The organism is Lottiidibacillus patelloidae, assembly GCF_002262935.1.
Classification (GTDB): Bacteria; Bacillota; Bacilli; order Bacillales; family SA5d-4; genus Lottiidibacillus; species Lottiidibacillus patelloidae.
In genome coordinates this window covers 1-230,686 of sequence record NZ_NPIA01000003.1, presented here as the reverse complement: position 1 = coordinate 230,686, position 230,686 = coordinate 1, and the positions used below count along the sequence as shown (strand labels likewise).

243 protein-coding genes, 1 other RNA gene, 2 pseudogenes and 2 riboswitches (1 of these 248 cut by a window edge) are annotated in these 230,686 nt (G+C 34.4%); of the genes and pseudogenes, 54 read left to right on the top strand and 192 right to left on the bottom strand.

The features are described from left to right. A protein-coding gene (locus CIB95_RS07675) for a carboxypeptidase M32 (RefSeq protein ID WP_094923926.1) crosses the window boundary here: on the bottom strand, positions 1-906 show its 5' portion. The gene continues 615 nt to the left of window position 1, outside the view; 906 of the gene's 1,521 nt are visible here — the first part of the coding sequence; the start codon lies at positions 904-906; its stop codon lies beyond the left edge, outside the window. A gap of 213 nt (positions 907-1,119) precedes the next feature. Further along, positions 1,120-3,057, bottom strand: a complete 1,938-nt coding sequence (locus CIB95_RS07670; protein ID WP_094923924.1) for an ATP-dependent DNA helicase — start codon at positions 3,055-3,057, stop codon at positions 1,120-1,122. Positions 3,058-3,198: 141 nt separating this feature from the next. On the opposite strand from CIB95_RS07670, the gene CIB95_RS07665 reads away from it, so the two are divergent. After that, complete coding sequence (locus CIB95_RS07665) at positions 3,199-3,771, top strand: GNAT family N-acetyltransferase (protein ID WP_094923923.1); 573 nt, start codon at positions 3,199-3,201, stop codon at positions 3,769-3,771. A gap of 27 nt (positions 3,772-3,798) precedes the next feature. On the opposite strand, the gene CIB95_RS07660 is transcribed toward CIB95_RS07665, so the two are convergent. Continuing rightward, positions 3,799-4,287, bottom strand: coding sequence for a hypothetical protein (locus tag CIB95_RS07660; RefSeq protein WP_094923921.1), 489 nt, complete (start codon positions 4,285-4,287; stop codon positions 3,799-3,801). A gap of 157 nt (positions 4,288-4,444) precedes the next feature. On the opposite strand from CIB95_RS07660, the gene CIB95_RS07655 reads away from it, so the two are divergent. Both CIB95_RS07655 and CIB95_RS07650 read left to right on the top strand, forming a co-directional pair. Further along, complete coding sequence (locus tag CIB95_RS07655; protein WP_094923919.1) at positions 4,445-6,064, top strand: ABC-F family ATP-binding cassette domain-containing protein; 1,620 nt, start codon at positions 4,445-4,447, stop codon at positions 6,062-6,064. Positions 6,065-6,170: 106 nt separating this feature from the next. Beyond that, positions 6,171-6,593, top strand: coding sequence for a GNAT family N-acetyltransferase (locus CIB95_RS07650; protein WP_094923917.1), 423 nt, complete (start codon positions 6,171-6,173; stop codon positions 6,591-6,593). A gap of 73 nt (positions 6,594-6,666) precedes the next feature. Here CIB95_RS07650 and CIB95_RS07645 read toward each other — a convergent pair whose 3' ends face one another. The 11 genes from CIB95_RS07645 to CIB95_RS07595 form a co-directional block, all read right to left on the bottom strand. Beyond that, complete coding sequence (locus CIB95_RS07645; protein ID WP_094923916.1) at positions 6,667-7,809, bottom strand: THUMP domain-containing class I SAM-dependent RNA methyltransferase; 1,143 nt, start codon at positions 7,807-7,809, stop codon at positions 6,667-6,669. Positions 7,810-7,958: 149 nt separating this feature from the next. Further along, positions 7,959-8,347, bottom strand: an RNA gene (rnpB, locus tag CIB95_RS07640) — RNase P RNA component class B. An 85-nt stretch (positions 8,348-8,432) separates the two neighbouring features. After that, positions 8,433-8,738, bottom strand: coding sequence for a cell division regulator GpsB (gpsB, locus tag CIB95_RS07635; protein ID WP_094923915.1), 306 nt, complete (start codon positions 8,736-8,738; stop codon positions 8,433-8,435). A gap of 83 nt (positions 8,739-8,821) precedes the next feature. Next, on the bottom strand, positions 8,822-9,391 hold the full coding sequence (locus CIB95_RS07630) for a DUF1273 domain-containing protein (RefSeq protein WP_094923913.1): 570 nt from the start codon (positions 9,389-9,391) through the stop codon (positions 8,822-8,824). 95 nt (positions 9,392-9,486) lie between these two features. Next, entirely contained in the window at positions 9,487-9,789 is a 303-nt protein-coding gene (locus CIB95_RS07625; protein WP_233143961.1) for a CotD family spore coat protein, read from the bottom strand. Between the two features lie 335 nt (positions 9,790-10,124). Beyond that, positions 10,125-11,387, bottom strand: a complete 1,263-nt coding sequence (locus tag CIB95_RS07620; protein WP_094923909.1) for a ribonuclease H-like domain-containing protein — start codon at positions 11,385-11,387, stop codon at positions 10,125-10,127. A gap of 16 nt (positions 11,388-11,403) precedes the next feature. Next, complete coding sequence (locus CIB95_RS07615) at positions 11,404-14,991, bottom strand: M1 family aminopeptidase (protein WP_094923907.1); 3,588 nt, start codon at positions 14,989-14,991, stop codon at positions 11,404-11,406. Next, positions 14,988-15,947 (bottom strand): ABC transporter permease subunit, encoded by a 960-nt coding sequence (locus CIB95_RS07610; protein ID WP_094923905.1) that lies wholly within the window; start codon positions 15,945-15,947, stop codon positions 14,988-14,990. Before CIB95_RS07610 ends, CIB95_RS07615 begins: the two co-directional genes overlap by 4 nt. A 92-nt stretch (positions 15,948-16,039) precedes the next feature. Continuing rightward, positions 16,040-18,304 (bottom strand): DEAD/DEAH box helicase, encoded by a 2,265-nt coding sequence (locus CIB95_RS07605; RefSeq protein WP_094923903.1) that lies wholly within the window; start codon positions 18,302-18,304, stop codon positions 16,040-16,042. Positions 18,305-18,456: 152 nt separating this feature from the next. Next, entirely contained in the window at positions 18,457-20,190 is a 1,734-nt protein-coding gene (locus CIB95_RS07600) for a sensor domain-containing phosphodiesterase (protein WP_094923900.1), read from the bottom strand. Between the two features lie 178 nt (positions 20,191-20,368). Next, the gene (locus CIB95_RS07595; protein ID WP_094923898.1) at positions 20,369-21,871 is read right to left on the bottom strand and encodes a DEAD/DEAH box helicase; all 1,503 of its coding nucleotides are present in this window, start codon (positions 21,869-21,871) and stop codon (positions 20,369-20,371) included. A gap of 995 nt (positions 21,872-22,866) precedes the next feature. Between CIB95_RS07595 and CIB95_RS07590 the strand changes: the two genes are divergently transcribed. Further along, positions 22,867-23,445 (top strand): cell wall hydrolase, encoded by a 579-nt coding sequence (locus CIB95_RS07590; protein ID WP_094924215.1) that lies wholly within the window; start codon positions 22,867-22,869, stop codon positions 23,443-23,445. Positions 23,446-23,576: 131 nt separating this feature from the next. On the opposite strand, the gene CIB95_RS07585 is transcribed toward CIB95_RS07590, so the two are convergent. Further along, entirely contained in the window at positions 23,577-23,795 is a 219-nt protein-coding gene (locus CIB95_RS07585; protein WP_094923896.1) for a hypothetical protein, read from the bottom strand. A gap of 310 nt (positions 23,796-24,105) precedes the next feature. Here CIB95_RS07585 and CIB95_RS07580 point away from each other — a divergent pair, with 310 nt between their 5' ends. Then, positions 24,106-24,309, top strand: a complete 204-nt coding sequence (locus tag CIB95_RS07580) for a hypothetical protein (RefSeq protein WP_094923893.1) — start codon at positions 24,106-24,108, stop codon at positions 24,307-24,309. A gap of 3 nt (positions 24,310-24,312) precedes the next feature. Here the strand turns inward: CIB95_RS07580 and CIB95_RS07575 are convergent, their stop codons facing one another. The 4 genes from CIB95_RS07575 to CIB95_RS07560 form a co-directional block, all read right to left on the bottom strand. After that, entirely contained in the window at positions 24,313-25,242 is a 930-nt protein-coding gene (locus CIB95_RS07575; RefSeq protein ID WP_094923891.1) for a DUF4349 domain-containing protein, read from the bottom strand. 82 nt (positions 25,243-25,324) lie between these two features. Next, positions 25,325-25,708 (bottom strand): DUF1798 family protein, encoded by a 384-nt coding sequence (locus CIB95_RS07570; RefSeq protein WP_094923889.1) that lies wholly within the window; start codon positions 25,706-25,708, stop codon positions 25,325-25,327. Between the two features lie 50 nt (positions 25,709-25,758). After that, a complete protein-coding gene (locus CIB95_RS07565) occupies positions 25,759-26,022 on the bottom strand; it encodes a hypothetical protein (RefSeq protein WP_094923886.1) in 264 nt (87 codons plus the stop codon). 144 nt (positions 26,023-26,166) lie between these two features. Next, positions 26,167-27,138: a DUF2515 family protein gene (locus tag CIB95_RS07560; protein WP_233143959.1), complete on the bottom strand. Its 972-nt coding sequence runs from the start codon at positions 27,136-27,138 to the stop codon at positions 26,167-26,169. A gap of 136 nt (positions 27,139-27,274) precedes the next feature. On the opposite strand from CIB95_RS07560, the gene recU reads away from it, so the two are divergent. Both recU and CIB95_RS07550 read left to right on the top strand, forming a co-directional pair. Further along, on the top strand, positions 27,275-27,880 hold the full coding sequence (gene recU / locus CIB95_RS07555) for a Holliday junction resolvase RecU (RefSeq protein WP_094923882.1): 606 nt from the start codon (positions 27,275-27,277) through the stop codon (positions 27,878-27,880). Positions 27,881-27,896: 16 nt separating this feature from the next. Further along, complete coding sequence (locus CIB95_RS07550) at positions 27,897-30,359, top strand: transglycosylase domain-containing protein (protein ID WP_158217583.1); 2,463 nt, start codon at positions 27,897-27,899, stop codon at positions 30,357-30,359. Positions 30,360-30,378: 19 nt separating this feature from the next. On the opposite strand, the gene CIB95_RS07545 is transcribed toward CIB95_RS07550, so the two are convergent. From CIB95_RS07545 to CIB95_RS07450, 20 genes are all read right to left on the bottom strand, one after another. Further along, positions 30,379-30,903, bottom strand: coding sequence for a YpoC family protein (locus tag CIB95_RS07545; protein WP_094923878.1), 525 nt, complete (start codon positions 30,901-30,903; stop codon positions 30,379-30,381). Between the two features lie 73 nt (positions 30,904-30,976). After that, entirely contained in the window at positions 30,977-31,624 is a 648-nt protein-coding gene (nth, locus tag CIB95_RS07540) for an endonuclease III (protein ID WP_094923875.1), read from the bottom strand. Positions 31,625-31,634: 10 nt separating this feature from the next. Beyond that, positions 31,635-32,357, bottom strand: a complete 723-nt coding sequence (locus CIB95_RS07535; protein ID WP_094923873.1) for a DnaD domain-containing protein — start codon at positions 32,355-32,357, stop codon at positions 31,635-31,637. 92 nt (positions 32,358-32,449) lie between these two features. Beyond that, on the bottom strand, positions 32,450-33,742 hold the full coding sequence (gene asnS, locus CIB95_RS07530; RefSeq protein ID WP_094923871.1) for an asparagine--tRNA ligase: 1,293 nt from the start codon (positions 33,740-33,742) through the stop codon (positions 32,450-32,452). Positions 33,743-33,814: 72 nt separating this feature from the next. Then, positions 33,815-34,996, bottom strand: a complete 1,182-nt coding sequence (locus CIB95_RS07525) for a pyridoxal phosphate-dependent aminotransferase (protein ID WP_094923869.1) — start codon at positions 34,994-34,996, stop codon at positions 33,815-33,817. A gap of 22 nt (positions 34,997-35,018) precedes the next feature. After that, positions 35,019-35,474, bottom strand: a complete 456-nt coding sequence (locus CIB95_RS07520) for a cell wall elongation regulator TseB-like domain-containing protein (protein ID WP_094923867.1) — start codon at positions 35,472-35,474, stop codon at positions 35,019-35,021. Positions 35,475-35,505: 31 nt separating this feature from the next. Beyond that, the gene (locus CIB95_RS07515) at positions 35,506-35,676 is read right to left on the bottom strand and encodes a YpmA family protein (protein WP_094923865.1); all 171 of its coding nucleotides are present in this window, start codon (positions 35,674-35,676) and stop codon (positions 35,506-35,508) included. A 211-nt stretch (positions 35,677-35,887) separates the two neighbouring features. Continuing rightward, positions 35,888-37,195 carry an amidohydrolase gene (locus CIB95_RS07510; protein WP_094923863.1) on the bottom strand — a complete coding sequence of 436 codons (1,308 nt, stop codon included), beginning with the start codon at positions 37,193-37,195 and terminating at the stop codon, positions 35,888-35,890. Between the two features lie 15 nt (positions 37,196-37,210). After that, entirely contained in the window at positions 37,211-38,062 is an 852-nt protein-coding gene (locus CIB95_RS07505; RefSeq protein WP_094923862.1) for a ComEC/Rec2 family competence protein, read from the bottom strand. Positions 38,063-38,117: 55 nt separating this feature from the next. After that, positions 38,118-40,940 (bottom strand): ATP-dependent DNA helicase DinG, encoded by a 2,823-nt coding sequence (gene dinG, locus CIB95_RS07500; protein ID WP_094923860.1) that lies wholly within the window; start codon positions 40,938-40,940, stop codon positions 38,118-38,120. A gap of 86 nt (positions 40,941-41,026) precedes the next feature. Next, on the bottom strand, positions 41,027-41,410 hold the full coding sequence (panD, locus tag CIB95_RS07495) for an aspartate 1-decarboxylase (RefSeq protein WP_094923859.1): 384 nt from the start codon (positions 41,408-41,410) through the stop codon (positions 41,027-41,029). 28 nt (positions 41,411-41,438) lie between these two features. Then, on the bottom strand, positions 41,439-42,284 hold the full coding sequence (gene panC / locus CIB95_RS07490; protein ID WP_094923857.1) for a pantoate--beta-alanine ligase: 846 nt from the start codon (positions 42,282-42,284) through the stop codon (positions 41,439-41,441). 1 nt (position 42,285) lies between these two features. Continuing rightward, positions 42,286-43,119 (bottom strand): 3-methyl-2-oxobutanoate hydroxymethyltransferase, encoded by an 834-nt coding sequence (panB, locus tag CIB95_RS07485; protein WP_094923855.1) that lies wholly within the window; start codon positions 43,117-43,119, stop codon positions 42,286-42,288. Positions 43,120-43,356: 237 nt separating this feature from the next. Then, positions 43,357-44,337 carry a biotin--[acetyl-CoA-carboxylase] ligase gene (locus CIB95_RS07480; protein ID WP_094923853.1) on the bottom strand — a complete coding sequence of 327 codons (981 nt, stop codon included), beginning with the start codon at positions 44,335-44,337 and terminating at the stop codon, positions 43,357-43,359. Continuing rightward, complete coding sequence (locus CIB95_RS07475; RefSeq protein WP_094923850.1) at positions 44,322-45,509, bottom strand: CCA tRNA nucleotidyltransferase; 1,188 nt, start codon at positions 45,507-45,509, stop codon at positions 44,322-44,324. Before CIB95_RS07475 ends, CIB95_RS07480 begins: the two co-directional genes overlap by 16 nt. A 10-nt stretch (positions 45,510-45,519) precedes the next feature. After that, positions 45,520-46,653, bottom strand: coding sequence for an N-acetyl-alpha-D-glucosaminyl L-malate synthase BshA (gene bshA / locus CIB95_RS07470; RefSeq protein WP_094923848.1), 1,134 nt, complete (start codon positions 46,651-46,653; stop codon positions 45,520-45,522). After that, positions 46,650-47,354, bottom strand: coding sequence for a bacillithiol biosynthesis deacetylase BshB1 (gene bshB1 / locus CIB95_RS07465; RefSeq protein ID WP_094923846.1), 705 nt, complete (start codon positions 47,352-47,354; stop codon positions 46,650-46,652). Before bshB1 ends, bshA begins: the two co-directional genes overlap by 4 nt. Continuing rightward, positions 47,344-47,769 (bottom strand): methylglyoxal synthase, encoded by a 426-nt coding sequence (locus tag CIB95_RS07460; RefSeq protein WP_094923844.1) that lies wholly within the window; start codon positions 47,767-47,769, stop codon positions 47,344-47,346. Before CIB95_RS07460 ends, bshB1 begins: the two co-directional genes overlap by 11 nt. A gap of 9 nt (positions 47,770-47,778) precedes the next feature. Next, positions 47,779-48,585: a 4-hydroxy-tetrahydrodipicolinate reductase gene (gene dapB / locus CIB95_RS07455; RefSeq protein ID WP_094923842.1), complete on the bottom strand. Its 807-nt coding sequence runs from the start codon at positions 48,583-48,585 to the stop codon at positions 47,779-47,781. Further along, positions 48,578-48,916, bottom strand: coding sequence for a nucleotide pyrophosphohydrolase (locus CIB95_RS07450; protein WP_094923839.1), 339 nt, complete (start codon positions 48,914-48,916; stop codon positions 48,578-48,580). Before CIB95_RS07450 ends, dapB begins: the two co-directional genes overlap by 8 nt. Positions 48,917-49,059: 143 nt before the next feature. Here CIB95_RS07450 and CIB95_RS07445 point away from each other — a divergent pair, with 143 nt between their 5' ends. After that, positions 49,060-49,932: a YitT family protein gene (locus CIB95_RS07445; RefSeq protein ID WP_094923837.1), complete on the top strand. Its 873-nt coding sequence runs from the start codon at positions 49,060-49,062 to the stop codon at positions 49,930-49,932. 41 nt (positions 49,933-49,973) lie between these two features. Here CIB95_RS07445 and CIB95_RS07440 read toward each other — a convergent pair whose 3' ends face one another. The 30 genes from CIB95_RS07440 to CIB95_RS07295 all read right to left on the bottom strand — a co-directional run bounded on the left by CIB95_RS07440 (position 49,974) and on the right by CIB95_RS07295 (position 75,786). Further along, on the bottom strand, positions 49,974-50,651 hold the full coding sequence (locus CIB95_RS07440) for a zinc metallopeptidase (RefSeq protein ID WP_094923835.1): 678 nt from the start codon (positions 50,649-50,651) through the stop codon (positions 49,974-49,976). A 51-nt stretch (positions 50,652-50,702) separates the two neighbouring features. Continuing rightward, on the bottom strand, positions 50,703-51,518 hold the full coding sequence (locus CIB95_RS07435; RefSeq protein ID WP_158217582.1) for a sporulation protein YpjB: 816 nt from the start codon (positions 51,516-51,518) through the stop codon (positions 50,703-50,705). Between the two features lie 73 nt (positions 51,519-51,591). Continuing rightward, complete coding sequence (gene lhaT, locus CIB95_RS07430) at positions 51,592-52,179, bottom strand: lipoprotein heptaprenylglyceryl N-acetyltransferase LhaT (protein ID WP_094923831.1); 588 nt, start codon at positions 52,177-52,179, stop codon at positions 51,592-51,594. 98 nt (positions 52,180-52,277) lie between these two features. After that, positions 52,278-53,045: a menaquinol-cytochrome c reductase cytochrome b/c subunit gene (locus CIB95_RS07425; RefSeq protein ID WP_094923829.1), complete on the bottom strand. Its 768-nt coding sequence runs from the start codon at positions 53,043-53,045 to the stop codon at positions 52,278-52,280. A gap of 31 nt (positions 53,046-53,076) precedes the next feature. Continuing rightward, positions 53,077-53,751: a menaquinol-cytochrome c reductase cytochrome b subunit gene (gene qcrB / locus CIB95_RS07420; protein WP_094923826.1), complete on the bottom strand. Its 675-nt coding sequence runs from the start codon at positions 53,749-53,751 to the stop codon at positions 53,077-53,079. 23 nt (positions 53,752-53,774) lie between these two features. Then, a complete protein-coding gene (locus tag CIB95_RS07415; protein WP_094923823.1) occupies positions 53,775-54,287 on the bottom strand; it encodes a ubiquinol-cytochrome c reductase iron-sulfur subunit in 513 nt (170 codons plus the stop codon). Positions 54,288-54,413: 126 nt separating this feature from the next. After that, on the bottom strand, positions 54,414-54,869 hold the full coding sequence (locus CIB95_RS07410; RefSeq protein WP_094923820.1) for a YpiF family protein: 456 nt from the start codon (positions 54,867-54,869) through the stop codon (positions 54,414-54,416). Positions 54,870-55,023: 154 nt separating this feature from the next. Next, positions 55,024-55,578 (bottom strand): ReoY family proteolytic degradation factor, encoded by a 555-nt coding sequence (locus tag CIB95_RS07405; protein ID WP_094923817.1) that lies wholly within the window; start codon positions 55,576-55,578, stop codon positions 55,024-55,026. 34 nt (positions 55,579-55,612) lie between these two features. Then, positions 55,613-56,884: a tetratricopeptide repeat protein gene (locus CIB95_RS07400; RefSeq protein ID WP_094923814.1), complete on the bottom strand. Its 1,272-nt coding sequence runs from the start codon at positions 56,882-56,884 to the stop codon at positions 55,613-55,615. Between the two features lie 40 nt (positions 56,885-56,924). Continuing rightward, on the bottom strand, positions 56,925-58,205 hold the full coding sequence (gene aroA, locus CIB95_RS07395) for a 3-phosphoshikimate 1-carboxyvinyltransferase (protein ID WP_094923811.1): 1,281 nt from the start codon (positions 58,203-58,205) through the stop codon (positions 56,925-56,927). An 11-nt stretch (positions 58,206-58,216) separates the two neighbouring features. Continuing rightward, positions 58,217-59,302 (bottom strand): histidinol-phosphate transaminase, encoded by a 1,086-nt coding sequence (gene hisC / locus CIB95_RS07390; protein WP_094923809.1) that lies wholly within the window; start codon positions 59,300-59,302, stop codon positions 58,217-58,219. 74 nt (positions 59,303-59,376) lie between these two features. After that, a complete protein-coding gene (aroB, locus tag CIB95_RS07385) occupies positions 59,377-60,456 on the bottom strand; it encodes a 3-dehydroquinate synthase (RefSeq protein WP_094923807.1) in 1,080 nt (359 codons plus the stop codon). A 3-nt stretch (positions 60,457-60,459) separates the two neighbouring features. Further along, on the bottom strand, positions 60,460-61,632 hold the full coding sequence (aroC, locus tag CIB95_RS07380) for a chorismate synthase (RefSeq protein WP_094923804.1): 1,173 nt from the start codon (positions 61,630-61,632) through the stop codon (positions 60,460-60,462). 169 nt (positions 61,633-61,801) lie between these two features. Beyond that, positions 61,802-62,245, bottom strand: a complete 444-nt coding sequence (ndk, locus tag CIB95_RS07375) for a nucleoside-diphosphate kinase (protein WP_094923802.1) — start codon at positions 62,243-62,245, stop codon at positions 61,802-61,804. 99 nt (positions 62,246-62,344) lie between these two features. Then, positions 62,345-63,313, bottom strand: coding sequence for a heptaprenyl diphosphate synthase component II (gene hepT / locus CIB95_RS07370; RefSeq protein WP_094923799.1), 969 nt, complete (start codon positions 63,311-63,313; stop codon positions 62,345-62,347). Between the two features lie 14 nt (positions 63,314-63,327). Continuing rightward, complete coding sequence (locus CIB95_RS07365) at positions 63,328-64,185, bottom strand: menaquinone biosynthetic enzyme MqnA/MqnD family protein (RefSeq protein ID WP_094923796.1); 858 nt, start codon at positions 64,183-64,185, stop codon at positions 63,328-63,330. A gap of 1 nt (position 64,186) precedes the next feature. Beyond that, positions 64,187-64,780, bottom strand: coding sequence for a UbiX family flavin prenyltransferase (locus tag CIB95_RS07360; protein WP_198949172.1), 594 nt, complete (start codon positions 64,778-64,780; stop codon positions 64,187-64,189). Further along, the gene (locus tag CIB95_RS07355; protein WP_094924213.1) at positions 64,777-65,643 is read right to left on the bottom strand and encodes a UbiA-like polyprenyltransferase; all 867 of its coding nucleotides are present in this window, start codon (positions 65,641-65,643) and stop codon (positions 64,777-64,779) included. Before CIB95_RS07355 ends, CIB95_RS07360 begins: the two co-directional genes overlap by 4 nt. 18 nt (positions 65,644-65,661) lie before the next feature. Continuing rightward, complete coding sequence (locus CIB95_RS07350; RefSeq protein ID WP_094923791.1) at positions 65,662-66,360, bottom strand: demethylmenaquinone methyltransferase; 699 nt, start codon at positions 66,358-66,360, stop codon at positions 65,662-65,664. Further along, positions 66,361-67,125, bottom strand: a complete 765-nt coding sequence (locus CIB95_RS07345) for a heptaprenyl diphosphate synthase component 1 (protein ID WP_158217581.1) — start codon at positions 67,123-67,125, stop codon at positions 66,361-66,363. It abuts the gene before it with no gap. Between the two features lie 135 nt (positions 67,126-67,260). Then, on the bottom strand, positions 67,261-67,827 hold the full coding sequence (folE, locus tag CIB95_RS07340; protein WP_094923786.1) for a GTP cyclohydrolase I FolE: 567 nt from the start codon (positions 67,825-67,827) through the stop codon (positions 67,261-67,263). 148 nt (positions 67,828-67,975) lie between these two features. Beyond that, positions 67,976-68,248, bottom strand: a complete 273-nt coding sequence (locus tag CIB95_RS07335) for an HU family DNA-binding protein (protein ID WP_094923784.1) — start codon at positions 68,246-68,248, stop codon at positions 67,976-67,978. Between the two features lie 273 nt (positions 68,249-68,521). Then, positions 68,522-70,000, bottom strand: coding sequence for a stage IV sporulation protein A (gene spoIVA / locus CIB95_RS07330; protein ID WP_094923782.1), 1,479 nt, complete (start codon positions 69,998-70,000; stop codon positions 68,522-68,524). 214 nt (positions 70,001-70,214) lie between these two features. Then, positions 70,215-70,937 (bottom strand): hypothetical protein, encoded by a 723-nt coding sequence (locus CIB95_RS07325; RefSeq protein WP_094923779.1) that lies wholly within the window; start codon positions 70,935-70,937, stop codon positions 70,215-70,217. An 11-nt stretch (positions 70,938-70,948) separates the two neighbouring features. Beyond that, the gene (locus tag CIB95_RS07320) at positions 70,949-71,149 is read right to left on the bottom strand and encodes a DUF2768 domain-containing protein (RefSeq protein WP_094923776.1); all 201 of its coding nucleotides are present in this window, start codon (positions 71,147-71,149) and stop codon (positions 70,949-70,951) included. A 455-nt stretch (positions 71,150-71,604) separates the two neighbouring features. After that, the gene (locus tag CIB95_RS07315; protein ID WP_094923774.1) at positions 71,605-72,633 is read right to left on the bottom strand and encodes an NAD(P)H-dependent glycerol-3-phosphate dehydrogenase; all 1,029 of its coding nucleotides are present in this window, start codon (positions 72,631-72,633) and stop codon (positions 71,605-71,607) included. 27 nt (positions 72,634-72,660) lie between these two features. Next, complete coding sequence (gene der, locus CIB95_RS07310; protein ID WP_094923772.1) at positions 72,661-73,977, bottom strand: ribosome biogenesis GTPase Der; 1,317 nt, start codon at positions 73,975-73,977, stop codon at positions 72,661-72,663. A 119-nt stretch (positions 73,978-74,096) separates the two neighbouring features. Next, complete coding sequence (locus tag CIB95_RS07305; RefSeq protein WP_094923770.1) at positions 74,097-74,282, bottom strand: capping complex subunit for YIEGIA; 186 nt, start codon at positions 74,280-74,282, stop codon at positions 74,097-74,099. Next, positions 74,279-75,175, bottom strand: coding sequence for a YIEGIA family protein (locus tag CIB95_RS07300; RefSeq protein WP_094923768.1), 897 nt, complete (start codon positions 75,173-75,175; stop codon positions 74,279-74,281). The genes CIB95_RS07305 and CIB95_RS07300 overlap by 4 nt, the downstream gene beginning before the upstream one ends. Then, a complete protein-coding gene (locus tag CIB95_RS07295) occupies positions 75,172-75,786 on the bottom strand; it encodes a YphA family membrane protein (protein WP_094923767.1) in 615 nt (204 codons plus the stop codon). The genes CIB95_RS07300 and CIB95_RS07295 overlap by 4 nt, the downstream gene beginning before the upstream one ends. A gap of 93 nt (positions 75,787-75,879) precedes the next feature. Between CIB95_RS07295 and CIB95_RS07290 the strand changes: the two genes are divergently transcribed. Further along, a complete protein-coding gene (locus tag CIB95_RS07290; RefSeq protein WP_094923764.1) occupies positions 75,880-76,014 on the top strand; it encodes a YpzI family protein in 135 nt (44 codons plus the stop codon). 12 nt (positions 76,015-76,026) lie between these two features. On the opposite strand, the gene fni is transcribed toward CIB95_RS07290, so the two are convergent. From fni to sleB, 7 genes are all read right to left on the bottom strand, one after another. After that, the gene (gene fni / locus CIB95_RS07285) at positions 76,027-77,079 is read right to left on the bottom strand and encodes a type 2 isopentenyl-diphosphate Delta-isomerase (RefSeq protein WP_094923761.1); all 1,053 of its coding nucleotides are present in this window, start codon (positions 77,077-77,079) and stop codon (positions 76,027-76,029) included. A gap of 10 nt (positions 77,080-77,089) precedes the next feature. Continuing rightward, complete coding sequence (gene rpsA / locus CIB95_RS07280) at positions 77,090-78,220, bottom strand: 30S ribosomal protein S1 (RefSeq protein WP_094923758.1); 1,131 nt, start codon at positions 78,218-78,220, stop codon at positions 77,090-77,092. A 74-nt stretch (positions 78,221-78,294) separates the two neighbouring features. Then, positions 78,295-78,876 carry a lysophospholipid acyltransferase family protein gene (locus tag CIB95_RS07275; RefSeq protein WP_094923755.1) on the bottom strand — a complete coding sequence of 194 codons (582 nt, stop codon included), beginning with the start codon at positions 78,874-78,876 and terminating at the stop codon, positions 78,295-78,297. Further along, on the bottom strand, positions 78,876-79,553 hold the full coding sequence (gene cmk / locus CIB95_RS07270; RefSeq protein ID WP_094923752.1) for a (d)CMP kinase: 678 nt from the start codon (positions 79,551-79,553) through the stop codon (positions 78,876-78,878). The genes CIB95_RS07275 and cmk overlap by 1 nt, the downstream gene beginning before the upstream one ends. 161 nt (positions 79,554-79,714) lie before the next feature. Further along, positions 79,715-79,897 (bottom strand): DUF5359 family protein, encoded by a 183-nt coding sequence (locus CIB95_RS07265; protein ID WP_094923749.1) that lies wholly within the window; start codon positions 79,895-79,897, stop codon positions 79,715-79,717. A 27-nt stretch (positions 79,898-79,924) separates the two neighbouring features. Next, on the bottom strand, positions 79,925-81,274 hold the full coding sequence (gene ypeB / locus CIB95_RS07260; RefSeq protein WP_094923747.1) for a germination protein YpeB: 1,350 nt from the start codon (positions 81,272-81,274) through the stop codon (positions 79,925-79,927). Between the two features lie 15 nt (positions 81,275-81,289). Continuing rightward, positions 81,290-82,090 carry a spore cortex-lytic enzyme gene (gene sleB / locus CIB95_RS07255; RefSeq protein WP_233144063.1) on the bottom strand — a complete coding sequence of 267 codons (801 nt, stop codon included), beginning with the start codon at positions 82,088-82,090 and terminating at the stop codon, positions 81,290-81,292. Between the two features lie 196 nt (positions 82,091-82,286). Between sleB and CIB95_RS07250 the strand changes: the two genes are divergently transcribed. Continuing rightward, positions 82,287-83,258, top strand: a complete 972-nt coding sequence (locus tag CIB95_RS07250) for an asparaginase (RefSeq protein ID WP_094923744.1) — start codon at positions 82,287-82,289, stop codon at positions 83,256-83,258. Positions 83,259-83,643: 385 nt separating this feature from the next. Here CIB95_RS07250 and CIB95_RS07245 read toward each other — a convergent pair whose 3' ends face one another. The 3 genes from CIB95_RS07245 to CIB95_RS07235 form a co-directional block, all read right to left on the bottom strand. Beyond that, positions 83,644-84,621 carry a YpdA family putative bacillithiol disulfide reductase gene (locus CIB95_RS07245; RefSeq protein ID WP_094923743.1) on the bottom strand — a complete coding sequence of 326 codons (978 nt, stop codon included), beginning with the start codon at positions 84,619-84,621 and terminating at the stop codon, positions 83,644-83,646. 82 nt (positions 84,622-84,703) lie between these two features. Then, positions 84,704-85,978: a Glu/Leu/Phe/Val family dehydrogenase gene (locus tag CIB95_RS07240; RefSeq protein ID WP_094923741.1), complete on the bottom strand. Its 1,275-nt coding sequence runs from the start codon at positions 85,976-85,978 to the stop codon at positions 84,704-84,706. 153 nt (positions 85,979-86,131) lie between these two features. Beyond that, complete coding sequence (locus tag CIB95_RS07235; protein WP_094923740.1) at positions 86,132-87,043, bottom strand: D-alanine--D-alanine ligase; 912 nt, start codon at positions 87,041-87,043, stop codon at positions 86,132-86,134. Between the two features lie 150 nt (positions 87,044-87,193). On the opposite strand from CIB95_RS07235, the gene CIB95_RS07230 reads away from it, so the two are divergent. Continuing rightward, positions 87,194-87,862, top strand: a complete 669-nt coding sequence (locus tag CIB95_RS07230) for a PIG-L deacetylase family protein (protein WP_094923738.1) — start codon at positions 87,194-87,196, stop codon at positions 87,860-87,862. Positions 87,863-87,944: 82 nt separating this feature from the next. On the opposite strand, the gene CIB95_RS07225 is transcribed toward CIB95_RS07230, so the two are convergent. The 3 genes from CIB95_RS07225 to CIB95_RS07215 all read right to left on the bottom strand — a co-directional run bounded on the left by CIB95_RS07225 (position 87,945) and on the right by CIB95_RS07215 (position 89,824). After that, positions 87,945-88,532, bottom strand: coding sequence for an adaptor protein MecA (locus CIB95_RS07225; RefSeq protein WP_094923736.1), 588 nt, complete (start codon positions 88,530-88,532; stop codon positions 87,945-87,947). A gap of 115 nt (positions 88,533-88,647) precedes the next feature. Then, complete coding sequence (locus CIB95_RS07220; RefSeq protein ID WP_094923734.1) at positions 88,648-89,415, bottom strand: metallophosphoesterase; 768 nt, start codon at positions 89,413-89,415, stop codon at positions 88,648-88,650. Between the two features lie 10 nt (positions 89,416-89,425). Further along, on the bottom strand, positions 89,426-89,824 hold the full coding sequence (locus tag CIB95_RS07215; RefSeq protein WP_094923732.1) for a hypothetical protein: 399 nt from the start codon (positions 89,822-89,824) through the stop codon (positions 89,426-89,428). 157 nt (positions 89,825-89,981) lie between these two features. Between CIB95_RS07215 and CIB95_RS07210 the strand changes: the two genes are divergently transcribed. The 3 genes from CIB95_RS07210 to CIB95_RS07200 are packed head-to-tail and all read left to right on the top strand — an operon-like array spanning position 89,982 to position 91,074. Then, positions 89,982-90,200: a spore coat associated protein CotJA gene (locus CIB95_RS07210; RefSeq protein WP_094923729.1), complete on the top strand. Its 219-nt coding sequence runs from the start codon at positions 89,982-89,984 to the stop codon at positions 90,198-90,200. A 49-nt stretch (positions 90,201-90,249) separates the two neighbouring features. Next, positions 90,250-90,477 (top strand): spore coat protein CotJB, encoded by a 228-nt coding sequence (locus tag CIB95_RS07205; protein WP_233144039.1) that lies wholly within the window; start codon positions 90,250-90,252, stop codon positions 90,475-90,477. A 27-nt stretch (positions 90,478-90,504) separates the two neighbouring features. Further along, positions 90,505-91,074 carry a manganese catalase family protein gene (locus CIB95_RS07200; RefSeq protein WP_094923726.1) on the top strand — a complete coding sequence of 190 codons (570 nt, stop codon included), beginning with the start codon at positions 90,505-90,507 and terminating at the stop codon, positions 91,072-91,074. Positions 91,075-91,163: 89 nt separating this feature from the next. On the opposite strand, the gene CIB95_RS07195 is transcribed toward CIB95_RS07200, so the two are convergent. Genes CIB95_RS07195 through CIB95_RS07175 form a run of 5 tightly spaced genes read right to left on the bottom strand, consistent with a single transcriptional unit; the run spans position 91,164 to position 95,434 of the window. Beyond that, on the bottom strand, positions 91,164-91,616 hold the full coding sequence (locus CIB95_RS07195) for a DUF2663 family protein (RefSeq protein ID WP_094923725.1): 453 nt from the start codon (positions 91,614-91,616) through the stop codon (positions 91,164-91,166). Positions 91,617-91,668: 52 nt separating this feature from the next. Beyond that, positions 91,669-92,265: a LysM peptidoglycan-binding domain-containing protein gene (locus tag CIB95_RS07190; protein ID WP_094923723.1), complete on the bottom strand. Its 597-nt coding sequence runs from the start codon at positions 92,263-92,265 to the stop codon at positions 91,669-91,671. Positions 92,266-92,281: 16 nt separating this feature from the next. Further along, positions 92,282-92,860, bottom strand: coding sequence for a CPBP family intramembrane glutamic endopeptidase (locus tag CIB95_RS07185; RefSeq protein WP_094923722.1), 579 nt, complete (start codon positions 92,858-92,860; stop codon positions 92,282-92,284). Beyond that, entirely contained in the window at positions 92,857-94,383 is a 1,527-nt protein-coding gene (locus tag CIB95_RS07180; RefSeq protein WP_094923720.1) for a RecQ family ATP-dependent DNA helicase, read from the bottom strand. Before CIB95_RS07180 ends, CIB95_RS07185 begins: the two co-directional genes overlap by 4 nt. A 1-nt stretch (position 94,384) precedes the next feature. Next, on the bottom strand, positions 94,385-95,434 hold the full coding sequence (locus tag CIB95_RS07175) for a helix-turn-helix domain-containing protein (protein ID WP_094923719.1): 1,050 nt from the start codon (positions 95,432-95,434) through the stop codon (positions 94,385-94,387). 308 nt (positions 95,435-95,742) lie between these two features. Between CIB95_RS07175 and CIB95_RS07170 the strand changes: the two genes are divergently transcribed. Further along, positions 95,743-95,991, top strand: a complete 249-nt coding sequence (locus CIB95_RS07170; RefSeq protein ID WP_094923717.1) for a ferredoxin — start codon at positions 95,743-95,745, stop codon at positions 95,989-95,991. 35 nt (positions 95,992-96,026) lie between these two features. Here CIB95_RS07170 and CIB95_RS07165 read toward each other — a convergent pair whose 3' ends face one another. The 6 genes from CIB95_RS07165 to CIB95_RS07140 form a co-directional block, all read right to left on the bottom strand. Continuing rightward, positions 96,027-97,970: an AMP-binding protein gene (locus CIB95_RS07165; protein ID WP_094923716.1), complete on the bottom strand. Its 1,944-nt coding sequence runs from the start codon at positions 97,968-97,970 to the stop codon at positions 96,027-96,029. Between the two features lie 24 nt (positions 97,971-97,994). Then, the gene (locus CIB95_RS07160; RefSeq protein ID WP_094923714.1) at positions 97,995-99,524 is read right to left on the bottom strand and encodes an acyl-CoA carboxylase subunit beta; all 1,530 of its coding nucleotides are present in this window, start codon (positions 99,522-99,524) and stop codon (positions 97,995-97,997) included. 22 nt (positions 99,525-99,546) lie between these two features. Next, entirely contained in the window at positions 99,547-100,440 is an 894-nt protein-coding gene (locus tag CIB95_RS07155; protein ID WP_094923713.1) for a hydroxymethylglutaryl-CoA lyase, read from the bottom strand. 89 nt (positions 100,441-100,529) lie between these two features. Further along, positions 100,530-100,742, bottom strand: coding sequence for an acetyl-CoA carboxylase biotin carboxyl carrier protein subunit (locus tag CIB95_RS07150; protein ID WP_094923711.1), 213 nt, complete (start codon positions 100,740-100,742; stop codon positions 100,530-100,532). 9 nt (positions 100,743-100,751) lie between these two features. After that, on the bottom strand, positions 100,752-102,110 hold the full coding sequence (locus tag CIB95_RS07145) for an acetyl-CoA carboxylase biotin carboxylase subunit (RefSeq protein WP_094923710.1): 1,359 nt from the start codon (positions 102,108-102,110) through the stop codon (positions 100,752-100,754). A gap of 24 nt (positions 102,111-102,134) precedes the next feature. Beyond that, on the bottom strand, positions 102,135-103,277 hold the full coding sequence (locus CIB95_RS07140) for an acyl-CoA dehydrogenase (protein WP_094923708.1): 1,143 nt from the start codon (positions 103,275-103,277) through the stop codon (positions 102,135-102,137). A 225-nt stretch (positions 103,278-103,502) separates the two neighbouring features. On the opposite strand from CIB95_RS07140, the gene CIB95_RS07135 reads away from it, so the two are divergent. The 6 genes from CIB95_RS07135 to CIB95_RS07110 all read left to right on the top strand — a co-directional run bounded on the left by CIB95_RS07135 (position 103,503) and on the right by CIB95_RS07110 (position 105,440). Next, positions 103,503-103,718: a spore germination protein gene (locus tag CIB95_RS07135; protein WP_094923707.1), complete on the top strand. Its 216-nt coding sequence runs from the start codon at positions 103,503-103,505 to the stop codon at positions 103,716-103,718. Positions 103,719-103,730: 12 nt separating this feature from the next. Continuing rightward, entirely contained in the window at positions 103,731-103,931 is a 201-nt protein-coding gene (locus CIB95_RS07130; protein WP_094923705.1) for a spore germination protein GerPB, read from the top strand. Positions 103,932-104,016: 85 nt separating this feature from the next. Beyond that, entirely contained in the window at positions 104,017-104,586 is a 570-nt protein-coding gene (gene gerPC / locus CIB95_RS07125) for a spore germination protein GerPC (protein WP_142296478.1), read from the top strand. A gap of 2 nt (positions 104,587-104,588) precedes the next feature. Beyond that, positions 104,589-104,804 (top strand): spore gernimation protein GerPD, encoded by a 216-nt coding sequence (locus CIB95_RS07120; protein WP_094923701.1) that lies wholly within the window; start codon positions 104,589-104,591, stop codon positions 104,802-104,804. Then, a complete protein-coding gene (locus CIB95_RS07115) occupies positions 104,788-105,177 on the top strand; it encodes a spore germination protein GerPE (RefSeq protein ID WP_094923699.1) in 390 nt (129 codons plus the stop codon). The genes CIB95_RS07120 and CIB95_RS07115 overlap by 17 nt, the downstream gene beginning before the upstream one ends. 35 nt (positions 105,178-105,212) lie before the next feature. Continuing rightward, a complete protein-coding gene (locus tag CIB95_RS07110) occupies positions 105,213-105,440 on the top strand; it encodes a spore germination protein (RefSeq protein ID WP_094923697.1) in 228 nt (75 codons plus the stop codon). A gap of 33 nt (positions 105,441-105,473) precedes the next feature. On the opposite strand, the gene CIB95_RS16330 is transcribed toward CIB95_RS07110, so the two are convergent. Then, positions 105,474-105,623: a hypothetical protein gene (locus CIB95_RS16330; RefSeq protein ID WP_094924210.1), complete on the bottom strand. Its 150-nt coding sequence runs from the start codon at positions 105,621-105,623 to the stop codon at positions 105,474-105,476. A 154-nt stretch (positions 105,624-105,777) separates the two neighbouring features. Between CIB95_RS16330 and CIB95_RS07100 the strand changes: the two genes are divergently transcribed. The 4 genes from CIB95_RS07100 to CIB95_RS07085 are packed head-to-tail and all read left to right on the top strand — an operon-like array spanning position 105,778 to position 110,696. Beyond that, positions 105,778-107,511, top strand: coding sequence for a DUF6583 family protein (locus CIB95_RS07100; RefSeq protein WP_094923695.1), 1,734 nt, complete (start codon positions 105,778-105,780; stop codon positions 107,509-107,511). Between the two features lie 29 nt (positions 107,512-107,540). After that, on the top strand, positions 107,541-108,755 hold the full coding sequence (locus CIB95_RS07095; protein WP_094923693.1) for an ABC transporter permease: 1,215 nt from the start codon (positions 107,541-107,543) through the stop codon (positions 108,753-108,755). After that, on the top strand, positions 108,752-109,972 hold the full coding sequence (locus CIB95_RS07090) for an ABC transporter permease (protein WP_094923691.1): 1,221 nt from the start codon (positions 108,752-108,754) through the stop codon (positions 109,970-109,972). Before CIB95_RS07095 ends, CIB95_RS07090 begins: the two co-directional genes overlap by 4 nt. Further along, positions 109,965-110,696, top strand: coding sequence for an ABC transporter ATP-binding protein (locus CIB95_RS07085; RefSeq protein ID WP_094923689.1), 732 nt, complete (start codon positions 109,965-109,967; stop codon positions 110,694-110,696). Before CIB95_RS07090 ends, CIB95_RS07085 begins: the two co-directional genes overlap by 8 nt. Positions 110,697-111,249: 553 nt before the next feature. Here the strand turns inward: CIB95_RS07085 and hutG are convergent. The 5 genes from hutG to hutP all read right to left on the bottom strand — a co-directional run bounded on the left by hutG (position 111,250) and on the right by hutP (position 117,208). Then, positions 111,250-112,203, bottom strand: coding sequence for a formimidoylglutamase (gene hutG / locus CIB95_RS07080; protein ID WP_094923687.1), 954 nt, complete (start codon positions 112,201-112,203; stop codon positions 111,250-111,252). Continuing rightward, positions 112,181-113,461 carry an imidazolonepropionase gene (gene hutI, locus CIB95_RS07075; RefSeq protein ID WP_094923685.1) on the bottom strand — a complete coding sequence of 427 codons (1,281 nt, stop codon included), beginning with the start codon at positions 113,459-113,461 and terminating at the stop codon, positions 112,181-112,183. The genes hutG and hutI overlap by 23 nt, the downstream gene beginning before the upstream one ends. Positions 113,462-113,471: 10 nt before the next feature. Beyond that, positions 113,472-115,142, bottom strand: a complete 1,671-nt coding sequence (hutU, locus tag CIB95_RS07070; RefSeq protein WP_094923684.1) for a urocanate hydratase — start codon at positions 115,140-115,142, stop codon at positions 113,472-113,474. Next, the gene (hutH, locus tag CIB95_RS07065; protein ID WP_094923682.1) at positions 115,139-116,680 is read right to left on the bottom strand and encodes a histidine ammonia-lyase; all 1,542 of its coding nucleotides are present in this window, start codon (positions 116,678-116,680) and stop codon (positions 115,139-115,141) included. The genes hutU and hutH overlap by 4 nt, the downstream gene beginning before the upstream one ends. Positions 116,681-116,773: 93 nt before the next feature. Further along, positions 116,774-117,208: a hut operon transcriptional regulator HutP gene (gene hutP, locus CIB95_RS07060; RefSeq protein WP_094923680.1), complete on the bottom strand. Its 435-nt coding sequence runs from the start codon at positions 117,206-117,208 to the stop codon at positions 116,774-116,776. A gap of 232 nt (positions 117,209-117,440) precedes the next feature. Between hutP and CIB95_RS07055 the strand changes: the two genes are divergently transcribed. Then, on the top strand, positions 117,441-117,638 hold the full coding sequence (locus CIB95_RS07055) for a glutaredoxin domain-containing protein (RefSeq protein WP_094923678.1): 198 nt from the start codon (positions 117,441-117,443) through the stop codon (positions 117,636-117,638). 24 nt (positions 117,639-117,662) lie between these two features. On the opposite strand, the gene CIB95_RS07050 is transcribed toward CIB95_RS07055, so the two are convergent. The 8 genes from CIB95_RS07050 to CIB95_RS07010 all read right to left on the bottom strand — a co-directional run bounded on the left by CIB95_RS07050 (position 117,663) and on the right by CIB95_RS07010 (position 125,842). Further along, positions 117,663-118,127: a redoxin domain-containing protein gene (locus CIB95_RS07050; protein WP_233143956.1), complete on the bottom strand. Its 465-nt coding sequence runs from the start codon at positions 118,125-118,127 to the stop codon at positions 117,663-117,665. A 184-nt stretch (positions 118,128-118,311) separates the two neighbouring features. Further along, positions 118,312-119,610: a C40 family peptidase gene (locus tag CIB95_RS07040; protein WP_233143954.1), complete on the bottom strand. Its 1,299-nt coding sequence runs from the start codon at positions 119,608-119,610 to the stop codon at positions 118,312-118,314. Between the two features lie 98 nt (positions 119,611-119,708). Then, positions 119,709-120,602: a nickel transporter permease gene (gene nikC, locus CIB95_RS07035; RefSeq protein WP_094924206.1), complete on the bottom strand. Its 894-nt coding sequence runs from the start codon at positions 120,600-120,602 to the stop codon at positions 119,709-119,711. Between the two features lie 33 nt (positions 120,603-120,635). Further along, on the bottom strand, positions 120,636-121,640 hold the full coding sequence (locus CIB95_RS07030; RefSeq protein ID WP_094923672.1) for an ABC transporter permease: 1,005 nt from the start codon (positions 121,638-121,640) through the stop codon (positions 120,636-120,638). Between the two features lie 65 nt (positions 121,641-121,705). Then, the gene (locus tag CIB95_RS07025; protein ID WP_094923670.1) at positions 121,706-123,277 is read right to left on the bottom strand and encodes an ABC transporter substrate-binding protein; all 1,572 of its coding nucleotides are present in this window, start codon (positions 123,275-123,277) and stop codon (positions 121,706-121,708) included. 38 nt (positions 123,278-123,315) lie between these two features. Beyond that, positions 123,316-124,308 (bottom strand): ABC transporter ATP-binding protein, encoded by a 993-nt coding sequence (locus CIB95_RS07020; RefSeq protein ID WP_408607198.1) that lies wholly within the window; start codon positions 124,306-124,308, stop codon positions 123,316-123,318. Continuing rightward, positions 124,301-125,290 carry an ABC transporter ATP-binding protein gene (locus tag CIB95_RS07015; RefSeq protein ID WP_094923667.1) on the bottom strand — a complete coding sequence of 330 codons (990 nt, stop codon included), beginning with the start codon at positions 125,288-125,290 and terminating at the stop codon, positions 124,301-124,303. Before CIB95_RS07015 ends, CIB95_RS07020 begins: the two co-directional genes overlap by 8 nt. Positions 125,291-125,449: 159 nt before the next feature. Continuing rightward, positions 125,450-125,842 carry a DUF3221 domain-containing protein gene (locus CIB95_RS07010; protein ID WP_094923665.1) on the bottom strand — a complete coding sequence of 131 codons (393 nt, stop codon included), beginning with the start codon at positions 125,840-125,842 and terminating at the stop codon, positions 125,450-125,452. A gap of 152 nt (positions 125,843-125,994) precedes the next feature. On the opposite strand from CIB95_RS07010, the gene CIB95_RS07005 reads away from it, so the two are divergent. Beyond that, a complete protein-coding gene (locus CIB95_RS07005; RefSeq protein WP_094924204.1) occupies positions 125,995-127,251 on the top strand; it encodes an MDR family MFS transporter in 1,257 nt (418 codons plus the stop codon). A gap of 100 nt (positions 127,252-127,351) precedes the next feature. Here CIB95_RS07005 and CIB95_RS07000 read toward each other — a convergent pair whose 3' ends face one another. Further along, complete coding sequence (locus CIB95_RS07000; RefSeq protein ID WP_094923664.1) at positions 127,352-128,185, bottom strand: SDR family oxidoreductase; 834 nt, start codon at positions 128,183-128,185, stop codon at positions 127,352-127,354. After that, complete coding sequence (locus tag CIB95_RS06995; RefSeq protein WP_094923662.1) at positions 128,178-128,828, bottom strand: hypothetical protein; 651 nt, start codon at positions 128,826-128,828, stop codon at positions 128,178-128,180. Before CIB95_RS06995 ends, CIB95_RS07000 begins: the two co-directional genes overlap by 8 nt. Positions 128,829-128,947: 119 nt before the next feature. Between CIB95_RS06995 and CIB95_RS06990 the strand changes: the two genes are divergently transcribed. Next, on the top strand, positions 128,948-129,421 hold the full coding sequence (locus tag CIB95_RS06990; protein ID WP_094923660.1) for a ribonuclease H-like YkuK family protein: 474 nt from the start codon (positions 128,948-128,950) through the stop codon (positions 129,419-129,421). Positions 129,422-129,494: 73 nt separating this feature from the next. Next, a complete protein-coding gene (locus tag CIB95_RS06985) occupies positions 129,495-130,328 on the top strand; it encodes a DegV family protein (RefSeq protein WP_094923658.1) in 834 nt (277 codons plus the stop codon). An 83-nt stretch (positions 130,329-130,411) separates the two neighbouring features. Here the strand turns inward: CIB95_RS06985 and CIB95_RS06980 are convergent, their stop codons facing one another. From CIB95_RS06980 to CIB95_RS06955, 6 genes are all read right to left on the bottom strand, one after another. Next, on the bottom strand, positions 130,412-131,284 hold the full coding sequence (locus tag CIB95_RS06980; protein ID WP_094923656.1) for a GNAT family N-acetyltransferase: 873 nt from the start codon (positions 131,282-131,284) through the stop codon (positions 130,412-130,414). A 119-nt stretch (positions 131,285-131,403) separates the two neighbouring features. Next, a complete protein-coding gene (locus tag CIB95_RS06975) occupies positions 131,404-131,718 on the bottom strand; it encodes a hypothetical protein (protein ID WP_142296476.1) in 315 nt (104 codons plus the stop codon). Between the two features lie 65 nt (positions 131,719-131,783). Beyond that, positions 131,784-132,137, bottom strand: coding sequence for a hypothetical protein (locus tag CIB95_RS06970; RefSeq protein WP_094923653.1), 354 nt, complete (start codon positions 132,135-132,137; stop codon positions 131,784-131,786). 141 nt (positions 132,138-132,278) lie between these two features. Further along, a complete protein-coding gene (locus CIB95_RS06965; RefSeq protein WP_094923651.1) occupies positions 132,279-132,701 on the bottom strand; it encodes a DUF4395 family protein in 423 nt (140 codons plus the stop codon). Between the two features lie 199 nt (positions 132,702-132,900). Next, positions 132,901-134,466 (bottom strand): hypothetical protein, encoded by a 1,566-nt coding sequence (locus CIB95_RS06960; RefSeq protein ID WP_094923650.1) that lies wholly within the window; start codon positions 134,464-134,466, stop codon positions 132,901-132,903. Positions 134,467-134,586: 120 nt separating this feature from the next. Continuing rightward, positions 134,587-135,102 carry a BsuPI-related putative proteinase inhibitor gene (locus tag CIB95_RS06955; protein WP_094923648.1) on the bottom strand — a complete coding sequence of 172 codons (516 nt, stop codon included), beginning with the start codon at positions 135,100-135,102 and terminating at the stop codon, positions 134,587-134,589. 187 nt (positions 135,103-135,289) lie between these two features. Between CIB95_RS06955 and CIB95_RS16590 the strand changes: the two genes are divergently transcribed. Next, positions 135,290-135,517: a YjcZ family sporulation protein gene (locus CIB95_RS16590; RefSeq protein WP_094923646.1), complete on the top strand. Its 228-nt coding sequence runs from the start codon at positions 135,290-135,292 to the stop codon at positions 135,515-135,517. A 165-nt stretch (positions 135,518-135,682) separates the two neighbouring features. Here CIB95_RS16590 and CIB95_RS06945 read toward each other — a convergent pair. The 5 genes and pseudogenes from CIB95_RS06945 to CIB95_RS06925 all read right to left on the bottom strand — a co-directional run. After that, a pseudogene (locus CIB95_RS06945) lies at positions 135,683-136,531 on the bottom strand (patatin-like phospholipase family protein); the annotation flags it as partial. 68 nt (positions 136,532-136,599) lie between these two features. Next, positions 136,600-136,740 (bottom strand): acid-soluble spore protein N, encoded by a 141-nt coding sequence (locus CIB95_RS06940; RefSeq protein ID WP_094923643.1) that lies wholly within the window; start codon positions 136,738-136,740, stop codon positions 136,600-136,602. 51 nt (positions 136,741-136,791) lie between these two features. After that, positions 136,792-137,808 (bottom strand): potassium channel protein, encoded by a 1,017-nt coding sequence (locus CIB95_RS06935; RefSeq protein ID WP_094923641.1) that lies wholly within the window; start codon positions 137,806-137,808, stop codon positions 136,792-136,794. A gap of 16 nt (positions 137,809-137,824) precedes the next feature. After that, a complete protein-coding gene (locus CIB95_RS06930; RefSeq protein WP_158217580.1) occupies positions 137,825-138,403 on the bottom strand; it encodes a YpmS family protein in 579 nt (192 codons plus the stop codon). A gap of 15 nt (positions 138,404-138,418) precedes the next feature. Continuing rightward, positions 138,419-139,303: a GDSL-type esterase/lipase family protein gene (locus CIB95_RS06925; RefSeq protein WP_094923638.1), complete on the bottom strand. Its 885-nt coding sequence runs from the start codon at positions 139,301-139,303 to the stop codon at positions 138,419-138,421. A gap of 62 nt (positions 139,304-139,365) precedes the next feature. Here CIB95_RS06925 and CIB95_RS06920 point away from each other — a divergent pair, with 62 nt between their 5' ends. The 3 genes from CIB95_RS06920 (at position 139,366) to CIB95_RS06910 (ending at position 142,689) form a co-directional block, all read left to right on the top strand. Further along, positions 139,366-139,713, top strand: a complete 348-nt coding sequence (locus CIB95_RS06920) for a CHY zinc finger protein (protein WP_094923636.1) — start codon at positions 139,366-139,368, stop codon at positions 139,711-139,713. A 101-nt stretch (positions 139,714-139,814) separates the two neighbouring features. Continuing rightward, positions 139,815-140,996, top strand: a complete 1,182-nt coding sequence (locus tag CIB95_RS06915) for a GGDEF domain-containing protein (RefSeq protein WP_233144005.1) — start codon at positions 139,815-139,817, stop codon at positions 140,994-140,996. 118 nt (positions 140,997-141,114) lie between these two features. After that, a complete protein-coding gene (locus tag CIB95_RS06910; protein WP_408607197.1) occupies positions 141,115-142,689 on the top strand; it encodes a cation:proton antiporter in 1,575 nt (524 codons plus the stop codon). A 13-nt stretch (positions 142,690-142,702) separates the two neighbouring features. Here CIB95_RS06910 and CIB95_RS06905 read toward each other — a convergent pair whose 3' ends face one another. Next, complete coding sequence (locus tag CIB95_RS06905; RefSeq protein ID WP_094923632.1) at positions 142,703-143,638, bottom strand: DMT family transporter; 936 nt, start codon at positions 143,636-143,638, stop codon at positions 142,703-142,705. A 132-nt stretch (positions 143,639-143,770) separates the two neighbouring features. On the opposite strand from CIB95_RS06905, the gene CIB95_RS16415 reads away from it, so the two are divergent. Continuing rightward, a complete protein-coding gene (locus tag CIB95_RS16415) occupies positions 143,771-143,890 on the top strand; it encodes a DUF6254 family protein (RefSeq protein WP_233143952.1) in 120 nt (39 codons plus the stop codon). Between the two features lie 156 nt (positions 143,891-144,046). Here the strand turns inward: CIB95_RS16415 and CIB95_RS06900 are convergent, their stop codons facing one another. The 7 genes from CIB95_RS06900 to CIB95_RS06870 form a co-directional block, all read right to left on the bottom strand. Continuing rightward, the gene (locus CIB95_RS06900; protein WP_233143949.1) at positions 144,047-145,276 is read right to left on the bottom strand and encodes an MFS transporter; all 1,230 of its coding nucleotides are present in this window, start codon (positions 145,274-145,276) and stop codon (positions 144,047-144,049) included. 76 nt (positions 145,277-145,352) lie between these two features. Continuing rightward, positions 145,353-145,931 carry a hypothetical protein gene (locus CIB95_RS06895; protein WP_094923630.1) on the bottom strand — a complete coding sequence of 193 codons (579 nt, stop codon included), beginning with the start codon at positions 145,929-145,931 and terminating at the stop codon, positions 145,353-145,355. A 131-nt stretch (positions 145,932-146,062) separates the two neighbouring features. After that, positions 146,063-147,133 (bottom strand): Sir2 family NAD-dependent protein deacetylase, encoded by a 1,071-nt coding sequence (locus tag CIB95_RS06890; RefSeq protein ID WP_158217579.1) that lies wholly within the window; start codon positions 147,131-147,133, stop codon positions 146,063-146,065. A gap of 78 nt (positions 147,134-147,211) precedes the next feature. Further along, a complete protein-coding gene (locus tag CIB95_RS06885; protein ID WP_094923626.1) occupies positions 147,212-147,877 on the bottom strand; it encodes a uracil-DNA glycosylase family protein in 666 nt (221 codons plus the stop codon). Between the two features lie 86 nt (positions 147,878-147,963). Further along, positions 147,964-149,283 (bottom strand): PD-(D/E)XK nuclease family protein, encoded by a 1,320-nt coding sequence (locus CIB95_RS06880; protein ID WP_094923624.1) that lies wholly within the window; start codon positions 149,281-149,283, stop codon positions 147,964-147,966. Positions 149,284-149,401: 118 nt separating this feature from the next. Next, entirely contained in the window at positions 149,402-149,815 is a 414-nt protein-coding gene (locus CIB95_RS06875; RefSeq protein ID WP_094923622.1) for a hypothetical protein, read from the bottom strand. Between the two features lie 75 nt (positions 149,816-149,890). Next, entirely contained in the window at positions 149,891-152,068 is a 2,178-nt protein-coding gene (locus tag CIB95_RS06870) for an MMPL family transporter (protein ID WP_094923620.1), read from the bottom strand. 189 nt (positions 152,069-152,257) lie between these two features. Between CIB95_RS06870 and CIB95_RS06865 the strand changes: the two genes are divergently transcribed. Both CIB95_RS06865 and CIB95_RS06860 read left to right on the top strand, forming a co-directional pair. After that, positions 152,258-152,905, top strand: coding sequence for a glycoside hydrolase domain-containing protein (locus tag CIB95_RS06865; RefSeq protein ID WP_233143948.1), 648 nt, complete (start codon positions 152,258-152,260; stop codon positions 152,903-152,905). Positions 152,906-152,976: 71 nt separating this feature from the next. After that, a complete protein-coding gene (locus CIB95_RS06860; RefSeq protein WP_094923616.1) occupies positions 152,977-153,645 on the top strand; it encodes an SOS response-associated peptidase in 669 nt (222 codons plus the stop codon). A gap of 360 nt (positions 153,646-154,005) precedes the next feature. Here CIB95_RS06860 and CIB95_RS06850 read toward each other — a convergent pair whose 3' ends face one another. From CIB95_RS06850 to CIB95_RS06840, 3 genes are all read right to left on the bottom strand, one after another. Beyond that, complete coding sequence (locus tag CIB95_RS06850) at positions 154,006-154,962, bottom strand: nucleoside hydrolase (RefSeq protein WP_158217578.1); 957 nt, start codon at positions 154,960-154,962, stop codon at positions 154,006-154,008. A gap of 70 nt (positions 154,963-155,032) precedes the next feature. Further along, a complete protein-coding gene (locus CIB95_RS06845; RefSeq protein ID WP_094923610.1) occupies positions 155,033-155,407 on the bottom strand; it encodes an SLAP domain-containing protein in 375 nt (124 codons plus the stop codon). Positions 155,408-155,754: 347 nt separating this feature from the next. Further along, complete coding sequence (locus CIB95_RS06840; RefSeq protein WP_094924200.1) at positions 155,755-157,035, bottom strand: FAD-dependent oxidoreductase; 1,281 nt, start codon at positions 157,033-157,035, stop codon at positions 155,755-155,757. A gap of 216 nt (positions 157,036-157,251) precedes the next feature. Here CIB95_RS06840 and CIB95_RS06835 point away from each other — a divergent pair, with 216 nt between their 5' ends. Beyond that, positions 157,252-157,977 carry a ZIP family metal transporter gene (locus tag CIB95_RS06835; RefSeq protein WP_094923608.1) on the top strand — a complete coding sequence of 242 codons (726 nt, stop codon included), beginning with the start codon at positions 157,252-157,254 and terminating at the stop codon, positions 157,975-157,977. Positions 157,978-158,028: 51 nt separating this feature from the next. Here CIB95_RS06835 and CIB95_RS06830 read toward each other — a convergent pair whose 3' ends face one another. The 3 genes from CIB95_RS06830 to CIB95_RS16190 all read right to left on the bottom strand — a co-directional run bounded on the left by CIB95_RS06830 (position 158,029) and on the right by CIB95_RS16190 (position 161,399). Continuing rightward, positions 158,029-159,513, bottom strand: coding sequence for an aminotransferase class V-fold PLP-dependent enzyme (locus CIB95_RS06830; RefSeq protein WP_094923606.1), 1,485 nt, complete (start codon positions 159,511-159,513; stop codon positions 158,029-158,031). A gap of 241 nt (positions 159,514-159,754) precedes the next feature. Continuing rightward, on the bottom strand, positions 159,755-161,059 hold the full coding sequence (locus tag CIB95_RS06825) for a hemolysin family protein (protein WP_094923604.1): 1,305 nt from the start codon (positions 161,057-161,059) through the stop codon (positions 159,755-159,757). Between the two features lie 178 nt (positions 161,060-161,237). Continuing rightward, positions 161,238-161,399 carry a hypothetical protein gene (locus CIB95_RS16190; protein WP_158217577.1) on the bottom strand — a complete coding sequence of 54 codons (162 nt, stop codon included), beginning with the start codon at positions 161,397-161,399 and terminating at the stop codon, positions 161,238-161,240. 155 nt (positions 161,400-161,554) lie between these two features. Here CIB95_RS16190 and CIB95_RS16040 point away from each other — a divergent pair, with 155 nt between their 5' ends. Beyond that, positions 161,555-161,644, top strand: coding sequence for a YjcZ family sporulation protein (locus tag CIB95_RS16040; protein ID WP_142296473.1), 90 nt, complete (start codon positions 161,555-161,557; stop codon positions 161,642-161,644). A gap of 56 nt (positions 161,645-161,700) precedes the next feature. On the opposite strand, the gene ftsW is transcribed toward CIB95_RS16040, so the two are convergent. Together ftsW and mgtE are read right to left on the bottom strand one after the other, a co-directional pair. Further along, positions 161,701-162,918 carry a putative lipid II flippase FtsW gene (ftsW, locus tag CIB95_RS06815; RefSeq protein ID WP_233143946.1) on the bottom strand — a complete coding sequence of 406 codons (1,218 nt, stop codon included), beginning with the start codon at positions 162,916-162,918 and terminating at the stop codon, positions 161,701-161,703. Positions 162,919-162,962: 44 nt separating this feature from the next. After that, positions 162,963-164,321 carry a magnesium transporter gene (gene mgtE / locus CIB95_RS06810; protein WP_198949175.1) on the bottom strand — a complete coding sequence of 453 codons (1,359 nt, stop codon included), beginning with the start codon at positions 164,319-164,321 and terminating at the stop codon, positions 162,963-162,965. 258 nt (positions 164,322-164,579) lie between these two features. Between mgtE and CIB95_RS06805 the strand changes: the two genes are divergently transcribed. Further along, positions 164,580-165,620 (top strand): metal ABC transporter solute-binding protein, Zn/Mn family, encoded by a 1,041-nt coding sequence (locus CIB95_RS06805; protein ID WP_094923598.1) that lies wholly within the window; start codon positions 164,580-164,582, stop codon positions 165,618-165,620. A gap of 51 nt (positions 165,621-165,671) precedes the next feature. Here CIB95_RS06805 and CIB95_RS06800 read toward each other — a convergent pair whose 3' ends face one another. Beyond that, positions 165,672-166,430, bottom strand: a complete 759-nt coding sequence (locus tag CIB95_RS06800; RefSeq protein ID WP_094923596.1) for a FixH family protein — start codon at positions 166,428-166,430, stop codon at positions 165,672-165,674. Positions 166,431-166,486: 56 nt separating this feature from the next. Further along, positions 166,487-166,735, bottom strand: coding sequence for a DUF1871 family protein (locus tag CIB95_RS06795; protein WP_158217576.1), 249 nt, complete (start codon positions 166,733-166,735; stop codon positions 166,487-166,489). Positions 166,736-166,865: 130 nt separating this feature from the next. Between CIB95_RS06795 and CIB95_RS06790 the strand changes: the two are divergent. After that, positions 166,866-167,286: pseudogene (locus tag CIB95_RS06790) on the top strand (YkyB family protein). Between the two features lie 48 nt (positions 167,287-167,334). After that, a complete protein-coding gene (locus tag CIB95_RS06785) occupies positions 167,335-167,535 on the top strand; it encodes a hypothetical protein (protein WP_094923592.1) in 201 nt (66 codons plus the stop codon). A gap of 104 nt (positions 167,536-167,639) precedes the next feature. Here CIB95_RS06785 and CIB95_RS06780 read toward each other — a convergent pair whose 3' ends face one another. The 17 genes from CIB95_RS06780 to CIB95_RS06700 form a co-directional block, all read right to left on the bottom strand. Then, positions 167,640-168,848: a hypothetical protein gene (locus tag CIB95_RS06780; RefSeq protein ID WP_094923590.1), complete on the bottom strand. Its 1,209-nt coding sequence runs from the start codon at positions 168,846-168,848 to the stop codon at positions 167,640-167,642. Further along, positions 168,845-169,390, bottom strand: coding sequence for an RNA polymerase sigma factor SigX (locus tag CIB95_RS06775; RefSeq protein ID WP_094923588.1), 546 nt, complete (start codon positions 169,388-169,390; stop codon positions 168,845-168,847). Before CIB95_RS06775 ends, CIB95_RS06780 begins: the two co-directional genes overlap by 4 nt. A 72-nt stretch (positions 169,391-169,462) precedes the next feature. After that, positions 169,463-170,563: a Ger(x)C family spore germination protein gene (locus tag CIB95_RS06770; protein WP_094923586.1), complete on the bottom strand. Its 1,101-nt coding sequence runs from the start codon at positions 170,561-170,563 to the stop codon at positions 169,463-169,465. After that, complete coding sequence (locus tag CIB95_RS06765) at positions 170,560-171,657, bottom strand: GerAB/ArcD/ProY family transporter (protein ID WP_094923584.1); 1,098 nt, start codon at positions 171,655-171,657, stop codon at positions 170,560-170,562. Before CIB95_RS06765 ends, CIB95_RS06770 begins: the two co-directional genes overlap by 4 nt. 15 nt (positions 171,658-171,672) lie before the next feature. Continuing rightward, positions 171,673-173,193: a spore germination protein gene (locus tag CIB95_RS06760; protein WP_094924198.1), complete on the bottom strand. Its 1,521-nt coding sequence runs from the start codon at positions 173,191-173,193 to the stop codon at positions 171,673-171,675. Between the two features lie 278 nt (positions 173,194-173,471). Then, positions 173,472-174,248 carry an ABC transporter ATP-binding protein gene (locus CIB95_RS06755; RefSeq protein ID WP_158217575.1) on the bottom strand — a complete coding sequence of 259 codons (777 nt, stop codon included), beginning with the start codon at positions 174,246-174,248 and terminating at the stop codon, positions 173,472-173,474. Positions 174,249-174,253: 5 nt separating this feature from the next. Further along, positions 174,254-175,312 carry a FecCD family ABC transporter permease gene (locus CIB95_RS06750; protein ID WP_094923580.1) on the bottom strand — a complete coding sequence of 353 codons (1,059 nt, stop codon included), beginning with the start codon at positions 175,310-175,312 and terminating at the stop codon, positions 174,254-174,256. Then, positions 175,275-176,201 carry an ABC transporter substrate-binding protein gene (locus CIB95_RS06745; protein ID WP_094923578.1) on the bottom strand — a complete coding sequence of 309 codons (927 nt, stop codon included), beginning with the start codon at positions 176,199-176,201 and terminating at the stop codon, positions 175,275-175,277. Before CIB95_RS06745 ends, CIB95_RS06750 begins: the two co-directional genes overlap by 38 nt. A gap of 137 nt (positions 176,202-176,338) precedes the next feature. Further along, a riboswitch (cobalamin riboswitch) is annotated at positions 176,339-176,525 on the bottom strand. Between the two features lie 109 nt (positions 176,526-176,634). Next, positions 176,635-178,395: an ATP-binding protein gene (locus tag CIB95_RS06740; RefSeq protein WP_094923576.1), complete on the bottom strand. Its 1,761-nt coding sequence runs from the start codon at positions 178,393-178,395 to the stop codon at positions 176,635-176,637. Beyond that, positions 178,395-179,111 carry a response regulator transcription factor gene (locus CIB95_RS06735; protein ID WP_094923574.1) on the bottom strand — a complete coding sequence of 239 codons (717 nt, stop codon included), beginning with the start codon at positions 179,109-179,111 and terminating at the stop codon, positions 178,395-178,397. Before CIB95_RS06735 ends, CIB95_RS06740 begins: the two co-directional genes overlap by 1 nt. Before the next feature lie 72 nt (positions 179,112-179,183). Beyond that, positions 179,184-180,383, bottom strand: coding sequence for a c-type cytochrome biogenesis protein CcsB (gene ccsB / locus CIB95_RS06730; protein WP_094923572.1), 1,200 nt, complete (start codon positions 180,381-180,383; stop codon positions 179,184-179,186). An 18-nt stretch (positions 180,384-180,401) separates the two neighbouring features. Beyond that, positions 180,402-182,048 (bottom strand): cytochrome c biogenesis protein ResB, encoded by a 1,647-nt coding sequence (gene resB, locus CIB95_RS06725; RefSeq protein ID WP_094923570.1) that lies wholly within the window; start codon positions 182,046-182,048, stop codon positions 180,402-180,404. Positions 182,049-182,060: 12 nt separating this feature from the next. Then, positions 182,061-182,582: a thiol-disulfide oxidoreductase ResA gene (resA, locus tag CIB95_RS06720; protein ID WP_094923568.1), complete on the bottom strand. Its 522-nt coding sequence runs from the start codon at positions 182,580-182,582 to the stop codon at positions 182,061-182,063. A 67-nt stretch (positions 182,583-182,649) separates the two neighbouring features. After that, positions 182,650-183,378, bottom strand: coding sequence for a pseudouridine synthase (locus tag CIB95_RS06715; RefSeq protein WP_094923566.1), 729 nt, complete (start codon positions 183,376-183,378; stop codon positions 182,650-182,652). A gap of 153 nt (positions 183,379-183,531) precedes the next feature. After that, positions 183,532-184,062: a spore maturation protein gene (locus CIB95_RS06710; protein WP_094923564.1), complete on the bottom strand. Its 531-nt coding sequence runs from the start codon at positions 184,060-184,062 to the stop codon at positions 183,532-183,534. A gap of 10 nt (positions 184,063-184,072) precedes the next feature. Then, a complete protein-coding gene (locus CIB95_RS06705; RefSeq protein WP_094923562.1) occupies positions 184,073-184,657 on the bottom strand; it encodes a nucleoside recognition domain-containing protein in 585 nt (194 codons plus the stop codon). Continuing rightward, positions 184,650-185,837: a D-alanyl-D-alanine carboxypeptidase family protein gene (locus tag CIB95_RS06700; protein WP_198949170.1), complete on the bottom strand. Its 1,188-nt coding sequence runs from the start codon at positions 185,835-185,837 to the stop codon at positions 184,650-184,652. Before CIB95_RS06700 ends, CIB95_RS06705 begins: the two co-directional genes overlap by 8 nt. A 155-nt stretch (positions 185,838-185,992) precedes the next feature. Here CIB95_RS06700 and CIB95_RS16325 point away from each other — a divergent pair, with 155 nt between their 5' ends. Further along, on the top strand, positions 185,993-186,184 hold the full coding sequence (locus tag CIB95_RS16325; protein WP_094923558.1) for a hypothetical protein: 192 nt from the start codon (positions 185,993-185,995) through the stop codon (positions 186,182-186,184). Positions 186,185-186,220: 36 nt separating this feature from the next. On the opposite strand, the gene CIB95_RS06690 is transcribed toward CIB95_RS16325, so the two are convergent. The 4 genes from CIB95_RS06690 to CIB95_RS06675 form a co-directional block, all read right to left on the bottom strand. Next, the gene (locus tag CIB95_RS06690; protein WP_094923556.1) at positions 186,221-187,042 is read right to left on the bottom strand and encodes a superoxide dismutase; all 822 of its coding nucleotides are present in this window, start codon (positions 187,040-187,042) and stop codon (positions 186,221-186,223) included. 342 nt (positions 187,043-187,384) lie between these two features. Next, positions 187,385-187,774: a hypothetical protein gene (locus CIB95_RS06685; RefSeq protein WP_094923554.1), complete on the bottom strand. Its 390-nt coding sequence runs from the start codon at positions 187,772-187,774 to the stop codon at positions 187,385-187,387. After that, positions 187,774-188,373: an SMC-Scp complex subunit ScpB gene (scpB, locus tag CIB95_RS06680; protein ID WP_094923553.1), complete on the bottom strand. Its 600-nt coding sequence runs from the start codon at positions 188,371-188,373 to the stop codon at positions 187,774-187,776. Before scpB ends, CIB95_RS06685 begins: the two co-directional genes overlap by 1 nt. Further along, positions 188,360-189,127 carry a segregation/condensation protein A gene (locus CIB95_RS06675; RefSeq protein ID WP_094924197.1) on the bottom strand — a complete coding sequence of 256 codons (768 nt, stop codon included), beginning with the start codon at positions 189,125-189,127 and terminating at the stop codon, positions 188,360-188,362. The genes scpB and CIB95_RS06675 overlap by 14 nt, the downstream gene beginning before the upstream one ends. 129 nt (positions 189,128-189,256) lie before the next feature. Here CIB95_RS06675 and CIB95_RS06670 point away from each other — a divergent pair, with 129 nt between their 5' ends. Beyond that, positions 189,257-189,781: a DUF309 domain-containing protein gene (locus CIB95_RS06670; protein ID WP_094923551.1), complete on the top strand. Its 525-nt coding sequence runs from the start codon at positions 189,257-189,259 to the stop codon at positions 189,779-189,781. A 20-nt stretch (positions 189,782-189,801) separates the two neighbouring features. Here the strand turns inward: CIB95_RS06670 and CIB95_RS06665 are convergent, their stop codons facing one another. The 25 genes from CIB95_RS06665 to CIB95_RS06545 all read right to left on the bottom strand — a co-directional run bounded on the left by CIB95_RS06665 (position 189,802) and on the right by CIB95_RS06545 (position 210,451). Beyond that, complete coding sequence (locus CIB95_RS06665; protein WP_094923549.1) at positions 189,802-190,170, bottom strand: GNAT family N-acetyltransferase; 369 nt, start codon at positions 190,168-190,170, stop codon at positions 189,802-189,804. 110 nt (positions 190,171-190,280) lie between these two features. Further along, a complete protein-coding gene (ribH, locus tag CIB95_RS06660) occupies positions 190,281-190,751 on the bottom strand; it encodes a 6,7-dimethyl-8-ribityllumazine synthase (protein WP_094923548.1) in 471 nt (156 codons plus the stop codon). A gap of 31 nt (positions 190,752-190,782) precedes the next feature. Further along, positions 190,783-191,976, bottom strand: coding sequence for a bifunctional 3,4-dihydroxy-2-butanone-4-phosphate synthase/GTP cyclohydrolase II (locus tag CIB95_RS06655; RefSeq protein ID WP_094924196.1), 1,194 nt, complete (start codon positions 191,974-191,976; stop codon positions 190,783-190,785). Positions 191,977-192,001: 25 nt separating this feature from the next. After that, on the bottom strand, positions 192,002-192,658 hold the full coding sequence (gene ribE, locus CIB95_RS06650) for a riboflavin synthase (RefSeq protein ID WP_094923546.1): 657 nt from the start codon (positions 192,656-192,658) through the stop codon (positions 192,002-192,004). Further along, positions 192,658-193,749: a bifunctional diaminohydroxyphosphoribosylaminopyrimidine deaminase/5-amino-6-(5-phosphoribosylamino)uracil reductase RibD gene (ribD, locus tag CIB95_RS06645; RefSeq protein ID WP_094923544.1), complete on the bottom strand. Its 1,092-nt coding sequence runs from the start codon at positions 193,747-193,749 to the stop codon at positions 192,658-192,660. Before ribD ends, ribE begins: the two co-directional genes overlap by 1 nt. A gap of 115 nt (positions 193,750-193,864) precedes the next feature. Then, a riboswitch (FMN riboswitch) is annotated at positions 193,865-193,996 on the bottom strand. Positions 193,997-194,130: 134 nt separating this feature from the next. Continuing rightward, positions 194,131-194,565: a peptidylprolyl isomerase gene (locus CIB95_RS06640; RefSeq protein ID WP_094923542.1), complete on the bottom strand. Its 435-nt coding sequence runs from the start codon at positions 194,563-194,565 to the stop codon at positions 194,131-194,133. A 39-nt stretch (positions 194,566-194,604) separates the two neighbouring features. Next, positions 194,605-195,918: a diaminopimelate decarboxylase gene (gene lysA / locus CIB95_RS06635; protein WP_233143941.1), complete on the bottom strand. Its 1,314-nt coding sequence runs from the start codon at positions 195,916-195,918 to the stop codon at positions 194,605-194,607. A 132-nt stretch (positions 195,919-196,050) separates the two neighbouring features. Further along, positions 196,051-197,526 (bottom strand): spore germination protein, encoded by a 1,476-nt coding sequence (locus CIB95_RS06630; RefSeq protein WP_094923539.1) that lies wholly within the window; start codon positions 197,524-197,526, stop codon positions 196,051-196,053. After that, positions 197,523-198,083 carry a stage V sporulation protein AE gene (locus CIB95_RS06625; RefSeq protein ID WP_094923537.1) on the bottom strand — a complete coding sequence of 187 codons (561 nt, stop codon included), beginning with the start codon at positions 198,081-198,083 and terminating at the stop codon, positions 197,523-197,525. Before CIB95_RS06625 ends, CIB95_RS06630 begins: the two co-directional genes overlap by 4 nt. Positions 198,084-198,157: 74 nt before the next feature. Beyond that, complete coding sequence (locus tag CIB95_RS06620) at positions 198,158-198,583, bottom strand: stage V sporulation protein AB (protein ID WP_094923535.1); 426 nt, start codon at positions 198,581-198,583, stop codon at positions 198,158-198,160. Next, on the bottom strand, positions 198,570-199,196 hold the full coding sequence (locus CIB95_RS06615; RefSeq protein ID WP_094923533.1) for a stage V sporulation protein AA: 627 nt from the start codon (positions 199,194-199,196) through the stop codon (positions 198,570-198,572). Before CIB95_RS06615 ends, CIB95_RS06620 begins: the two co-directional genes overlap by 14 nt. A gap of 465 nt (positions 199,197-199,661) precedes the next feature. Next, a complete protein-coding gene (gene sigF, locus CIB95_RS06610; protein WP_094923531.1) occupies positions 199,662-200,420 on the bottom strand; it encodes an RNA polymerase sporulation sigma factor SigF in 759 nt (252 codons plus the stop codon). A 12-nt stretch (positions 200,421-200,432) separates the two neighbouring features. After that, positions 200,433-200,873 carry an anti-sigma F factor gene (spoIIAB, locus tag CIB95_RS06605; RefSeq protein ID WP_094923529.1) on the bottom strand — a complete coding sequence of 147 codons (441 nt, stop codon included), beginning with the start codon at positions 200,871-200,873 and terminating at the stop codon, positions 200,433-200,435. Beyond that, entirely contained in the window at positions 200,873-201,223 is a 351-nt protein-coding gene (spoIIAA, locus tag CIB95_RS06600) for an anti-sigma F factor antagonist (protein WP_094923527.1), read from the bottom strand. Before spoIIAA ends, spoIIAB begins: the two co-directional genes overlap by 1 nt. 110 nt (positions 201,224-201,333) lie before the next feature. Beyond that, positions 201,334-202,506 carry a D-alanyl-D-alanine carboxypeptidase family protein gene (locus CIB95_RS06595; RefSeq protein WP_094923525.1) on the bottom strand — a complete coding sequence of 391 codons (1,173 nt, stop codon included), beginning with the start codon at positions 202,504-202,506 and terminating at the stop codon, positions 201,334-201,336. Between the two features lie 109 nt (positions 202,507-202,615). After that, the gene (locus CIB95_RS06590; RefSeq protein ID WP_094923523.1) at positions 202,616-203,917 is read right to left on the bottom strand and encodes a pyrimidine-nucleoside phosphorylase; all 1,302 of its coding nucleotides are present in this window, start codon (positions 203,915-203,917) and stop codon (positions 202,616-202,618) included. A 66-nt stretch (positions 203,918-203,983) separates the two neighbouring features. Continuing rightward, positions 203,984-204,805, bottom strand: a complete 822-nt coding sequence (locus CIB95_RS06585) for a purine-nucleoside phosphorylase (protein WP_094923520.1) — start codon at positions 204,803-204,805, stop codon at positions 203,984-203,986. A gap of 18 nt (positions 204,806-204,823) precedes the next feature. Next, positions 204,824-205,645 (bottom strand): purine-nucleoside phosphorylase, encoded by an 822-nt coding sequence (locus tag CIB95_RS06580; RefSeq protein ID WP_094923517.1) that lies wholly within the window; start codon positions 205,643-205,645, stop codon positions 204,824-204,826. Position 205,646: 1 nt separating this feature from the next. Continuing rightward, positions 205,647-206,846 carry a phosphopentomutase gene (deoB, locus tag CIB95_RS06575; protein ID WP_094923514.1) on the bottom strand — a complete coding sequence of 400 codons (1,200 nt, stop codon included), beginning with the start codon at positions 206,844-206,846 and terminating at the stop codon, positions 205,647-205,649. A gap of 112 nt (positions 206,847-206,958) precedes the next feature. After that, on the bottom strand, positions 206,959-207,849 hold the full coding sequence (gene xerD, locus CIB95_RS06570; protein WP_094923512.1) for a site-specific tyrosine recombinase XerD: 891 nt from the start codon (positions 207,847-207,849) through the stop codon (positions 206,959-206,961). 14 nt (positions 207,850-207,863) lie between these two features. Next, positions 207,864-208,094 carry a YqzK family protein gene (locus CIB95_RS06565; RefSeq protein WP_094923510.1) on the bottom strand — a complete coding sequence of 77 codons (231 nt, stop codon included), beginning with the start codon at positions 208,092-208,094 and terminating at the stop codon, positions 207,864-207,866. 173 nt (positions 208,095-208,267) lie between these two features. Further along, positions 208,268-208,729, bottom strand: coding sequence for a ferric iron uptake transcriptional regulator (fur, locus tag CIB95_RS06560; protein WP_094923508.1), 462 nt, complete (start codon positions 208,727-208,729; stop codon positions 208,268-208,270). Positions 208,730-208,852: 123 nt separating this feature from the next. After that, positions 208,853-209,491 (bottom strand): stage II sporulation protein M, encoded by a 639-nt coding sequence (gene spoIIM / locus CIB95_RS06555; protein ID WP_094923506.1) that lies wholly within the window; start codon positions 209,489-209,491, stop codon positions 208,853-208,855. Positions 209,492-209,559: 68 nt separating this feature from the next. Next, complete coding sequence (locus CIB95_RS06550) at positions 209,560-210,021, bottom strand: hypothetical protein (protein ID WP_094923504.1); 462 nt, start codon at positions 210,019-210,021, stop codon at positions 209,560-209,562. Positions 210,022-210,034: 13 nt separating this feature from the next. Then, positions 210,035-210,451, bottom strand: coding sequence for a hypothetical protein (locus tag CIB95_RS06545; protein WP_233143940.1), 417 nt, complete (start codon positions 210,449-210,451; stop codon positions 210,035-210,037). 104 nt (positions 210,452-210,555) lie between these two features. Here CIB95_RS06545 and CIB95_RS06540 point away from each other — a divergent pair, with 104 nt between their 5' ends. Genes CIB95_RS06540 through CIB95_RS06520 form a run of 5 tightly spaced genes read left to right on the top strand, consistent with a single transcriptional unit; the run spans position 210,556 to position 216,376 of the window. Continuing rightward, positions 210,556-211,305: a hypothetical protein gene (locus tag CIB95_RS06540; protein WP_094923499.1), complete on the top strand. Its 750-nt coding sequence runs from the start codon at positions 210,556-210,558 to the stop codon at positions 211,303-211,305. Positions 211,306-211,318: 13 nt separating this feature from the next. Further along, positions 211,319-211,600, top strand: coding sequence for a hypothetical protein (locus CIB95_RS06535; RefSeq protein ID WP_094923497.1), 282 nt, complete (start codon positions 211,319-211,321; stop codon positions 211,598-211,600). A 14-nt stretch (positions 211,601-211,614) separates the two neighbouring features. After that, on the top strand, positions 211,615-211,917 hold the full coding sequence (locus CIB95_RS06530) for a hypothetical protein (RefSeq protein ID WP_094923495.1): 303 nt from the start codon (positions 211,615-211,617) through the stop codon (positions 211,915-211,917). A gap of 17 nt (positions 211,918-211,934) precedes the next feature. Continuing rightward, positions 211,935-215,609 carry a multicopper oxidase domain-containing protein gene (locus tag CIB95_RS06525; protein WP_094923493.1) on the top strand — a complete coding sequence of 1,225 codons (3,675 nt, stop codon included), beginning with the start codon at positions 211,935-211,937 and terminating at the stop codon, positions 215,607-215,609. Continuing rightward, the gene (locus CIB95_RS06520) at positions 215,606-216,376 is read left to right on the top strand and encodes a hypothetical protein (protein WP_094923491.1); all 771 of its coding nucleotides are present in this window, start codon (positions 215,606-215,608) and stop codon (positions 216,374-216,376) included. The genes CIB95_RS06525 and CIB95_RS06520 overlap by 4 nt, the downstream gene beginning before the upstream one ends. Positions 216,377-216,401: 25 nt before the next feature. Here CIB95_RS06520 and CIB95_RS06515 read toward each other — a convergent pair whose 3' ends face one another. Beyond that, a complete protein-coding gene (locus CIB95_RS06515) occupies positions 216,402-216,689 on the bottom strand; it encodes a hypothetical protein (RefSeq protein WP_094923490.1) in 288 nt (95 codons plus the stop codon). Positions 216,690-216,770: 81 nt separating this feature from the next. Here CIB95_RS06515 and CIB95_RS06510 point away from each other — a divergent pair, with 81 nt between their 5' ends. From CIB95_RS06510 to CIB95_RS06495, 4 genes are all read left to right on the top strand, one after another. Next, positions 216,771-217,361: an SCO family protein gene (locus CIB95_RS06510; RefSeq protein ID WP_094923488.1), complete on the top strand. Its 591-nt coding sequence runs from the start codon at positions 216,771-216,773 to the stop codon at positions 217,359-217,361. Between the two features lie 128 nt (positions 217,362-217,489). Then, positions 217,490-218,095, top strand: a complete 606-nt coding sequence (locus CIB95_RS06505) for a hypothetical protein (RefSeq protein ID WP_094923486.1) — start codon at positions 217,490-217,492, stop codon at positions 218,093-218,095. Between the two features lie 63 nt (positions 218,096-218,158). Continuing rightward, the gene (locus tag CIB95_RS06500; protein WP_094923484.1) at positions 218,159-218,821 is read left to right on the top strand and encodes a response regulator transcription factor; all 663 of its coding nucleotides are present in this window, start codon (positions 218,159-218,161) and stop codon (positions 218,819-218,821) included. Further along, complete coding sequence (locus CIB95_RS06495; protein ID WP_094923482.1) at positions 218,818-220,158, top strand: sensor histidine kinase; 1,341 nt, start codon at positions 218,818-218,820, stop codon at positions 220,156-220,158. The genes CIB95_RS06500 and CIB95_RS06495 overlap by 4 nt, the downstream gene beginning before the upstream one ends. A 179-nt stretch (positions 220,159-220,337) precedes the next feature. Here CIB95_RS06495 and CIB95_RS06490 read toward each other — a convergent pair whose 3' ends face one another. From CIB95_RS06490 to CIB95_RS06470, 5 genes are all read right to left on the bottom strand, one after another. Continuing rightward, positions 220,338-220,979: an SIMPL domain-containing protein gene (locus CIB95_RS06490; protein WP_158217574.1), complete on the bottom strand. Its 642-nt coding sequence runs from the start codon at positions 220,977-220,979 to the stop codon at positions 220,338-220,340. A gap of 122 nt (positions 220,980-221,101) precedes the next feature. Continuing rightward, positions 221,102-221,524, bottom strand: coding sequence for a nuclear transport factor 2-like protein (locus CIB95_RS06485; RefSeq protein ID WP_094923478.1), 423 nt, complete (start codon positions 221,522-221,524; stop codon positions 221,102-221,104). A gap of 65 nt (positions 221,525-221,589) precedes the next feature. Next, positions 221,590-223,248, bottom strand: a complete 1,659-nt coding sequence (locus CIB95_RS06480; protein WP_094923476.1) for a thiamine pyrophosphate-dependent enzyme — start codon at positions 223,246-223,248, stop codon at positions 221,590-221,592. Between the two features lie 10 nt (positions 223,249-223,258). Further along, on the bottom strand, positions 223,259-224,419 hold the full coding sequence (locus CIB95_RS06475) for a saccharopine dehydrogenase family protein (protein WP_198949169.1): 1,161 nt from the start codon (positions 224,417-224,419) through the stop codon (positions 223,259-223,261). A 23-nt stretch (positions 224,420-224,442) separates the two neighbouring features. Beyond that, entirely contained in the window at positions 224,443-225,927 is a 1,485-nt protein-coding gene (locus CIB95_RS06470) for an aldehyde dehydrogenase family protein (protein WP_094923472.1), read from the bottom strand. Between the two features lie 73 nt (positions 225,928-226,000). Here CIB95_RS06470 and CIB95_RS06465 point away from each other — a divergent pair, with 73 nt between their 5' ends. Next, a complete protein-coding gene (locus CIB95_RS06465) occupies positions 226,001-227,179 on the top strand; it encodes an aminotransferase class I/II-fold pyridoxal phosphate-dependent enzyme (protein ID WP_094923470.1) in 1,179 nt (392 codons plus the stop codon). A 60-nt stretch (positions 227,180-227,239) separates the two neighbouring features. On the opposite strand, the gene CIB95_RS06460 is transcribed toward CIB95_RS06465, so the two are convergent. Then, positions 227,240-228,433: an acyl-CoA dehydrogenase family protein gene (locus CIB95_RS06460; RefSeq protein WP_094923468.1), complete on the bottom strand. Its 1,194-nt coding sequence runs from the start codon at positions 228,431-228,433 to the stop codon at positions 227,240-227,242. 14 nt (positions 228,434-228,447) lie between these two features. Then, the gene (locus CIB95_RS06455; RefSeq protein WP_094923466.1) at positions 228,448-229,632 is read right to left on the bottom strand and encodes a CaiB/BaiF CoA transferase family protein; all 1,185 of its coding nucleotides are present in this window, start codon (positions 229,630-229,632) and stop codon (positions 228,448-228,450) included. A gap of 191 nt (positions 229,633-229,823) precedes the next feature. Between CIB95_RS06455 and CIB95_RS06450 the strand changes: the two genes are divergently transcribed. After that, on the top strand, positions 229,824-230,567 hold the full coding sequence (locus tag CIB95_RS06450) for a TraR/DksA C4-type zinc finger protein (protein WP_094923464.1): 744 nt from the start codon (positions 229,824-229,826) through the stop codon (positions 230,565-230,567). The last annotated feature ends 119 nt before the right edge of the window (positions 230,568-230,686 follow it).

Here is a 230,686-nt window from a genome sequence, read left to right as displayed (position 1 = left end):
TGATTGCGACTCATGAATTCCCATTGACGTTCCATCACAAAGAGGCGTCCCAATTAATGATTTTGAAATGTTTTGTTCATAAAGCGCATGACCACCTTCATGAATTGTACCGAAAACTGCTGTACGGAAATCATTCTCATCATACTTCGTAGTCACTCGAACGTCACCAGGATTTAGTCCAGTTGCAAACGGATGTACAGTAGTATCTAGACGTCCTGCTTCAAAATCGAATCCCATCTCTTCAAGAACAAAGTGGCTAAATTTCTCCTGACTTTCCATTGGAAAGTGTTTAAATAAGAAGTCTGTTTCTGGCCTTTCACCATTTTCTGCTATTTCTTTTACTAAAGGCACAATATTTTCGCGCAACTGTCCAAATACTTTATCAATCATTTCTACAGTTACACCAGGCTCATACATATCAAGTAATGTATTATATGGGTTTCCATCATATCCCCAGTAAGAAATAAACTTTTTATTGAAGGCAACAAGTTTTTCTAAATAAGGGCGAAACATCTCAAAATCTGAAACTTCCTTCGCTTCTTCCCATATTGTTTCTGCTTGTGACTGGAGAATAACATATTCTCTATATTCATTTGCAGGAACCTTCATATTGCGATCGTATTGTTTCTTACAATCTTCCACTGTTTTTCTAGTAATTTCTGATAGTTCATCTTGCACTTTTTCATCTGATAGCTGTTCTATGTAAAGACCCATTTCTTCCGATGTAGACATTGCAAAAACTTCTGAGGATAAAACTCCGATTACTTCAGAACGTTGCTCCATCCCTTTTTTTGGAGCTCCTGTGCGTAAGTCCCAATATATTAAGCCAAGCGCTTCATTATATGAAGACATCTTATTTACAAATTCTAAAAAACTAGCCTCAATCTCTTGAATTGTTTTATTCATGTGAAATTCACTCCTTATGACATATACAGTCTCATTTTATCATTAGATGCTAGGCTATGAAAGCAGTTATTCATCCTATTCATTAGTTTAATATAACATAACTCTAAATATTCCGACGCTTCCCAGCACATAACAGATTGTTTACTAATCGTTAAAAAAGGTAGTTAGCCAAAAATGAGGCTTACTACCTTTTGATAATTTATATAAATTATGTTAATTCTCAAGCGCTACGCCATTTGGTAAAATTCCTTTTACTTTTTCTAATAGCTTTTTGTCATCTAAAAGTTTCTCATCTAAAATGACAATACTACCACTATCATTACTTGTTCTAATTAATCGACCAATTCCTTGTCGCAAGCGAAGCAACATATATGGAACATCAATTTCCCAATATGGATCGCCACTTTCTGCCCTCTTAGCTTCAAAAACAGGATCATTAGGAGGAAATGGTAAGGAATAAATAATAACATTTTTAAGTGCATTTCCTGGTATATCTAGGCCTTCCCATAATGATTTTGCACATAAAATACTATGCTCATCTTTTTGGAACTTTTCAATTAGTGCAGTGATTTCCTTTTCCCCTTCAACAAATAGCTCCCAAGGTAAATTACTTTTTAAACCATCTCTTAGCTCTTGTAATTCTTTTTTTGAATTACATAATACCAGTGCTCTACCTTCAGATTGTTTTATCGATTCATTTAATGCTTCTATTTTAGCATTAGACGATTTAATAAATGGTGCATTAACAGTCATGTTTTCTTCATAATTAAATGGTGAAGCCACTGAAAAGGATAAATAGTCATCTATACCTAAGCTATTAGTAACGTAATTGAATGATTCATTTTCAGATAACGTTGCAGATGAGAAGATGTATGGTTTTTTGTTTTGGAAAACTTTATCACGCAAAACTTCTTTCACTGTTTTTGGCATTGTGATTAATGTAAAACCATCTTCATCTTCTTCTGACCAAATAATTGCATCATTCTCACCAAGAAGCAGTGTTAATGCATACATCATCTCATCTAAATGTTCATCAATTACTTTTGTTTCGTATTCATCTAAAACAAATGTTTCACTCTCAAATACAAGCTCATCACCGATAGTAGAAACTAATTGTTTTAATTTTAATGCTACTCCTTGTAATTGCTCGTCCAAATTAACTGTCATTCGATTGGACCCTTCGATACGTTTGCTACTCGTTTCAAGTACTTCAAAGAACACGTCAATTGTTTCCACGAATTCTTCCATTAGTAGGGCAAACTTTTCTCTAATATCGTTTTGTAATAACCTTTCGAAAAGTTCAATTAAAACATAATCTTTCATTTTATAAGATAATGCTTTTTGAGCGGAAACTTCCAAAAGATGTCCTTCATCAAATACTACAGAAGAGTATTCAGGCAATAGTGGTAATTGCCCCTCTCTTTTTCTGGCGTCACTCGTCCATACATGCTGCATGTAATAATCGTGTGAACAAATAATGATATCACTAGAATTTCTCACATGTTCACGAGTTAAAGTTTTACCACAGCGATGTCTCACATCACAAAGCGTGCAATTTTGAAAAACATCCCAATTAATATGTTGCCATTTTTCATCTTTTAAATCTGGGTACTGTTTTCGATCACCATATGGTTCAAATGTTTGCATCGTTCCTTGTTTCTTTGCGAATTCAGGAAGCTCTTTGTAGATGTCACCAAAAGTACTTCCTTTATGTTCAGGCATATTTATCTTTTGCTCTAGTTTTTTAATACATAAATATTGCTCATCTGACTTAGCAAGTCGAGCATCTATGTTTAAATGTAACATCTTATCTATTTTAGCAATATCACCATCAGGTTTTACGAGTTGCTCTATTAAAGATTCATCGGCACAGGCAATAATGGCAGGTTTTCCCGTATACCTTGCATAACAAATCGCATACAACAAATATACGATTGTTTTCCCTGTTCCTACTCCTGCTTCTGAGAGCATTACTTTTTTTTCTTGAAAAGCTCGTTCAAGCTGAAAGGCCATAAATATTTGTTCATCACGTAGCTCAAAACCATGTTCAGGCATAATGTCGTAGAAGACGTCACCGATCCAATCCCCTAATGATTCAAAAAATGATCTATCCTTATTATATTCAAATGGTAGTTTTTTTCTTTGTAACAATTCATTTACCTCCGTTATCAATTAACCCTTAAATGTTGATTATGTGTAAGAAAATAAGTTCTGTCAACATTTCTAGTTAAAATGGTTGTTCTCCCTAACATTTTATGGTTAAATATACAAAACTATGAAGGAGGATTGGGAATGGATCCTATATTAATAGATTTTCCACAAGAATTTGAAACAGAACGTTTGAAAATACGGATGCCATTACCTGGTGACGGGGCATATGTGTATGATGCAGTAATTGAATCTATTGAAGAACTAAAAGTTTGGCTCCCTTTCGCAAACGGTGAACAAACGAAAGAAAAATCAGAAATCAGTGTCAGGCAATCTTACTCCAACTTTATTTTACGTTCAGATTTAAGAATGCATATCTTTCATAAAGAAAATGGTAACTTTATTGGCTCAACAGGACTTCACAGAATGGATTGGCAAGTGAGGAAATTTGAAATTGGTTATTGGATTAGAACAAGCGAAGCACAAAAGGGATATATGATTGAAGCAATTCGAGGGTTAACACAATTTGCATTTGATCAGTTAGCAGCAAACCGTGTAGAAATTCGCTGTGATGAACAAAATGAACGAAGTAAAAAGATCCCTGAAAAGTTAGGGTATATGCTCGAAGGAACCCTTAGGAACGAAGATCTTAATTCTCATGGAAAATTACGAAACACTCTCGTCTACAGTATCATCGAAAAATCAAACTTAAAGTGAGGCTACTTCCATACCAAAGTAGCCCCCTTAATTCATAAACCAATCTTTAGGATCACAAGCTTCCTTTATTAAATGAGGGTATTCCTTTTTCACATTATAACTTTCTAGTAACTCGTTCAAAAACATAAGTTTTAGGCTAATTTCGTTAGTGATATGAACGTTGATGTTTTTCATACTATGCTCATCCTTCCAAGGCAACAATATATCTTGCAACCGAGTTACTATGTTTGTACATATATATAAAGTCGATATCAGTTGTAATTTCTCATTAAAGGTTAGTAGCTTGGGCAATTCTTGAATCTTCCTTTTCCAACTTTCTTCACAATCACCATTTACATACCAAGCAAATAACTGTCTTATTATCTCTAAGCGCTCGAAAACTTCCTTTCCTCCTTTGTTCTTATCAAGTACAGCTAGGCCAATGATCTCTATTTGCTGACTAACTTGGGCAATTCTTAGAAAAAGCTCATCCTCTCTATCTTTTTCTAGATAACTTTTGCTTACATACTTGTCCATCCTTATACCTCCTATATTTCTCCCAATACCACTTATATGTACTTAAATTTAAAAAAGACCTATCTTAGAAATGGAACGGTTAAACGCTTAATATGTTTCTATTAAGGCAAAATGATGATATAATTTCGTAGACAAAGCTATTGGAGGAATTACAGTTATGATAACAGTTAGTAACGTAAGCTTACGATTTGCAGATCGCAAGCTATTTGAAGATGTAAATATTAAATTTACTCCTGGTAATTGCTACGGTCTTATTGGCGCAAATGGTGCTGGTAAATCGACATTTATTAAAATATTATCAGGTGAAATAGAAGCACAATCAGGTGATGTACACCTAGGACCAGGTGAACGTTTAGCTGTCCTAAAGCAAAACCACTTTGAATACGAAGAAGAAGAAGTACTTAAAGTTGTTATGATGGGTCACGAACGTTTATATGAAGTTATGCAAGAAAAAGATGCCATTTATATGAAAGCCGATTTCTCAGAAGAAGACGGTATGAAAGCTGCAGAACTTGAAGGTGAATTTGCTGAACTTAACGGTTGGGAAGCAGAATCAAGTGCAGCTGTATTATTAAAAGGATTAGGAATTACTGAAGAACTACACAACAAAAAAATGGCAGACATCACTGGCTCTGAAAAAGTAAAAGTCTTACTTGCACAAGCATTATTTGGTGACCCTGACGTACTATTACTAGATGAGCCAACAAACCATTTAGACATTAAAGCAATCCAATGGTTAGAAGAGTTTTTAATAAACTTCGAAAACACTGTAATAGTTGTTTCCCATGATCGTCATTTTTTAAACAAAGTTTGTACACACATTGCTGATTTAGACTTTGGAAAGATTCAAGTTTATGTTGGAAACTATGATTTCTGGTATGAATCAAGTCAATTAGCATTAAAAATGGCGCAAGATGCGAACAAGAAAAAGGAAGAAAAAGTTAAAGAACTACAAAACTTTATTGCGCGATTCAGTGCCAATGCTTCCAAATCTAAACAAGCGACATCTCGTAAAAAAATGCTCGAAAAAATTTCACTTGACGATATTAAGCCTTCTTCAAGAAGATATCCTTTTGTAGGCTTTACTCCGGAACGAGAAATTGGAAACGACTTATTATTCGTTGATGGCATTTCTAAAACAATCGATGGAGAAAAAGTGCTTGATAATGTTAGCTTCGTTATGAATAAAGACGATAAAATTGCTTTAGTAGGAAAAAATGAATTAGCAAATACTACGCTCTTTAAAATCTTAATGGGTGAAATGGAGCCAGACAGTGGAACATTCAAATGGGGTGTTACAACTTCTCAGGCGTATTTCCCTAAAGATAATTCAAAATTCTTCGAGGGTTGTGATTTAAACCTTGTTGATTGGTTACGTCAATTCTCACCAAATGATCAATCAGAAAGCTTTTTACGTGGTTTCTTAGGTAGAATGTTATTCTCTGGAGAAGAAGTGTTGAAAAAAGCGAGTGTCTTATCAGGTGGAGAAAAAGTACGTTGTATGCTATCTAAAATGATGTTAAGCAATGCTAACGTATTGTTACTTGATGAGCCGACAAACCACTTAGATTTAGAGTCTATTACAGCCTTAAATAGTGGATTAACGAAATTCAAAGGTTCAATGTTATTTACTTCACATGACCATCAGTTTGTCCAAACAATTGCAAACCGCCTAATTGAGATTACTCCTAAAGGTGTTGTAGATAAAGTGATGTCTTATGATGAATACATTGAAGATACAAAGTTACAAAAACAAATTGCAGAAATGTATAAATAAAGTACAATTATAATAGAACTGAAACACTCTAGTAGAAATACTAGGGTGTTTTTCAATTAATAAAAAGTGCAAACAAAATCGACTACATAATTAGGAGATACTTTATATGACATTGCAAATTGTAAACACGAATGATCAAAAGACAAAAAATATAATTAAAAAGCAATTATTTGATTATAATATAAAGCATTTATCTGAAGACTTAAGAGGACGTTTTGAAGAGGTATCATTAATTCTTCTCGATAATAATGAAAATGTTGTGGGTGGTTTATTAGGTGAAATTTGTTGGAATTGGCTAGAAATTCATATACTTATGGTTAACGAAGACATCCGTAAAATGGGGTATGGAACAAAATTATTATTTGAAGCTGAAAAAATTGCAACACGTAAAAAGTGTGACTTTATTAAACTAGATACACTTAGCTTTCAAGCTCTAGATTTCTATGAGAAACATGGGTACGAAGTTTTTGGTGAAATAAATAATGTAGGGCGAGACCACAAACATTATTACTTAAAAAAAGATTTATAAAAATAACGCTGCTTTAATTAAGAAACACCTTAAACTAATGATTTTATTAGTTTAAGGTGTTTGTTGCTAGTACCTAATTTCTTGGAGGTCTCGGTCCCCAATATTGATAATATTGTGTTTCGATAAAACCGTTAAATAGCTTTCTTCTTTTTGTAGCCTTCTTCCCATACAATCTTTCGAAGTCTTTATGAGAAGTAATAATATATTTTGACCAAGTATCTAATTTTTCAAAGGTTTTACCCATTTCATGGTACATTTTCTCAACGTCTTCTCTTTCACCTAATCGTTCTCCATATGGTGGGTTACAAACAATAACTCCATATTCTTTTTCAGATTGTAAATCAGTAACTTGCATTTGTTTAAATGTAATTAAGTCCGCAAACCCTGCTTCTACTGCGTTATTCTTGGCAACATCAATAATATTAAAATCGATATCCGTGCCCATAATGTCTAAAGGTTGATCATAATTTGCTAAGTCTTCAGCTTCTTCCAAAGCACGGTTCCATGACTCTTCTCCAATTATATCCCATGAAGAACTTGCAAAGTCACGGTTAAAACCAGGTGCAATATTTTGACCTATCATAGCCGCTTCAATCGGTATAGTTCCAGATCCACAAAAAGGATCAACAAGAGGTCTGTTCGCATTCCAAGTAGAAAGCTTGATCAATGCAGCTGCTAATGTTTCTTTTAATGGCGCAACATTTTGATCTACTCTGTAGCCACGTTTGTGTAAACCAACCCCACTAGTATCAAGAGTAAGTGTTACAACATCCTTTAGAATAGCTACTTCAATTCGATATAAGTCTCCAGTCTCTTCAAACATTGAAATTCGATGATATTTATACTTTTTTCTCATGCTTTCAACGACAGCTTTTTTAACTATTGCTTGGCAGTCAGAGACGCTATATAATGTTGATTTTACTGATTTTCCGATTACAGGAAATTCTCCTAATTCAGGGATGAATTCTCCCCAAGGTAAAGCCTTCGTTTTCTCAAATAACTCATCAAAGGTAGTAGCTTTAAATTCACCAATTCTCAGTTTCACACGATCTGCAGTTCGTAACCATAAATTAGCTTTACATATTGAATCTTTATCCCCGTCAAAAATGACTTTACCATTCTCTACCGTAACATTTTCAAATCCTAAGTCGCGAACTTCTTGGGCAACAATAGACTCTAAACCCATTGCAGCAGTTGCTATTAATGTAAGTTTCATTGTTTTACTTCCTTTTCCCTTTTCATTGATACAATTATGTAGTCATCATCATATTACCATAGATGCGTTTGAAAACAAAAAAACCTTGCTATATCAGCAAGGTTTGATATAAAAAATTAAGTTTTAATTAATGTCGGTAACCAAAAATGTTCTGTAAGCCATGTTTTGTTCCGTCGTACTGCAAGCGGCTTGCGCCTCGTACTCAGGTGGCAACCATCTATCTCAAGTAAGAAATCTTACTTGCCTACTCTCCGTTTTATTCCTTTGAGTAGATGCCCCTACCATCGTTTGGGTTTCTCGCTCGTGGGGTTTACCTCGTTCCACTCCTACCGTTTCCAATAGGACTTCGTCACTGTGGCACTTTCAAAGGTACTAAACCATATCCGAAGACTTAGGAAGTTCCCTTGCCGTTAGTCCAGTTGAAACCGAACTACCCTAGCTTATTTATTGGCTAGGCACGAACACTACGATCATTACAGATCGTGCGAGCATGGACTTTCCTCAACATCACAAAGTGATGCAGCGATTGCCCGAACATTTTTGGTCGTCATAGCGACAATACTTATTATATTATCTAGCGTCATAAAAATCAATACTGTTTCATTTGTAATTAATTCCAATAATTAGTTGTTATCTAACTTGCTTCCGAATACATGTCTTTCCAAATTTGATAATCGTTTTAAAATATCATAGTTGGTTGTGCCAACATGCTTAGTAGTTGCTTCCACTTTACTACCTTGTTCAATTTCCTTTTTTAACCTTAAATTTTCTTGCTCCAGGCGGCTAATTTCTTGATGTAAAGTTTCATAATCCTTGATTACTAAGTCTAAGTATTGATCAACCTCATCTTGATTATAGCCACGAATACTCGTTTTAAAGTCTTTCTCCAATATGTCCTTGGCTGTAAGTTCGATATTTCCTGTTTTCAATCTTTATTTCACCTCAATACAGGCATTACCCTTCATATTCTATTATTGTTTCATTTGCATTATAAATTGTCAATTGTTATGTGTTATTGTACCCAATAATTTGGATCATTTTCATTTTCGAGTTCTGCTGCACTTTCAATATCATATGGAGTAATGTAAAGAATAGGATAATTTTCATCATTTTCGTACCGCTTCTGAGCTTCTGTCAAATAATAACTTGGGGATCCTGGCTTATCTTCATCATATAGAATAACTAAACCATCCGTCTTACTTACTAAGTATTGATTTTTTATACGTAATTGACTTGGGTCTTCATATGGTTTTTTTGAAATACTATCAACAAAATCCGCTTCTAATAACAATTGGTTGTATCGTTCCTTTGCGTCATCTTTCCAGCGTTCTTCTTGATTAAAAAATGGTGTCAATACACCTAGTTTAAGATTTTCGTACTTTTCCTTTAGTTCAACTACGCATTCACCCGCCCAAATTTCTACACCAGGTTGTCCACTGATTATAACCCACTCAAGTCCTTCTTCAATTAACGAAATGAGTTTAGTCTTCACTACTTGTTTTATAATTCTTACACCGGGGTGCTTATTATCGAATATCCCCAATTCATGAGCTTTGTAACCAGTAACTAAAACCACTTTCATGAATTGTACACCACCCTTCTATGTATATTGTAAATCATATAAAATTATTAACAAGAAAAAAAGACCGGCCTAAAGACCAGTCCTTAATTAGTCGTTTACCATCCAAAGAATGGACGACGAGGCATAGGTTGAGGCATTTGGTGTCCCATCCCATGTGGCTTCATATAATGATGGTCCGGTGCTGGACACTTAGGATATCCACATTGTTGATGTTGATGTGAAACTTCACAAGTATGACACTCATGATGTGGGTAATGGTGTTTATGAGTGTAAACATGGTGGTGCTTATAAATTGTTTCACTTGGGTGAATATGATCGACAACATGCGGGTGGCAAATATGCTTCACACATGTCTTTTTAGGGTGAACAATTGGTCCTTTTGGTTTATGGCAATGCAATCTTTCCATCTCCTTTTTCTAATTTGTTGTGTTCACTAGTAACTTATGTTGAAAAAGGTGTACATGTACTATTGCAAATGCCTAAATCACGCCTAATTAACACTATTTTTATAAATTATAATGATTATTCCGTCTTTCATTAAATATTAACCTTGATATTCGTTTTTAGTAATCGCCCTGTTACAAAATGTAAATTCAAATAAGGCATAATTAACTCGTTGGTATTTTTATCTAAAATTCGACAAAAAGTAATAAAATAATGATTGTTTTGATTGTATTATTTAAATATACTCTCGAAATAGTTCATATTTTGCGCTTACCGGGGAAATAAAACATTATTTCATTTTTCTCTTTAATCGTTCAATTCTTTTAATAAACATCTCTTCCATCTTTTGTTGTTTCGTTTTAAAAATCCTCTTCTGTTTTTTCCATTCTTTATACGAATCAACAGCATAATTTGTAGCCTTATTAATATCTTTCTCTTTATGTTCATAAAGCTTTGCAAGTTCAATCCCAACATTTACATCGTACGTGTTATTTTCAAGCATATACTGCCTAAAGTAACTAATCGATTCTTTACTATTTCCTACTTTTTTATATAGGAATCCTAATGCTTTCAAAGCTTCCTTTTTTCTATGGTGATTTGTAGTGATCAACTGCTGGTATTTTGATATTGCTTCGGTATTTTCTCCATTTTGCTCAAACCATTTAGCTACTTCTATCAATTCACTACTTGTATTTCCTTCTTCTTTTAAGTCCTCTAGGAGTAGTTCCGATAAGTGTGTATATAATGTTATTAAAGAAAGGACATCTATTTCATTATGCTCAAACACACCTTTTAAAAGGCTTGGGTTCCCGGTTTTTAAGTAGTCAAAGTAATAGATAGGTGCTAAATATCCTGGAGTATCTCCATTTCTTGAAATACCTAATATTTGTTTTTCAATCGTTGCTAGTTTAACATCAGGCAAAGTTTTTTTCCAAAATCTCCTCGCCGCATGTAATAGATCAAAATGGGCAAATTTAGGTAACGTTGGTAATTCTTTCTTTAGCATAGTATGTCTTGTTTTTAGTTTTGGCCAATCAAATGACTTCCCATTATAAGTTACTAACGATTCTAGACTTGTTATATCTGCTAAAAACTTTTTATAAAAGGCAATCTCTGAACCTGGTCCGGTTAAAAAATACTGTTTTATTAGCACACGATCCCTTAATACCGAAGCTGTCCCTAACATAAAAATCATGTGTCCAGCAGCACTTCCTAAACCAGTCGTTTCTGTATCAAAGAAAATAATTTCATTCGGTGACACATTTGCCGATGATAATGGATGTGCGACGCCTGACTGTTGCCAACGCGCCACAACATCGTGAAACCTACTTAGTTCGTACAATCCATGCTTATAGTTAAGAGGATACTCTACCTCACGAACCAAACAAGATGATTCATCAATTTTATATTCAAGAGCGTTTAAGTCCCTCCAAAATGATAAATATGATTCTAAATCATCTTTCAAAAAGTTGTTATTCTCTCCTGTTTCAGAACTAGTCTTTTCTGAAGTTAACTCTTTTCTATATCTAGTTAATTTATTTTTAAGCGACATCGTTCTATCCAACTTTCTAATTATTAAGATGTTTTATCACATAGGATTCAAAGTTTTTTGCTCCTCCTATATGGGTTAAGGCAGAAATGTACTTATTTAACTCAGAAATATCAGAATCAGAAGGTATGGCCTTTAGAAACGGTTGTAACTGATTATTTTTCAGTAAAAAGTCAACTAGCACTAACATGCCAACTTCGTTTTCTAACCATTCTTCAATCGTGGTACCGCTTTGACTAAGTTCATTCATTCTATCCATATATAATGATTTTCCATTATAAAAGCTAAGTCGATAACTGTCATTATCCTCAATTAAGCTTTCTAAATAAAATGCAGTTAGAGCTGACTTTATCATTTTTAATTCAGGTGAATTTGAAAGCAGATCGACCTTCATGGTAATTAATGAAGTGAGAACAATTTCTTTTGCTCTTTCTTCATTATTAGACATTACATGTTTCATTTCACCTAATATTGGCGCACCATAAGTGAAAAATGATTGGATTTTCTCATTTTCGTATAGTTTCAGAACGTAATTATCATTATCACCTAAAGTTTCAGTTAACATCGGTACAAACTTCATTACATATCTTCGATAAATCAAAGCTTCATGTGTTTTTCCATTTGGATAAAATACATCGATTTTGTCGCCCCATTCCATTGAAGCGAATGGATAATCATTTAGAAGCCAATTATCTTTGCCTTTCACGATAGAAAAAGGCACATGAGTAGTATTATTATCAATAGAAAATGTAAATACTATATGACCATTATATATGGTTTGGAGCTCAATATCAGTTACTTGCGCTGAAAATTTATTTCCACTTTCAACGTCGGCTCGTAACTTTTCATACCAACTAATTTGTTGTTGATAAAAAAGATCATTTTTTTCATTTTGAAATTTTTTAAATAATGCTAAGTCACCCTGCTCAAGAGCAAGAAGATATTCCTTCATTTCATTTTTTATTACTTTTTCAATTTTATCAAAATCATGGTAATGATTATGTTCAATCCATTTTATAAATAGGTAGTTGCTATCACCATTCATAAAATAATCCGTAAATCTCATCATTTCCTCAGTATCGACTTGGTTATAAGCATACTTATCATAATAAGCTGCTAAAAATTCCAATGCAGTTTTAGCCCCTTCATATTTTTCATAAAAAAGATTCCAATATTCTAATGCTGGCTTTGCATATAAAGGCGCAAATACGTTAGCATTTTTAAATCCAATAATAGGTTGATTTGAATGTTTGAAAGGCGAACTCGTATTATAATAGTTCTCCTTCAATAATCCAAACGTCTTTTCAAGACCACGATCTTTAAAGTCATAGAAGAATAGGTTTGTGGCTAATGTCGTCATTCCTTCGTCTATCCAACTATGATGATAAGGATCATTGTTAATAACGCCATAAAACCATTGGTGAGCAATTTCATGGACGATTGTATGCTTGATTAAATTAGTATTTCGGTTATGTGCTTGATTAACATTAACTGTTACAATACCGGGATATTCCATACCAGAGACATATTTTCCGTCATTTAAAATGATATCTAATTGTTTATGTGGATACTCACCTATTTTTGTATGGAAATAGCGCATTGCTTCAAAAGAGGTTTCTAACAAAGTATCCATTGAATTTTCATATTTCTTATGTGCTATTAACCTTATCTCAATGCCTTGGAAGCTAATTGTTTGGATGATATGATCTTCCTTCTTCCGAATTGTAAGGAAAAACTCCTTCACATTTTTTGCTTCTAATGTTTTTCTGTGATCATCAAGTTCAGCATCGGTTTCTGAGGTGGTTGCAGCAAAATAATGCTCAGGTATCTCAAAGTCTACTTTAAAGTTGCTATGCGACGTATGATAGGACTCAGCTAACGTTGAATATTCATTGATGTTCCACCCAGCATTATAAGTTGCTAACATCGGGTACCATTGCGCAAGTTCGAAATTTCCTTCATATTGAGAAAATCGCACGCCATTTTCTGGTATAGTAAACGTATAAGAAAAGTCCACTTCTACAGTTTCACCGTTATTAAGCTGCGTTGCTAATGGAACAATCAATCGATCGTATTCTAAGTTAAACGATGTCTTTCTTCCATTAACCGAAATTTGTTTCATATCAACATTTGCAAACGTACCAAGTTCAATTGGCGTTTTTTTACTTCCATTCATCATAAATTTTTCATGACTTTCTTTAGTGAAAGCATTAGGAATAAAATAGAATGAAAGATTATCCCATGAATCAGCAGAATTATTTGTTACCTTTACTTTCGCATTAACGTTGAACATAAAGTCATCTGTTAGCTTTAAGGACAACTCATAACTTGCATTACTATCAGAGTTAAGCTCAGTCGGATAAAAGTTAGCTAAACTCGGATGTACAACTAATTTAGGTAATTCATCCTCTTTATTTTCCTCATTTTCTTTCTTTTGATTATTAACAGCTTGGGCACTAGACTTTTGCTTCATATCGTAAAACAAATACCCTGTAATACTTGTGAAAACTAGTATGCTAACAAAACCAAAGAAAGTTACCCATGAAGGCTTAAACATTTCCCATCGCTTAGTTTCTTTAACAATAGGCAATTGCAATTTCTCAGTAGATACAAATGAAAACGCATCTTGAGAAGTTACGTCAAACTTCATTACTTTACTTGCTACTAACTTCGGCTTTCGCTTAAGCAATGTTCTTTCACTTTTCAAACCATCGATAATAAAGTTTAGAGCTAAGATGGTTAACGAAAATGCCAATACTGGTGCAAAGACAATCCATGGATAAGCGATCATATAATCAGTCGAATCTCCTATTAATCCAGCCCATTCATTACTACTTGAGACTTTCGTAAGAATTTTTTCTCCTTCGAAAGATACATCCTCTGTAATATAATCTGCTCCACCTATAAAAACTTCTAAAAAAGCCAAGTGGGCAAAGATCATTAATACATTAACCATTTGCTGAATATATAAAATAAATAACCTAGGTTTTAATATAGGTAATACGTGTTTGATGAAAATATGAAACTTCCCACCACCAAGTGTACTAGCATTAATAACAAACTCTTTTTGATAGATTTGTTCAATTTCGGAAGATATAAATACAGCTAGTGTTGGTACCGCTAACAATGTAATAACTGCTAGCGTCATTAAAAACTTAGTTAATGACCCAAAACTCCATGAATAAACAATTAAAACAGGTGATAGCATTAAGTAAGCAATAATTACAAATGGGGAATAAAAAAACGAATCAGTAATTCTAATAACCATCTTCCTTATCCATTTAGGAAGTAATCGTAAAAAAAATGCTACGACGGTTGCAATCAGTAAGCGAGCAAAACTAATTACTAATCCAAAGCCAATTGTATACTTTGCACCATCAATAATTTTATATAGCATGTCTTTTCCATGTTTATCTGTTCCTAACCAATATTCGGAGGACGGAGAATAAGGTGCTTGTGTAAAATTTCCTTTTTCATCAAATGACCACCTGACAGTTTCAGGTACAATATCTGCAAATACAAGGGTATATAAGAAACTTGCAATAAGCATGAAAGATAAAAATAACAGTCCTATTAATGAAAGGGGATGTATTAAAATTTTTTTCATGACGAACTTAAACCTCCTTCTACACCTTCTCTATTAAAATAAGAAGTTGTAAATTTCAATAAAGCAAAAAAGAGGTAGAAAGGTATATATATCATGATTAAACCAAATGTAATAAGCTCAGGGTTTTTTGGACCATTAATTAACATAAAATTTAAAAAGCCATTCATCATAAAAATAATTTCCATAATTAATAGGTTCGACAAAGCGAGCCAGAAAAAAACTCTCCCTTGCCCTAACAGTGTAATTAAACAATTTCTTAAAACATGTACAAGTAATATCCTACTTCTTTTTAATCCTTTCCCTTTAGCAAGTTCTACATAATGTCTATTATCTTCTTCTTGAAACACTTGGAGTAAGTATCTTGACATAAATATAGTAGGAAAAATAGATAAACAAAAAATCGGCAAGGCATATGGTTGTTTGTCACCAAAGGAATAAATATCAAATACTAATATGTTCGTTTTTTGATAGATAAGGATAAAACAATATTGTAATAACAAAATGATTAAAATATCTGGAAATGATTCAAATATATACATAAATTTTGAGATCATATTCCGGAATTGAGTTGGAAGTAACATTAAGAAGAGCGTGAAAAGAATAGAAAATGATAACCCTAATAACAGAGAAGTACCTAAAATAGTCATCGAATATTTATAGTCGTCCCAAAATTGCGGGAACAAAGAATAGTAGTTTCCATAGGAGTAGTATTTATATTCAGTAATATTTACAATATCTTTTACAGTTTCAACCATATGTAAAATGTATTCACTTACATAAATATCCATTTTTTCATAAATAAACAGTGTGTTACGTAATTGTCCCGTATCTAGCATAACGATTATTTCACGTAATGCATCCATCCGGAAAAATAAGTATGGCATTGATCCAATCATAAAAAATCCAAGGATTGTTAATAAAAATCCAATACTATTTTTAAAAACTTTCAAATACAAAAGTATCCCCCCTACAAAAACCTTTTATCTAATTAACCCTTCATAGTAATGACGAGTAATTAGATAAAAAGTTCCCTTGGTTAAATAAAAGATTAGTTAGCAACTGAACTTATATGTCCTAACAGTTTTTTTGCATCGCCTTTATTCCCAAGTTCAGTGCATGAAGGACACCCTTTTTGGCATGGACAGTTTTTCATAACGGATTCAACTTGGTGCAAGATTTCTTTAATTTGTTTATGTACATTCTCACTAAGGCCAACACCGCCTGGATATCGATCATATAAGAAAATAGTAGGTTGATTGGAATGAATTGCTTTCATTTGTGGTACAACATAAAGGTCATTTGTATCACACATAATAAATAATGGTGCAACATGACGAAGAACATTAGCTATTCCAACTAAACCTCTTTCAATTTGCTCATTGGATGCTGACGAAATATTATCACTATCAAATGAAATCCAACATGCATTTGTATGCATTTCTTCTTCTGGTAGGTGAATTGGACCAGAGCCAATATTTTCATGTGTTTCAAATTTAATTTTCTTAAAAATTGTTGCCATTGCATGTACAGATACTTCACCAAAACTATTTGTGAAGTTACCCATTTGTACCTTAAGTTCTTCATCCAAAACTTTTAACTGAACAGCAAGATTTGCATCAGTAAAATAATCAACAGCAACTTCTCTAACGAATGCCTTTTTTTCTTCCCAATCTAATAACTCAACCTGATATTGAACACCTTGATGTAAATAAATTGCTTCATCATGTAGTAGAGTCATTGCGCTGAATCGGTCCATTTCACCAATTACTTGATGATTTCCTGTTATTGATTGGTCGATGATTACAACATTTTCTTGGGAAGCAGATCTTAAACTAATGTTATGTGCTGGAAATGAATCATTCATCCAGAACCACTTACTAGATTGCTTGTGTAGTATTTGTTCCTCTGCGAGAAACTCGAGCACCTCTTCTATATCTTGTCCGTCGAATGTTTCTCCTTCAGAAAAAGGCAACTCAAATGCTGCGCATTTAACATGATCAACTAAAATAATGATATTGTCTGGGTTAATTCTAGCTGTTTCTGGTGGCCGATTAAGAAAATACTCAGGATGTTGAATAATATATTGGTCTAGTGGCGAAGAACTTGCTACTAAGATTATTAAGGCTTCATCTTGCCTTCTACCAGCCCGCCCTGCTTGCTGCCAAGTACTAGCAATCGATCCAGGATAACCGGTCATAATACAAGCTTGTAGTTGTCCGATATCTACACCTAATTCTAACGCATTCGTACTTACTACTCCTTTAATTTCTCCTGACCTTAACCCAGCTTCAATCTCTCTTCTTTGCTTTGGTAAGTATCCACCACGGTATCCTCTAATCGATTTAGGCCCTAACTCGTTTTTCACGGACTGTTGTAAGTAATTTAATAGTATTTCTACTCTAACTCGACTTCTAGCAAACACTATCGTTTGAACATCATTAGCTAACAATGTATTTGCTATATTTTTCACTTCCAACGTTGCACTACGACGAATATTTAACGGTTCGTTTACTACTGGCGGGTTATAGAAAACAAAATGCTTCTTTCCTGAAGGGGCACCATTTTGGTCAATTAGTTTCATTTTAGTACCCGTTAAATGTTCTGCAAGTTCTTTAGGGTTTGCAATCGTTGCAGATGTACAAATAAATTTTGGGTTACTTCCGTAAAAATTACAAATTCTCTTTAAGCGGCGGATTACATTTGCAACATGACTTCCAAACACTCCTCGATATGTATGTAATTCATCGATAACCACATATTTTAAGTTCTCAAAAAGCGATACCCATTTCGTATGATGAGGCAGGACAGCAGAATGTAACATATCTGGATTTGTAATTACGATATGACCGGCCTTTCTAACTTTTTGTCTAATGTTTGCTGGTGTGTCACCATCATATGTATAACTATTTATTGGTACACCCATTTCAGCTATGATTTCGTTTAGTTCACTTTTTTGATCTTGAGCCAATGCTTTAGTTGGGAAGATATAAAGTGCCCTACTTTCCATGTTTTCCATCACTTCCTGCAGTACAGGGAGGTTATAACAAAGCGTTTTTCCAGATGCAGTAGGAGTAACGGCAACAAAGTTCTTCTTCTCTATCGCTAATTCTAACGCTTCCGTTTGATGGCTATACAATGATGATATTCCTCTATTTTCTAATGCTCTTCGCAGTGTATCATTTATTTCACTTGGAAAAGGTTTGAATTTCGCAGGTTTAGAGTCAAGTGTTTGCCAGCGGACTATATTTCTATTTAATTTATTATCATTTTTCATTTCCGTAATAATTTCTTCTAACGTTTGTTTTCTTTTCATTGGAAGACCTCCACCAGTAGGTATTGTATCTAGTTTAAGTTTACCGAATAAACGTTCGTGTAACAAGTAAAAAAAGCCTAGCAGCGCTAAGCTTTAATTTGCTTAAATAGTCAACAATAATTTGTAAATCTCTAAAAAAATTAAACAATCGTTTAATTTTTTAGGTTTTCAGTTAATAGTTTCTCAGCTGCAACCGACTCCATTGGTTTTCCTAAAAGGTATCCTTGAGCACTATGGCATCCAAGCGATTTAAGATGGTGTAGTGTAACCTCATCCTCTATTCCTTCAGCAACAACTTGTATTCGAAGAGACCTAGCTAGTTCAATAAGTGTTTTAATAATTTTTTTGTCTCTTTCATTTATAGTTAGTTCTTTTACAAACACACGATCAATTTTTATTATATTAATTGGTAAATCACGTAAATATAAGACAGATGAATACCCCGTTCCAAAATCGTCTAAAGCAATATGAATACCTTTATTTTTTATTTTCTCTAATAAAGGTACGATTTGATCTGATAAATGAAGGAATGACGTTTCCGTTATTTCAAAATGTAATTGCTCTGGCAGAATACCATATTTTATTAATATATCATCAAGCATATCTACATACTGACCATAATGATTAAGCTGTGCAGGTGATATGTTAATTGCAATAGAATAATTAGTCCCATATAACTTGTTCCATTCTGACATTTGTTTGCACACTGTACTAAAGATCCAGTTTCCTAACGGAATAATATGTCCCGTAGACTCTGCAATTGGAATAAACTCAGCTGGAGAAATGAAACCATACTTTTCTGTATTCCAACGAATTAAAGATTCGAATCCCGTAATATTGTTTGACTCTAATCCAAATTGAGGTTGGTAATACATCTCAAACTTATTTTCTTCTAATTCATTAATCAAATTAGCTTCTATCCACATGTGACGCTCTTTCTTAAGGATGATATTCTCAGTACACAAAAGATATCGTTTACTTCGTTTACCAGTAATTTCATCCATTGCAAATGTGGCTTGTTGAATTACAGTATCCAGATTTGTTTTTTCATCACCATTATACGAACTGATGCCAATTCTAGCTGATAAATTAAGGGTTTGGTATTTCATTTGAATTGGTTTAGCTATTGTTTCTAGTAACTGTTCAGCGTACAGACTACGCTCATGATTAGTTGTTAATCCAAAATGAACAATTAAAAATTCATCTCCATACAATCGGATAACTAACCCTTTATTGTTACTAATATTGTTTAGTCGTTCTGCGATGGCAGATAATAAGTGATCACCAACTGCTTCAGTTGTATTTACAAACTTAAAACGGTCTATATTTATTAAAAAGATAGAGATGTTTTTTTTGTTTTTGGCTGGGAGCGCCTCAAAATACATTTCCAAGAATCTCTTTGTGTTTAATCCCGTTACTTGATCTACATACATATCTCGTTCTAAATCAATTAAATAACCGAGAAATTTGGCAACTGTAACAATTAAGTCTAATTCTTCTTTAGTAAATATGAGGTTACGATCCATAGCACAAAGAGTTCCAAACAATTCTCCATTTCTTAACTTGATAGGAAAACCTACAAAACAACTAGGTCCAATTGTTTTTGTTGGTGGCATGTTCTTTGTCTTTAAATGTAGTGCAGTATCCTTTATAACTGTTGCGCTTGTTTCATTATTAACTACAGTTGAACAGTAGGAATCTTGAAATGGAATAGATCCTTCTTGAACAAGTATTTCGGCTTTATTAAGCACTTTTATTATTTTATTTGTTTTTAAATCATTGCTTGCAAGGAAAATTGTATTAGCTTTTATTAGAGATCCTAAATGCTCTAGTATCTTTTCTGCTTCAGGCATAAAATATAAATGATTCTTTTGAAAGAGTGGCATATCATTTTAATCTCCTTTACACTTTCCAAGTGAAATTTATTAGTAATAAATATACCACCCTATGTTTATCAAAAACAAAGATATTTAATTGGTAATTTTCTTAATAATTATATTTTCACAAAATAATAATTGTTGTCATTTTATCAAAAAAAAATCCCCTAGACAGGGGATTTTTTTATTATTTACTTGTTTTGCTTTTTCTAGCTCTATCATTACGACTACGATCATTACGGCTACGTTCGCCTCTATTTCGATCACGATCTCCGCCGCTTCTTCCACCGCGATCATTTCTTCCACCCGGGCGACGACGGTCATTTCTTCCTCTGCTACCACCACGATCGTTACGTGGACCTTTAGAGCGAAGTGGAGCGATGTCTGTAAGTTTTACAGGTGTTTGATCAGGTTCTTTCGTTAATAATTTTAGGGCTGCTGCTACTAAATCAATTGAGTCTACATCATTTAATAACGTTTCAGCAATACCTTTGTATTCAGAATAGCTATTTTCTTCGACAATTTTCGTTAAGCTATTGATTGCTTCTTGCTTATGTCCTGCAATAACATCTTCATAGCTAGGAATTGGTTCTTTAACCATTTTCTTTTTCGTTAATTGCTCGATTGATTTTAAGTGATTTACTTCTCTTGGTGTTACTAATGTTACAGCAAGACCTTTTTTACCTGCACGTCCTGTTCTTCCGATACGGTGAACATAACTTTCAGGGTCTTGAGGAATGTCAAAGTTGTATACGTGTGATACTCCGCTAATATCCAAACCACGTGCTGCAACATCTGTCGCTACCATGATATCAACCATTTGCTCTTTAAATTGACGGATAACTTGATCACGCTTGGCTTGCGATAAATCACCGTGAATTCCCTCAGCAGAATAACCACGTTTTTTAAGCCCTTCAACTAATTCATCTACACGCTTTTTTGTACGTCCAAATACGATTGCTAATTCTGGTGATTGGATATCTAAAAGACGATTTAATACATCGAACTTTTGATTTTCACGCACTTCGATATACGTTTGATCGATATTTTTAACTGTCATTTCTTTCGCTTTAACTTTTACATACTCAGGATTATCCATAAAGCGTTCAGCTAAAGATCTAATTCTTGGTGGCATTGTTGCAGAGAATAATAATGTTTGATGACTATCAGAAGTTATCTCAGCTAAAATTGCTTCGATATCTTCGATAAAGCCCATGTTTAACATTTCATCCGCTTCATCAAGGACTACAGTATTAATATTATCTAATTTGATTGTTTTTCTACGGATATGGTCGATTAAGCGGCCAGGAGTAGCTGCAATAATTTGTGGTCTCTTTTTAAGAGAACGAATTTGACGACTAATTTCTTGTCCACCATAGATTGGTAATGTAAATACTCCTTTTACACTTCCAATTTTGTTTAATTCTTCGGCAACCTGAACTGCAAGTTCACGAGTTGGAGCAATTACAATTCCTTGGATGCCATTATTGCTCATATCAACATTTTCTAATAATGGAATACCAAACGCAGTAGTTTTCCCTGTTCCTGTTTGCGCTTGACCAATTAAGTCTTTCCCTGTAAAAGCGATCGGAATAGACTCTGCTTGAATTGGTGTTGCTTCCTCAAACCCCATTGCTGTAATTGCTTTTTCTAACTCTTTACTTAAATTAAAATCTGAAAATTTTTTCAAACCGATAATTCTCCTATCATAATTATAATTTTTTATATCTTCTTTATAGTGATCCATAAATTCGTATTATTTATAATTCGCATATTGTTACGGTTTCACTCATAAAAAGAAGATTAATTTGTTTGTCCGATCATGTAGACCCTTTAATTTAGCTAACTCTAGCCAAAGGTCATTTATTTATTTAATTAATTAAGAACATTACACTCATGAAAACATCTTTAATAATGATTTAAGCTTTCTTTAGGAAAGCATGTTGTAACTAAAACAATGAAAGCCCTACCTCTCTTTCATCCTTACGGTTCCTAGACCGTGCCAGTGTGAATTAGATGTAAATTAATCCAATCCAAAGATAGCTTAATGTATTAATAAATAAAATTTATCTTTTCTATACAGGGAATAGTTAAGGAAGGAAGTTTTTCAAAATGTGAGAGTAATAGTAGAATTCCATCGACCATTTATTTAAGGTGATTTTACATATAAAGGGGCTAACTTTTATGCAAAAGGGTTTTCAACTTTCGTAAAGTGTGGAGAATTTTAGTAAGTAAACATGTATTAACACATCTACATTATAATTCTAATCCCACATCAAAACCTTATCCTATATTTAATTATTTACTTATTGGATTCATGAGTATTACATGATTGAACTATATAAATAGCTACAATGATGACAAAAAAAACAGTCGTATGCATCTATGAAATGTAGATTTATGATGCACTTCTACATCTCAATTGAAGCTACGACTTATCTTTTCTTGCAATCGTTTAACTAGCTAATCAACAAACTTATCTTATCTGATTTTTATATAAATGTCAAATGACGTCTGTAATAATAGTGTAAAGAATACTGTATAACACTGAAATTGCTTAAATTCTATGTTACAAGAAGATTAAACCATTTTTTCCCTAATGATAAAATGAATAAATACTTGCTATGCTTTACGTGTAGCAAAAATCGAATCAATTAAAAGGAGGATTCATCCATGCAAAAAGTAATGAAACATTTATTAATTGTTGTCGTAGCAACTTTAGTGATAAATCCTTTAAATACATTTGCTGGTGCAAACTATGAAGTAAAACAAGGTGATTCATTATGGGCAATCAGTAAACACTTTGGTATTTCTTTAAATGCTTTACGACAAGCGAATAATAAATACGACAATTTAATTTATCCTGGTCAGTCATTAATTATACCTGCTACAATTACAAATGAAGAAAAAGAATTATTAGCACGATTAGTTCGAGCAGAAGCTGTTGGAGAACCGTTTGCAGGAAAAGTTGCTGTAGCAACTGTTGTCTTAAATCGTGTAGATAGCGACCTATTCCCAGATACTATAAAAGAAGTAATTTACGAAGTTTCTCCTGGTGGGTATTATGCATTTTCACCAGTGCAAAATGGTCAAATTAATAAAGCAGCAGATGCTGATTCTTATAAAGCAGTTGAAGAAGCATTAGCATTCCGCGGTCAAGGACAAGGATCAATATATTTTTATAATCCAGTAACTGCTAAAAGTGATTGGATTCTTTCTCGCCAAGTAACAATACAAATTGGGAACCACGTTTTTGCAAAATAACTAAAAGGGCCTAATAGGCTCTTTTTTTTGTTATAAAAAAAGCACTGTCATTACTATTTTATCCTAGCTTAGCAATTCCTTATTAGCGCAAAAATAATACTCGCCATGTGGCGAGTTTCATAATTCAACACTTAAGAATTTTCTATATTTTGACCAATTTCACTTTTTGCTATTTCTAGATTAGCTTCTTCCATATCAGTATGTTCATTTATTGAATTCCCAGTGTACATTTCTGTAGTTGTAAATGGTTGTTCAGCCATTGAGAATTGTGGATTTAATGCTGTATCTTTAATGACGTCTTTTTCTTCGCTAATAAATGTATCTCTTAAGAAGGACTTATCCTTATTCATTCCTTTCACCTCTTATTCATATCATTAGTCAAAAACATTCTTTTTATGTTAAATAGATATCTACTGTAAAACTACATATTGGAAAATAGCCCAATATTAGCTTATGATAAACCAATAATTTTTGTGCAAGATAGTAGTGAGGGGTTGATTATATGGCTAGAGGAAAATCTTACAATCATAAACGGAAAAATAATGAAAACAAACCTAAAATAGCACAAGTAAATAATGATCGCGAAAAAAATTCCAAACGATAAAACAATATAATAAAGCCCATTTAAGGGCTTTATTATCTATAAAAAGGGTGAGTTCTTTGTTATTAATGGAAAGTAGGACAATACTAACATTGTTATTTGTCGATTTCTTAGCATTATATATTCTATTAAATATATTATTTATTATGCCATTTAACGGTTGGACAAAACCTCGTAAAATTATAACTGGTATAAGTGCTCTTTTATTGTTAATTTTCGGTGGATTTCTAACTTATTTTACTATCTCACCTTTAGCACTATGAGTATTAAACATCATTATTATTTTTCTTATTTTGCTTTAACCTTTTCAAAACCTTTACTAAAATGTAGCTAAACGGTAGTACAAATAATAATAAATAAGGAGCAAATCCAATTAGGCCAACTACAACAATAGAAGCAAAGTTAATAATTGCATTGACACTATTAATAAAAGCTTTTTGGGATCTTTCCAAGATGTTAAGGTCGTCTTTCGTTATTTCAGGTACAATTACTTTTTTCTCATTGATATGAATTGTTACTGTTGCATAATCAACATGGTTTTTCAAATAATTAATGCGCCCTTTTATTTGTTCAATTTCTTGTTGAACACGCGCTAAGTCATTTGAAATTCTAAGTAAATCTTCTGTTTTGTTTGCACCATCTAAGAAGGTAAGTAATCGCTTTTCAACAATTTCCTTCGCTTTCAGCCGTGATTCTAAATCGGTATACTCTTCCGTTACATCATGTCCACGAACTGTTCTTTCTATAACTTTCCCACTGAATTCTTCCACTTTCACTAAAAAATGTTGAAAGTCCTTTGAAGGAACTCGAACGATAAGTTGAGATGTTCTATTCTCCTCACCGTAATCATAAATCGATGATTGTATGACATATCCACCTAATTGACTTACAAGTAACTCAATATTATTTTTTGTTTTTGACAATTCTTTTGTTTCAATTGTCATATAACCTTCATTGACTACTTTTCTTTCCGGTTGCATTCGATCTTCATCGTAATTATATTTTCCTTCTTCAGGTGTATCTCCACTGTCGTAGCTATAATCTCCTTCTTCAGCTTCACCATCGTAACGATTAGGCATATCAGAAGCTGGGCTTTCCATACCATCATCACTATAGCTCTCATCACTATTAGAGCAAGCAGCTAAAATAAAAAATAACACTATAGCTAACATAAATAAAAATGGTCTCATTTTCATATTCAACTCTCCAAAATCGTATTTACTATGTAACGCTAAGTTGAATAATAATGTTTCATTTCCTCTGAAAATATAATTATTTTTATGCCTCGTTTTTATCCAAAGCAAGGTGGTCACGCATAGTTCCAATAATATATTTTACAGATGCAACTAAATCAACAAACCGTTTATACCTAGTATCTAGTTGAAAATGAATGACGGCTAATATGTTTATATTTTCAAAAGTTTGATCAATTTGTTCTTTGTAAATGTATTTAATATTATTATGCTTTATCCAATCTAATGCTAGTGCTTGCCATTTCATTGTTATAGATTCAGTTGAATTTACAAATGGTTCTATCTCGGAAAAAAAGTCGAACACTTTATCATTTTCGTGAACTTGGTTATAGTTGTTTTCCATCTTGGTAATTAATTGTTCTATTTCTAACGTAACTAATTTCAATTCCTTTATTTTTGTATCTGTCATGTTTTATTTATTCCTTTCTATTCTGTCACCTAATTATAAAGGAATAATTGCTAATATGAAAAGCCGCTTTGAAATTGAAGTACTTTTTTTTGACCAGTATGATCTCTTTCTGAACGCAAACTATTTTCAAAAGAATCAATTGCTAGCTTCGTTTGAATTATTGAGTTATTAAGTGCTATAACATTTTCATCGTAGCTCCTTATAATTTGTGTAGCTTCTTCATCCGTTCTTCTTTCAAGTGTATTTTCTATAGCGGTCATTTTCCTTAGTAATTGATTCAACTTATTTTCTACTTGTTGTTTTGCCTCAATCATTTTAAAATCACGCTCCTACAGTTTTCTTAATAGTAATTTCGCTTAAGAAACTGTATTACCTTTTACACTGACAAAACTAGTAGCTATTCGGCAAAAGAAGTGCCTTTCTAACAAAAAGAAGCGTTATTTCAATATTGCAGTGCATTAATTTCCACCTCTTGTAAGTTTATGTTGCACCGTGGCTAACAATGACAATTCAAAGTTCTTTTTGATGAGCCACTTTGTTAACTCGTACTTTTTCGGAATAAAAACCTTCTTATAGAATGGCAAAACATCATACGTACTAATATACCAATCAGGCAAAGCGCTTTTATGATGTGATATGATCGGAAAAGTCCCACGTAATTCTGGAGTTATTCTTATATGCTTCTCTCGGTATTTTTCATAATCATTACGTGACCCAGTATGTTCAGTATGCAAAGAAAACTGATTAAACAACTCACTTTCCCTCGAGTAAAATAGTAACCAATACAAATATTTTCCTACCTTGACTCTTTCCTTTACTTTCGTAAATTGGTGAACTGAAAATCCATATAGCTTACCACTCATTGTTGGAAATATCACTGAACTAAAATGGAGAATGTCTTGTAACTTATAGGGAAGCGATTGAAATACATTTTTTTTATAAAATGGATCATTTAATACAGGTCCTTCAATAACATGCTGTTCATTAATAATTTGTGATATAACTAGTCGATCGCTATGGTGCTTGGTCCAAAATCGTTTCCATTCCTTCACCATAAACTTTGATACTCCGAAATGAGTTAATAAATCAAAAAGTGGAATTCCTAACTTTTTTGATTGCTCATATATCAATAGTTGTGGATAGGCATCTGAGAAAATAAGCCAATTTGCTCGCTCGTAAGTTAAAAATAATAAACTTCTGATTTCTTCATTCAAAATTTCCCGATAACTATTTGTTACTAAATCCGTCATATTCCAACCAGCATTACGAGATACCATACTTGCTAAAAATGCCCACCTTATTTCTCGGTTTCGTTCATAAAATTTCTTATAAAATACGGTACGTGAAATATTATCAATATTACCTTGTTTTGTCTGTTCTTTTATTTGTTCGACTAAAGAAACTTCCTGTCTCGTTAAAGCTTTACTCACAAAACCACCCTTTTTCAGCGATTTATGAAGATAAAAATAGTAAAAATCAAATTGTCGAAAAATAGTTTGCTGTGATACGATTAAAAAATGATACTATAGTACGAATATATAATTGTGGACAAAAGGTGGAAATTAGATGAACATTAAATACCCAAATGGAAAGACGTTTAAACAAAGTGACTCTACGTCAAAACTAACGAATAAAAAAGTTTCTTACTCTAACCGTGGGATGACATTAGAAGAAGATGTTTCCGAAACAAATGAATATTACTTAACTAATGGCATTGCAGTTATTCATAAAAAACCAACACCAATCCAAATTGTTAAAGTTGACTATCCTAGTCGAAGTGCTGCTGTTGTCCGCGAAGCTTATTTTAAGCAACCTTCTACTACTGACTTTAATGGTGTATATAAAGGTAAGTATATTGATTTTGAAGCAAAAGAAACGAAAAACAAAACGTCTATTCCATTGCAAAATTTTCATCCACATCAAATTGAACATATGAGCCAAGTTATCAAACAACAAGGAATATGTTTTGTTATTATTCGCTTTTCGAGCTTAGGAGATGTATTTTTCATTGATGCAAGGCACATTATAAAATGTTGGAAGGAAATGGATAAAGGTGGAAGGAAGTCGATCCCTTATCTATTTATACAAGAAGTTGGACATGTCATAAAGCTCGGTTACCAACCTTTACTTGATTACTTAAAAATAATAGATGAACATTACTTGAATGACTGAAAGGATTGACCACAAAATGTCAAAAAATGCTCAACGAAAAACAAGAAGAGCAAAACAAAAGAAAAGCTTATTTAAACGAATTCTTTTAGGAAGCTCATTACTAGGCTCTGCAATTTTTCTTATCTTAACCATTATTGTAATTTCATATATTTTAGATGCTCCCTCTTTAGAAAAGGAACTTCTAAATGACGCACAGTCATCAATAATCTATGACATGAACGGTCAGGAAGTCGAAGCATTATCTGGGGTTGAGAACAGAAAAACAGTTTCAATTTCTGATGTACCGGAACTTATGCAAAATGCCTTTATTGCTGTTGAAGATATTCGTTTTAAAGAACATATTGGAATTGATATTAAGCGTATATTTGGTGCAGTAGTTGCAAATGTAACTAGAGGTATTGGTTCTGAGGGAGCAAGTACGATAACACAGCAAGTAATCAAGAATTCCTTCTTCTCTCATGAAAAGAAATTCAAACGAAAAATACAGGAGCAATATTTAGCTATTCTTTTAGAACGTAATTATTCAAAAGATGAAATATTAGCGATGTATTTAAATAAAATTTACTTTTCAGAAGGTGCTTATGGTGTAGCGACTGCTGCCAAAACTTATTTCGGCAAAGAATTAAATGAATTAGAATTGCATGAAATTGCCCTGTTAGCAGGTATGCCTCAAAGACCGAATTATTATAATCCATTTATTAATCCAGAGGAAGCAGAAAAACGCAGAAATATCGTCCTTTCTCAAATGGAAAAATACGGATTTATTACTGCAGAGGAAGCGAACGAAGCAAAAGAAAAATCAGTTACAGATTCATTAATAATGGAGACAGAAGAAAAAAAGCAATATCACCAGTTCATGCGCCAAGTAATCAATGAGATTGATGCTTATGCTAAAAAGCACCAAGTAGCATTAAACCTGTATGAAGGTGGCTTAAAGATTTATACAACAATAGACATTAAAGCACAACAGCATGTTGAATCCTTAATGGAAAACGGTACAATTACGTATCCTGATGAAAATTTTCAAGCAGCTGTAGTCTTATTAGATTCAAAGACAGGAGCAATAAGAGCACTAACAAGTGGAAGAAATAATACAACGATCGACTTTGCCAATATTCAACGTCAGCCTGGTTCAACCATCAAACCGATATTAGACTATGGCCCTGCTATAGAGTACTTACAATGGTCAACTGGGACATTAATAAATGATGAAGAATATTTTTATAGCACAGGTAAGAAAGTTAATAACTGGGATAAAAAATACCGCGGAAACGTTACCGTTCGTGAAGCATTAAGTTTGTCGCTAAACGTCCCAGCAGTAAAAGCTTTCAAAGAAGTAGGTGCTGAACGAGCAAAAACATTCGCAACATCGATTGGAATGCCTGCAAACGACAAATACTTAGAATCGTATGCGATTGGTGGGTTTACTGTCGGTCCTACTCCAATTGATATTGCTGGTGCATATCGTAGTTTTGCAGATCGCGGCTATTATTCAAGTCCTTATAGCGTAGAAAAAATCGAATTTCCAGACGGAAGAGTCATTAACTTAAAGCCAGAAGAGAAAAAGGTTATGTCAGAAGCAACTGCTTATATGATCACTGATATGTTAAAAACAGTAGTAAAAAGTGGTACAGGTAGCAGAGGTAATGTACAAGGACTTCCTTTAGCAGGAAAGACGGGTACTACAAACTTACCAGATGAATGGAATGAACCACTTGGGGCTAGAGATTCATGGTTTGCAGGCTATACAACAAATTATACAGCCGCAGTTTGGACTGGGTATAACTCAACGACTAAAGAACAGCATATATCAAATGAAGGTAAACGAATTGCAGCTTATTTATTTAAAGCTGTCATGGAAAACGTTCATGCAGATAAAGAAACTGCTAATTTTACAAAACCTGCTAATGTGCTTGAAGTATATATCGAGAAATCGACTGGCCTGTTACCTAGTGACTATACACCAAAAGAAGAGATTATTAGTGAGCTTTATATTAAAGGCACAGAGCCAAGGGAAATCTCAAAAAAATATAAGCAAGTTGAGCAACCAATGATGGACGGCATTTATGATAAAGAGAATGATAAAATTATTTTAAATTGGAATCACGAAACAAATGAAACGGAAGAAGAAACAAATGAAGTAGTTTTTGATTTACACGTATCGATCGATGAAGGTCCATATCAATTAATTCTCGAAAATACAACAGCATTAACATATGAACTAACAGAACCTATTGATGGTGCGATTTACCGCTATCGTTTAATTGCAAAGGATAGAAATTATCCGTCGAATGTATCTATTCCTTTCGTTATTGAAATTCTTGTTGAAAAACCGTTATTCCAATTACCTGATCCATTTGATAATAATGGTAACGATGGCGAAGAAGAAGGACGCCAAGAAGACGATGAAACTACGGACGATGAAACAGATGAAGGTAGCGATGAGACTGGCACTTCATTGCTAAATATTAATTTGTAATAGAAAAAAGATAACCCCTTTAATAAAGCGGGTTATCTTTTTTTGCTTCTTCTATTTGATAGGTTTTAAAAACTTCATCAAATAGTTGTTGCAATAAAATAAATGATTGAAACTGATTATGCTTATTAATAATATAGTTTAGTCTTTCCATACAATTAACAGGCTTTATACGTAACTGACTAACGTCTACAGGAAGATTTTTTAATGAGTCGACTCTTTGTTTATTTATCCAAAATAAAAAATCAATAAAAGCAGCAATATGAATTCTCATCAACTCACTACATTCATGACTCCTCCTCTTTTTGAAAAGCTTTGCAATTCCTTGCTCATCTCGTTTCCATTTATCATATATCATTAACATGTATGGTTTATAAAGCCATGGTGCTTGGATCGAAAATATTTCAAAATACATATCAATAATAAATGGAAATTCTAAAAGATCCTCCATAGACCGTTGAGGTTGGACAAGGAGCAAATCATTTTTTTTATAAAATGGGCTTACTAAAAAATCATCTTTAACTTCTAATTGTACGGTTTTATCCAACGTATGTATGTCTCCTATCTTTGAAAGATAAAAAGGCACTCGATTGAACGAGCACCTTAAAGTCATTACCAGCTTATGCGGGTTTCATTCGCTTCTTTCCTTCGCGACATATTTCTAGTAATGGGCACTGATGACATTGCGGATTTTGTGCTTTGCAATGGTATCTACCAAAAAAAATTAATCGATGATGTGTTACTCCCCATTCATCTTCTGGAATTTTTCTCATCAATGTTTTTTCAACTTCAAGCACGGAGTCTTTCCACCTACAAATAGCTAAGCGTTTACTGACTCGATCAACATGCGTGTCAACTGCAATAGCCGGAATTCCAAATGCTACGCTTACAACAACATTGGCTGTTTTCCTGCCTACACCTGGAAGTTGCGTCAATGTATCACGATCTTGTGGAACTTCACCATTGAAGTCATTTATTAAAATTTCACATAGTTTTCGAATGTTTTTTGCTTTATTTCTCCACAAACCGATTGAACGTATATCTTGCCCTATTTCCTCTTCAGATACTGCTAAAAAATCTTCAGGCGTTTTATACTTCTCAAATAAGTCTTTCGTTACTTTATTAACTAGTACATCTGTACATTGGGCAGAAAGCAACACGGCAATGACTAATTCAAATGGATTTCGGTGATTTAGTTCACAATGTGCATCAGGAAACATATCACCAATCGTGTCTAATGCAAATCGTATATTTTTTCTTGTTAACATCGTCTCTCTCCTAAGGCTTTTCTAACCAATGATAAAAAGGCGTGGTCGATTTTTCTTTAGGTTTATTATTATCTTCAGTACTCTTCACTTCAGGTTGTTTATTGTATGAGCGAAATTTCTTACCATGTTCTTTTGCTTGTTCCACAGTTTTTATTCCATTTCTTTTCCATTCATATAAAATTCTATCAATATAACGGATGTTCATTTTCCCAGATATTACTGCTTCCCTTAAAGCTGCAGTAATTAATTCTGTTGTATGCCCATCTTGGTCAATCCATAAAGACAAAGTTTCACATTCCATTGGAGAAAGCGGTCTTGCAAACTCTCGCTCAAAAATTGTATAAAGGCTTTCTTCTTGTTTAACTTTTGTTTGCTGTTCTTTTTCTTTCCCTTGTTCATTAAGTAATGTAAACAACTTTTCCCAAAGTGGTAAGAGCGAGTAACTTTCTGTTCGAACATTACTTATATGTTCAACTTGGTCTTCTATCGAAATAAAGCCTCTTTGAATAAATTTTCTTAAAATGTCACAACATTGTTCTACAGTACACGTCATCCTAGAAGCAATATCTTCAGGCGTCGGGAAATAATTACCTTTTTCTATATATGAATGTAAATGAATTAATAACATCGTTTCTAATTCATTAATTTGTAACTTTTTATAATTTTCTAATAGTAACATCGGAACAGATACATTCCCACTAGTGATCCACTTAATATAACTTGTTTTCTCCATACGTTTAACACCTCTTTCATATTATAGCATGGTTTTCTATATAAAACGCTGTAAAAGAAATGTAAAAACCCCCTTTTAAAGGGGGCAAATTTTTAAGGATATAAACGATTTAATAAGCGTGGGAATGGAATTGTCTCACGAATATGCTCTAATCCAGCAATCCAAGCAACCGTACGTTCTAAACCTAAACCAAAACCAGAATGCGGTACTGATCCATACTCACGTAAATCTAAATACCATTTGTATGCTTCTGCATCTAAGTTGTGCGCTTCATATCTTTCTTTCATAAGTTTAGGGTCGTCAATACGTTGAGAACCACCAATTATTTCTCCATAACCTTCAGGAGCAATTAAATCAGCACATAATACCACATCAGCACGAGTTGGATCTGGCTTCATATAGAAAGACTTAATTTCCGTTGGGTAATGTGTAATAAATACTGGCATATCAAAGCTTTCTGCAATTGCAGTTTCATGTGGTGCACCAAAGTCTTCTCCCCACTGAATATCATCAAACCCTTGTTCATGAAGTAACTTAATCGCATCATCATATGTAATTCTTGGGAATGGTGCTCGAATTTTTTCTAATTTTGATGTATCTCGACCTAAAGTTTCTAATTCAAGTTTACAGTTTTTAAGAACTGACTGAACTAGGTAACTTACATATTGCTCTTGAATTTCTAAATTTTCTTCATGTTCAACGAATGACATTTCTGGCTCGATCATCCAAAATTCAATTAAATGACGGCGTGTCTTTGATTTTTCCGCACGGAAAGTTGGTCCAAAAGAAAATACTTTTCCAAGTGCCATTGCTGCCGCTTCCATATATAACTGGCCACTTTGAGAAAGGTAAGCATCTTCATCAAAATATTTCGTATGGAATAGCTCTGTCGTTCCTTCAGCAGATGTACCTGTTAAAATTGGCGGATCTACTTTCACAAAACCATTTTCATTGAAAAACTCATATGTAGCACGAATAATTTCATTTCTAATCTTCATTACAGAATGTTGACGTTTTGAGCGCAACCAAAGATGGCGATGATCCATTAGGAAGTCTGTGCCATGTTTCTTAGGTGTGATCGGGTAATCAACAGCTTCATGGATTATTTCTACGTTCGTAACCCCTAATTCAAATCCTAAAGGTGATCTTTCATCTTTACGAACGATTCCAGTGACATAAACGGAAGTTTCTTGAGTAAGCCCTTTTGCCTTTTGGAAAAGTTCCTCCTCCACCTCTGCTTTGACAATAACGCCTTGTATAAAGCCTGTCCCGTCACGAAGTTGTAAAAATGCTATTTTTCCACTTGATCGCTTGTTTGCTATCCATGCACCAATTGTTACTTCTTGGTCCACATATTTATGTACTTGTGAAATTGTAGTTTTCACGATTAATTACCTCCATCTTTGTAAATTAGTTTTCATTATACAGTTGGAAAATTTTTTTCGTCAACTTATAAATTAATTATTATTAGACATAAAACGTTCAATTCTGTCCAATGCCTCATTTAAGACATCTAATGAAGTAGCATAAGATAAACGAACATAATCATCTGCTCCAAAGCCAGAACCTGGTACTAAGGCAACTTTTTCTTCTTCAAGTAATGCTTCTACCCATTCATCTACTGTATCATAACCTTTTCGTTTTGCAGCATTTTTTGCATTAGGAAAAACGTAGAAAGCACCTTGAGGCTTAATGCAAGTAAACCCATCTATTTTCGTTATTCGCTCATAAACTGTATTTAATCTTTGTTCAAAAGCTTTGTTCATTTCATCTAAAGGTTGTTGCGTTCCATCGTATGCTGCCATTGCTGCATATTGCGCAACTGAAGTAGGATTAGACGTGCTATGACTTATTAAATTTGTCATTGCTTTAATAATCGATTTATTTCCAGCGGCGTACCCTATTCTCCAGCCAGTCATTGCATGCGACTTAGAAACACCATTAATAATGACCGTTTGATCTTTTAACTGTGATGAAATTTCAGCAATAGATACATGTTTTTCTTCACCATAAGTAAGTTTCTCGTATATTTCATCTGAAACGATCAATATATTATGCTTTAAACAGACTTCACCTAATGCAGATAATTCTTCTTTTGTATAAATCATTCCTGTTGGATTTGATGGAGAATTAATAATAACCGCTTTTGTTTTAGGTGTTATTGCATTTTCTAGTTGTTCTGCTGTTATTTTAAACTGATTTGTTTCTAGCCCTTCGACATATACAGGATTTCCTTCTGCAAGCTTAACTTGTTCAGGATAACTTACCCAAAATGGAGTTGGGATTATAACTTCATCCCCTTTATCCAATAGTGCTTGAAACAACGTAAATAAAGCATGTTTTGCGCCTGTACAAACAATAACTTCGTTTTTGTCATATGTTAATTGTTGATCTGTAGCAAATTTCCTAATAATACTCTCTTTTAATGCTGGTACACCACCAGCTGGCGTGTATTTTGTTTTGCCTTCATCCATCGCATTTTTTGCAGCTTCTAAAATATGCGTAGGTGTATTAAAATCAGGTTCACCTGCTCCTAATCCGATAACATCATTGCCTTCTTCGCGCAATTGTTGCGCTTTTGCAGTAATTGCTAATGTTTTAGAAGGTGTTAGCGTAGCAACTCTTTTTGAAAGTTTCAATTAGAAATACCTCCGTTATATATTAATTAGATATTGTTAATCGTTTGTAAAATTCCCCAGACTTATATGTAATATAAAAAAATGTTCTCTGTCCATTTTTTTCTTTAAAAACAATTTCCCATAGTGGCTTTTTACGATCGATTGCTAACCGTATATCAAGTATTTCAATATCTTTTTTTTCTTTTAAAATAATTTCTTTAGCATTTTGTCTTGTAATGCCTTCTTCTTTATTTACAAAAATTATCTCTTCACTAGTTTCATCAGGGACAAAGAAATAACCACTTTGATTAGCTGTTTCCGCTTCAATAACACGGTAAGATTTTTCTCCGTGATAATGTTCTACATCAAGGATTTTCTTAATTTTTGAGTTTTCATATATTCTGTCGATTGCCTGCTTAGAAAGCTTACTATCGGGACTCATCGTAGTAAAATAGAGGACGAACAGAAATGAAAGGATAATACTAATTAGTATTATCAATGAGATAATCCACCTGCGTTTGGTCATAGCTTCACGTTCGGTATATGGTAAATACCATTTTATTTGGGTCTTTTTCATCAAGGGCTAATCCAAACATTAAGTCCTGATGTTTCAGCGTTCTGTTCAGGCTGTCGACAATCTTATAAAGGTCTGCTGAACGGTCTACTTTCACTGTTGATAATACTTCAATTTTGCTATTCAAACTTCCTCTACCTCCAAAAAATTGCTATAAATAATTATTGATATGATGAGCAAAACTAACGATAAGAAGTGTAACAAAGAAATTCGTTACACTAGACTATTATACCAATAAAAAGTAGCATTTTGGGATAATGATTCAAATCAAAAATAAAAATTTTGTTCCAACCCACACACTAGAGACTTGCATAGTCATCCTCAAGATTATGCAAGTTTCAACTACATAATTTTTTAAATACACGGTTTGCCTCATAAATAATTTTTTCTTCGTCCATTGTAACGGAAGCTCCTTGTTTTACAATTGGATTTCCTGAAACGTAGACATCACATATGTCTTTACCACTTAACGAATTCACAATGTGTGATAACATATTCTCTTCTGGTTGCAAATGTGGTTTGTTTTTTGCTTCGATTGTTATAAAATCGGCATTTTTACCAGTAGATATTGTGCCAATCCTACTTTTTCGTAAAGCTTTAGCGCCATTAATAGTTGCCATTTTAAAAGCATCTTCGACTGGTAGTACTTCCGGGTCTTGATGGAGTCCTTTTTGTAATAATGACCCAGTTCTCATCTCTTCAAACATATCTAGATTATTATTTGATGCAGCACTATCTGTTCCTAAAGATACAACAATACCTCTTTTCATATAAGATGTGATATCAGCAATACCCGAACCTAATTTTAAATTACTAATAGGGTTGTGAGAAATTGCTACGTCATTATAATAAAGAATATCAAGTTCATCTTTATTTAAGTGAACACCGTGAGCAATTAATGTTGGTACGGAGAACATACCGATTTCTTCTAAATGAAAAGCTGGTCGTTTTCCATATGTTGCAATGCAATCGTGAACTTCTTTTTCCGTTTCAGACATATGCGTATGGATTGGTACATGTAGCATATTAGCTGCATCTACTATAGCTTCTAAAAACTTAGGAGGACAAGTATATAAAGAATGAGGAGCTAGCATCGTTGATATTCTGCCATCTGCACCATCTTGCCATGTTTCAATAAAACGTTTCGCTAACTCTAGTTTTCCTTTTTGTTCTTCTTCAGAGCAGAGACCGATCATGCCATTCATTAATGTCGCTCGCATTCCAAAATCTTCTACTAAAGAACCAACAACATCCATATAAAAAGGATGATACATATCTAAAAATGTAGTCGTACCAGATTTAGCCATCTCAAGCATAGCTAAAGCGCTGCTCCACTTTATTGTTTCTTCATCCATTTTCATTTCCATAGGCCATATTTTCTCTTGTAACCAATTTTGCAAACTCATATCATCGGCATATCCTCTTAAAGTTGACATACCTGCATGACCATGCGTATTTATTAACCCTGGAAGTACCCATTTCCCCATTAAGTTAATACTGTTTATTTCTTTTTGTTCAACTGAAAAATCGGAGCTATTGCCGACCCTAGTAATAACACCTTGATCGACAATAAAAGCCCCGTCTGTAATGACTTGAATATTTTTTTCCCCAGTTACGATTTTACCATTGTAATATAACGTTTCCATCTTAATTAATTCTCCTCATGAAATACCTATATCTGGATTTTCATTAGGTATTGTAATGATCTTGTAATTTTCAATACTGCATTTAATTGAAATATTGCCAGATTTCATTGTTAAGTATGTGTCAATCCAAGTTTCTTGTAGGCGGTCTAAAACATCTTCACTCGGATTTCTATCTTTCGTACGGAAAATTACAGCTACTTGAGGATCAACTTCATCAATAAATTTTTGTGATGTACCTCTTTCACTGGCAAAGTCGCCAACTTTTAGTATTTGTGCTTCAAGTTCATACTCGTTAACTAATAACGTTTCAATTTCTTCATTTGCTAAACCCATATATAGCACTTTTTGATTTCCGAAAGTCAATAATAAAGCTAAAGAACCTTTATCAAATTCATTTAATTCCTCTGCATGAAGTACGTCTATAAGCAAACTGTCACTAATTTTTGCTTTATCCGCCTTTTTCCAACCAACGACATTAATATTGCCTAATGAATAAGCATGTATCATCGTTTCCTTGACAGCTTGACTAACATAAACATTGGAAACTCCATATGCTTCTACTAACCAGTCGAGATTCGCACAATAGTCAGCACCAATGTTTGTAATGATGATATTATCAATTTTAGATACTTCATAAACAGACAAACGTTCTTCTAACATTTTCCTTGTGTTTGGTCCACCTGTGTTAACTAGAGTAGTTTCTCCTTGTCCAGTCTGGATTAAAGTTGCTTCTCCACTCTCCAATTCTAAAAACGTAAAGGCTGTTTCTTCAGCAGTTAATTTCAAATCAATTTTCTCTATATCTGTTGGTTCGAGTGTAAACACCATACTAGATAATAACGTATAGAGAAAGGAAAGAATAAGCATTTGTCTTCCCCCTTTATGACAGTCATCTTAGTTTGTGTTATTTTCCCGTACCTTATCACAACCATTCTTGAAGATTTTCTAGTAAATCATCAAGAGGCCCTTGAAAAGTTGGAACTGATGGTAAAGAACGAATAAAGTTTTTCCCGTATCTCGTAGTAACAATTCGAGTATCAAATACAAACACTGCACCTTTATCAGAAGAAGTTCGAATTAACCTGCCAAATCCTTGTTTAAAACGAATAATTGCTTGCGGTAAGGAAAGATCAAAAAATGGATTTCCTCCATCAGCTTTAATTTTCTCTGACCTAGCTGCAATAACAGGGTTATCAGGCGGTGAAAAAGGCAACCGAACGATAACAATGCAGCTTAAATCTTCCCCAGGAATATCCACACCTTCCCAGAAGCTACTTGTTCCGAGCAAAATTGCTTGATCATTTTGTTTAAAATTTTTCGTTAATTTTGCTCTACTCCCACTTGATACACCTTGGGCAATTAACGTAAAATCTTCATTTTCAAGTCGCGTTTTTAAATCGATATATGTATTACGCAACATGTCGTAAGATGTAAAAAGTACGAGCATTCTCCCTTTTGTTTTTTGCGCAATTTTATGAAGAGAGCGTGAAAGTATTGGAATATATTCATCCAATTTTACTTCTTTAATATTAGGGATATCATTTGGTATATATATCTTCGCTTTTGTTTCAAATGAGAAAGGTGAATCAATCACATTCGTTACTGGTCCAAAATCTTCTAACCCTAATCGATTGACGATATATTTAAAAGACTTACCACTTATTGTTAACGTTGCACTAGTTAGTATGACACTTCGTTTTTTTGCGAAAAATTGATCTGCTAGAAGTTCAGAAATATCAATAGGTTTAGCATAAAGATATGTTGCATTTCTGGCACCTTTTGCATCAATCTCCATCCAACAAACCATGTTTTCATCATGAGTTAACAGTAAAGTGCGAATAGATTGTTCTATCGTTTCTAACGTGTTTATTAATCCTGAGAAATCGACAAGACGACCTTTTTGTTTAGCATCTAAGTAATTTTCACTCTCTTGTAAGTGATTTTCAATTTTTCGCAATAATTTGAGGACATCAGCTAACTTTGAAACTGATAGATCGGCTGTTTCCAATATAGCTGCCCAGTTTGAACTACGTTCTTTTGTGACATCATAACGAAATGACAATCGTCCAATTTCGCTTTTAGGTGTTAATAATTTTTTCCTCACATACTGATGAATTAGTGTAAACAAATCATCAAAAGCTGAAATTGTTTCTTTATAAGTTTCGTTAAATTTCGGATGCTTTTCAGCCATCGTTTTGGCTGATGTTTCATTAAACGGCGTTGCAAGTTTCCCCATCATCTCTTGGCCATCGGTAAACCCTAACCGTCCAAGTTGATTAGAAATTGTAAAATAATCAATTGCAATTCCAAAATGATCGCTGACGACGTCTTCCAAGTGATGCGCTTCATCTATAATAGCGTGATTAAAACTAGGCAAAAGTTGATGATCATTTGCAGCATTACTGAAAAGTAGGGCATGATTTGTAATCACTAAATCCGCTTCTTTCGCTGCTCTGCGAGCCCGGTGATAAAAACATTTACCAAACCAAGGACAATGTCTATTTAAGCAAGTACTTCCTTCACTGTTTACTTTGTACCAAAACTGATTTCCTTTCGTAGGAATATTCAATTCTTCAACATCACCAGTTTTCGTTTCAAGTAACCATATTAAAATCATAGCCTTTGTTAAAGTATTATCTAAATTGTCATCGTAATTATCTAATAATTGTTGTTCAAACTTTCTTAAACACAAATAATGCTGTCGCCCTTTTAGAACTGCAGCCTTGAAGGAAAAAGGAACGACCTTTCTAAGCATAGGAATATCATTTTCAATAATTTGTTGTTGTAGTTGTACCGTATGAGTACTTATGACAATCGTTTTATCTTCCATTTTTGAATAATAACTAGCTGGAAGTAAATAACCGAGCGTCTTCCCTGTCCCTGTCCCAGCTTCAATTAAAGAGTGGCTATTATTTTCGAAAGCTTCATAAACAAGATCCATCATTTTCAATTGACCAGATCTCACTTCGTAATTGGACATTTTCTCATCCATTAGTCCATTTGCCGCCGTAATATTTTCTTTGAACGTTGCATAATCTGCTTCATAATCTACTTGACTGTTTTCTTCTTTAGAGAAATTACGGTAAGCAATGCCATTAAAAACGTCATATTGCTCCTCATCTTCATACGGATGATTCAGTTTATATTGAATCATTTCAGCAATTATTTGATCGATATCACTTTTCAACTGTTTTAATAATGGCTGTAACCTTTGGCACGTAACTAAAGGCAAAGAGTTCAACTTTTCTAATAACCTTAATAACAACCTTCCTGTTACTTCAGCATCACTATCCGCTTGATGCGGATTTTCGTGGTGAATGTGAAAGAATTGTGCTAGTTGTGACAATTTATATCCAGAAGCTGTCGGCAAAAGTACCCTTGCTAATTCAACGGTATCAATCGTTGGACCGGAAAAATTACTATACCCGCTATTCGTTAGTTCTTCATCAATGAAGGAAAGGTCAAAAGGTACATTGTGAGCTACAAAGTATGAATGATCAAGTAATTGTAATACTTTTGGAGCAATTTCACTAAAATCAGGCGCATTTATTACATCTTTTTCTGTAATACCAGTTAATTGTGTTACAAAAGCTGGAATTTGTCGGCCTGGGTTCACAAAACTTGAAAATCGTTCAGTAATTTCGTTATTTTCAATGACAACAGCACCAATTTGTATTATCTTATCACCGTTTAATGGCTGATTCCCAGTTGTCTCGACATCTATCACTACAAATCGCTTTGTCATCTAAACACCTCTAAAATTAAGCTTATTACTTATTATTACCGATATCATACCATATAATTTGAAAAATCCTCCTAAAATAGGAGGATTTATAAACATGTACGAGCTGGTTCACGACCAATCATGTCAACTATTTTATTATTTTCATCCATAATTGCAATTTTTGGTTGGTGTCCTTTTACATCTTCTTCTTTTACAAGACCATATGAAATAATAATAACGACATCGTCTTTTTGAACAAGGCGAGCAGCAGCTCCATTCAAACAAACAACTCCGCTTCCACGTTCTCCAACAATAACATAAGTCTCTAAACGTGCACCATTATTGTTATTTACGATTTGGACTTTCTCATTTGCTACAATTCCTACAGCATCTAAGATATCTTCATCTATTGTCACACTACCAACATAATTTAAGTTAGCTTCAGTAACACGTGCACGGTGAATCTTTGCATTCATCATCGTACGAAACATGCTGTTATCCCCCTTTGATGATAATGATTTATATATTAATAAGCATATTATCTATTAATCTTACTTTTGAGAAACGGACGGCTACTGCGATAATCATTGTTTCTTTTACGTTTTGAACCGTTTCTAACATAGGATACGACAAAATCTCAACATAATCAATCGTTCCACTACTATTTTTTGTAATTGTGTTCGTAATTTGTAGTTTCACTTGTTCTATATCCATCTTTTTATCTTCCAGCGCTATTTTTCCATCCATTAAACTTTTATAAATAATAACTGCTTCTTCTCGCTCACTCACCGTCAGATGAACATTTCGAGAACTTTTTGCAAGGCCGTCGCTTTCACGAATAATCGGACAGCGAACTATTTCAATTGGGAAATTAAAATCCTCGACTAAACCTTCAACAACTGCCACTTGTTGTGCATCCTTCATCCCAAAATAAGCGCGCGTCGGTAAGACGAGGTTAAATAGCTTAGTTAACACTGTAACAACACCATTAAAATGGCCAGGTCGGCTTTTTCCACATAACACATTTACTCGTTTTGTTACATTTAATTCTATCGAAGAGCTTTTTGGATACATCTCTTCCACAGAAGGATAGAAGATAATATCGACGCCAGCCTCTTGTGCAAGTTTTTCATCACGATTGAAATCTCGTGGGTAAGTCGACAAGTCTTCATTGGCACCAAATTGTAGCGGATTAACAAAAATACTCAATACAACTATGTCATTTTCAGCCTTTGCCCGTTGAAGTAAACTTAAATGTCCTTCGTGTAAATAACCCATAGTCGGTACAAACCCTATCGATTTTTCACTATATTTTAATTGCGTCATAAAACTTTGCATCTCTATTGTCTTTTCTATGATTCGCATATTACTTTCCTCCGTAAAGCGCTTCAATTTGATCTTCTTTCATTTTATATGTGTGCTCTTGCTCTGGAAAAGCTTCCTTTTTGACATCATCAACATAAGCTTGTAATCCACTTACAAATACTTGACCAACATTAGCAAATTTTTTCACAAACTTAGGGACTCTTTCAACGCCATATGATAATAAATCATTAATTACTAAAACTTGACCGTCTGTTTGTAGACCCGCTCCAATTCCAATTGTAGGAATCGCTAATACTTCACTTACCTTTTTTGCGACTTCTTGTGGGACACATTCCAGGACAAGTGCAAAAGCTCCTGCAGCTTCTATTTTTTTCGCTTCCTCAATTAAAGCATTGGCACTTTCTGCATCTCGTCCTTGCACTTTATATCCACCAATGACACCAACAGATTGAGGGGTGAGCCCAAGATGACCTATCACTGGCACACCAGCCATTGTTAATTTCTTAATGATCGGAATAACTTCTCCACCACCTTCGACTTTAACTGCATTTGCACCAGCTTCTTGGATGATTCGCTTAGCGTTTTCCATCGTATTTTCGAAAGACACATGATAGGACATAAATGGCATGTCGGTGACGATAAACGTGTCTTTTGCACCTCGTTTAACCGCTTTCGTATGATGGATCATGTCGTCCATTGTTACAGGTATCGTGGAGTCATAACCTAACGCAACCATCCCTAATGAATCTCCGACTAATATTAAATCAGCCTTAACTTCTTCAACATATTTAGCTGTTGGAAAATCGTAGGCTGTAATCATAGCAATTTTTTCATTGTTTTTCTTCATTGTTAAGAAATCAGCAGTGTTTTTCATCATTATGTCCCCCTTCGTTTGGAAGGAATGAAAGCCATAAAAAAACTTCTTCCCTATTAAAAAGCAGCAGGAAAGAAGGAAATAAGCTTACTAGGCTCGTATCATCCCTCAGTCCCTGTCCAATTAGGATCAAGGCAAAGTGTATCTACGATTATTTTTAATTATACTTGAAAAATAATCTTTAAAAGGTGTAGTTCGATTAAGATACTACCCTAACAATTCATATATTTACCCGTATTATAGTTCAATATCTGCTGAATGTATATATTGGATTTTACCATCACTTTCCTCAATCATTAATACACCTTCATCTGTAATACCTCTTGCATATCCTCTAATTTCTCCGCTAATCGTTCTAGCAATAATTTGCTTTCCTATGCTTACAGAGTAGCTTTCCCACAATAACTTAATAAATGTAAAACCGTGTTCTAAGTATTTCTCATACATCTCTTCTAATGATTCAAAGATTACTCTCGCCAAGGAGGCTCGATCTATCTTATCTCCACCCTTTTCGAGAGAAAGTGATGTTGCTAGATGCTGTAGTTCAGAAGGAAACTCTTCTTTTGTAGTATTTACATTTATACCAATACCGACAATAACAGAATTAATTCGGTCTGCTTCAGCATGAAGTTCTGTTAAAATTCCAACAGCCTTCTTACCATTAATTAAAATATCATTTGGCCATTTTATTTCACATGTGATATTAAGTTCCGATTCAATAGCGCGAACGATAGCGACAGCAGCTAGTAACGTAAGTTGTGGTGCATGTTGCGGCGGTAGATTTGGTCGGAGTATAATACTCATCCAAATTCCTGCACCTACCGGAGAATGCCACGACCTATCAAGTCTACCTTTACCTTCTGTTTGCTCTTCTGCAAAAACTACTGTTCCTTCAGGTTTTCCTTGTTGGGCTAATAGATGGGCTATTCTTTGCGTTGAAGGAGTTGTTTCGTAAAAGTGGATGTTTTGTCCAATTTTATTTGTAGTAAGGTTTCTTTTTACTACATCACTAGACAGTTTGTCCGGTCTACCAGTCATTCGGTAGCCACGTTTTTGTACTGCTTCTATTACGTACCCTTCGTTTCTTAACTCTTCAATATGTTTCCATATTGCTGTTCGCGTGCAGTTTAACTTCTCACTTAACATTTGCCCCGATATGTATGTTTCTTTCTCATTGTTAAATACAGCTAATAATTCTTCTCTTATGGATGATGGCATTTTACTAACCACTCCTTAATCATTTCAAAATCGTTTTGTACTTCTCCACGAATAACAGCTTTTTCTATCTTTTCAATTAGTTCACCAATCCATGGTCCAGGCTTTTGATTAAAATGTTGCATTAATTCTGTACCAGTATAAGCTAAGTCTTCACGCTTATGAATAGGTAAAGATTCATATGTTTTAAGTAGATGCGGAAGTAACGTATCTCCATTTTCTTCACTACTAAACGAGCAATATAATCTAGCAGCAGAAGCTGTAGTTGACCAACCGAAATTGTATAGTAATTCTTTTGTCCATCTCTTAGTTTGAATAATCGTTTGATACAATTTAACTATACTTTTAACTTCAGTAATAAAATGGTTTGGCCGTTTCCAAATTCGCAAGCACTTTTCCACTTCATTTTCTTCTAAATGACATAAGAGCAATGCCCATTTTTCTGCTAATGATTGCACTTTAGAGAAGTTTTTATCGCATATATGTTTTTCTGCTAGGAATGGGACATAGTCAATTAAACCTGTTTTAATGAATTCTTCCAAACTCTTATCGTACCCGATACCGAGTAGTAACTTTTCAAATTCTATTGCAATTCGTTCGATTGCAATTTTACTTAGAAGCTCCGCATTTGCTTTCATCGCCTCAATCGTCTCTTTCGCAATTGCAAAATCAAGCTGACTCATAAAGCGAAGTGCACGCATCATTCTAAGTGCATCTTCCTGAAAGCGTTCATTTGAATTACCAACTGCACGAATGATTTTTTTGTTTAAATCTTCTTGCCCATTATATGGGTCAATTACAGATCCATTATCATCCATGGCCATTGCATTTATTGTGAAATCTCTTCTTTGTAAGTCTTCCTTTAACGATGACACAAAAGTAACTTCAGATGGTCTTCTGTGATCTTCGTATTTTCCTTCAGAGCGAAACGTTGTAATTTCATATTGCTCTCCTTGAAAAACGACAACTACTGTTCCATGTTCAATACCAACTTCGATTGTTTTTGGAAACAATTTCATGACATCTTTTGGTAAAGCGGAAGTAGCAATATCAATATCAGATATTTGTTTTTTTAATAAATAATCACGAACTGCCCCACCAACAAAATAAGCTTCAAAACCATTTCCCTGTAATTTGTGCAGTATTGGGATTGCTTTAAGAAAACTAGCATCCATCACTTCCACCTCAACGATTCGATATCATTTTATAATAGATGTCTTCATATTGTTTCATTATAGATTGACGGTGAAATTTCTCTTCCACTGTTGCCATTGCTTGTTTTGATAATTTTTTATGTAAATCTTCATCATTTAGCAAAATCGTTGCTTTTTCTGCGACACTATTGATATCTCCTAGTTCGCATAAAAATCCGTTGTAACCTTCTGTTATTACTTCAGGAATACCACCGATATTTGTTCCGATAACTGGTACTCCACAGGCCATCGCTTCAAGTAAAACGAGACCGAAACTTTCTTTTTCTGATAATAATAGAGCAACATCTGCGATTGCTAATAATTCAGCAACATTATCTTGCTTTCCTAAAAATAGCACTTTGTCATCTAGTCCTTTTTCCCTAACAAGTCTAGAGATAGAACCAGCTTCAGGACCATCACCAATTAACATTAATTTGGCAGGTGTATTGTGTGAAATCTTTTCAAAAGCTGCGACTACATCTGGTATTCGCTTCACAGGTCGAAAGTTTGAGACATGGACAACTACTTTCTCATTATCACAAATGCCATAAATATTTTTTAACTTAGTAGCATCATTTTTATACTGACATGTTACTGAAGTAAAATTATAGATTGTTTCTATATCCTTATTAGGACTTAAAAGTTCGATTGTTTGATCGGCTAATTGATTTGAAACAGCTGTCACTGCATCAGATTGCTCAATGCCAAACTTAATCATTTCCTTTAATGAGGAATCATGTGCGAGTACTGTTATATCCGTTCCGTGAAGTGTTGTTACAATTTTAAGGTTATCACCTACCATTTGCTTAGCTAATACAGCACAAACAGCATGTGGAACCGCATAATGCACATGGAATAAGTCTAAGTTTTGCCTTTTCGCAACTTCCGCCATTTTACTTGCTAAAGTTAAATCATAAGGTGGATAACGAAACACGCTATATTGGTTAACTTCAACTTCATGATAATAGATATTTGCATGAAATCTTTCTAAACGAAACGGTAAGCTAGAAGTAACAAAGTGAACTTCATGTCCATTATCTGCAAGCATTTTTCCTAATTCCGTGGCGATTACACCTGAACCACCAACAGATGGATAACAAGTAATTCCTATTTTTAATTTTTTCATAGTTTTGCTCCGAAAAGATTTGTCATTACTAAAGGCTTGTTCGTTTTAAATCCTTCAGCATAAGTTAATCCTACTTCTTTACCGATTAATCGCTCACGGGCAATAACCGTCTCTATATACCCATCCGTTAATGGTGTTACTTTAGAGCTATCATCTAAGATAAATTGGCTTTTATATGTTAATAATGTCGCCTTCTTTTGTTCAATGAAATCTGTGATGTCTTCCACGAAATCAGGGTGATGAAATCCATTAATGAAATAAGAGTAGTGGTCTTTCACCTTATGTGGAGGTAAATTCATTTCGTCTTTATAATTTGTAATTCCAGCATTAAACACTGCTTCATTAATTATTTCCGCACATTTTCCATGATCAGGGTGTCGGTCAATTGCATACGGTGAGTATATGAAGCTTGGTTTTGTTTCACGTATAATGGAAACAACTTTTCTCAATGTAGCATCATTTAATTGCATCCCACGATCTTTAAACCCTAAGTTATTTCTATAACATACTCCCATAACCTCAGCAGCCCTTTTTGCCTCAGTTTTACGAATTTCAACTGTTCCATTTGACGAAAGTTCTGCCTCTGTTAAGTCACATATACCTACTTTATATCCGTTTTTTGCATACTTGGTAATTGTTCCTGCCATACCAATTTCTACATCATCGGCATGTGCGCCGAAAGCTAAAATATCAAGCTTCATTAGAAGAGTTTTCCCCTTCCGCTTGAACAATTGTCCGCCAACCGAAATCTCCACGCTCAAGACCTTTTATTAATATTTCAGCAGTTCCTAAATTTGTTGCTAAAGGCACTTGATAAACATCACACAGACGAATTAAAGCGGTAATATCGGGATCATGTGGTTGAGATGTTAACGGATCTCGGAAAAAAAGAACCATATCCATTTTATTATTAGCAACCATTGCCCCTATTTCTTGGTCACCGCCTAAAGGACCAGATTGAAAACGATGAACTTTTAACTTCGTCGCCTCCATTATTTTCGTTCCTGTCGTTCCAGTAGCAAATAATTCATGTTCCATTAAAATTGGAGCATATGCGATAGCGAATTGAATCATATCGCTTTTTTTATGATCATGAGCAATCAATGCAATTTTCATTTCCATCACCTATTCTATAATATTTTCTAACCCATAAACGAGATCATCTAAGTGCATAACAGTCTCTACTGCAAGTTTAACTCCACTCATAAATGATGTTCTATTTAATGAATCATGGCGAATTTTCAACGTTTGCCCTTCTGCACCAAATAAAACTTCTTGATGGGCAATTAATCCAGGTAAACGGATACTATGGAGTTTAATTCCTTGAATATCAGCACCTCTCGCCCCTTCTATTAACTCTTTTTCGTCTGGATTTCCTTGTTTCTTTTCTGTTCGAACAGCTGCTATCATTTCAGCAGTTTTTATACCTGTCCCAGATGGAGCATCTAGTTTACCATCGTGATGCTGTTCAATAATTTCTACATCTGGAAAGTGTTTAGCTGCCATTTGAGCAAATTTCATCATTAGGACTGCCCCTAAAGCAAAATTGGGAGCAATGATTGCACCGAGACTTTTCTCGCGAGTTAATGTTTTTAATTCCTTTTCATCATCCTCCGTAAACCCAGAAGAACCAATAACCGGCCTTATTCCGAACTCCAGTGCAGTTACCATGTTTTTCTTCCCTGCTTCATATGTTGTAAAATCAATAAACACATCAGGTCTCAGCTCAGTAAAACATTGATTTATATCTGTATAAATTGGAGCATCCAAATTAGGTAACCCTTCAATATCTTTTACTTTCATTTGCTCATTTTTTCGGTCTAAACAACCTACTAAATTGAAGTGTTCTGTTTGTTCGATTAGTCTTAATGTTTCACTGCCCATTTTCCCTCTCGGACCCGCTACTACGATATTAATCAAAGTATTACTCATCAATCTTTTCCTCCAACCTTGTCCAACGATCTTTATCACGAGTATTAAATTTATTCATGACAGTATCAAACGATTTTTCTAAATCGACATTTAAAGAGTTTGCAAAACATACTAATACGAACAGCATGTCACCTAGTTCTTGTTCTATCGTATTATCATCCTCTGAAGACTTTTTTGGTTTTTCACCATGATAATGATTAACTTCTCTAGCTAGTTCCCCTAATTCCTCAGTCATTCTTGCAAGCATAGCTAATGGTGAAAAGTAACCTTCTTTAAATTGTGATATGTATTGATCAACCTCTATTTGGATTTCTTCCATTGTTTTCTTCATTTAATCACTACCTTTATATCATTTCTTCTTCCATGTTAGCTAAATAAAGCCCAGTTGACAAATAATAAACTTAAAAATGTTTCATTGTGAGAATTAAAAAGATTTGCTATGATGAAACCGCATACATATTTAGGAGGTCCAACATGAGTTTTTCAATTCGAGTAAAGAACATATTATTTATCCTTTTCGGCGCACTAATTTTCTCATTTGGAATTGTTCATTTTAATATTGAAAACAATCTAGCAGAAGGTGGTTTTACTGGAATCACCTTAATTTTGCACTTTTTATTTGATTTTGACTTAGGATTAACAAACTTATTGTTAAACCTCCCATTATTTTTTATCGGATGGAAGTTACTTGGAAGAAATGCATTTATCTATACAGTAATCGGCACAGTCGCTGTTTCTATCTTTTTATGGGTGTTTGAAAATCACAAGTTCATTTCAATTCCACTACATGAAGACATGACACTTGCTGCATTATTTGCTGGCGTTTTTATTGGTGTAGGGCTTGGGATTATTTTCCGCTATGGAGGAACGACTGGTGGTGTCGATATTATTGCTCGCCTTAGTTTCAAGTATTTTGGTTGGAGTATGGGACGTACAATGTTCCTTTTCGATGCAATCGTAATATTATCATCTTTACTTTACTTGAATTATCGCGAAGCCATGTATACATTACTAGCAGTATTTATCGGAGCTAGAGTTATTGACTTTATGCAGGAAGGGGCATATGCAGCACGTGGTGCAATGATAATTTCTGAGAAAAACGAAGAAATTGCCATGCATATACTAGATAAAATGGATCGTGGCGCAACACTATTAAATGGAAAAGGGACATACACAGGTGCCCCGAGAGAAGTGTTGTATTGTGTAGTAGGAAAAAATGAAATCGTTAGGTTGAAGAACATTATTAAAGTAGTTGATCCCCATGCTTTTGTTGCTGTAACTGAAGTCCACGATGTTCTGGGTGAAGGATTTACACTAGATGAAAACAAAAACCCGATTGAAAAATAAAAAACCTCGCCAAAATGGCGAGGTTTTTATATTTTTATTTATTATTCGTCACTTGTCATACCAGTATAAATAAGGATTAAACGAACTAATTCAAGTACTGCTACAAGTGCTGCTGCTACATATGTTAAAGCTGCTGCATCTAATACTTTCTTCGTTTCTCTTTCTTCATTGTTTCTAATTACCCCAACAGAGACAATTTGCTCCATCGCACGACTACTTGCATTAAATTCAACTGGTAGTGTAACTAATTGGAACAACACTGCTCCTGCCATAAAAACAATACCTAAAAGAAGTAAACCTGAAATTTGTGCAAAAATACCTATTAAAATTAATATCCATGAAAAATTAGATCCAAAACTAGCTACAGGTACTAAAGAAGAACGAATCTTTAATGGCGCATAATTTTCTGCATCTTGCATTGCATGTCCTACTTCATGTGCAGCAACTGCAGCACCAGCAACAGAATGCCCGTGATAATTTGCAGATGAAAGACGTACTGTTTTACTACGTGGGTCATAGTGGTCAGATAGAGTACCGCCAACTTCCTCTACAGTAACATCATATAAACCATTTTGATCCAAGATACGTCTTGCTACTTGAGCACCAGTCATTCCAGAAGAACTTGGCACTTTTGAATACTTTTTATATGCACGTTTCACTTTCATTTGTGCAAATAAAGGAATTAGGATGATTAATCCGATGTAAATAAGAAATGACATATAACTTAAACCCCTTTAATCTTTCTTTTTCTTTTTATTTTACCACAAAATTTAGCGATTTCTTACTTTTTTGCTTTTCTCGATCTTTTCACTCTTATATTTTCTCCAACCGACAAAACATAATGAGGCAAAAATAATTCCACCGACAGAAAACATTACCCAAATTAAGGAAGGGTCGGCTTCATCGTCTTCTAATTCACCTGCAAAAAGAGCATCAAAATCGCTTTTAATAATTGCAAAATGTTCTGTAGCCTTCTCGTTCTGAGCGAAAGTAGCTCTATACTTGTCTAAGAATTGAACGTGACCATCAATTTTCTCTAACTGTTCAGTAGTTAAGTCCACAAATAAAGCTGGATATAATACATCGTATACTGATAAAAATTCATTTAAACTCGTTTGAAACGCAACATTATTTCCACTTAATAACGATTCATTCATATTTTGGAATGTACTTTTAACAACGGTTTCTTTCTCGACCCAAAGTGGTTGGTAAGATGTTGTTAGTGCATCTAATAAAAGACGAAATTCAGTTACTTGACGAAATGCTATCGTTTTCTCTACGTTTTCTTGTGAAAGTATTTGTTCTAAGTTTTGGTATGACAAGGCAAGCATTTCTAAGTCAAGTGTGGATATTTTTAATTCATCTTCCTCTACTTTTGAAAACTCTTTTGCAAAAGTCATTAAGACTACGCTCGCTTCATCATATTTTTCATTTTTGACAAAAAGATAAATTTTGTCTGCCAGATGACTTAATTGCTTTTTTGTTACATGATCTACATCATGATGAGCGAATGTAGAACTTATGTTTAATGTAAAGGAAAGTAATGAAATGATTCCAATGATAAAAAATTGTTTAATGAATTTCAACTGTCCCACCTCTTTATCCATTTCTACAATATATGTATGTAAAATTGGACAAGAGTAGACCTATGAGTACAATTTAAAGCACTTGTCTTCTCGCTTTGATCCCAAATCTATAAGCAATATAGATTGAAATCAAACTTAACCAAAATGTGATGTAACCAATGATATCTGTGTATTCAATTAAAGGCGAATAACGTGGAACCATGAAAAACACATAATCAATCACATCGTTATGTAAAGTCCAAATTGCAGCAAATACAAGATGCCATAATCTCATGCGATAGTACGGAGCATATAACAGCGCTTGAACTGCCATCGCAAAATGAGAAAAGATCAGCATGATAGATTCAGGTCGAATAAAACCATTAACATACCACCCTCCAAGATTCATACCGACCGCCCATATACCGTATTTAAATAAAGTAACGATAGCTAAAGCTTCAAAAAAAGGCGTATTCTTTCCTCTTAAAAAGGCAATTAGAACAAATACGAAAAACAAACTTGCAGTAGGACTATCTGGGACAAAGACATAGAAATGGCTAGGTGTATCTTCAAGTTGAAAACGATACCAATAATATCCGTAAATTGTCCCTAAAATGTTAATAATCAAGAGCAACCATAGTAGCCATCTGTTTGTTAACATTTTTAAGAAGTAAGAAACCATCGACTTTTCTCCTTTCTTTTTACAGTTTGAGGTACATATATGAATAACAATCCTTCTTTAGATGTGAAAAAAAGCCGACAAATGTCAGCTTTTTGTTATTACTCTTGGTATTTAGCAATAAATTCAGCAAGTTGTTGAAGCTCTTCTTCAGTTCCGTTAAACTGATTTGCAGCCATTTGCCCTATACCGTTTATTGCAATATCTTTAATTTCTTCTACAGTTAATCCTTTACCATGTAGATTAACTCCTAATCCTGATACACCTTGCATATTATCACCATGACAAGTAATACAACTTTGTCCTTGGAAAATAGCATAGGCAGGATCTTCTTTATCAACTTCAACAGCATCGACAATCTTACCTTGCTCAGCAACTTTTTCCCAGTTTGTATGAGCAATAGACTCCCATGTTAAGTAAACAATTGCCATTAATGATAGTAACATTAACGCTACTGTGATCGGACGTTTGTTTGGACGACGCTCTGGGCCTTTATCAAGCCATGGAGCAAGCATTAACGCACCGAACATTAATCCAGGCATTACAACCGCACCAATGACAGTGTAAGGACCTGCGGCAAATTCATATTTTAATAATTGATATAAGAATAAGAAATACCAATCTGGTAATGGGATATACCCTGTATCAGTCGGATCAGCCATTCGTTCTAATGGAGATGGATGTACAACCGTTAATACTAAGTAACCAATTAAGAAAACAGCACCTACCATCCATTCTTTTAAAAGAAAGTTTGGCCAAAAGGCTTCTGTTTTACCAGGATATTCGGAATAATCCTTTGGGATGTTTGGCTTTCGTTCTGCTGGAACTCGGGAGTCGCCAACAAATTTCATACCTTTTCCGCGATGCATGATCTCCCTCCTTTTCTCGTAAGCGCGTATTTTATAGCGGGCCTGAAATCCCTTGTTTTCTAATCATTAAGAAGTGTGCTCCCATTAAGCCAAGTAATGCTGCTGGAAGGAAGAAAACATGAATTGCAAAGAAACGTGTTAGCGTTTGGGCTCCAATAATTTCTGGATGCCCCGATAATAATGTTTTCGTCATCGGTCCGATTAAAGGAACCGCTTCTGCAATTTGTAATCCAACTTTTGTAGCAAATAGTGCTTTCATATCCCATGGTAATAAGTAACCTGTGAAACCAAGTCCCATCATTACCATAAAGATTAATACACCTACTACCCAGTTTAATTCACGTGGCTTTTTGTAAGCACCTTGGAAGAATACACGCAATGTATGTAAGAACATCATTACGATAACTAAACTAGCTCCCCAGTGGTGCATACCACGAACGATAACTCCGAAAGCTACTTCATTTTGTAAATAATAAACAGATTGATAAGCATTTATAATATCAGGTGTGTAATACATCGTTAAGAACATACCTGAAAGAATCTGGATGACGGTAATAAAGAATGTTAATCCGCCAAAGCAGTATACAAATGCTGAAAAGTGATGAGCAGGGTTAACGTGTTCTGGTACTTCATGGTCAGCAACGTCGCGCCATAAAGGAGTTATATCTAACCTCTCATCTACCCAATCATAAATCTTTTGTAACATAATGATCTGCACCTCCTTATTAACTATGCTTTTGGATGTGGTTTTGCTTTCCCTAAGTATAACCAGCCATCTCTGACTTCATGTTCATACACATCTAGTGGGCCTAATGGTGCTGTACCAGCAACATTCACTCCATCTTTTGTATAACGACCTAAATGGCATGGACAGAAAAATTCATTTTGGTTAGCAGGATCACCATTCCAGTTAACAGTACATCCTAAGTGTTTACAAACTGGCGAAAGTGCAACAATTTTGCCCTGTTCATCTTTATAAACCCATGCAGACATCGAAACGTCTGACTCGTACCACCCATCGACTTGGTTAACTGTAAAGTCTATTTTTTGTGGCTCATTCGTTATGTCAGCTTCTTTTAACTTCGTTGTTACTAATTCAGTATCTACACCTTTTTTCAAAACAGGATCTATTGCAAAACGAACCATTGGCATAATCATACCAGCTGCCATAAATCCTCCAACTCCTGTAAGAGTATAGTTTAGAAATTGACGTCTTGACACATTGTGACCTTTTTCACTCATTGATTTCCCCCCTCTTTGCTGTATGATAAAGTCAGTTTTTTTAGACAATAATTTACACTTTAATTACTAGGACATACCAATAATAGCGTAATTTCTTCTACAATGTCAACAAGTTCATGAACCACTTTATGTTTTCCATTCATCCATTACAAGTTTCATTACTTCCTTAACTTGTTCTTCTAAGATAGATAGTTTATTTTCTTGTTTTACATGCTGTAATGGTAATGAAGGCAACCATATTAATGTTGCTAACTTTTCCTCTACTCGCTTCCAATCACTATCACATGTTAAGTAGATGATATGCTTTATTCCATTTTCCTTTAACTCAGTCTCTATTGATAGCAAGTTTGGTAATATGTTTAAGCGGTCTTCACTTTTCACATATGAAAAGCTCGGTAATAAATAGACTCTACCTCGTAACTGCCTCTCTAATCCTTCACTAATAAGAGAGATAAACTCACCCATAGCTACTGAAGATTTCAACTCATCATTCCATTGAATTGGAAGTAATGGAATAATTGCTGTGTCTATATACTCTCTTGCATGAAAGTATTCATCTACATCTTTTGTTTGCCATTTCATCGTAGCAACTCCTTTAAGATATCAATTCCATTACCTATCTTAAAGAATACGGAAAAAATACGCAATACTTCTATTTCATTCTCTTAAAATGTCTCACTTTAAAAAATTTATTCCAAAACAGAAAAAATTCTCCAAATAAAAACAACCCCTTAGCTTATTGCTTTAGGGGTTGTTCATAGGCTTTTAATTTTTCAGTCAAAATCTCAAACTGTTTTTTATCATGATTGTCTAATGCTAAATCAATAGCTTTTAACAGTTTTTCACGTTGGTAGATGGCAATAGATTCATCTGCAATACGCGCAGCAAGCTTACGATATTCTTTGTTAGATTTTAAATGTTTAGGTATAAATGGGTTTTCTTCTAAAACAGCAGCATAATGCGGACTAGTCATAGCGCTTTTAAAGTTAAGTTGGATATACAGTTCATCTTGTTGATTTAATCGAATGTCGTGGAATGTCTTTTCAGGGTCTGTAGTCACCACATTTTCTTTATAAAAACGAAATGGTGCATCATCAACACAATGAGTAGACATTATCATACCGCGTGGACAATACATCGATTTTTCTACGAAGTGAACATTTGCCATAACGCTCTCACGACTCATTAAATAATTTAAAATCCAAACACATTCCCGCCGCTTTAACTGATACTCGGAAAGAAACCATTGCAAAAACTCCTTCTTTTCTTGGACAGAAATAGAGCTTAGCATGTTTTACTCCCTCCATTTTATAATCTTGTTTAGTCTACCAAGCTTGTAGACGCTCTGTTAATTCTTGAATTCTTTCTTGAACGTGAGTAGTATCCCCTGGTAACTTAGTTGCTTCTTTGTAAATGTCTAATGCTTTTTTAAGGTTACCTTCTTCAACTAAGAACTGACCATACTCTTCTAGAAATTCAAGATTGTTATTAAGAACATTATATGCATTCTCATAGTGTTTTAATGCTTCCGAAAAATTTTCTAATTTATTTTGTGCAGAGGCAAGCTCCCATTCAAACATTTGGTTACTTTCACCAAGCTCATTTATAGATGATAATAATTCGATTATATCTTCCGAACGTTCTTGTCTTCTAAACAGTGCGCATAGCGCTTCAGTTGCATTATGTTCAGCTGGATCTAATACTAGTGCATTTCTTAAGTGTTTTTCCGCTCGCTCTTCGTCTTTTAACTTTAATGCTAAAGTTCCTGCTTTTGAGTATAACTCAGGATTAAATTCATCCACTTTCATCCCTTGTTCTAGCTGATCTAAAGCTTGTTCATAATTTTCAACAGCCTCATATGCTGCACTTAATTGTATGTATACCGTTGCGTATTCGTAATCAAGAGATTTTAGCTTTTCATAAATCTCAATCGCTCTTTCATATTTTTCAAGCTTAAATAATGTAAAGCCGTATCGGTTTAAAGCATCAAAATCGGTATAATCATCTAAACCTTCTTCATAATATGGCAATGCCTCTAACCACATCGCACTAGCACTATAAGCTTCAGCTAGTTTAAGTGGGATATGGTAGCTGCTTAGCTCTTTTTTATTCTCTAACAATGATTCGTAGAGCGGTATACTTTTCTTGACATGACCATGTGATAAGTAAAATTCTGCTAAAGCCAATGTAATGATAGGTTCATTGGGTTTTACTCGTTTTGCCTCTTTTAGTTTTTGTTCAGCAACTTCCTCTAGCCCTTGAGCTTGATATAAATCTGCTAATAATAACAAAGCTCTTGGATAACTTTCATTCTCTGTGGAAATTTCAAGCAAATAATCAATTGCCTCATCTTCTTCGCCTAATTCAACTAAAACTTCCGCCATAAATATTTGTAATTCCGCTTCGTCAGGATAATTTAGAAAAAGTTGTTCCACAAGTTCTTTCGTTTTATCCATTATTCCCCAATCGTAATATAACAGTGCAATATCATATTTTGTTTGATCGTCGCAATGAAGAGCGATTTGATCTATTTTTTGCATACCTTCTTCAACTTTACCTTGCTCGACTAAAGCTACTGCATCTTGTAATTGTTCCATCGTTTATCTTCACCTTTACTACGAATTCGTTTAAGTATTTTTATGCCATAATATTATTTAATTCTTCAAAAAAATGCGGATATGACACAGATACTGCTTCCGCATCCTCAATAGTCATCCCACCGTCAGCAATAAGTCCAGCAATAGCTAACATCATTCCTATTCTGTGATCTCCATGACTAGTCACATTAGCATGTTGCAAAGTACTTTTACCTACAATAGTCATACCATCATTTGTCGGTTCAATTTTTGCCCCACATTTAGTTAATTCATCAGCCACTGCCGTAATTCTATTTGTTTCCTTCACCTTTAATTCACTTGCATCTTTAATCACTGTCATGCCATTTGCTTGTGTGGCAACTAGTGCAAGAATAGGGATCTCATCAATTAAACGCGGAATAGTTTCACCACAGATTTCAACACTATTTAAATTAGGAGAATATTCTGCGTGTATGGTTCCTACTTCTTCCCCATTCATTTTACTGTGATTTGAAATCGTTATATTAGCACCCATTTTTAGCAATATATCAATAATACCCGTTCTAGTTTCATTTAAACCGACGTTATGTATCTCAAGACTACTATTAGGAGTAATTATAGCTGCAGCTATAAAAAAAGCAGCTGAGGATATATCTCCAGGTACATTAATTTCACGGCCAGTTAATTTTTGCTTTCCTATTAGGGATATCATATTTTCTTTTTTTTGGTAAGAAACATTAAAATGGGAAAGCATACGTTCCGTATGATCCCTAGATGGTTTAGGCTCACTTACATTAGTAGTCCCAACACTATTTAGTGCTGCAAGTAGGATTGAAGATTTCACTTGAGCGCTAGCAATAGGTGAGTCATACGTGATCCCTTTCGTATTTGTCCCAGAAACGACGATTGGCGCCTTATTAGCAGAAAACAAAGCACCAGTCTTTGAAAGTGGCTTGACTACGCGGTCCATCGGACGTTTTTTAATAGAATCGTCACCAGTAATAACTGTTTCAAAAGGAAGTGTACCCAAAATACCTAATAGTAAACGGATCGTAGTTCCTGAATTGCCAACATATAAAGTGCGCTCAGGTTTTTCTAATCCTTCAAACCCTTTTCCATAGACAATTACAACATCATCTTTTTCTTCTATCTTTACATGTAATTGTTGTAAACATTTCATTGTATTTATACAATCTTCCGACTTTAAAAAACCATGGATAACAGTTTCTCCGTGTGCAATGGCACCAAACATAAGAGCGCGATGAGAAATTGATTTATCTCCTGGAACAGAAATTGTACCATGTATACCTTGCGAAGAATTTGTAATCTTCCTAGTTGTCATCGTTTCACTTCCTAGCTAGTAATAAACTTATCTAACGTTGATAACACAATGTCATTCTCTTCTTTTTTACCTATCGTTACCCTAATATAATTTGGATAACCTAATTTTTCACCAGGTCTAATGATAATACCTTCTCTTAAAAGCTTTTCAAACAGTATTTCTCCCGATTGTTTCACTTCAAAGAGTAAAAAATTTGTCTGCGATGGGAAATAGGCCAGCCCTTTTTGATCACAGAAATGATAATACCTTTCCATTTCAGTTCTATTTTTTATGTGTGTCTCTTGTATAAATGCTTGATCATCTAAAGCAGCCGTAGCAATTGCTTGACTAAGTCTTCCAACATTAAATGGGGCTCTTACGATATTTAAACTACCCATTAACTTTTCATTTCCTATTGCATAACCTACTCGGCATGATGCAAGTCCATATCCTTTAGAGAATGTACGTAAAAGAAGGACATTATCGAATTCTTCTAGTAGTGAAATTGATTGTGGAAAATCAAGGGCAGCAGCATATTCTACATACGCTTCATCAATAACCACGAGACAAGTAGAAGGGACCTTATTTAGAAAGGCACGCAATGAACTCTCATTGACATATGTTCCAGTAGGATTGTTTGGGTTACAAATCCATACTATTTTTGTTTGTTCATCAATAACATGTGCCATTCCATCTAAGTCATGATATCCATCAATTAGAGGAATTTCACGAACCTCTGCACCTTCAACTAAGCTATTATGCTTATATTGCGGGAATGTGATATCAGCCATCACAGAGTTGGTACCCTCGTGTAAAATGCTCCGACAGAGCAATTGAATAATTTCATCTGATCCGTTGCCAAGTAAGAATTGAGTTTCTTTTACATTTAGGTGGCTCGCTAATTTACTTTTCAGAAGAGTTGCGTTGCTATCAGGATAGATTGCCAACTCATTTAAAAATTGATTTCCAGCAGCAATTGCTGTAGGTGAACAACCATATGGATTTTCGTTAGAAGCAAGCTTTATTACCTTTTTTAAACCATACTCTTTTTGTACTTCTTCTATTGGCTTCCCTGCTTGATAAACTCCTAATTTTGTAATTCTCGACTTTAAATGCATAAATTTGTCCCCCTTTTATATAGATAAGCGCGTAACGTATATTGATGTATATGCAAGGGGGACAATCTTTTTTATTACTCGCTATAAAAATTCTCAAGAAATTGTTTTATCGTTTCATCATTAAATGTTTGGAGAGTAGGCTTTCCTATCTCCTCAAGTAAAACCATATTAATTTGATTATCTGTCACTTTTTTATCTTTTTTCATCTGTACTACTAAATCTTCAGGATTGAGCGTAGTCGGTAGATGCGTTTCATAACCAAGTTTTTCAAACCATGATTTTAATCCTTTAAAATTTAAGTCTTTATTAAAATGAATCTCACTTACATATAAAGCAAAGAGCATACCAATAATAACAGCTTCTCCGTGTAAAACTCGATAGTTTGTTTCCGATTCAATGGCATGTCCTAGTGTATGACCAAAATTCAAATACTTTCTAATACCAGCTTCCTTTTCATCTTTATTAACAATTGTTGCTTTAACTTTCATCCCTTGATACAGAGCTTCACTAAGAAATACCTTATCCGTAAATAATTGTTCAAGCGATTGATATTGTAGCTTCGTAAGCAACGAATTGTCTTCATCGATGAGAGCATGTTTAATTAACTCTGCAAAACCTGCTAATTGCTGGCGTCTTGGTAATGTTTGCAGCGTCTCTAAATCATACATAACCATTGCCGGTTGATAAAATGAGCCAATTAAATTTTTACCTAAATCATGATTTATTGCTACTTTTCCACCAACAGCACTATCATGCGCAAGTATTGTAGTAGGCATTTGAATGTAATTTACTCCTCTTAAAAATGTCGCCGCGACAAACCCTGCTAAATCACCAATCACTCCACCACCGAGAGCAATGATTAGCGAATTGCGTGTTAAGTTTCTTTCGATCGCATACGTTTGAATGTGTATGTAGTTATTAAATGATTTGGCTTGTTCTCCATTTTTTACAATATATGAGTATACAATATCACTATTAAAAGAGCGTATGACATCATCTAAATATAATGGAGCAACATTATCATCTGTAATAACCAATATCTTATCAAATGAAATTGTGTTTTCTTGTAGCATTGACTTCACTTGAAAGCGTAACTGGTGACCAATATAGATTGGGTATGTTTTCGTTTCTGTCGTAATGGTTAGTGGATACATCCTTTAAAACTCCTTCGCCCACTTATGGGCTTGTTCAACACGTTCAATAAGTTGATCCATTCTGTCCACTCCATATGTTTCTAATATCGATTTGGCTACTTCAATTGCTACAACAGCTTCTGCAACAACACTAGCACTCGGTACTGCACAGCTGTCGGACCTCTCAATACTAGCTAAATATGGTTCTTTTGTTTCAATATCCACACTCTGTAGTGGTTTATACAGTGTTGGAATAGGCTTCATTACTCCTCTAACAATGATTGGCATACCTGTAGTCATACCACCTTCAAATCCACCTAATCGGTTCGTTCTTCTTTCGTAGCCTTTTTCTTTGTTCCAAATGATTTCATCATGTACCTTACTTCCAGGTAGTTTACTCATTTCAAAACCTAAGCCAAATTCAACACCCTTAAATGCATTAATGCTGATCATCGCTTGGGCAATTTTACTATCCAATTTACGATCATTATGAACATAACTTCCTAAACCTGTAGGGATTCCTTCGACAATGACTTCTACAATTCCTCCTATGGAATCTCCAGCATTTTTTGCTTCGTCAATTGCTTCCATCATTTTTTTCTCTGCTTTTACATCAAAACATCTAACTGGTGAATTTTCAGTACGTTCTTTTAGTTCATCTAGGGTTGCATAAGATTGCTCTTCTGCAGTTATGCCCGCTATTTCGACAACATGACCAGCAATATTAATATTGCACTGTTTCAATATTGTTTTAGCTACAGCACCAACTGCAACACGGATTGTCGTTTCTCGAGCAGATGAACGTTCAAGGACGTTTCTCATATCGCGATGTCCATATTTAATTGCTCCTGCTAAATCTGCATGGCCTGGTCTTGGGCGTGATATTTTTCGTTTAACTTCGTCACTTTCTTCTGACGGTAATGGTTCTATTGCCATGATTGATGTCCAATGCTTCCAATCTTTATTCTCAACTACAAGAGTAATTGGTGAACCCAACGTCTTCCCGTGGCGCACTCCACTTACGATTTGCACACGATCTTTTTCAATTTGCATTCTTCTTCCACGCCCATATCCTTTTTGGCGCCTAATTAATTCAACATCTATATCATCAGTACTTAAGGAAAGGTTGGCAGGGACTCCTTCAATAATTGCAGTTAGCTGTGGTCCATGCGACTCACCTGCTGTAAAGTATCTCATTATGCAACACCCCGTTTTTTTATTAGTATGACTATATGAATTAGGAAAATTTCAGCTATATGTATGATAAAAAGGACTTTATCACATTTTTAGAAGTAGTCACCTTATAAAAATGTTATACACTATTTTTATGTAAAAGAAAAAACCAGTCATAATGACTGGTTTCTAATTAGTAAATCCAACCGTCGATTTGCTTGTCATAAGAATTAAATTCTTCAGAGAAGAATAAACCAAGCTCACGTACAGCGCTTTCAGGAGCATCTGAACCATGAATGATGTTTTTCCCAACAGTTACACCGAAATCACCACGGATAGTTCCTGGTGCAGCGTCTTTAGGGTTTGTAGCACCCATCATAGTACGTGCAGTAGAGATAACATTTTCACCTTCCCAAGCCATTGCAAAAACAGGACCTGAAGTGATGAAGTCAACTAGTTCGCCAAAGAATGGACGCTCTTTATGCTCACCGTAATGCTCTTCTGCTAATTCAGTTGGAATTGTCATTAATTTAGCTCCAACTAATTTGAAACCTTTTTTTTCAAAACGAGATACAATTTCACCGATAAGGTTACGTTGTACACCATCTGGTTTTACCATTAAAAAAGTTCTTTCCATGATAAAGTCCTCACTCTCAATATGTATTAGGCATCTGCCATCTAGCATTTTATCAAACTTTACTATACCATGCAATGGACAAGTATTGCTATTATTTTTTTAATACTTCCGCGTCCCGATATAAGTTGCTATTTGACGTAATGATTTTGTTGCAGCTATATTTGGCAACTTGTCTAATTCGTTATATGCTTTTTGCAAATAAGTTTCACTCATTTGCCTCGCATAGTCAATCCCACCGGAACTCTTCACAAGATCGATAGCTTCGTTATATGCATCAGTCGATCTATTTCCTAATTTAATATCGTTCATTAAGTCTCTGAAATGTTCATTATTTTCAAGAGCATAGATTGCTGGCAATGTAATATTCCCTTGCCTCAAGTCGCCACCAGCAGGTTTTCCCAATTGTTCTTCCGTTCCAGTAAAGTCTAAGATATCATCAGAGATTTGAAAAGCCATGCCCACGTAATATCCGTAACGGTAAAGTCCTTGATAAACCTTTCTTGGAGCTCCAGTTGCAATTGCTCCTAATTTGCAGCTTATCGCTATTAGTAATGATGTTTTACGCTTAATTCTTCGTAGATATGTTTTTAAACTTACATTTACATCATTATGATCACGGATTTGTTCAATTTCACCTAAACACATTTGAACAATTCCTTTTGAAAGAACCTCATGAGCTTCCTTATCTTCAATCTTAATAATTTGCTCAAGAGCTCTTGCAAAAATATAGTCTCCACAATACATTGCAACTTTGTTGTCATATTTCGCTTTAATTGTTTTACTTCCACGCCTTAAATCAGCATCATCAATTACATCATCATGGACTAGTGACGCCATATGAATTAATTCTAGCGGCACAGCGACAGACAACAACCTATTCATAGAATAAGTGCCGTACTTTCCAGCTAGCAATACAAAGACTGGGCGGATACGTTTCCCCCCAGCCTTCAACAGGTGGACTGATGCCTCAGTTAAGATTGGATTAGAAGAGTAGACAGATTGTTCAAGCGAGTTTTCAATCTTTTGAATATCCGAACGTAAATGAAAGTATATTTGTTTTAAATCCATTGCTTTCCCCTTATTTACATAGAATGAGTATGTGCATAATCATTTACAAACGAAAGCTTCGGAACTTGTTCAATAAACCCATGCTTAAAACATAACTCATAATAGTGTTGTAAGCCACGAAACTGGTTCTCTTGAAAATGATAATCTAATCCAGCAAAGTAATTTTCCCAAAAACGATAATTACCTCGATGTTTTGTTTTAATATCTTTAATCATCGGTAAAAATCCATTTCTTAATGACAATTCCTTACTTTCTTTCATTTCATCAAAAAGTATAGAAACAGCCGATCTTTCTTTTGCTAAAATTGCTTTTCGAACAGCAACTACAGCAAATGTCATTGGCAGATTAGTAAACTTAGTCCAAATTTCTCCCAAGTCATACATATATAAGTTTTCATCATCTTTATTCCATAATGCCTCAATAGCATCATCACCAATAAGAAGACATGCTTCATTTGATTTTAGCATTTGCTGAAGTTCAGGTTTTACTGTTTCATAGTTAGCATTTATAGAATAAAATTCTTTTAAAATAATCTTTAATAAATGCACAGAAGTAGCTGAACTTGATGTTAATGCTATTGAAGCACCATTCAATTTTTCTATGGGAAGTTTCGAGAATAAAAAGATAGATCCTACTTTCCCAAAAGATGAAACGGAAAGGTCTGGAAATAGTTCGTATTCTTTATAATTTTGTCCATATGCAAAAGATGAAATGGCACCTACATCTATTACACCTGTTTTCATTGCAAGATTAAGATGGGCAGGCACTTGCGGTACGAATGAAATATCATTTTTTGCAAGTTTACTTCGATTAACATAATAATATAACGGTAATATATTAGTATAGGTTATTTCTCCTACATTTAATGGCATGTCAATCCCCCCAGCGGGTAAATAAATGATGTTCTACTCCTAAGTTGTCTAATGCTTTGCCTACTAAAAAGTTCACAATATCTTCTAACGATTTCGGTTTATGATAGAATCCAGGCATGGCTGGTAATACTTGTCCACCAGCTTGAACTACTTTTTGCATATTTTCAAGGTGAATCGCATGTAACGGCGTTTCTCTTGGAACTAAAATTAACTTCTTGCGCTCTTTTAACATAACATCTGCAGCTCTTTCTAACAAGTTACCAGATGCTCCTTGTGCTATTCCAGATAACGTTCCCATTGAACATGGAATAATGATCATTCCATCACATTGGTATGAGCCACTAGCTATTGGAGCATTAAAATCACGTAATGTATGATAATGCAGTTCAGCATTATTTTCAATTGGAAAATGTTTTTTCATTAACTTATCACGATCAGTTGTATCCCAATCTAGTTCTTCCTTGAAAACTTGCCAACCTGCTTCAGTTACAATTAAATGTACTTTATGGCCTGCAAGTAATAACTGCTGAACTAATGTTACACCATAAATGCCACCACTTGCTCCAGTAATTCCGACTGCGAATATTTTTTTCATAATAATATATCTCCTAATGTGAAAATAAACATGACGATACTTAAGATACCGTTCATTGTGAAGAAAGCTACATTCAGTTTTGATAAATCCTTTGCCGAGACTAAAGAATGTTCATATGTCATAATTAAGCCAGAAACTAACACTCCAAAAGCGTATATATAGCCGAGACTAGTTGTGAATATTAAACTTGCAAAAAACAAAAATGCAACAATATGAAAAGCTCTGGCAATCATTAAGCTTTTTGCAATACCGAAACGACTTGGTATAGAAAAAAGTTTAACTTCTCTGTCATAGTCAGCATCTTGGGTAGCATAAATGATGTCAAATCCCGCAATCCAAAACACTACGCCTAAAAATAAAAGAAATGCATCAATAGTTAACGTACCTGTCGCACCTACCCAACCACCTAATGGAGCAAGTCCTATTGTAATACCTAAAACAACATGACAAAGCCATGTAAAGCGTTTCGTGTAAGAATAAATCACTAAGAAAAAGACTGCAATTGGTAACAAATACATCGCCAGCTCATTTAATTGGTAGGCAGAATAAAATAATAAAAGGAAGGATAAAGCCGTAAATACTAGTACTTCAACCTTTGATAGAAGTCCAGCAGGTATTGCTCTCGTTTCAGTTCTTGGGTTTGCTCTATCGATATTTGCATCTATAAGGCGGTTTAATGACATCGCTGCAGTTCGCGCACCTACCATCGCTAACGTTATCCATACCCACTCCATAAGGGTTGGAAACGTTCCTTCGATAAGTACATTCCCTAGTATTGCTCCTAGAAAGGCAAATGGTAGTGCAAATATTGTATGTTCAAATTTTATCATCTCTAAAAATATCTTAATTTTATTAACATTAATCAACTGCTAAACTCCTTTTTATTTCCGCCCTAAATGCATCGCTGCAACGCCGCCAGAATATGATTTAATTTTAATATTTTTAAATCCAGCCTGAATGAAAAGCCCTTTTAATTGTTCTCTACCAGGAAAGTCATTTGCTGATTCCTGTAACCAAGAGTATTCATTATAACTTTTCGCTAGAAGTTTTCCTAAAATAGGCATTACATATCGGAAATAAAAGGTAAAACCTTGTTTAAAAACAGGCATTGTTGGTTGAGAAGTTTCTAAGCAAACAACCATTCCTCCTGGCTTTAGCACCCGATACATTTCTTTTAGAACATGAAGATAATCAGGAACGTTTCGTAAACCAAAACCAATTGTTACGTAATCAAATGTCCCATCTTCAAACGGAAGTTCCATGGCGTTTCCATGAATTAAAGTAATATTGTTCATCTGACTATCTTTTACTTTTTCTTTTCCTATAGCCAGCATGTTTTCACTAAAATCTAAGCCAACAACACTGCCAGTTGGTCCTACTGCTTCTGCAAGAGCTAATGTCCAATCTGCTGTCCCGCAACAAACGTCTAAAGCTTTGGTACCGACTTGAACTTTCATCCGCTTCATTGTATCTTTTCGCCAAGCTTTATGGCGTTGAAAACTAATGACAGAATTCATAAAATCATAATCTTTTGATATTGCTTCGAACACACGATGTACTTTCTTTTCTTTTGTTTCCATTTACAAGCCTTCTCCCGTCGCATTAACTAATCTATTTTCATATTTTTGAAGTTCTTTAAATGAATCAGAAAATAATTGATGCAAAGTTAAATTACTTTGAAGTAATATCATTACTTTCTTTGTTAGATCCTTAATTTTCACATCGATATTTTCCTTATTTTGATCTATCATTTTCTTATGTCCAACTTTAACATCAATAATATTATTTCGTTGCATTATAAGCACTTTTAACAAAAAGAACGAAGCTACAAACTGTGACCATTCCGGACATTTTAACTCATTTGCAATTGACGCAAACAAATAAGCATTGATTTTTTCAATCCCTTTTAAATAATCTTCTAGTACATCAGACCTTTGCAAATAAACGTTCATCTTTTGTTCATTAATTTCTTGAATTGCTCTAGCTACATTTTTAATTAAATTTAAGTCATCTATTTTGGCGAGTTCATTATAATAAAGACTACTATAATAATCTCCACCTAGAACTGTGAGCTGACGATGTTTTACATCTCCTTCATGCTCATTATTAATTGGCACTGCTTCGTGTAATGATAAAGCCAAATCCACTAACATTACGGCAATATAAGCACTTTGAAGATGTGGGTACTTACTTTGCTTTAACAAACCATATAAGAACATAGATTTGTCTTCATCAATAATCGGGCATGCTACATATTTGTTTAAATAAGCCACAGAGCATTTTTTATACACTTGCTCATTTAATTGTGTTACTTCTTCCTTTATGCTTTGAAGCTTAAAAGACATCAGTTCGTCCTCCAACATTTCACAAAAATACTTGCATGTAATTATAACATATCCAATTAAGTGCGATAAACAAAAGCTATTTTTAAGTCGTATAAAAAAAGTTGAACACAATTGTCCAACTTTTCTTTGTCTTACTTATTGTTTAATTAAAGATAAAACTTCTGCGCGCGCAGGAGCATCATCCATTAAGATACCACGAACGGCTGATGTGATAGTCTTTGAACCTGGTTTTTTAACCCCACGCATAGTCATACACATATGCTCAGCCTCTACAACTACCATTACACCATGTGGCTCAAGCGTTTCAACAATAGAATTAGCAATAGTGGATGTGATTCTTTCTTGCAATTGTGGACGCTTGGCTACAGCTTCTACAGCTCGAGCTAATTTACTTAACCCAGTAACCTTTCCATTTTTAGGGATGTAAGCCACATGTGCTTTTCCAAAAAACGGTACTAAATGATGTTCACACATTGAATAAAATGGTATATCTTTCACAAGCACTAATTCCTCATGGTCTTCACTAAAAATAGTAGCAAAATGTTCTTTTGGGTCCTCATTAAGTCCTTGAAAAACTTCCGTATACATTTTCGCAACACGTTTTGGTGTATCTAATAACCCTTCACGGTTAGGATCCTCACCGATTGCTTCTAAAATTAATCTTACAGCTTGTTCAATTTGCTCTTTATTTACTGCTGACATTATTTCTACCCCCTAGTTCGACAAAAGTTGCATTGTGAAAATTTTAGCATAATAACATTAATAAAAGCAAAAATAAGCAAACAAAATTTGAGCCAATAAAAAAAAGCTACGCAAAATGCGCAGCTTCTATATGCCCAATATGTATTAATTATTTAACAGCATCTTTAAGGGCTTTACCAGGTTTGAAAGCAGGTACTTTACTTGCAGCGATTTCGATCTCTTCCCCAGTTTGTGGGTTACGACCTTTACGTGCAGCACGCTCACGTACTTCGAAGTTTCCAAAGCCGATTAATTGTACTTTATCACCACTAGTTAATGCACTTGTAATTGATTCGAAAACAGCGTCAACAGCTTTAGTTGCGTCTTTTTTAGAAAGGTCAGTTGATTCAGCTACAGCATTGATAAGTTCAGTTTTGTTCATTATTTTCACCTCCTCTAAAAAATTGCTCGTTACTTTCTTTGTGTACAGATTTTCAAGTTTCTATACAACTAAATGTCATTTTTAGTATGACCAAGCCTAATATTAACTGATGATTAGCTATTTTTCAATATTTAACAACAAATTTTTAGTTATTTTTATTAACTTTTTTCTAAAACTCCACTAATTTGTCAGAAAATATTGTAAAAAATATAACATATTTTGAAAGCGTTCGCAAGAACAAAAAAAAGAAAGGCTCCAGTAGAAGCCTTTCTATTATAGGATGATCGCGATAAGTCCACCCGAACCTTCATTAATGATTCGCTCTAAAGTCTCTTTAAGCTTATAACGAGCATTTTCAGGCATTAATGATAATTTAGCTTGAATACTCTCACGAACTAACGAACTTAAAGAGCGCCCAAAGATATCAGAATTCCAAATAGATAAAGGATTATCTTCAAAGTCTTGCATTAAGTAGCGAATTAATTCTTCACTTTGTTTTTCCGTACCAATGATAGGTGCAAACTCAGACTCAACATCCACTTTGACCATATGAATGGACGGTGCTACCGCTTTGATACGGACACCAAAACGAGATCCTTGGCGAATTAATTCTGGCTCATCTAAGCTCATCTCTTCAAGCGCTGGTGCAGCTATTCCATACCCAGTTTGTTTTACCATTCTCAAAGCATCAGAGACTTGATCAAACTCTTTCTTCGCGTGAGAGAATTCTTGCATAAGTTGTAGCAAGTGATCCTTACCGCGAATTTCAACTCCAACAATTTCTTTTAAAATTTGATCATATAAATTATCTGGTGCGTATAAGTCAATCTCTGCCACACCTGACCCCATTTCGATTCCTGCTAATTTTGCATCAGCAATAAAATCATATTCACTAAAGTTACCGACAACTCTATCAACATCACGAAGACGCTTAATATCTTTTACTGTTTCATTAACAGATTGTTGGTAGTTTCCACGTAACCAATGGTCCTCTTTCAGCACCATTACCCAACTTGGTAAGTTTACGTTCACCTCTAGTACTGGGAATTCATACAATGCTTCACGTAATACATTGTATACATCGTGTTCCGTCATACTTTCAACACTCATTGCTAAAACAGGGATATCATGTTTTTCGTGTAGCTCTTGACGTAGTTGTTCGGTTTCAGGGTGATAAGGACGAGAAGTATTAACGACCATAATAAATGGTTTTCCTACCTCTTTTAGTTCATTAATTACTCGTTCTTCAGATTCTAGATAATCATAACGAGGAATTTCTCCAAATGAACCGTCACTAGTAATTACTACGCCTAATGTTGAATGGTCTTGAATTACTTTACGTGTACCAATTTCTGCAGCTTCATGAAATGGAATTGGATCTTCATACCACGGTGTATTAATCATTCGTGGTCCATTCTCATCTTCATATCCTTTAGCACTTGGTACGGCGTAACCAACGGAATCTACTAAACGAATGTTTACATCAAGCCCCTCATCTACTTGAAGTGCAATCGCTTGGTTTGGAACAAACTTTGGCTCTGTCGTCATAATTGTTCTACCAGCTGCACTTTGAGGTAACTCGTCTTGCGCTCGCACACGGTCTGACTCATTTTGGATGTTAGGTAGTACAACAGTTTCCATAAACTTTTTAATAAAAGTTGATTTCCCTGTTCGTACAGCTCCGACAACACCTAAATAAATATCCCCACCTGTGCGTTCTGCAATGTCTTTAAATAAATCTACCTTTTCCACTTAATCCCCTCCCGGTATTTAAGTTCCTTGGATGGAAACATCCTTTCATAAAAAGAAAATAGCTAGGACAATACATATGTATGTTGTTGTCCGATTTAATTATGACAAGGAACAAAAAAAAGTTTGAAAGGATTTCTATATTCCTGCAAAAGGATGTCAAATAAAAAAACCTTTCTCCCTTTTACATCATATTGATAGAGAGAAAGGTTCATTCCTATTTTATTAAAAATATTGGCTCATTTTTTTCATCAATTGTGTAAGGCTCAGAAAATACTGGTACAAACACTGAGTCTTCTACTAGTATATTACGAATATCTTCGCCCATTTGATACGGGATCGACCCTAATTGTTGAATTTTTTGGTATAAGTCTTGGCGATAATCGATTATTAATTGCCCTTCACTGTTCACTACTATTGGTAAGTTATTTTGTGTAAAAGGACTGACAACATACGGCGGTGTTTTAAACCCAAGAGCATCGTAATTTATAGTGAATACTTGCTTGTTAATTGCACCTTCAAACGGTGGATAGCCATACTCAAGTTTGTATGCATCTAATCTCATTTTGACACTTTGTACAGTTGTTACCGATACTAAATCGATCAACTTCACTTCTGGTTTTGTATCTACATTTACTAATACATATTGATAAATTCCACCATTTTCAAAGGAATTACCTGGTGGTTCTTGCAAATAATTTGGTATTAATTTTGTGAAATCTACCGGATATTTTCGATAGATAGGTGTTGTGAAATCTCTTTGTTTAATAGGCAATAACCCGCCAGTATTCTCTTGATATCTGTCAATAGCTGACTGGACTAAGTCAAGCTGACTTTCATAAGGAACACGATTTTTTTGCAAATTATCACTTGGATACAAACATCCCGAAAGTATAGCAATAGAAAAGATAATTAGTATCGTCTTAAAAAATAATTTCATTTTTATCATCCTTACTCTGGAACCGGCCCGGAAAATACGACAAAGAACATGATGAAACCTGCCACAATCATACATACATAAGCAATTGTAGACAACATCCACCTCCAAAAGCCTTTTAATTTTGTTCTACTAATTAAGATGGAAATCACTGCGATAAACATTAGTCCTATTGCACCCAATGAAAACCACATTTTTATTAGTCCTAGTGACATCTTTAGCACTCCTTCTATGTATGTAAAATATTTATTAAAATTAGTTACTATTTCTTTGATACCAGCTTACTTTCTATAGTTTAATGCATAAAAAAACTGGAGTAAAGGGGCCATTTTACTCCAGATGTTGACTAAATATTCCCGTAAGAAAACAGTTTCATTATAGTTTAACTATAATAGTGGTAGGACGTTATTAAAAAGACACCGAAATAAATAGTTAAAAAGCTTTGTTGACATGTGTAACAAGCTAAATAACTGTATCTATTCTTTAAGATTAGCACCTTTTACACTATTAGCTAAGTTTAATAAATTAAGTTGGCTGACACATTTTGATTGCCCATACTTATCAAACATGTCTTTAACCATTCATCCTCCCTCTGCATCAACATTCAAAATAGTATATGCATGGAAAGAATGAGTGTGAGTGAGTTTATTAATACTTTGAACAACTGATATTATAAAAACAATTTCTCAGAAAAATCCTCTAACTCTTTGGTTTTTCCTCTTGCCATTAACTCATCTAATGCTGTTTTAGGATCTTTATCATTAAATAAAACTTCATAAATTTGCTCAGTAATCGGCATTTCTACTCCGACATTCTTAGCAAGTTGATATGCAGCCTTAGTAGTTCTAACTCCTTCAACTGCCATACCCATGTCTTCTAATACATCATTTAATTTTTTACCTTTTCCAAGCATATTTCCAGCTCGCCAATTACGACTATGTACACTAGTACAAGTAACAATTAGATCACCAATTCCAGTTAATCCAGCAAAAGTTAACGGATTAGCACCCATTTTCGTTCCTAACCTCGCTATTTCAGCTAATCCACGAGTTATTAATGCCGCTTTAGCATTATCACCATGTCCAAGGCCATCAGCTAAACCAGCACCTAATGCAATAATATTCTTTAATGCTCCACCAAGCTCTACACCGATGACATCTGCATTTGTATATACACGAAAATTAGAATTAATAAATAAGTCCTGTATAAGTTCTTGCGCATTAGCATTATTCGAAGAAACTGTAACAGTTGTTGGCATCCGGCGACTAACTTCCTCTGCATGACTAGGGCCCGATAAAACAACCACAGCATTTAAATATTCACTTGGTATTTCTTCCTCAATCATTTCTGAAATTCTTTTATGAGTCTCCGGTTCAATTCCCTTACTAGCATGAACAATGGTGACTTTCTTAGTTAGTAATTGTTTTAAGTCAGATAAAACTTGGCGCATAGCTTTCGTTGGCGTTACCAAAACAATCGTGCTAACATCTTCGACAGCGTGACGAAGAGAAGATAAACCGAAAATATTATGAGGCAAAGTTATGCCTGGTAAATACTTTTCGTTCGTATGTTTATCATTAATTTCTTGTATTTGATCATTACGCCTTCCGTAGAGATTAACATGATGACCATTATCTGCAAGCACAATTGCTAACGCTGTTCCCCAACTTCCAGCACCTATAACTGCGATTTTTTCCATCTAATCACTTCCTTACATCAAAAATCTTTAATTAGATTTTTTTCTAGCAATAATTCTTATTGGCGTTCCTACAAACCCGAATGCTTTACGAATTGAGTTTTCTAAATATCGCTTATACGAGAAATGTAGTAACTCAGGATCATTAACAAAGACAACAAATGTCGGTGGTTTTACAGCAACTTGTGACATGTAATTAATCTTTAAGCGCTTTGTATTACTTGTCGGAGTTGGATTCATTGCAACTGCATCCATGATAACATCATTTAACAAGTTTGTTGGCACGCGCATTGCATGGTTTTCAGCTACTGTATCAATCATCGGTACAATTGTCTTCACGCGTTGCGTTGTTTTAGCAGATACGTATAGAATAGGTGCGTAATCAAGGAATTGGAAATGACTTCGAAGATTTTTTTCAAATTCCTTCATCGTTTTTTCATCTTTCTCTATTGCATCCCACTTGTTTACAATAATTATGACTGCTCTACCAGCTTCATGTGCATAGCCTGCTATTTTCTTATCCTGTTCAATAATTCCTTCTTCACCATTGATTACGACTAAAACGACATCTGAACGCTCAATAGCTCTTAATGCACGTAATACACTATACTTTTCGGTACTCTCATACACTTTTCCTCTTTTTCTCATTCCAGCAGTGTCAATGACTACATAATCTTTCCCGTCTGAAGTGAAAGGCGTATCTACAGCATCTCTAGTAGTTCCCGGAATATCACTTACTATGACTCGATTTTCCACACCTAAAATACTGTTTGTTAGTGAGGACTTCCCTACATTAGGTCGACCAATTAAAGAGAAGCGAATTGTATCATCATCTTCCTCTTGTTCCTCTGGCTCATTAAAAGATTTTACTACTTCATCAAGCATGTCACCTAATCCTAATCCATGTGAACCTGATATAGGATATGGATCTCCAAAACCTAATGAATAGAACTCATAAATATCTTGTTGCATTTCAAAGTTATCTATTTTGTTTACTGCAAGAACGACAGGTTTTTTAGATCGGAAAAGTATTTTCGCAACCTCTTCATCTGCACTAGTAATTCCTTCGCGGCCATTTACCATAAAGATAATTACATCCGCTTCAGCAATAGCTAAATCTGCTTGTTCACGCATTTGAACCAACAATGGTTCGTCTCCAATTTCAATACCACCAGTATCAATAATGTTAAAATCAATGTTTAACCATTCACCTGAACTATATATACGGTCTCTAGTGACACCAGGGATATCCTCTACAATTGATATTCTTTCTCCTACTATACGATTAAAAATCGTTGATTTACCAACATTAGGTCTTCCAACGATTGCTACGACTGGTTTAGGCAAATCTTCACGTCCTTTCTTTCTATCTCTATCTATTAGATAAAGAAAACCCTTCATCATAAGAAGGGAAATGTTTGCCATGTTGGCGTTTTAATCTTAACAAAAAAGACATAATCCGACAACTAATGTTTTACGATAATATACATCCCATTAGCTAAGCGATGTGAAATCCCATCTAAAATAGCCTCTAAATCAGCTGCGACTTTTTGTGCCTCATCTTCATTTTCACAGCAAAACGTCGGGGCTCCACCTTTGATATTTTCACAACTTGTAGTAATTACAGCTAGGATATATTTTTCAAGGTTCAATCTAGTTCACTTCCTTTTTGATTGGCATCAGACTCCGTTGGCAAGCGGAATGCATTTTCTAAGACAGGTACACGCTCGATAACAGCAATTGCTTTTGCTACATCTTGAACTTGAGGCAAAATAAAAACACCTATTCTGCCATCATCCAAATCTCGTTTTATTAACGGAACAAGTGCTGGTGTTCCAGAGTCACGAAATACACCTAAAGATACTGATGCATCATGAAGTATTGCTTGTCTTTGACCGAGGTGACCTATTGTAGCTCGCACATTAAAATCCTTTGGTTCTAAAATAAAACCCATGCCATACTTTAAGATTTCTTTTTGTCGCTCTGGCAATCCAATGTTCATAATATAGATATTATCTACATATAAACCAGGGCCATCGAATGATAGCTCCGCTTTCTTAATATTGACGATATGTTTTAGCTGCTTTCCTGACATCAATGATTTAGCTAGTAATAAAGCTCCAATAGCCCCTAAAATCCCAGCCCAAATATTAAATGCTAAATACAACAAGGTAGAAATGAAAGAAGCAAATATTACTAAGTAATTTCTCCCTTCAAAAACAATAGCAATCCCCTCTATATAAGTTTTTCCTCTAGGTACTAATTCGTATTGATCTAATTCTGACAATGTATTACGTTCCATATTTCTTACTTCTCTAAATTGAGACGCTGCTAATGCTAAAAATGTAACAGCTGTAAAATTTTCTTCCATAAATGATGGGACAGCAACTGTTCCAAGAGAAGCTGCTATAAATCCTAATGCAACATTAATTACTTTCCCATGCGGATATGTAGGATATTGCCTGTAATCTGTTTTTAGCATGTATAATCTAGCCAGTGTACCTATAGTAATTCCAAAAATCACAGGGTAAGTATATTCATTCATAGTAGCGCTCTACCTCTCTTCGATGATTTCATTGACGATTTTTGTATTGAAGATACCGTGTTAAAGTAAGTGTTAAAGATATAAGTAAATGTAATTGATAAACTAATAACATCTAACGCAAACAATGGTTGCTGAAAGGTAACTAAGTGAATGTTATATATGACAAGTGAAAAAATAATGTCACCGACATTAACTCCAATAAACAACACCGCTAATCCTTGTTTCATATCTCTGCATAACAAAAGGAGGATAAACGAACATAAAATAACTATTACAAATTTTTTGTTCAATAAGAACCAGACTGGGTCAAATAAATGGATAGCTAATATTGCAACATAAGCCATCATTAAAATGGAAGAAACGATAAACAAATAACATCTTTGTAAAATGGTACTTTTTGCAACGATGTAACAGCCTAATAGCATTAAAAATAACATTGCAATATTAATCGTTAAGTAAGGTAACTCAACATATGTATGAGAAAAAATTATGCTTAGTAGTGCTACTACAGTTATTAAATAACGTTCTTTCGATCTTCTGAATAGAAACGTAGCAACTACCCAAATTATCCATGCCAGCCATAGAAATAAGATACCGTCGATTTCCTTCACCTCCTATAGTACCCATTATCGGTACCTTTCATAAATCTTAGTCGAATGATTTTCAATTTGTTTGGAATAATGAAAAGTAAAGGGGGATTGTTAATGGGAAGAGATCGTCAAGAAAAACGACTAAAAAAATCACGGACCGTTGAATCGGACCGTGACCAAAGTCTAAAGTATGCTGGAGCAACAAGGTTAGAAAGCCCTGAAGAGGCTCGCGAAAGAAATAAAAAATGATGGGAAATCCCATCATTTTTTTTGTGCAAGGTTTTGTATATTAATTGCTCTTTGCTCAAACCAAGATAATGTTTCACCTCTTATTACTATTGGAGCATTTTGCAATTCATTGACTGACTTTGTACCTAAAGCTGTCATAATTATTTTCAATCCATCTTGCATATGTTGTATCTCGTTAATGAGTGCTTCCTGTCCATCTTCAAGCAATATTTTTAAAAAATAACCAGCTACACCAACAGCACTTGCACCTAATGATACTGCTTTAGCAATTTCACTACTAGTTTGTATTCCGCCAGATGCTAGAATTGATATAGATGGTGATGAGGCCTTTGCTTCACCGATAGAAACAGACGTTGGTATTCCCCAATCATTAAACTGTTCAAGTTGCTTAGACCTTCTTTGGTTTTCCACAGTAGCGAAGTTTGTTCCACCAAAACCACCAACATCAACGATTGAGACACCAATACCCTTTAATTTACTAACTGTTTGCTTGCTCATTCCAAATCCTACTTCTTTGACAATAACAGGAACAGTTAACTTGTTAACGATTGCTTCGATTCGATTAAGGACACCAGTAAAATCACGGTCACCTTCTGGCATCACTAATTCTTGAATAACATTTAAATGAATTTGCAGCGCATTTGCATCAATCATATCTACAGCTTTTTGGGCTTGTTCAACAGATGCTTCACTGCCTATGTTTGCAAATACTATTCCGTTTTTATGAACTTTACGCACAATCTCAAACGACCTGCTTTGACTTATATCTTTAATGGCTGCCATTTGCGATCCAACAGCGATTGGTAAGTCACATATTTTTGCAACTTCCGCTAATAGAGCATTAATTTTTTCTGTTTTTTCGCCGCCCCCACCAGTCATTGCATTAATAAAAATAGGCGAACTTATAGAAAGTTCGCCTATTTTTGTCCGCAGTGAAACATCCTGAAGTGCAATGCCTGGTAAACTGTTATGCACAAAAGAAATGTCATCGAGACCGTGAGTTCGTTTTTGTCCTGTTGAAATCGCATAATTAATATGCTCCAATTTACGCTTTGAACGACTCACATTATCACCTTTATTTACGTAGTTTATTTAATTGATCACCGATGCGGTCTCCTAAGGAGAATCCAGTGTTTTCATCTTGCTGATATTCTTTCACGTATTTTTCCATTTCCTCGCGCTGCTTCCCTTCTTCTAAAGCACGAATACTTAATGAAATACGTTTTTTTGCAAAGTCTGCATCTGTAATCTTAGCACTTACAGTTTGCCCTTCTTTTAAAACATCATTCACTTTGGTAACACGATCTGTAGAAAGTTGAGAAATATGAACTAAACCTTCAACTCCATGCTCTATTTCTACAAAAGCACCAAAATTAACAATTCTAGTTACTTTTCCTTCGATTATATCTCCTACTTTAATAGAACCTTTTACGGCATCCCATGGTCCAGGAAGTGTTGCTTTTATTGATAATGAAATTCGTTCGTTATCAGGGTCAACTTCCAATACTTTAACTTTAACCGTTTCCCCTTCTTTTACTACTTCACTCGGCTGTTCAACTCGCTCATGTGATAATTGAGAAATATGAACTAATCCATCAACTCCACCTAAATCGATAAAAACTCCAAAGTTTGTAATGCGTTGAACTGTACCTTCAACAACATTACCTGCTTTAATAGCTTCAAATGCTTTTACTCTACCCATTTTCTCTTCTTCTTCTAATACAGCCTTACGTGATAAAATCACACGACTTTTTTCTTTATCCATTTCGGAAATTTTCACTTTAATAGTCTTCCCTACGAACTCAGAAAAGTCTTCAACGAATTGAGTATCTACTAGAGAAGCAGGAATGAAAGCACGTAGTCCAACATTAGCAACTAATCCACCTTTTACTTCCTCTTTAACAGTAACTTCAAAAGTCTCATTAGCTTGATATTTTTTCTCTAAATCTTCCCATGCATTATCCGTTTCAATTGCTTTTAATGATAAAATTACATCCTCATCATCTAGTTTAACAACTTTAAGTTTAAGAGATTTACCTTCTGAAACTTTTTCTGAAGCGCTTTCTAAATGAAATGATGAAATTTCACTTATCGGTAAAATACCTTCTTTGCCTTCTCCAATTTCAACTTTAGCAAACTTTTCTTCAACTTTTGAAACTGTACCTTCTAACACATCTCCAACTTGAAATGTCATACCCTCACCCATAATATTTCCTCCTTATAGAAACAACGTTCTATTTATTTTCTCTAATTAAAAGGTCTAACAAAATGCCGTTTTTGTCAAGCGTCTTGATCGATTAATTGCTGAATATGCAACATTATTCTATCGGTAGCTAATTGTGTAGCACCTTTTTGATCTTTTAGATCTTCTAAATCTACTGGTTCCCCAAAATAGATTTTTAATTTCTTAAAAGGCGCATAACTTCCAACAATTGCACAAGGGACAACTTTAGCTTCAGATTTTAATGCAAAAAAAGCCGAACCTGCCAGTCCCTTTTGTAGCTTCCCATCTTTACTACGTGTTCCTTCCGGGAAGATGCCGATTACTTTTTGCTCCCCAACCATTTGTAAGCCAGTACGTAATGCTTGTTTATCTCCCATTCCTCTACGAACTGGAAAAGCTCCCATTGCTTTAATAATGCTTTTTAAAATTGGGATAGTAAACAATTCTGCTTTTGCCATGAAATGTACTTTCCTTGGAAACATCGTCCCTAATAGAGGGGGGTCTAGCGCTGAAATGTGATTAGAGCACGCAACAATCCCGCCTTCTTTTGGGACATTTTCTATTCCAATTGCTTCAACTCGATTAAAGAGTTTAAAATAAGTGTAAAAAAGTGAGCGTCCAACTGCATATAATGACATTATTGACCAACCCTCTCTCGAACAATTTCCATTATACGATTTACAACTTCATCAATTGATAAATGAGTAGAATCGATTTCAATCGCATCAGAGGCTTTCCTTAAAGGAGCGAACTCTCTTTCAGAATCAATTTTATCACGAGCAGCAATTTCTTCTTTCAACACTTCTAAATTTGAGTCATATCCTTTAGAAATTTCTTCTTCATACCTTCTTCTTGCACGTTCCTCAACAGATGCTAGCATGAAAATCTTTACCTCGGCATTTGGTAACACATGAGTTCCGATATCTCGTCCATCCATAACAATCCCGCCATCTTCTGCTAGAATTTGCTGCCTTTTAACCATCTCATCTCTAACGGAACTTAACTTAGCAATTAAAGAAACATTGTTAGTAACTTTAGAAGTTCTAATCTCTTCACTTACATTTTTATTATCTAAAATCACTTGCTGACCTTTTTCCGATGGTAGCAATTGTATAGACGTTTTCGGTAGAATTTTTGTTACTTCTAATTCGTTTTCTAAATCAATATTTTCATTTAAACACTTTAAAGTTAAGGCACGATACATTGCACCAGTATCGATATATATGTAAGAAAGACGTTCAGCAACTACTTTTGCTACCGTACTTTTTCCTGCCGCTGCAGGTCCATCAATGGCAATTCGAATATTATTTTTCATGTTTTTCCCCCAACATTCACCTAGTTAGTTAACTGTTATTGCTCTCATTAAATAAAAATAAAAGCAGGGTTATTCCTGCTTTTATCATAACCTATTAAAATGATTAACGTACAGTTAATTTATTTATATACAGTTTTATTTCCTTCGTTATGATATCACAATCATTTATTTTGGTCTATCGTTTCGACAACTTTCGACTGTTGACTTTTTACGACACCTTCATAGTGTATTGTTTCATTTACATAAGGTGCTATTTTTTCATTTTCTAATAAAAGTTGACTTACGATTATAAGAAAAAATAAACTTGTAATACAAAAAATTAATACTTTATCTACAATGTTCATACCAATACCACTACCTAGCTACTCAGTTTATAATTCATCATACACAGGCTCTGAACTCTCAAGTTTTTCAACCTTTTCTTCTGTACCATCTTCCGCATTGATGAACATTCGATACGTATCGTTTCCTAGTATTCCTAAAAATTCAAAGCAAAGTACTTCTTCTCCTAAGTCATTTACTATGACAGCAAGGTGGTCTTCTTGAATGTCAACATTAGGATTAATCTCAGCTAATGCATCTTCTTTTGTTATTTTTGGATTAAAATCAGTATGATCATGATTTGCTAATAAATAATCTTCCGCTTGGAAACCAATGATATCCCCACCATCTAAAGCAACTTTCATACTAATTCTTTCTGAAAAAATTCTAACGTCTCCTTCTACCCTAATAAAACTAAATACCCCAACATTATCGTATTGGGCACTATCTAATAATTCCATCCCGATAAAGTCATGTTCATTTAAAAATTCTTTTGCTTGTTCCGCTGCTTTATTTAAGGATATCTTTCTATTTTTTACTTCTCGATCTTGTAATACCCAAATTGGGAAGCCACCTTTTTTTGTTACATCCATATACACATTAGATTTATGTTCTGGGTGTTTGAAAGTCAGACTATAAAAGCCATAGTTTGATCCATCTCCACTCTCCGTTACATCTACTTCTAAATTTTGCTTTATACCAAAAAAGTTTTGTGCAATTTCAATCGCTTCTTTTTCAGAGATTTTTTTTCCTTCGACATTTGCAAATTTTTCATCCTCATTTTTTTGCGCTTGCGTCATATCTGCGCCCCAATTGACATCAGAGTATCCGTCCACTTTCTTATCAACCGTTTTAAAACCATCAATTATTGTGTTGTCTAACGGTTCAGTGGCAGACACTAACGCAAGCTCAACATCCATCCAACGGAGATTTTCCTTTAAAACTGTCGTTTGGACATCTCGCAATTCTGACTGGATATCTTTTGATTTTTTATATAAGTCTTTAAGTGTATTATATTCGTCATCCGTTAACGGTTCCTTATCTAAATCCCGAATAGCCGTGCGATAACTAAATTCTCCAATTTTAGCAAGGAACTCTTCCGTTTTATTAAAGGGTAAAAGTGTTAACGGTAGTTGACCTACATCACCATGAGCTTGTGAAGATAATTTCCATACTTCCGCTAATGCCTTCGAAAGTTGTGTTCTTGAGTTCATTGCTAACGTTATACCTATTTGATCGTGTAATGCATCAATATGGAACGTCAAATCATGAAAGGCGCGTTGATAGTTATTTTCCGCATGAATTAATACTAAGTTCTTTTCTTGGTGTTCTTGGTAGCCCCAATAGCCAGTTGCAACTACCGCAATACCAAGTATTCCCATCAATATCATTCTGATCATTTTCATTCACCTCTTCTATTTACAAAATCGGTGTTTCCCTATTGTTTTAATTAGTGGTCTACTCCAAATCCACTTCGAAGTTGCGGTTGCAGGATTAAAGTAATAAATCGCTTCTCCAGTAGGATCCCAGCCGTTCATTGCATCTACAACTGCTTTTTTCGCTGATTCATTGGGCGTTAGCCAAATTTGTCCGTCAGCTACAGCCGTAAACGCTCTTGGCTCAAAGATTACTCCAGAAACAGTATTAGGAAAGCTCGGACTTTGCACACGATTTAAAATAACTGCCGCAACTGCTACTTGGCCGATGTATGGCTCTCCTCTTGCTTCACCATAAACAGCATTCGCCATTAACTTAATATCATTTGCAGAAAACCCACTTGGTATATTTGCAGCTTTTTCAGTATTTTCTGCTGTAGTTGCTTGTTTTGTTTGGGTTGTAGCTTTTTTTGGTATCGTTTGCTTTGCAAGTGGTGTCCCGCCATAATGTGTAAATTTCGCACCGGTTCTTATCTGTTCTAATACCCAATCTTTGTAATACTTTGAAACACCATTTAATTTTTGTTTTGTCTTTGGTCCGACTATTCCGTCGACTGCAAGGCCATAGTTTTTTTGGAAATTACGTACCCCCCAATATGTACCCCAACCAAATATGCCATCGATTTTTCCTTTATATAAACCGATATATTGCAACCTTGCTTGCAATTCAATTACGTCATTTCCAGTTGCTCCACGTTGGAGGACTTGTGAAGAAAAAGCATCTGCAGACTGATCTGTAATTGCATTTGAATAAAACATTGCGGTAAATGTGAAAAACATTAACAACATCGCTAATGATTTTTTAACTGGCTTCATTCTACTTTCCTCCTAATAATTATTGATAGTTGTATTTTCTGTTAAGAAGCGGATTTTATACCATTAACCAACTCAACTTGGAAAAAATTATTAGGAACACATTTAACTATTGAACAATTTTGGTATGATAGTATTAATGTTTATTATGGGAGGATTTATAATGAAGAAGATATTAATTATCCATACTGGTGGAACAATTGCTATGATTGAAGATAAACAAACAGGATCAGTAAAACCAAATGAACATCATCCTTTAGCTTCTATCATTCCTGCAATAAAAGATATGGCAGATTTAAAAGAAGATATTTTCTTGAACCTACCATCACCTCACATTACGATTGCTCATATGGTTAAATTAGCAAGTCATATTGAACAAAAAATCACTGACGACCATATCGAAGGAATTGTCATTACACATGGTACTGACACGCTAGAGGAAACTGCATATCTACTTGATTTAATCGTCCAATCTGATATACCGATAGTTGTTACAGGGGCAATGCGCTCAAGTAATGAGCTAGGTTCAGATGGTCCACATAATTTAGTATCGTCGATTAGAGTTGCTCTAAGTGAAGAGGCAAGAGGACAGGGCGTATTAGTAGTATTAAATGATGAAATACATACCGCAAAAAACGTTACAAAGACACACAGTAGTAATATTGCAACTTTTCAAAGTCCACAATATGGTCCAGTTGGTATTGTTACAAAACACCGAATAACGTTTCACCATAAGCCAATAAGAAGAGACCGTTATCAAGTCAGAGAATTAAAGAAAAATGTTATATTATTAAAGGCTTTTGCTGGTATGGATGAAAGTTTAATCGAGGCTATTAGTTCATCACCTATCAATGGCTTAGTCATTGAAGCACTTGGACAAGGTAACCTACCGCCAGCTGTTGTCCCTGCTTTACAAAAACTATTAGAACAAGATATTCCAATCGTGCTTGTATCTAGATGCTTCAACGGCATCGTACAGGACGTTTACGGTTATGATGGCGGTGGCAAGCAATTAAAAGAAATGGGAATGATATTTTCAAATGGCTTAAATGGTCAAAAAGCAAGAATAAAATTATTAGTTGCATTAGAAACAACTGAAAGTAGAGAGAAAATACAACAAATGTTTTATCAATAAGGTAGAAAAGCGAGGCGAACGTCCAGCGACGTAAAACCTTATAACACTTTGAGCTAAGATAAAGGAAACACGAACGAGCGAAGTGAGTCGATGTTGACTTATTGAAAGTGAGAAGTCTATAGGTTTCTAGTCGTTGTGAGCCGCAGCTGGACAATCAGAAAAGCTGAAACTTTCGTTTGGCGCCGTATGAACTGGAACACTTCAAGACGAGATAAAGGAAACTCAATGCTTTAGCATTGAAGTTGACTTATCGTAGTTGAGAAGTGTGAAGTTAACTAGGCGCTGAAAGTTGAAGCTGGATCAATAAAGAAAAGCGAGGCGAACGCTTAGCAGCGTAAAACCTAAAATATTTTAATTTTATAAGCCTAAATAAAAAACGCTTCAACTAGTTTGAAGCGTTTTCCTTATTTGCAATATGATTAGCTATTAATGGCCCATGATGCCTACCATTTTCAATGAAGATTTCATTGGCATTATTTCCCGCTGCAATTACACCAGCTATATAAATGCCTTTAATATTAGTTTCCATAGTACTTTCATCAACTATTGGCCTGCCAGTTTCGCGATCAATATTAACACCGATTTGCTTAATAAAGTTATGATCTGGTCGATAACCGGTCATCGCAAAGACAAAGTCATTTTTAATAGTCTTGTCTCCATCAGGACATGTGTACGTAATTTCATTTTCGTTGATAGACGTCACGACACCATCAAATACCATTGTAACTTCTTTGTTTTTAACTAATGCTTCAAACTCTGGGAGAATCCACGGCTTAATACTTTTTGAATATTCGCTACCTCGATAGATTACTGTCACTCGAGCTCCACATTTATTCAATTCTAGTGCAGCATCTATTGCAGAATTCTTTCCGCCAATAACAGCTACGTTTTTATCAAAATATGGATGTCCTTCTTTAAAATAATGAGACACTTTCGCCAAATTTTCTCCAGGAATACCTGCATAATTTGGGTTATCATAATATCCTGTTGCAAGAATAACTTTCTCCGCAGTATACGTTTCTTTATTCGTTTCAACAACAAACGAATCATCATCTTGTTTGTTTACTGACGTTACTTGTTCAAAAGCATTCACACGTACATTTTTTTTCTTAGTAACCGTACGATAATATGCTAGTGCTTGATTACGATGTGGTTTTCTACCTTCAATAATAAAAGGAACATTACCAATTTCTAGTTTTTCACTCGTGCTAAAAAACGTTTGATGTGTTGGATAATGATATATCGAATTAACAACATTTCCTTTTTCAATAATTAATGGGTTGATGCCATTTTCTTGCAACGCAATTGCTGCAGAGAGTCCACAAGGGCCTCCTCCAACAATAATTACTCGTTCAGTTTTCATAGGACATTCACTCCATTTGCTTTTTAGTAATAAAAAAATCCCCTATCCTTGAAAGATAGGAGATTGAAAATTTTCAGTAAATTTAAATCCACCCTCTAAAGCGCGATGCCTCTGCCATTTTACGAACACCAACCATGTATGCAGCCAATCGCATGTTAACGTTGCGGTTTGTTGCAGTATCATAAATGTTGTTAAATGAGCGCACCATAACTTTTTCAAGTCTTTCTTCTACTTCTTCTTCTGTCCAATAGAACCCTTGGTTATTTTGTACCCATTCGAAGTACGAAACTGTAACTCCACCGGCACTAGCAAGAACATCTGGAACTAATAAAATGCCACGTTCAGTTAAAATTTTAGTTGCTTCTAAAGTTGTAGGTCCATTTGCAGCTTCAACTACAATGGAAGCTTTAATTTTATCAGCATTTTCATCAGTAATTTGGTTTTCAATTGCAGCTGGAACTAAAATATCGCAATCAAGCTCCAATAACTCTTTATTTGAAATAGTATCATCAAATAGTTTCGTAACTGTTCCAAAACTATCACGACGATCTAATAAGTAATCGATGTCTAATCCTTCAGGGTCATGTAACCCACCATATGCATCTGAAATCCCAATAATTTTGGCACCAGCATCATGCATAAATTTAGCTAAGAAACTACCAGCATTACCAAACCCTTGGACAACTACACGTGCACCTTCTAATTTAATCCCACGCTTTTTAGCAGCTTCACGGATACAAATTGTTACACCTTTTGCAGTTGCAGATTCACGTCCATGAGATCCACCTAACACAAGTGGTTTTCCAGTAATAAATCCAGGTGAGTTGAATTCATCAATACGGCTATATTCATCCATCATCCAAGCCATTATTTGTGAATTTGTAAATACGTCTGGCGCCGGAATATCTTTTGTAGGTCCTACGATTTGGCTTATCGCTCTAACATACCCACGACTTAAACGTTCAAGTTCTCTGAACGACATGTCGCGTGGTTCACAGATAATTCCACCTTTACCACCACCATATGGTAAGTCAACGATTCCACACTTCAAACTCATCCAAATGGATAATGCTTTAACTTCAGTCTCAGTTACATTAGGGTGGAAACGAACGCCACCTTTAGTTGGTCCAACAGCATCATTATGTTGTGCACGGAATCCTGTGAAAATTTTTATAGAACCATCATCCATTCGCACAGGAATACGAACTGTCATCATTCGAATTGGTTCTTTCATTAATTCATAAACTTCATCAGAATAACCTAATTTATCTAAAGCATCCTGAATAATAGTTTGAGTAGATTGTAGTACATTCATTTTATTATCAAGAGCCTTATCCCCTGTTTGATCGGCTGCCATGTAAAAAAACCTCCTGTGTTCTTCAGCTAAATATTATTGTCTACCTTTCATGACATAGTATACACCTTGAGTGTTTTTATGCAAAGAGAAAACATTACAAAAAATAAAAAATTTTAAATAATTATTTTTAATGTAATATTACCAATTAAAAAGCTAGTTCAAAGACAATTTGACAAGTTCTTCAATCATCGCTTCGTAGCTTAATCCTATTGCTCTTGCAGCGTCAGGGAAAAGACTAGTAGGAGTCATTCCTGGCAGTGTATTAACTTCAAGAATTACAGGTTCAGACCCATCAGTTGGCACAATAAAATCAACTCGAGAATATACGTTACAATCAAGCACTTGGTGAGCTTTAACTGCATTGTTTTGTAATAATCTTGTCGTTTTCTCATCTACATTGGCAGGAACTATATGTTCGCTTCCACCAGGTGCATATTTAGATTCATAATCATAAATTTCATTTTTAGGAATAATTTCAACTACAGGTAGTGCTTTTTCTTCATCTTTTTTACCAAGAACTGCTACTGTTACTTCTTTACCTTCTACAAATTCTTCAACCATTACGACTTCATCATGTTTTAAAGCATACATCATCGCATCATAAAAGTCTTTTTTGTCTTTTACAATTGATAACCCGATCGTAGATCCTTCACTATTAGGTTTAACAACTAGTGGATATGATAAATTGTGGTTGAATTCTTTATTAAATGCATTTTTTCTAACAGTTATACTTTTTGCAATACGAATTCCTTGTTTCTCAAAGTATGCTTTTGATTTGGCTTTATCCATCGCTAATGCTGACCCTAATACTCCAGAGCCAACATATGGAATATTTAACATATCTAATAATGCTTGGATTTTACCGTCCTCACCATATTTACCGTGCAATCCAATAAATACAATATCTACTTGTAGTGACAATAGTTCATCTAATTTATTTGGGTGAAAGTCTATGCCAATAACGTCATGGCCATTTGCCTCTAGAGCTTTTATTATTCCTTTACCTGAAGATAGTGATACTTCTCTTTCAGCTGAAACTCCTCCGTATAAAACTGCAATTTTCATAGTAAAGACACTCCTCATTTTATATGTATCGTATTATATTCGATTTAGCTTTTTAATGTACCTATTATGTATGATAGTGTATTATATCATGAAGCATGTCATGGAAAAACACCTGTCATAAAAAATATTTGTGTAGGAAGTGATAGAAAAATGGACAAAACAATCTTCTTCTCTTATGCCCACCCAGATGATGAAGCATTTACTGTCGGAGGATTATTAGCACAGTATGCTGACGACCCTAAAGTAAAAACTGTCGTTTATTCTGCAACATTAGGAGATGCTGGTAAATGTGGCTATCCCCCAGTTTGTGAAAAGAGTGAATTGGCTAAAGTGCGTAAACAAGAGTTAAAAGTTGCCTGTGCATATTTAGGTGTTGATTATTTACATACAGGCACTTACTCTGATGGTAAACTAGACTCTTTAAAAGAAGGCGAACTCCTTCAAGCAGTTACTAAATTGCTTTCTCAGTATAAGCCTGAAGTAGTAGTTACATTTCCACCCGATGGAATATCAGGGCACCCTGACCATATAGCTATATCCAAAGCTACTTTACAAGCTGCTAAAGAATTGCCGTTTATTAAAAGGTTTTATTTTGTTGCACTACCATCCATCCATGAAACTATTGATGTGAAAATTTCAATAAAACCAACTCACCTTGAAAAAGTGAAAAATGCTCTACAAGCTCATAAAACGCAACACTTATCCGTCGAAAGAGTATTCCCTACGATTTACGATGACAACTTTAACAAATTTGATAACAATGAATATTTCATATCTGTGTTTGAAAACGTTGCAAAGGAAACAGACGAATTATTATAAGCAAAGGTATTAACGCTCATTCTTTCGTTAAGTCAACTTTTTAACTGTCCGTCAAAAGCCCATTTGCCAGTAGCAAATGGGCTTAAATTTTTAAAAATATATTTGTAATTTTTGAAAAGCATCTTCCAGTTAAGAGTAACTTCCCGTATTCACTAACTTGATAAACTGTTTCATTCGCTTCATATCCAAACTCTGAAAGAACTGCCTTAATTGTTTCCGCCTTCATATCAGTGTTATTAATATAGATAAAATAAATATTATCTTTCGTATATATAGATCCATCACTGACAGCAATTCTAAGTAATTTTTCACAAGCATATATTACTGCATCAAATGTCTCAAAAGCATAGAAAAGTCCTAAGTCATTACATTCTTCTATACTCCCTACTTGCTCTCTACTTTCTAAATCATCGTTAAATTGCTTTTCAATACTACTTCTCGTAACCTCTAACACAATACCGTCTTTTGAATTTACGAAGACCTCTACTGCTATCGGACAATCTGTTGAAAACTTCAATTTATTCTCTGCTTCATTCAATAGTTCATTAAAGAATTCATGCACTTTAGGCATGTCTTCCCAAAGCTCGTTTTCAGCAATTCCTCGTATTAATAAATCTTCGGATGAAAGAAATATTTTAATTTTATCTTCATTCACTCTTTCTAGGCGCATGGTGTTCCTCCAATACTGCACGTTGACGTTTCAATATATTCCATACACTATATGGCCTTCCATTAAGTATGGTGCCACAAAAGCGAGCCTAGAAGATTGAAATGTGAATGAATGATTATTCCTTTGATTGTAACTCTAATATGTGAGTTTGTGCTGGAGCACCTAAGCGCAGTGGAATCCTAGAAGTTCCATAACCATTACTAATAAACTCTTTATAAAGTCCTTTATCTTTCATGCCAGCTTTTGGTGCAATTCCATAACCGAATATCCTAATCTGGCCTCCATGAGTGTGTCCAGCTAATACTAAGCCAATATTATGTTCCTTCTTAATTTGCTTACCGATCATAGGGTCATGGCAAACAAGTATTTTATATCCAGAGCCACTGTCACTAATTGCTAGTGATAAATTATCTCGGTTTCTACTCATATCATCTAAACCAAGAAGGTGTAGTTCCTCACCACTTTCTGATGAAAAAGTTACTGCAGTATTGTCTAAGATTTTTACTCCATTATTAAGTAGGCACACATCTAAATCACGGTAGTTTGTTTCATAGTCATTGTTTCCCCAAACAAAATAAGTTGGACCAATAGATACCAACTTTTTGATATTTCTTTCTACTTTTTTAATAGATACATCTTTTTCTGTTAAATCCCCAGCAATAATTACTAAATCAACAGCTCCTTTAACTTCTTCAATTATAGATGGAGCAATATCACGTTTATGTATATCAGATATAAAAAATACTTTCGTACCATTAAAACCCCTCGGAAAATCACTCAAATATATCGTTTCTTTAATAACATCATTTCGTTTAGCTTCGTTAAGCATCTTTATTAAAAGTAGTAAAGAGAAACTAAAAATTAATAATAAAAAGAAAACCATGCCTTGCCCCCTAGTTGTCTCGATCTATCGATGTGTCCCTACCAACATCTAAAGTGAATATACCATATATAAAAGCAATTATTAAATTAATATACAACGTCCAGACAGAATACTCCATTAGTAAAATAGGAACAAACACGATCATTAACCCGAACAAAAGATTGACTAGTGAAAATGATTTTCTATTTTTAAACAAGTTATAGATTTCAGTAAAAACTGCTTGGAAAACATTCGACAGAAACAAAAATGCAAATAAAAATGCAACCGCTGCTGCAAAAAACTTGATAGGGTTGAAAATTAAATCGGCAAAATAATAAGAAGTATTAATCGGTTGTTCTGAAGGTAACCACCGAATAGCTAAATAAAGTGATGTAGTTCCTAATGTTAGAGATAAAAGTAATCGTTTCATTTCTCTCCCCCCCTTTTACTATCGTATGAAATAGAAAACGAGATACAACGAATTTCTGCCAATAGACATAAAAGAAATATATCGACATAAGATGAAATGAATTCTGATATTAGGAATTTCCTTCAGTATTTATGCTTTTGAAGGGAGGGAAAAATACTTGAACAACTTTTCAGTAAGAAAACAATACAAACCATATATCGGAAAAAACAATCCGTGTCCTCCAATAACCGTAAAAAACTACGTTACTCCACCTAACCTCTACATCGGATTCCAGCCTTATGGATTACAACAATATTCACCTAAAGAAGCACTAAAGAAAGGAACTCTTTGGCCAATCTTTTATGACCCTTACTACTCACCTTACGAAAAAAAGTAAAGGAGACGATCCTTTGAGTAAACAATTGCCACCTGAATTTTATGAACTTATGGAAGAACTTCAAGCAGTTGATTTTGTGTTGGTCGACTTAACGTTGTATCTTGATACACACCCGGAAGATCAACAAGCGATAATACAATATAATAATTTCGCAAAAGCAAGGAAGCAGTTGAAACGAAAAATTGAAAGCATCTATGGTCCACTGCAACAATATGGAAATAGTTATGTTGGCTATCCATGGAATTGGGATGATGGTCCTTGGCCGTGGCAAATGTAGAAATTAGATAAAGGAGCGTTGATACTCTTGTGGTTATACGAAAAGAAGTTACAATATCCTGTTAAAGTCCGCGAATGCAACCCTAGACTCGCCAAATACTTAATCGAGCTCTATGGGGGAGCTGATGGTGAACTTGCGGCAGCACTTCGATATTTAAATCAACGTTATACGATCCCAGACAAAGTAATTGGCTTACTCACTGACATAGGTACTGAGGAGTTTGCACATCTAGAAATGATTGCGACAATGATTTATAAATTAACAAAAGATGCGAAACCGGAGCAATTAAAAGAAGCAGGAATTGACCCTCATTACGTAAATCATGACAATGCACTCTTTTATCATAATGCAGCTGGAGCACCTTTTACTGCCACGTATATTCAAGCTAAAGGAGATCCTATTGCTGATTTATACGAAGATATTGCTGCGGAAGAAAAAGCCAGAGCCACATACCAGTGGGTAATTAATATGTCTGATGACCCTGATTTAAATGACAGCTTAAGATTTTTACGAGAACGAGAAATCATTCACTCGCAGCGTTTTAGAGAAGCCGTTGAAATATTAAAGGATGAACGTGATCGAAAGAAAATTTTCTAAGAAACAAGCAATAAAAGTCCGAAACCACCAGATGAAAATCTGGTAGTTTCGGACTTTTCTGTTAGAATTACTTCTTTCGCAGCGCCTTATTACGGGTGATAGATATTAATATCACATTCTTCTTGTAAACGTTGCGCTAAATAATTTCGATCATCTTGCTGCTTGATAATATAATGCGACTCTTCAATTACAAATAATCTTATTTTATCAAAGTCAGCTTTCTTTTTTTTAGCTATACTTGCAAAATAATGAGAAGTAAACCCTAAGATTATTAATGTTGCAATAGTAAGAAATAAAATCGACGTTTCTACGTATAGTAACTTATTTAAAAACGTATCAATAGATAAAACAAAGGCAACCGCAGCATAACAAAATAAGGAAATAAACTTTACTATTTTCTGTATTTTGTCATGGAAATTAAAGACTTTCTTCTTATCGATTAATTTCTTAATGTTATTTTCAAAAATTGGGTCTAGAGAATAATAAAAGTCATCAGAAAAATTATTTAGAAAATTATCTAATTTATTATTATTTATCGCCATAAGACTAACCACCTCATAAAACTATATGAAAGATGGACAGCCTTTAACACCATTAATTTTCTAGTGGTATTTTTAACTCTTGGCCGACGTAAATGTTATTATCTTCAAGCTTATTATACTCTTTTATTAACTGTTCACCTTTACGGCTTCCATAATACTTCATCGATATTTTATAAAGCGTCTCATTATCTATTACAGTATGAATAACGATTTTCACATTATTATCATTTTCATTATCCTGTCCGCCTTGATCAACAGTTGAAGATTGCTCATCTTCTGCTTCTTCAGTTGTGGAATCTGTTGCATCTTCCTCATCAGATGTTGAGCTTTCTTCATCATTTCCAGTCTCTGCATCCGCATCATTATTGTTTACACTTTCTTTGTCTTCATGATCTTCGCTATTTTCAGCGTCTGTATTATTTTCATTGTTTAGAGAATCTTGATTTTCATTAGTAGTTTGTTCATTTTTTATTTCACTTGTATTTTCCTTTTTACTAATTGAAGCCATCCACTGCTCTTGTGTAAGCGATAATATAAAAATGATAACAGAAGCAAATAGAATAAACTTTGTTACACCAGATTTAATCGATGGAAGACCTTTTTTGCTACTCTTTTTTCTTCTATGTAATCTACTATTTTGCCTACTCATATGTTTAGGTCACCTCTTATAAATTAATAAGTTTATAACGAACAAAAATGCCAAGAGTTACATCTATTAAAAAGTGAGTCACAATTGTTACTAGCAAGTTATTAGTCCAGTAAAAAAGCAACCCTAGTAAAAAACTTATAGCTACTACTAAAGTTAACATCACAACTTTTTTTAAATAACGAAAATGTAAAAGGGCAAAAATAATGCTCGCTAACACAAGTCCAAATTTAACTTGTAGTACTCCCCGGAATACAAATTCTTCCACAATTGAAACGGTTGCAGAAAGTAATATGATATTACTCAATGATAAATGTTGAAATATTCTTTGGTTAATACCGCCATCATCAATAAGTTGTTTTGGTACTTGCTTACTTATTATAATATCAATAATAATTACTAAGGCAGCTGTAGGAATACTATAAATGAGAATTTGATTCACATTGAAATTTAGATAATCTGTAATAGCGAAAAGATCATCAAACAGGAAGTAATACAAAATAAAGCCAATAATAAATACTAAAACTTGAGTCGCATATACGTTTAGTAAAAGTTCCTTATCACTTAATCTTTTGATTAATTCTTTTTGGTTCATCATTTTATCTCACTTTGATTAAAGATAGTGTGTAGTTCTTTTTTCCAATTGAAAGGAAAGTGGGTTTGTTCTATCCCTTGCTTTCGAAAAAATGTTTCTTCTTTAAAAATACAATTCGTGCAGCAGTTATCTGGCTTTTTTTCCATTTCTTGATTAAATATCGCTAATATATATTGCCTTAAACACGTTTCCGTTTGTAAAAATAATAACATTTCATTAAGTTTTTCATATTTAAAATGTTTTCTCGTATGAATAACTTTCATTATTGAATTGGTGAATATTTCTTGCTCGGGAATTGATCCGATTAAAGTGCCCTTTAAGATTGAAAGTCTTTCCAGTTGAAACTTTAAAAATCGCCACATTGTTTCGCTAATTTGCAATTTTTCACACCATTCATTTTCATCTTCAATATGAAGCTGTTTTGATTCCTGTGAATATTTGCTAACTAAGTTAAAAAGTTCATCTACTATCTCAGGACTTGGAAACTCGTGTTCCACTAACCTCTTTGGTATATGAGTATCTTCCTCTAAATACAATAAAATGGCAACGCTTTCTTTTCCATCTCTGCCTGCCCGTCCAATTTCCTGAACATAAGATTCTATTTGTCCTGGAAAGTGATAATGGATAACAAATCGAGTATCTGGCTTATTTACTCCCATGCCGAATGCACTAGTACAACAAATAACATCAAGCTGACCTTCGACAAATTGTTGTTGTAATAATATTCGATCCTCTTGTTCTAATCCGCCATGGTATGCCGCAACTTTTAAGTTCGTTTCCTCTTTAATTATTTGTGCAATTTTTTCTGTCATTTTTCTACTTGAAAAATAAATAATCCCTGGTCCTTGGAGATTTTCTACAAATCGTATAAGTTCATTTATTTTATCTTTTTCATCATATACTCTTTTTACATGTAATGCGATGTTTGGACGGTCAATATTGTAAATATGCTTGACTGCTTTAGGTATTTGTAATTGATCGATAATATCGTTTTGCACATGGTTAGGTGCTGTAGCAGTGAGTGCCAAACATGGTGGTGATCCTAGTGTCTTTTTTATTTCTCCTAATTTTAAATAATCAGTTCTAAACTCATGACCCCACTGTGATATACAATGTGCTTCATCAACAACAAACAACGCGATCACTTGTTGTTGTAATTGCTTAATGATAAATTTATTTTGTAATGTTTCCGGAGATAAAAAAATGAATTTGAACTTATCTAAATTTAAAAGGAGTTCACTTTTTTCATATTTATTTATAAAGCTGTTGATTGCTACTACTCTTTTTTCACCATTTTTCTTTAGTTCCTTCACTTGATCCTCCATTAATGAAAGCAATGGAGAAACAATCACTATTATTCCTTCAAACACATATCCAGGCATTAAGTAAGTCAAAGACTTACCCGCTCCTGTAGGTAACATCGCAAAAACGTCTTTGCCTTCTAAAAGGTCCGTAATAATTTCCTTCTGTCCTGTTCGGAAGGTTGCATAGCCAAATTTTTCTTTAAGCAATTTTTCTAAATTCACTCTACAAACCTCCCTTTGCAAGAACTAAACGGATTTTAAAATAAGGAATATTGTCATTACATAGGTTACTTTTGATTTCTTTTAATTTTTTTGACCCTGTATGCTCAATTGTTTTCCTAATTAGTTGTTGTTCTACTATAGAAACGTATGTGTCTATTGAAAAGTGTTGGTCGCTACTAGCAATTTCTACAACATGATCTTCAATTGTACTTCTTTTTAACTGACGGATGTTCATCACTTCTTCGATACTTTTCCCAGTAAGGAGAAGTTTTTTTGTATCTTGAGCAGTTTTCGTCAGCATAATGTTATTCTTCTCTTCATCAACAAACGAGCTAAGAAGCGGATAATCGCTTCTACTTTTCATTACTTGAGCTACAATAAAGTGGCATGAACTTTGAAAATAAAAATTGACTTCTTGCTTGTCCATGTTTAAATCATTGGAAATTTGCGCTAGTGTATAACCTATTCTATTTGAGCCGCTTAGCTTCATTGTAAAAATAGTAGCTTCTATATCACTTAATTGTTGTAATAGTGACAAACATTCATTGAAAAGCTGATCAGAAACTTTAGCTCTATTGTAGTTAGATGGAAAATGTTTTTTGACCCACCAAGCAGCCTTCTCATTAATAATGATCGGTGTGAATTTATTATTACCTGCAACTACATTGGACAAGACTTGTACATATAGAGAAAAACGTTCCCAAAAATACTTCGCAGTGGAACTATAAAATAAGCCTTGGATATGTTTCGGGATCCGGTCTTCATTTCGAAAATTTCTCGAAAACTGTTCACCTTTTTCCGTAAGTTTGTATAAATTATCCTGTGAAATAGTTACGTATGTGTTTTGCACAAGTTTTTTTATGCAATTATCATACTGTATTCTAGTTAAGTCTCTCATAGTGGCAAAAAGATGGTCTGCATGAAAGAGTTTAGCATCTTGAATTGTTTGTGATGTTTTTTTCCCTTTTAGTAAATGATAAACACCATGAACAGTTCTTTCACCATTAAATTTTGACAACGTATTAAGAATGATTGATGAACGGTAATCCATTGTTATCACCACATTTTCATGTCATTGCAATCAATAGAATGAATATTTTATATTATTAATAAATACATTGTATCAAAAATTTACTGCAAGATGTGTTTATGCAAATAAAAAATAGGCCACATTAAAAACTGCAAAGCCTTATATGATAAGGATTCTCAATACACTTTTTTATTGAAAAGTAAGAGCTTCACTATTACAATAAGTAAAGAGGATGTTTTTTCCTTTTGGAAATGATGGATCCTTTTCCGTAAAATCATGATAGCTTCATGAAAATAGGATAATATAATTTAAAGTAGGAGGTATTTTTCATGGCAAAGTATACGATTGTTGACAAAGAAACTTGTATTGCTTGTGGTGCTTGTGGAGCTGCTGCACCAGACATTTATGATTATGATGATGAGGGCATTGCATTTGTAACACTTGATGATAACGAAGGAATTGTAGAAATTCCAGATGTTTTACATGAAGATATGCAAGATGCGTTTGATGGTTGCCCAACTGACTCTATCAAGATTGCTGATGAGCCATTCGATGGTGACGCATTAAAATTTGAATAGTCTTTAAAAATAAAAAACCCTCATTTGAGGGTTTTTTATTTTCCATCCTTTTTACAATTCCTAATTTCCTTTAAAACATTTCCATTTTCTAATGCAGTAATATCTCCCGCATCTTTATTTAAGTAAGCAGCTTTGATAGCTCTTCTCATCACTTTTCCATTTCGCGTTTTCGGTAAATCACTAATAATATAAACTGCTTCTGGCTTCAGTGCTTTTCCTAATTGAGCAGCTGTATGATGTATTAATTCGTTTGGAAGCTTTTCCGAGTTGTCCTTTTCATTCACTAATACTACGAAACAAACTGCAGTTTCACCCTTAATGTCATGTGGAACTCCAATAACTCCCGCTTCTTTAACTGCCACATGTTCAACTAATACTGACTCAATTTCTGCAGGGCCAATTCGTTTCCCCGCAATGTTTAATGTGTCATCAGATCTCCCTGTTATCGTCCAATAATTGTCCGAATCTACAGAAACCCAATCTCCGTGCACCCATGTATCCGTGAACTTAGACCAATATGTCTCTTCATAACGCTCTGGTTCTTTCCAAAAACCTTTCGTCATACCAACCCATGGTTTTTTTAATACTAGTTCACCAACTTCACTTTGCACTTGTTCACCTTTTTCGTTCACTACATATGCTGCCATGCCTGGAATTGGACTATTAAATGTACCTGGACCGATCGGCTTCAATAAAATATTGCCTAAAATTCCACCAGCAATTTCTGTTCCGCCAGAATAATTAAATATAGGTATTTTTTTGTGACCAACTTTTTCAAATAGCCACATCCAAGGCTCTGGATTCCATGGTTCACCTGTTGAGCCAATAACTCTTAATGTCTCTCTTTTTGAAGTAGCAAGCCAGTCGTCGCCTTTTGTCATTAATGAACGAATTAATGTTGGCGAGATACCTAGATGAGTTACATCGTGCTTATCGATTAACTGCCATAAACGATCAGGCTTCGGGAAATCTGGGCTCCCTTCGCACATTACTGCAGTTGCCCCATTAACTAGTGCACCAAAGAGTAGGAATGGTCCCATCATCCAGCCCATATCTGTCACCCATAAAAGCGAATCTTTTTTATTAATATCCATTCCAACACCTGCATCAAATGCTGCCTTAATCGGGAACCCTGCGTGAGTATGCACAGTCCCTTTCGGCTTTCCTGTTGTGCCAGAAGTATAAATTAACATCATTGGATCATCACTATTCATTACTTCTGTTTTGGTGATAGGATTGGATGTTCTCAATTCTTCCCAAGCTACATCGCGTTTATTAGTTTTTATTTCTCTGTTCAGCCTAGATACGACTATTAATTTTTCAACGGAAGGTGCTAACTCACAAGCGCGATCAGCGACTTCCTTCATTGCTACTGCTTTTCCTCTTCTCATAAAACCATCAGCAGTAACCAACACTTTTGAACCAGAGGCATTTAAACGCGTAGCAACTGCTTCAGCTCCGTATCCTGAAAATGTTGGCGAGATAATAGCCCCAATTTTCACAGCAGCAAGCATAAGGATAGCTGTCTCAGGAATCATTGGCATGTAGAGGGTTATACAATCACCTTTTTTTAACCCCTGGTTTACTAATCCCCCAGCTACTTTATTTATTTCATTTGAAAGTTGTGAAAATGTGTATGACACGTTCTCACCATTGTCACTTTCCCAAGTAATCGCCTTCTCATCGCGCATATCACTATTTAACGACCATTTTTCAACGGCATTATGAACAATGTTCATTTTTCCGCCGACAAACCAATTCGGCCACTTTATGCCATTGGATAAATCTAAAGTGGTCTCATAAGATACATCCCACTCAATTTCTAATTCTTTGACAGCTTCATCCCAAAACCAGGCAATATCTTCGACAGATTTCTTATAAAATGTATCGTAGTCTTCGAATCCTAACTTTTTCATCCACTGAAATAATCTTGTGCTTTTTTTATATTCATCACTCGGATACCATACAGGATTGCTCATTCGCTCACTCCTAATTTATTTCATTTAAACAGGGTACACAGGATGTTTTCGCGATGTGAAAGTAATTGCTTTAGATGAATACATTTCAAATCTAGTAATTAATTCACTTCTTAATTCATTAGCTGGAATAATTCCATCAATAATCATTTCAGACGCAAGTCGATAAATGTCGATATCTTGACGGTATTCTTCACGTTTTTCATCAATAAACGCTTGCCTTTCTTCTTCAGGTAAAGCAGCAATTTTATTTGCATATACAGCGTTTACTGCTGCTTCAGGTCCCATTACAGCAATTGAAGCTGTTGGTAATGCTAAACAACAGTCTGGTTCAAATGCTGGACCAGCCATCGCATACAGCCCCGCACCATAAGCTTTTCTCACAACAACAGAAATTTTCGGCACAGTAGCTTCAGACATTGCAGAAATTAATTTAGCGCCATGGCGAATAATACCGGCTCTTTCAACTTTTGTCCCTATCATGAATCCTGGAATATCTGCTAAGAACAATAATGGAATATTGAACGCATCACAAAGCGTAATGAACCGAGCAGCTTTATCGGCAGAATCATGGAATAATACTCCACCTTTTGCTTTCGGTTGGTTTGCAACAATTCCTACAGGTTTACCATTCATACGAGCAAGACCTGTCAGCATCTCTTTCGCAAACAATTTTTTAATTTCAAAGAAGCTTCCTTCATCTACAATATGCTTAATTAAATCAACCATATTAAATGGTGCATTTTGATTTTTAGGAATGATTTCTTCTAATGTCTTATCAAAACTTTGCGGACTTAGTGCTTCTTTCACTGGAGCTTTTTCTGCAAATGATGCTGGGAAATAACTCAAATAGTCTCGTGCTTTTTCAATCGCATCTTGCTCATTTTTAGCAAGAATATCTCCGCAACCAGATACCGAACAGTGCATTCGAGCTCCGCCCATTTCTTCTAAGGTTACCTTTTCACCAATAACCATTTCGGCCATACGAGGTGATCCTAGATACATAGATGAATTTTTGTCGACCATAATAACTATGTCACAAAATGCAGGAATATAAGCTCCTCCTGCTGCTGACGGTCCAAATAATATACAAACTTGTGGCACACGACCAGACATCTTTACTTGGTTATAAAAAATACGGCCAGCCCCTCTACGCCCAGGGAACATTTCAATTTGGTCCGTAATACGTGCACCTGCAGAGTCTACTAAATAGAGCATAGGAACGTTTAGTTTCTCAGCTGTTTCTTGGATTCTAATAATCTTTTCTACTGTTCTAGCACCCCATGAACCAGCTTTTACAGTCGAATCATTTGCCATAACACAAACTGTCTGTCCATTAATTTTCCCCATGCAAGTAACAACACCATCTGCTGGTAAATCACCAGCTGCTTCATTTGCGAATAAGGCGTCCTCTAACTTAACACCTTCATCAAATAATAGTTCAAGGCGTTCACGGACAAACATCTTCCCCTTCGCAGCATTACTTTCGTGGTACTTCTCTGCACCACCTTTTTTTATTTTTCCGACTCTTTCTAGAAGTTCTTTTTCTAAAGACATATGAAGTCCTCCCCTATGCAATTTAATTATTTGCTAGCATTTGATGACTCGTTAAATTTCTACCTATCTTCGATTCTACATATTTAGCAGCTTCGTATAGTTTTTGTTCATCAATATTTGTTTGAATTCCCATACTATGTAACATATAAACTAGGTCATCTGTTGCCAAATTTCCTGAAGCACCTTTGGCATACGGGCATCCGCCTAACCCTCCTAAAGCGCTATCAAAAACGGTAACTCCCATCTGCAATGAAGCAACGACATTAGCTAATGCTAACCCCCTAGTATTATGGAAGTGCATTGCAAAATGGGATTTATCAAAGCGTTTAAAAAGTTCTGTTAATACTTCTTCCACTTGTAACGGGTTTGCAACACCAATTGTATCTCCAAGAGAAATTTCGTAAACTCCCATTTCTAAAAGAGAATCTACCACTCTAATAACATCCTTAATTGACACTTCTCCGTCATAAGGGCAACCAAAAACAGTAGATACATACCCTCTAACTCTTTTATTTGCAGTAAGTCCCTTCTTAACCACATCATTTAATAAAGGAAATGTTTCATCAATTGTTTTATTAATGTTGTTTTTATTATGTCCCTCACTAGCTGACATAAAAACAGCTACTTCATCTACACCTGCATCAAGCGCTCGATCAAGACCTTTAACGTTAGGTACGAGTGCACTATATGAAATTCCTTCGGCTCTTTCAATTCCTTGAGCTACTTCAAATGAATCTGCTAATTGCGGTATCCATTTTGGTGGAACGAAAGATGTAATTTCTATATGGGAGAGGCCCGTTTCTGAAAGCTTGTTTATCCATTCAATTTTATTTTCCGTTGGAATAAAGGCCTTTTCATTTTGCAATCCATCTCTTGGACCTACTTCTTTTATGATTACTGATTTTGGCAAATGCACGCTGAAAATCCTCCTTACTTGAAAATAAAGCAAAACACCAGAGCGGCCTTTTGCTTTATTTTACGGAAAAACCGCATATTAAATTACTTTTACTCAATTATCATTAAGACATCGCCTTCATTAACAAAGTCACCTTCGTTAATTTTTACTTCTTTTACAGTTCCATCAAAATCTGTTGCAATCGGAATCTCCATTTTCATCGACTCTAGAATAACGACATCTTGGTCTTCCTCAACTTCGTCTCCTACTGCCACTAATACTTTCCATACATTTCCTGCCATTGATGCTACTACTTCTGTCATAATATCCTCCTATTTTTTCTTTTCTTTTTTCTTAGTTAAGTATTTTTGCACAAAATCTGTTGTTGCATTTCCTTGTTTAAATTCTTCGTGATCTAATACTGTTTGAAGCATAGGAATATTTGTCTTAATTCCTTCAACTTGATAATGATTTAATGCTTCTTGCATTAAGCGAATTGCTTCAGCTCGAGTTTCCCCTGTTGCAACACATTTCGCAATCATCGGGTCATAAAATGGCGTAACTGCCATTCCTTCTTGAACACCTAACTCATGTCTGATACCTTTCATATAAGGAATTTTCATTTCGCTTATCGTTCCAGGTGAAGGGAAAAAGCGCACAGGATCCTCAGCATAAATACGAACTTCAATTGCATGACCTTTTAAAGGTACATCCTCTTGCTTAATTGTTAGCGTTTGATTAGCAGCTATTTTTAACTGTTCTTCAACAATATCAAAACCAGTAATTTCCTCTGTTACAGGATGCTCAACTTGAAGTCTTGTATTCATTTCTAAAAAGTAAAAGTCTTTATTCTCATCAACTAAAAATTCTACTGTACCAGCATTATAATAGTTGATTGCTTTTGCTGCATTTATTGCAGCAGTTGACATTTCTTTTCTAGTCTTTTCATCAAGGAATGGTGAAGGCGCTTCTTCAATAACTTTTTGATGACGACGTTGTACTGAGCAGTCTCTTTCCCATAAAGAAATTGTATTACCTTCTTTATCAGCAAGTAATTGAATTTCAATATGTCTAGGATTTGCGATATATTTTTCAATAAACATCGCGCCATCTCCAAAGAAATTTTCTGCTCGGCTTTGGTTACCTGCAAAGCTCTTTCTAAGTTCTTCTTCATTGGCAACAACTTGCATGCCAATTCCGCCACCACCTGCTGAGGCTTTTAACATGACTGGGTAACCCATGTCTTTTGCAACTTCAACTGCCTCATCTACATCAATTAGTGCTCTTGTTAACCCAGGTACAACCGGGACGTTTGCAGCTTGCATCGTTTTTCTAGCTTCTATTTTACTTCCCATAACCGTGATTGCATTAGCATCTGGGCCGATAAAAGTAATTCCAGCTTCTTCACACGCCTTAGCAAAGTTAGCGTTTTCAGATAACAATCCATAACCAGGATGAATCGCATCGACATTTGCTTCTTTGGCAATTTCAATAATTTTATCAGCTTTTAAATAACTTTCATTTACACGAGCAGCCCCTACGCAAAATGCCTCGTCTGCTTCTTGAACATGTAATCCTTGAGCATCTGCCTCAGAGTATATTGCGACAGTTGGAATATTTATTTTTTTACATGTACGAATAATTCGGCATGCAATTTCTCCACGATTTGCAATTAATACTTTGTTAAACATAATCTGCCTCCATTTCCTACTAAACTAGCAACCTAAATGTCTTGCAATTACTAAGCGTTGAATCTCGGAAGTACCTTCTCCAATTTCCATTAACTTTGCATCACGTAAATAACGCTCAACTACGTATTCTTGCATATAACCATTACCACCGTGAATTTGAATCGCTTGATCACTTACACGCATTGCCGTCTCCGAAGCAAATAATTTTGCGAATGCAGACTCTTTTCCAAATGGTTTCCCTTGATCTTTCAACCATGCAGCTTTTAGCACTTGATTGCGTGCCAATTCAATTTCCATTGCCATATCAGCTAATTTAAACTGGACTGCTTGGAAAGAAGATATTGACTTTCCGAACTGCTTCCGCTCTTTCGCATAAGCTAAAGCTCTTTCATATGCTGCTTGCGCAATTCCGACTGATAAAGCCCCAATTGAAATCCTTCCACCATCTAATGTGTATAGGAATTGGCTAAATCCTCTTTTAGGATCCCCTAATAAATTCTCTTTTGGAACACGAACATCCTCTAAGAAAATTTCCGCAGTATCAGACCCTCTTAACCCCATTTTATCGACCATCTTTGTTGTTGAAAAACCAGGTGTATCATTTGGAACTATGATAGCTGAAATGATATTTTTACCACGCTCATCTTTCCCTGTGTAAGCGGTAACAATTGTTGTTTTAGCAAAGTTGGCATTAGTGATGAAGCATTTCGAACCATTAATCACATATTCATCTCCGTCTAAAACGGCTTTTGTCTGGGTACCACCAGCATCCGATCCAGCATTAGGTTCAGTTAAACCGAAAGCACCTAGCGCTTCTCCTGAAGCTAATGGCTTTAAATACTGTTGTTTTTGCTCTTCTGTTCCAAAGTAGTAAATTGGGCTTGCTCCAAGGGAAACAGCTGCAGCATAACTTAATCCAGTTGATCCACATGCCTTACCTACTTCTTCAACAGCTAATGCGTAAGAAATTGTATCTCCGCCTGATCCACCATATTCTTCAGGAAATGGAATACCTAAAATGCCTAACTCACCCATTTTTTTAAATGTTTCAACCGGAAACTCTTCCGTTTTATCAATTTCAATCGCTTTTGGCTCAATCTCTTTTTTTGCAAAATCACGAACCATCTCTTGAATCATACGTTGCTCATCAGTTAGTTCAAAATTCATAATTTGTGCCACTCCCCGTTTTATGTTTTTTTGTTACAGGTGACTGAGCGCTTGTTCACTTTAAGTAGATAACTGCACCTTTTTAATTTTCATTATATTATTACTACTCTAAATTGTCTATTTATTCTAACAAATTAATTGTAATTCTTTGTATTTCATCCAAAATGAACATCTTTTTTTATCCCACATACAATAGTAAACAAATGAATGTGTAAGGGTGTTTTTATGCCATCAATTGTTGGTAATTTAAAAATTAACTCAATCGGTTCTAGTGGAGTAGTTAATATTGGGGATTCCATGTACATTTCTCCTAGTAGTTCTGCTAAAACTTTTGCTGGTGCCGGTTCTTTTAATACTGGTGATTTTGGTCAAACGAACAATACTCTCTCGGCAACTAATACATCAGATCCTGATATATCGGATCAAAATACGTCAAAATAGGTGGTGTATGTCATGAACTTTTATATAAATCAATCCATCGTCATCCATCAATTAAAAGTTGGCGGAGTTACTAATTCCTCTGTGTTGCAAATTGGAAGTGCTGGGATGATAAAACCACTTTCAAACCTTTATAATACTGGTGGATTTAAAGGTCCAGCACCAGAAGCTGCAAAAATATCAGGGCCATTAGTTCCACTTGCATCTACTTCTTAAATAAGATTAATAGTTTCCTCGTTCCTTGAATAAGATTGAAATAAAAAAGGAATGTTGCGCATTGGGTCCTGATTGGATTAATTACATGAATGAACTATCAAAGTATATGAAATTCCAAGCGGAAAAGATTACTCGATTAGAAAATTTAATGGTAGAACTTGAAGACAAAATTAATGAACTCAAAAAAAATAAAGGTCCTTCCATAGAAAAGGTTGAGTATAAGTTTGATCAACTTAAAATTGAAACACTTGAAGGCACACTAAATATAGGTCTTACACCTAATGGAGAAAATATGCTTGAAGACTTTCAAGTAGAAAATAAGGAAATAAGTGTTTCTCAACAGTATACACAGGAAATGAAAGAAAGAATCCATCATCACCTTTTCCAATTTGTTAATGAAGAAGGATTAAAACACTTATTAGAATTAGAACGAACTTATGACGAAACTTTCGATGAAAAATATCGTGAAATGATCATTGATGACATAAGGAACCAAATACCTCATCGCATCAATGAAAACTATAAAAAAATAAAGCAAAAAGAGCCTTCTTTAACAAATGAACAATTAGAGCACGCTGTATGCGCAAGTATAAAAAATGAAATTATTACAGGCTTACAGTCATTTGTGAAACACAAACCTAAAGGAGAAGATTAGTCGTGAATTTTACAGTAGTAAATCGCGAAATTTATGTAGGAAATATTAAAGTTACAGGGGTTGCTACGTCTTCTGTATTTTTAATTGGAGACAGCGAAGTAATTACTTGTTCATCTACCTTTGATACTCCCCCAGAATCATTAGTCATAGGTGCGATTACTCCTCTACCTGGTGAAGACGAAAAAGACGCGGATGATAAAGATGCAGGAAAAGAATAAAAGAATTAGTGATGTCTCAAATATAAAAGTTCAGTCAGTAAACTCTAGTTCAGTCTTGCAAGTAGGCGATAGTTACAAATTAAAACCATTCTCAAGAGCACTTGCAGTGCAGCGGGAAGTTGCAATTTTCTTAGGTGATGAAGGGAATTTTAATTACAACACTTTTAAGGAAGAAATCCCTTTACCCGAGCACGAGTCAGAAGAAACTGTCAAAACAACTTTCATTAATGAGCTAGAGACAATTAAAACTGAAAATGTTTATATTCTATCTTTAGCAGCGTCCTCCATCTTTCATGTTGGATCTACTGAGATAATTGAAAGTGAAGCAAGAATTAAGCATTTTAGACAATTGCTTAAAGACGATAAAAGCTAGGCTTAGAAATAATATTTATAAAAAGGATGGTGCAGATGCCTTCATTAATTGGAGCAATAAAAATAAATAGTGTTGGTGGTAGTTCTGTTGTTAACTTCGGTGATTCCTTTAAAAATGCACCTGCTAGTTCAGCAAAAACGAATGCTGGTGCCGGTGCTTTTAATACAGGTGACTTTATTCAAACGAACACAGGACTAAGTTCAACAAATACGGGAGATCCAGATTTGTCTGATCAAAATACAACTGAAATTTCTGGGGTATAGGACGAATTGTCCTTCCCATTTACCTGTACAAGCCTACCCTTTGCTCGTTTCAATATTTCTAACGACATGGTGACAGTTGGAACATTCATAAATAACATTTTGGTTAGATTGCGCAGTTAAAACATTAGATAATTGTTCCTTATTACTACAAATTGGACAAACTACTTCAGGTTGAATGTTCATTGCAGCACATCCTTTCTTTTTATCACTATCTATAACCAAGTTGATTAATTCTCATTCAAAATATGGAACACTTTCTCCTAACGAATACCAAATATGATATGATAGATTTATATATTTTCTACTAAATTCCAATAAGATTTTGGAGGTTATTTATATGAAATGTACTAATTGTGGCTTTGTTGTAAAAGATTCTTCTAAACCATGCCCTTCATGTAACTATATAAACAATAGTACACACAATATCAGCTATAAAAAGGGACCTTCCTGGAAAAAAGTTTTTTCAATCGTAATCATTCTTCTATGCTTAATTGCTTCAGGCACATTTGCCTACGGTGTATTATCAGGAAAAACCCCTAAAGAAGCTGCATTAGACTTTCTATTTTGGAATAAGAGCCCTAAAGAACTGTATTTTCAAGCTGAATTTAAAAGTTTCCAAAAAGATCTTACTAGTTTAGATGATTACATAGGTGACTTTTGGCATTTACAAAGCAAAATGCTGGAAAGCCCATATAAAAACTCTCTTGAAATTAAAGGAAACTTTGATATCGATGGTGAATCTGACCTCTCCCTTGCAGAGATGCATTTAATAAAATTAGTATTACGAGGCAGCAAAATAGTAATAGCCTCTGAAGTAGATCCAAACGATTCAATGAGTTATGTGGATGCACAGCTTAATATTAATGGGACACCATTACTGGAGACAGAACTATTTCAATCGAAAAAGCAAACAGCGATAAAAATACCTCTATTAGATAAACGCTTTTACTATATAGATAACAAGCAATTTGGACAATTCATGCATAACTTCAGCCAAACCAATTACGGTGGTTCTAATGAACTATTCAATATAGTTGATGAACAAAAAAAGTATTTCTTAACTCGTGACGACATGATGGAATTTATTTCAGAATATGCAAAAGTAGTTAACAAACATTTAAAAGAAGAAAACTTTAGCATTCAAAATGATGTATTATACAATGAAAAAAAACTACGCGAAATAACAATGAGTCTATCTGAAGGTGAGTTTAAAGACCTTTTAATACATTCTATTACCAGAATCGAAAATAGCGAAAAACTAAGTAACTACATGACTGCTCAATCCTACCTAGAATCTAGTTTTTACAACTCACATAATGATATAAGTGAAAAGACAGACATATTTAAAGAAATGAAAGAACAAATCACTAATAATCTTTCGTTTCCAAATGGTTTCAAGATGAAAGTAATTATTGATAAAAATGACTACATTGTTAATCGAACGATTTCGCTTCCTTTATCGATTATAGACATTGAGAAAAACATTGAGATTGTCTATTCCTCCACAAATACAGCTACTGAAGAGACTAAAAAATTAGATTTTTATGAGCTAGACGGAGAGGCAAACGGCGTATTTTTTGAATGGAATAGTAAAACTAATGCGACTGAACAAACAATTACATTTGACAATTCTTTGACAGTTAAAGCCATTCAAAATAAAGAAGAGTTTGAATTCCTATTACGCTTTGCTGGAGATGTAAAAGAGAAAGATAACCAGAAAGAATTATCAACAAATTATACAATATCAATGAAAGAAAGCTCTTTTCCCCCCTTTGTTTTAATGGGAACGTTAAAACAGACGACTGAGCAAAACTTAAAAAGAAATTATTCAAACAATAAGACAGAACTAAGCGTAACTCTCCCACTGGAAGATCAAATATCCAATGCTGAAGAAGTTACGATAAATTTAAATATTTCTTCGAAAACAGAATTCACTGACAAGGTTACGAAAATAACACTGACACCTGAGAATAGCATAAACGCTAAAGACTTAACTCCTTACGATATACTTAACTTATTCGATCGTTTCACTTCTGAAATAGAAGCTCTGTTTGGTAACTTTGGATTATAAATACTAGTGCGAAAATAAGGAGATTTTTTATGAAAATGAAGACATTATATCTTTTCGAAATAAAAAAAATATTAAAATCTCCTGTTACATTTTTATTTATGCTTGTCGCACCACTATTGTTGTTGGCGCTACTATCCTACGGCTTACAGCCTTTATTAACTTCAAACAATATTATCGAACGATTTGATGTCGCAATAGTAAACATTGATGATACGAAAACTTCTAGATCAATAATTGAACAATTTGAATCATCTGATGATTTTTCTGAAATCGTTTCATTTATAAATGTCTCCGAAAAAGAAGCAACAAAATTATTAAAGGAAAATAAAATTGCTTCAATTGTTGTTGTCCCCGAAGGGTTTAGTTCATCCTTAAGGAATGGGGAAAATTACCCTTTAAAAGTAATCGGAAATTATCAACGTCCCCTCCAGTCTTCTTTGTTTAAGGAAATGATGATGGGTGCTTTAAATTTAATAACAGCAGCACAAAGTGGCGTAAACACCGCTTACTATTATCTAAATGAAGAGATTTCTAATAAGGAAATGAAAGCAACAATAAAAGAAGCAATCGTTCATTTTACATTCCACTCACTCAATAGACATGAAGTGTATGAGGAAGAAAAATTTGAAGTCTTCCCTTATTTTACTACGATGCAATATTATTCTAGTGCAACAATTATCTTAATCCTTTATATCATAAGCTTATTTTCAATCATAATTATTTCAACGAAGGAAAGTAAAACAATAAATAATCGATTAATCACCTTTGGAGTCGGAATTTCGTCTTGGTTATTTGCAAAGTTTTTTACTGTGTTAACGATAATGTTTATACAAACTATAATAATTGTAATGATGTTCTTCTTATTTGTAGACCAATTTATGATTGAGGATTTATTCATAGCCGTCCTTGTTTTGCTAATTACTATTATTACCATTAGTGCACTAAACACATTTTTTATATCATTACGTTTAAATGCATTAATCACATCATTAATAGCACTTTTTACGTATACATTTATGAGCTATGCTGGGGGAAGTCTTATCCCGTTAACTTTGTTACCGAATAGTATTAACTTCTTTAGTAATATTTCGATTAATACATGGGCACACTCAGCGCTATTAAACTCTTTATTTATTAGTGACACACTAGAAGTTATATCTAGTAGTTTCAAATTAATGTTATTTTCTCTCGTAATGATAATTATGTCATTAGCCATCTCTAAGTTAAGGATGCGACGATTATGAAAAATACCTTATTAGCTATACTGACTCACCGCTTTAAAATATTAGTTTCTACTTGGAGACAACTTTTACTTTTAATTAGCTTTGCTTGCTTGGCATTAATTATTGCTTATGTGATTACTGTGCAAGACAGTACTATTACAAAAATTCCAATAGCCATCGTTGATTTAGATCAGACGGAGTACTCTGAACTTGTTGTAAACCGACTTGAAAATAAACCCTCTTTAAACATTATTGAAAAAGGGACTAAAGACAGCGCACTGGAATTGATTAAGGCGGATGAAATTGAAGCTATCTATACTTTCAAAAAGGGATTTATGGATAACTTAGAAAATGGAAATAACGAAAATTTAGTCTCGTTAATTAGAGGACCATCAGCTATAAGTGTTGGGCTTGTTAATGAAATTGTTGCAAGTGAAGTAAATCGCCTTTCAACTAACGTTGCAAGTGCAGAATATGTTATAGCTAAATACGAACAATATGAACTAAACACATACGAGGAACTTTGGCAGGATGCTTGGGAAAATACGGATCAGCAATGGGAACCAGTCCCATTACTTACAATGGATTACGAAGAGATTGGGGCGTATTCGAAACAAGATTTAGAAGTAATCTCACACAACAACTCAACTAACAAACTAGTTTTTATTGTAGGATTGCTTTCTACTATGTTAATGTTATATGTCTTTATCCAAAATCAATCATTAATTAATGAAAAAAATAATGGTACGCTATTACGTCTAACATTTACAGCCATAAAACCTCAAACTTATTTCTTAATATGCGCCATAACACTATTATTAATTTCGTTTTTATTATTAGCGCCAGTATCTATTTATTTATTACTTGCATATCAGATTCAAATACATATTTTCATAAAAATCATTCTAGCTTCATTACTTTACATTTTTTGCTTTATTACGATTAGTTTATGTATAACTACTTTATTAAGGTCATTAAAGCTTTACCATCTAATGATGGTTCTACTAGCGATAAGTTTCACAATATTTGGTGGTACCTTTTTTAAGCTATCTGATCTATCTAATAGATTTGCTAGTTTAGCATATTTCACACCACAACATTGGTACCTTTCGATTATTAGAAACATCCTAGCAAACCAAAGTTTTGAAGTTTATCTACTACCGACTGTTGTTCTTACATCTATTTGCTTGATATTTACTATTGTTACGTTTTTTTCATTGGAGGTAAAGCATGATTGAATTAAGGAATATTAAAAAGAAATATAAACAGAAGGAAGTATTAAATGGGGTTTCTTTAAATATCTCTAGTGGAGTCATTGTAGGGCTAGTCGGTCCAAATGGAGCTGGGAAGTCTACTTTAATGAAAATTATTGCAAATATATTAAAGCCATCTTCAGGAGAAGTTTTCTTTCACGGGCAATCCGTAAAAGAAATTAAAAAAGGATTTTACGAAAAAATAGGTTATGTTCCACAAGATCTCGCTCTCTATCATACGTTATCTGTAGCAGACAATATTGCTTTTTGGTCAACTTTATCTGCAACAAAAATATCTGATGATAAAATAAATGAAATAATCACAACTGTCGGTCTCGCTGAAATGTTACCAGTAAAAGTAGAGCAACTCTCTGGTGGGATGAAGCGGAAATTGAATATTGCTGTAGCTTTAATGCATAATCCTGAATTAATAATAATGGATGAGCCAACAGTAGGAATAGATATACAATCGAAATTAGAAATAATAACGTTTATACAAAAATTAAAAAATGAAGGAAAAACTATTATTTACTCTAGTCATGATGCTTACGAAGTAGAAAAGCTTTGTGATGAAATTGTTATATTGAATGGTGGGCAGATAAAATATCACGGCCTACAAAAAGAACTTGTTAATGCTGCTAGAGAAAAAGGCCATTTAATGGATGACGATTCCTTTACTGCCGTATTATCTAAGCTTGGCCAATGGTAAATAAGAAAAGCTGAAACTTTCGTTTAGCGCCGTATGAACTGGAACACTTCAAGACGAGATAAAGGAAACTCAATGCTTTAGCATTGAAGTTGACTTATCGTAGTTGAGAAGTGTGAAGTTAACTAGGTGCTGAAAGTTGAAGCTAGATCAGATAAGAAAAGCTGAAGCTCCCGCTTAGCGCTATAAATTCTGGAGCACTTTGTTTGAGATAAAGGAAACACAACGAGAAGTTCGAGTTGATGTTGACTTATCGTAAATAAAAAGTGTGAAGAATTGTAGGCGTTGGGAGCTGAAGCTAGATCAAATAAGAAAAGCTGAAGCTCCCGCTTAGCGCCATAAATTCTGGAGCACTTTGTTTGAGATAAAGGAAACACGAATAGTGAAGCTATTCGATGTAGACTTATCGAAATGAAGAGTGTGAAGTTTTCTAGACGTTGATTGCTGAAGCTAGACAGTAAAAGAAAAGCTGAAGCGACCCTTTAGCGCCGTATAACCACAAACTTTAAAACAACCCTACTTCCAATATCGCAAGTAGGGTTGTTCTTTGTAGAATTTATTTCTTTTGTTTGCCAAGTAAAAAATTTAAAATTACGTGTGCTGCAACTTTACTAGTCATATCACGGAAATCTAATGTTGGGTCAATTTCTACAATATCGATAGCTTGCACTTCCTCGAGCGTTCCTAAGTGACGTATTGCATCCAGTAACGTTTCACTTGTCATTCCACCAGGTCCAATTGCAGGACAGCCAGGTGCATAAGCTTGGTCTAAAACGTCCATATCAACTGATACATATATCGCATCAACTTCACTCTTCACGTTACGAAGCCAATCGTTTATTACATTTTTGAGCGATAATTCATTTACTTGTTGCATCGTTAACACTGTAACTTCATTTTCTTTCGCATAATCAAAGTAATTCCGACTATTAGAAAAATTCCTAATACCAATTTGCAGTAAATGTTTCCCTTTCAAATGACCACCTTCTATTAATTGGCGAAATGGTGTACCGTTTGATGGACCTCCGTCATCTAAATTACGAAGGTCATGATGGGCATCAAATTGAATAATTCCTATGTTTCCCTTTACTTTAGAAAAAGCATCCACACTAGGGGCCGTTACAGAGTGATCTCCTCCCAATATAATTGGTATCATCGAATTATGTGTGCTTAATATACTTGATAGCGCATCTTTTATTCTCTTATTTGATTCTGCAACACTAGTAACATGCATGGCAACATCACCAAAGTCAGTTATCGTGTTGTTTAAGTCAACATCTTCTTCAATTGCATACGTAGAATAGCTTTGCAGAGCTTTTCTTATTATCGTTGGTGCAAAACAAGCCCCTGAATGGCTAATCGAAGGCTTTGATAAAGGCAACCCTAGTAAACCAAAATTTGATACTGTTTCTTTTCCATCCCAAGATCGAATTAATTCAGTTACTTTTGATAATTGACTATCTTTAAAAGCTGGAGTTCCATGTGGGTTAAGGTGAGGAAATTTGTTCAACGCGCTTCACCCTTTCAAATACCACTTTTCCATTTTTTATAACTGTGTTTGCATGGTTTACCCCATAATGATAAGGGATGTATTTGTAATTGGGTGCATCCCAAATGACTACATCTGCATTTCCACCTAAAGCAAGGTAGCCAGCCTCATCTTCTTTTCCAATTGCGTGTGCAGCGTTTATTGTCACTGCATTCCAAATCTCTTCCGGAGTCATTTTAAGTTTAAGAGCAGCTAGTGACATGATCATTTGAATGTTCTCTGTCACACAACTTCCTGGATTAAAATCAGTAGAGATAGTTACTGCTACGCCTTCTTCAATCATTGTCCTTGCACGAGCATATTTTTCTTTTCCAAGATAAAACGTCGTACCAGGTAATAACACGGCAATTGTTCCCGCTTCGGCAAGCGCTTTTATCCCTCGATCAGAAGCGCCTACTAAATGTTCTGCTGAAATTGCCTTTACTTCTCCAGCTAATTCCGTTCCACCTAGTGAATCAATTTCATCAGCATGAATTTTCACATCAAAACCTGCATCTTTAGCTGCTAGCATAAAACGCTTCGATTGTTCGACTGTAAACACACCTGTTTCGCAAAAAATATCAACGTATGTTGCTAAATTTTCTTCTTTAATTTGTGGTAGCATTGCTAACATTTCATCTAAAAACGCGTCAGGATTTTCTTTATAATTTGCTGGTATCGCATGGGCACCTAAAAATGTTGAAACGATATCCATTTCATGTCTTTGGTTTAGCTTTTTTAGTACTCTTAGTTGCTTTAATTCTGTCTCTTTATCAAGTCCGTAGCCACTTTTCCCTTCGACAGTAGTAATGCCATAGGAAAGCATTCGGTCTAAATGAAATTTAGCTTTTTTGTACAGATCTTCTTCTGAAATTTCTCGTGTAGCTCTAACAGTGGAAAGAATACCTCCCCCCTGTTTTAAAATTTCTAAGTAAGGCACACCTTGTTGTTTAAGAGCAAGTTCATGCTCTCTGGAACCGCCAAAAACGACGTGAGTATGCGGATCGACAAGTCCAGGAGATACTATTTTCCCCTCACAATCTATTAAATAATTAGTCTTTATTTCTTTTGCTTCTTCTATTGTTCCAATAAATGAAATCTCATTGCCTGTGATACCTAGAGCGGCATTTTCCAAATATGATAGTTGTTGCATTTCATTCCCTTTTTTAGGTGAATCAAGCTTTTCCATTAGTAATAATTGCCCTATATTTGTTAAAAGTATGTCTACTGTTTTATTCATGTAAATGTTTTCACTCCTTGTCATTACTTAGCATTGGAACCTTAATTCCTTTATCCTTTGCAACGTTTATCGCTTTTTCATATCCAGCGTCAACATGACGAATAACTCCCATACCAGGATCTGTTGTTAAGACTCTTTCTAATCGCTCTTTCGCTAAATCTGTACCGTCTGCAACAGCAACCATTCCTGCATGTAGGGAGTACCCCATTCCTACACCTCCACCATGATGGAACGATATCCAACTTCCACCTGCTGCTGTATTAATTAACGCATTTAAGATAGCCCAATCACCAACTGCATCACTGCCATCTTTCATAGCTTCAGTTTCCCTGTTTGGTGAAGCTACAGAACCGCAATCTAAATGGTCACGGCCAATAACAATTGGTGCTTTTAATTCTCCTGTACGAACTAATTCATTTATTGCAAGACCCATTTTCACTCGTTCACCATACCCTAGCCAACAAATGCGTGACGGTAATCCTTGAAAGGCAATTTTCTCTTGAGCCATATCAATCCAGCGATTTAATGGTTCGTTTTCTGGGAATAGTTCTTTTATCAATCTATCTGTGCGATGAATATCGGCTGGATCTCCTGATAATGCAGCCCAACGAAATGGCCCTTTTCCTTCACAAAATAATGGTCTAATATACGCTGGCACGAAACCTGGGAAGTCGAATGCATTTGCAATTCCTTCATCTTTCGCTACTTGACGGATGTTATTACCGTAATCAAATACAATTGAACCATTTTGTTGGAATGCTAGCATTGCTTCGACATGCTTTGCCATGCTTTCTTTTGCAAGTTTCACATATTGTACTGGGTTACTATTTCTTAACTTATCAGCTTCATTTACACTATATCCAATTGGCACATACCCGTTTAAAGGATCGTGAGCAGAAGTTTGATCGGTAACAATGTCAATTTCAACATTACGCTTTAATAATTCATGGTGTATTTCTGCGGCGTTACCAATTAAACCTATTGATAATGGTTCTTTATTTACTTTTGCTTGTATTGCTTTTGAAATTGCTTCATCAATCGAATCAGTCATCACATCACAATATTTTGTTTCTATTCTCTTTTCAATTCTCGATCTATCGACTTCTACAGCAATAACCACCCCGCCGTTCATTGTAACAGCTAAAGGCTGAGCTCCACCCATTCCACCTAAACCTGCAGTTAAAGTTATTGTTCCTTTTAGAGAGCCACCGTAATGCTTGTTAGCAATAGCCGCAAAAGTCTCATATGTTCCTTGTAAGATACCTTGTGTTCCAATGTAAATCCAGCTTCCAGCTGTCATTTGACCATACATCATAAGTCCAGCCTTATCGAGTTCATGAAAATGGTCCCAGTTTGCCCATTCAGGGACTAAAACAGAATTTGATAGAAGAACACGCGGCGCATGTTTGTGTGTTTTAAATACTCCGACCGGTTTACCCGACTGTACTAGCATCGTCTCATCGTTTTCCAAGTCTTTTAACGTCTGTTCAATTGCTTCGAAAGCTTCCCAATTTCTCGCAGCTTTGCCAATCCCACCATACACAACTAATTCTTCTGGCTTTTCAGCTACTTCAGGATCGAGATTGTTATGTAACATGCGAAGAGCGGCTTCTTGCTCCCACCCTTTACATTGTAAATCTGATCCATGATTAGCTTTTACAGTTCTCTTTAAATCTTTCATTTAGATTCCTCCCCTAATACTTGTTTCATATTATCTTTATGCGAACTTAATAATTCTTTTTCCGATTTAAGCCATTCACTCATAGTATGAATATCAGTTGAAAAAATTCGGTCTTTTATTATTGAAGGAACATGTTTTCTACCCTTTTCATACATGCTTCTAGTGATATCTGACATTTTGGAAACACCACGATACTCTACTGCTTGCATCGCACATATTGCTTCTATTGCTAGCACATTACGGACATTTGTGACTATTTGATAGGCATGCCTTGAGCCGATTGTCCCCATGCTAACGTGGTCCTCTTGATTAGCTGATGATGGAATTGAATCCACACTAGCTGGATGTGCAAGTGTCTTATTTTCTGAAACTAGTGAAGCGGCAGCATATTGCATAATCATTGCTCCAGATTGCAAGCCAGGTTGTGGGCTTAAAAATGGTGGTAAATCATTCAATTGCGGATTTACTAGTCTTTCAATTCTTCGTTCCGAAATATTTGCGAGTTCTGCCATTGCGATCCCAAGAAAATCCATCGCAAATGCAATTGGTTGACCGTGAAAGTTCCCACCTGATACAATTTTTCCCTGTTTCGTAAAAATTAGCGGGTTATCAGTAGCTGCATTCATCTCGATCTCTAATTTTTCTTTCACATAATTTAAAGCTTGCCATACTGCACCATGTACTTGTGGGATACATCTTAAAGAATATGCATCTTGTACTCTTATTTCCCCTTGTATCGTAATTAATTTACTAGTTTTTAAATATTCCCTAATTCTTTCTGCTACTTGGATTTGCTCAACATACCCTCTTGCTTGATGAATTTCATCTGTAAATGCATCAATAATGCCTTGCAAGCCTTCTATCGTCATTGCTGCAATTAATTCCGATTGATAAGCTAGTTTTTCAGCCTCTATGAAACTAACAATACCCATTGCTGTCATTGCTTGCGTGCCATTTATTAAGGCAAGCCCCTCTTTAGCTGTAAGCGTAATTGGTGAAATACCTTCCATAGCTAAAGCATCCTTGGCATCTACAATTTCCCCACGGTAAAATACTTTCCCCTCACCTAGCAACCCGAGTACTAAATGTGATAATGGTGCTAAGTCACCACTTGCACCTAATGAACCTTGCTGTGGAATAACAGGATGAATTTTCGCATTTAATAGATCAAGTAATGTTTCTATGACAATTGGCCTTACCCCTGAAAAACCCTTGATTAGTGCATTTGCTCGTAATAAAAGCATTGCTCGACTTACGACTTCAGGAAATGGTTCCCCGATACCACATGCGTGAGAATGGATTAAGTTTAATTGGAGTTCCTCCACATCTTTCCCTGCAATGAAAACATCACTAAATTTACCAAAACCAGTCGTAATACCGTAAACGACTTCTTCTTCTGAAACGATTCGCTCAACTTCTGCTCTACTTTTTTTAACAGCCTTCATGCTTTCGTCACACGCTTCAACAAAGCAAAATTCATACAATACTTTTTCAACATTTTTCAAAGTTAAATTATTACCTTTTAACGTTAATCCCATCTTCCCACCTGCTTTTTTGAGAATAAAAAAAAGACAACATGAACAAATAAGCGTTCATATCGCCTTCTATTAACTAATAACTAATAGGCTCATTTACATATGATTAATTCCTAATCCGAGCGTTTCATGCTCAAGACCTTTAACCGGAGCTCCAATAGTGCCATATAATGCTACAGCAACCCAGTCACCCTCTTGCTCATTTTCATAGGGATTACCACGAACGACAGCAAAACGTAATCCAACTGTTCGCAACACATCGCCTAACTGTACTTGCCCACGTGTAACACCATGCAAAGCTTCCATAATGGCATGATATAGCGCATGTGATTCACGATAAACATCTGTCTTAATAATGCCATTTTTCTTTGCTGCTGTCTCGATAGCTGCTACCACTTTATGAGAATCCATCGAACCTACTTTTCCTCGGCAACTTTGCCAATTCCCAGGTAAGTTAAATTCTTCACCTTCTTCTAACAAGGCTAACATGACAGCATTTTTTCCAATTCTTTGCTTTTCTACTTTTAGCATAGCTGCACTCACTTTTTACGAAATTTTCTAAATAAACTAATAACTAAATTTATTGTAAACCTTTTTTATCTTTTACGTCAATGATAATAACCACATTTTTCTAATACTTCTTTATTTTAAAAATAGACAATATGCTATATTATAAGGGATACACATTTAATAAAAGCGAGGTAATAAAATGACTACTGAACAATTAATTCTATTTACTCAACCTTCATGACCACCTTGTAATATCGTGAAAGAGTTTCTTTCACATCATAACGTTTCTTATGTAGAGTATGATGTAAGTACTGATACAGCAGCTCGAGATAAGATGGTTTTTACTTATGAAGCAATGTCTACACCCACTATTGTGTATAAAGATAAGGTATTAAGAGGGTTTTCCAAAGAAACTGCACGTGAATTAGAAAATTTATTTGGAGATAAATGATGGCCATATTAAGGCCATCATTTTTTAATTTAATTTCCTTAACTCAGAAAACACTAAATCATAATGATTTTTATCATTCGCATCGAAATCTTCATTTTTATAACGAATAATTCCGTTCATGTCTATAATAAAAACAGAGCGTTTTGCTACTAAGTTTTTTTCATCAAATACTCCATATGACTGGCATGTATTTTTATGCCAATCAGAACAAAGTGGATATGGCAATGTTCCTAAGCTTGCCGCAAAAACGTTATGAGCATAAATGTGGTCAACACTGATCGCAATTACTTCACAATTTAAGGACTCAAACTTCTGATAATCCTCTTTCCAAGAGGTTATTTCTTTTATTCATCCAGGTGTAAAGTCTAACGGATAAAATGCTACTAACACATTTTTCTTATTTCTATAATCTTCAAGTTTAAGTTTTTCTTTTGTTAAAGTAGATGATAGCTCAAATAGAGGTGCTTCACTTCCTACTTTTGCCTCCATAATTTTACCTCCTTTTCATTTATTAAAAGTACAGTTACTTGTACAATGCCACTATATGCGATAGTTAAAAGCTCGGGACTTAAATAACGACATTTGGGTTTATCTGATTAAAAACGATATTGAACGATTGGAATCCTAAGTATATGTAAATAAAATACTAAGTCTGCGTGTAAACATCGTCGACTTAGTACACTCTTTTTGCCCCCATGTAATATTGAGACCAGTAGGAATTGTCCATAGATACTGAGGCAATACCTTTTGAAGAAGTAGCTGAAATAAAGTTGCCATCTCCTTGATAGAAGCCAACATGTGATACTACTCCAGGTTCATTAACTCCAAAGAAAACTAAGTCACCTGGTTGCAAGTCTCCATAACTAACGGGTGTTCCCATTTTATATAAATTTCCTGAAGTCGTTCTAGGAATATCAATGCCGTGCTTATTTTGCATAAAATAAACAAACCCAGAACAATCGAAACCAGAAGGTGTAGAACCACCCCAAACATATGGAGTACCGATATAATTATTCGCGTCAGTAAGTAAATTGTTAATAACATTTATCCGGTCTGACTGTTCTACAACTGATGGTGCTGAAGAACTTCCCGGTATCTTTAAAGTCTGGCCGACATAAATCACATCTGATGATAGTCCATTTGTTGCTTTAATCTGACTTACACTTACATTAAAACGGTTAGCTATCTCTGATAACGAATCGCCAGAAACAACATTGTATGTTGTTGATTGCACTTCAGCACTTTCCGCTCCAGAAGGGACTTTTAATGTTTGACCAACATAAATCACATCTGAACTTAACCCATTGGCTGATTTAATTTGTTGAACCGTTGTTCCATACTTACTAGCTATCACTGAAAGAGAGTCTCCTGATTGCACTACATAATTACTATTAGCTATTGTGGCAGCTGAAGGTATTTCTAATGTTTGTCCTACATAAATCGTATCACTAGTTAATCCATTCACACTTTTGATTGCAGACACTGTTGTATCATTTCTCTGGGCAATCACTGATAATGAATCACCACTTTGAACTACATAGTTACTTGCATTTACTGTTGATGGAACTTGTAACGTTTGACCAATCCTTATTAAATCAGAAGATAAATTATTGGCATTTTTAATTTCAGCAACACTTGTGTTAAATTCGTTTGCAATACGATACAAACTATCCCCAGATTGAACTGTATACGTACTTGCACTCGTTGCCGCTGCTTCTACAGAAGTACTATTAAACACACCTGTAAAAGGTAATGTCGAAATTAAGATACCTCCAACCATCACCTTAACTGTATTTACTTTCAGATTTGGAAAACATTCCTTAATGTAAGAGGATACTTTCTGATTAAAAGTTAAATTGTCATCAGGATAACTTCCTAATTCCTTTGAGAATTCTGCCATGTTTTCATCTAAAAAGAGAATTATTGAATCCCCTTCGATTTTATGCCCTTTAATAAATTCCAATTTTTTCACCTACCTCCATATTATCTTTTCCACAAAATTACCTTTTATGAAATAAAAAAAACTACTTCTAATAAATAGAAAGTAGCTTTGATTTTAGCTTTATTATTTTAACTTTTCATTCTTGGGTCTAATGCATCACGTAATCCATCACCCATTAAATTAAATCCTAATACCGTTAACATGATCGCTAACCCTGGAAATATCATAGTCCAAGGTGCTTGTTGCATATACGTTTTCGCATCCGCTAACATCATTCCCCACTCAGGATCAGGCGGTGCTGCGCCAAGTCCTAAAAACCCTAGTGCAGCTGCTTCAATAATTGCAGTACCTATACTTAATGTTCCTTGAACAATAATGGGAGCTATACTGTTGGGAAAAATGTGGTGAACTATAATTCTTGAATGTCCCATCCCTTGTGATTTTGCTGCTAAAATGAATTCTTCTTCTTTTAAGCTAAGTACTTTTGAGCGAACTAACCGTCCGAAGGTTGGGATATTAATTACCGCGATAGCAATTAAAGCATTTTGTAACGACGGTCCTAAAACGGCTACAATTGCAATTGCTAACAAGATACTAGGGAAAGCAAGTAGGATATCAAATAACCTTGAAATAATTGTATCCACCCATCTTCCAAAGTACCCTGCCAAAATTCCTAAAGTCGTTCCAACAATAATTGACCCTAAAACGGAAAAAAAGCCAACCCATAATGAAATTCTAGCACCATAAATGACTCTCGATAAAATATCTCTACCAAAATCATCTGTCCCAAACCAATGCTTCGCAGATGGCGATTCTAATCTGTTTTCAAATGCTTGATCATTAATTCCGTGCGGTGCAATAACATCCGCTAATAAAGCAATCGTTACAAAGAAAATAATAATGGTCATTCCGACTAGAGCAATTTTATTCTTTCTCATTGCACGCCATGATTCTTGAAATGGGCTTTCAACTTGCGGTTCTTGCTTTATTTCTGGAAGTTTCTCTTTTAATTCTGGTAACATGCTCAACACACGCCCTCCTCTCTAGCTTGAAAATTAACGATATCTAATGCGTGGGTCAATCCAACTGTAAAGTAAGTCGACTAAAAGATTTATTGTTATAAAAATAGTGGCAACTACTAAAATCCCCGATTGAATAACTGGGAAGTCGCGCGTTCCGATTGCTTCATAAATATATCTACCGACTCCAGGCCAACTAAAAATGGTTTCTGTTAAAATTGCCCCACCTAATAATAAGCCTGTTTGTAACCCGATTATCGTAATGACAGGAATAAGTGCATTTTTTAAAGCGTGTTTATAAATAACAACTTTCATCTTTGCACCTTTTGCTCTTGCTGTACGGATATAGTCAGATCTTAATACATCCAACATACTTGACCTAGTTATCCTTGCTATGATTGCCATTGGAATTGTCGCTAGTGCAAAGCTCGGGAGAATTAAATGTCTAACAACATCCACAAACTGATCAATCCTGCCTTGAATTAACGTATCTATTAAATAAAAGTGAGTAATTGCTTCGACAGGATTTCGGACATTATCTCTTCCATACGAAGGGAGAATGTCTAGCTGTAATGCAAAAAACCATTGCTCCATTAATCCAAGCCAAAAAATTGGAATGGAAACACCAATCAACGCAAAGATCATAGCAGTGTAATCAAACCATGTATTTTGAAACCAAGCACTGATTATACCAGCGTTCATTCCAATTACTATTGCGATTATCATTGCCACAAACGATAGTTCCATCGTTGCAGCTAGATAAGGCCAAATTTCTTCGGCAATTTCTTTTTTTGTATGTAAAGAAACTCCTAGGTCACCAGTAACTAGGTTTTTAATATAATCCAAATATTGAATATGAAGTGGAAGATCAAGACCTAATTGTTTTGTTAATTGCTCAATAGCTTCTTTTGATGCTTGCTGGCCTAACATTACTTGTGCCGGATTACCTGGAATTGCATGAACGATTAAGAAAACAATAACTGTCATACCTAACAGTACTGGTAACACCATCATAATTCTTCTAATTGTATAGGAAAGCATCTGTATCCCTCCGTGAAGAAAAGAGAGGGAGATTTCTCCCTCTCCTGTCCTAAAATGACTTTATGTTATTTAAAGTAAACTTTTGTTAATTTATCAGAACCTGTAGGGTGTGGAGTAAATCCTTGTACTTTACTATGTGCCCCTAGAGCTGGTTTAGAGTGAACTAACGGAATCCAAGGTGCGTCTTCATGAATTATTTCTTGTGCTTCTTTATAAAGCTTAGTTCTTTCTGCTTCATCTGGAGTTGATTGAGCTTTAATTAATAAATCATGCACTTTATCACTTGAATAACGAGCATAGTTATTGCTGTCGATTGTATCTTTATCTAATAATACATAAAGGAAGTTATCTGCATCTCCATTATCTCCAGTCCATCCTAATAAGAATGAATCTGCTTCACCTTTACGTGCTAAATCTAAGTAAGTCGCCCAATCGTAAGACTTGATACGAGCATTAACTCCGATTTTTGCGAAAGATGCTTGGATTGCTTCAGCAACTTTTTTCCCATCAGGCATGTAAGGACGTGGTACTGGCATTGCCCATAATTCCATTGTGAATCCATCGCCATAACCAGCTTGTTTTAACAATTTCTTAGCCTTTTCTAAATCATATGGATATGGATCGATGTCGTCGTTATACCCTGCAATAATTGGCGGTAGTGGGTTCTTTGCTGGCTCAGCTTGGCCTTCATAGAACGCATCAATGATCGCTTGTTTATCAACAGCGTGGTTTAACGCTTGACGTACTAATTTGTTTTTCAGAGGTCCTTTTTCAACGTTAAGTCCTAAATAACCAACGTTCATTGAAGGTCGAGTAAAAACTTGATAATCTGCTTCTCCTTCAATTTTCGCAACATCACTAGGACTTACGCCATCCATTAGGTCAATTGCACCTGTTAATAATGCATTTAATCGCGACTGATTATCTGGAATTGATTGGAAAATAACTTTACTTAACTTAGGATATCCTTCCATCCAATAATCTTCGTTCTTTTCTAACGTAATTGTATCACCACGCTTCCATTCAACAAATTTGAATGGACCAGTTCCTACTGGGTTTTCACCATATTTATCACCGTGTTTCTCAATTGCTGTTGGACTTGCAATTCCGAATACAGGCATTGCTAAGTTCTTTAAGAATGGAGCTTGCGGACGTGTTAATGTAAATTGTACTTGATATGTATCAAGTGCCTTCACTTCTTTAATTACGTGACCAGCATCCCCTTCAAAACCACCAAACATTGACTTGTAGTAGTAATATTCGCCGTCTCCGCTCATCCAACGTTTAAAGTTAGATACAACAGCATCTGCATTAAAGTCAGTACCATCATGGAACTTAACTCCTTCACGTAAAGTAAATGTATACGTTAACGCGTCGTCAGAAACATCCCATTTAGTAGCTAATGCAGCTTGGATGTCTGTGTTATCATCACCATAATCAACTAAAGTGTCATAAATGTTCTTCGTAACTTTAATCGATTCCCCATCAGTTACTACAGCAGCATCTAATGACTTAGAATCTGCACCTCGTCCGTAAACAAGGATGTCGTCTGACGAAGAGCTAGAACTACAACCAGCTAATGCCATAGACAATACTAACAAAAGACTAAATGTTGCAATTAAACCTTTTCTTAACATTACTAATTCCCCCTTATGTTTTTTATCTATATCACTCGTTACTTGTCAGTTGGTTCCTTTTCATTAAAAAGATGACAAGCAACGTAATGACCTGGTTCAACTTCTTGGTACTTCGGTTTCTCAACTTTACAAATATCCATACACTCATAACATCTAGTATGGAATACACACCCGTTAGGAGGGTTTGCTGGAGAAGGGACATCACCTGTTAAAAGGATTCGTTCCCTCTTCACTTCAGGATTAGGAATAGGAACGGCAGACAATAAAGCTTTCGTATATGGATGTTTAGGATTTTCATAGACTTTATCACTTTCAGACATTTCTACTAATCCGCCTAAGTACATCACGCCAACTCGATCACAAATATGTCTAACTACACTTAAATCATGAGCAATAAACAAATAAGTTAAGTTAAACTTTTTTTGTAAATCTTTCATTAAATTTAAAATTTGTGACTGAATGGATACGTCCAACGCAGACACGGGTTCGTCTGCTACAATTAAGTTTGGATTTAATATTAAAGCTCTTGCTATTCCAATTCTTTGCCTTTGACCACCACTAAATTGGTGTGGGTAACGTTTGGCATAATCTCCATTTAAACCTACAACTTCAAGCATTTCACGAACCATTTTCTTTCTCTCTTTTTTCGTACCAATTTTATGCACAATTAAAGGTTCTTCTAAAATCTTTTCTACGGTGTGCCTCGGGTTCAATGATGCAAATGGGTCTTGAAAGATCATTTGCATATGTTTTCGTAACTTCCTTAACTTCCTTTCAGGTAATGATGTGATATTTTGATCTTTAAATTCAATTGATCCATCAGTAGGGTCGCTTAACCGCATTAACGTACGACCTGTAGTTGATTTGCCACATCCACTTTCCCCAACTAAACCAAACGTTTCACCTTCATATATCTCAAATGAAATATCATCCACTGCTTTTACAGGATTTGAAGAAATGGAAAATAATCCTTCCTCGACTGGAAAATACTTTTTTAAATTATTTACTTTTAGTAATGCATTTTTACTCACAAGCTTTACTCCCTTCTTCATCAAGCAACCAACAACGAACGGAGTGACTTGCGGAAGTTGATACTAAATGCGGGCTAAGGATATGACACTTACTAACCGCTTGTTCACAACGTTTATAAAACGCACAACCTTCTTTAATTGACCCAGGCTTTGGAACTTGCCCCTTAATGGAAAAAAGTTTTTCTTTTTTTACATCTAGTTGAGGAATGGAATGTAATAGCCCTTTTGTGTATGGGTGTTGTGGGTTTGCAAAAATTTCTTTTACTGTTCCTTCCTCAACAACTTTGCCAGCATACATAACAATGACTCGGTCACAAACTTCTGCCACTACTCCTAAATCATGCGTAATTAACATGATTGCTGTGTTCCGTTCTTCATTTATTTTTTTCATTAAATTTAAGATTTGTGCTTGTATTGTTACATCGAGAGCTGTTGTAGGCTCGTCTGCAATGATTAATTTCGGATTACAAGTTAAAGCCATAGCAATAACAATCCGCTGACGCATTCCACCAGAAAGTTGATGTGGATATTCCGTCATTAGTTGTTCTGCTCGAGGTAGTCCTACTTCTTTCATTATGTTTATTGCTTTTGTTGCAGCTTCTTTTTTGGAAATGTCTTGATGTATGAGTATTGCTTCAATCAATTGCTCACCTATCGTGAAGAGTGGATTCAAAGAGGTCATCGGTTCTTGAAAGATCATAGATATTTCGTTCCCGCGTATTTTCTGCATTTCGTTTTCGGAGCTATGTATTAAATCTTTTCCATTATATATAATTTCTCCACCAACAATCTTTCCAGGCGGTTGTGGAATCAATCCCATAATTGATAGAGAGGTGACACTTTTTCCGCAGCCAGATTCCCCTACTATTCCTACAATTTCTCTTTCGTTAATTTGAAAGCTAACATTATCTACTGCAGGTATTTCACCTTTATCAGTAAAAAAAGAGGTTCTTAGCTCCCTTACATTAAGAAGATGTGTCATTTTGTCATTCCCTTCCAAAAGAAAATCTATTAACAGTATATTAGACTAATTATCTAAATTTTCCTTCTTTTTAAATAAAAAAACATAGCTGAAATATCAGCTATGTTAATTTTACTAATTTAGTAGTAGAAGTATGATAGTTTTTTTAGTACTTTTGTATTAGCGTTGTTCAACACTATGTGCTTCAGTTTGATAAGGTAATGCATTTCCAGAAGGCTTATCTTTCGTATTAACCGTTACTTTTTGACCAGCTTCATATCCTTCAATTGATTCAACTTTAACCCAATAAAGGTTTGAATATTTGCTTTCTTGTACTAAAGTAATTGGAGATTTGTTGTAATCTCCCTCATCTTTAACATCGCCTTCAGCCACTAATATTTTTTTATCTCCTGAGCTAGTTTCAACAACTTTTAAGATTGTCCCTTCAATTGTAATTCCATTAGGGTTAGCCGCTCCATCTCCAGCACCTGGCTCTTCATATGTTTTCTTTTCTGCACAACCCGAGATAATTAACACTAACAACATTAAAACAAATCCAAATTTCAATTTCATTTCAATTTCCCCCTAATTTCATGTTTGTATGGTTACTATAAAATTATAGTAACACAGATATTTTAATTTTTAAATATTCAAAATTCTATTTTTTAAAAACTTTCATGGTATGTTAGGAATGAATATTACACAAATTGGATGTGACAACAATGATTAAAAGTACTTTACGAGCATATCGAGAAATGGACCGGAACATTTGGATTCGATTTATTGGTGAATCCATAAACAGTATTGCCTTCATGATGTTAATGCCTTTCTTCGCTTTATATTTAAGTGATAAAGTTGATTCATTATTTTTAGTCGGTATTATAATGGCAGTGTCTCCTGTTGCAGCTGTTTTCGGATCGTTTATTGGTGGTCGTTTCGCTGATATTTATGGAAGAAAACCGATAATGATTTTATCTATGGTCGGTAACGGAATTGTAATGATTGGATTTGTCTTTTATGACAGCTTTTTAGCTTTTCTAATATTATCTGCATTCTTCGGATTGTTCAATTCATTATTCCACCCGGCTGCTTCGGCAATGGTAGCTGATGTAACACCACCAGAAAAACGGACAGAAGCGTTTGGATTACTACGAATGGGACATAACATCGGTGCAGCTATCGGTCCTTTACTAGGAGCTTCAATCATCTTTTTATCGAAAGCAGTTGTCTTCATCATTGCTGGTGCTTCCGTCTTTCTTTACTCATTAATTGTTTTAATCTTTATTTCTGAAACGCTCCCTAAGGTTGATAAAGAAAAAGACAAAGAAGATGATACAACCGAAAAGCTTCCAAGTGCTATCCAAGTTCTCCTAATGGATAAAATATTATTATTGTTTATTTTAACAGGTGTCATTATATCTATGAGTTTCTCTCAAATGGAAGGAATGCTTCCATTACACTTTGCGATTGAATTCCCTAAATTTTCTGATGTGCAAAATCCATTTCCATATTTAATGGCATTTAACGGACTTTTGGTTGTCTTATTCCAATTTCCGATCTCTTCTTGGGTCAGTGATAAGCCAATTGGAAAAGTAATGTTTTATGGTGCCGGCTTATTTGGACTTGGTATATTAGCAATCGGATACTTACCACGTTTATTCTCATCATTAGACATGTCTTTTGTACAAGTAATTCTTTGGCTGTTACTTGTTTATGGGATTTATACATTTGGCGAAATGTTAATGTCTCCTGTGCAGATGACTTTCGTAGCTAATTTAGCTCCCGAAAATTTACGCGGTACTTACATGGGGGCTTCTGGCTTACAATGGATTTTAGGAGGTGCTTTAGGGCCCCTTCTAGCTGGATGGCTACTAGATATTAATTTAGGAATAGTCTTATTTTCCATTCTAGGAATTGGCTGTATAGTTGCGGGTATCGTTTATATTTCTTTGGATAAATTGGTTGCCAATCGAAGTCATTAAAAATTAAAAAAGTTGATCAATTTAGAGTGTACATCTCTTTTTGATCAACTTTTTTGTATTCCTATCTTCATTCTTCAACCTTAGCCTCAACTTGGATCACTTATTTTTTTTGTAACGTTTTATTAACTATATACTCCCAAATAGACCAAGGTAAGATTCTTTTAATAATTATTGTACTTCTAACTCCTTTTCCAATTGAGTAGCGTAACTTCGGTTTTCTTTTCTTTATTACTTTGACCACTAGATCTACTACATCTTTAGGATTGCCTAACCTTGTCTGACCCGATTTTACTTGTACCATCAAACGTTGGCCCATCTTATAATAGGGTGATTCTTCATTTATTTCGATATCCATTCCTTTTGACCAAATGTTTGTACTATAAGAACCTGGCTCAATTAAGACTACATGAATACCGAACGGTTTTAGTTCTAATCTCATACTTTCACTTAAACCTTCTAAAGCATGCTTGGATGAGACGTAAGCTGCTAGCCCCGGAAATCCTATCAATCCACTAATACTACTCATATTAACAATCGTTCCCGAGTTTTGTTTCCTCATTAAAGGTAGAACCACTTTTGTAACTGAAGCCACACCAAACACATTTGTATCAAATTGCTCTTTTAATTCTTGCAATGGTAATTCTTCTATAAAACCACTTTGTGCGTAGCCAGCGTTATTAACCAATACATCAACCCTGGAAAATTGATTTAGATTCATTTTAAAGTTTTCTATTGATAATTGTTCACTTACATCTAATTTGAACAAATGAATATTGTTTATTACTCCTTCTTTTGTTGCAAGCTTTATTAGCTCTTCTGATTTATTTAAATCTCTCATAGTAGCTAATACATCGTAACCTATTTTTGCAAGTTCAATTGAAATGAATAAACCGAATCCACTTGATGAACCTGTCACTACAGCAACTTTATTCATTATTAATCCGCCCTGATAACTCACATTGTTGAATAAGTTCCCTTAAATTTTCTTGGTTATAATTAATATCTATTCCTTTTTTATTAATTAAATAGTTTACTAATGTCTCTTCATCCATTTTGTAAGTCTGTAATAATCCACGGATTATTGTTCCTAAATATTCTTTTGAAGGTGATTTATAATCAATCACCTCTTCATCCCAATTTGCAGTAAAAGTAAAGATTGGATACCCCTCTTCATCACCTAAGTAAACTACATTTCCATACCATGATTCTTCAAAAAGATGATTTCGTTTAGACTTAACATTTTCTAGGTCTAATGATACTTCAATATTGCGATTCTCTTGACTAACAACATCAATGAATTGGTCTTTTGTAATTAAGTACATTCTCCCTAAAGTCTGGTCATTATTTGACTGTCCACCGATAAATGCAACCCCACCATCTCCCCATCTAGCTGCTTCTTTAGCAAAATATAATGGATGTGAAATTAAAATTTGACGATCGTCTTTTGGAAGTGAGTTATCTCTACACCCAGGTTCTGTATCTAAAGAACCTTCTGGGCGTCCACCTGTTATATAGCAAAGAAATCTTTCCTTTAATAAATTGGAGCCGTAACTTGCATACCAAACGCATTCTTCCATAATATACCACCTATAAATTTATAATTATATATTCTACAGTATAATTTCCTCAAAAGTGTCATAAATCCTTTTCCCAAAATATACTATTAATAACTTAGCAGTTAGAGAGGCGTGGTATTTTGCACTTTTTTAGTCCATCGAAAGGGAAAATTTCAATACAAGAACTACTTACAGAACTCTCTTTGTACATTCAAGATTCCTCACCAAGTAACTATAAAATAATCATAGGAACAGATTCTCAAACATATAAAGATAAGACAATCTTTGTTACTGCTGTAATTATTCAACGATTAGGGAAAGGTGCTCGATTCTTCTATAAGAAGAAGAAACAAAAACCGATTCATGATTTACGTACTAGAATTTACACAGAAACCGAACTAAGTTTAAAACATTTAAATTCCCTAAAGGAAAAAGGATTGGCAAATTTATTTGCGAAGTACCCAGTAGAAGTACATGTAGACATTGGTCGAAATGGTGATACGAGACAACTCATCCATGAAGTAGTCGGATGGGTAACAGCTGTAGGTTATACTGCAAAGATAAAACCTGATTCATTTGGGGCAAGCTCAGTAGCAGATAAATTCACAAGTTAAAATACTTGTCGAAATTATTAGAATATTGTAGTATAATAGTTTTAAAATTATGCATTGATTGGATGTGATGTAATTGAAAAAAATTGCTTGGATTACTGATAGTACTGCATACTTATCACCAGAACTTAAAAATCACCCTGACATCTATGTACTTAACACGACCCTTCATTTTAACGATGAAATATATAAAGATGAAGAGTTAACGACAGAAGAACTATATGAAATGCTTAGCAAAGCGAAAACAGTTCCGAAAACCTCTCAACCTCCGATCGGTGACTTTTTATCATTTTATGAAAAAATTTGTAATGAATATGATTTGGCAATAGCTGTTCACGTTTCAGGTAAGTTAAGTGGAACATATTCAACAAGTGAACAAGCTTCTAAAATGGTTGAATTCCCTATTACTGTTATTGATTCAAAGGTACTTTCTTACCCTTTAACAGACATGCTTTTCACTGGTATAAATGCTCATGAACAAGGAAAATCACTAGATGAAGTGTTAGAGTCAATAAATAATTTAGTGAATGCCTATGAAACATATGTATTAATTGGAAGCTTAGATCAACTTCATAAAAGTGGCCGCATGAATACAACTCAATATTTACTTGGAAACCTATTAAGTGTGAAACCAATCATTCAATTAGAAGATGGCAAGATTGAAGTAGTAGAAAAAGTTCGTACTGATAAAAAAGCATTAAAGAAAATATATGATCGCCTATCAGCTACGAAACAAGAAAAAAATCTTAGTAAGATTTTTATTTTGCATTGTAATGCTATCGAACGTGCAAATGAAATTAAAGAAGAATTACAATCGCTTCATCCAGAATTATCTATTCAAATCTCACCTTTAAGCTCAACTGTAGGTGTCCATACAGGAGAAGGAACCATTGCAATAAGTTGGATATAATTAATTAAGCTGATTTTTTTAAAAAAAAGCCTCCATATTAAAAATGAAAAAATCCCACTTGAGATAAAAGTGGGATTTTTTCGTTACATACTTTTTTTCATACGAACTTGTTCTAAAACTAAATTAAATTTACACTTCTCAAACAACTCAATAATTCCGTTCTCACTTGATAAATTAAAACCAACCATTGAGCCATTATGATCCAACTTATTAAATAATTCCATTAGTAAATGAACAAAAACGTCATTACCGTTTTCTCGTAAAACTGGATTCAATTCACTTTGGTATAATACAATTGACTGTAATTCTCCTGTTGGAGTATAACTTTCTTTAAATAAAATATAACCAGATGAAGTACCATTCCTCAATAGTTCTATAACTCTACCATCTTTAATACTATCAACTTGAGTCTGCCATGCAGTATCGGTGTTATAGTAATTGATACTTTTAGCATAAGCTGATGGGTTTTCACTTAAAGAGAAATTAAATTCATTCTGTGGTTTATCAAGTAATTGCTGGCCTTTATGTTGGTAAAACTGCAACATATCTACTGTTTTATAGCCGAATTTTTCATACGTTTTAATCGCATTTGTATTTCCTTTAATTGCTTCTAAAGTTGCAAGGTGAACGCCCTCATCTTTGTATAGTGCTAAAGATTGTTCAACCAATTCACTTCCAATTTTTTTACCCCTGTACTCTGGAGCAATTGCAGTCCCACCATTCCAAGCAACTACTTTATCTTCCATATTTCGAAACCCATTTAACAATATTCCAACCGGATTTTGCTTATCGTAGGCGATTAAAGATCTTTCTGGACATAATTCTTCGGCAGTCATTCTATGTAAAAATTGTTTAATATTCATTTGAACATTGACTGCGTACCCTTCAAATCCCCGATTCCATGCATTAATTACATCATGTAATGAACAGTCAATAAGCTTTTTGTAAGAAATCATTACACCACTCCTTCGTTTTGATTATCTGTAGCTAAAAAGTTCTACAAATAAATCTATATTCCTTTAATAATACATACTTACTTATAAAAATAATAAAAGCTCCCTTTATAAGAGAGCCTTTACATTTCACTATTCAAATTGTTATTTTCATTCTTATGTATTGCTTCTTTGTACAAATGAACAAAAAGTGCAATACTGCACGTCGTATACAATATAACAAAGGTTACTACGTAGTATATATTGAAAAACAAACAAAACAATGATAGTAACTGAAAAAATACGATTCCACTGACATATAAATGCTTCCTAGTAATATGATCCTTTATTTTTAAGAAAACTATTAATTTGTTTACAATTGTATCTCGAATTTTTTGCAAATCACTCACTTCAACTTTCTTAAGATATGTTCCAATTAACGTTAAATACTTCATCATATCATCCTCCGAAAATAATAGACTTTATCTCTATTATTTCCAAATTGCTAGTCTTTAAAACATCGTTAATTTATTCGCCTTACAAACCGTATATTTCTAAACTCACCATCTGTTAATAACTCTATTTCGACTAACTTTCCTTTTAAGTCATTCAAAGCTTGCTCTAACTCTTCAGGTGAAGATGGGCGATATCCTAGCTGTTTAAGTTCACGTCTTAATATGTTAAAACCTCCATCTGTTTCAATATGGCTGAATTTAGTAGGTAACGTACCTTTTACATCATCAATAATTGTTAAGTCCCAGCGAATTGGTTTTGTTTGCGTTCTCGTTTTCTCCCGCAAAAAACCTTCTACTCTAACAATGTAATTCCCATCAGCTATCTCAATAAACTTATTTCTTAAATCTTCAAATAATGACATGTTACCACACTCCTTCGAAAACATTCCTACTACCATTCTACGAGTTAGGATTTAAGTTTATTCTCAGAAAACTTGTGTGATGAACATTCTATTGAAATGGAACAAATATCATTGCAAAAAAAAAAGAGCAAAGAGCTCTCCTCATTTAAAGAATGGTTTATTTTTATTGTTATGCTTCATTTGTATATATTTATACCGGACAACACAACCAATACAAAACCCAGCCAATGCAAAACTACTCGCGATTAATACAATGCAACCAAATAAAATTCCTAACGTTTCATAAGATAATACAAAACAAATAAACTGAATTGATATTAATACCGTTGCAATCCATTGATTAAAGATTTGTTGGTCCTTATCTTCTAATGTATAAGTAGCTAAATCTTTTCTTAGGTATCGAAACGAAAAGGATATTATCGGATTTTTTTTAGTCGAAATCGTTATTATCCCAATGATGATTGGTAAAAGTAGTAAATGATGATTTATAAGAATACCTAATGTTACTGTTGTAATAATAAACATTTGATTAATTTTTACTAATATACTCGGAATGCCATTCATTATTTCCACCCTTTCACTTTCTTTAAATACATTATACCTATCTATTTACTCGGAATAAAGCATAAAGTATTATATTCGAATAAAATTTATATTTGATTGATTTTATAAATAAAAACCACCCGTGATAACGGGTGGTTTTCTCTGCTCCATAAAAAAAAACGAATATGGCATAAATACCACATTCGTTCGTTCATAAATTTTATAGTAAATAAGATCCGTATAAGAGTGAAATAAACCAAGCATTAATACACGCAATGTAAATAAATTCAACAGAAGGTGACCAATCTTCGGTTCTGACAAACATCATCACCATAAAAGATACAATTCCTAATACGCTTGCGTAGACTAACATACTGTACGCAAACGTTAAATAGTCTGGTGCTGCAATGTTAAATACTGATGCATTAATTTTTGACATTACAAAATATTGACTTATTACTAATAAAACAACGGAAGTTATTCTAACTTTCCAAGACGTCTTTTCAATATGCTTTGGATTTACAAATGCCAATGTCATTAAGATTAGTACAGGAGGAACAATCCATAAAAAAGCGAAGAATAAGATAAATACTGACTTTGGTAATGCTGTTAACATTGCTGAAGTAGCTATCTTTAAATCAGCTCCTGTAACACTCTCTGTATGCTTAATTACTTCCGTACGGCTAGAACTAGCATAAAATCGATATTCTTCCTCACTAAAAGTAAGTTGAGGATAAAAATCTAACCAAACTATAGTTTCATCATTAACAACTTCTGGGCGTAATGAATGTTTATATGTTGTGCTTCTCCGTTCTGCTATCCACTTTCCATCATTGTTTACAGCTTCGTAAATACTACCTTCCATTGTCCGTTTATCTAAAAATCCATTTGCAGAAAATAATAACTTTACTTGTGAATTTCTTGAGAATAGTTCAAAATCTCCCGGATCACTTAACGGGCGATTATTTTCACTATCCAATATTACTAAAGGTTCCGTTTTTACTTCTTTTGATCTTACGTCCACCGTTAAGTAGTTTGTTTTTGATTTCCTAACACCTTGTCTTCTTGTAATCGCTGTGTAGACGAAATGAAGTTTTTCGTTTTCATCAACAAAAGCAAGATCTGTTAAAGTAGCCCCTAAATGCGTAACTAACTCTCCAGAATATACTGGAATATAGACATTTGTATCATGGAAATAGTAAGCAATATCAAAAACACTTGGATCAATGTTAAATACGACAACAAATGACTTAGAATCTTTGTCAATTAATAAATCTTTGATAGGCTTTTCAGTTTCTGCAACCTTTGTGACCTTATAACTTTCACTATCGACAAAATATATTGATTTGTTATCCCAAAATAATATTGTATTTTCATCAAACGAGGCCCCGTTAACATTTTCAGAGATTACCGCGTTCTTACCATTAGAAAATAGTACTAAATTCTTCTGTTCGTCCAAATAAATGACATCATTATCCTTGGCCCAAAAGTCTTTTCTTTTATGTAATTCAACTGGAATGATTTCTTTATTAGTAACTTCTAGGTCTTCATTAATTGTCAAATGTAATAATTCATTGTCAGCAGGTGTATATGCCTCAAATGATCCATTTTCATTTGTTGAAATAAAGTAAGTTCTTCCGTCTGAGACTTCATTAAAGGATATGGACCTACTCCATCCCTCTGAAGGAAAAGAAGTTTTTTCGTTCACTTGTTCAACAAACAATAGCAAAATTAAAACGAATGTTATAATGGCAGGAATGACATATATGTTTTTTAGAATCTTCATGATGTTCACATCACCTTTTCCTTAAATTTACACTGCATTTTCTATTTTACTTGAAAATAAAGTTTTTTCAATCAATTTAGAAAAAAAGAAATAGCGATTGTCACTATTTCAAATTCTTTTTTAGTTATGAGGGATTTCAAAAGGCACATGTACTTTATAATCCTCTTCACTTTCTGCTGTTAACCAAATAATAAGTTTATAATGGCCCGCTTTCAAATTTTTTACATGAATTGGGATATCATACGATTCTCCTTGTTTCAATGTAAGGTATGTTATCGCTTGTAAAAAATCCTTATCTTCTGAGTATCTTTTTATTAACTTGCCATCTTTACTATAAAGATCATAATCAAACTTTTGACTAGTTCTAAATGTAAATTGCTTAACTTTTTCAGTTTGATTTTTAAGGCTATAAACTATAGTCACATCATCATTCTTTACTTCTGTGATTGTTGCAGAAGGTACTATACTACCTGCAATTATTCCGTTGTTTCCTTCGTTTGTTTCTAGTTTATCTTCTTCATTCTCATTGTCTGCTATTCCACTATTTTTATCATCAGTAGCCTTATCACTAGAGCCACATGCTACTAAAGTTACACATAATATGAATGCCAACAATAAAGATAAATATTTTTTCATCTTATTATTCACCCTCCTTACTATTATGACGAATAATAAGATCTAAAGTTACAACAGAATTTATTCCTCTTAAATCCAAAAGTAGTTAATTGTCTGAAAGAACTCTTCTCTACATACACATACGCCTATACAATTATTAAATTAATACATAAAGATATTGTAAGCATATAGGAGAGGAGGTTATTTCATGGAGAAAATGAAGTATGGACCTTACGAAATGCCTGGAAAAGGGTATGAAATGCCTGAGATGGGTGTAGAACAACAAGCACCAATGATGTATTCTGCGCCAATGATGCAGCATATGCCTTCAAGTTGCTGCTACGGCACACCGACATATGGTAGAGGAAATTCATTCGCATTATTTGTAGTATTGTTTATCCTTTTAATCATAATTGGTGCAGCTTGTAAATTTTAATGCATGTTAAAGAAGCTGGAACACAAGTGCCTTGCTCCTCATTGCTATAGATTGTAGAATGAGGTGTCTGGCTCCTTGTTTTGTCCCAGCTTTTTCTTATACAACTTTAATAGGTGCAACTTTTTCATGATTAGAATCTTTCTGCTCTTCAGTATCAATCGTACGTTGTTTTATCCAAGATAATAAGTGCTCATATTTAGTTTGTGCATCTTTATATCCCAAATAATATAACTCTGTCAGCTTGGCCGTATTACGTTCAATGCTACTCACTTTTAATCGACTACTCGGTCGAAAAACAAATATATTGCCCTTTTCTTCTTGATCTTTAATATACGATATCGTATTGTTATAAATTTCATGTCTTTCTTCTAAAACCTTTATTAATGCAGGATATTCTTTGTAGAAGCGCTTTGCTATCCATTTCATTTTAGTTTGTTTTTTTACATAATCATCATTTCTCGTTAATATTACAACATTAAAAGAATTACCATCTAGTTCTGATTTCTTAATCGGAATAGGATCGACGATACCTCCATCTAATAATTTCATATCCTCAAATTCAACGACAGGTGCAACGATAGGAATAGAACTTGATGCTCGAAGTAGAAGAGGAATATGATCATGATATTGTTCTTTTGAAAAGTAAATTGGCTTGCCTGTAGATATATCTGTAGTACCTACAATAAATTGTTCTTTTGCATATTTAAATGTTTCATAGTCAAAAGGGACATGAATATTTGGTAACTCTTCAAATATAAAATCCATATCAAATAATTGCTGTTTTTTAATAAAGTTCCGAGCGGATAAATACTGTGGTTGATTAACATACTCAAGGTTGACAATTTTATTTCGTTCTTTTTGTCTTGATATATAAGAAGAACCATTACATGCACCGGCAGAGACTCCAATAACATATGGAAAGTAAAGGTTCTTATCCATTAGAAATTCTAATACACCAGCAGTATATGTACCTCTCATACCTCCACCTTCTAGTACTAGTCCAATTTTGTTCAAATAAATCACCCCTAAAGAAGTATGCTGAATCTTATGCAAAAAACTCTCCGATATGGAGAGTTCAAAAGTTAACCTTTTGGAGGAGCATAGTCCGGGTGCTCGTTCCCTTTCGTAGCCATTTGCTTACCTTTATTTCCCTCAGCAGCACGTGGCTGTGTACCTAAGTGATTGGGACGATATCTATCAAAGGCATGTTTCGACTTTGCCATGGAAAATCCCCCTTTCACTATTTAATATCACCTTTTAACGAGATGCTATTCTTATCGAGAGATAATTTTTTCTAACGTTTCTTTGCTACAAATTATTCTTAAGCAAACATCATTTGGAATTTTTTCATTTAATACTTCATTAACATTCAATTTATTCCCAGCTCCAATTAATGTGGCACCATCATTCATTAAAGCAACTACAGCATCTTTATACGTTATCCAGTTTTCCTTTTTTTCGATTTCATAAATATCGTCCCCAATAGAGCGACTTAATAATTGTGATATGACATCTGTAATTCCATTTTGAATCGTTGATTGTACTAACAAGCGTGAAATCATTTCATGAGATAAAACAAATTCATCTACATTTACATGCTTGAAATTTTTAATATGGTCTTCTCTAAGTATTTCAACAACCGTATAAACGTCAGGCGCATAATGCTCTACTGCTGAAACAAACAATAATGATTTTCCATCTACTAATACGCTATTATCAATAGTGTCGTCGGCAAAAACGATTGCAGCTTTAGCATTTTGCAAATTTGCCATCATCATAGTATTTTCAACAGATGGGTCACCCTGTATATAAATCACTCGATCATGTGGAAATGGTTCTCTTGCTAATTGATCAATGATTACAATTTCAATTTTTTCATCACTATTAATAATTTCATGAATAGCAATTTCTGCTTTTTTTGACCAACCAAAGATGACGATATGCCCCGCTCCAGTATATTTCAACTTTCCTTCCTCCTTTAAACGCTTAATGGTTGCAAAACTATCGACGATTTTCCCGATCACTACTCCTAAAATTCCTATTCCGAAAATATACAAAAACATCGCGAATATTCTACCTGCAATGGTAACAGGATAAAAGTCTCCATATCCTACCGTAGTTACAGTAGTCATTACCCACCAAAGAGCATCAAAGAGTGTTGGAAACGTTTCTCGTTCTATTGAAAAAATGATTATCGTGCTCAATAAGATCATCGAAAATGTTATAAAAAATAATAATACATTACTCATCTTCACTACTTTAGACACTAAACTTCTTAAAATAACTACCACTATTAACCCCTCCCTTTTAAGGCGTTATTCCTACATCGAAAGATATATCATCCTCTTCTAAATTAAAAGTACTTGCCTTCAATTGAATATTATTTTTTAATTGTAACGAATTCAATGATACATAAACTGCTTTTTTATCAGGTTGAACAATAACCCAGTTAGGAATATTATAATGGTCCTTAATATATTTAAGTACCGTACGATCAGGTAACCTTAATTTACCTAATCTTATTGCCTTTACTTCCAAAACTAAGTCACCATTCTGCTTTACTTTTGGCTCAAAACTCATTAACAAGCTTACTTTTTTACCAAAGGCCGTTATCGTACCTACCATTGTTATGTCATCAGCTAAAACAACGGCATATGATATTTTTTCTTCCTTTCTATTCTTTGTTAAGTATTGACGTATTAATGAATTTAATTGTTGTTTTGTGGTAGTGACATTAAAATGAACTTCTTCAGTTTGTATATTGTTTGGACTATTTTCAATTGTATTTGGTGTTGCAACTATGAAAGAAACTATTGTAACTAAAAGTGCAATATTCATGATTAATATCGTAAAAAAACTTAGTTTCCATTTATTCCAGTTTTTCATTTTTATCCCCATTCATTATGGTCTATAATGTCTTTGAGTAGTTAGTATTTCTGCGTTATTTCTAGATGGATCTATCTCAATTCCCATCTCTGAATCTGATTGTGTATTAAAAGTATAAAAACCTAAGTAATCAACTATTCGATTTGCCATTAGTTTATATCCCCTTGCATTGGGATGAAAGTTATCCTCTGCAAGTAACAGGTTTGTATCCCCAACAAAAATGTCGTTAATAGGAATGTAGTATCCGTTACTATAAGATAAAGCAACCTCTAGTCCAATTGAATTCCAATCAATGATAATCTCCTCTAATTCGTTTAATTCTTCTAGCCAAAGAGAAAACGGATTGTACATACCAATTAAATATATTTTGGTATTTTCATTATAGTTATTAATTAGTCGAAAGATTTCATGTAGATTTTTTCTAAATGATTCCTGTTCTTTCTCAAAAAGTTCTTTCGTTAAATCAGTAAAATTTTCTTTTGTAATTTTCATGAGGTCATTGCCGCCAATTGTAATTAATACGACATCTGCTGTTTTTAGAGATGTAGACATCTTTTCTTTCTTTAAACTTTTTATAAGTTGATCTGTCCTTCTCCCTTTAACACCTAAGTTTTCAATTGTAATTTCCCTTAATTGTGGTTGACTTTTCAGTTCTTGTTCTAAAAAATATAGATAACCCCCTCTTCCTGAGGAATCACCAATACCTTCTGTTAAGGAATCACCAATAGCTACTATTGATATATCTTTGTTTAGAATAATACCTTTAGAAACGACTACTGTTTTTTTAGAAGAAACTTGTGTTAACATCACTTGTCGAGATTTATCATCTAGTAATAGATAAACGTTTATAATACATATAAAAATAAAACAAATACTTAAGATAATATTTCTTTTCTTCATTGGTTTTACACCCTACTAATCTAGTTTTCTTTAATTTGATAATAACATAGGAGGCTTCTCAAATGGAAAAGAATAGTATTAACAGAACTATAAAGATTTACGGAAAAACGATAGATACGAATACAAGGTGTGTTCATTATCATTCCACTCAAGATATCATTGCAATTAAATTTAAATGTTGTAATAAATATTACCCTTGTTATTCTTGTCATCAAGAAAGTGAAAGGCATGAAGCTACCCCATGGCCAAAAGAAGATTTCAGCAAACCGGCCATATATTGTGGAGCATGTAAGAACGAGCTAACAATCGCATGTTATTTAAATAATACTTATCATTGCCCAGTCTGTCGTGCTAAATTTAACCCTAATTGTGAATTACATCACGATTTATACTTTAAAAAAGGAAAATAATTTGAGGGAACATTACTGTAGATCGAGAATATGATGATAAGAATAGTTTTTCGGGCTAAATCGATTATTTACTTACAATTAGGAGGCCCAATGTGTTGAAAATGTATAACAACATATTATCTTTTTATATAACAACTTGTTTAAGCATAGCAATAATCATCTCCGTCATTTCCGCATCTCATTTGCAATTTTTTCAGCTTACAACTTGGCTCCACTTCGGACTTTGGACCTTTATTATAGTCTTGATTCGTATTGTGATTCATTACTTTGAAAGTAAAAAGATTGAGAAACGCTTACTAAGTAGTGTCGAATTTGCTGTATTAATTATCTTACCTTTCCCATTATTTTGCTTGTTACAACTGCTTTCACTTTTTATTTCGAATATTTTCAACTATGACTTTAAAACCTCTTTTCAAAATAGAGATCATTTAAAAGTTGCAATCGTGATCATTTCAGGACTATGTGCTGCATCTGTTTACTCCTATGTTCAAGGACTCATTGACTTCCTCTCTTTTGCAAGAACTTTAGCTATCATCCCAACAGCATTCATCTTTGTATTAATGAAGTTATTCTTACTTACAACATTTCTTTCTATAGAACAAAATATACCATTTAATAATGTAAATACATTGAACTCTAACGTGTTACTAGTTGAATTACTTATGATTGGTTTTGGGGCATTAGTAGGTGGAATATATTTACTTGATCCATCTTTGATTCTCATTTTGATTATTCCAATACTTTTACTAAAAAAATTGTTGAACTCTGAGGAAAAGCTAGCATATATAGATGGGAAAACTGGACTATATAATTATCGCTTTTTTGATGAGAACATTAACAAACATTTTTTGCAAGCAGTCAAAAGGAAAGAACAGCTTAGCATTATCTTTGCAGATATGGATTATTTAAGACATATTAATAACAAATATGGTCATGTAAATGGAGATAAAGCTTTGCAAAGCGTTGCAAAGATCATCATGGAAAGTATCGAAAATCACATTGCTGTAAGATTCGGAGGAGAAGAGTTTGTATTAGTTATTTCCAAACTTCCTAAACAAGAAGTCATAACTTTAGCAGAACAAATTAGGAAGAAAGTAGAACGGGCTAAAATTACACTTGATAATGGAAAAAAGATCCATGTTACCATAAGTGTCGGCGTCGCTTCATTTCCAGACGATGCAAATTCAATAAATCAATTAATATTTTATGCAGATAAGGCAGTTTATATGGCTAAAAATAAAGGTAGAAATATAGTATGTCATTATGAGAAAAGAAAAACATAAACCTTATATTTAATACAATAATTCAATTCCTATACAATCCTGACAATGGATTGTTTTTTTATTGGCAAAACTAAACTATAATAGAAAATATTAGTATATCTTAGAAAGGGTGAAAAAATTGCACGAATTTAATGAAATATTTATGCAAATTTTATTATTGCTACTCGTAGGTTCATTTGTAACATTTATTGCTGGCGCATTTAAACAACCATATAGTATTGCACTTGTCATTGTAGGTTTATTAATTGGTTCTTTCCATTTACCAGTGTTAGAAAATGCAAAAGAGTTTATTACTCAGTCCACGGTCTTTCAAGTAATGGTCATTTCAATCTTTCTTCCGACACTTTTAGGTGAGGCTACTTTAAAATTGCCATTCTCCCACTTAAAAGAAAATAAAAAGCCAATCTTAGCCTTAGCACTTGGTGGCACATTTATTTCTTTCATTCTAATAGGATCAGGTGCTTACTACTTACTTGAGTTACCTTTAGTTGTTGCATTTACTTTTGCGGCTTTAATGAGTGCCACAGACCCAATTTCAGTATTATCTATCTTTAAGTCACTCGGAGTTAGTAAAAAGTTAACGACAATCATTGAAGGAGAAAGTTTATTTAATGATGGTATTGCCGTTGTCTTATTTACAATCTCTTCTGTTTATTTATTGAGTTATATTGACATGGGCTGGGCCGGCTTGAGCTCAGGTATCATATTATTTCTAAAATTTGCACTTGGTGGCATTGCGATTGGGGCATTGTCTGGCTATGTTGCATCCTTAGCTATTAAACCTATTGATAATTATCCCTTAGAAATTACTATATCCTTATTATTGTTTTTCGGAAGTTTTTTTACTGCAGAATATTTCCATGTAAGTGGTGTAATCGCGGTAGTTATAGCAGGATTAATATTTGGAAACTACGGAGCGAAAATTGGTATGAGCCCAGTTACCAAACTAAATATTAATAATTTTTGGGATGTCATTGCCTTTATCGCCAATTCATTAATCTTCCTTGTAGTTGGTTTAGAAATCAATCGAATCCCATTGGAAAATAAGTGGGGTGTTATCGTTTTAGCAATTGTAATAGTAATTCTTGCAAGATCAATTGCTATTTATTCAAGTTTAGCATTTATAAAAGAGGTAAAAGGAAAAGAAAAACACGTACTAAACTGGGGCGGGCTTAAAGGAAGTTTATCTATTGCTTTAGCTTTGAGTTTGCCTGCAACATTTACAGGACGAGATGACATTTTACTTTTCACATTTAGTGTCGTCCTCTTCTCACTTATCGTTCAAGGGTTAACAATTAAACCCCTCATACGAAAATTAAAGGTAATAAAAAGTGATCAATCGATTGCAGAGTACGAAGAACTAATTACAAGACAATTCCGATATAAAGAAGCGTTAAGAGATTGGCAAGATATGAAGAATAACTTGTTATTAACAGATATTGAATACAATGAGCTTAAAGCGGATTACGAAAAGGAAATGGAACATGTGCAAGAAAAGTTACATGGTCTATATAATAAATACCCAACCATTAAAAAAGAAAAGAAACGTAATGCTAGTAGAGATGCTCTTTATACGGAATATGAAGCAATAAACAATTTAATCCAAAGAGAAATTATCTCTAGTAAAATAGGTGAAAAACAAAAAATAGAAATCATTGAAAAAATAGAAGAGTTAAATAACAGAGGAAATTAAATGAAGGCATTGGTTATTCCAATGCCTTTTTCATTTGTGCAATATTTTGCTTTTTCTTCGTTCTAGTAATCGTGGAATATGATACTCCTCCAATAACAAATAGAGCTCCAATTAGGTATGGCAAAGTAAAAACTTCATCTAATAAAATGGTTGCCAAAATAACGGCAGATACTGGCATTACATTAATAAATATAGATGCCTTCGCTGCACCAATTTCTTTAATACCATTATAATACATAATAAAACTAACCACTGTGACAAAGATACTCATATGAATGATTGCTAACCATGATGAAATGGAAGCGTTAGTTAAGACTTCGACTGTTATTTCATTTAAAACGAAAGGAACTAAAAAAAGTGTTCCAAACCCAATCGCATAAGTTGTTGAAACAACTGCATTATACTTTTTTAAAGCAAGTTTACCTAGCACACTATATAATGCCCATGTAATAACAGCTAACAATAATACTAAATCAATAAATTGGAATTGTAATTGAATAATCCTAATTAGCTGACCATTCGTAATAATGATAATTACCCCAAGTAGTGCCACTATCATTCCAATGAAATGTTTTTTACTAAGTTTTTCTTTGAGGAAAAAGTAAGAAAGTAATGTTATTAATACAGGGTTAATGGCAATAAATAAAGAGCTTTTAATAACCGTTGCATATTTACTTGCCATAAAGAAACAAATATTATAAATAGTAATGCCTGTAATCCCGAGTAATGCAAATAGTGCCCAGTCTTTTATTGTTGGTTTTGATCTATTGCGCTGAGTAACCCACATCAATGGGTACAAAATCACTGCAGCGAAAAAAAATCTTAAAAAAGCAATAGTAGCAGGTTCAAAGCTTGTTACTGCGTATTTACCAGCAATAAAGGCACTGCCCCATATGCTAGTTGAAAATGCTAAAGAAGCATATACAATAATTGTTTCTTTTCTCATCATGTCTCACCCTCTTATTTCGATATACGAAATATACAGCATAATAAAAAAATTGTCACGCAAAATTTTTCAACTACAATACATAAAGATGACTAATAAAACGAACGATAATGTAGAATGAAGGGAGGAATCAGTGTGACACAATCCAAACGTCAACAAGAAAGACAGTTCCGCACAAGGAAACAGGCGCAAAATCCGCATGGTAAAGTGAAATCAAAAGAAGAATTATTAAATGAAACAAACGAAAAAAAATAAGCAACGTAACGTTGCTTATTTTTTCTTTCTTGATTTAGCATTTATTTCCGAACTTAATTGTGCTTCATTTGTAGCTGAATCAATACCTTTTTTATTTTTCTGTTCTGCATCTTGTTTACTTCGTGATTTTGCCATAAAACTCCCTCCTTCTTCTATTCAGTTTTTATCATTTGTACTATCAATATTCACTTTTCTAATAAAAAAGGAAATGATCAAAAATCCAGGTCCTATTAAAAACAAGAGATATGGGATACTCTTTTCAGGGCTAAAAAAAGAAATTGCAACTATAAAAAATAAAATTGATACCACTCTACCAAGGTTAAGGTACACATCTCTTACTACTAAAAATTCAATCCTTTTATTACCTGAATTATTTGCTTCCCCAATAACATCATATGTAATCGACATAAATGGCACGATTAAGAATGGAAAAGCAAATGCAATGATAACACCATAAATGAGTAATTTTATAAATGTTAAATGAAATGCAATAATTAATATTGCAATATACATAGTTGCACCAGCAAATAAGATTGATTTAACCCTATTTTTCGGCTTAATCAATTTCCCAGCCAGTGAAAAAGCAACTAAGCTTATGGCAGATTGAATTAGTGCAAAAGTACCTAATGATAATTCACTCTCAGTCGTAATATAAACCCAAAGACCGATTAAAAAAACAAACGTTCCTCCACGAAACCCTTGAAAAAAATTAGCGTGTAAAATATTTTTCCAATTTTTATTACGTTTCCGTTCATTCAATACTTCCTTAAGTTTAAAGCTTCCTCTAGCATCTCTTTTCTTAATAAAGAAGGACAGAAAAACCGCTAAAGCAAACATGATAAGGGAAATAGTAAAGATAAGGTAATATCCCTTATTAAGCTCCATTCTTGTAATAAACAAACCTGCTGTTATCGGACCAACAATTCCAGCAAATGATCCTAACACACCTGAAAAACCATTAAAAAAGTCCCTTGTATCCGGCTCAGTTATCTCAAAAGACAATACATTATAAGCAAGCCAATAGACTCCAAAGCCAATCCCGTGCAAAGCACCTAGAATAACAATAAAGTCTGTAGAACTTGTCCCCAATAAAAGAACACTCAAAAAGAAAGCTGATAAGAAAATGATTCCAATCCGTAGGACATAGATACGGTCAATATGCTTAGCTAACATGCCTGCAAGAATAAAGGCAATTGGTTGCAAAATAACTGAACTTAAATTATATATTGCAATATCAAAAAACTCTTTCGATTGTTTCCACAAATACACATTCACAAACGTATTAGACAAGGCAACACTTAAAGAATATAAGCCACCAATCAATAATAGAAATCCTAGAGAACGATGGCCTTTCATATTTTTTTGAAGCTTTTTAACAAAAAGCACCTTTTTATCTCCTTATAGTAAAATCTACAACGTATTTTACCAAAAACTTAATACTTCTATTCAGATATGGAAATTATTATTCACTTCTATTAAAATGATTAATCTCATAGGTTCTCATTAACTCACTCATCTTTTCATCAAACTTAATAAAGAGTGTATTTGCTTCCCTAATCTTTTCGTTCCCTTCATTTACATATAAGTTATTGTTATTTTCATAAGCTTTCTTGTATAAAAGAAAACCGTCTAATTGAGTTCGGACAGCTGAGACAATGACTTCATGAACTTTTATTAAATCTTCATTATTTAGCTGTGAATTTACCTTTTCTAATTCAACTAATATTTCAGTATATTGGGGGATTATCTTATCAATAACCGTGCCATAAAACACTTCATCTGGCGCTTGTAAAACTTGATCATAATAAGAGATAACACTGTTATGATACGTTAACATTTCACCATACATATAATTATAATAATCTATAATCTCTAAACGCACATCGTCTTCTAGCATGCCCTCATTATCTTCATTTTTGTCAATTTCTTTTGTAGCTTCTGTCTCTTGGTCAACATTTTTATCTTTTGAGCTATCATCATCAAAACAGCTTGTTAAGAATACTAAAGGAAAAACCATTACTAACTTTAACATTTTATTCACGCCTACACTTCCTTTCTCTTATTTATCAACGTATTCATTAAAAGAAATTTCGTGTTTTCCGGCAGAATTTTTTGTCAACAAAAAAACCGGATTACAAACGTAATACGCTTATACCCGGTTTAGTCTAATAATTATAAGGAAAGTAACATATTTATTTCACTTAAGAATTTATTAGGATCAATTTCAATATAGTGTTCGGTTCTAGTATTTTTCTTTATTTCTATTAACTGCTTTGTAGTAGATAAAATGATTACATTCCCATTCGTTTTTTCCATTAATTTAGAAAAGTAAGGTACTGATACATCACAGTCGATACAAAAAATAAGTTCCGCTTTTTCAAATTCAGTAACTACATTAACCCAATTCTTTTTTTTGAATTTTTCACCTGCAAGTGTCATGCTTGGTCGTAATCTTCCACCACATGAGGAGCAAGTTTTTCTCAGAACAAAGTCTGTTACTGAACTGTGTGCTCGACAATCATGACAGCAAATCAAATCTAATGGACCTTGTAAGTCAAGCGCGTTAGTAAACTTCCCTTTCATTCTACTTGTTGAATAATTTTGGAAGATAATACTTTGTATTAGTTTATTTGATTCAAAATTAGAAATTAATTTGAAATATTCTGGACCATTGTATTCTTCCAATATCTTTAATTTATAACTGACGTATTTTCGAAAAATATCATAATCGAATTCAAATGCTGCATTAGAAAAAATATTTGTTACATCTACATACTTCCAAATACCTTGTTCCTCACTCGCTTCTTCAAGTGTATTTGTCGTTTGTCCGATTATTCCTATCGTGTACTCTGACTGTAGCAATTGGCTTGCCACTTTAGAAAGTTTTTGTTTTTCTGGATAACACGCCGCAAACCATTTTAGCTTTCTTTCTCTAGAAATATTTGCTGTATGTACAATCTCCCATATACTTTCTCTAAACTGAGAATGTATTACGCTAGGAGAAAATAATTTCCAATCGTTTAATGCCAATGCCTCTTCTAATGATGAAACGACCTTAGAATAAGGGCTTATTATAAATTCGACATCATTTATTGGTTGCATTAACGTTATATCAATAGTATGTTCTGAATTCAAATGTCCAAAATTCCACTTGAATTTCCAAGTATTATTATCCAATTGTTTTCCTAATAAAGTTGTATGATTAAACTGCTTATGCATATCAATTATTGCTTCCCATCCCATATACGCCACTCCTAACGTGAGATTTAAGCTGCTACCTCTTTTTATATGCATATTTTTAATCACTTGCTTGTATGCCAGTTATACTTTATTAGAAATTTTTATTGGCTGGCTAATCTTAAGTAATTCATTGAAGTCTTCAACAAACGCATGGGGATTACCCATCTCTAAAGGTGATAGATAGTCAACATCAACTGGAAAGTTTAAGTGATCATATTTCAATTTATTTCCGATAACAAAGACCTTAGTAATAGAAGGATACGCTTCTAAAATTTTTAGCAATAGCTGATTTCCCCACTCCATCTCTTGAATTGTCAAACTTCTATGGTTTGAAGGGGAATTTTCTTGGTGAGGATAAAACGGGAATAAATTCCACAATAAAGGTGGATTACTCATTTTATTAATTTGTCCCCATAATAAAGCAGAAAATGAATCTTTCCTAATACCAATTAATTTATAAACGTCTTTTTCTAATACTCCGTGTCGATCGTTCATCTTAACAATTACGTGTTCACTTGTAAATGGAATTCCAGTTCTCGCTTCCCTTGCAAAGTGTGGGTGTTCTCCTAATATTAATATTGATGGCTCGTAGCTATTCATTTTACGTAAATACTTATATAAGTTGTAAAGTTGAATGCTAATTCTATCTCCGCCATAGAAATTAAGTACTTTATCTTCTGACTCGTGCATTTGAAAATCAGTTAGAATGCTCTTAATTATATTCAGTTCTATGTTGTTCCCCTCCAAAACTTCACTTTACTTTTATATAAAAAATTACCAATTTTATACTAATATAGTTATATAATAACATAAAGTTTATATTTTGGTAGAGTTTAGCTAATTTTCCATCTGAATTTCTCTATCAAATTCAGTATTTCATTGTTTGTTTCAGAGAATTTATATTGATATAAATGATTCATTCTAGTAGTAATAATCTCCACTTTATTCCATTCCCAATCTTCAAAAGGTATCGCTTCCATTTTAATACAAGTAGATACAGATTCAACTCGGAAAGCTTTTACATTTATTGTGAAGTTTGAGTTATCATTGACAAACTTAATAAATTCCATCCGAAGGGTTGGATCTTTAAATGGTCCTATTTCTAGCTTTAATTTCAACTTTCCTTGTTCTTTTTTAAAATAATAAGAAACTGGGTATGGTGAATGCCAACTCGGTACTGCGGCTTGTTGCATACCGTCAATACTTAAAAATTTTATCGGATAAAACCAGTGTTGTGTATTTTTTAACCTACTAGAGCTTAAACTTACTTCTAATTTATCTTGCATAAAGTTTTTCATGGCAATCGTAAAAGGGTCTTCTTTTCCTTTTTCTAAAATGACGGAAAGTAATTTTCCATAGCGGTTAATCGTTTCCTGACTTACTTTATGTAACTCTCTTGTTTGAATAGCACTTGTCTTTTGCAAGAGCCAGTGAATAATATCCTTATGTTCTCTATAAATAGACTGACAGAGTGTGACCAACTTCTCATCTTGAACTAATTCTTGATTCACTAAGGATAGGTAGTCTTTTAAAAATAAGACTATCCTTTCGCTCAACTCACCATGATGATGTTCAATTGTTTTATCAATCAAAGATAAGAAATCTTCATAGGTTAATTGACAATAATTACTTAATGGAGCCTCTTCCCCGGTATCTGTTAAATAAACAGGTAGCACATGTGCGTTCGTAAACTTAATATCTTCTTTAATCATGGCATAACACTCTTGCATGTGAAGCGATATATTTTCTTTCTTTTCATTATGAAGAACTATAACTACGATATTATTTTTCGCGGAGTGGATAACAAGATCAATCGTTTTCGATTTTCTAAGTGATTTCCAATGTGGAGTGACCTGCGCATCATAGAAATTACTTAAGTGAAGCTCAATCTGAGATAAATTCTTAACTGACTCATTTTCTTCGTTACTAATAACTACTTTGTTAATGAATTCCTTAATAAAGTAATCTCCCAACCGGTGGTTTTCTTGAGGGTTTAATAGCCATGAAAGCATATTTAATTGCTTCAGTTCGTAATTATAAACATCTAAAACTTTTAAAGGATTAAACGATTCCATGCTGCTAGATAACTTAGAAAAGTCGTCATTATGAACTACTAATCGAGTAATTTCTCCAATAATTTCGTCGGCTTTCATAAAACAGTCACCTCATCTGCTCGTTTGATTGGTCAAGCTTCCTTCATTTAATATGTATTTTAAACAACGAAATTTAGACCTTGAACAAAAGAAAAAAGCTCTCCTAAGAGGAGAGCTTTTATTTTGCAGAAGTTAGAATTGCTGTACCTAATTCATGTTTAAATAATAGGTTATTACCTTTTTCTTCTAATTTAAATGTTAATTTCATATCGACTAATTGTTCTGATGTCAGTGTTAAGAGATTATTCTTTTCAATTATGTAGTTAAGTTTAATTCCGTGAAACGTTGCGTTACCTTTACTGTCAAAAGTAATGGCTTCACCTTCTTTGAAAAACATTTGTAAAAGACCAATCTTTACACCATCTGAAAAGGCTTCATTTGCATTTTCATCGTAATCTTTCTCGTTAAGAGTAAATGAACTCGTTTGCCATTCACCAAGAACTTTTGAATCAAAATTCTCTTCTTTTCCATTACATGCACCAAGGGTTGCAATAACTACTAACATTAAACTATAAAAAATTATTTTTTTCATTGCGATGTACTCCCGTTTCCTTTGATTTTATTTCATTATACAAATAAATGCTTATAAAGAAAAGAAGTCTGTAAATTACAGACTTCTTTCTACCGAATTAGTTGACACTGCCTTTTCTTTTCTTTGTAAAAAAGCAGGCATCCACCAATTCCATTTCCCCATTAATTTCATTAATGATGGGACTAACAACATTCTTACAATCGTAGCATCTAAAAATATCGCTATAGCAATTCCAAGTCCCATTTGTTTAACTGGAATGATATCAGTAAATGCAAATGCACCTGTAATAACAATCATTATTAACGCTGCTGAAGTAATAATTTTACTTGTTACAGTTAACCCCATTAAAGTTGCATAATCGTTATCTTTCGTTTCCTCGTAATATTCTTGAATGCGAGATATAAGGAACACTTCATAATCCATACTTAGACCAAAAACTAGGCAGAAAATAAATACAGGAATAATTAAATATATCCCTTCAACATTATAGAAATAATCACCTTGGAAAATAATAACTAAGATACCGAAAGTTGCCGTAAGACTTAATACGTTCATTATTATTGCTTTTAAAGGTAATATAATTGATTTAAATGCTATCAAAAGTAAGAAATACGTTGATATTAAAACGACTAATAAGCCAATAGGCGCTTTCGTCATTATTTCTTCGTAAATCTCCTCATAAAATTTACTTTCTCCACCAAATGAAACGTTTAAATCACCTTTGTAATTCTTCCATTCATGGATCCATTCTTTTGCTTCTTTAGATGCAGAATCTACATTAAGAAACACTTTTACAACAGTTTGGTTGCCATTAACAATTGTTGAGAGATTATTCATAAATTGTTCATCGTTACTTAAATGAGCTAATTCTGGCACAGATAAGGAAGTAATATTAAAAACTGACTCGACTTTTTCCACTTTTGAATCTTGCATTAATTCATCAGTTAATTGTTGTAACTTTGTTAATTCTGATTCCACCATAATCTCATCTTCAGATTCCACAATCAAAATAGCTGAAGGAATGGTGTACTCTCCAAAAGCATCGATATACTTTTCAAGCGCAACTCTTGATGGAAATGACTCAGGTAAAGAATCTTCTTCAGGTACGATTAGATTACTTTGCATTACAGGAATTACAGAGAATACTAATACAATAGTAGTCGTAACTAATACGATTATAGGGCGCTTCATCACAAAAGATGCGAAATTTTTCCACCAGTTATTTTCTTTATTACTTACTTTAAGAATAGTAAAGCGATTTACTTTTTCGCCAAGGATCGCTAGAACTGCTGGTAAAAATGTTAATGCACATGTTACTGATACAAAGACAACAACCATTGCACCAATTCCAATTGATTTGAAAATGCTAATATTAATAAAAAGCATTCCAGATAAGCCTACAAATACACATAATCCTGAGAAAGCTATTGCCTTTCCAGCTGTTTCTACTGATTTAATTATTGCGTCTTTAATATTTTTTTGCTGAAGTTCTTCCCTAAAGCGATTTACTAATAGTAGAGCAAAATCTATTCCTAATGCCAACCCTATCATTGGTACTGTATTTAAAACGAACACAGACAATTGTAGTTGACCACCGATAAAGTAAATAACAGCCATCGTAATGAGTACGCTCAGCATACCGATTATTAACGGTAATGCAGCTGCGACTAATCCGCCGAATGCTAGCAGCAAAATGAATAATGCTGCAGGAACTCCAATCATCTCAGCTTGGAAAAGATCATCTTGGCTAGCTTTGTTCATATCTTCCATAACTACTGGACTACCAGTTAACATAGTGTTGACATTTTCTGAGCTTGTAACATTCTCCTTCAGGTAATTAACCTCGTCAATCACATCACTAGCGACTTCATCAAACATTACTAAAATAAAAGCTTCATTTCCCTTAATCATTCCAGGAGATTCGTAAGGTGACACTACTTTATTAATTGCCTCATGTTTTAATACTTTTTCGATTGTTGATGCAACATGGTTCTTATATTCTTCATCTTCAGGAGAAACACCATTTCCTTCTAAATATATAATTGCTGTTGATGCAGGATAATCAAATTCCTCAATCAACGCATCACTTACTTGTTGAAATTCACTATCCATCTCAAATCCACTTCCATGGAGGCGGTCTGGTAATTTTATTGAGAAAATAAACAAAGCAGCGACTAAAATAATCCATAAAAGGACGATGCTTTTTCGATATGTGTATGTTAATTTACCAATTATATTAAATGGATTTTTCAAAATGCGATCTCCTTTCAAGCTAAAGACTACTTAACGATAATTAAGTAAATCTATATACTACCTTTTTACTATATTAGTTATGAATCTATCATACCAAAAGTTTTGAATAAATAGTACTTAAAAATAAGATACCCTAGGACAACTTCCATGCATAGTTTATTATTACGTAAAATAATGAGGAGGATGAAATTGAGGGCGTTATGGGGTGTAGACTCCGCAGTTAAAGTCGATGAAAAACTATATAATTGTGTAACTAGTAAGTATGGGAAGCCCAAGTTTTGGGGTAGATACTTAACTAGAAAAGAAGGCGTAAATGATGGTTTATCTAAAGAAGAACTACTATTTCTACACATAAGAGGTATTCGCATTATACCAATTTATAATGATTTTAGTTCTGCAGTTGGATATCGAAGTGGGCAAGTTGCTGCAAGAAATGCCATATTCCATGCAAGTAGGTTAAAATTCCCAAAAGATACTGTTGTATTTGCTAATATTGAAAATTTCTTTGAAGTAAATGACTCTTGGATTAGTGCATGGGTTGATGTTTTTTTCGAAAGTGGCTACCTTCCAGGATTTTATCATGATCCTCTTAAGGGGGATTTTAATAAAGCTTATTGTGCAGCAGTAAAGAATAATGCAAGAGTTAAAAAATATTCCATATTATGGAGTGCTGAGCCCAGAGAAGAAGCATCAAATGAAATCGATGCACCGCTATTTCAACCAAAAAAGCCAAGTTGTGTAGCTAATGTTTTGGGTTGGCAATATGGCCGCGAGGCACAAGGATGTCCAATTGAGACGAACTTAATATTATTTAAGCTGTACCAATTGTTGTGGTAGTCTTTACAATACCGTATTAAGAAATGGTACTATAAAGAGAGAAAATCTCTTTAGAAAAGGTGAAATAAATTATGTGTGGACGCTTAACGTTAACTACAACTATAGATGAAGTAATGGAGCAGTTTTCAATTGTCAATCCAGTTCATTTTCATTTTGAAGTTAATTACAATATAGCTCCAAGCCAGAAAGTTGTTGCAATTGTTGGATCTCCCGCAGGTAAGAGAATTGGTCAAATGCGTTGGGGGCTTATTCCTTCATGGGCACCTGATGAAAAGATTGGATACAAAATGATTAATGCTCGATCAGAAACACTATTACAAAAACGCAGTTTTAAAAACCTGATTTCTAGAAGAAGGTGTGCATTGGTAGCTGACGGTTTTTACGAGTGGAAAACAACAAAGGAAGGTAAAAGGCCATTTCGTATTACATTAGCTAATGAAAAGCCTTTCTTAATGGCAGGGCTTTGGGATAAGTGGTCAAATGAAGCCGGAAAAGAAATACATTCATGTACCATAATTACAACTAGCGCTAATCAATTATTATCAGAAGTGCATGACAGAATGCCCGTAATTCTTACTAATGAAACGGAACAGACCTGGCTCAGTCCAAGAATCGAGGGTAGTGAATTCTATACTAATGTGTTAAAACCATACAATAGTGACCATATGAAAATGTATGAAGTATCACCATTAGTTAACTCACCTAGAAACAATCAGCCAGAATGTATGTTACCTATTTAACTACTTTCAATAGGAGGTGTTCAAATTGTATGTTGTTCAACATTGCTGTTTTTGTCCCATTTGCAATTCTTTACACAATAACTCTCGATTAAGTATTTTGTGGCAAAATGAAAGGCAGCAAAATCAGTATCCTGAAATTAATCCTGCTACTTTTCAAAAATCCGCAGATAATCTATTATTACTACTACCACAAGCCACACTTCTAATTGAAAAAATTAAAAAGTCCACTCCATTTGCAAAAAAAATTCAAGGCAACGCTCAAGTCGGAAAAACGGAGGAAGTCAAAAAACTCTTAAAAGAGGCCGGTATAACTTCAAAAGTGAAAATATCCTATAACCCCGATCAAATCTCCATACACATTTATAACCACTCTGAATCAATAACAGTTACACTTCCATGGTGAAATGTTGAAGTAACATCTTGAATAAACCTTTCATAATCGATAAATGTCGCGACCTTGTGAATAAAAGAACAGGATGAACTTCTTTCATCATAGCCAATCGTTTGCCCTTTGGCGATGCTATTCACTACTATTTTCACACACTTTTCTTCATATGTGACGTATTGCTCATTTATTAATGCCCAAATTGTCAGCAAGTCGTGTTGCGGACTACATTTCACAAAATGTTTTTTCTCATAAAAATTAGTATAGTACTTGTGAATCTCTATAAGTAATTGTCTCGTTTTTGCAGGGAAATACTTGGTAAGAACATCCATTTGTTTTTCACTAATTACCGCCATAGTTGTTACATCCAAAGGGAAGTATTTTATGGATGGGGCAATTTTATTAACAATGTTAGCTGCAATAAAGTCACTATAAATATTTGCTTCTGCCACTGGCGTGATGTTCCCCTGTACTTGAAAAGCTCCACCCATTACGAAAATTTCCTTCACACTCTTCATCAAATTTGGTTCATAAATAAAAGCTGTCGCTAATGACGTTAACCTACCTACATTAACAATTGTTAATTCTTTATTATTCCTAACTAATTCATAAATTTTATCAAAATTATACTCGTTTCCTATACTTAGTAAAGGAAACGAAAACGGTCCAAGTCCTTCTTGTCCGTGAACTTCTGGATAAACCTTCACTTCATTGCCAGTTAAAGGACGTTCAGCCCCTTTAATAACTTGGATATGTTCAGTCTTCGTAAGTTTTTTTAATAGTTCAATATTTCGTAATGAATATTCACGAGTAACATTACCATAACTTGCAACAACGCCAATGATATTAATTTCTTGATGAAAAACTCCATACATATATGCCAAAATATCGTCAACACCAAAATCAGCAAATAACAAGACATTTTTTTTCATACCGTTCACTCTCCTTCTTTTCTCATAAATCATATGCAGATGATTTAATAATTAGAGGAGAAATGTTAGATTATGTTAGCTTTACTTGTCCATCTAGAGTTACGTATTCACTCTTTATAGACTCTGGACTAAATATAAATGTCCATGGTGTACTTGAATGCTTTTTAAGTACCATCGGCACTGTAAACTTATGAGAAGCTATAAACGCTCCATTTTCCGTATAAAGAAGTTCTTTTTGATGAAATTCCTGATCTTCATTAAATCCATTTTGTATGAGTACTGTCACTAATAATTCTTCTTTATAGTTTCTAGCGACGCGAATCGTTGTGAATGTAATTCTTTCACTAATAAATCCCGTCGTATTAAATGTTTGTTCTATATTAATTTTATCTTTCTCGGAAATTGTTTTAAGCCATGCCGGGTGAAAATATAATGTTTGCTTCATTAAAGCACTCTCCTTTTAAAAACAATATAACACGGTAGGACCTCTTGTCCTAACCGTGTTATTTATTCTTTCTACTTTTATAATAATAACATACGTTTTCCTCAGCATCTGGTTCTACATTACTAAATATAAATGTTTTGTTCTTCTTAACTAACAGTTGATACATCAAATAAAGAAAACAAATGATAAGACAGAGATTAATTATGTAGTTAATATATAATTCCATTGTCAAATCACTCATTTCATTTAGTATACGTCTAGTTTACACAATTTTTTGATAATTCACAAATTAAAAAGGAGGCAGTGACAAAACAAAGTGCCAGGCACTTGTGTCACAACCTCTATTATTACTTTTCTAATATCATTGAAGTCGCTTTATAAGCACTTGTAAATGAAAGTTCCGACAGTTGTCCTTCCCCTTCACACCAATCTCCTGAAAAGTAAGTATTTCTCAAATTAGGAATTACGACTGGCATTGGCGACTGCTTCATATTCCAAGATATTTCCTGAGCCATTGCCCGCTTGGAAATTCTAGGAACAACAAGGAGTTCACGCCAACCATTAAAGTGTTTATCATACATTTCTTCAATTTTATTTTGAATTGCTTCTGTCGTTAACTTGTTTCCAACATCTTCTGGCTTCATATAAGCAATTGCTTGTAACAACTGTCCATTTTCTGGCACGCATGTCTCATCATAATAAGAGATATCCGTGATGAACATTTTTTCTTCTTGATTGTAAATATATGTGTACGGAACTTCTATTCTTTCTTTTAAAGCTATATCGTAAACAAAAACATAGCTCGGCTCATATTGTGCATAATGTTCCATGTAGTGTGAAATCGTCGTACTCTCAAATACTTTTTTCAGTTCTTTTGGTGGAATTGCAAAGATAAATTCTTTTGCTCTGTATTTTTGCCCTTTGCTTGAGACTGAAATTACTTTATCACCTGCAACTTCTACTTCGTCAACTTTTTGTTTTGTAATGATCGTGCCGCCGTTTTCTTCAATAACTGTAACAAATTGTTGAATTAACGACTGCCAACCTCCGCCAACATAAGCGACAGGTTTATTCGTTTTAAATAATTTCCGATAATAATTAAAGTATACAGTAGATGGAATTTTTTCCGGCTCACTAGTAAAGAAATTTGATGACGCTAACGTTAGCATCATTTTTTTCACATCATCATTTATGTGCCTATCGTCCATCCATTTTTTTATCGAAACATGTTCTTTTCCTTTTTCAACGGAAATCATCGTTTTAAATATATTAAATGTAAATTGAAGTTTATCAGTCGACTTTAGGATTTTTGTGCGAAAAAGTCCCTTTATATTAGCAGGTACATCTGTGAGTTCGTGACCTATATCATATTTTGCTTTATTTGGATTAAAGTCTTTCCAATTAATGTGTATATTTAGCTCTTTTTCTAAATTTTGCAGAATGGAAGTGTCTCTTCCGTAGATTGCATGTGCGCCAAAGTTAAAAGAGAAATCCTTTAACTTTAAAGTTACTGCTCTTCCTCCTAATTGGCCACGCTCTAGCAATGTAACTGACTTTCCTTGTTTAGCTAGACTTGCTGCAGCTGATAACCCTGCTAGACCTCCACCTACAATAATTACATCTTGCATTTTATATTCTTCCCTTACGTTGTTGCTCACTTCTAAGGTGCCTCCTTGAATATCTTCTGAGTAGGACAGAATTGCTTAACTATTTATTGAACGATTGTTTATATTAATACATGATTAGTATTTTTTCAACTAAAAGGTAATGTCAATTAATGAATATTCTTTTGAAAACAACAAAAAATGTCTATGATGTACTAATTGTTGAGGAAGTGATTAAGGATGGTAATTGCTGCCTTTTGGGGTATAATTGCAGGATCTGCACTTTTAATTGGAGCTGTCACTGGGATTTATTCTAAGATTAGCAAGAGGCTTACTGGGCTCATTATGGCATTTGGAACAGGTGCACTAATTGCAGCCGCTTCTTTTGAATTACTGTCAGAGGCTTTAAAGGAAAGTTCTATTTTTAATGTAGCATTGTTTTTTATTCTTGGTGCTCTCATTTTTACAATTGGAGATTTTGCTGTTATTAAATTCGGTGGAAAAGAAAGAAAGCGCTCTAAAGAAGGAAATAGTGGGAGTCAAGGGTTAGCAATTTTCTTTGGAACAATTCTAGATGCAATCCCCGAATCCGTCATTATTGGGGCATTAATAGCAAAGGATGCAAGTATGAACATTGTTTTAATAAGTTCCATATTTATTAGCAATTTTCCTGAGGGCTTATCTAGTAGTATCGGTCTAAAAAAAGGTAAATTTAGTGATAAAAAGATTCTAACTTTATGGAGTTCTGTCATTTTACTTTCAGCAATATTCTCCATTGTTGGGTACTTGGTCATGGATAAAGTTTCTGATAATATCTTTGCAGGTCTCAGTGCATTTGCAGCAGGAGCAATCATTGCTATGGTTTCCTCAACGATGATGCCAGAAGCGTTTGAAGAAGGTGGACCAGCAGTTGGTTTATTTGCCTCTTTAGGATTATTAACCGCTCTTATCTTAACAACATTGTAAATGAAATGGAATATGAAAATAAAGCTCTCCATTTGGAAAGCTTTATTTTCTTTACATATTTAAATATTTTTTAAATTTCAGTAATTCATGGGTAGTAATTTGAGTATCATTCGGTTGTCTTTTATTCAAGTAATCGCTTTTCAAAATATCAAAAGTGTAGTCTTGTTGGTACTCATCTATATTATCTACAATTTCCTTAAGGGCAAGCACAATTTTGTTTACTTCATCAGTTGTCATAACCGGGTGAATTGATAAGCGTACCCAACCTGGTTTTTCTGCTAAATCACCACGATCTATTTTATCGGTTATTGACTTAGACGTTTCCTCGCTAATATGGAGCAAATAATGGCCATATGTCCCAGCACAAGAGCAACCGCCCCTTACTTGTATCCCATACCTATCATTTAGTAAGCGAACGACTAAATTATAATGAATATCTTCAATATAAAAAGAAATGATTCCAAGGCGATCTTTATTGTTTTCAGCTAATATATGTAATTTAGGTATTTCTAACAACTTCTCAAATAGGAAAGATAATATTTCCTTTTCTCTTTGCAAAATATTATTAATACCCATTTCTTCTTTTAGCATAATTGCTAAGGCAGTTTTTATCGTTTGTAAAAAACCTGGGGTACCACTATTTTCACGCGTTTCAATATCATCAATGTATCCTTTTCCACCCCAAGGGTTTGTCCAATGTACTGTACCTCCACCTGGATGGTCAGGGCTTTGGTTAGAATACAAAGCAGAATCGAAAATCAACACGCCTGAAGTGCCCGGTCCACCTAAAAATTTATGTGGGGAAAAGTAAATCCCATCTAATTTTTCCAGCGAATCTTCTGGGTGCATATTAATGTCTACATATGGAGCGGATGCAGCAAAATCCACAAAACAAATACCACCATGTTCATGCATTATTTTCGCTAATTGATGATATGGGGTTGTTATTCCAGTAACATTGGAACAAGCTGTAAACGAGCCAATCTTTACTTTACGTTTTTCATACTTTTTTAATTGAACTTTTAATTCTTCAAGGTTTACCAAGCCATTTTCCGTCGGTGGTATACATACGACTTCTCCAATCGTTTCTTGCCATGAAAGTTGGTTAGAATGATGTTCCATATGAGTAATAAATATGACAGGACGATCTTCCTCTTTTATAGACAATTGGTTTGCGAACTTTTCAGGTACTTTTAACCCTAAGATTCTCTGCAATTTATTGACAACTGACGTCATACCAGATCCGTCAGTTATGATAACATCCGAAGAATTCGCATTAACATGCTGTTTTATGTATTGTAACGATTGCTTGTACAATTTTGTCATTGTCGTACCTGTTACATTCGCCTCTGTATGAGTATTTGCAACAAATGGTCCGAGTTCATTTACTATATAATCTTCAATATCTTGATAAAGTCTTCCACTAGCTGTCCAATCAGCATAAATTAATTCTTTTTCACCAAATTGCGTTTTGAATTTAAGACTATTCCCTATAACTTTTGAACGAAATTGTTGAAAGTAAGCTTCTAGTTGCATTATTTTCTTCCTCCTAAAGATAAAGATACGTATACCTCTATGTATTCGATGGCTATTACCTTTTTCCTTTTTATAAGATACGAATTTCCAACAAAGTTCTAAAGAATGCCAAAAACTCATATTTTTTAATAGTGCTATTCATTTAGGAGGAAAATATGAAGTCCTTAATTGCTGTAGCTTCTTTAATGTCCATTATTATTTTAATGATATTTTTTAGCATTCCAAATCAATAAAGGGTGAGTTAATCCTCACCCTTCTCCTCATTATCTGTGACAATTTTCACTTGCTTTACTTGTTGTCCGTCCATTTTCAACACTTTAAATTTATAGTCATCGTATTCTGTTACAGTACCCTCTTTAATCTCATTGTTCATTGTCATTAATAATCCACCAATAGTATCTACATCTTTCTGCGGTAATTCTATTTGTAACATATCGTTTAGTTCGATTAATGATGCTTTCCCTTCAGCAATGATTGTATTTTCGTCAACCTGTCGGATGGTTGCTTGTTCATCAATATCAAATTCATCTCTAATTTCTCCAACGATTTCTTCTAAAATATCCTCTACAGTAACTAATCCTGCCGTACCACCATATTCATCAACTAATATAGCTAAATGCATATGCTCCTTTTGCATTTTTACTAAAAGTTCTTTCACTGGAATCGTTTCAATTACTTTCATTACTGGCCTCACATAATTAGACAGTGGCTTTAAATCACTACCAATAGCATCTTGAAATACTTCTTTAATATTTACTAAACCAATGATATTGTCTTTATCTTCAACTGCGATTGGATATCTTGTATACCGTTCATTTTGCATAATATTAATATTTTCTTCTATAGCATTTTCTTTAAATACACAGACCATTTCTGTTCTAGGAACCATAATATTTCGAGCAACTAAATTATCAAATGTGAAAATATTGTTTACAAACTTTAATTCTTCGTTATTTATTTCACCACTTTGAGCACTTTCAGATAAAATTAATCGCAGTTCCTCTTCTGTATGTGCATTTTCATGGTCAGAATGAACTTTCACTCCAAACATACGTAAAATAAAGGCAGCTGAGCCATTTAACAACCAAATAAATGGATATAACACTTTTGTAAATAATATTAATGGTTTGACTAAGAATAAACTTACTTGTTCAGCTTTTTGGATAGCTACCGTCTTAGGTGCTAGCTCTCCTAGGACAACATGTAAAAAGGTAATAAGTGCAAAAGCGATGGAAAAGGAAATAATATGATGTAAACTTTCTGGAAGGTGAATAATTTCTAAAAGTGGTTCAATCAAGACTTCAACAGTCGGCTCACCAAGCCACCCTAATCCTAAAGCAGTCATTGTTATTCCTAATTGACATGCAGATAAATATCCATCTAATTTATCGATTACTTTTAATACAGCATTGGCACTTCTATTTCCCTCAGCAGCTAATGCTTCAATCCTCGTTCTTCTTACTTTCACAATTGCAAACTCTGCAGCAACAAAGAAAGCAGTTAGTAATATTAATATAATGATTAGACCTATTTTTAGAATTATCAACGATAACACTCCATTCAAAAGAATACATTTGTAATTATGTAATATTGGTACCGCTAGAATAAATCTAACGGTACTTTATTATTCTGCCGGTCTGTTAGGTCCTTCTAATTTTTTATCTCCATATCCAGGAGCTTTCTCTTCAAGTGAATTCGTTCCCTTTTTTATATTGCTTTTATTTTTATTTTTCATCTGTTTTTCCTCCAGTCTTTGCATTTATACTACTTTCTACTTTATCATCCAAAGTTCCTTCCATGAACGATTCCGCAACTAAATCGTGTGTTTCTTCAATCCCCGAATTAGTTGTAATATTTTCTTGATTTCTATTTCCTTTTCTCGACATACCGTCACCTTCCTTTCTTGATTAGGTTACCCATTACAATTAGGATAAATGTCTATTTTTTCAATTATGGATAACGGTTTTTACATTTGCTACATAAGATACTTATGTGGACAATGGATTCCACAACAAGATCATTAAACAGGAGGTTATGTATAATGAGTCACAAATACACAGGCGGCTTCGCTTTAATTGTAGTTTTATTCATTCTATTAATTATTGTTGGTGCCGGCGGATACGTTTACTAAAATAATTTAGATATAATAAAAAGCCCTTTTTCATTATTGAAAAAGGGCTTTACTGATTATTGTGAATGTGAAATGTGCTTATGGAGTGGCACCACATTATCATGTTTTTTCTTTTGCTTCATTTCCATCTTATTATGAGCCGATAAATTCATTAAAATTCCCATAGCTAACATTAATGATAACAATGAAGAACCACCATAACTAATAAAAGGCAAGGTAACTCCAGTAATAGGAAGTAAACCTATTGCTACACCAATGTTAATAAATGTTTGTGTACCAATAAGGCTCGATATACCTATTGCCAATAAGCTTCCGAAAGTATCTTGGCAGCGAATCCCAATTAATAAACCACGAATTACAATGAAAAATAGTAATGAAAGAACCATAAAAACTCCAATCAAGCCAAATTCTTCACCAATAACAGCAATTATAAAATCCGTATGTGGTTCTGGTAAGTAGCCAAACTTTTGAATGCTTTCACCAAAGCCTTGACCAGTTACTCCACCTGTAGCAAAAGCTAAATAAGAATTAATTAACTGGTATCCATCATCAGAAGGGTCTTCAAACGGTTGGTATGCACCGTTTATTCGCGACTTTTGCTCATTGGTTGCAACAAAATTGAAAAAGATTCCTAATAATACCATACCAATAAGCGATAATATAGCTAAGTGTCTCAGTTTCATACCTGAACATAAAATTAAAATAAAGGAAGTAAAGGCAATTACCATTGACGTTCCGAAGTCAGGTTGTACAATAATTAAGCCTAAGATTACGGCAACGATAATAACTGGTGGTGCCACTCCCCGCGAAAAATTACCAATATATTTTTGTTTTTTCGAAAAAATTGTTGCTAAATAAATAATTACTGATAACTTCACAAGTTCGGATGGTTGGACAGTCATTCCAAAAACTGAAATCCATTGGGATGCATTGTTAGCGGTCGTCCCCTTAACAAGTACATAAATTAAAATTACAATACTACTTAAAATCGCTAATTTATTTAGTTTTCTATAAAAAGAATACGGAATAAAACATGCCACGATAAAAACGAGACTCGCTACAATAATTGAACGTAACTGCTTCGCATAAAAGAAATCTATTTGATAGTCATATATCATAACTGCCACAACTAAGCTTGCACTATAAACCATTACAAGCCCAAAAAGGAGTAACCATACTAAAACAATTAACATTGTATAATCAAAATTTTTCAATAGCGTCACAAAGCCTTTAGTACCTTTTGCTTCCAGGACATCATTATTATTTTGTTCCACATGATTCCCCCCTTTTTGTGTTCCTTTATATCATATTTTTTATATTACATTAGATACGAGATGAAAATTGTTGCCATTGTAAAATATACGGTTAACGAAAAAATATCATTTAGAGTAGTAATTAACGGTCCTGATGCAACAGCCGGATCTACATTAAATTTGTATAATATTAGCGGAATAATAGTTCCAGCTAACGTTCCTATAATTAATGTCATTAGTAATGATGATCCTACAACAATTCCTAATATTAAATTACCTTTCCAAATAAAGGCTATTAAAGCTATTAGAAGTCCACAAATAACCCCTATAATTAAACCAACATTTAGTTCGCGAATAATTAACTTTCGTATAGTATTTCCATCAATTTCATTAGAAACTAAGCCTCTCACGACCACCGCTAACGACTGAGTCCCAGTATTCCCCGTCATCCCAGCAATCATTGGCATAAAATAAGCTAAAGCAACTACTTTTTGTAATGTGCCTTCAAAATTACTTATAATACTACCTGAAATCACACCAATAAACAGTAGCAAAACTAGCCAAGGTAACCTTCTAAAGGATGCTGTTACTGCGTTAGTTTGGAAGTCGATTGTTTTCCCAGTCGCAGATAGTTTTTCAATATCTTCATTTGCCTCTTTAATAAATACATCAATGACATCATCAACTGTTATTATTCCAATTAATTTTCCAGCATCATCAACAACAGGAACAGAAATAAAGTCATACCTTTCAATGATGGTTGCTACTTCTTCTTGGTCAAGATCAGCTGGTACTGAAATGACACGAGTAAACATAATATCTTCTATTTTTTCTTCAATACTTGCCAAAAGTAAATCGCGATAAGAGACAACACCAACAAGTTTTTTTTGATCATTTAGTACATATAAATAATATAAATTTTCCGCCATTTCTGCGAAAACTTTCAATTTATCCACAGCATCTCTAACGGTATAGTTATCTCTAATCCAAACATACCTGTTCGTCATAATTCCACCAGCAGTTTCTGGTGGATAACTCATTAAATTTTTAACAGTCTGAGACTCGTCCTTCTCCATCGATTTAAGAAAAGGACGGGCACTATCCGTTGAAAGCTCATTTAACAAATCTGCAAGATCATCATTTTCCATGAGATTCATTACATTCGAAGATTTTTCAATTCCGAGCTTATGTAAGATATCGATTTGAAGCTCTGGTTCTAATTCTTGAATTAAGACCGCAATCTTTTTTTGATCCATAAATAATAAATACTTATGCCTATGCTTTTCAGGAAGACTTTTATAGATAACTGCAAGATCATAAGGTTGGAGTTCTTCAATTAAGTTTTTAAAATCGGTTTTTTTCTGCTCTTTTATATGTTTAATAATCAATACTAATAATTGATCTTCTGTCAAATACATAGCTATCACCTAATCCTAACGATCCTGTAATTTTAGTATACTGGTTAATTTAATGAAAATCATCAATAAACACATAATATTACATAGTTACTATGCAAACTAGTATTAACTTTTGTTTATTTTCTAATGTAAGTCATATATCAAATCTTACTATTACTTAAAAGATAAAATAAAAATACCGTAATCGGAATAATTCCTATTTACTTGGAGTATTTATGGCGATATAATATAAATCGTAATAATTACGAAAGAAGGCTATCGAAAATGAAATCAATTAAATTAAGTATCTCAATTTTATCCATTTTACTTATTATCTTACTATCAGCTTGTGGGGATCAAAGTAATAAAAACAATGAAAATCACTTGCAAATTTACACAACAATATTCGCTTTAGAAGAATTTATTAACTATATTGGTGGTGAATATGTTGATGTCATTAATTTAATACCGAATGGTGCAGACGCACATACGTTTGAACCTACTAGTAAACAAATGGTTTCAATTGCAAATGCAGATGCGTTTATATATGTAGGGATCGGCATGGAAGGGTTTATTGATCGTTTAAATCATACACTTGAAAATGAGGACGTTACTTTCATTAGAGTTAGTGATGGATTAGACTTAAAGAACTCCAATGAACATGATGAACATGATGAAAATAATGAACATGATGAACATGAAGAAAATAATGAGCATGATGAACATAATGAGCATGATGAACATGATGAACATGATGAACATAATGAGCATGATGAGCATGATGAACATGATGGACATGGTGGACACGATGGCGTTGATCCACATATATGGCTTGATCCACTATTAGCAATAGCTTTAGCAGATAATATTAAAGCAGCTCTGATTGAGTTACTGCCAGAACAGCGTCAGTATTTCGAAAATAACTATCGAGCATTACAAGTTGAGCTCACTAAACTTAATAATGAGTTTGTTGAAGTTGCTTCAAGTGCTAAACATAAATCTTTTATAGTATCTCACGGTGCGTATGGATACTGGGAAGAGAGATATGGACTTGAACAAAAAGCGATAACTGGTTTGTCTCCGGCACACGAGCCTTCTCAAAAACAGTTACAACAACTAGTAGATTATGCTCGAGAAAATAATTTACAGTATGTCTTGTTTGAACAAAACATTACTCCTAGGGTCGCTGAAATTTTACAAAAAGAAATAAATGCGAAACCTTTAACATTACACAATTTGTCAGTTCGAACAAATCAGGATAAAGAAGAGGACTATTTTTCTCTTATGCGAAAAAATATTCAAACAATGAAAAAGGCATTGAATTAATAGTAATAAACTATTGTAGAAATGAGAAAAAGGAGGTGTGAGCCTCCTTTTTTAATTTACAATGACACTCCATTTTTTATGGTCATGAATATCAAATTCTTTTTGTTCAACGTGAGTATTAATAGAATATACACCTTTGGATTTAAAACGATACGTTGCTACATACTCTCCAGCTTTCTTTTCAGATGCAGGTACAAATTCTACTTCTCCCGTGTCTTCATTAATAATTTCAAACTTTACATATCCACCTTCTAGGGCAGTACCATTCATTGACACATGGGACATAATCATAGCTTTTTCATTTTGTTTCGGTGAAATTTCCATATTATGAATAATTAAATTATTTTCCCCATGTCCATCATCGTGGCTGTGGCTGTTATGGAGTTCATTATTTTCAGTCAATCCAACATGGAAAACAATTTTATCCATGTGGTGAAAACCAGTATTATCATTAATATGATAAATTACATGATACTTACCTTCTTCTGCAAATGTAGTTTTTGCTTCATAAATACCTTTTGAAACCGAAGAAGCTTTAAGCATCTGATGTTCGTCTTCTTGTTGCCCATCTTTCCAAATTTCAAACTTGATAGAGTCTAAACCATTTATTTTTTCATCATCTTTTAAAACTATCGCTCTAAAAATAACTTCTTCAGAAATTTCAGGATTTTTTGGAGTAATTTCTACAGATACTGTAAGTGGTAATTCGGTACTATTACCGTGATCATTATGATGGTGCTCTCCATGACTTGAACAACTTGCCAAGGTTAATAAACTGGCAATTATTCCGAGTAGTACTAATTTTTTCATATATACACTTCCTTAGATAGTAAGTTTCATTATTTATTTTATCTAACATCAACCTATTAACAAGATGAATTCATGAACAACTCATGAACTTTTTCTGCTAAATTCCGGCACTTACTTAATGGCAAATCACCTTCAAATGAATGATCATATACTTTCTTTATTTCTACGCTTAACTTCTCTATGTTTAAACCTGAATGGACCAATTGGATTACATCAGCTGCTTCTGCGTCATTACTAAATTGCTCTGTTCTATATGGATCCCACTCATGAATAATCTTTAGTATTTTTTCATTTAACTGTCTCATGCGTTCTTCCCTCCATTTTATTGTCATGTTAGCACATATTTATACCAAAGTCGCATTACTATTGAATTTCTTTACTTATTAATAAAATACTTTATAATTTTAACTATAAGAAATATAGGAGGTTTTATTTTTGCCTAGTAACAAGGCCAATTTGCCATCTGTTAATGAGATAGCAGAAGCAATATATACAATTAATAGACATGCAAAAACTGCACCCAACCCTAAATACCTCTATTCACTTAAAAGAATGGCTATCGAAAAACTCATTAGTGAAAAAAAGGCCGAAAAAGTAGGTATTCAGCTTTCTCCTAACCCTAAATATAGCAAACAGCAATTGGATGTGTTGATTAAAATAGAAAATTATTACTTTCATATACCTCCTGCAAAAGCAAAACGGTATATTTAAAAACCCTAAAGTACGCATACCTTTAAAAAAAGCAACAAGTATATTGGAGCAATATGCGGGAAAGCCCACTCAATCACAAAGAAAGACAAATAACTTAGCTCGTAATAAGATTTTTTCAAATGAGCATTTATTTTTAGGAAAATAAGTAGTTCTTACATTGCACAAAATAAAGTAAAAAAGAAGAGGTGTAACCATGGATTTTGTTGGAGCAATAGATCGTGATTATTATCCAATCGCACTTTTGTCATTAGCCATCGCTGCATTAATGGCATTATTATTCATTAAAATATTTATAGCTGTATCGAAAAGTGAAGCAGCGAAAGCTGATGAATTATATAAAAAAATGCAGCATGAAAAAGAAAGTGACTCTAAAAATAAAATAAGTAATGAGTAAACTTCTTATTAGCTATTTATATTACCAAATAAAAAAAGAGCGCTATTGAACTTATCCACTTAAAATTTAGTGGTACTGTTCATTTTATACGCTCTTTTTAGCTTTTACTCATTAGGTACATGAATTGCATTTGGCCTAATCGGTACTTTAATTTTCTCAGTGAAATTGTATGGTCCTAATCCAATAACATCACCAATGCCATTAAACTTAACAAATTCATATCCAAATTCTTTGGCAGTAAATAAAATAGCATCAATTATCTCGATATTGTATGCCATTTCATTTAAATTAAACTTTTCATCAAAGGTAATGACTACAGAATTGCCAATCTCCTCAACATCTTTAACAAATCCAGCAGGAAGTATCGCCTTATAGTTTTTTTCAAGCTCCTGTATCGACATTTGGTTTAACATTTCCTCAAATGATAATCCTTCAAACGCAATTGGAACTAAGAAATGCTGCTTTGTGCTAGCTACTTCATATAAGTAGTAACCACTTTTATTTTCACTTTGTTTTAATTCATATATTTTACCTACGTTGTCTAATTCGATCCCAGCTTTTCCGTCTGTAGAGAATGTTGCTCTGTCAAATTCAGAATACTTTAAGAGTGCTTCAACAGTCGCATAAAACATCATTACGGAAGTAGATCCAGAAGCGAATTGGTGATTAGCATTTACATCAATATGAACCGTTTTACTATCTGTAGTCACTAATGTAAATCTCGCATCTTTTAATAGAAAATTTGAAAGACCATTGGGTATTTTAAAACCATTATTATTAAACGCATTATATAGGTTTGCATCGTTCATTAAGCTATCACGGTTATACAAATATGCCAGTGGAATCATTATCTCAGCTTGTTGATCAGGTACAGCAATTGTAACCAAATCCAGAGAGTGTCCAAAGTTTATTAAAGCACCAGGGTAAATACCACCATTTATTGATGAAATTACAACAGAATTATCTATCTTATCTACGATTGAAGTGTGCGAATTTATACCCATGTTGTTATTATCATTTCCATTAATTGACGGCAATGTATTTTGGCTATGAAAATTGCTAGTATCTTCAGTTGGCAAAGGTGCGTCTAAAATATTTTCACCCTGAAATGACGGAAGTAGTAAAAGGAAAATTATAGCAGCGGCACTCGTCGCAAGAGTAACATACCACTTTTTATGGTTAGTAGACTTTTTAGTAGGAAGGCGATGTTCAATATTCCTAAAAATCTCTTCTTTTGATCGAGTGTCCTTCATTTCAGGCATCTTTTTCAATTGTTGAATCAATTCCTCTTCCGACCAGTCTTTTTTATTCATTCATTCACTCCTCTTCGAAGCCAATCTTCCGTATTTAAGTCAAATAATTTCTTTAATCTTTTAATTGCTCGATGTTGTGTCGTCTTCACTTTACTTTCAGACCAATTTAATGTTTGTGCAGTTTCAGAAATTGATAAACCTTGTATATATCGCAATATAACAACCGTTTTTTGGTCAACAGTACAATTTTCCAAAGCCTGATATATCGCTTTCATCGTTTCGCTTTGCGTTAATAATTCTTCAGGAAGAGGTGCATCATCTTTAATAATAAATTGCTCATCATCAATTTCCGCTTGGAAAAAGCCCCTTTTCTTTCTTCTTTGTTGTTTTCTAAGCCAGTCTATTGCCACATGTCTTGCAATTGAATAAATCCAAGTTCGCTCACTGCTCTGTCCACGAAATCGATCGTATGAATCAAGTACTTTAATATATACTTCTTGCACTAAATCTTCTGCATGTTGTTTATCTTTGACCATATATACTAAGAAGCGGAAGATTTCTTGATGGAATTTTTCATAAAGTTCATTAAACTGTTCCTTCATCTTTAATGATTTCCTCCGTTCACATAATAGTCGAATTTAAGCTTGTCTTTGTTACACATTTTAAAAAAATATTTATTCCACGATACCTGTTTCAATAATCTGTACATTTACTTTTACATCGAATTTAATTTTTGGATAGATTTCATCATAAAACTTTTTTGAATCCCAGTTATATGTTTTACTTCGATATTTTTTTCCGAAGCCAATTGGGTCTACTTTTTCTTCTTGAAAACTTTTAATTAAAGCTATACTCTCTTCTTCTATTTCTTCTGCTAATTGTTTTTCAATTTTTTTTAATGTTTTTTTCATTTCCATGTTTAGTTTACCAGAATATTCATTTATCTGTCCTTTCATTTTAACATTAATTTTAAATTTTATAGTACCATCTTTCTTTTCCATAAAATAAGTAGTGCTGGAGTTTAAATTTTCAATTACAGCATATTCTTTTTCTTCCTCAGATCCATTTAATATCAATTCATATTTCCCACTTTTATATCCTTCTAACAATAACTTAAACATAAACCCCTTCTTAAGAGGAATAGACATACCAAATTTATCTTCATTAAAAATTGCAATATCAGTAACTTCAATGTGGCTTTCATTCTTTTGTATAATTGGCATAAATGGGTCCTGACCATCACTATAATAACGGTATAAAAATAGGTGTAAGCTTTGCGTTGGTAACGTTTCTTTGTCAATATTATGACGTATTAAATTTTGAATATAAGCTGCGACACTCTCTCGATCTGAATAGTCAGTCATTATTAGCTCTTTCATATCACCTTTTACTATCGCTAAATTCATTCTATTTCCAATCGATGGATCACGGTACAATGTGTCAACGATACTTATTAGTCCCTTTTTTGCTAGTTCTTCGCTATATAAAGCTACTCGCAATTGTCCAGCGACAATCGGCTTTTCTGTCATAGCGCTTATTTTTCGTCGTATACCTTTACTTGTGTTAGCAACTGCTTCGTACTTTTCAACGATTATTTCATTATCTGGACGATAATTTGGCACTACGAATATCCCTTTAATTTTTTCATCATCAGTTATATCGTAGGCGACTATTTGAATTAATCCTACTTCATCTAAAATCCTTTTTTCACTACAACTAGTTAAAAGAATAAGAGAAAGAAAAAAAGGGGCGAGTAATGATAACCTTTTTTTCATTTCCCATCCCTCCTTTTCATTCGCTTTTTGACCTTTTGGAAGATAAAAATAAATGGTATATAAGTTACCATCGTATAAAAGCCAATCTTTGCCATATAATCATTTAAATTATTCACACCAGCACGACTTGATAATAGATTAATGCTAATAAATATAATTACTAATATGATTGGCAGTGCGACATTTTGCTTAATAGAAAATACTCTATTTGCTCCATAACTCGTTACCCAAATAGTTATCAAAATATTTGCTAAAACAATAACAGCCCATAACGATACACCGATATATTCGAAACGCTCAACAAAAGGCATTTCCACAATTTTAAACAAGCTTAACGTTGCCCAAATTGTTCGATTTAATTGCTCCTCACTATAAAACGCAAAGGAAATTAATCCAATATAAATATAGAAAAACATCGTAAAACTAGCACCAGCATGTGCCCATCGTTGTGAGTTTTTTGCTTTTTTAATAAAAGGATAATACAAAAGCACTGCTTCAAAACCTAAATAGCTTAAAGTCATTGCTTTTGCCCCTCCAAGTATTTCTAATATTGAATGCTTCATAATTGGCATCATGTTTTGAAATTCTGAGAATTGAAGAGGGAATAAAAAGATAGGCATCATAAGAATGATTATGCCTACTGAAAAAGTTGCCATACCTCCAATTATCCGAAAACCTCCAGAAATAGTGTAGTAAACTAGCAATAAAAAAACGATAGAAAAAGCCCAAAGATTCATTCTCGGGAACATCCAAACTTGGATAATTTCTAAATACGTTCGAAATACAGTAATCGCGGCCATCAAAGCATATAACAGGATTAGGGTTGACAATATATCGCCAATCCACCTCCCAAATAGATTTCTGTGAATATAAATAATATCTCCGTTCCCACTTTTTAATACTGAATAAATCATATAAAGAATGAGATGGACGAAGAGGCCTGCAACGATTATCGAAATCCAGGCATCAAAACCAGCAGAAATTAATACAATCCGTTGAAAACCAAGAGCTGCTGTACCTAGTTGCCCAGCAATGATTAAAAACAATACGAAATAAGTAGACACTTTTTCATTTTCAGGAATGTTAGGCATCATTGCATCTTCACCACCTTACTTTTTATTATCTTTTTTCTCTTTAGCATTAGACTCTTTGAACCTCATAATATCTTTGGATCTCGTAATAAATGGACGTATCGAAAACATACTGAACGGCAATCGAATAAATGCATCTTTCCAATCAGCGATACGTAGAGGGTAAAGTGGTGCTAAATACGGATTTCCTAATGATGAAAGTCTTAGGAGGTGGACAATTAAAAATGTTAAACATAAAACAATTCCTAGTCCGCCCCAAAGAAATGCAAAAATGATAAATGGAAACCTTAATAATCGAATTGTACTACCCATTTGATATACAGGGGTTGTAAAGGAAGCAAGTGCTGCAAGAGCTACAATGATTAGTAATATGTTACTTGTAAGCCCAGCTTCAACACTTGCTTGTCCAATTACAATACCGCCTACAATCCCTATTGTTTGACCAACTTTAGTCGGAAGCCTTGCTCCAGCTTCCCTTAATAATTCAATCGTTAGCTCTAAGAAAATTGCTTCAATAACAGGTGGAAATGGTATATTCGCACGCGAAGATGTTAATGTCGCCAGTAAGTCCCTTGGAATCAATTCATAATGGTATGATAAAACAGCTACATAAATTGGTGTTGCAAAAATTGAAAATGCTACTGCCATGAAGCGAATAATTCTAAATGCTGATCCAACTAACCACGACATATAGTAATCTTCCATCGATGTAAAAAACTCAACAAATGTTGTAGGACCAGTTATTACATGATTTGAGCCATCGGCGATGATTGCAATTTTACCTTCCGCTAATATCGCCGCAACTCTGTCAGGACGTTCTGTACTGATTAACTGTGGAAATGGTGAATTTGTATTGTCCTGTAACAGTTGTTCTATATAAGAGATATCTAGTATTTGATCAAATTCTATATCTCTTAAACGTTGAAGTACTGTATCGACATTTTGATCATTAGCTATGCCATCTATATAAGCGACCACTACTTTTGTCTTAGAGAGTTTTCCAATCGTAATCTCTTTAAACGTTAGCTTTGAAGAAGGAATTCTTTTTCGGATTAAATTAATATTAATATCGATGCCTTCTACAAAAGCATCTTGTGGACCTATTACGCTAAATTCAATTTCGGGAGATGAAACATTTCTTCCATGAACAGATTGTGCAGGGATACAAGCCACCCTATTATCATCGACATGGAAATAAATGATAACTGAGCCAATTATCAATTGTTCCTCTATTTCTTCTTTTGTTTCAACTATTTTAATATCTTCAATTGGGATAATTTTAATAAAGTCGTCCACATTGCTAACTTCTGATTTAAGTATATTAGCCAATATGTCATTATGAAGAATGCTTGAATCAATTAATGATTGAAAGTATGCGATATAAAAAGGATTTTTCGATTCAGAATTGTAATATTGAACAAAATCTTTTGTCTTTCTTAATTGCAATAATGTCTCAAGGATTGGTGATTTATCATCTGCACTCTGAGTTTCAGCAGAATTGGTTATTTCTGTTTTTTTCAAAGGAGTATTCGCTAACATTTCTTGCTCATTTACTTCTTCCTTATTCTTAGATTCTTCAATTAAACTTTTTAATGATTTAGGTTTAATCTTATTTTTCATCACCAATCCTCCTTCCCTTTCTTCTTTAGTATGAGAGATCTTTTTCATATTATGCAAAGTGCGGAAAGAGAGGTAATTAATACCACAAAAATTTCAAGTATGGTGACTTTTCGATGATAATTAAGACAAAAAACACCCCAGAAATTAGATTATTTACTCTAACTTCTGCGGTGCAGTACCAAAGTGGGATCTATTCATTATATTAACGGATGGAATGTGACTATTTCTCTTGGGATTTGTGGGTGTTTATGTTTTGTGAATGGAATTTCAAATACACTACTTAAACAGTCAACATCAAGTTCTTCATCAGCTTTCATCTCTTTTACAAATTGCCCTTGATTGATCACAATAATTCGGTCACAATACAAACTCGCCATATTGATATCATGAAAAACAGCAAGTACGGATTTTTCATTTTCCGTAAATTTTTTTATTGTAGAAAATAAGTGAATTTGGTGTTTTATATCTAAATGATTAGCAGGTTCGTCTAGTAATAATAGTTGTGGTTGCTGTGCTAAAGCCCTTGCTAACAAAACCCTTTGCCTTTCTCCCCCACTTAATTCAAGGTAGTCTTTATTTGCAAAAGTATAAATGTTTGTTTGCTTCATTGCATCAAGAACAATGGTTTCATCATCAGTCGACCAATTATCAAATAATGTTTTTTTATATGGCGTTCTACCTAAAGCAACTACTTGCTTCACAGTATAGGAGAAGCCTAGCTCATTATTTTGCGGAAGTACTGCAATTTTTTTTGCTAACTCTTTCGCTGAATAAGTTTCAAGCTCTTGTGAGCATAGGGAGATTTGTCCTGTTTGTTTCGGTATGAGATTACTTATAATTTTTAATAATGTCGTTTTTCCACTACCGTTTGGACCAATTAAACCGACAAATTCACCTTTCCCTACGGTAAATGAAATATTATTAACTGTTTTTTTACCTCTATATCCACCAGATACGTTTTTTACTTCTAACAAACCGTTCACACCCTTCGCTCTTTTCGTTGACGGAAAAAGATATAGGCAAATAAAGGTGCACCGACTAATGCGGTCATAACGCCTATTGGTATTTCGCTTGGTGCAATTACAGTTCTCGCTATTAGATCCGTTAAAACTAGAAAAGTTGCCCCATTAATTAATGATATTGGTATTAAAAGGTGGTGATCTGCTCCGGTAAACATTCTAGTGATATGAGGTATAACTAAACCAACAAAACCAATTATTCCTGAAACGGCAACTGCAGCTCCAGTTAAGATAGATGTCCCAATTAAAATTATTACTTTCCTTCGCTTCATGTTAATTCCTAAATGATATGCGGTTTCTTCCCCAAAAGCCATTGAGTTTAAAGCACGACTATTAAGTACTAAAACGAGAACACCTATCAAAAAAAACGGAAGAATAGCTAAAATATATGGCCAACCTTTGACAGAGACTGATCCTAACAACCAATATATGATTGTTCTTAATTCGTCTTTTGATAAAGCAAGCATTAATGAAACTAAAGAACTAAGAAAAGAACTGAAGATTACACCTGTTAATATTATCGTTTCTACCCTAAGTTGTTTATCTACTAATTGTGAAAACGATAAAACGAGAAATATTGTTATAAATCCAAACAAAATACTAACAATTGGCAAGGTGAATGTAGCTAGCACTGGTAACGATAAACCGAAAAATAATACAATCACCGCACCAACTGAAGCTCCAGATGAAACACCTAAAATATATGGATCACCTAAAGGATTTTTCAGTAACCCTTGAATTGCTGCTCCTGCACAAGCTAATGAAGCACCTACTAAAGCTGCCAATAGGACGCGAGGTAAGCGCAGTTGGAAAATAATCTTTTCAAAACTAGAATAATCTTCATTAATTTCATTAAAAAATAATTTATCTATAAATAAAGTAACTATCGTTTTTATAGGAATGTGCACGCTCCCAATCGAGATAGCAAGCAAACAGGCAAGTAATAAAAATGTAGTAGAAATTAATATCACAAAAATGTTCTTATTTTGTGAAAGTTTCTGGATAGATAAGCGCTGCAAGTTTTTCTACTCCTTCAATTAAGCGCGGACCAGCACGTGAAAAAAGGTCTGCATTTACTTCATAGATTTCATTATTTTTTATTGCATTAATATTATTCCAGGCAGATCTATTATGAATTGTTTCTGTAGCCCCTACATAAGTTGCAATAATAATGTCTGGGTTACTATTAATAATTGTTTCCTCTGAAAATTGTGGCCACCCTTGTTCATTTCCTGCAATATTTTTTGCTTCAATCATTACTAGCATTTCATTTAAGAATGTACCTTGTCCAGTCGTGTATAGTGTTGGGTCAATTTCTACCCACACATTTTTTATAGCTGTTACTTGTTTCGCTTTTTGACGAATTACATCTATTCTGTCAGTCATATCTTTTATGATAGCTTTACCTTCTTGCTCTTTACCTGTAGCTTTCGCTATTAAATTAATAGATGCATATACATCTTCAAAAGAAGATTCAAAGTTATTTACTACGATAACATTAAGTCCTGCATTCTTTAGTTGTTCAATATCTCCATTTAATCCGTGCGCTAAGATTAAATCAGGATTTAAGGAGATGATTTTTTCGAAATTCAATTGAAATCCGCCAATAGTGTCCTTCTCTTTTACTTCATCAGGAAACGTGTCGTTTTCAGTAACTGCAATTATCTTGTCGCCTAACCCCAAGGCATATGCAATTTCAGTATTGCTTGGAATTAATGAAATAATTCTTTCTGGTTTTTTAGAAATGACTATTTCATTCCCATTAATATCTGATACTGATACAGGAAATGCACTTTCTTCATCATTTGCTCCTGGACTCTTCACATTCTGCCCATCCTTAGTTTGACAACCAACAACTAATACTAAAATGCTAAGCAAAAAGAATAGTTTGAACAACTTGTTTTTCATTTGTTTTTCCCCCTAAAATTTGTTTTTAGGAAAAGAAAACGCTCTCCTTTTAATAAAGGAGAGCGTTATGTTCAGTATGACTGATTAAGAAATGTTATTTTCTCTAGTAGTCCATACTGGTCCCCTTTTCCGCGAAGGTTCACAGAGGCTAATAGGCAGGTCTCCTGACTTACGTGTTACCACATCGTTCTCCTTCCCATCTTTTTAGACAGTGGAATAATAAACGATGCTAACGATTACAGTGGCGGGACCGTGTTGGAATTACACCAAACTTCCCTTTTAACATTCTTTATGAAAAGAATGACCTTTTAGCTTTTATGAAGTTTATTTATTGCTATTATACAACAACAAATTCATATTAACACTTATTTTGACAAAAAATTCTTAATTGTTTCTTATGGAACAAGATTGTTCGGCAAGAGATGATTTAAAATTAGCTTATTCGAGGGATATAAAAAGAAAATGTCGTCCCATGGCCAATTTTGCTTTCGACTGAAATTTGCCCTTTATGAGCTTCGACTATTTTTTTTGCAATCGCAAGTCCAAGACCAATACCTGAACGGCCTCTTGTTCTAGCTTTATCCGTTTTATAAAACCGTTCAAAAATATACGGTAACTCTTCACCTTTTATTCCTATTCCGTTGTCTGAGACAGAAAATTGAACGCCAGAAGAAACCGATTTAACTTTTACTTCTACTTTTCCATTCTCTGGAGTATGACGAATGGCATTATCAATTAAATTAGTTAACACTTGTTCTATCCGATCTTGGTCAATCGTTAACTTTTCACTACTAATTTTATTAAATGCCAATGCAATGTTTTTCTCATTGACCATTCCATTAAACTTTCGCGTTACACGTTCGATAAAGCTGTTCAATTCTACTTCCTCTAATTGAAGAGTAACATCTTCAGATTCCATTCGTGCTAGATCTAGCAATTCATTAACTAACCTGCCCATTCGTAATGATTCATCGTAAATTATTTTAGCAATTTGCTTCTTATCGTCTGGTGATTGAGCTATGTCATCTATAATAGCTTCTGAATAACCTTGAAGCATGGCTATAGGTGTCCGCAGCTCATGGGATACGTTAGCGATAAAATCTTCTCTTAGCTTGTCTAAACGTCTTTCCTCTGTCATATCTCGGATTACTGCAACTGCCCCACGGATTGTATTGTTATTATATAACGGAGTCATAACGACAACCCAACTTCTCCCTTGGATATGAATATCAGCAAATTGTTCTTTTTCAATAGAAACTACTCGGGTAAACAACTCCCGGACATCCGCTGGAAGTTCTTTTTCCTCCTCATTAAGCCCTTGTTGATAAGACCATACACGTAAGAATTGCTCAGCTGGTGGATTTGTAATTACAATTCCGCCACGCTTATTAATTGTAATAACACCATCAGCCATACTACTTAAAATACTAGATAACTGTTCTTTTTCTTGATTTAAAGCCATGATATTGTTCGATAATTGTCTTCCCATCCGGTTAAATGCCATAGCTAACTCACCGATCTCATCGTTAGTTACCATAGGGACTTTTGTATCAAATTGCCCTTTTGCAACTTTCGTAGCTGCTTCTCTCATTTTACGGAGAGGTGCCGTTATACGTGAAGAGAGGAAAAATGCAAAGATAGTAGTTAGTATAATCGCAATTGTTGCAGAAATAAAAATTGCTGTTTTGGTATGAGCTGTCGTCTCTTCTACATCTTCAATTGATTGAAAAACATAAACAGCCCCAATATTACCACTTTTTATTGTGTAAGGGACACCGACAATAAATAAATCACCGATCGTTTCCTCTGATTGTCTCTTTTCTTGTTTAATTACTTGGCTACCACTTAAAACTTTATTGGCCTCAATTAGATTAAAGAATGCTGCTTCATTTTGTTTTGCATCTTCCATTCCTTCAGCAAGCCACATCATAGATGAATCCTTGATTATGACACCGTTTGCCAGATGACTATCTAAAATTTCAGAAGCAATTGTTAATGCTTCTTCTTCAAGCTCATAGTCTTCTAACATATGGCTAATTTTTGTAGCTACTTGTGTTAGCGTTTTTTCCGCTTCATTTACATGGAAATTTTCGAAATATTGCAATAGTAAAAGCGTCAAAATAAATAACACTAAAGCGACTAAAATAATAATTGTTCCCCACAATTTACCTACAACACTTCTTAAAAAAGACATCACTTCGGAGAAACCTCAAATTTATAGCCAATACCCCAAACTGTGATAATCATTTTTGCTGCATCATTAGATACTTTGTTTAATTTTTCACGCAAACGTTTCACATGCGTATCAACCGTTCTAAGATCACCAAAATAGTCATAATTCCAAACATTTTTTAAAAGCTGTTCACGGTCAAAAACAGTGTCCGGTGAACTGGCTAAATATAATAATAATTCATATTCTTTAGGCGTTAAATTCACTTCTACACCATCAGCCGTCACCCTATGGGCATCTTTTTCAATCGCAATATGAGGAAATACTAAAACATCTTTTGCTTTTGTTTCTGTTTGTAAAAATTTTGTAGCTGAAGAGCGACGTAGGAGTGCTTTTACCCGCAAAACAACTTCACGTGGACTAAACGGTTTGACTATGTAATCATCGGCACCAGCTTCAAATCCTTGGATTCGGTTCGCTTCTTCCCCTTTAGCAGTAAGCATAATAATAGGCGTGGCCTTTTGTTTTCTCAGCTCTTCACAAACTTCAGTACCTTCCATACCTGGCATCATTAAATCTAAGATGATTCCGTCATAATCATTATGTAGTGCTTTTTCAAGAGCTTCTTCTCCATCATTTGCTTCTTCGATTACATAGCCTTCTCGTTCCAAGTACATTTTAAGTAACAGCCGAATTCTTTCCTCATCGTCTACTATTAATAACTTTGCTTCACTTTGCATATATATAACCTCCACTAATGATAAACATCTTTGTCTACCTAGTATAAAAAAACCTTCACAAAAAGTGAAGGTTTACGCATACGTGTGTAGTCCTGCCAAAATTAAATTAACCGCAATTAAATTGAACATAATGATGATAAATCCAGCTACAGCAAGCCATGCGGAATTTTCACCTTCCCATCCTCTTGATAGGCGAAGATGTAGATAAATTGCATAAAATAAAAACGTAATTAACGCCCACACTTCTTTCGGGTCCCATCCCCAGAATCTGGACCAAGCAACTTGTGCCCAAATAGAAGCGAAAATTAAGCCCCCTAAAGCGAAAACTGGAAAACCTATCGCAACAGAACGATACCCAATTTCATCCATTAGCTTCGCATTCACTCCACTTACTAACGGCTGAATTGCTGCTCCAATACGCTTACGTAAAATTAAACGAAGAGTTCCATATAGTAATAAGCCAATAAGGAATGACCAAATCACTGTATTTAACTTCCTCGGAGCTTCAGCACCATTCATCCAATAAGGAGCTTCAAATAATGGTCCAAAACTATTCTCAGTTAGTTTTGTTCCCTCAAATGGACCAACAATCGCAGGCATGTCATAAACAAGTTCAGCAGGAACATTTCTTTCATTTACCCATTCAAACGTCGTTTGCTCAACTGTTTTTGGGAAAATTGAACCAGCTAATATAAAACCTACTGTCATAAGTAACGAAAACAAAACAAGTTCTAATGAAGTATTCCTTTTTGTTCGTTTTGTTTGATCTACTGATTTTAATAAATATAGTAAACCAGTGACAAAGCTAATTGCTAATATACCTTCTCCTAAAGCAACAGTGATTACGTGAATTGTTAACCAATAGCTTTTTAAAGCTGGAATTAGTGGTGTAATTTCACTTGGAAACACACTAGCATATGCAATTATAATAAGTGCTACAGGCATGGCAATGATTCCTAGCATATGATTTCGATAGATAAGAAAAATGATAATATATCCTAATACTAGTGCTAAAGCAAAAAATGTTACAAATTCAAATAGATTACTTACTGGTGCATGTCCAGCCGCAATCCAACGTGTAATAAAATATCCTAAATGAGCAACAAAGCCAACTAATGCTAATATAAAGCCTAATCTACCCCATCTTTTTTGATGGTCTTTTCTTAGTTCACTAGTAAACTTTTTTCCTGTAATAGAAATTGCGAACGTGATTGTTGCAAATAAATAGATAAAAAATGCAGAAAGCAATAAATTACTACTCAAAGCTGCCATCTAACTCATCCTTTCAAATTACGTTGCCTTGCTATTATATTGGTCATCTGGCAAGTGAAGTTTTGTCTCTGCTAAAATAGTTTCCAATTCTCTCTGTAGACCAAAATAGTTTTTATTTGTGTGTGCAGCTATAAGCCACTCATTGTCATTTCTTTTCACCCAAACTCGGCGATGTTGCCAATACATCCCTTGAATAACACCAACCATAAAGATAAATCCACCTAAAGCAATAATCCATAATGTATGATCTTTTCGTACTGTCAGTCCAGTAACATTTCTTAACTCATAATCTGTTAATCGTAATGTTAACTCATTGTCATTAAAGAAGCCTTCAAACGGCGGAGGAATAATTAACTTATCATTAATAATTCCTAGTGCTAATAATTCAGCTTTTTCTTCATCTGGTTCATTCATACTAAAGATAAAACCAGGGTTGTTAGGAATCCCAGTCTTTGTTGACGGGAGATTTTTATCATTTAATGTGTAATCTGGATAATATTCCTTAATTGTTACTGAACGATTTTCTTCTAAATTAAAATGTGCTTGTGGTTCAAATAAGTCAATAGTAAAAGAGCCATATGATTTCCCACTGTCGCGCTCTTCCAGTTGAAATGTTAATGATTTAAACTCATTTTGTTTGAAATTCATTTGGTATAGCGCAAAGCTATCAAATTTCATTGGCTTATTCACTTGAATTTCAAAACGATCAACTTCTTCGAGTGTAGGATCTTCACCTGGTAATTTGTCTCCTACTTGTTTATAAAGTATCGCATTCGTTTGATAGTTTTTCGGAACTAATCCAACTCCTGCTCGAATAATTGCTTCTTTATACTTTTCATCATTCTCATCATAAACTTCAAAAATAAACTTATCATTTTTTAAGTAGTATTCATTATTAGTACCTTTAATAGCAACAGTTTCCCCTTCTCTGACCCAAATAAACTGGTCAACATACATTCCAGGTAAAAAACGTAACATGCCGCCAAATAAAATAAGAATTAGTCCAATATGATTAACATATGGACCCCAACGGGAAAAACGACCCTTTTCAGCTAATATTGAATTGCCTTCTTGCCTTACATTATAGCGACTATCTTTAAGCTTCTTTTCGAGCATGTCCATTGTATTTTGATCAAGCTGTTTTTCCGTACGACTATATAATCGCTGTCTTTTTAAAAATGAGTCGTGACGTTCGACTCCTTGATTTTTTAATGCACGGTACAATGGAATAAATCGATCAAGGCTAGCAATGATAATAGATGTTCCTATCAACCCTAAGGTTAAAGTAAACCACCAAGATTTATAAAGGTTATTAAATCCTAAATCTACATATAACTTCCCAGCATACCCATACTCTTTTTTATAATACTCAGCTGGATCTACATTTTGCGGTATAAATGTTTCTTGTGGGAAAATTGAACCTATTGCCGCTCCAATTATCGCTATAGCTATTAGCCAAACACCAACTTTAACAGAAGAGAAGAAATTCCATACTTTATCAACAATTGTTTTTTTATACGTTTGCGATCTTCTAGAACTTCCTTCATAACGCATATTTATTAGCGATTTATCATCTGTATTTTGATCCAGTTGACGTCCACACTTTTCACATATGATGGCGCCATATTTTATGGTTGCGCCACATTTACAAACATGGTTACTCATTATGACACCCCGCTATGGTTTGACTCTTTCTAAGTAACTAGCAATATCAGCTTCCGTCATTCCTCCAGGAATAATATCTATAACTTCTCCATTTGAGTTAATTAGATATGTGACAGGTAATGCTCCTACTCCATATGCTTGAGTTACTTCTCCTAACTTGTCATGTAAAATCGGAAAGTTTAAATTGTATTTATTAGCAAAGTTTTCCACATTCAACTTATTTTCGCCAACATTAATAGCAAGAATATGAACACCTTGTCCTTTAGTTTTTTGATATTGACTCTCTAAATGTGGCATTTCCTTTTCACAAGGCGGGCAATAAGTCGCCCAGAAGTTTAAAAGGATTCCTTCACCTTTTAAGCTAGACAATTTTATCGATTCATCATTTAATGTTTGCAGCATAAAATTAGGCGCTTGATCCCCTTTTTTCACAACAATTTTTTCATCTGTTGCAATTTCGTACACGGCATAAGCAAGCATTGCCCCTATGACTAACAAAATAATAGTACGCATTATCAACCTTTGTTTTTTCATATGATCACCCTTAATACAAATGTCTCTATTTCATCATATATGAGAATTTCCTTAGCTAAACAAAGGATTATGACTTTTCTGTGACAGTTAGTTGTTTAAGTTGTTTCACTTCGAAAGGTTTTAACTCTCGTACATCGCCTGGGTTCATTCCAAGCAAGTTTAACATGCCGTATTTTTCACGTTTTAGTTTTTTTACAGGATGACCAATTGCTTCAAACATTCTACGAACTTGACGGTTTCTACCTTCTGAAATTGTAATTTCAATAATAGAAGTGTTTTTACGTCGATCGCCTGAAATAAGCTTTGTTTTAGCAGGTTTCGTTTTCCCGTCTCCAAGAACGATACCGCGTGTTAAATTTAGTAATACTTCTTTAGAAGGAATACCTTCCACTTTTGCGATATATTTCTTTTCTACATTGAATTTTGGATGCATTAATTTATTGGCAAGGTCGCCATCATTCGTAAGAAGTAGTAGTCCTGATGTATCATAATCTAATCTACCTACAGGGAAAACACGTTGTTCTACTCCATATAAATAATCTGTTACTACTTTTCTTCCTTTTTCATCTTGGACACTAGAAATAACACCGGTTGGTTTATAAAGAACAAAGTACACGTGTTCTTCCTTATATAGAGGAATTCCATCTACTTCAACTTCGTCATTCCCAGATACTTTAGTACCTAATTCTTTTATTACTTTACCATTTACTTTTACTTTTCCTTCAACAATTAATTGCTCTGCTTTTCTGCGAGAAGCAACGCCTGCTTGTGCTATAACTTTTTGTAACCGTTCCATTGTTGTTCACCTCATCATTCATCTTACTCTTTCGACACTTATTTCTCAAGCGTAGTTTCTTATATTTTACCCAATCTTTCTATTACGTAATATTTTTACGGTTTTCTTATATAAAAACAAAAAAATAAGCTAACACAACTTGTGCTAACTTATTTATCCAAAAACGAGAGTAACGATTACAATGGAAGCAATTATTCCTACGATATCTGCTAATAATCCTACTTTCAAAGCATCACCCATCTTTCTAATTCCAACTGCTCCGAAATAAACAGTTAAAACATAAAAAGTCGTGTCAGTACTCCCTTGCATGGTCGATGCTAATTGACCTATAAATGAATCTGGGCCATGTGTAGCAATTAAATCTGAAGTAATACTTAGTGCTCCTGTACCAGAAAGTGGCCTCATGAGAGCTAATGGAACAATTTCCCCTGGCACCCCTATGAGTTGAAGTACTGGTTTTAGTAAGCCAATAAAATATTCTAACGCTCCCGATGCGCGAAAAACTGTTATTGCTACCATCATGCCTACTAAATAGGGAATGATAGAGAAGGAAAGTTTAATCCCTTCTTTTCCACCTTCAACAAAAGATTCGTATGTTGGTACTCTTTTAAAAGTGCCATACACTAATATGAAGCAAATAATCATAGGGATTAGCCAAATCGATATTGTATTGATCAAAGCCATTATATCCCACCTATCTTCGACTTCTTCGATAATAAAAATATCTATCTATTAATATTGCTCCAACTGTTGAACATAACGTAGCTAAGATCGTCGTCCCCACTATTTCACCTGGCGATACTGAGTCATAATTCAACCTTATTGCTATTACTGTTGTTGGAATTAATGTAATGCTTGATGTATTTATTGCAAGAAAAGTTATCATTGAACGACTAGCATAGTCTTGATTATTGTTTAATTTCTTTAATTGTTCCATGGCCTTTATCCCCATGGGTGTCGCAGCATTTCCAAGTCCAAACATATTTGCAACCATATTGGACAAAATATAGCCCATTGCAGGATGATCTTTCGGTACTTCAGGAAAGAGTTTGCTAATAAAAGGTCTAAACACCCTTGCCAAACTATCTAATAGTCCCGCTTTTTCTGCGATCTTCATTAATCCTAACCAAAATACTAGAATACTAATTAAACCAAAGCAGATTGTTACACCTTCTTTTGCCCCTGTAAATACCGCTTTATTTACCTCATCCATCGTGCCATTTATAGCTGCGAAGAGGATGCTAACAACAAATATTAGCACCCAAATGATATTAACCATTTTCAGTTACTCCTAGTGCTCTAGTTAATACGTGGATGAATAAATGGAAGAACGCTGATTTTTCATCCTTTCCTACCGATATACTGATACTGCTTGTTGACTGTATTGCTTCATAGAAAATCGAACGGTCTCCTATTTTCTCTCCAGATAGGTAAAAGTTCATTTTCCCAACTATTTCAGGTGGTCCGGATCGTTTCCACTTTTTTATGTCTGGTTTAATTAACTTAATTTTTATGTCAACATTTACTTTTTCTGCCTCTGTTAGTGGGTAAATAAAAGGATGTTTAACTTCAACATGATTTTTATAATAGGGATCTTTTAGTCCTTTAATGAGACCTGCTTCAGCTAATGTTACCATTTCAAAAGTGTTAAATCCCCATTCATATAAATTTCGATGGTCATTCCAATCATTACCGTCATTTAAAGTTACTGCAATAAGTCTCATATCATCTTTTTCTGCAGTCGTAACAAGTGTACGTCGAGCCCTTTTTGTATATCCTGTTTTTCCACCAGTACAATACTCATATAAACTAGTTAGTAATCTATTCTTGTTGCCCCAAATATTATCAGGTCCACCTTCACGAGAAGCGCGGTGTTTTTTTGTCCCAGATATTTTTTTATACGTCTCATTTTGCATCGCATATTGTGTTAACAAAGCCATATCATATGCAGTGGAAAAATGTTTTTCATGATCATCTAACCCATGTGGATTTGAGAAATAAGTATTGCTCATACCAATTTCTTCAGCTTTTTGGTTCATTAAGTAGACGAATCCTTCTAAACTCCCACCGACATGCTCGGCAATTGCAACGGCTGCATCATTTCCAGATCGCAACATAAGCCCATATGTAAGGTCTTCAAGTTTCATTTTATCTCCAGGCTTCAAATAGATGGAAGATCCTTCTGTATAGGCTGCATTTTTACTTACAGTTACCATTTCATCAAGTTTACCTGACTCAACAGCAAGCAAAGCAGTCATTATTTTAGTGATACTTGCAATCCGCATTTTTTGATGCATTTTCTTATCATACAGAACACGACCAGTATCTTGCTCCATTAATATAGCTGTCTGGGCAAAAGTGCTCGGCCTTTCAGCATAAGAATTAATTGGAAATAAAGCTACAAGCAGCGTAAAAATTGCTAAGAAACTAAAATATTTTTTATAATTTCGTTTCAACATGATCTCCTCGCCTCTTCTATTGTTTATAGTACAAGTGTATGCTTGGTCATCTTTGTTATGAATAAAATGGGAAATTGTTAACTTTTCTGTACATGCTCCAAAAAACAGTCCATTTCATACTATAAATCATGACTAGACGTAGAGGAGGTTAGGTTTTGAATACTAATTATTACTATCCACACAATACAGAGGATCAGCGTTTTTTCCCACTACTTCCGTTTCTTTTAGGAGCTGCAGTCTCGCCTTATTTATATGGTCATGGTTATCCTTATTATGGACATTATTACCCATATTATGGGCCTTATAATTATGATTATGGGTATTACCCGTATGGATACTATTATTAAATATTTAAAGGTCGATGCACTTTGCATCGACCTTTTTTAGTATGCCTTCCACTTTAATTGCATTGCTTTTTCAAACCTCTTTTCAACATAATCCCAATTCACTATTTTCCACCATTCTTGAATATACTTAGATCTGTCATTTTCATATTGCAAATAATACGCATGTTCCCAAACATCTAATACTAATAATGGTACTGTATCCCACTGTGTTAAATTTTGATGTTTCTCCGCTTGCAATATTCCTAGTCGATGTGCACGTGCTGACCATACTAATAATGCCCAACCCACCCCTTCTACATTTTTTGCTGCTTCTGAGAAATGTCTTTTAAAGTTTTCAAAGGAACCGAAACCTTTTACTATTTCAGCTAAAAGCTTTCCTTGCGGCTTTCCGCCACCATTTGGTGACATGGTGTACCAAAATAACGTGTGTAAGTAATGACCTGATCCATGGAAAGCCAATTCTCTTTCCCAATGCTTAATCAGAGAATAATCATTGCTATTCCTTGCCTTTTGTAATTCTTTTTCCGCTTTATTTAAACCATCAACATAACTTTTATGGTGTTTGTCATGATGTAATTCCATAATTTTTTTGCTTATTACCGGCTCTAATGCATTGTATGGATATGGTAAGGAAGGCAGTGAATGTTCGCCAATTTCTATTCTTTCATTTAACTTATTAAAATGATAAATTCTGCTAGCTTCTTCATAAATTTCTTTTAATTGGATTTGATCAATGTTTCTTACATTTTGCATATATTCAATTTTTTTCATTAAATTTTGTAAATCCGACGAAGCATCATTATGCATACAAGCATTTTTACACCAGCGATAGATTTCATCCAAGTACTCTCTTTCCATAACGTACCCACCTTTATATATTGTCACGTTATTTATATGAAAGCATCGATTTAAAGTGCAAAAAAGAGGCTGGGACAAAAGCTTTCTACTCATTGAAAAAAACGAACTATTCAGATGTATATTCTGAATGAGTTCGTTTTTTATGTTGCTAACGAATAATATGATGCTCCGTCAAAATACTTCGCTTTCCACGGGCACGGCCTCAGCCTCCGCGTTCGTACCTCACTATGGGTCTTCGGACTCGTGCTTTTCCCGTAGGAGTCTACGTATTTTGACTACGATTACTTTCAATGTTCGGCTTTTGAATAGCCACTTTTGGTTTTGTCCCAGCCACTTTAGGAATTAGTTTATTTTATATGAACCTGATTGTTGAAGAGATGTTGCAATTTCTTTAATATAATCTATATTTATATTGTTAAATAATTTTTTGAACTCGTTTTCTTCGTTTATATAAATTCGTTTTCTATTTTTCGTTTCTTCATCTTTAAGTAAAGCAACTAGGGCGACAATATCAGCTAAAAGGTACTCCCTTTCACCGATTGTAAAAAGAGGATTTTTTTCAAATGGTGTAGTCTCTTTCATATTCTCTTCAAAGAATCGAACATAAAGTAAATGAAAGGTTTCTTCTTCCCCATCTCGCTCATATGTAACTAAAGATCTATTAAAGAAGTCTTCTGACGTATTTGGCAGTTCTTTTTCTAATTCATACCCACTAATTTTTTTTATTATCATTATTCTCTCTCCTTTGTATCTTCAAAGGTTTCTTGAAATTTCTCAAAAAACAGGTCAGCTTCATCAACAACAGCTTCACCATCAACTTGCTCAGGCATTTCTGGCAATTCTTTTAACGTTTTTAAACCAAAGGCCTCTAAAAACTCTTTCGTTGTCCCGTATAAAATAGGGCGCCCTGGACCTTCGACTCTTCCAACCTCTTTAATTAAGTGTTTCGCAACAATTGTTTGGATTGGCCGATCAGACTTCACACCACGAATTTCTTCAATTTCAGTTCTAGTAATTGGTTGCTTGTACGCTACGATTGCAAGCGTCTCCAATGAGGCCTGTGACAATGTTGTTGCTCTTGGCATTTCAATGAGACGTTTATAAAAAATGGCATGCTCTACTTTTGTTGTTAATTGGTAAGCTTCAGCAACCTCTACTATTTGCATTCCACGGCTATCTTTCTCATAGTCTAGTTGCAATTCATCTATCACATCAAGTGCTGTCTGTTTATTAATTTCTAATACTTCAGCAATTTGTTTTAGCTCGATTCCTTCATCACCACTAACAAATAATAAGCCTTCAATAATTGCCTTCATTTCATTTAATGTCATCGCTCACAGCTCCTTTTAAAGAAATGGTGATGGTAGAAAAGTTAGTTTGTTGTTCACAAAATACTTTGTTTTGTTTCATTAATTCTAATATTGCTAGAAATGTAACGACAATATGGTCTCTATCTGGAAATGGGAAGAAATCATCAAATTGACATGCTTTATTAATGGAAATAAGCTTGTCCATTATTTCTTCCATTCGCTGTTCAATTGGGATTTCCACACGATTAATTGTCGTTTTTTTCGGAGCCTGCAATGCCTTCTTTAAGAAAAGTCGCTGCATAGCGCTGATCATATCATACACAGAGGCATCAGTAACTGGTTGGATTATTTGATCTTCAGTTGATGAAAAACGACTCAAGTCTACTGATGGTCTTGTGAAGACGTTACTTCTTTCTGCCTCTAACTCTTGCAGGTGCACAGCTGCATCTTTGTATTTCTTATATTCAATTAATCGCTGCATTAACTCTTCTCTAGGGTCTTCCCCTTCTTCCATTTCTAACTCTTCATCATAAAGTTCCTCTCGCTTTGGAAGGAGCATTTTACTTTTGATAGCTAGAAGTGTTGCCGCCATAACTAAATATTCACTAGCAACGTCTAACTGTAGTTCATTCATCGTATGTACATAATTTAAATATTGATCGGTAATTTCTGAAACAGGAATATCATATATGTCTACTTCAAGACGGTTGATTAAATGAAGTAATAAATCAAGTGGTCCTTCAAACGCATCGGTTTTAACACTATATTTCGTCATCATTTCCATAAAAGATTCTCCAATTCTCTGCTAAAAAAACAGAATCAAAACTTACAATATTATAGCATATATCAAGTATTACAGCAATTTACTATCATATGGTAAACTGTTGAAAAGGGGTGAAGTACTTTGTATCCAAAAGAATATATTCAATATTTAGTATATTTTCATAGTTTGCGTGACTACTTTGAATGCCATGAAGTTTTGGAAGAATATTGGAAAAGTGAACCTAAGGACAAAAGAAAAGAGTATTGGGTAGGATTAATACAACTTGCAGTTGGCTTATATCATCACCGAAGAAAAAACTTCGCAGGAGCGCTCCGAATGTTAACTAGTGCTCAAAAGATAATAGATGCTAAGAAGGATGACGTCGAAAAACTAGGACTTGATGTAGCAACATTACTTCAACTTCTTGATAAGCGTATTAAAGAGGTCGAAAGTGGTCGAGGATATACTAGCTTTAACTTGCCGATAGCTGATAAAGATCTACTTTCACACTGTCAATCTCTTTCCTTGGAGTGGAATTCAATTTGGGGCACTAAAAGTGATCTTTCCAATGAATTTCTCCTTCACAAACATAAAAAGAGGGACCGAAAAGAAGTGATTGAAACGAGAAAAGCACAATTAGAACATAGAAAAAAGAACAGAAGCTAATTAAAGCAACTGTTCTTTTTTTATAAACTTTCATTACCAACTACGTTTAAACAGCGATCAAAGAAATTTTTCGTCTGCTCATTCGGGATAATTGTTACGTCATCGACAAACTGTGTGAGCGCTTGAACAATTTTTCGTCCTACTCCTAAATGTCTGTGTGATGGATTAACACATATATGAGTTAGTTGAGCATGCTGGTCATCACAATAATATAAACCTGCAATACCGATAATATCATCGCCTTCTCTCCACAAATACAACTTCCAATCATCGTTTTCTTCATATTGTTTCATAGTTTTTAGAAGTTGCTTTAATTCTTTCTCTTGTGGCATAAAAGACAAAAGACCCATTGCTATCTTCTCATAACTAGCTTTATAACGAATTAACATAATTACCCCTCTTTAAAAAAAGACCTAAAAGCATAAAGTTGCTTTATAAATTAAAACTATTGCTAATATGATATTATAAACAAAAATTTATGACAACATACTAGTAAAATTTAATTTGAAAAAGATCTTGATAAATTTGCCATTTCAATTGCAGCACTACCTGCATCCCAGCCTTTATTACCAGCCTTCGTCCCTGCTCTTTCAATTGCTTGTTCAATCGTCTCCGTAGTTAAAACTCCAAAGATAACTGGTATTCCAGTATCCATCGTCACTGCGGCAACACCTTTAGAAACTTCACTACAAACATAATCAAAGTGAGGTGTAGATCCACGAATAACTGTACCCAATGTTATTACAGCATCGTATTTTTTTGACTCAGCCATTTTCTTTGCAATTAATGGGATTTCATATGCGCCTGGAACCCAAGCAATATCAATGTTGTCTTCATCTACTCCATGTCTTTTTAAAGCGTCTTCTGCACCACCAAGTAACTTACTCGTAATAAACTCATTAAATCTCCCAACAACGATTCCAACTTTTAAACCTGTGCCCACCAAATTGCCTTCATAAACTTTACCCATAATTAGTTCCCCCTATTGATTGATTAAATATTTAAAAGTGTAGCATATGTCCTAATTTTGATTGTTTTGTTTTTAAGTATTTTTCATTTTGTTCTCTCGTTGGTAATTGCAAAGGAACTCTTTCAACTATTTCAAGACCATATCCTTTAAGACCAGTAATTTTTCTTGGATTATTCGTTAAAAGTTTCATTTGTGAAATCCCTAAATCACGTAATATTTGAGCTCCAATACCATAGTCACGAATATCTGGAGCAAAACCTAATTTTTCATTAGCTTCAACAGTATCATAGCCTTCTTCTTGAAGTTTATAAGCACGCATTTTGTTTAACAACCCAATCCCGCGCCCTTCCTGACGCATGTAAAGCAAAACACCACGACCTGCTTCAGATATTTGAGACAATGCTGCATGAAGTTGCGGACCACAATCACAGCGATAGGATCCAAACACATCTCCAGTTAAGCATTCCGAGTGAACCCGAACTAGTGTCGGTTCATCAGATAATACTTCTCCTTTAATTAGAGCGATATGCTCTTTATTATCAATAACGTTTGTATAGCCAACTGCGCGAAAATCTCCAAAAGGTGTCGGCAGTTGAATTTCAACTTCACGTTGTACTAACTTGTCCTTGCGGTTTCGATATGTAATTAAATCTTTAATCGTAACCATTTTTAAGTCATGTTCATCTGCAATTTTTCGCAATTGTGGAACTCTTGCCATCGTCCCGTCTTCATTCATAATTTCACAAATTACACCTGCTGGTTTTGCACCGCATAATCTAGCTAAATCAACTGCCGCTTCCGTATGACCTGCTCTACGCAATACGCCGCCCTTTTTTGCTACTAAAGGAAAAATGTGGCCTGGACGTTTGAAGTCTGTGCTTTTAGCATTATCATTAATTAATGCCATTATCGTTTCCGAACGCTCATGAGCAGAGATACCTGTCGTTGTCGTTTTGTAATCAACACTTACTGTGAAGGCAGTACCGTGTGGGTCAGTATTATGGTCAACCATTGGTACTAAGGATAATTCATGCGCCCGCTCTTCTGTGATCGGTGTACAAATTAAACCTCTACCATGAGTAGCCATAAAATTTACTACTTCTGGCGTCGTTTTTTCAGCTAAGGAGACGAAATCTCCCTCATTTTCTCGGTCTTCATCATCACAAACGATGACGACTTTCCCTTGGATTAAATCATAAATAGCTTCTTCTATTTTATTAAACATTGTTTCATTCATGTAATCACTCCCTCTATTTAAATCCGTTATCTTCTAAAAAGCTTTCCGTAATAGAGGCGCTTTTTCCATTAGCACTTTGTAATCTGTTATTAATAAACCTCTCAATATACTTACCAATCATATCACACTCAATATTCACGTAATCTCCTGGCCCTTTTTCACCAAGAATTGTTTCAGAAAGTGTATGTGGAATTAAGGATATTGTGAATTCATTATCTTCCACTCCGAAAATGGTAAGGCTGGTGCCGTCAACGGAAACAGAGCCTTTATATAAAAGATAATGTTTGATGTCATTAGGAACAGTAATGTTGTAGTAAACAGCATTTTCAACTCGCTCTTTTTTAACAATCGTTCCTAAGCCATCTACATGTCCTGATACAAAGTGTCCACCAAACCTACCCCCTGCACTCATCGCCCGTTCTAAATTTACATTAGAGCCTTTTGATAATTGCTGTAAGCTAGTGCTTTTCACTGTTTCTGGCATAATATCTACTGTAAATTGATTGGTAGTATACGAGGTAACCGTTAAGCAAACACCATTAACAGCGATGCTATCACCTAAATTTACGTCACTTAATACTTTTTTAGCAGCTATCGTCATAACAATAGCTTTGCCAGTTTGTTTCATATTAGAAATATTTCCTATTTCTTCGATAATACCCGTAAACATTATACACGCTCCTTAGGTAGCGATACAATTTTAATATCATCACCGATTTTTTCGACACTTTTAACCTTTAGTAGAGGAACGCCTTTTATGTTTTCAAATCCTGTCCCCGCAAATGAGGTCGGAGCATTGCTTCCACCTATTAATTTAGGTGCTATATACGTTATCACTTGTTGAAAAGCTTTAGCTTCTAAAAAGCTCCCATTCACTTTTGCTCCACCTTCTACAAACAATGATTGTATGCCATTTTCGCCTAAGGTTTTTAATAACTCGCTAATTGAGATGGTCGGTTCTTTAATTATTATTACTTTCACACCTAACTTTTCAAACTCTTGTTTCTTTTCATCTAAAACTCCACTGCCAACTATTATCCAAGTAGGAGCCTCGTTGTCTGTGACAACCTTTGCAGTTTTCGGAGTTCTAAGTGATGTATCAAGAATGATTCGGATAGGGTTTATACCTCCATTAGGTACCCTACATGTTAAACTCGGATCATCTGCAAGAACTGTCCCTACACCTACTAGTATTGCGTCATGCTCATGGCGATATTTATGTACATCTTCCCTTGCTTCTTTCCCAGTTATCCACTTACTATCACCTGAATAAGTAGCTATTTTACCATCTAAGCTTGTGGCAGTTTTTAATGTTACAAAAGGGCGCTTATATATTTGATAAAAATTAAAATACGGATTAAGCGCTTCAGCCTCTTCTTTTAGAAGACCAACTTCTACATCAATTCCAGCTTCCTTTAGCCTTGCAATTCCATTGTTTGTAACAATTGGATTGGAATCTACTGAGGCGATTACACATCGTTTCACTTGTTTTTCTATAATTAAATTAGCACAAGGCGGAGTTTTCCCAAAGTGACTACAAGGTTCTAAAGTGACATAAATTGTCGAACCTTTTGCATTTTCCCCTGCCATATGTAATGCGTGAACTTCAGCATGCGGCTCTCCTGCCTTTAAATGAGTGCCAAGCCCAACAATTCTACCATCTTTAACTACTACTGCACCGACTGCAGGATTTGGACTCGTCTGACCTATTGTTTTTTGTGCAAGTGAAATTGCCAAGGCCATATATTCTTTATCTGTCATCATACACCTCTTCATTTCCGGAGCAAAAAAGAAACCCACTGAAAATTACTGTTCAGGGGGTTTTTATGCACACGAAAGAAAGCACACAGAGTTCGTTCTTTTCTGTGCGTTGCCTGCTATCCTTCTCCCATCCAGACTGTACTGTCGGCTTTGGATTTTCACCAAATCAGCCTAAAAAAGGCTCACGGGCTTAGAAGTTTCCTTCCTTACCGCCGGTTGGGAATTTCACCCTGCCCCGAAGGATTATTTAATTGAGTATAGTATACCATAAGAATACTTTGAGTTCTTAATAAACAGCTTAAGCGAGTTAAAAATTATTTTCAACTTATCTGAAATTAGTAAATAAAAAAAGACCCTACACTTTTGCAGGGTCCGCTAGAATTATTCTTCCCAAACTTTAACTTCTTTCATAACATCGCCTTGTTTAATTCGGTAAACTGAATCTAAACCTTCAATAACTTGTCCAAATACAGTATGTACACCGTCTAAATGAGGCTGTGCTTCGTGTACGACGAAGAATTGACTTCCACCAGTATCTTTACCAGCGTGTGCCATAGAAAGAGCACCTGGAACATGTTTATGTGGATTTCCTTCCGTTTCACATTTAATAGAATACCCAGGACCACCTGTACCAGTACCTAATGGACAGCCACCTTGTGCAACGAAACCAGGAATTACACGGTGAAAAGTTAAACCGTTGTAGAATCCTTCATTCGCTAATTTTTCAAAGTTTGCAACTGTTTCTGGAGCTTCATTTGGATAAAGTTCAATAATAAGCTGTTCGCCATTTTCAAAAGAAATTGATGCTTTTTTCATTAATATTACCTCCATTTCAAAATCATAATAACATATTAATTAGTTTTTTGTTAATGCATTGCTCTTATATGGTAAATCATTTTTAACAATATCATCATATGTTTCTCTTTTAATTACTAGAGTGTCTTGTCCGTTCTCAACAAATACAACAGCTGGTCTTGGAATACGATTATAATTGTTCGCCATGGAATAACCATATGCTCCTGTACTAAATACTGCTAAATATTCTCCAGCTTCAACTTTCGGTAACATAATATCCCAAATAAGCATGTCACCTGTTTCACAACATTTTCCTGCAATAGAAACTTTTTCAGAAGCATCATCATTAACTCTATTAGCAATCACTGCATGATATTTTGCATCATATAATGCAGGGCGAAGGTTGTCAGACATACCACCATCAATGGAAACGTACTTGCGAACATTCGGAATATCTTTTTCTGAACCTATTTGGTAAATGGTTGTCCCAGCTTCTCCAACAATAGAACGACCAGGTTCAATCCATATTTCTGGCATCTTTATATCTAGGCTTTCTGCATGTTGCTTAATTGCTGCAACTAATTCATCAACATATCTACTTAGTGGAAGTGGTTCGTCTTCTTGTACATAACGAATCCCAAATCCGCCTCCAAGATTAACAACTTTCGGAACATAGGCAAAACTATCTTTCCATTTCCCAATCGCCTCAAACATTTTATCGGCAGCCAAAATAAAGCCAGTCGTTTCAAAAATTTGCGAACCAATATGACAATGGATGCCTAGTAAATCAAGTTCAGAGCTTTTAAGTGCGTAGACTATCGCTTGATCACCTTGTCCACTTAATAAATCAAAGCCAAATTTCGAATCCTCTTGTCCAGTTAGTATGTATTCATGAGTATGTGCTTCAATGCCTGGTGTCATTCTTAACAATACAGAAATACGTTTATTTTTTTCTCGACCTACTTCTTCTAATAAAGCAAGCTCATAAAAGTTATCTACGACAAAGCAACCTATATTGGCGTCAATGGCCATTTCGATTTCTGCCTTACTTTTATTATTGCCATGGAAATGAATTTTTTCTGGAGGAAACCCTGCACTTAAAGCAGTATGTAATTCCCCACCTGACACTACGTCTAAGCTCATGCCTTCTTCTTTCATAACTTGTACAATTGCTATGGAACAAAAGGCTTTACTTGCGTATGCAACTTGATTTGCTATTCCATGTTTTGCAAATGCATCTTTAAATTCCTGACAGCGTTTTCTAATCAATTCCACATCATATGCAATTAAAGGTGTACCGTATTTTTTTGCAAGGTCAACTGCACTTATACCGCCAATTAATAAGTGATTAAGATTATTATTAGATTCTTTCACAATAAGTACTCCCTTTACTTTTCAATACTAAAAAGCGGACAGCTATATTACAAGCTGCCCAACTTGTGTTACTGTATTAAAGTGTTAAATTTCTTTAAATTTACCATAAAACTAATTGCATTTCAAACCATCTTAATTCGGTTGCTTTTGAGATTGTTGCGGTTTAACAATACTCGGTCTCTTTTTCGTAAGTGGCACAGAAACACGAACGATAATTTGCATTAACGCCTTTGCATTAAATGGAATGAATGGCCATAAATAAGGCGTATCTAGTGAACGAATGCGAATCATAAGGAGCATAATGATAGTGGCAGCTACTACAAAACCTGGGGCTTTGAAAATAACTACTGCAATTAATAGTAGAATTCTAATAATTTTATTGGCAATTCCTAATTCATAACTTGGTGTTGCAAACGAGCCAATTGCTGATGCCGCTACATACAATATTACTTCTGGAACGAATAGTCCTACATCAATGGCAATTTGTCCAATTAATACTGCTGCAATTAATCCCATCGCTGTCGATAACGGGGTCGGAGTATGAATGGCAGCCATCCTGAGCATATCTACTCCTAATTCTGCGAATAAAATTTGGACAAAAATTGGAATCTTAGTTACTTCATTCGGCCCAATAAATTTTAAGTTCTCCGGTAATAACGAAGGTTCTAAAACGAACAAAAGCCATAATGGCAATAAGTATAGTGATGCAATCATACCAATAAATCGCACCCATCGTAAAAATGCACCTACAAGCGGTGTTTGACGGTATTCTTCTGCATGTTGCACATGATGAAAATAAGTAGTAGGTGTAATGATGACACTCGGAGAAGTATCTACCATTACAACAACATGCCCTTCAAGTAAATGCGATGCAACAACATCCGGTCTTTCTGTATATCTCACAAGTGGGAATGGATTCATCCCTTGATGGACTAAAAATTCTTCAATTGTTTTGTCAGCCATCGGAATTCCATCAATATCGATGGCGTTAAGTTCATCTCGTAATTTTTTTACTAATTTAGGATCAGCTACATCTTGAATGTAGGAAATACATACATCCGTTTTCGAACGTTCTCCTACTTGTAATATTTCATTTCTTAATCTTTCATCACGAATTCTTCTTCGCGTTAATGCTGTATTTTCAATTAAGTTTTCTGTATAACCGTCTCGCGCTCCGCGAACTACTTTTTCCGTATCAGGTTCTTGAGGTGACCGGCCCGGATAGCTTCTAACATCAACAACTATCGCTTCACCTTCCCCCTCCATCATAATAATAATTAATCCGGAAAGTAACTGGTCGACCGCCTCATCTAATGTTTTTGATTTAGACACTTGTTGGTGTGTTAAGCGGTTTTCAATTAAATCTTTTGTAACAACATGTTGTTGCTTTTCAGAAATATTTAATTCAACCATTTCTTTCATTAATTCAATAATAAATTGTGTATCACACAATCCATTTAAAAAGTATATATGAACTTCCGTGTCCAATATTGTTATTTTTCGTACACCAATATCAAAGCTTGTTCCCATGCCAATTTTTTCTTTAAAGTATTTTTCATTTTCATATAACTTAGAGTAAATAGGAGTCTCATTATTGTTTTTGGTCACTGGAAGCCACTCCTTTCTAATATAAGTTCAACCGCTTGCCTTGTAATTGGCGAGCCTTTTGAGACGTCATCTTGCCTTGCCATTTTTCCAATATCTCCAATACCAACAACTATAGGAATGTTTAAATCTTCTAAAATCGAAACAGTATCACCATTAATTCTTCCCTCTTCCAGGTCTGGAAGTCCATATTTATCGACACCATAGTGCGACAATTCACCAAAGCGATCTATTGAAACATCTACTCTTGACCACTCATAGTGATGGGAGTTAGAGGCGACTGCAAGCGCTCCTATCACTTCAATAGAAGGATGCTTGGCAACATAGCGCATTGCTCTTTCACCATACCCTTCACCGGTATAACCACTATCATCAAACATAACAAATACTGGATCATGTGGAGTATCGTGCACCCATTCAACTAATTGTTTACCCGAAGCTTTCGTAGGATTCCCTTGTGATTGAGAAATACAGCGCCCACCAATTTCATGGGCAACGTAAGCTATCGCTTTATGTGCATATTCATCTCCATCTGTAACGATAATGACCCTTCGCTTCATAGGTAATTCACCTCATTATTTTCACAAATTGTATGTAGCCAGTTTCGTTTGAGATACATGATTTTCAATACAGATTAAAGGTAAACGTAAAATAACCAGTGAAAGAGGGAGCCAATCATCTTACCGAAAACAATTGCCATTAATAAATAAACTATCTTTTCATGAACGCCAATTCTTTTTGCTAATATTGGTAAGACATTTAATACTTCGGTTAAGGCTGCAGCTAACATTCCAACGAAGACTCCAAAAAAGAGCCCGAGTATTATTAAAGAAAAGCTTGGAATTTCGAGTGTATGATCTCGCAAACTTAGCCACGCACTAATCATTGATCCTAGTATTATTGCTACTTCATAAAATCTAATATACTTTTTGGTTCTAGTTAATTGTGTTAAACGAGGGATGATGCCTAATACAGTTAAGAATGCTACAAATCCAGCACCAACCGCTATCCCACCGCTAAATCCTATTACAAGTAATAGAAGTATTTCAATCGGCATCATCTAGGTTTTTCACACTTTCCTTGTTTTCATGGACAATGACATATTGATCTAAATCAAGCTGATAATTATGCATTTCAACTTCAAGGGGACTCGGTTCTTCATTTAACCTCTTTCTAAAAAAGTGATTAAAGAAAAGAACCATTCCTATACCGAGGCCTAGCGAATAAGGGATTTGTAATAGTAATGGATATTTGCTAACCTCTCCAGTAACAATGTAATGAATTCGCTGATGCACTTCTCTCATGCTGACGTCTTCATGGAAATTCATTATTGCAAGAGCTGCTCCGAAAAAAAGCAAAAGCCAGACAAAAGCAAAATAGGCAGACGTTAATTTCTTCTTTTTATAAACAACTTCAACAATCGTTTGTGCTGGACCTATTGTTTGTACATCAATGTTTTTAAAGTGTTCTTGAATCGTACTGACAATTTTCATCACATCTAAAACTACAATCGTTTTATCATGCGGTTTAATACTATACACTTGCAACGACCTTAAATCTTCAGCTATTTCTTCATGTGCAACAACTTGGGCTACATCTTTTAATGTAATGTGCATATTCGGGCTGACATGGACTCTATTTCTCATTCTCAAATAAATCGTGTGAAATTCCATCCAAATTCCCCCTATCTACATTACTTACATTACCTGTTGTATTTGTTAGTATGAGTACATGACATTAACATCATGCGACTAGACCCTTTGTAAAACTTTCCATTTATTAGCTCATACGTCGCTGATCGGAAGCTTCTGCCTTTCTTTTTCTGATCTAGCCTCTGCTTCCAGCGACTAGTTATCTTCACACTTCTTTTTTACGATAAGTCAACATCGATCAGTGAAGTGGTGTCTAGAAAAGGCTCCTATCAACTTGAGAACTTCATACTACTCACTTACGATAAGTCAACATCAAAACGCTCCGCTTTTTGTGTTTCCTTTATCTCATTCGTAGTATTCCAGTTCCATCGTTGATGAACAGTTGCCTTTCCTTTTCGATGCTTCCTTTATCTCAAACAAAGTGTTCCAGCTCATACGTCGCTGACCGGAAGCTTCGGCCTTTCATATAAAAAAGACCAAATAGATTTAATCATCCATTTGGTCCTTCATAATCTTTAATATTTTCTTTTCTAAGCGCGAGACTTGTACTTGTGAAATACTTAACCGTTCTGCTACTTCTGACTGCGTTTGATCTTTGTAATATCTAAGGAAAACGATTAGTCGTTCTCTTTCATCCAACATTCGGATTGCTTCATTTAAAGCAATTTTATCGAACCACTTCGTTTCGTTATCAGCAATTTGATCAAGCAAGGTAATGGGATCTCCATCATTTTCATAAACCGTTTCATGGATGGAAGATGGTGACCTGCTAGCTTCTTGAGCTAACACAACTTCTTCCGGTGTAATCTCCAATTTTTCGGCAATTTCATTAACGGTAGGAACCCGTCCAAAAGTTTTAGATAAATCATCACGTGCCCGTCTTATTTTATTACCCATTTCTTTTAATGAACGGCTAACTTTTACAGTTCCATCATCACGGATAAAACGCTGTATCTCCCCAATTATCATTGGTACAGCATAAGTAGAGAACTTCACATCATAAGAAAGATCAAATTTATCTACAGATTTCAGCAGCCCAATACAGCCGATTTGAAAAAGGTCATCTGCTTCATAGCCACGATTTAAAAATCGCTGAACAACAGACCATACTAAACGAATATTTTTTTGAACAATAGTATCTCTCGCTATATCGTCTCCAAGGTGACTGCGCCTGATGAGTTCTTTAACTTCTTGATCAGTTAAGTAAGTTTCCTTACTTTTTTTCTTTTTGACCTCCACATCCATATCGAGAACTCCTTAGTTACAAAGCGATTTCTTATTTGATAAGTGTTTCGTTAAATGAATAGTCGTCCCTTTGCTTGCTTCTGATTCGACTTGCACATGGTCCATAAAATTTTCCATGATTGTAAAACCCATCCCAGAGCGTTCTAATTCAGGTTTTGTCGTAAATAAAGGTTGTTTTGCTTCTTCTAAATCAGATATACCAATCCCTTTATCCTTAATCGTTAAATAAACAGTATCCTCTTCTAGCACAACTGAAATATAAACAATCCCATTTGGGTCATTTTCATATCCATGAATAATTGCATTTGTTACTGCTTCAGAAACAACGGTCTTAATTTCAGTAATTTCATCCATTGTAGGATCAAGTTGAGCAATAAATGAAGTTACAGTAACTCGGGCAAAAGATTCATTTTGACTCAGTGCTGAAAATTGCAAGTCCATGACATTTCTCATCATGCCACCCCCAGTGTATGGAGTGCCTTCGTCTCATCTGTTTCAAGACGGATTATTTTAAATAATCCAGACATCTCAAACAAACGCTTAACTTCAGGTGAGATAGCACAAACAATCATTTCTCCACCGAGGTTTTTAATATGTTTATAACGACCTAAAATAACTCCAAGTCCTGAACTATCCATAAAGGAAAGCGATTCTAAATTTAAAACAATATGTTTTATGTTTTCCTTTTCAAGTGTTGCATGTACATCGTTGCGAAGTATCTCAGCGGTGTGGTGGTCTAGTTCTCCTTCAAGTCTAATGCATAAAACATTTACTTTTACTTCTAAATTAATGCGAAGACTCACACTATCTTCCCCCTTTTTTCTTGGATAGTGTGACATTCTCCTTTTTATAACCTAAATCCTTCTTCGTGACAAAACTAGTGTTTATTCGTTACAAAATAACAAATATCTACTTAATTGCTTTTCTTTGTAAAGCCACTAATCGATCGCTTAAATAATTGCCAGAAGCTAGCTTCCTTAACATCGTCACCAGCAACTAAAGCTGTTTTAGACAGAACTTTTCCATCTTTTTCAAGTATTAGACTTCCTACTTGATCACCTTTTTTAATTGGGACGCTTAGTTTTTTAAGTTTAACTTTTTCAGTGACGCCTTCTACTTTCGCCCCTTTTTCCGTTAAAATTGAAATAGACTCACTAGTTAAAACTTTTAATTTATCCTTATTACCTTTCGATACCTTTACATCTTGTATTTTTTCATTTTTCTTATATTTTTTATGTGTTTGGTAATGTGTAAATGCATAGTCAAGCATTTGAGAGACTTGAGCATTTCTTTCTTTTGAAGTAGGCGCTCCCATGACAACAGTAATAATTCTCATGTCATTCTTTTTAGCTGTAGCCGTTAAACAATACTTTGCTTCTCTCGTAAAGCCAGTCTTTAAGCCATCTACACCATCATAAAACTTAACTAATTTATTAGTATTTACTAGCCAAAACTCCTTATCTGAACCTTTTCGCAAGTAGTCATCATATATTCCAGTAAATTTTGTAATATCTTCGTACTTCAACAGTTCCTTCGCCATTAATGCCATATCATAGGCTGTACTATAATGACCATCAGCTGGAAGACCTGTCGTATTCTTGAAGTATGTGTTTTTCACACCAATTTCTTTTGCTTTTTCATTCATTTCACCGATGAAAGCATCGACAGACCCTGAAATATGTTCTGCCATTGCAACAGAAGCATCATTTCCAGAAGCTACTGCAATTCCCAATAACAGTTCACGAACTGTCATTTCCTCGCCAGCTTCAAGGAATATTTGCGACCCACCCATTGAAGCAGCATTCTCACTAGCGCGAACTTTATCATCTAAAGAAATTTTTCCTTTTTCTAACGCTTCCATTATTAAAATCATCGTCATTATTTTTGTCATACTTGCTGGTGGTAACTTTTCGTGACTATTTTTTTCATAAATTACAGTACCAGTATCTCGTTCCATAATTATTGCTGACGAGGAATTTTTAGCTAAATCAAGCTTTTGTCCCTTCTTTTCTTCTGCAACCCCTGTTAATGCAGGTAAAGAGAAAATTAAAACCATTGTTAGTAATAGTGTAGTAAATCGTCTCATCGCATACCCCTCCATTCTTATACAGTCATTTTTTCCTAATTGTTGTACTTTATACCATGTATTGTAAAAAAATAAACAATAAAAAAACTACCTGAGGAAAGTCAGGTAGTTAGTTAATCTCCGCATATATTAATGGAGGGACTTCTGTTGCCATTTCAGAAATAGAATAACAAGCTTGGATCATTTCAATAATAGGAGCAACATTTTCATTATTACTATGGATCGTAACGAGAGAATCTCCTTCGTTGACAATGTCGCCAACTTTTTTATTGAGCATTAAACCTACTGCAAGGTCGATTTCCGATTCTTTCGTCGCCCGACCAGCACCTAGAAGCATTGCAGCTGTTCCAATATCATTAGCTGTTATTTTACTTACAGTTCCACTTACTTTGGCAGGAACTTCAATTTTATATTTAGCTTTTGGTAAAGTTTCAGGGTTGTCAACGACACTTGCATCCCCACCTTGTGAAGCTAAAAACAATTTAAAAGCTTCAATTGCCTTGCCATTATTCATTACTTCTTTCAATAATTGTTTTGCCTCATCATGTGTTTCAGCCTTTTTTGCTAAGACCACCATATGACTACCTAAAGCTAAACAAAGATCTTCCAAATCCTTAGGGCCTTTCCCTCTTAAAGTGTCAATAGCTTCTTCTACTTCAAGTGCATTTCCTATTGCTCTACCTAGAGGTTGGCTCATATCAGAAATAACTGCCATCGTTCTTCTACCAATGCTATTACCGATATCCACCATCGCTTTTGCTAATTCCTTCGCATCGTCAAGTTCTTTCATAAATGCGCCTTCGCCAGTTTTTACATCTAAGACGATCGCATCAGCTCCAGCTGCAATTTTCTTACTCATAATTGAACTTGCAATTAACGGAATTGAACTTACAGTTGCTGTAACATCGCGCAGACCATAAAGCTTTTTGTCAGCAGGCGTTAAATTTCCTGTTTGACCGATGACAGCAAGTTTATTTTTATTGACAAGCTCAACAAACTTTTCATTGTCAATCTCTACATGGAACCCCGGAACAGCTTCAAGTTTATCGATTGTACCACCTGTATGTCCTAGACCGCGTCCAGACATCTTTGCCACCGGAACTCCTAAAGCAGCAACTAAAGGAGCTAACACTAACGTTGTTGTATCTCCTACACCACCAGTACTATGTTTATCAACTTTAATACCTTCAATACTAGATAAATCAATTTGATCACCGGACTCTACCATTGCCATTGTGAAATTTGCTCGCTCTTCCGTTGTCATATCCTTAAAATAAACAGCCATTGCAAATGCAGACATTTGATAATCCGGAATTGAGCCATCTGTATAACCTGTAATAATAAAATTGATTTCTTCTTTTGAAAGTTCTACTCCATCACGCTTTTTCTCAATTAAATCAACCATTCTCATTGTGATCACCCTTATACTTTAAAAGTAAAAGAGAAGAGATAATATTCTACTCTTCCCCGTTTAATTTTATACGTTTGCAACAATATTCTTTACTAAGTTAATAAACTTTGGCTTCGTACGATTAGCGACTTCCACTACTTGTTCGTGAGTTAATGGCTCTAATTCTTCGCCAATTGCCATGTCTGTAATACATGAAATTCCGATAACTTTCATGCTCATATGGCTAGCAACGATGACTTCAGGAACTGTTGACATACCAATTGTATCTGCACCTAAATTTCGAACCATAATTAATTCTGCTGGTGTCATGTATGTAGGTCCAGTAATTCCTGCATAGACGCCTTTTTGTAATTTAATGTCTAACGATTTAGCAATACTTTCAACTTTTTCTACTAATTCTGGTGTGTAAGCACGACTCATATCTGGGAAGCGTGGACCTAAATCAGCTTCATTACGACCAATTAATGGATTTTGACCAGTCATATTAATATGATCTGTAATTAGCATTAAGTCACCAGCTTCAAACTCACTGTTCATACCACCACATGCATTTGTTACAATAATTGTTTCAACACCTAAAGCTTTCATTACTCGAACTGGGAAAGTAACTTCTTGCATTGAGTATCCTTCATAATAATGGAATCTCCCTTGCATTGCTACTACTGTTTTACCGTGCAGTTCACCAATTACTAGTCTCCCTGCATGACCTTCTACCGTTGAAACTGGGAAGTTTGGAATTTCGTGATAATCAATTTTTACAGCGTTCTCCACTTCATCTGCTAATTCTCCCAAACCAGAACCTAAAATTAATCCGAAAGTAGGTTGAACATTAATTTTATTTTTTATAGCCTCTGCAGCTTCCGTCATTTTTTGCATAACATTTTCCATCGTAATCCGCTCCTTTAATTATAATTCCATTTCTTTAATGATTTCTTTTACTAGTGATAAGAAGTTTTCTTTAACCATTTCCGTCGTTTCCATTACTTCATCATGCGTTAATGGCTGATCTAAAATTCCTGCTGCCATATTTGAAATGCAAGATATTCCTAACACTTTCATTCCAGCATGTCTTGCAACAATAACTTCTGGAACCGTTGACATTCCAACAGCGTCTCCACCTAATTTACGAATCATTCGAACTTCAGCAGGGGTCTCGTAACTAGGACCAGTATTTCCAACATATACACCTTTTTGAAGAGGAATATTTAATTTCTTCCCTACTTCCAACGCTTGCATTGATAGCTCTTTATTGTAGGCGTCCGACATGTCCGGAAAACGAACACCAAATGCAGAATCATTAGGTCCAATTAACGGGTTTACGCTAGTATTATTTATGTGGTCTGTAATTACCATTAAATCTCCAGCACTGAAATCTTCATTAACTCCTCCAGCTGCATTAGTAACAATAATATTTTTAACTCCAATTTCTTTCATGACACGAACAGGGAACGTTACCTTTTCTAATGAATAACCTTCATAAAAGTGAAAGCGTCCTTGCATTGCAATTACTGTTTTTCCTTGTAGCTTTCCAATCACTAGCTGTCCTTTATGACCTTCTACAGTAGAAACTGGAAATTCAGGAATTTCTTCATAAGGAAACTTTTTTGCTTCTTCTATTTCATCAGCTAGAATACCTAACCCAGAACCTAAAATAAGTCCAATCTCAGGTGTTTCACTAATATTTTCTTGTAAAAAATCTGCAGCTTTTTTTATCATCTCTATCTTCATATTAATCCTCCGAAAGCGTAATTTTATCTAAGAAACTTTTTCCAAGCAATGGTGCTTTAACATTAAAATTATGTGCAACAGTTGCTCCAAGGTCCGCAAACGTTGATAGTACACCTAAATCATTCCCACTAGAAAATCTCTTAGAGTACGCGAGTAATGGCACATATTCGCGAGTATGATCCGTTCCGTGATGTACTGGATCATTTCCGTGATCTGCTGTTATAAGTAGTAAATCATCTTCTTTTAATCCTTCTAGTACTTCAGGTAACCTAGCATCATATTCCTCTAACGCTTTACCATAGCCTATTGGATCTCTTCTATGTCCAAATTTCGCATCAAAATCAACTAAGTTTAAAAAGCTAATTCCCTTGAAATCCATTGCTAATGTATCAACTAATTTGTCCATACCATCCATATTAGAAATCGTCCGTAATGATTTTGTGACTCCTTCATTATCGTAAATATCTGAAATTTTCCCAATTGCTATTACGTCATACCCACTATCTTTTAATTCATTCATAACTGTTCTGCCAAAAGGCTTTAAGGCATAGTCATGACGATTAGAAGTGCGTTCCCATTTTCCTGGCTCACCAACGAAAGGACGAGCAATGATTCGTCCTACCATATATTTCTCATCCAAAGTTAATTCCCTAGCCAGTTTACAAATATCATATAATTCTTCAATTGGCACAACTTCCTCATGCGCAGCAATTTGCAATACTGAATCGGCAGATGTATAGACGATAAGGGCTCCTGATTCAACATGATCTTTTCCTAATTCATCTAAAATTTCTGTTCCTGATGCAGGTTTATTCCCAATTACTTTCCGGCCTGTTCTCTCTTCTAGTTCTTGAATTAATTCATCAGGAAATCCGTCTGGAAAAGTTCGGAATGGATTTTCAATGTGTAAGCCCATTAATTCCCAATGACCAGTCATTGTATCTTTACCATTTGATGCTTCTTGCATTTTGCCATAATAAGCTAATGGCGATGCTGCTTTTTCAATACCTTTAATTTCACGGATATTACTTAAACCCAATTTCCCCATGTTTGGCATATGTAGTCCATTCATTTCTTCAGCAATATGTCCTAAAGTATCAGATCCTAAATCATTAAACTTTTCAGCATCTGGTGCTTCTCCAATCCCTACCGAATCCATTACAATGATAAAAACTCTTTTAAACGGTTGTTTTGTCGTCATGTTCGTGTTTCCTCCTGTCCATATAAATCATATTCATACTATACCCTCTCACGCACGATTAAATCTTTATTCATGAGATGTCAGAAGTCAGACCTCTGTAAACAGAGAAAGATTATGCACGCGGATGATGTGCAGTATATAAATCCTTTAATCTTTCCTTAGATACATGAGTATATATTTGCGTAGTTGATATATCTGCATGTCCTAGCATTTCTTGTACCGCTCTTAGGTCTGCCCCATTCTCCAACAAGTGCGTTGCAAATGAGTGTCGCAAAGTATGAGGTGTAAGCTCTTTTTCAATTTTTGCTTCTTTAGCAAGCAATTTTAATATTTTCCAGAAGCCTTGTCTTGACAACCTTTTTCCATGATGGTTTAAGAATAGAGCTTCTTCCCTTTTCCCTTTTAATAACTCTTTTCTACCACCCTGTATATATGTTTCAATTGCTTGCTTAGCTAATGATCCAAGTGGAATAATTCTCTCTTTATTCCCTTTTCCTATACAGTGGACAAACCCCATAGTTAAATGGATATTGCCAACATCCAGTTGTACCATCTCTGAAACTCGTAAGCCTGTTGCATATAAAATTTCAAGCATTGCTTTGTCACGTTGTGCGAAAGTTTTTTTCCCATTCGGCTGATTTAAAAGGGCTTCAACCTCAGCTAATGCGAGCACTTTAGGTAATTTTTTCTCTTTTTTAGGTAATTCAATATGTAAAGTTGGATCATTACTTGTAATATTTTCGCGCAATAAATGTAAATGAAAAGCTCTAATTGAAGAAATATGTCTCGCAATTGTAGCGGCAGATTTCCCACTATCTTTTAATAGAAATAAATAATTCATTATATTCATTCTATTAATTTCATTTACATTAGTAGTTTTTGCAGACTTCTCCATATATGTCAGATAACTAGTTAAATCACGCGTGTATGCATCAATTGTGTGGTTAGATAGACCTCTCTCTATCAAAAGGTAATCGATAAAGTCTTTTAATAGTTGATTCATCAACATCCGCTTCCTTACTCACCATAGTGGTAATAAAAATAAAGTCGTTTAAGAGAAAATACAGGTACTTCTTCTTGCTTATTACCGATAACTTTAACTGCACCACCTTGTGGCTGGTCGTACTTGTGGTACCCTTCATATTCATCATTTAACCAAACTATTCCATAATAAAATAATAAGGTAAATGCTACGAAAAATATAAAGACTTTAATCGTATCGTAAAGTAAATTAAAAAACTGACTCATCAAATGGACTCCCTTCAAATAGAACCTTAAGGTTGTACTAAAGGGTATGCCGATGATGGGTATATTTATACATAAATATGCATAAATGAGACAATAAATATTACTTCTACAGTAACGTATTAAGCAAGTGTTGTAAATGAATTTTCTAAAAACAAAACCTTCCTATATTTAAACTAGGAAGGTATTTCTTCATCAGTATTAGATTGACAACGGTGGCAAATGCCATGAAATGTTAGTCTGTGATCTTTAATTATAAAACTAAATTGTTCTTCTACAGTTTTCTCAACATCACCAAGGAGATCATCTTGAATCTCATCAACTGAACCACATTCGATACAAACTAAGTGGTGGTGGAAATGGTCTGCACCTTCTTTACGCAAATCATACCTTGATACCCCATCACCAAAATTAATCTTATCGACAACTTTAAGTTCTGTTAATAACTCTAATGTGCGATAAACAGTAGCTAAGCCAATTTCAGGTGATTTCTCTTTTACGAGGAGGTATACATCTTCAGCACTTAAGTGATCCTCTTCATGTTCTAATAAAACACGAACAGTAGCTTCTCGTTGAGGTGTTAGCTTATAGCTTTGAGAATGTAGTTGTTTTTTTATACGTTCAATTCTATTTTCCATATATGCTTTGACCTCCCCCGCATATCCAATTTTTATTATAAACTTGGATAATAAAGGTGTCAAATTAAAATTATTTTAAATAAGAAATTATAACTTTTATTTTATGATAATTATTATTATTAACTAATAATTTACTACGAATTTGATTAAAGAAGGCGAAATATATCCCTCAAATGAAGCAGCCGCTACAATGAAAAGACCTGCTACAATAACAAACACCGTGTACTTTACTAATTGAGTTGGCAGCGTTTCTTTTGTTCGTTCTCCCATTAATTGTTTTATCATTCTCAAAGAAAAACTTATTGATCCTGTTGAGACAATGATAAAAGCTGGTATTAAAATTAAATTCTGTGGCATCACCGAGACAAATGACAAAAAGAAACCTTCTAATCCGAATTGATTCACTAAGAATCCTACCGTAAACCCAACGACAATCCCTTTTAGGAATAAGAGAACTAAAGTAATCGGTAAGCCGATTACAGCTAATCCTAAGATCCAGATTAAACCAATAAACTTCATATAATGAAAAATGCTATAAAGGAACATTTCATTTGAACTAGCAAATTCTCCTTCTGCTGCTTGTCCAAAAAACATCGTTAAATAATGAAACAAGTCATGTTTTTGCTGTGCATTTAAGCTATTAACAATAATTGCTCCAAAAATAACACCTATAATAAACAACATCGTAGTAAAAACATAAATTGCAGCGTGATTTTGAAAGTGTTTTGCTAATTGAAAACTAAAATTTCTATTTCGATTCATTGCGGTGTCCTCCCCTCCATTCAATCTATGATGGAAAAGGACAAACTATACCAAACGAATAATATATTTTAAGCTCTAAATGAATAGAGCAAAAGTGATAGAGTTAGATAAACCATACACGTTGCGAAAGTATTGAAAAGAAGCGTATTTAATTGGATTTGCTCAAAATTCCATGGCAAGCCACATAGTGATGGGTTCATTAATACTTGACCTGCCATCGCCCCCATTACTCCAGCTAAAACCCCATTAAAAACTCCTGAAATAATAAAATGCCTTTTACTAAATGAACCAAATAGATAGCCGAGAATTACACCTATAATCCCGGCAAACATCATCATGTTTGCATTCTGTATTTGAAAAATAATAGTAAGATGTAGGCCATACAAAAAACTAATACTCGTACTAGCTACAATTGATATTGTCATACTAAATCGATCGTCAAACAATACGCGCGCACGGTGTAAATAACGAAATAAATAAAAACTACTAATGAATAGCGTAATAAACAGTACTAAATGAATGACACTCATTTGCATACCTACCTTAATTATACTTGGTTGAAGTGGAAATAACTAAAAATAGTAATATAAAAATACCCTCTACAAAGAAAATAAAACCTTCGCTTTGTCCTGCGGCTGCTCCTACCATTGGCGACATAACACCTGCCATTAATCCGCTTATCCATCCTGATAAAATCGTTTGAAAGTCAAACATTCCACCGTACATACTACCTACTAAAACACCAAAAATAGTAGAAATGACCGTTACCGTCACAAAGTATAATGGAAATTGATAGATTAATATTATTCCACTACACATACCAGAAAGACCGCCAGCGGCCATCGAAATATTCATTCCTAACTGAAAACCAATTACCTTTCTTTTCTTCCATAATAAATAGTACACAAAGACAATGACTAAAACGTTTAAATAAAGAATGATCCCAATCAAGATAAACACCACCTACTAGTACAATCGCCCTTTTTATTGTATTTAAAGATAACCTATGACCAATTACCTAAAAAAATCATAACTTACATTATAGAAAGGATATGGATGTGTGAATGAGTAAAAAATTACGGCTTAACGATTATGTAAAGAAATTTCAAGCTGAGGAAGCTGTCATAAGTAATACGGGAAACGACCAATTAACATCGCCACATAGTGCAATGTCTGATGAAGAACTTAGGGTCTTTTTACCATATATGCATAGTCAAAATGCCTTTTTAGTAACAAAACAAATTCCTGAACGTAAGAAAAACTTAATGTTACGATTATTTTTACGTTCAAAAAGGAATCAAATTGCTGATATAAAAATTGCAAAAAGCCCGCTAATAGATAGAGGCACGGAACAAGTTTACCAAGGGAGGATTTCCGCTGTAGGGAGAGACTTTGTTTTATTAACTACCTTACAGAAGAAATATTGGATTCCTTATACATCGGTTAAATCAGCAAACATCCCTACTGGTATTCCTGACTATTCTAATAGTTATCAACAAGTCATTTATGATAACAAGCTAAAGCAAAAGTTACTAAAAGGATTTGCAAATACAGTTCTAAAAAGAGATGAATTAATTCAACAATTTTACGAAGAATCACTGCAAACAAACTTAGAAAAGTGGATTGGAACATCGGTTTCAATAACAACTGTTGAAAACATCCTAACTTTCGGGAAAATTTTTGCAGTTAAAGGTAATTCAGTTGAACTATCTCGCATTGGACTCAAATCAACTATTCCCTTATCATCTATCCTTATGCTTGAAACTGTAAGTCCTATGACCATTTTATTGTCATTCATTATAAAAAAGAAATAGGAGGTATTTTCTAGTGTCTCATAACTTATATAGTCATTTTCAAGAAAAGATCGGTACGGAAATATTAATTGTGACAAAAACACAGCAATTAAACATTCTTGGGCAAACTTTCAGGCCAGTGTTTTGTGGGAAAATTGCAAAAGTTGAAGAAAGCCATGTCACATTAGATCCAATTATAATTAAATTTATTAATGCACCATTCTTCAAATTTCCTACACCATTAAACATTCCCTTTGATAAAATTGCCCATTTCACAGAAGATTTTGATTGTGATACAAAATTCCCATTAACATAAAGAGGAGCATGATTATGGCAAAATATAAATACAAAAATTACAACATTAAGAAAAAGAAGCGTTCAAAAGAAGAACACTCCTGCCTATATTGTTATTTCAAGAAAAATTTATGTAAAAGAGCATTAATAATGACACCTTCCTTTCCATACCTCTACGTTGGAGTTATTGAAGATGTTTTAAAAGAATGTGTTGTTATTGACGTTGAGACTACACATCTAGAACAACTTGAAAATCGAATATGGCATATTAATTTTGAAGATATTGAAGTGTTTTATATAGAGGATGATGGTAAGACTATTCCTAATTTGAGTAGTTAGAAAAGGAGGTAGAACATTTGAAAAGATCTTATGATATTGTAGCGATTTCTGCAAGTATTGTATTTAACAACTTCGGTGATCATGATCGAAACGGAGCAATATATGTTTTAAGAGAGAAGAAAGAAGAAGTAAAAAGGCAGCTTAAGGAAAACCAGTTTTGTGTTTCCGAGCTTGTCCAACCGTTAACCATTCGTGCAAATGAAGGTGATGAAGTTGAAATACATTTTAAGAATGAATTAAACCATCCCGCATCCATTCATTTTCATGAAGCTGATTATGACGCGCAAACTTCTGATGGGGCTTTTGTTGGATTTAATGAAGATACAACCGTTCCGCCAAATGGTGAGATCACGTATACCATTCAAGCTAACCATGAGGGTATATATTTTTTCCACGATAATTCAGATCCTGATAGCAGTCAAGACGGTACTAATATTCACGGACTTTTTGGAGCTTTAGTTGTTCAAAAACGGGGATCATGGTGGACTGACCCAATAACTGGTGAACATCTAAATAGCGGTGTATACGCTGACATTCATCATCCTTTCCTCCCTTCATTCCGTGAGTATGCATGGTACTTTCACGATGAACAGCCTGTCAAAGATTTAACAGGCAATAAAATACTTGATCCGAGAACTGGTCAAGAAGCCGAATCTACCCATGCTGTTAACTATCGATATGAACCTGCACACAATCGTTTTAAACTTATTGAAGCAGGAGTTGTGTGTCCGGAATGTGATGGTGAGGAAGTACACCATGACTCTTGGGCTTTTGGAGATCCTCCTACCCCAATTTTAAAAGGCTATCGTGGAGACCCTGCAAAAATTCGTGTTATTCATGCAGGTATAAAGGAAACACATGTGTTTCATTACCATGTCCACCAATGGTTTAAAGATCCGAAAGATATAAATTCAGAAATAATTGATTCTCAAGCTGTCAGTCCACAATCTCACTTCACTGTTGAGCCATTTTATGGATTAGGAAGTTTACAAGGTGCAATAGGCGATGTAATCATTCATTGTCACTTGTATCCTCACTTTGATATAGGAATGTGGGGAATGAACCGTATATTTGATACATTACAAGATGGCAGTCAATGTTATCCAAATGGAGAGCCAATTGCAGCTCTTCAACCGTTGCCTGATCGCACTACTCCTCCAAAACCAACAAAGGAGAAACCTGGTTTCCCTAACTTTATTCCAGGTAAGGTTGGTTTCAAAGCACCACGCCCACCGTTAGGAATAGTTGGAGGGCGAGGAATGACAGAATTAGAGAAAAATGCTGCCGTTCCAAATGCGAGACCAGGTGCAGTATTTACAGATTCATGTTTAGGTAACCCTGTTGTAAAAGAATTTAACATCTCTGTCATTCAAAGAGAACTAGTTTACAATGAGCAAGGTTGGCATGATCCAAAAGGTCGCTTATACGTATTAGATGAAGACTTAGATGATGTTATGTCTGGAAAGAAAGAGCCTGAACCACTAGTTATTCACGCTGAAGCAGGTTCGTGTATTCGTATAAACTTTACAAATCGATTACCAAATGTCCTTGACGGCGATGCGTTTGAACTTGTCACACGGACTTATGAAGTAGGTGCTCACGTTCACTTTGTGAAATTCGATGTATTATGTACAGATGGAGCTAATGTCGGTTGGAACTATGATAGCGCAGTCTTACCTAACGAAACAATTCGCTACGAGTGGTATGCTGACATTGAACTTAAAGCATTTTTCTATCATGATCATTTATTTGCTAATGCTCAACAGAATCATGGATTATTTGCTGGAGGCGTTATCCACCCACGCTTTTCAAAATTCCTTTCTTCAATGAGCTGTGAAGAAATTGACCATGGCACACAAATTACAGTTACAAACCCACTAATTCCTGACTACAGAGATTTCACGCTATTTGTTCAAGATTTCACAAATTTATTTAAGCTTGATGGTACGCCTATTGAGCCACCTCCATTTCCTAATTCACCTCAAGACCCCGGAATTTTTGCGGTTAACTACAAAAATGAGCCACTACGTTTTCGACTCGGAGAAGACAAAGACCCAGCATATTCATTTAGTTCTTTTGTTAAAGGAGATCCATGTACACCTATTCTTCAAGCTTATGAAGGTGATTCGATCAGAATCCACCTATTCCAAGGTGCTCATGAAGAATCTCACGGCTTTAACCTTCATGGTTTACCATGGAAATATGAAAGCCGAGATGTGAATAGTAAATGGCTTGAGCAGCAGCATATAGGCATCTCCGAATCTTTCACCTTACAAACTTTCATTCCTCGAAATGGGGATTATTTATGGGCATTTGAAACAGAAGAAGATGTTTGGACAGGAACATGGGGATTAGTTCGAGCATTTGCAAATAAACACGATCACTTAATTCCTCTGTTAGATCGGGAAGAATTGCCTGACCTTGCTGAAGGACAATGCATATTACCAGAAGTAACTGGTAAGCCGCCAGCTCCGCCGAAAGAAGTACTTTCCACAGGACCTGACAATGCCCCCGTTAGGAAATATCATGTCGTCGCCTTTCAAACGCCAATAAAATACAATGAATTTGGTGACCATGACCCATACGGAATTGTCTTTGCCCTTGAGGAAGATGTCGATGAAATATTAAATGGTAAAAATCCTGAACCGTTAGTATTACGTGGCAATGCAGGCGACGTAATTGAAGTAACCTTAGAAAATAAATTGAAGAAAGATTTATTTCCTTTTCCTGATGGGATACACCCTTATCCAGATGTCAAAGACCAAGCATTTTACCCTCCATCTCTTCGGATCTCTCTACACCCTCAACTACTAGATTATGATGTGAAATCTTCTGCCGGAGAAACGGTTGGTTTTAATCCAGACCAAACGGTAGAGCCAGGAAATAAGATAACATATCGATGGTATGTTGAGTCTAGTCACGGCGCATGTGGTTTATGGGATATGGCAGACTTACGAAATCACCTCTCATTCGGTACTTTTGGTATGTTCATTGCCGAGCCAAAAGGAACGACATACCATGAACCTACAACCTTAGAAAAAGTGCATAAAGGGACTTCAGTAGTTTTAAAACATCCTTTACTTCCTGATGTTCGTGAATTTGCACTACTCATGCACGATGGAGTAAGACTAGAGGATAAAAATAAAAAAGTTATCATTGATCCTGCAGATGGAATATTAGGTGAAGATGAGGAAAGCGATTTATTCGATACGTTTGATAACGGTTCAAGAGGGTTTAACTATCGCAGTGCTCGGTTAATTAATCGATTAAATGTGCACCCAGTTAAAAAAGATTTATTTAACTCAGATACTTTCGGAGATCCACCAACACCTATATTTGAGGCTTATCGGAATGACCCGGTAGTCTTACGTCTCGTTTGTCCAGCAGAAAGAAAACGTTCCCACACTTTCCATTTACATGGGCATAGTTGGCTTTCTGATGACAAAGATATCGGCTCAAGTATCGTTTCAATTGAACCAAACATGTTGAAAGGACATTGTGCAAATATTAAATTACTCTTCGGAGCAGGTGGAATAAACGGCTTTGCAGGTGATTATATGTATCGCTCAGGAAACTTCCGCTGGGATTTAGAACTCGGTATGTGGGGAATTATGCGAGTGCATGAGAGAAATCTAAATAACTTAGCTGAAATTAACAATATCAGTGCCGATAGTAAGGAGGAAAAAAGTTGAGTAAAGAAATGGAACCTCAAAACTTTGAAAGCTCTTCTAGTACTCCAAATCCCTTTTGCATCCCCGAGGAAAAGTTTCCTGAATTAAGTGAACGTGAAATGTTAACATCTCCAACTTCTTGTTTAGAGCATGACGATCTCGAAATATTAGAAAAGCATATTAAAAAAGCAAATGAATTACTTCTTGATTTGGCAACAACTGGGGACCATGGCCGTGAAACAGTGATTGTGGATTCAGCGGTAGAAAAAGCGTTTAAAAGATTACTAGGTATTAAAGTCACTGTAAAAACTGTCTGGCCTATCAATATACTTTTCCCAGTAAAAATACCTTGGATGAAAAGAGTTACAGGAGAGATTGAAATGGTAGGGATGGATTTTGTTGCTATCAAAAGTTTTTATGGTGAGCGTTTCCTTCCTTTTCACTCGATTTGCTTAATAACTCATGAAGAAAATGATTTTGTTGAAAAGGAAAAGAATACAATATTTGATAATTTAGAGCCTTGTGATCGAAGAAATCTGGTATTAAAATTTGGTAAATCCGTCGCTAACTCACCTACTCTTTTTAAACACTTTTTCTCTCCTTCTATCAAAGATATTTTAAAGAAGCAGATAGGTCTTCCAATCATTATTAGAACTACAAAGAAACGATATACTGGAACCATTAAAGATGTGACTGAAAGGAAAGTATTGTTAGATACGAAAAATGGTGAAGTCGGAATTACTTTTGCCGAAATTAGTATTTTTGCTCTTCCTACAGAAGAAAAGTAACCTTAATAGGTTACTTTCTACATAATTAATTCTTACCTTCAACTTCACTTAAAATCTCTTTTCCATCATGAGTAATCCTGTGAATTAAAGGTAAAGGCAACATGACAACTTTGTTCCGTTCTTTCAAGTGCAAGAACTGAAAGATAGTTAGTAGTACTTCCCCACTTATTTTCCTTTTCTTTAGACAGCCATGTTCAACTTCTAACACAGATCCTTTAAATTCATTTAGCTTATGAGTGAGCTTTTCCTTTAGTCCACCTAAACGAATGATTACTTCCGTACCACATAATTCTTTTGTAGCAATAATAGTCACCCCCATTCCATATTAATAGTTTATGAGCATATTAATAATAGGACACGTACAATAAACCAAAATTCTAAAGAGGTGTTACATATGAAGTATAAAAAAAGGATTATAATCTTATTGTTATTATCAATTGGTGCACTAATTTACACTTTTTGGCCAAATGGAAAAACTCTTCCTGTATTACATACAGTTGAACCTTTCCAAATGAATTCTATTACTAATGAGAAATACTTTTTCGATAATAATACGATTAAAGTCATCGCATTTATTTACACGAATTGCCCTGATATATGTCCAATGACAATGAATGACTTTAAACGTCTACAAATTAATTTGAAAGAAAAAGACCTTTTTGCAAATAAAGTTCAATTAATAACGATGTCTTTTGATCCTGAAAGAGATGATAAAGAAACGTTGCTAAAATATGCAAAGGCTTTTGAAGCAGACTTTAATGGTTGGATATGGCTACATGGAACTGTTACAGAAACTGAAAGAGCCATTTCGCAATTTAAATTAATCTATAAAAAAACTGCAAGCGGCTACTTTTCTCATCAAACAAAATTTTACTTAGTTGATAAAGAGAATCGCATCCGGGGAATTTATGAAATGACAAAACCTAACGTTCCTTTTAATCATGAACAACTCTTAACAGATATTGACTTGCTCCTAAACGAGTAAAAATATATTATTTAATTAGATAGAATTATCATTGCCATCACATAATTTCACACATTATTTCGATTTTCATTCGATATTTATTGGCTATCCTATAAATGTATTAAAAAACGATTTAAGGAGATGAAAAAATGAAGTTCTTAAAATCAAAAGGATTTATTCTTGCGATAGTGTTAACGTTAGCTTTACCTGTTCTAGCATTTGCTCAAACAGACGAAGACTCTGCTAAAGAACAAAACAAAAAGACCAAAATTACTGATGTGATGAAAAAGAAATGGGAGCATAAACGAGACCATATTAAATTAGGTGTTCATAAAGGTATGTACTTTCAGCTACTCGCAGAAAAATATACACCCGATCAATTAAGTGACTGGGAAGAAGTTCTTGCTGAACGGAAAAGCTTAATGGAACAAATAAAAGAATTAAAAGCTAGCAAAAAAGAAAGCATTAAAGAAACGTACAAAGAAGAAATGAAAAAGCTTCATGAACAAGTAAAAAATGGCGAACTAACGAAAGAAGAAGCTCATCAAATAATGAAAGAAAAATTCGGCCACTTCAAGGACAAACACGACTTCGCTGGAAACCATGAAAAGCATCATGAATTAATAAAGGAATTTAACGAGGCTATTGCCTCTGAAGATGCTGATTTAATTCGCCAAACACTTCCAAAAGTTTTAGAAGTATTTAAAACACAAAATGAGCGTCTGAAAGCGTTCATTGCTTCTTTTTCAAATTAAGAGAATTTACCGAAGGGACGTCTAGCTACGTCCTTTCTTTTCATATTTATAGGGGGAGTAACGATGCAATATGTCATCAACATAGTTGAAGATGAGAAATCACTTAACGAAATATTAACAACCTATTTAAAAAAAGAAGATTGGATAGTCCACTCTTTCCATACAGGTGAAGAAGCATTAGCTTCAAGTGATGAACCACACCTGTGGATTTTAGACATTATGCTTCCTGACATTGATGGCTTTCAATTACTAAAAGAAGTCAAAAAGAAAAGTAATGTGCCAGTCATTTTCATTTCAGCTCGTGATGCTGAGCTAGATCGTGTTATTGGATTAGAAATGGGCTGTGACGATTATATTTCTAAACCATTTCTTCCAAGGGAGCTAACGATTCGTGTTAAAAATGTACTTCAACGTGTTTACGGTAGTCCGAAACAACAAGACCTTGTTTTACATTGCGGAGAATACCAAATATTTGAAAACAAACGTGACGTTTTGTTTGAAGGCACTTCTCTTGAACTAACTGCAAAAGAATTCGATTTACTATGTTATTTCTGTAACCATAAAGGCGTTGCGTTCTCTCGCGAGAATATTTTAATTACCATTTGGGGAGAAGATTACTTTGGATCTGACCGTGTCGTAGATGACTTAATTCGTCGATTGCGAAAAAAAATGCCAAACCTACCTCTAGAAACAATTTATGGATATGGGTATAGGATGCCACAATGATGAAAAAATGGCCATTATTCATTCAAATTACAGCTGTATTTACAGGTTTACTATTATGCACTTCTCTCTTACTATTATTTTTTCTCCCTATTACTTTGAAAAATTTTTTTACGGAAGAAATATTTACAACAATACATTACTCTCAACAATTTTTTTATAATAAAAATCGTGACTTAGAAATAGGGAAGATCGATTCTCCCCAAGAAATCCAATCGATACGAACAGTAAATCACGTACTAGTAAATAATGAAGGAAAGATAATAAAAGGAACAAAGTTAAATCCGTTAATCATCTCAAAAATAATTACTAATATTAATAGAGAAAACGTAAGTAGTAAAAAATATTCCATTCCATTTCAAGGAGAAACAATATTTATCGTTGCTCAAAAATTAGTCGAGCATGAAAAGAATTATTACGTAATTTCATTCATGTGGGATACGTACAGAGATGAACTTGTTGTTACTTTGTTTAAAAGGATTTTCTTCCTAATGGCAATTATAATCGTGATTAGTATTTTTATTTCCTCAGGACTTGCAAAACGATTAACGAAGCCGATTATCACGATGAAATTGCACGTAAGAAAAATTGCAAAAAGAAATTGGGATGAACCATTAAACATTAAACGAAGTGATGAATTAGGTGAATTAGCACAATCGATTGAGGAAATGCGAAAGCAACTACTTCAACAAGATAAAGCACAACAATCTTTTATGCAAAACATTTCTCATGACTTAAAAACTCCGGTCATGATTATACAGAGTTATGCTGAAGCAATTCGGGATGGTTTGTACGTGAAAGGTACATTAGAAAAAACGACGGAAGTCATTTCTGAAGAAGCAAAAAGGTTAGAGACAAAAATCCAAGATCTACTTTATTTAACAAAACTACAATATTTAGAAACGAAACATAAACAATACGAACCATTTCAAATTCTTGAATTACTACAAGCTGTATCGAACCGAGTAAAACATCAAAAAAGAGAAGTGAATTGGGTAATTGAAAATAATGATTTTGGAATGATTGGCAATAGGGCCCAATTTGAAGTAGCATTGGAAAATATTTTAAATAATTGCCTCCGTTATGCTAAAACTCAAATTAAGATTTCTTTCTCTAAAGAAAACGAATTTGGTAAATTGCACATTTGGAATGATGGCCCTAAGATTGATGAGGCATTACTAGAAAAGTTATTTGAACCATTTTCAAAAGGTTTGGAAGGAAATTTTGGACTTGGTCTAACAATTGTAAAAAAGGTCATTGATTCACACAATGGCTCAATTACAATTAATAATGCAGAACATGGTGTAGCTTATGATATAATTGTCCCTATTAAGAAATGAAGCCACGCATTGAAAAGAAGTTGGGACAAAAAGTTTATAAGAATAGAAAGAACTGAACTCATTCAGACTTAAAATCTGGATCGTTCAGTTCTTTCTTTTATTTCGATGAAAATATAATGCTCCGTCAAAATCTCTCGCTTTCCACGGGCCAGGCTTAGTTATTGTCCAGCCTCTATCATTTATTGCTGCAAGTTAGCAATCGTACAAATCATACTAATATTTGCAGTTACTTCAACTTGTTTTGTCATGATTTTCGTACCTTTATTGACACTCTCCAATTGCATCGTATCAAAAGGCCTCACAATCCCTGTACTTCGTTCTTCAATACTATATGGAATAGCGTAAACAGAAACTTTAAGACTCGTAGCTATGGCATTTACTTTTTTCCTTGCATCACTGACTGCTTCCTTCAAAGCTTGACGATAAACTTTATTTTCATCACGGAGTTGAAAACGTAAAGAATGGACGACATTTGCGCCGGCTTTTACTGCTGTATCTAAAACACTTCCAATCTTTTTAAGATCATTGATTGTAATCATTAATTGATGGTTGACGATATATCCCCGCTCAATTTTTTGACCATTTACATAATCTACTTCCCGATTGATGGAATACGATGCAGTTTCAATTTCCTTTTCCCCGATACCTAATGCTTCCAAAGCAGAAATTACTTTATTTGTAATCTTACCATTTTCGTTCTGTGCACTTTCGGCGTTTTGATTCTTTGTTACCACACCTACTGTAACAACCGCTTGGTCTGGCTCAACTTTTACCGTCCCTTTTCCTTCAGCTTTTATATGTGGTGGTAATAAATATTGCAAAAGCATCCCTCCCCTTATACATATGTATATGAGTAGGCACTAAAAAAATGGCATAAAGAAAATCCAAACGAATCAGATGAAATTCTGAAATCGTTTGGATTTATTTAAAATTGGCATAACCTTTATTTTAGTTCTTCAGCATTGCTATATTCAGTACTTAAAAACTTTAAATCTCCATCTTCTTTTACTAAAGTATGTGTTGCTGTGACACGGCTATCTTTAAGAAACTCTTGGCCGGTTACATTAATTATTTTGTTCGTTTGGATAACTTCAATAACTACTTTATTTTCATCTGCAGATACAACCGTCATTTTTTCAATTTCATAATCTAAGTCATAGCTGTCAAATAACATTTCAAATGCTAAGTCCGGCATTTCATATTGATGGTCTTTCGCTAACATTTCGATAACCGTTTCAAGTTCCTCTTTTTCAACAGCTTCCATATACGTTTCAACAGTATCTTTTGCTTCTTCTTCAATTGTCTGACCACATCCACTGACTAAAAACAAGCCAGTAATGATCGCTGGTAATACTAATTTTTTCATGTTCGTGCCTCACATTCATAGTAAATTTACTACTATTTTAGCACGAACAAGCAACATTTGGTATATTAATGCTGTTTTTGCTTTAAATCAGATAGTGTCGTGGTAACCGATATTTGCTCTTTTTCCATCATAATTTCGATAACAGCGCCCGTATCATTCTCGAGAGCTTGCAGTAGTGCTGCCTCAAAATCTTTTTCGGAATGGACAATATAATTAGTAATGTTTAGGGCACTAGCTAATTTAGCAAACGACATTTCACTGAGATCAGTGGCAATGACTCGGTTTGGATAAACTTTTTCTTGATGCATCCGAATTGTTCCATACATACCGTTGTTAAAAATGATACTAATGATTGGAACATTATATCTAGAAGCCGTTTCTAGTTCTTGAGCAGTCATCATAAAACCACCATCTCCAGCTAAACAGACGGCTGTCCTTTCTTGATTTGCTAACTTTGCTCCAATTGCAGCTGGCAAGCCATATCCCATTGCTCCTGAAGTTGGACCTATATAAATATTTGTCTCTGAAAATTTAAAAAAGCGATGCAGCCAACCAGCAAAATTACCAGCGTCATTTGTAATGATTGCGTCCTTTGGCAAGTGCTTTTCTAATAGATGGATAATATTTTTATATTTTAAAGCTTCAGGCTTTATGCTTTGCGGTAGCAATGTGTTTTCATATGCTAGTCTTCTTTTTCTAGCAAACAACTTTGCTTTTTCACATTTTAATAGAATGCTCGCTTTTAAAAGTTGAGAAATCGCCTCCTTTGCGTCAGCGACTATTGGAAGGACTGGATTTGAACCTTTAAACATTGATTGATAATCTATATCAATTTGAATAATTTTTTGTTCCTTGTTAAATAACGAATAATCTTGAGTTGTTATTTCCGAAAGACGAGTCCCTATCGCAATAATAACATCTGCTTCGGATACCGTTTCAATGATCTCCTTTGGTGTACCAAGACCTAGCTGTCCGGCATAAAGAGGATGTTGATGTGGGAAAACGTCATGTCTTCTAAAAGCTGATATGACTGGAGTGTTCCACTTTTCAGCTAGTAAGAGAAGATCTTTTTTTGCACCAGCAGTATTAATGCCTCCCCCAGCAATAATGATTGGTCTTTCCGCATTCTCAATCATTCGTTTCATTTTATCTAACTCTTCATTTCCAGGAGCAGGTGCTGGTGGCTTCGGAGAAGGTCCTAACAGTTCAAACTCTCTTTCTTCTACTAGGACATCTTCAGGCAAGGAAATGACTACAGGACCTGGCCTACCTGATGTTGCAACAAAAAAGGCTCTTTTCATAATTTCAGGAATTTGTTCAGCATGTTGTACTTCTACAACCCATTTAGAGATTGGTGCAAAATACTTTTCTAAATCAACTTCTTGAAAACCTTCTCGTCCTTTAAATTTTCGGTTTACTTGACCGATAAAGATAATCATCGGAGTTGAATCTTGAAATGCTGTATGAATTCCGATTGATAAGTTTGCTGCACCAACACCTCTCGTTGCCATCGCTAGTCCAGGCTTTCCTGTTGCTTTTCCATAAGCTTCGGCCATAAAGGATGCTCCTCCTTCATGGCGCGTTGCTATAACTTTAATGTCACTATCGTATAATGCGTCCAACAATCCTAAATAACTTTCACCTGGCACACAAAAAATGTATTGACTATTTTCAGTAGAGAGCACTTCTACAATAGCTTGAGCTACTGACATCTTTTTTTTCATCATATGCCTCCTAATTGTTCAAATCGATCGTTGTTTCCGTAATTTGAACACCTCGTTTAGCCATTTCTGTAATGTACTGTGCACCTGGCACTATTTTTTCCGGTGGGAACGCACCTGTTTTTACTATATCTCCATTGGCAATAAATTGAGCAACAACTGATATCGTGTAAGCTGTAGCTTTTGCCATTGCCGTAATATTTCTTTCCTTATTGTTGTATGTCACCATTTCATACACTTTTGATATTCGTTTACTATTTTTCACACCATTAACGATAACTCTCAGTAAAACGACATCATCTTTTTCACCAAGTTTGACAATCGGTTCAAGCGTTTTTAACAAAACATCTCTCGGTTTTATTTTTGTATCATTCAATGTCACATAATAGTCGTCCTTAGTTAAATTCAAGTCGACTAGCAGCTTCATTTTCTCGGCATGACCTTTATAACGAATTGTTTTATAGTCTAAATGCTTAACATGTGAAAATGATTCAGAGATTGTCGATGTCCCGCCAGCAGTATGAAAAGCTTCTAATGGCCCAAAACGATCAAAGTAGAGTGTCTCAATTCCCGATAGAGAAGGAACGCTTTTCATATGACCATCTTGGATAATTAGTGATGGGTCCGTGTAATGATCAAAAACACCTTCCATCGAAAACACTTGGTTATATTCTAATGGTGGTTCGGGTTTAACTGGAATACCGCCAACACGTAGTTGGATACCTTCTACATCATCTAATTGACTAGCACCATATCCTGTTAAAATATTAATCATGCCAGGGGCAACACCTAGATCTGGAATTATTGTTATACCAGCATTTTTTGCTTCCTCTTTGTATGAAAGAACTTGATCTGTCGCAGCTCCTATATGTCCTCCTAAATCACATAAGGACACATTTGCCTTTATTGCAGCTTTAGCTACTTTTACATTAAATGTATAGAAAAGAGCGTTAATTACAACGTCAAAACTTTTTAATAGTTCAACTAGTTCATCTTCGTCGTTTGCATTAACATAAGTTGCTACACAATTTAGCGAAGAGAAAGAGGAAGTAACAGCTTTTGCCTTTTTTATATCCACATCTGCTAAGACAACCTTTGAAACATTAGGACTTTCAAGCAAATCTCTTACTACTTCTTTACCCATTAATCCTGCACCTAAAACTAAATAATTCATGATAGCCCCCCTTTTATAAAGTACTAGTTATTATCTATTTGAGCACGCTGTAATGTACCACTATAGTCAACATAAACACTTTTCCATTCCGTACATACATCTAACGCTGCCAATCCCGAATCACGATGACCATTTCCAGTTTGTTTCATTCCACCAAATGGCAAATGAATTTCCGCTCCAATCGTTCCTGCATTAATATAAACGATTCCTGATTGTAGATCTCTCATTGCTCGAAACGCAGCATTTACATCCGCGGTGTAAATTGAACTAGACAGACCATAAACGGTATTGTTATTTATATCAATTGCCTCATCTAAACTATTGACTTCTATAATTGATAAAACAGGGCCAAAAATTTCCTCCTTAAAAATTCTCATCGAAGGATCAACATCCGTAAAAATGGTTGGCTGAAAATAATAGCCGTCTTTCAGCAAGTCTATATGCTCTCTTTCCCCACCAATGAGAAGGGTCGCTCCTTCTTGCTTGCCAATTTCTACATACTTTTTGATTTGTTTAAGTGCATTTTCATTTATTACAGGTCCTACTTGAACTTTCTCATTTAAGCCGTTTCCTAATATTAATTCCTTTGCTTTTGCAACTAATCTTTCAGTTAATTTTTCCTTTATACTTTTATGAACAATCAATCTGCTACAAGCAGTACAGCGTTGACCACTCGTTCCGAATGCACTCCATAATATTCCTTCTAATGCTAATTCAATATCTGCATCTTCCATAACTATAATTGCGTTCTTGCCGCCCATTTCTAATGAAACTTTTTTTAACTTTTTACTAGCTTTTGAAGCAAGCTCACTGCCTACTTCTGTCGAGCCAGTAAAAGAAACAACTCCCACATCTGGGTGATCGACAATAGCCTCGCCGACAACACTCCCAGAACCATGCACTAAATTTACGACTCCTTTTGGCACTCCAGCTTCTTCAATAATTTTCATAAATTTTGTTGCTAAAGCAGGTGTATCGGATGCAGGCTTCCAGACGACAGTATTTCCACTTACGAGAGCAGGGAACATTTTCCATGAGGCGATTGCAATTGGGAAATTCCATGGTGTAATAATCCCAACTATTCCAACTGGCACCCTCATTGACATGGCATGTTTATTTGGCAATTCCGATGGCGTTGTTTGACCGACTAAACGTCTTCCTTCGCCAGCCATGTAATAGGCCATATCTATGGCCTCTTGAACTTCCCCTCTAGCTTCTACAATCACTTTCCCCATTTCTTCCGTTAATATCTTAGCTAGTCGTTCTTTATCTCTTTTAAGCAAATCCCCAATTTTCATTAAAATTTCTCCACGCTTTGGGGCCGGTACATTTCTCCACTCACGCTGGGCTAATTTCGCCATACTTACAGAATAAGAAACATCATCAGCAGTAGATTGTGTTGCCTTCCCTAATAATTCACCTGTTGCTGGATTGTAGTTTTCTCTATATTCATTACCTTTTGAAGCTACCCATTCACCATTAATATAATTTAAATATTCTCTTGTCATCTTTTTGTCCTCCCCCGGAATAAAATTAGTAAAAGCTTGTGTAATAACTAAAAAATGAAAGGTGGTTTTATAAGTGGATGTACTATCAAACCGTTTAAAGAGAATCCCACCATACGTTTTTACTTCAATTAATAAAAAGAAAAAGGAATTAATTAATGAAGGAATTGATATTATTGATTTAGGAATTGGAGCCCCTGATTTACCAACCCCTCCTTCCATCGTCAATAAGTTACAAACGGAATTAGCATCACAGCAACAAGTGTTTCAATATTCTCCTTTTAGTGGAATTGAAGAGTTCCGTGTAGCTGTGGCTAATTATTACAAAAATGTATACAACGTAACGTTAGATCCTAATGAGGAAGTTTTAACATTAATTGGATCGAAAGAAGGAATTTCTCACATCGTTCCTGCTCTCGCTGATAAAAATGATATCGTTTTAATTCCTGATCCAAGCTATCCTGTTTACAAAACGGCAACATATTTAGCTGATGCAACAGCGTATGAAATGCCGCTTTTAGCTAAGAATGACTACTTACCCGATTACGCTGTTATACCTGATGAAATATTACAATGCAGTAAGTTAATGTTTCTTAACTATCCAAATAATCCTACATCTACATCAGCTGACATTGATTTTTTCTCTAGAACTGTTGCATTTGCTGAGAAAAATAGCATTGCAGTTGCTCATGATGCTGCCTATCAATTAATGACTTTTGACAACAAACCAGCTCCAAGCATTTTACAAGTTGAAGGTGCAAAAGAATGCTGCGTAGAATTTGGCTCTTTTTCAAAATCTTTTAGTATGACAGGGTGGCGAATAGGCTATGTTGTTGGGAACAAAGACATTATTAAAGCGCTCGCAACAGTAAAGAATAACACTGATACATGCCAATTTATCCCCATTCAAAAAGCTGCTACTTACGCCTTGGAACATGAGCTTTCATCTATTCCTGCAATGAATAAAATCTTTCAACAAAGAAGAACTATTGCAGTACGGCTGCTGAATGAAATGAATCTTGAAGTAACACCAGCTCAAGCTACATTTTATCTGTGGGTAAAACTACCAAATACAGTCGACACGAATGAATTTTGCTATAACTTACTAGATAAGTTTGGAGTAGTTGTAACACCTGGAACTGCATTTGGTTCATATAGCAATAATAACTTCCGCATTTCTTTATCTGTCAAAGAAGATCGATTAATACAAGCAATAAGACGGATAGGTTACTGTTTAAAACAATATGGCTCATAACGTATGAGCCTTTTTTATTTGGACAAGCCACTATTACTTTATATGAGGAGCAATGCTGTATTATTCGTTAAACGGCCATGACGGGAGCATTTTTCTTAATTTTTTATCTTGTCTGTACCCTAGCGCATACTCAGCTTGCATTATCGTATGAATTTCTCTTGTTCCTTCATAAATTACTGGTGCTTTTGCATTTCGTAAGAATCTTTCAACTGGGTACTCATCGGAATATCCGTATGCACCATGAATTTGCACTGCATCAACAGCTGCATCAAACGCTGCATCACATGCATACCATTTTGCTAATGATGTTTCCTTTGTATTCCGCTTACCTTCATTCTTTAATTCTCCTGCTTTATAAACTAATAACCGGGAATTCTCGAGGGAAACAACCATTTTTGCAATCATTTGTTGAACAAGTTGATGTTCACCAATTTTCTTACCAAACGTTTCTCTTTCATGACAATAAGCTAAACTTGCTTCCAAGCATGCATTGATTTGACCACATGCCCCAGCGGCAACTGTAAACCTTCCATTGTCTAACGCTGACATTGCAATTTTAAATCCTTCTCCTTCTTCACCGACTAAGTTTTCTTTAGGAACTTTTACATTATCTAAAATAACTTCTCCTGTATTACCAGCACGAATGCCAAGCTTTCCTTTGATCGCTTTTGAGGATACTCCTGGGAAATCACGTTCAACGATAAAACAGCTAATTCCACGATGCTTTTTCGATTTATCCGTATAAGCAAAAATTAGAAAGTGATCGGCAATATCACATAATGAAATCCAAGTTTTTGAGCCATTTATCACATAATGGTCATCGTTTAGTTGTGCTGAAGTTTCAATGGCAGCAACATCACTCCCTGCATTTGGCTCTGTTAATCCGAAGGCACCAATTTTCTCACCCTTTGATTGCGGCACTAAATATTTCATTTTTTGTTCTTCATTTCCCCATTGCAAAAGCGTCATACTATTCAATGCCGTATGAACCGATACCGCAGTTCGAAATGCAGTATCTCCACGCTCTAACTCATCACAAACGATTGCTAGCGTATTGTAATCCATCCCCGCCCCACCATATTTTTTCGGGATACAAACACCCATTAAATGGAGCTCTCCTAACTTTTTCAAGACTTCTGTAGAAAAATATCCTTGTCTATCCCATGTTTGAATGTGTGGATTAATATGTTCGTCAACAAACTTTCGAACCATTTTTTTTACCATTTGTTGTTCATCTGATAATGTAAACTTCATATTTTTCACCCTTTCTAAATAACATTTTCCTTTTTTAATAAGGCAATCTCTTCTTCAGAGAAGCCATGCTCCGTTAAAATTTCCTCTGTATGCTCTCCTGCTTTTGGAGGGTGGCGCTCAACCGATATCTTTGTCCTACTCATTTTTAAAGGACTACCGACAAGACTTACCGATTCTTGATTAGGAAAGGCGGCTTTAACTACCATATTCCTTTCGCTTGTTTGCGGATGTTCAAACACTTCTTTTACATTTTGAATTGGCCCACTTGGAATACCAGCTCCAACTAATTTTTCATGAAGATCTGCCTTTTTCCAGTTCAGAATGGTTTCTTTCAATATATTTAGAAGTTCTTCTCTGTTTTCTAAACGCTTGGCATTTGTGGCAAAACGTGAATCTGCCAAGAGAGAATCTAGCCCAATGACTTGGCAAAGCTTTTCAAACTGTGTGTCATTCCCGACAGCAACGACAAGTTGTCCATCTTTCGTGTGAAAAGGTTGATAAGGAACAATATTTGGGTGTTCATTGCCATGTAATTCTGGCACCTTTCCAGAGATTAAATAGTTACTTGCAACATTAGCAAGCATGGCAATTTGCGTGTCAAAGAGGGAAATATCAATCTTTTGTCCTTTCCCCGAATTATTTCTTTCATTTAGTGCTGCTAAAATCGCAATCGTTGCATAAAGCCCTGCAGATAAATCGGCAACTGCAACACCAACCTTCGTAGGTCCAGACTCTTTACTTCCAGTAATACTCATTAGACCGCCCATCGCTTGAATCATTGCATCATACCCAGGTTGTCCCTTTAATGGACCTGTTTCGCCAAAGCCACTTATCGAACAAAAGATTAGCTGTTCATTTATTTGCGAGAGCTCTTCGTAACTTAAGCCCCACTTTTCCATAGCCCCCGTCTTAAAGTTATGAATAATTACATCACTGCTTTTAACGAGTTTTTTTATAATGTTACGCCCTTGTACTGTTCTCAAATTAATTGTTAATGCTCTTTTATTACGATTTGTACATAAGTAATAAGCACTTTCATTTGCTATAAATGGTGGACCCCATTTTCTCGTATCGTCACTTCCACCTGGCGCTTCAACCTTAATGACATCCGCTCCTAAATCACCTAATATCATCGTGCAGTATGGTCCAGCTAAAACACGCGTTAAATCAAGTACCTTAATATTTGGTAATGCTTTCATGACACCTTCCTCCTAATCCCTTGGTATATAAGGAATTCTTTTTATTTGCTTAATGATATATATGTCACTTGAAAAACAAACATGTCTACTGTAATAATTGCTAAAAATTAACAGACCACTTTTCGGAAAAATAGCCCGTTTTTTCACATACTAAAAGAAGTACCTCGTAAAGTGGAGGAAGGAGATTTCTTATGATATCTAATGAAAAGAAAGCAACATTTAAAAAGCGCCTTACAAATCGAAAAAAACAACTTGAGGAAACTATCGGTCGAAATGATCACTTTGACTTAGAAAATGCACACGCCAATGAAACAGTTGGAGAATTATCTAATTACGATAATCACCCAGGTGATTTGGGAACTGAGCTGTATGAACGTGAAAAAGATATTGCCTTAAATGAACATAGTGAAAAAGAACTCGAAGAAATAAACCATGCCCTCGCAAAAATGGAGCAAGGGACTTATGGAATATGCGAAGTTTGTGGAAGTGAAATTAACGCAGAGCGTCTAGAAGTGTTACCAACTGCAACCGTATGTATTGATCATAGTAAAAATAAAATTGTTCACCACGAACGTCCTGCAGAAGAAGATGTATTAGGTACACCTTTTAAGAGTTTCGTAAATGATGATCGTGATGCAACATTTTACGATGCTGAAGACACATTTCAAGCCGTTGCAAGTTATGGTACGTCAGATACACCATCTGACTTTGGCGAACAAAATAAAGATGATTATAATGAAATGATTGCTGAAGGAGAAGAACTTGAAGGATTCGTAGAAGATTTAGAAACATTTATCGGTAATGACATAGACGGAAAGAACACGCAAATATACCCAAATCGAAAGCATGAGCAATATGAAGCAGAATATGATGCAACTCACATGAATTCCAGTGCAGTAGATGCTTCGGACATTGACTTCTTTGGCGGGGAATAAAGAAAAGATGAAGCGACCGTTTAGCGCCATAAATTCTGGAGCACTTTGTTTGAGATAAAGGAAACACAACGAGTATTACGAGTTGATGTTGACTTATCGTAAATAAAAAGTGTGAAGAA

Coding starts and splice junctions, on each gene's coding strand:
- CIB95_RS07665 (WP_094923923.1), top strand. CDS start 3,199: ATGGATCCTATATTAATAGATTTTCCACAAGAATTTGAAACAGAACGT.
- CIB95_RS07660 (WP_094923921.1), bottom strand. CDS start 4,287: ATGGACAAGTATGTAAGCAAAAGTTATCTAGAAAAAGATAGAGAGGAT.
- CIB95_RS07655 (WP_094923919.1), top strand. CDS start 4,445: ATGATAACAGTTAGTAACGTAAGCTTACGATTTGCAGATCGCAAGCTA.
- CIB95_RS07650 (WP_094923917.1), top strand. CDS start 6,171: ATGACATTGCAAATTGTAAACACGAATGATCAAAAGACAAAAAATATA.
- CIB95_RS07645 (WP_094923916.1), bottom strand. CDS start 7,809: ATGAAACTTACATTAATAGCAACTGCTGCAATGGGTTTAGAGTCTATT.
- CIB95_RS07630 (WP_094923913.1), bottom strand. CDS start 9,391: ATGAAAGTGGTTTTAGTTACTGGTTACAAAGCTCATGAATTGGGGATA.
- CIB95_RS07620 (WP_094923909.1), bottom strand. CDS start 11,387: ATGTCGCTTAAAAATAAATTAACTAGATATAGAAAAGAGTTAACTTCA.
- CIB95_RS07615 (WP_094923907.1), bottom strand. CDS start 14,991: ATGAAAAAAATTTTAATACATCCCCTTTCATTAATAGGACTGTTATTT.
- CIB95_RS07605 (WP_094923903.1), bottom strand. CDS start 18,304: ATGAAAAGAAAACAAACGTTAGAAGAAATTATTACGGAAATGAAAAAT.
- CIB95_RS07600 (WP_094923900.1), bottom strand. CDS start 20,190: ATGCCACTCTTTCAAAAGAATCATTTATATTTTATGCCTGAAGCAGAA.
- CIB95_RS07590 (WP_094924215.1), top strand. CDS start 22,867: ATGAAACATTTATTAATTGTTGTCGTAGCAACTTTAGTGATAAATCCT.
- CIB95_RS07585 (WP_094923896.1), bottom strand. CDS start 23,795: ATGAATAAGGATAAGTCCTTCTTAAGAGATACATTTATTAGCGAAGAA.
- CIB95_RS07575 (WP_094923891.1), bottom strand. CDS start 25,242: ATGAAAATGAGACCATTTTTATTTATGTTAGCTATAGTGTTATTTTTT.
- CIB95_RS07570 (WP_094923889.1), bottom strand. CDS start 25,708: ATGACAGATACAAAAATAAAGGAATTGAAATTAGTTACGTTAGAAATA.
- CIB95_RS07565 (WP_094923886.1), bottom strand. CDS start 26,022: ATGATTGAGGCAAAACAACAAGTAGAAAATAAGTTGAATCAATTACTA.
- recU (WP_094923882.1), top strand. CDS start 27,275: ATGAACATTAAATACCCAAATGGAAAGACGTTTAAACAAAGTGACTCT.
- CIB95_RS07550 (WP_158217583.1), top strand. CDS start 27,897: ATGTCAAAAAATGCTCAACGAAAAACAAGAAGAGCAAAACAAAAGAAA.
- nth (WP_094923875.1), bottom strand. CDS start 31,624: ATGTTAACAAGAAAAAATATACGATTTGCATTAGACACGATTGGTGAT.
- CIB95_RS07535 (WP_094923873.1), bottom strand. CDS start 32,357: ATGGAGAAAACAAGTTATATTAAGTGGATCACTAGTGGGAATGTATCT.
- CIB95_RS07510 (WP_094923863.1), bottom strand. CDS start 37,195: ATGGAAACGTTATATTACAATGGTAAAATCGTAACTGGGGAAAAAAAT.
- CIB95_RS07505 (WP_094923862.1), bottom strand. CDS start 38,062: ATGCTTATTCTTTCCTTTCTCTATACGTTATTATCTAGTATGGTGTTT.
- dinG (WP_094923860.1), bottom strand. CDS start 40,940: ATGACAAAGCGATTTGTAGTGATAGATGTCGAGACAACTGGGAATCAG.
- panD (WP_094923859.1), bottom strand. CDS start 41,410: ATGTTTCGTACGATGATGAATGCAAAGATTCACCGTGCACGTGTTACT.
- panC (WP_094923857.1), bottom strand. CDS start 42,284: ATGCGAATCATAGAAAAGACAATAGAGATGCAAAGTTTTATGACGCAA.
- panB (WP_094923855.1), bottom strand. CDS start 43,119: ATGAAAAACACTGCTGATTTCTTAACAATGAAGAAAAACAATGAAAAA.
- CIB95_RS07480 (WP_094923853.1), bottom strand. CDS start 44,337: ATGCCATCATCCATAAGAGAAGAATTATTAGCTGTATTTAACAATGAG.
- CIB95_RS07475 (WP_094923850.1), bottom strand. CDS start 45,509: ATGGATGCTAGTTTTCTTAAAGCAATCCCAATACTGCACAAATTACAG.
- bshA (WP_094923848.1), bottom strand. CDS start 46,653: ATGAAAAAATTAAAAATAGGAATTACTTGTTATCCATCTGTTGGTGGT.
- bshB1 (WP_094923846.1), bottom strand. CDS start 47,354: ATGAAGCTTGATATTTTAGCTTTCGGCGCACATGCCGATGATGTAGAA.
- CIB95_RS07460 (WP_094923844.1), bottom strand. CDS start 47,769: ATGAAAATTGCATTGATTGCTCATGATCATAAAAAAAGCGATATGATT.
- dapB (WP_094923842.1), bottom strand. CDS start 48,585: ATGAGTAATACTTTGATTAATATCGTAGTAGCGGGTCCGAGAGGGAAA.
- CIB95_RS07450 (WP_094923839.1), bottom strand. CDS start 48,916: ATGAAGAAAACAATGGAAGAAATCCAAATAGAGGTTGATCAATACATA.
- CIB95_RS07445 (WP_094923837.1), top strand. CDS start 49,060: ATGAGTTTTTCAATTCGAGTAAAGAACATATTATTTATCCTTTTCGGC.
- CIB95_RS07440 (WP_094923835.1), bottom strand. CDS start 50,651: ATGTCATTTCTTATTTACATCGGATTAATCATCCTAATTCCTTTATTT.
- lhaT (WP_094923831.1), bottom strand. CDS start 52,179: ATGGTTTCTTACTTCTTAAAAATGTTAACAAACAGATGGCTACTATGG.
- CIB95_RS07425 (WP_094923829.1), bottom strand. CDS start 53,045: ATGCATCGCGGAAAAGGTATGAAATTTGTTGGCGACTCCCGAGTTCCA.
- qcrB (WP_094923826.1), bottom strand. CDS start 53,751: ATGTTACAAAAGATTTATGATTGGGTAGATGAGAGGTTAGATATAACT.
- CIB95_RS07415 (WP_094923823.1), bottom strand. CDS start 54,287: ATGAGTGAAAAAGGTCACAATGTGTCAAGACGTCAATTTCTAAACTAT.
- CIB95_RS07410 (WP_094923820.1), bottom strand. CDS start 54,869: ATGAAATGGCAAACAAAAGATGTAGATGAATACTTTCATGCAAGAGAG.
- CIB95_RS07405 (WP_094923817.1), bottom strand. CDS start 55,578: ATGCTAAGCTCTATTTCTGTCCAAGAAAAGAAGGAGTTTTTGCAATGG.
- CIB95_RS07400 (WP_094923814.1), bottom strand. CDS start 56,884: ATGGAACAATTACAAGATGCAGTAGCTTTAGTCGAGCAAGGTAAAGTT.
- aroA (WP_094923811.1), bottom strand. CDS start 58,205: ATGACAACTAGGAAGATTACAAATTCTTCGCAAGGTATACATGGTACA.
- hisC (WP_094923809.1), bottom strand. CDS start 59,302: ATGCATTTAAAGTCGAGAATTACAAAATTAGGAGTTTATCAAGCAGGG.
- aroB (WP_094923807.1), bottom strand. CDS start 60,456: ATGTATCCACTAACCATTACGACAGAAACGAAAACATACCCAATCTAT.
- aroC (WP_094923804.1), bottom strand. CDS start 61,632: ATGAGATACTTTACAGCAGGTGAGTCGCATGGACCACAGCTAACTGCA.
- ndk (WP_094923802.1), bottom strand. CDS start 62,245: ATGGAAAGAACTTTTTTAATGGTAAAACCAGATGGTGTACAACGTAAC.
- hepT (WP_094923799.1), bottom strand. CDS start 63,313: ATGGATTTAAAACAAATATACTTTCATTTACGTTCGGATATTCAAAAG.
- CIB95_RS07365 (WP_094923796.1), bottom strand. CDS start 64,185: ATGCCATTAAATGTAGGAGAAATAACCTATACTAATATATTACCGTTA.
- CIB95_RS07360 (WP_198949172.1), bottom strand. CDS start 64,780: ATGAAAAAAATATTCGCAGTCGGAATTACTGGAGCAAGTGGTGGCATT.
- CIB95_RS07350 (WP_094923791.1), bottom strand. CDS start 66,360: ATGGAAACAAAAGAAAAGAAAGTACATCGTGTGTTCGAAGCAATATCA.
- CIB95_RS07345 (WP_158217581.1), bottom strand. CDS start 67,125: ATGTCTTTTAAGCTTCAAAGCATAAAGGAAGAAGTAACACAATTAAAT.
- folE (WP_094923786.1), bottom strand. CDS start 67,827: ATGTCAGCAGTAAATAAAGAGCAAATTGAACAAGCTGTAAGATTAATT.
- CIB95_RS07335 (WP_094923784.1), bottom strand. CDS start 68,248: ATGAACAAAACTGAACTTATCAATGCTGTAGCTGAATCAACTGACCTT.
- CIB95_RS07325 (WP_094923779.1), bottom strand. CDS start 70,937: ATGAAATTATTTTTTAAGACGATACTAATTATCTTTTCTATTGCTATA.
- CIB95_RS07320 (WP_094923776.1), bottom strand. CDS start 71,149: ATGTCACTAGGACTAATAAAAATGTGGTTTTCATTGGGTGCAATAGGA.
- CIB95_RS07315 (WP_094923774.1), bottom strand. CDS start 72,633: ATGGAAAAAATCGCAGTTATAGGTGCTGGAAGTTGGGGAACAGCGTTA.
- CIB95_RS07300 (WP_094923768.1), bottom strand. CDS start 75,175: ATGAATGAATATACTTACCCTGTGATTTTTGGAATTACTATAGGTACA.
- CIB95_RS07290 (WP_094923764.1), top strand. CDS start 75,880: ATGGGAAGAGATCGTCAAGAAAAACGACTAAAAAAATCACGGACCGTT.
- rpsA (WP_094923758.1), bottom strand. CDS start 78,220: ATGGGTGAGGGTATGACATTTCAAGTTGGAGATGTGTTAGAAGGTACA.
- CIB95_RS07275 (WP_094923755.1), bottom strand. CDS start 78,876: ATGTCATTATATGCAGTTGGACGCTCACTTTTTTACACTTATTTTAAA.
- cmk (WP_094923752.1), bottom strand. CDS start 79,553: ATGAAAAATAATATTCGAATTGCCATTGATGGACCTGCAGCGGCAGGA.
- CIB95_RS07265 (WP_094923749.1), bottom strand. CDS start 79,897: ATGAACATTGTAGATAAAGTATTAATTTTTTGTATTACAAGTTTATTT.
- ypeB (WP_094923747.1), bottom strand. CDS start 81,274: ATGATCAGAATGATATTGATGGGAATACTTGGTATTGCGGTAGTTGCA.
- sleB (WP_233144063.1), bottom strand. CDS start 82,090: ATGTTTTTCACATTTACCGCAATGTTTTATTCAAATGCAATTACAGAT.
- CIB95_RS07250 (WP_094923744.1), top strand. CDS start 82,287: ATGAAGAAGATATTAATTATCCATACTGGTGGAACAATTGCTATGATT.
- CIB95_RS07245 (WP_094923743.1), bottom strand. CDS start 84,621: ATGAAAACTGAACGAGTAATTATTGTTGGAGGAGGCCCTTGTGGACTC.
- CIB95_RS07240 (WP_094923741.1), bottom strand. CDS start 85,978: ATGGCAGCCGATCAAACAGGGGATAAGGCTCTTGATAATAAAATGAAT.
- CIB95_RS07235 (WP_094923740.1), bottom strand. CDS start 87,043: ATGAAAATTGCAGTTTTATACGGAGGAGTTTCAGCTGAAAGAGAAGTA.
- CIB95_RS07230 (WP_094923738.1), top strand. CDS start 87,194: ATGGACAAAACAATCTTCTTCTCTTATGCCCACCCAGATGATGAAGCA.
- CIB95_RS07225 (WP_094923736.1), bottom strand. CDS start 88,532: ATGCGCCTAGAAAGAGTGAATGAAGATAAAATTAAAATATTTCTTTCA.
- CIB95_RS07220 (WP_094923734.1), bottom strand. CDS start 89,415: ATGGTTTTCTTTTTATTATTAATTTTTAGTTTCTCTTTACTACTTTTA.
- CIB95_RS07215 (WP_094923732.1), bottom strand. CDS start 89,824: ATGAAACGATTACTTTTATCTCTAACATTAGGAACTACATCACTTTAT.
- CIB95_RS07205 (WP_233144039.1), top strand. CDS start 90,250: ATGGAAGAACTTCAAGCAGTTGATTTTGTGTTGGTCGACTTAACGTTG.
- CIB95_RS07195 (WP_094923725.1), bottom strand. CDS start 91,616: ATGGCGATAAATAATAATAAATTAGATAATTTTCTAAATAATTTTTCT.
- CIB95_RS07190 (WP_094923723.1), bottom strand. CDS start 92,265: ATGAGTAGGCAAAATAGTAGATTACATAGAAGAAAAAAGAGTAGCAAA.
- CIB95_RS07185 (WP_094923722.1), bottom strand. CDS start 92,860: ATGATGAACCAAAAAGAATTAATCAAAAGATTAAGTGATAAGGAACTT.
- CIB95_RS07175 (WP_094923719.1), bottom strand. CDS start 95,434: ATGGATTACCGTTCATCAATCATTCTTAATACGTTGTCAAAATTTAAT.
- CIB95_RS07170 (WP_094923717.1), top strand. CDS start 95,743: ATGGCAAAGTATACGATTGTTGACAAAGAAACTTGTATTGCTTGTGGT.
- CIB95_RS07165 (WP_094923716.1), bottom strand. CDS start 97,970: ATGAGCAATCCTGTATGGTATCCGAGTGATGAATATAAAAAAAGCACA.
- CIB95_RS07160 (WP_094923714.1), bottom strand. CDS start 99,524: ATGTCTTTAGAAAAAGAACTTCTAGAAAGAGTCGGAAAAATAAAAAAA.
- CIB95_RS07150 (WP_094923711.1), bottom strand. CDS start 100,742: ATGACAGAAGTAGTAGCATCAATGGCAGGAAATGTATGGAAAGTATTA.
- CIB95_RS07145 (WP_094923710.1), bottom strand. CDS start 102,110: ATGTTTAACAAAGTATTAATTGCAAATCGTGGAGAAATTGCATGCCGA.
- CIB95_RS07140 (WP_094923708.1), bottom strand. CDS start 103,277: ATGAATTTTGAACTAACTGATGAGCAACGTATGATTCAAGAGATGGTT.
- CIB95_RS07135 (WP_094923707.1), top strand. CDS start 103,503: ATGCCATCAATTGTTGGTAATTTAAAAATTAACTCAATCGGTTCTAGT.
- CIB95_RS07130 (WP_094923705.1), top strand. CDS start 103,731: ATGAACTTTTATATAAATCAATCCATCGTCATCCATCAATTAAAAGTT.
- gerPC (WP_142296478.1), top strand. CDS start 104,017: ATGAATGAACTATCAAAGTATATGAAATTCCAAGCGGAAAAGATTACT.
- CIB95_RS07115 (WP_094923699.1), top strand. CDS start 104,788: ATGCAGGAAAAGAATAAAAGAATTAGTGATGTCTCAAATATAAAAGTT.
- CIB95_RS07110 (WP_094923697.1), top strand. CDS start 105,213: ATGCCTTCATTAATTGGAGCAATAAAAATAAATAGTGTTGGTGGTAGT.
- CIB95_RS16330 (WP_094924210.1), bottom strand. CDS start 105,623: ATGAACATTCAACCTGAAGTAGTTTGTCCAATTTGTAGTAATAAGGAA.
- CIB95_RS07100 (WP_094923695.1), top strand. CDS start 105,778: ATGAAATGTACTAATTGTGGCTTTGTTGTAAAAGATTCTTCTAAACCA.
- CIB95_RS07095 (WP_094923693.1), top strand. CDS start 107,541: ATGAAAATGAAGACATTATATCTTTTCGAAATAAAAAAAATATTAAAA.
- CIB95_RS07090 (WP_094923691.1), top strand. CDS start 108,752: ATGAAAAATACCTTATTAGCTATACTGACTCACCGCTTTAAAATATTA.
- CIB95_RS07085 (WP_094923689.1), top strand. CDS start 109,965: ATGATTGAATTAAGGAATATTAAAAAGAAATATAAACAGAAGGAAGTA.
- hutI (WP_094923685.1), bottom strand. CDS start 113,461: ATGAATAAAACAGTAGACATACTTTTAACAAATATAGGGCAATTATTA.
- hutU (WP_094923684.1), bottom strand. CDS start 115,142: ATGAAAGATTTAAAGAGAACTGTAAAAGCTAATCATGGATCAGATTTA.
- hutH (WP_094923682.1), bottom strand. CDS start 116,680: ATGGGATTAACGTTAAAAGGTAATAATTTAACTTTGAAAAATGTTGAA.
- hutP (WP_094923680.1), bottom strand. CDS start 117,208: ATGCTAAAAGTAGAAAAGCAAAGAATTGGAAAAAATGCTGTCATGTTA.
- nikC (WP_094924206.1), bottom strand. CDS start 120,602: ATGTTACCAGAATTAAAAGAGAAACTTCCAGAAATAAAGCAAGAACCG.
- CIB95_RS07030 (WP_094923672.1), bottom strand. CDS start 121,640: ATGCTTTCCTATACAATTAGAAGAATTATGATGGTGTTACCAGTACTG.
- CIB95_RS07025 (WP_094923670.1), bottom strand. CDS start 123,277: ATGTTAAGAAAAGGTTTAATTGCAACATTTAGTCTTTTGTTAGTATTG.
- CIB95_RS07015 (WP_094923667.1), bottom strand. CDS start 125,290: ATGACACATCTTCTTAATGTAAGGGAGCTAAGAACCTCTTTTTTTACT.
- CIB95_RS07010 (WP_094923665.1), bottom strand. CDS start 125,842: ATGAAATTGAAATTTGGATTTGTTTTAATGTTGTTAGTGTTAATTATC.
- CIB95_RS07000 (WP_094923664.1), bottom strand. CDS start 128,185: ATGAATAAAGTTGCTGTAGTGACAGGTTCATCAAGTGGATTCGGTTTA.
- CIB95_RS06995 (WP_094923662.1), bottom strand. CDS start 128,828: ATGGAAGAATGCGTTTGGTATGCAAGTTACGGCTCCAATTTATTAAAG.
- CIB95_RS06980 (WP_094923656.1), bottom strand. CDS start 131,284: ATGATTTCTTACAAAAAGCTTATTGACTGTTCATTACATGATGTAATT.
- CIB95_RS06975 (WP_142296476.1), bottom strand. CDS start 131,718: ATGATGAAGTATTTAACGTTAATTGGAACATATCTTAAGAAAGTTGAA.
- CIB95_RS06970 (WP_094923653.1), bottom strand. CDS start 132,137: ATGTCATTATTTGAAGATTTAAGAAATAAGTTTATTGAGATAGCTGAT.
- CIB95_RS06965 (WP_094923651.1), bottom strand. CDS start 132,701: ATGAATGGCATTCCGAGTATATTAGTAAAAATTAATCAAATGTTTATT.
- CIB95_RS06960 (WP_094923650.1), bottom strand. CDS start 134,466: ATGAAGATTCTAAAAAACATATATGTCATTCCTGCCATTATAACATTC.
- CIB95_RS06955 (WP_094923648.1), bottom strand. CDS start 135,102: ATGAAAAAATATTTATCTTTATTGTTGGCATTCATATTATGTGTAACT.
- CIB95_RS16590 (WP_094923646.1), top strand. CDS start 135,290: ATGGAGAAAATGAAGTATGGACCTTACGAAATGCCTGGAAAAGGGTAT.
- CIB95_RS06940 (WP_094923643.1), bottom strand. CDS start 136,740: ATGGCAAAGTCGAAACATGCCTTTGATAGATATCGTCCCAATCACTTA.
- CIB95_RS06930 (WP_158217580.1), bottom strand. CDS start 138,403: ATGAAAAACTGGAATAAATGGAAACTAAGTTTTTTTACGATATTAATC.
- CIB95_RS06925 (WP_094923638.1), bottom strand. CDS start 139,303: ATGAAGAAAAGAAATATTATCTTAAGTATTTGTTTTATTTTTATATGT.
- CIB95_RS06920 (WP_094923636.1), top strand. CDS start 139,366: ATGGAAAAGAATAGTATTAACAGAACTATAAAGATTTACGGAAAAACG.
- CIB95_RS06915 (WP_233144005.1), top strand. CDS start 139,815: ATGTATAACAACATATTATCTTTTTATATAACAACTTGTTTAAGCATA.
- CIB95_RS06905 (WP_094923632.1), bottom strand. CDS start 143,638: ATGATGAGAAAAGAAACAATTATTGTATATGCTTCTTTAGCATTTTCA.
- CIB95_RS06890 (WP_158217579.1), bottom strand. CDS start 147,133: ATGGGATGGGAAGCAATAATTGATATGCATAAGCAGTTTAATCATACA.
- CIB95_RS06880 (WP_094923624.1), bottom strand. CDS start 149,283: ATGAAAGCCGACGAAATTATTGGAGAAATTACTCGATTAGTAGTTCAT.
- CIB95_RS06875 (WP_094923622.1), bottom strand. CDS start 149,815: ATGAAAAAAATAATTTTTTATAGTTTAATGTTAGTAGTTATTGCAACC.
- CIB95_RS06860 (WP_094923616.1), top strand. CDS start 152,977: ATGTGTGGACGCTTAACGTTAACTACAACTATAGATGAAGTAATGGAG.
- CIB95_RS06850 (WP_158217578.1), bottom strand. CDS start 154,962: ATGAAAAAAAATGTCTTGTTATTTGCTGATTTTGGTGTTGACGATATT.
- CIB95_RS06845 (WP_094923610.1), bottom strand. CDS start 155,407: ATGAAGCAAACATTATATTTTCACCCGGCATGGCTTAAAACAATTTCC.
- CIB95_RS06840 (WP_094924200.1), bottom strand. CDS start 157,035: ATGCAAGATGTAATTATTGTAGGTGGAGGTCTAGCAGGGTTATCAGCT.
- CIB95_RS06835 (WP_094923608.1), top strand. CDS start 157,252: ATGGTAATTGCTGCCTTTTGGGGTATAATTGCAGGATCTGCACTTTTA.
- CIB95_RS06830 (WP_094923606.1), bottom strand. CDS start 159,513: ATGCAACTAGAAGCTTACTTTCAACAATTTCGTTCAAAAGTTATAGGG.
- CIB95_RS16190 (WP_158217577.1), bottom strand. CDS start 161,399: ATGTCGAGAAAAGGAAATAGAAATCAAGAAAATATTACAACTAATTCG.
- CIB95_RS16040 (WP_142296473.1), top strand. CDS start 161,555: ATGAGTCACAAATACACAGGCGGCTTCGCTTTAATTGTAGTTTTATTC.
- CIB95_RS06805 (WP_094923598.1), top strand. CDS start 164,580: ATGAAATCAATTAAATTAAGTATCTCAATTTTATCCATTTTACTTATT.
- CIB95_RS06800 (WP_094923596.1), bottom strand. CDS start 166,430: ATGAAAAAATTAGTACTACTCGGAATAATTGCCAGTTTATTAACCTTG.
- CIB95_RS06795 (WP_158217576.1), bottom strand. CDS start 166,735: ATGAGACAGTTAAATGAAAAAATACTAAAGATTATTCATGAGTGGGAT.
- CIB95_RS06785 (WP_094923592.1), top strand. CDS start 167,335: ATGGATTTTGTTGGAGCAATAGATCGTGATTATTATCCAATCGCACTT.
- CIB95_RS06780 (WP_094923590.1), bottom strand. CDS start 168,848: ATGAATAAAAAAGACTGGTCGGAAGAGGAATTGATTCAACAATTGAAA.
- CIB95_RS06775 (WP_094923588.1), bottom strand. CDS start 169,390: ATGAAGGAACAGTTTAATGAACTTTATGAAAAATTCCATCAAGAAATC.
- CIB95_RS06770 (WP_094923586.1), bottom strand. CDS start 170,563: ATGAAAAAAAGGTTATCATTACTCGCCCCTTTTTTTCTTTCTCTTATT.
- CIB95_RS06765 (WP_094923584.1), bottom strand. CDS start 171,657: ATGATGCCTAACATTCCTGAAAATGAAAAAGTGTCTACTTATTTCGTA.
- CIB95_RS06760 (WP_094924198.1), bottom strand. CDS start 173,193: ATGTTAGCGAATACTCCTTTGAAAAAAACAGAAATAACCAATTCTGCT.
- CIB95_RS06745 (WP_094923578.1), bottom strand. CDS start 176,201: ATGAAAAACAAGTTGTTCAAACTATTCTTTTTGCTTAGCATTTTAGTA.
- CIB95_RS06740 (WP_094923576.1), bottom strand. CDS start 178,395: ATGTCTTTTTTAAGAAGTGTTGTAGGTAAATTGTGGGGAACAATTATT.
- CIB95_RS06735 (WP_094923574.1), bottom strand. CDS start 179,111: ATGCAAAGTGAAGCAAAGTTATTAATAGTAGACGATGAGGAAAGAATT.
- ccsB (WP_094923572.1), bottom strand. CDS start 180,383: ATGGCAGCTTTGAGTAGTAATTTATTGCTTTCTGCATTTTTTATCTAT.
- resB (WP_094923570.1), bottom strand. CDS start 182,048: ATGAGTAACCATGTTTGTAAATGTGGCGCAACCATAAAATATGGCGCC.
- resA (WP_094923568.1), bottom strand. CDS start 182,582: ATGAAAAAACAAAGGTTGATAATGCGTACTATTATTTTGTTAGTCATA.
- CIB95_RS06715 (WP_094923566.1), bottom strand. CDS start 183,378: ATGGAACGGTTACAAAAAGTTATAGCACAAGCAGGCGTTGCTTCTCGC.
- CIB95_RS06710 (WP_094923564.1), bottom strand. CDS start 184,062: ATGGCTTTGATCAATACAATATCGATTTGGCTAATCCCTATGATTATT.
- CIB95_RS06705 (WP_094923562.1), bottom strand. CDS start 184,657: ATGGTTAATATCATTTGGGTGCTAATATTTGTTGTTAGCATCCTCTTC.
- CIB95_RS06700 (WP_198949170.1), bottom strand. CDS start 185,837: ATGTTGAAACGAAATTATAAAAAATATTTTAGTTTCTTAGCAATTTTT.
- CIB95_RS06690 (WP_094923556.1), bottom strand. CDS start 187,042: ATGGAAAGAGAGTACTTGGATGAAATCTATCGCTGGTGTAAAAATGCT.
- CIB95_RS06685 (WP_094923554.1), bottom strand. CDS start 187,774: ATGATAATAAAAAAAATTAGTGGGTATGAATTAGAAAAAGAACTGCCA.
- scpB (WP_094923553.1), bottom strand. CDS start 188,373: ATGACATTAAATGAAATGAAGGCAATTATTGAAGGCTTATTATTTGTT.
- CIB95_RS06675 (WP_094924197.1), bottom strand. CDS start 189,127: ATGACGAAATATAGTGTTAAAACCGATGCGTTTGAAGGACCACTTGAT.
- CIB95_RS06665 (WP_094923549.1), bottom strand. CDS start 190,170: ATGTTAATTCGTTATAAAGCTAGTTATGAGAAGATAGCAATGGGTCTT.
- ribH (WP_094923548.1), bottom strand. CDS start 190,751: ATGGGTAAAGTTTATGAAGGCAATTTGGTGGGCACAGGTTTAAAAGTT.
- CIB95_RS06655 (WP_094924196.1), bottom strand. CDS start 191,976: ATGTTTAATAAAATAGAAGAAGCTATTTATGATTTAATCCAAGGGAAA.
- ribE (WP_094923546.1), bottom strand. CDS start 192,658: ATGTTTACGGGTATTATCGAAGAAATAGGAAATATTTCTAATATGAAA.
- ribD (WP_094923544.1), bottom strand. CDS start 193,749: ATGACAGATAAAGAATATATGGCCTTGGCAATTTCACTTGCACAAAAA.
- CIB95_RS06640 (WP_094923542.1), bottom strand. CDS start 194,565: ATGAAAAAAGCATCAATTTCTTTTGAAAATGGCGAACAGCTTATTATT.
- CIB95_RS06625 (WP_094923537.1), bottom strand. CDS start 198,083: ATGAAGCGAAGGGTCATTATCGTTACAGATGGAGATGAATATGCACAT.
- CIB95_RS06620 (WP_094923535.1), bottom strand. CDS start 198,583: ATGATGCCGATTGAAATACTTCTATTACTTGTAATAGGATTTAGCGGT.
- CIB95_RS06615 (WP_094923533.1), bottom strand. CDS start 199,196: ATGGAATTTCACACGATTTATTTGAGAATGAGAAATAGAGTCCATGTC.
- sigF (WP_094923531.1), bottom strand. CDS start 200,420: ATGGATGTGGAGGTCAAAAAGAAAAAAAGTAAGGAAACTTACTTAACT.
- spoIIAB (WP_094923529.1), bottom strand. CDS start 200,873: ATGAGAAATGTCATGGACTTGCAATTTTCAGCACTGAGTCAAAATGAA.
- CIB95_RS06595 (WP_094923525.1), bottom strand. CDS start 202,506: ATGAGACGATTTACTACACTATTACTAACAATGGTTTTAATTTTCTCT.
- CIB95_RS06590 (WP_094923523.1), bottom strand. CDS start 203,917: ATGAGAATGGTTGATTTAATTGAGAAAAAGCGTGATGGAGTAGAACTT.
- CIB95_RS06585 (WP_094923520.1), bottom strand. CDS start 204,805: ATGGAAAATGTTATGCAAAAAATGACGGAAGCTGCAGAGGCTATAAAA.
- CIB95_RS06580 (WP_094923517.1), bottom strand. CDS start 205,645: ATGAAGATAGAGATGATAAAAAAAGCTGCAGATTTTTTACAAGAAAAT.
- deoB (WP_094923514.1), bottom strand. CDS start 206,846: ATGACGACAAAACAACCGTTTAAAAGAGTTTTTATCATTGTAATGGAT.
- xerD (WP_094923512.1), bottom strand. CDS start 207,849: ATGAATCAACTATTAAAAGACTTTATCGATTACCTTTTGATAGAGAGA.
- CIB95_RS06565 (WP_094923510.1), bottom strand. CDS start 208,094: ATGAGTCAGTTTTTTAATTTACTTTACGATACGATTAAAGTCTTTATA.
- fur (WP_094923508.1), bottom strand. CDS start 208,729: ATGGAAAATAGAATTGAACGTATAAAAAAACAACTACATTCTCAAAGC.
- spoIIM (WP_094923506.1), bottom strand. CDS start 209,491: ATGAATCGAAATAGAAATTTTAGTTTTCAATTAGCAAAACACTTTCAA.
- CIB95_RS06550 (WP_094923504.1), bottom strand. CDS start 210,021: ATGAGTGTCATTCATTTAGTACTGTTTATTACGCTATTCATTAGTAGT.
- CIB95_RS06540 (WP_094923499.1), top strand. CDS start 210,556: ATGAGTAAAAAATTACGGCTTAACGATTATGTAAAGAAATTTCAAGCT.
- CIB95_RS06530 (WP_094923495.1), top strand. CDS start 211,615: ATGGCAAAATATAAATACAAAAATTACAACATTAAGAAAAAGAAGCGT.
- CIB95_RS06510 (WP_094923488.1), top strand. CDS start 216,771: ATGAAGTATAAAAAAAGGATTATAATCTTATTGTTATTATCAATTGGT.
- CIB95_RS06505 (WP_094923486.1), top strand. CDS start 217,490: ATGAAGTTCTTAAAATCAAAAGGATTTATTCTTGCGATAGTGTTAACG.
- CIB95_RS06500 (WP_094923484.1), top strand. CDS start 218,159: ATGCAATATGTCATCAACATAGTTGAAGATGAGAAATCACTTAACGAA.
- CIB95_RS06495 (WP_094923482.1), top strand. CDS start 218,818: ATGATGAAAAAATGGCCATTATTCATTCAAATTACAGCTGTATTTACA.
- CIB95_RS06485 (WP_094923478.1), bottom strand. CDS start 221,524: ATGAAAAAATTAGTATTACCAGCGATCATTACTGGCTTGTTTTTAGTC.
- CIB95_RS06480 (WP_094923476.1), bottom strand. CDS start 223,248: ATGAAAAAAAAGATGTCAGTAGCTCAAGCTATTGTAGAAGTGCTCTCT.
- CIB95_RS06475 (WP_198949169.1), bottom strand. CDS start 224,419: ATGAATTATTTAGTTTTAGGTGCAGGATTAATGGGTAAAGAAGTAGTA.
- CIB95_RS06470 (WP_094923472.1), bottom strand. CDS start 225,927: ATGACAAGAGAATATTTAAATTATATTAATGGTGAATGGGTAGCTTCA.
- CIB95_RS06460 (WP_094923468.1), bottom strand. CDS start 228,433: ATGAAGTTTACATTATCAGATGAACAACAAATGGTAAAAAAAATGGTT.
- CIB95_RS06455 (WP_094923466.1), bottom strand. CDS start 229,632: ATGAAAGCATTACCAAATATTAAGGTACTTGATTTAACGCGTGTTTTA.
- CIB95_RS06450 (WP_094923464.1), top strand. CDS start 229,824: ATGATATCTAATGAAAAGAAAGCAACATTTAAAAAGCGCCTTACAAAT.